This is a genomic window from Microbacterium sp. bgisy203 (assembly GCF_965345155.1).
In the GTDB taxonomy this organism is placed as follows: Bacteria; Actinomycetota; Actinomycetes; order Actinomycetales; family Microbacteriaceae; genus Microbacterium.
Genome location: NZ_CBDRLZ010000005.1, coordinates 1 through 230686, shown reverse-complemented (window position 1 = coordinate 230686; position 230686 = coordinate 1). Strand labels below are relative to the sequence as shown.

Genomic DNA, 230686 nt, shown 5'->3' with positions numbered 1-230686 from the left:
GACGACGCAGGTCGCCTCGGGCTCGGTCATCGGCTCGGGTCTCGGCCGCCGCGGATCGACCGTGCGCTGGCGCACGGTCGGTCGGATCGCGATCGGCTGGGTGCTGACCCTTCCGGCATCCGCCGCCGTGGGCGCGCTCGCGGCGCTGTTCGTCGTGTTCTTCGGCGGGTGGGGCATCCTCATCGACGCCGTGCTCGCCGTGATCGTCATCGTCGGCATCTTCGCGTACTCGCGTCGCGACCAGGTCGACTCCTCCAACGCGATGAGCGAGGTCGCCGACTCCGGTCTCGCCGTCAAGGTGAAGCGCAACCCGCCGCCCACGCGCCGTCAGCGGGCGATCCAGCGCGAGCAGGCGCGTCTGAAGGCGGAAGCCGAGGCGCACGAGAAAGCCGAGCGGAAGAAGAAGGCCAAGGCGGATGCCAAGAAGGCCGCGGACGATCGCCGTGCGGCCGAACGCGCCTCGACCGGTGCCGGCGTGAACAAGGCCACGCGGAACAAGAAGGGCCCGCAGCGATGAACATCACGATCGACTGGCTCGCCTTCGTGGAGGTGTTCGTCGCCGCGCTCACCGGCGCCATTCTGGTGGTCGGCTTCTATGCACTCGGACTGCGCCTGCTCGTCCGCGCGGGGCGGGCACCGGTGGTCGCTCCGGCGGAGTTCACCGACGCCATCACGGTGATCACCGAGAAGGAGGCGCGCAAGGCCGCGAAGGCCGCCGAGAAGGCGGCGCGCAAGAGCCCGCTCACGCAGGGGCAGAAGAACCTGGCGCTCGCCGGGGCCTACGCGTCGTTCGCGATGTGTGCGCTCGCCGTGCTCGGCGGCATCCTCATGCTCGTCCTCAAGTGACGCCGGCTGCGCTCTGCGGTGCGCGCGGCGGAGGATGGCCGCGGTGGTACCTGTCCGGCTGGGGCGCAGAGGTGGATGCCTCCTGTGGGAGCGGGCGGCGCCCTGGGACGACGTGGCCCAGCTGCGGCCCTCGTTAGGCTGACGGCATGGAGCCCGTGCAGTTCGGTCAGCATCCGCCCGCGCGGCGGGTGATCGTCCACGTCAGCGACACGCACCTGCTCGCCGGCAACCGACCGCTCGGCGGGCGCTACGACACCGCGGCGAACCTCGCGGCGACGCTCGCCTCGGTCGAGCGCGCGGGCGTCCGCCCCGACGCGATCGTGTTCACGGGAGACCTCACCGACCTCGGCGAGCCCGAGGCCTATGCCGCCCTCCGCGCCGCTGTCGAACCCGTCGCGGCGCGCCTCGGCGCCCCCGTCGTGTGGGTCGCGGGGAACCACGACGAGCGCCCGGCGCTCCGGGCGGGGCTGCTCGACGGCGCGCCGACCTCCGAGCCCGTCACCGGCGTCTGGGACCTCGGCGGCCTCCGGCTCATCGCCCTCGACTCCTCGGTCCCCGGGTGGCATCACGGCGATCTCGACACAGGGCAGCTCGCGTGGCTGCGCGGCATCCTCGCTGAGCCCGCCCCGCTCGGGACGATCCTCGCCCTCCACCACCCGCCGATCCCGAGCCACATCCCGTTCTTCGACATCCTCGAACTCCGCTCGCAGCCCGCCCTCGCCGCGGCGATCGCCGGCACGGACGTGCGCGCGATACTCGCCGGGCACCTGCACTACTCGACGTCGGGAACGTTCGCCGGCGTACCCGTGAGCGTCGCCGCGGCGACGTGCTACACGATGAACCTGCAGCGGCCGCCGGAGGAGGTCAACGGCATGGATGCCGGGCAGTCCTTCCACCTCGTGCACGTCTACGACGACACGATCACCCACGCCGTCGTTCCCGTGGGGGACGCCGAGACCGCCGACACCTTCACGGCGGAATGGGTCACCGCGATGGCGGCGCTCAGCCCCCAGGAGCGTCTCGAGGCGTTCTCGCGCAAGCGCTGAGGCGCCGCCGCCGGCATCCACCGCTGCGGCGGTCGGCGCGGCGATCTTGTACGTCGTGTACATCTGGCGCGGACGGGGCCGCGGGTAGGCTCGGACCCACCCCGACTGAACCCCGAGTTGACACACCCAAAAGGACGAGCACTCATGGCACAGGACGCAACGACGCGCACCGAAACCGATTCCCTGGGATCCCTCGAGATCCCCGCCGACGCGTACTGGGGCATCCACACTGCCCGCGCGCTGGAGAACTTTCCGATCTCGATGCGGCCGATCTCCGTCTATCGCGACCTCGTCATCGCGCTCGCGATGGTCAAGCAGGCCTCGGCGCGGGCGAACCGCGACATCGGCGTGCTCGACGCGGAGCGTGCCGATCTCATCGACCGCGCCTCGCAGCGCGTGATCGAGGGCGAGTTCCACGACCAGTTCGTCGTCGGTGTCGTCCAGGGCGGCGCCGGAACCTCGACCAACATGAACGCCAACGAGGTCATCACCAACATCGCCCTGGAGCTGGCCGGCCGCGAGAAGGGCGACTACGCGTTCCTCTCGCCGATCGACCACACGAACCGCTCGCAGTCGACCAACGACGTGTACCCGACAGCGGTGAAGATCGGACTCAGCCTCGACCTGGTGACGCTGCTCGACGAGCTCGACCTGCTGAGGCAGTCGTTCATGACGAAGGCCGTGGAGTTCCACGACATTCTCAAGATCGGGCGCACACAGCTGCAGGATGCCGTGCCGATGACCCTCGGGCAGGAGTTCCACGGGTTCGCGACGACGCTCGGCTACGACCACCAGCGCCTCACCGAAAACCGTCACCTCCTCTTCGAGATCAACATGGGCGCGACGGCGATCGGCACCGGCATCACGACCCACCCCGGCTACGCGCCGGCGGTCCTCCGGCATCTGCGCGACATCACCGGCCTCGACCTCGTCACCGCCGATGACCTCGTCGAGGCGACGAGCGACACGGGGTCGTTCATGTCGTTCTCGTCGACGCTCAAGCGCAACGCGATGAAGCTCTCGAAGATCTGCAACGACTTGCGCCTGCTGTCGTCGGGCCCGCAGGCGGGTCTCGGCGAGATCAATCTCCCGGCGCGCCAGGCCGGGTCATCCATCATGCCGGGCAAGGTCAACCCCGTGATCCCCGAGGTCGTGAATCAAGTCGCGTTCTCGGTCGCGGGTGCCGATCTGACCGTGACGATGGCGAGCGAGGCGGGGCAGCTGCAGCTCAACGCCTTCGAGCCGATCATCGCGCACTCGATCTTCCAGTCGATCACGTGGATGCGCCGCGCGATGCGGACGCTGCGCGTCAACTGCGTCGACGGGATCACCGCCAACCGTGAGCGCCTCGGCGCGATGGTCGGAGCCTCCGTCGGCGTCGTCACCGCGCTCACCCCCTTCATCGGCTATGCGGCGGCGGCGGCGCTCGCGAAGACGGCGCTCCTCACGCACCGGAACGTCGGCGACCTCGTCGTCGAGGCCGGCCTCATGACCCGCGCAGAGGTCGACAAGCAGCTCTCTCCGGCACGTCTGTCGGGCCTGGAGGCCGTCACGCAGGCGATCCCCGTCGTCCGGCCCGCCGAGAACGTCGTCGAGGGCTGAGGCGGCGCGGCCTCTGGCCTTCGGGGGCACAGGCCCGCTAGCGTCGGGGGAGCCGGAACCGCCGGCGCCATCACGCCTCCCTCCGACACCACCTCAGGAGACCGACATGTCCGATCCCCAGAACCCCGATTCCACCCCCGCCGCGCAGCCGACGCCTCCCGCCGCCCCCGCGCAGCCGGCCTACGGCGAGTACGCCCAGACCCCGCCGCCCGCGCAGCAGCAGGCATCCGCCCCCGCGTACTCGGCGCCCGCGTACTCCGCTGCGCCCGCGTACACGGACGGCTCGGGGTCCGGCTCCAGCTACCCCGGCAAGACGCTCGGCATCGTCGCGTTCATCGTGTCGTTCTTCTTCAACATCGTCGGGCTGATCCTCGGCATCGTCGCCTTCGTCCAGTCGAAGAAGGCCGGCCGGACCAACGGATGGGCCATCGCCGCCATCGTCATCGGCGCGATCTCCGTGATCATCACCGTGATCCTGTTCTTCGCCGTCATCGTCCCCTCGTTGAACGCCGCGACCACGTGCCTCAACGACCCGAACGCCACCGTGACGGTCTGGGGAGTGAACATCCCCTGCCAGCAGATTCTGGAGCAGTCCGGCCGCTGAGCCCGTCTGCGCCCTGAGCCCTTCTGCACCCTGGGCCCGTCTGCGCCCTGAGCCCTTCTGCACCCTGGGCCCGTCTGCGCCCTGAGCCGCTACGGTTCGTGCGAGCCGCTACGTGTCGGCCCGCACGGATCGTGGCGGCTCGCACATTACGTAGCGGCTCGCGGGAAGGGGTGGGGCAGGATGGGGATCAGCCGATGATGCGGCAGTGGGTCGTGAGCTCGCCGATCCCGTCGACGCCGACGGTCACGGTCGAGCGGTCGCGCAGGAAGATCTGCGGGTCGCGCGAGTAGCCGGCGCCCCCGGGGCTGCCCGTGGAGATCAACGTCCCCGGCAGCAGCGTCGCGGAGCGCGAGAGGTGCGACACGAGGGTCGCCACGGACCGGATCATCTGGCCCGTCGAGGCATCCTGCACCGTCTGTCCGTCGACGACGGCCCAGATGTGGAGGTCCTGCGGGTCGGGGATCTCGTCTGCCGTCACGATGAAGGGGCCGTTCGGGGTGAACCCGTCGAACGACTTGCACCGCGACCACTGCGCTTCGGAGAACTGGATGTCGCGCGCCGTGATGTCGTTGACCACCGTGTACCCCCACACGTGCGCCAGGGCGTCATCGGGCGAGACGTCTTTCGCCGGGCGCCCGATGACGACGCCGAGCTCCGCCTCGTAGTCGACCGACTCACTGAGCGCGCGCCGCCAGGTCGTCGTCTCGTCGTGCGCCGACAGGGAGTTCGGCCACAGCACGAACACGGTCGGCGCCGTGTCGGCCTTCAGGCCCAGCTCGCTCGAGTGCGCGGCGTAATTGAGGCCGATGGCGAGCACCACGGGAGGGGTCGGCACGGCGGGCCCGTACGTCACGCTCTCGAGCGGGATGCCTGTGCCCCGCGCATCGGGATCGAGCGCGGCCGCGCGCACCCGGTCGAGGAGGTCGTCGCCGCCCTCGATCAGCTCCTGGAGCAGGTGCGGGGCGCCGGGGAACATCGCGCGTGTGGGGAATGCGCGGCTCTCCGCGATGACCGCCAGCTCGAGACCGTCGGTTCCGGGCGTGCGGACGTGGGCGAAGCGCATTCGACCAGGCTAACGTGCCCCGCGCGCACCCGGAGCCGGGCCTCGCACGCGCTGCCTCTAGGCTGAACGCCATGAGCCACCTGCCCCCGCTGGCCCAGCCCGCTCCGGGTGCCGCCGCGCCTATCGCCCCCGCGACCGTCTCGCCCGCTCCGATCGGCGTCCCTCCTGCGCCAGCCGCGCGGCGAGAGCGCGGGCGCTCCGCGCCGATCTGGCTGTTCGCGATCCTCGTCGTGCTGCTGATCGCGCTCGTGGCCTACATCCTCACGTTCCTCGGCGTCGTCGCGTCGGTCGTCGGCATGGTGCTCGCGCTGATCCCGCTCGCGGGCGTGCTGGTGGCGGTGCGCCTCGTTGACCGCTGGGAGCCGGAGCCGGCCCGGCTCGTCGTCTTCGCCGTTGCTTGGGGCGCGATCGCGGCGGTGGCGATCGCGCTCGGCGTCGACATCCTCCTCGAGTTCCTCGTGCCCGCCGGCGCGAACGACGCCGCGCGCGACGCGTTCTCGTCGGTCGTGCAGGCGCCGCTTGTCGAAGAGTTCGCGAAGGGCCTCGGCGTCTTTCTCGTGTTCGTCTTCGCGCGGCGCGCGTTCGACGGCCCGGTCGACGGCGTCGTCTACGGCGCGCTCGTCGGAGCGGGCTTCGCGTTCACAGAGAACATCCTCTATTTCGCGACGAGTCTCATCGAGGGCGGACCCGCCGAGACGGCGTTCACGTTCTTCCTCCGCGGCATCCTCTCGCCGTTCGCGCACGTCATGTTCACCGCCGTCACCGGATACGCGATCGGGCTCGCTGCCCGCCGCGGCGCCACCGTCGGCCAGGCGGCCGGTGCCGGCGTGCTCGGGGCGCTGGGCGGAGCACTTCTGCACGCCCTCTGGAACGGGTCGGCCGTCTTCGCCGATTTCTTCCATCTCTACGTGGTCCTGCAGATCCCCCTCTTCATCGGGTTCGTCGTGAGCATCGTGGCGCTGCGCCGGGAAGAGGCGCGGCTGACCCGCGCGCGCCTCGGCGAGTACGCCGCGGCGGGATGGTTCACCCCGCTCGAGGTCGATCTCCTCGCGACGCCCGCGGGACGCCGGCGCGCCCTCGCGTGGGCGCGCACCCTTCCCGGTGATCGCACGCGCGAGATGCGCGTCTTCATCCGTGAGGCGACCTCCCTCGCCGCCGCCCGTCAGCGCACCTGGACGGGCCGCGATCCCGAATCGGTGCGCGATGAGCACACGGCGCTTGCGCGGACGACCTCGGCGCGCGCCGCGCTCCTGCGCCCCTGACCTCGGCACACCCTTGACACCCGGCCGCAGGCCCCGCAACAATGGTTCCAAGTCAAGTTCAGCGCTCGGGAGACACGCAGGCATCGCCGCGGCACCGGGCGCTGAACTTCGTCCGGGGCAGCATGCGCGTTCGGTCCGCCGGTGAGCGCACGATCTGGTCGCGTGCCCGGCATCCGTGCTTGGATGGATGCCATGAGTGAAGAGCGCACCAAGCCCGAGTTCGACGCCCCCGAGGGCCCCGCCCCCACCGAGCTCGTCATCCGCGACATCATCGTCGGAGACGGCGACGAGGCCAAGCCCGGCGACACCGTCACCGTCCACTACGCCGGTGTCGAGTACGACTCCGGCGAGGAGTTCGACTCCTCGTGGGGCCGCGGCGAGTCGATCCAGTTCCCGCTGCGCGGCCTGATCCAGGGCTGGCAGGACGGCATCCCCGGCATGAAGGTTGGCGGTCGTCGCGAGCTGATCATCCCGCCGCAGCTGGCCTACGGCCCGGCGGGTGGTCACTTCCTCGGCGGCAAGACCCTGATCTTCATCATCGATCTGCTCGCGGTCGGCTGAGCGTTCACGAGTTTTTTGTATTCTCAGGAATAGATAGTCTGCAGAGGCGTTACACCGCGCAGACCATTTCCCCTTTCCCTGAAGGAAGAGACATGACCGACTCCACCACGACCGTCGACGTTCCCGGTTACAAGGCGGGCACCTGGGTGCTCGACCCCTCGCACAGCGAGGTGACGTTCAGTCTGCGCCACATGATGATCTCGAAGGTGCGCGGCGAGTTCGGCCTCAAGAGCGCCACGATCGAGGCCCCCGAGAACCCGCTCGAGGCGAAGGTGACCGCCTCCGTCGACGCCGCGTCGATCGACACGAACGACGAGAACCGCGACAACCACCTCCGCTCGGCCGACTTCTTCGACGTCGCGACCTACCCGACCATCGACTTCGTATCGACGGGTGTGCGCTACGAGAAGGGCGACTTCCTCGTCGACGGCGACCTCACGATGCACGGCGTCACCAAGCCCGTCACGTTCGAGCTCGAGTTCGGCGGCTTCGGCACCGACCCGTACGGCAACTACAAGGCGGGCGCGACGGCCACCACCGTGATCAACCGCGAGGACTTCGGCCTCACCTGGAACGCGGCGCTCGAGACCGGCGGCGTGCTCGTCGGCAAGGACGTCACGATCACGCTCGACCTGCAGGGCTCGGTCCAGGCCTGACGCCTGAATGACCCCTCGAGGAGGGCGCGGATACTACGGCATCCGCGCCCTTCGTCGTTCCGCCCGTGGGGCATGCCGGGTCAGGGCTGCGGCTCAGCGATGCGGGTCAGGGCTGCGGGTCGAGGGCGTCGTAGTGGCGGAACCGCGGTGACCGCGCCGCGAGCCAGCCCACGAGCCCGACGATCACGAACCCGCCCAGCAGCGGCGGGAACCAGAGCGTCGTGAGCGTCGCGAGGGTGCCGGCGTAGAGCGCGCCGACGCGCGGGCCGCCGGCGACCACCACGATGAAGATCCCCTGCAGGCGTCCGCGCATCGCGTCGGGCACCGCGGCCTGCAGCATCGTCGAGCGGTAGATCGCGCTGACGTTGTCCGCGGCGCCGGCGGCGGCGAGCGCGAGGCACGCGGCAGCGATCATCGCGATGTTGGCGTGCTCGGCATCCACCCGCTCGGGCGCGCCGACACCGACGGCGGCGAGGACGAGCGCGAGGGCGAACACCGCGATCATCACGCCGTACAGCTGCACCGACCGCGCGATCCCGCGCCCGTGCCACCGGTACGCGCCGACCCGGCCCGAGAAGAGGCTCGACACGAACGCGCCCGCGGCGATGGATGCCGTGAGGGCCCCCGCCGTGAGCGCCCCGCCGCCGAGGAGCACGGCGCCGATCGCGGGGAAGAGGGCGAGCGGCTGACCGAACGTCATCGCGATGATGTCCATGATGAACTGCAGGCGGATGTTCGACGCACGCTTCAAGAACGCGAGTCCGTCGCGGAGCGACTCGAGGCCCGGGCGCACCGTCTCGCCCTCGGGCTTCATCGACGGGAGCGTCCAGAGCCCGAGGAAGAGGCTCAGCATGAGGATGACGTCGATCGTGTAGGTCCACGCGTAGTCGGTCGTCGCGACGAGGACGCCGGCGAGCGCGGGGCCGGCCATCACCATGATCCCGACGGTGATGCCCTGGAGTGCCGCCGCGGACGGCAGGAGCTCGCGGGGGAGCAGGCGCGGCACCATCGCCGAGCGCGTCGCCTGGACGACGGAGTTCGCGGCGGAGTTCACGATGCTGAGGACGTACAGGGACCAGACCGACTCGAGATGCCCCCACGCGAGGATCGCGAGCAGGAGCGTCGAGGCGAAGGTCACGGTGGCGGCGATCAGGGCGACTTTGCGGCGGTCGAAGGCATCCGCCAGCATGCCGCCGTAGATGCCGGCGAGGACCATCGGCACGAGGCCCGCGACGGCGATCATCGCGACGGCGAACGTCGAGTCGGTGAGGTCGTACATGTGCAGCATGACGGCCATGATCGTCAGCTGCCCGCCGAGGCCCGAGAGCGTCGATCCGATCCACAGGCGCGCGAAGGCGGGGCTCGCCCGGAAGGGGGAGAGGTCGATCAGGTGGCCGCCGCGGCTCATGCGTCCGCCCCGTCGATCTCCACGCGCTTGATGCGACTCGTGTGGCCGCGGAGGATCGTGACGTCCCGCGGCGGGACGTCGAAGTGTTCGGCGAGAGCGCGCACCACACCGTCGTTGGCGGCGCCGTCGATGGCGCGCTCGCGCACGTGGACGACGAAGCCCTCGGCAACCTGCTCGACGAGCGGACCCTTGCGACTGCCGGGCTTGACGCGGATCGTGTACTGCACCCGTCGAGCCTACGAGTTCCGCGCAGGCCGTCGGCGCTGGTAGACTCTTCAGGTTGCCGTTGGATCGGCCGCGGATAAAGAGAGCCCACGCATCAGGCGACGGGCGCCGCGCAACAAAGAGGAAGGGGATCACCTATGGCACTGGAAGCAGACGTCAAGAAGGCGATCATCGAAGAGTACGCGACGCACCCCGGTGACACCGGATCCCCCGAGGTGCAGGTCGCGATGCTGACGCAGCGCATCAAGGACCTCACCGAGCACCTCAAGGAGCACAAGCACGACCACCACTCGCGTCGTGGCCTGTTCCTCCTGGTCGGTCAGCGTCGTCGCCTCCTGGGGTACCTCCAGGACATCGACATCAACCGCTACCGTTCGCTCATCGAGCGTCTGGGCCTGCGCCGCTGAGCATCAGCGTCTAGCGTTCAATCGCGCGAAACATTCTTGAGAAGACCCTCCCACGGTGTGGGAGGGTCTTCGTCATTCCCCGGCGTCGTGCGTCCCGGGTCTCAGGCGCGGGCGGCCACGAGGTCGGCGTGCCAGCGCTCGGCGACGTCGGGGTGGGCGCGCAGGCGCGACTTCAGCGCGTTCTCACCGTAGAGCGCGTGGATCGGGTTCGACGGGTCCTGCGTGACGCCCCGGGCCTGCGCCGCGAGCTCGGCGGGCAGGTCGATGAGCGGCAGCTTCGCGTCGAGCGCCGGGTTGAAGAAGTACGGCACCGAGATGCGGTCGTCGGGGTAGCGCGGTGAGACGACGCGGTGATCAGTCGCGACGAGGTAGCCGCCGGTCGCGTACTCGAGCATCTCGCCGATGTTCACGACGAACGCCCCGGACACCGGCGGTGCGTCGACCCACTCGCCGTCGCGGCGCACCTGCAGGCCGCCCTTGCCCGGCTCCGCCCAGAGGAGCGTCAGCACTCCCGAGTCCTTGTGCGCGCCGACGCCCTGCTGCGGCTCGGGTTCGCGAGAGCCGGGGTAGCGGACGACCTTCAGCAGCGTCGCGGGCTCTCCGAAGTGCTCGTCGAAGTAGGTCTCGGGGGCGCCGAGTGCGAGCGCCCACGCGCGCAGGAGCTTCCGAGCGACCCCGGCGAGATGCTCCTGCCACTCGTCGACGACCTCGCGCAGCTCGGGCTGCGCCGCCGGCCACAGGTTCGGGCCGATGAGGCGCGAGAAGTCGGGCGCCTCGGCATCCGTCACGACGTCGCGCTCGGGACCGATGTCGATCTGCTCGCGCCAGTCGACCTCGCCCTGCGTGCGCTCGCCGCCGACGCGCGTGTAGCCGCGGAACTGCGGGCTGTTCACGTTCTCGATCGCGAGCTTGTCGGCCTCGGGCAGCGCGAAGAAGTCGCGCGCCGCGCGGTGCAAGCGCTCTTCGAGTTCGGGTGTGACACCCGTGCCGACGAGGTAGAAGAACCCGACGTCGTGCGTCGCGGCGCGCAGCAGATCGCGGAAGGATGCCGCGGCATCCGCCCCCTGATCCAGCAGGGAGAGGTCGAGGACAGGGAGGTTCAGGTCGCGCAACGTCGAGTCGGACATGCGAAGAGGCTAAGCGGATGCCGCGGCATCCGGGCGTGTGTTGCGCTTCGTTACCGAGAGGGACGCGGCGTCCTCGACTCGGAAGGCCCCTTCGGGCTCGGAAGGGCCCTTCGGGCTCGGAAGGGCCCTTCGGACTCGGAAGGGCCCTTCGGACCCGGGAGGCCCCTTCGGGCGCCATATCCCTGTCGAGGCGCCACAGGTTTCTGGCGCCTCGCCAGGAAAGTGGCGCCCGGCGCGAGAACGGAACAGGAAAGTGGCGCCGGACCCACGCTGCGACAGGGGAGTGCTGCGACAGGAGAGGGCTGCGACAGGAGAGGGCTGCGACGGGAACGGGGAGCCCGAACGAGGGATGCCGCCTCGCTAGCGATCGCGAGGGCTGCGCGGCGCCTGCTCCTCGGGGGCGCGCGGACGCTTCGAGCCCGTCGGGTCGCTGCGGCGGCCCTCGCGCGCGGCGAGCTTCGGGTCGGCGAACAGCCACGCCGGGCGCGGCTCGACGAGCGGGCGGAACACCGTCCGCACGGGCTTGGTCGCCAGTACCAGCGCGATCACGACCGACATCACGATGACGAGCGGCAGCCAGAACCACGTCGGCTCCGCGTTGCGGAGGATGCCTGACTCGCGGAGCGGGTAGAGCACGAAGGAGTGCAGCAGGTAGACGTACATCGTGTACTGGCCGAAGTGGGTCCACCAGTACTGGCCCCGCGGCACGAGCGCGAAGAACGCGACCGACAGGACGAGCGCGATCGCCATGAGCACCACCCGGAGCGCCCCCGACCACCAGGGGCCGCCGAGGTCGGCGTAGCTCTCGTCGTAGAAGAGCCAGGCGCGCAGGTCGACTTCCCGCCACACGTCGACGTAGTACCAGGCGACGAATCCACCGACAGCGAAGAGGGCGATCGCGGCGATCCGGACGCCGAGGCGTCCGCGCCGGAGGAGATCGAGCCGTGCGACGACGTCGCGGTCGGAGAGCCACCATCCGAGGGTGAAGAAGGGCAGCAGGCCGAGCGTCCGCGAGAGTGACAGCGTCGAGTCGACGTTCGACCAGTACCCCGCGGAAATCGAGATCACCACGGTCCACAGCAGCGGCCACCGCAGGAGCGCGAGGTAGGGCAGGATCAGCCGGAAGATCGCGAGCGCCAGCAGGAACCACAGCGTCCACGAGGGCTGGGTGAGGTTCGGGTTCGCCTGCCCCTCGACGATCCACTTCGTGAGGGTCCACAACGCCTCGAAGATGATGTACGGCAGGACGATGTCGGTGATGACGCGCGCCATCTGCCGGCGACTGGGGGAGTCGGACTTCGAGAAGTATCCGGAGATGATCGCGAACGCGGGCATGTGGAACGCGTAGATCAGCAGGTACAGGCTCAGCGCGATGTCGCTGTCGTAGGTCAGCCGCTGCAGCGCGTGCCCGAGCACGACCAGGACGATGCACGCGAAGCGCGCGTTGTCCCACAGGGGAACGCGACGCTTCGGGGTGGGCGTACTCCCGGTGCGCGGGGCGGGCTGGCTCATCGCTGGCCACCCTACCGGCGCGGTCGTCCTCGACACGTATCGAAACGGATGCCTGCTGCCTCCTGATCGGCGAAGGGCACACCTTCTCCATCGATCACCGGGGGGTCATCGTCATGTTCCATTCCACTCGCGTGCGGCCTGGGGTGCCGCTCGCCGTTGCAGCCGTCGCCGCTGCTCTCGTCCTCGCGCCCGTCGCCGCCTTCGCGGACGACGGCACGCCGCCGGAGGCGCCGCCCGCGGCCACGTCCGAACCGGCACCTGCGCCCGATCCGGCGCCCGCCCCGGATCCAGCGCCTGCGGCCGATCCGGCACCGGCGCCAGACCCGGCGCCCGCGCCTGAACCCGCACCCGCACCCGATCCGGCACCTGCGCCCGCGCCTGAACCTGCGCCCGCGCCTGAACCCGCGCCCGCGCCCGCGCCCGCGCCTGAACCCGCGCCCGCCGCCGAGCCGGCTCCGCCGGCCGTGGTCGTCGTCGACGCCGACGAGACGACCGCCAAAGACGTCCTCGCGGAGAGCCCCGAGGAGCCGACGGTCACGCTCTTCGCGGCGGAGGATGCCGAGGTCGCGCCCGCCGCCACTCCCGCGCCCGGCGACCCGTGCTTCCCGGCGGTGTGCATCGACAACGGCACCATCCTGCTCGCGGTGAACCCCACGGGCGAACTCAACACACCCAATGGCGACGGGTCGGCCGCGGGACCCGGAGATGCCGGACTTGAGTACCTGCCGACCGGCAACGATTCGACATCGCCCGGGTGCCTCTGCGAAGGCTGGGGCGTCGGGGACCCCGCGACCGGGGTCTGGGGCGGCGCCAATGTCGCCGACTACGGGTCGGGCGGCTACAACCTGACTCTCCAGTCGTTCACGCACACGGCATCCACCGCGACGTCCGTCGTGACGATCGCCGACGGCGAGGGCGCTCCCGTCTTCCGGGTCACGCACGAGTATGTGCCGGCGCCCGAGACGCCGAACCTCTACCAGGTGAACGTCACGATCGAGAACCTGTCGGGGGAGACGATCGCGACCGTCCAGTACCGGCGCGTCATGGACTGGGACGTCGAGCCGACCGCCTTCGACGAGTACGTGACGATCGATCGCGGCACCGCGAGCGCGATCACCTACACGAGCGACGATGGGTTCGCGTCGTCCAACCCGCTCTCGGGGCCCTCATCGATCCTCTTCGAGGGGAACGCCGTCGACTCCGGCCCGGACGACCACGGAGCGCTGTTCGACTTCTCGTTCGGCTCACTCGCGCCCGGAGGGAAGCTGTCGTTCATCATCTACTACGGCGGCGCCGCGGATGAGGCGACCGCGACCGCAGCGCTGGCGGCCGTGGGTGCGGAGGCGTACTCGTTCGGGCAGAGCTCAAGAGACCCGGCGACGGGGACACCGAACACGTTCATCTTCGCGTTCGGCAAGGTCGGCGGGGCGCCGATCTTCCCGCTCCCCGTCTCCGAACCGGTGCCCGTCGACCCGGCGCCCGCCGCTCCTGCCCCCGCGGCGCCTGTGGCCGCTCCCGCAGCCGTGGTCGCTGCGGCGCCTCTGGTGCCCGCTTCGGCCCGGCTCGCCGTGACCGGCGGGTCGTCCGACTCGACGGGCATGGCACTGGGCGGGGCGCTGCTGGCCCTCCTCCTCGGAGGCGGGGCGGTGATCGCCGCCCGCGCCCGCCGCGCGAGCTGAGCGCGCCGCGCCGCATCGCGGAGCCATGTGAGAGGGGTGGATGCCGAGGCATCCGCCCCTCTTCCGTGCGCCCGGTAGGAGCGCTCGGCGCGCGTTCAACCGCGTCGGGAATACTGGGGACCGCATCGCGTTCTATCGACTACATTCATTTGAATAGATCGAGACGCCGAGGCATCCGGAGAGCAGGAGACACATCGTGAGCGACATCCGTACGACCCCCGCGGTGACCGACGGCGCGACCGGACAGGCCACCCAGATGCAGTTCGGCATCATGACGGTCAGCGACATCACGCAGGACCCGACGACCGGCCACACCCCCAGCGAGGCCGAGCGCATCCGCGCGTCGGTCGAGATCGCGAAGCACGCCGAAGAAGTCGGGCTCGACGTCTTCGCCGTCGGCGAGCACCACAACCCGCCGTTCTGGTCGTCCTCGCCCACGACGACCCTCGCCTACATCGCCGCGCAGACCGAGCGCATCATCCTCTCGACCTCGACGACGCTCATCACGACGAACGACCCCGTGAAGATCGCCGAGGACTACGCCATGCTGCAGCACCTCTCGGGCGGCCGGATGGACCTCATGATGGGCCGCGGCAACACGGGCCCCGTCTACCCCTGGTTCGGCAAGGACATCCGTCAGGGGCTGCCGCTCGCGATCGAGAACTACGCCCTGCTGCACAAGCTGTGGCGTGAGGACGTCGTGGACTGGGAAGGCAAGTTCCGCACGCCCCTCCAGGGCTTCACGTCGACCCCGCGGCCCCTCGACGGCGTCGCGCCGTTCGTCTGGCACGGCTCGATCCGCACCCCCGAGATCGCCGAGCAGGCCGCGTACTACGGCGACGGCTTCTTCGCGAACAACATCTTCTGGCCCGCCGAGCACTACCAGCGCCTCATCGCGCTGTACCGTCAGCGCTGGGAGCACTACGGACACGGCACGCCCGAGACGGCGATCGTGGGCCTGGGCGGCCAGGCGTTCATGGCGAAGAACTCGCAGGATGCCGTGAACCAGTTCCGCCCCTACTTCGACAACGCCCCGGTCTACGGCCACGGCCCGTCGATGGAGGACTTCACCGAGATGACGCCGCTGACCGTCGGCTCGCCGCAGCAGGTCATCGACCGGTACGCCGGCATGCGCGACCTGTTCGGCGACTACCAGCGTCAGCTGTTCCTCATGGACCACGCGGGACTCCCGCTGAAGACTGTGCTCGAGCAGCTCGACTTCCTCGGCGGCGAGGTCGTGCCCGTCCTCCGGAAGGAGCTCGCGCAGAACCGCCCCGCGAACGTCCCCGACGCCCCGACCCACGCCGCGCGTGTTCACGAGGTCTACGGCGACGGCCCGGCGCGTCAGGCGACCCCGCGCGCCAACCGCGGCGACAACCTGTCGGGTCCCTCGCCCTACCAGGATTCGCCCGCTCCAGCCGGCGCCGCGTTCGGCGTGAGCCGCTGAGCGGCGGCATGCGAGAACCCAGAAAGAAGAAGTGACATGACGAACACCGCTCCGCGTCGCATCGCGGTCGTCTCCGCAGGTCTGTCGAACCCCTCGTCGACCCGCATGCTCGCCGATCGCCTCGCCGCCGCGACCCTGACCCAGCTCGCCGAGCGGGGCACCCCGGCATCCGTCGACACGATCGAGCTGCGCGACCTCGCGCACGACATCACGAACAACCTGCTCACTGGCTTCGCCCCGCCCGAGCTCGAGTCGGCGATCAACACCGTCGTCTCAGCCGATGCGCTCATCGTCGTGACGCCGATCTTCTCGACGAGCTACTCGGGCCTGTTCAAGTCGTTCATCGACGTGCTCGATCCCGACGCGCTCACCGGCAAGCCGGTGCTCATCGGCGCGAACGCCGGCACCGCCCGGCACTCGCTTGCGATCGACTACGCGATCCGTCCCCTGTTCGCGTACCTGCACGCCGAGGCCGTCTCGACGGGGGTGTTCGCCGCGTCGAGCGACTGGGGTTCGGCCGCCGATCAGGTCGCGCCGCTCAGCGCGCGCGTCGAGAAGGGTGCGCGCGAGCTCGCCGAGGCCGTCGTCCGCCGCGAGCCGGCGGGCAACGCCGACCCGTTCGCACCGGAGAACTACCTCGACAGCTTCCAGCGTCTCATGGGCGGCGACGCCGCCTCGGGCGGCGGGCATCTGCTCGGAGGCCTCGCGGGGGAGTAGCGGAGAGGGAGCGCCCGGTCTCCTCACACTCCATGCGGGTCGTCTGCGCGCGACAGCGCGTCGGCGGCCCGCACGAGTGCGAGGTGCGAGAGCGCCTGCGGCGTATTCCCCGCCTGGCGTCCGGCATGCGGATCGTATTCCTCCGACAGCAGCCCGACATCGTTGGCGAGAGCGCAGACGCGTTCCATGAGCGCACGCGCATCGGCGACGCGTCCCGTCGCCGCGTACTGCTCGACCAGCCAGAACGAGCACGCCAGAAACGGGTTCTCCGTGCCCGTCAGACCGTCCACGCCCGACTCGGTGCGGTAGCGGAGGACGAGGCCGTCGGGCATGAGCGTCCGTTCGATCTCCGCGACCGTCGCGAGCATGCGCGGGTCGTCGGGTGCGCAGAACCCGGCGCCGGGCAGGAGCAGGAGCGACGCGTCCACGGCATCCGTGCCGGGATGCTGCACGAAATGCCCCCGCGCCGACACCCCGTGCGCGTCGATTTCGGAGCGGACGCCGTCGCGCAGCCGCTCCCAGTGCGCGGCCGGACCGGGCAGCCCGTGCTCGCGGACGCTTCGGATGCCGCGGTCGAACGCCGTCCACACCATCGCGCGCGAGTGCGTGAACATCTGCGGCTCACCGCGGATCTCCCAGATGCCGCGATCGGGCTCGGAGAGCCTTCCCTCGGCGCGGCGGAGGAGGGCGCGCTCGAGCGGCCAGGACCAGTCCGCACCCGCGACGCCGGCCGCGCGCGCCGCGAACAGGGCGGACAGTACCTCGCCGGTGACATCGGCCTGGTACTGCGCGGCGGCACCGTTGCCGATCCGCACGGGCGCCGCGCCCGCGTAGCCGGGGAGCGACGTCAGCTCGCGCTCGGTCAGGTCGCGTCCGCCGGCGACGCCGTAGACGATCTGCAGCTGCGCCGGGTCTCCCGCGATCGCCCGCAGCAGCCAGCCGCGCCAGTGCTCGACGACGTGCTCGAAACCGTGCGAGAGCAGCACCTCGATCGTCAGCGACGCATCGCGCAGCCACACGAACCGGTAATCCCAGTTGCGCGCGCCCCCGAACTGCTCGGGCAGCGAGGTCGTCGGCGCGGCGATGATCCCGCCCGTGTCGCGGTGCGTCAGGGCGCGGAGGGTCAGCAGTGAGCGGACGACGTCGTCGCGGTGCGGATCGCCGGTGCGCACGCGCGCGGCCCACGACCTCCACCAGTGCTCGGTCGTCGCGATCGCTGCGTCGACGTCGAGCGGATGCGGCGCCGGACGATGCGACGGATGTCAGGTCAACGTCAGGTCGCGTGTGGTTCCGGCGGCGACGGCGAGCGTGCCGCGGTGGACGTGGTCGGTGGGCTCGAGCGCGCCGCCGCGCACCACCACGGCATCCGGCCGCGCGATCGCGGTGAGCTCGGGCGTCCCCTCCGTTCCGGTCTGGCGGATCCAGGGCACGGCGCGCGCGTAGTCGAATCGCAGCCGCAGCGACTGGGTGAACGCCACCTCGCCCGAGATGCCGACGACGCGACGGACGAGGTCGACGCGGTGCGTGACGTCGAGGTGGCGCGGGTCGACGACGAGGAGGTCGTGCACCTCCGCCACGCCGGTCGCGGTCTCCCATCGGGTGACGAGGGTGAGGGTGTCGCCGTCGTAGCGTCGGGTCGCGGTGGCGGCCGGGTCGGCGGGACGGAGTCGCCAGTGACCCTCGTCGGCACCGCCGAGGAGCGCCCCGAACACCGAGCCGCTGTCGAAGCGGGGAACGCACAGCCACGCGACCGATCCGTCGCGCGAGACGAGCGCGGCGGTGCGGCAGTCGCTGAGCAGCGCGTAGTCCTCGATCGGTGCGGGCACATTATTCCGATCATGCCCCCTACTAGGGTGTCCGCATGACCGATACCGCGCGGGGCGACTCGACACTCGTGATCATCGGGGCGAGCGGCGACCTCACCCACCGGCTGCTCCTGCCGGCGCTCGCCGAGCTGCTCCACTTCCAGCCCGAGCGGCGCGTCGCCGTCGTCGGCGCCGGGCGGAGCGCGATCTCCGACGCGCAGTGGCGGAAACAGGTGCGCGCCGCGTTCCGTGAGGCGGATGCCGAGGACGCGTTCGCGTCGGTGACCGCGACGCCCTACATCTCCGCCGATGCCTCGACGGGGAAGGGGCTGCGCACGATCATCCGCGAGGCGCCCGAGGGCCGGCTCGTCCTGTATTTCGCCGTGCCGCCGGCCGTCGCGGCGAAGGCGTGCGCCGAGCTCACGCCCGCCGACCTGCCGGAGGGGGCCGTCCTCGCGCTCGAGAAGCCGTTCGGCGAGGACCAGAAGAGCGCGCACGAACTCAATGAGGTGCTCGCGGCGCTCCTTCCGGAGAGTCAGATCTTCCGCGTCGATCACTTCCTCGGCCGCTCGATGGTGCTGAATCTCCTCGGCGTCCGGTTCGCGAACCGCCTGTTCGAGCCGATCTGGTCGGCCGAGCACATCGAAGAGGTGACGATCCGCTTCGACGAGACCCTCGGACTCGAGGGGCGCGCCGACTACTACGACCGGGCGGGCGCCCTGGTCGACATGATCCAGAGCCACCTGCTCCAGGTGCTCGCCGTCTTCGCGATGGAGCCGCCCGCCGCCCTCGTCGAAGAGGATGTGCGCTCCGCGACGGCCGCCGTCCTGCGTGCGACGCACGTGTGGGAGGACAATCCGGTGCGGTTCTCGCACCGCGGCCGGTACACCGCCGGAAAGGCGGGCGGGAAGGACCTCCCGGCCTACGTCGACGAGCCGGACGTCGACCCGGCGCGCGAGACCGAGACGCTCGCCCAGGTGCGGTGCGAGATCCGCACGGCGCGCTGGGAGGGCGTCCCCTTCACGCTCCGCTCCGGCAAGGCGATCGGGCGCGACTGCGCCGAGATCGAGGTGCGGCTGCGGCGGGTGCGGCACCTTCCCGTCGGTTTCACGGGCGATGACGACGGCTCCGTCCTGCGCTTCTCGCTGGGGCCCGACGTCCTCGGCGTCGAGATCTCGGTCAACGGCGGCGAAGACCCGTTCCTCCTTCGGCGCGCACGCCTGCACGCGAAGCTCGGGGTCGGGGCGCAGCGCGCGTACGCCGATGTCCTCGCGGCGGTGCTCGACGGCGACGTGACCCTGTCGGTCCGAGGCGACGCGGCCGAGCAGTCGTGGCGGATCGTCCAGCCCGTGCGCGATGCGTGGCGTCGCGGCGACGTGCCGCTCGAGGATTACCCGGCGGGGTCCGAGGGGCCGGAGGGCTGGGGCTGACAGGCGGGACGAGCCGCTGAGCTGAGGTGGCGGGACCGAGCGGCCTTCACCGCCAGCGGTACTCGGTCTCCGGGCGCCCGCCCGTGCCGTAGCGCGGCGCGCGCTCGACGCGACCCTCGTCGGCGAGGTGCTCGAGGTAGCGGCGCGCGGCGACGCGCGACATCCCCAGCGCGTCGCCGGCTTCCGATGCCGAGAGCGGGCCGCCGGTGCGCACCGCCTCCGACACGCGGGCAAGCGACGCGGCCGAGAGCCCCTTGGGGAGGTCGGCGGATGCCGCGGGGCTCCGCGCGCCGAGGAGCGCGTCGATCTCGCTCTGGGTCGCGGTGCCCGTCGTGCTGCGTGCGCGCTCGCGGTAGGCGCGATACTGCTCGAGCCGATCGGCGAAGGTCGCGAAGGTGAAAGGCTCCACGAGATACTGCGCCGCGTCGAGCGCGATGACCTGGCGCACGGTCTGCGCGTCGCGGACCGAGGTGATCGCGATGACGTCGACGTCGGCGGCGTGCGCGCGGATGTGGCGCAGCACGTCGATGCCGGTGCCGTCGGGCATCGTCATGTCCAGGAGCACGAGGTCGATGCGGTCGCGCTCGGGGGAGGTGAGGATCGCGGTGACCGCGGCGCGCGCGCCCGAGCACTCGGCCACGACCTCGAAGCCGGGCACCCGCTCGACGAACGACCGATGCAGCTGCAGCGTCAGGGCCTCGTCGTCGACGAGGAGCACGCCGATCACGACCCCTCCGTCGGGAGGATCACCCGGAAGGTGGTGGGCGATCCGGCATCCAGCGTGATCGTCCCGCCGATCTCGTCGACGACGGCGCGGACGAGCGCGAGCGCGACGCCGCGCCCTTCGGCGCCGGCGGGCTTCGTCGTGAAGCCTCGTTCGAACATCCGCGCCCGTACCTCGGGGCCGGGTCCCTCGCCCGAATCGCTCACGATGATCGAGAGCTCGCCCTCGTCGGTGCGGGCCATCGCGATCCGCACCCAGCGCGATCCGGGTCCTGAGGCCGCGGCATCCATCGCGTTGTCGATGAGGTTCCCGACGAGGGCGACGGCGTCGATCGGCGCAAGGAGCGAGCGCGGCGCGTCGGGCGCGATCTCGGCATCCCACTCGATGCCCCGCTCCATCGCCTGCGAGGCCTTGCCGAGAAGCAACGCGCCGACCGTCGGATCGCCCTCGGTGCGGGCGCTCACCTGGTCGACGAGCGCCTGCGACTGCTGCGCCGACGCAGTCAGGATGCCGATGGCGTCGTCGGTGCGCCCGAGTTCGAGCAGCGCGACCGCCGTGTGCATGCGGTTGCCGTGCTCGTGCGTCTGGGCGCGGAGCGCCTCGCCGAGCGTCCGCATCGACTCGGCCGTCGCGAGCGTGTCGCGGATCTGCCCGGCCGGGAGGTCGCCCGCCACCCGGCGCGTCGCCCGGCGCGCGAGGACGGCGCCGAGGACGCCGGCGCCGACGACGAGGGCCGCGACCGCGAGGGCGACGATGAGGCGGGGGACGAGCTGCGCCCCGACGGTCTGGACGGTGACGCCGACGGCCACCCAGCCGACCAGATCGCCCTCCGCCTGCCCTGCGGCGTCGCCGCCGACCTGCCCTGCGGCGTCGCCGCCGACCAGCACGGGGACGATCGTCCGCAGCGACGGCCCGAGCGTGCCGGTGAATTCCTCGGTGAGCGCCCGCGGGGTGGCGGGGATGGTGCCGAGATAGGTGCCGCCGATCTCGGCGGGGTCGCGGTGGGTGATGCGGATGCCGGAGGTGTCCATGATCGTGACGAAGTCGACGCGGGCCGTGGCGATGACATCCTGCGCGAGGGGCTGCAACGCGTCGGTCGCCGCGTCACGGTCGCCGGCAGCGAGGGCGGTGCGGACGGCGGGGGAGTGGGCGAGCGTCTCGGCGACGGCCTGCGTCACGCGCTCCGCCTCGGCGCGGGTCGCGCGCTGCGCTTCGAGGAGGAGCAGCCCCGCGGTGAGGGCCGCGATGAGGAGGGCGGCGACGACGAGCCACGTGAACAGGCGCGACGCGACGCTGCGTCCGCCCTTCCGCGCCATGGTGACTCCTCGCGCCCCGCCACACCCGCCGACCCCACCGGCCTTTCGGTCGTGACCAGTACGACCACAAGTCGGGCCCGCGCCCAAGCGATCCCAGTCTGGACGTGTTCCCCCAACGTCGGCGGAACACGAACGACGACCGTTCACACCTTGGAGGCAGACATGCGTATCGCACCCACAACCACCGTGAAGCTCCCCGGCGGGCTCGGGACCGGTCGTCGCCGACGCGGCGACATCCGCAACTGGGACAAGCACACGTGGCTCTATGTCTCGGTGATCGCGGCCGTCGTGCTGGGCGCCGCGGTCGGCCTCATCTGGCCCGAGTTCGCGACGACGCTGAAGCCCCTCGGTACGGCTTTCGTCAACCTCATCAAGATGATGATCGCCCCGATCATCTTCTGCACGATCGTCGTGGGCGTCGGATCGATCGCGAAGGCGGCGACGGTCGGCAAGATCGGCGGCCTCGCGCTCGGCTACTTCATGGTCATGACGACCTTCGCCCTCATCATCGGCCTCGTCGTCGGCAACATCATCCATCCCGGCACGGGCCTGGACATGACCTCGTCGCAGTACGACGTCTCCACCATCGAGGCGAAGTCGACCGAGGAGTTCGTCATGGGGATCATCCCGACGACGTTCTTCTCCGCCTTCACCGGCGAGAGCGTGCTGCAGGTGCTGTTCATCGCCCTCCTCGTCGGCTTCGCGCTGCAGAAGATGGGCGCCAAGGGTGCGCCGATCATGTCCGCCGTCAAGAACCTGCAGCAGCTCGTGTTCCGCATCCTCGGCATGATCCTGTGGCTCGCCCCGATCGGCGCGTTCGGTGCGATCGCCGCCGTCGTCGGCGCGACCGGTGCCGCCGCGATCGTCAGCCTCGGCATCCTCATGATCGCCTTCTACATCACCTGCGCGATCTTCATCTTCGGCATCCTCGGCGTGCTCCTCTACACGGTCGCCCGCGTCAACATCCTGAGCCTCATGAAGTACCTGGGCCGCGAGTACATGCTGATCGTCGGCACGTCGTCCTCAGAGTCGGCCCTTCCCCGCCTCATCGCCAAGATGGAGCACCTGGGTGTCTCGAAGCCGGTCGTCGGCATCACGGTCCCCACCGGCTACTCGTTCAACCTCGACGGCACCGCGATCTACCTGACGATGGCGTCGCTGTTCATCGCCTCGGGCATGGGCATGCCGATGTCGATCCCGGAGCAGATCGGCCTCCTCGCCTTCATGGTCATCGCCTCGAAGGGTGCCGCCGGCGTCACCGGTGCGGGACTCGCCACCCTCGCCGGCGGCCTCCAGGCCTTCCGGCCCGAGCTGGTGGGCGGCGTCGGCGTCATCGTCGGCATCGACCGGTTCATGAGCGAGGGTCGCGCGGTCACCAACTTCACCGGCAACGCGGTCGCCACCCTCCTCGTCGGCACCTGGACCAAGCAGGTCGACCGCCAGCAGGTGCGCGACGTGCTCGCCGGCCGCGACCCGTTCGACGAGGCGACCCTCTCGGGCGACGAGCACGACGACTCCGCCACAGAGGTCCCCTCGCCGGCGGCGGAGCAGGCGATCGAGCGGGAGCTGCGCCAGGACGCGCACGCCATCCGCTGAACCGCCGAACCGCCGAAGGCCCGGCATCCTCCCGAAGGGATGCCGGGCCTTCGGCCTGCCGGACGCCGCGCGCTCAGCCGCTCTTGCGGCGGAATTCGCGCTTGGTCACGGCCGAGTGGATGCCGTGGACGGCGGAGTCGCCGTCGAGGTGCGCCTCGCCGTCCCGGTGCTGCGCGTTCTTCTTGTCGAGCGCCTCCTTGAACTTTCGCTTCATCTCGTCGGATGCCGCCGCTTTCTCGGACGGGCTCTTGTCGTCGCTCATGCCCCCACCATACGCACCGTCCGCGCCCCCTGGTAGGCTGATGCAGGTTGCCGTGGATCTCTCCCCGGCAGCCGGAGCAGGCCGGCAGGAAGCTGGTCCCCTGTGGTGGGTTCCTCTTCGGTGATCGAATGCCGCGCGAAGCGCGGTGTATCGAGATCACGGCGAAGGGTGGCTTTCGACTGGTGGCCAGCGTTGACGGCGTGATGTGTCGCGTCTCTGGATCTGCCTGTTCCTGCTCCTTCGCACGATCTCGCGCGCGAAACGCGCGTGCGAGTCTAAACAAAGAAGGAGAGACCTCTTGGAAGGTCCTGAAATCACCGCCGCCGAAGCCGTCCTCGACAACGGACGCTTCGGCACCCGCACGATCCGGTTCGAGACCGGACGCCTCGCCCAGCAGGCGCAGGGCGCCGTCGCCGCCTACCTCGACGACGAGACCATGATCCTGTCGGCCACCAGCGCCGGCAAGCACCCGCGCGAAGGGTTCGACTTCTTCCCGCTGACCGTCGACGTCGAAGAGCGCGCGTACGCCGCGGGCAAGATCCCCGGCTCGTTCTTCCGCCGCGAGGGCCGCCCCTCCACCGAGGCGATCCTCGTCTGCCGCCTCATCGACCGCCCGCTGCGCCCGTCCTTCGTCGACGGCCTCCGCAACGAGGTCCAGATCGTCGTGACCGTCCTGTCCATCGCCCCCGGCGAGTACTACGACGCGCTCGCGATCAACGCGGCATCCCTGTCCACCCAGATCTCGGGGCTGCCGTTCTCGGGCCCGATCGCCGGTGTGCGCCTCGCGCTCATCCCGGGCCACGGCGAGCACGCCGACCAGTGGGTCGCATTCCCGAACGCCGCCCAGGTCGACGAGGCCGTCTTCGACCTCATGGTCGCCGGCCGCGTGCTCGACGACGGCGACGTCGCGATCATGATGGTGGAGGCCGAAGCCACCGAGAACAGCTGGGACCTCATCAAGGGCGGCGCCACGAAGCCCTCCGAAGAGGTCGTCGCGCAGGGCCTCGAGGCCGCGAAGCCCTTCATCAAGGAGCTCGTGGGCGCGCAGAACGTCGTCGCGAACACCGCCGCGAAGGAGATCCAGCCGTACCCGGTCTTCCCCGCGTACAGCCAGGAGACCTACGACTTCGTCGCGGGCCGCTCCTACGACGACCTCGTCGGCGTCTACCAGATCGCCGACAAGATCGAGCGTCAGAACGCCGACGACGCCGTCAAGGACCGCGTCAAGGCCGAGCTCGTCGCCGCGACCGAGGCCGGGGAGCTTCCCGCTGCCGCACCGCTGGAGTTCTCGGCGGCGTACAAGTCGGTGACCAAGAAGATCGTCCGCGGTCGCATCCTCGCCGAGGGTGTCCGCATCGACGGTCGCGGCCTCGCCGACATCCGCCCGCTGGATGCCGAAGTGCAGGTCATCCCGCGTGTGCACGGCTCCGCGATCTTCCAGCGCGGCGAGACCCAGATCCTGGGTGTCACGACGCTCAACATGCTGAAGATGGAGCAGCAGATCGACTCGCTGTCGCCCACGACCAGCAAGCGCTACATGCACCACTACAACTTCCCGCCCTACTCGACCGGTGAGACCGGCCGCGTGGGTTCGCCGAAGCGTCGCGAGATCGGGCACGGCTTCCTCGCCGAGCGCGCGCTCGTGCCGGTGCTGCCCTCCCGCGAGGAATTCCCGTACGCGATCCGTCAGGTCTCCGAGGCCCTCGGCTCCAACGGCTCGACCTCGATGGGTTCGGTCTGCGCCTCGACCCTGTCGCTGCTGAACGCGGGTGTGCCGCTGCGCGCCCCCGTCGCCGGAATCGCGATGGGTCTCGTCTCCGACGAGGTCGACGGTCAGACCCGCTACGCGGCCCTCACCGACATCCTCGGTGCCGAGGACGCCCTCGGTGACATGGACTTCAAGGTCGCCGGCACGAAGGACTTCGTCACGGCGATCCAGCTCGACACGAAGCTCGACGGCATCCCGTCGTCGGTGCTGACCGCCGCGCTGACCCAGGCCAAGGAAGCCCGTCTCACGATCCTGAACGTGCTGAACGCCGCGATCGACGGCCCCGACGAGATGGCGCCGACCGCGCCGCGCGTGATCAGCGTGCAGATCCCGGTCGACAAGATCGGCGAGCTGATCGGCCCCAAGGGCAAGACGATCAACGCGATCCAGGATGAGACCGGCGCGCAGATCTCCATCGAGGAGGACGGCACCGTGTACATCGGCGCGACCGACGGCCCCTCGGCCGAGGCCGCGCGCGCGCAGGTCAACGCGATCGCGAACCCGACCAACCCGGAGGTCGGCGAGCAGTTCCTCGGAACCGTCGTCAAGATCGCCACGTTCGGCGCGTTCGTCTCGCTGCTTCCCGGCAAGGACGGCCTGCTGCACGTCAGCGAGGTCCGCAAGCTCGCCGGCGGCAAGCGCGTCGAGAACGTCGAGGACGTGCTCGGTGTCGGTCAGAAGATCCTCGTACGCATCACGAAGATCGACGACCGCGGCAAGCTGTCGCTCGAGCCGGTGCTCGACGAGACGCCCGAGCAGGCCGACCAGGAGAGCTCCGCGGCCGCCAGCGAGGGTCCGGGGGACGCGCCCGCCGAGGGCTGATCCCCGCGCATAGGACACGGATGCCCGCTTCCTCCCGTCTCGGAGGGGCGGGCATCCGTCTTTTTGTCCCCCATTCGGGGGACAAAATCCGCTCTCATCGGGCGTTGAGACCAAAGCGTTACGCAAAGTTCACCGGCTGGCCGCCGCAACGGCCAGGAGCGTCCGCGGCCTGCCCTACCCTCGGTACTACGCATCGGGGGATGCGTGACATCACGGACCGGACGATCCGTGAGGGGGTGTGGATATGGGTTTCTTCGGAGTAGGCGCGACCGCCTCCTCGGGGAGCGCGAATCCCTCCGCGCCCCTCACCGCCGGCACGGCACCGGTCGCCACCGTGGTCTCCGCTGTGGACACCGCGCCGGTCGCCACGCCCACCCACCCGTCTTCGCCGATCCCCGTGCAGGGGCTGCCGCTGGGCGCCGCGGTGCGGGTGCCGCTCGGTGAGACCGGGGTCACCGTCTTCCCGCTCATCCTGGGCGGCGCGGAGTTCGGCTGGCACGTGGACCTCGCCGCGGCTCACCGCATCCTCGACGCCTACCGCGATCGCGGCGGCAACGCGCTGAACACCTCCGACGGGTATTCCGCCGGTCGCAGCGAGCACATCATCGGCGAGTGGATCACGCGTCGTGGCGCGCGCGACGATGTCGTGATCGGCGTGCGCGTCGGGACGAACCCCGACCACCCGGGCCTCGGGCCCGTGAACCTCATCCGCGCCGTCGAGGCATCCCTGACGCGTCTGCAGACCGACCGCATCGACGTGCTCTACCTCGACGCCACGAGCGACGGCCAGACGACGCTCGAAGACACCCTCGCGACCGCCGAGTGGCTGGTCGAGGCGGGAAAGGTGCGGGCGCTCGGCGCGTTCGGCTACTCGGCGTCGCAGCTCGTCGAGGCGCGCATCCTCGCGTCGGCGGGGTACCCGCGCATCAGCGCCCTCGACGTCCATCACAACCTCCTGCGCCGCGAGGAGTTCGACGGCGATCTGCGTCTGGTCGCCGGCGCGCAGAACATCGCGGTCACCCCTTCGCAGGCGCTCGAGCACGGCTACCTCGCCGGAGCGCACCGCTCGCGCGCTGACATGGCCGACTCGGTGCGCGGCTCGCAGCTCGCGGCGGCGATGAACCGCCGCGGCACGCGCACTCTCCGGGCGATGGACAAGATCGGCGCTGAGCTGTCGATTCCGACGTCGGCGGTCGCGATCGCGTGGCTGCTCGCCCAGCGCACCGTCGTCGCCCCGATCGTCAACGTCTACGCCGAGTCGCACGTCGACGAACTCATGCAGGGCGTCGGCGCGAAGCTCAGCCGAGCGCAGCTGGCCGAGCTCGCCAAGGCTTCGCAGTAGCCGGGACCCGCGGCGCGCCCGGTCGAGCATGACGCCGCGAGGCGTTGCGCTTCCGCGAAGAACGCTTCCGCCCAGCACAACGCTTCCGCCAGGTACTCTGGGCCGGCCCGCGTGTCGGGAGTCTGACGTAGGGTGGATGAGACCCCCACCCCGATGGCGAGACGAGTGTTTCCGTGACGCATTATCTGTACCTCGTGCGTCACGGAGAGCACCTCGATGCTGAGCACGGCCTCGAAGACGGGCCGCTCTCACCGCGTGGTCGGCGCCAGGCCGAGCTTCTCGCGGACCGGTTGTCCGGGGTGCCGCTCGACGCCGTCTGGCACTCGCCGCTCGAGCGTGCCGCGGAGACCGCGCGGGCCGTCGCCGGTCGCCTCTCCTCGGTGACGCCCGAGCCCTCGTCGCTGCTGTTCGACTGCATCCCCTCGGGGCCCGAGCCCGACATGCCGTCGACCTACGAGGGGTTCTTCGGGTCGTACACCGAGGCCGACATCGACGCGGGCCGCGCTCAGATGGACGACGCCGTGTCGGAGTTCCTCGTCCGCAAGCCCGGCGCCCACGAACTGCTCATCACGCACAACTTCGTCATCGCCTGGTTCGTCCGCGAGGTGCTCGACGCCCCCGCGTGGCGCTGGATGACCATCAACCAGGCGCACTGCGGACTCACCGTCCTCGCGCAGCGTCCCGGTCGCCCCTGGACACTCATCGCGCACAACGACCTCGCGCACTTGCCCGTCGAACTGCGCACCGGCCTCCCCGAGAACCCGCCCGTCTGAGCCCCGGCGTCAGAGCCTCTTTCCGTACCACCGCGTCGCGTTCGAGTTGTCGTTGTACGGCTCGATCGACGTGAAGCCGCTGCGGGCGTAGAGGCCGCCAGCAGCCTCGAGCGTGTGATGCGTGTCGAGGACCAGCTCGGCGGCATCCCACTCCCGTGCCTGCGCTTCGAGCGCCTCGAGGATCGTCCGCCCCCACCCCCGCCCGCGCGTCGAGGGGTCGAGGTAGAGGTGCTTCACCTCGAAGCGGATGCCGGAGGGCCCGTCGTCGATACGGCGGATGCCGCCCATGCCGGCATCCTTCCCTTCATCGTCGACGAGGACGAGGAAGATCCCCGCGGGCGGCTCGAAGGTGGATGCCGTGGGGAACACCGGACGGTACGTCTCTCCCGAGGGAAAGGTCTCGGCACGCATCGCGAAGTAGTCGGTGAGCAGCGCCCGCGCGCGGGGATCGTCGGCAGCGAGGGGAACGAGGCGCACCATTCTTCGAGCGTAATCGTCCGAGCGCAAGCCCCGGTCCGATAGCGGCCCGAACACTAGGCTGGAGGTCATGACGACGAGATCTGCCCCGACCGGCGACGCCCCCACGAGGGTGGCGCTGGTGGGCGGCACCGGGAAGCTGGGCGGGATCATCCGCGCCGTCATCGACGAGGAGCCGGGCTTCGAGGTCACCGCGGTGCTCGGGTCGCAGAGCGATCTGTCCGAGATCGACGGCGCCGACCTCGTCGTCGACGCCTCGACGCCGAGCGTGTCGATCGACGTCGTGCGCGCCGCGATCGAGCGCGGCATCAATGTGCTGGTCGGCACCTCCGGATGGTCGACGGAGCGCATCGCGCTCGTGCGCCCGCTCGTGGCCGCGTCGGGCACCGGCATCGTCTTCATCCCGAACTTCTCGCTCGGATCCGTCATCGGGACGGCGCTCGCTGCTGCTGCGGCGCCGCACTTCCCCTCGATCGAGATCATCGAGGCGCACCGCGACACGAAGATCGATTCGCCGAGCGGCACGGCCGTGCGCACCGCCGAGCTCATCGCGAACGCCCGCGAGGGTGTCGGCCCCGTTGCGTCTCCCCACGTCGACCAGCGCGCCCGCGGCCAGCAGGTCGCGAGCGTGCCGATCCACTCGCTGCGCCGCCCCGGGGTGGTCGCCCGTCAGGAGACGATCCTCTCCGGACCGGGGGAGTCGCTGACGATCGTGCACGACACGATCGAACCGGCGCTCGCCTACGCGCCCGGCATCCGTGTGGCCCTCTCCGCGGCCCGCGACGCACGCGGCGTCGTCGTCGGACTCGACGAGCTGATCGACCTCGGGCTCCGCCCGCGCGCATCGACCGACGCCGATGCCGAGTCTCCCGTCGACGAGGGCGACGTGCCGGGCCAGGTGGCCCGCGCCACCGGCGCATGAGCGCACGCTTCGGCGTCGCCCTGATGGCGGTGCTCCTCGCGGTGTACATCGTGCTCGTCGCCCAACGCGCGTGGCTCCTGCTCGGCTCGGGTCAGCCGGTGGGCGTCGCGATGGGTGTCGCGCTGGTCGTCCTCCCGCTGATCGCCGTGTGGGCGCTCTGGCGCGAGCTCGCCTTCGGATTCGGCACACAGCGGCTCGCTCGCCGTCTCGAGGCCGAGAACGCCCTTCCCGCCGAAGAACTCGACGTGCGCCCCTCCGGCCGCGCCGACCGGGCCCAGGCCGACGCCCTCTTCCCGCTCTATCGCGCCGACGTCGAGGAGCACCCCGACGACTGGCGGGCCTGGTTCCGTCTGGGGCTCGCTTACGACGGCGCGGGCGACCGTCGCCGGGCCCGCGAGGCCATGCGTACGGCGATCGCCGTGGAGAAGCGCACGCGCCCCTGATCCTCCTCGGGGATGACCCTGATTTGCGCCTTTCGGATGACGAGGGCCTCTCTATGTCGTCGCTATGCTGGCGAAAGCTCCGGCACAGAGGCCGAGCGCGGGAGAGGGAAATGCACGCCACTCAGGTACGTGCGGCGATCGGCGCCGCTGCTCTAATGCTCGTTCTGACCGGATGCTCGAACACCGGCGACACGTCCACGAAGGCGGAGGACACGCCCCTCGGTGCCTACATGGCCTCTGTCTGGGGGAGCGACCTCTCGGAGGACGAGATGCAGGAGCGGTCCGAGCGCGACAACCGCGAGCGCGAAGAGCTGATCGCGGCGTGCATGAAGGACCAGGGCTTCGAGTACGAGCCCAACGTCGACAACGGCGGAACGTATTACAGCTCCGGCGACGAGTGGAAGCCGGACGACCGCGAGTGGGGGGCTCAGTACGGCTACGGCATGGTCAACTGGCCCGGTCGCGACGAGATGCAGAACCAGGCTCCCGACGAAGAGTACGTCGACCCGAACCAGGACTACATCGACAGTCTCTCCGAGTCGGAGCAGGCCGCGTTCTGGGAGGCGCTGCACGGCCCGCAGCCCAGTGAAGAGGAGATGAGCGAGGACGGCTCGTACGAGTACAACTGGGAGACGGCCGGCTGCTACGGCTCGGCGCAGCACGAGATGGAAGCCGACGACCCGCTGACCTCGGAGAAGCACAAGCCCGTCATGGACGCCATCAACGAGTTCTACATGGCGATGGATACCGACCCCCGGTTCGCCGAGATCGACGATGCGTGGGCCTCGTGCATGGCCGACGCCGGGTACCCCGGGTACGCGAAGCAGGCGGACGCGCAGCAGGGCTTCAGCGAGGAGCTGAACGCCTACTACGAGAACCAGACCGAGTGGGTGGAGGACGACCCCGAGTTGGCGAAGCTCGGCGAGGAGGAGATCGACCTCGCCCTCGTCGACCTCGACTGCCGCGAGAAGACCGACTACCGCGAGAAGCGTCAGGCGATCGCGACCGAGCTGGAGAGCGAGTTCATCAAGGACCACAAGGCCGAGCTCGACGCCCTGAAGGCGGATGCCGAGCAGAGCCGCTGATGGCGAGGAGTGAGGACTCCTTCGACGGGCTTCTCCAGGCGGCGGACGACAGCGCCGCACTGGCGTCGGGCGAGGACGTCGATGGTGCGGCGATCGACGAGGCGGCGGATGCCTCGGGCGCCGCGCCGGCGACCCGTGGATGGACGCGGGTCTTCCGCGCGAATCGCACGGTGTGGATCGTCGCCGCGGCGTCGGTGGTCGCCCTCGTCGCGGGCCTTCTCGTCGGTCGCTTCGTCGTCTCGCCGGCCGATGCCGCCTCGCTGACCGAGCCGCCGGAGGCCGGGCTCGTGACGGTTCCCGTCGGTTACGGCGTGCTGAGCAACGACGTTACGATCCGCGGCGAGGTGGGCTACGCAGACTCCGTCGAGGTGACGATCGATACGGCATCCCTCGGCGGGCCGGCCGTCGTCACCGGCGCCGTCCCGGAAGTCGGCGCGACCCTCGGCCCGCTGTCGGTCGCGCTCGCCGTCGCGGGACGCCCGGTGATCGTGTTGCCGGGGGAGCTCCCCGCGTACCGGTCGCTCTCGTTCGGTATGAGCGGCCCGGACGTCACTCAGTTCAAGCAGGCGATGGCCTCCGTCGGGATCGACGCGGGCGATCCGGCATCCGACGTGTTCGACGAAAGCGCCGCCGCCGCCGTCACCGCGCTGTACGCGCAGGTCGGCTACCCGGCTCCCGCGCTGCCGGAGGGCACCGAGGAGCAGGTGCGCGCCGCGCAGGACGGCGTGCGCTCTGCGCAGCAGTCGCTCGAGGCGGCGCAAGGTGAGCTCTCTCGCGCCGGAGCCGGCCCGTCCGCGGTCGAGATCCGCCAGGCCGACAACGCGATCTCCAGCGCCCAGCGCGCGCTGGATTCCGCCCAGGCGTCGCGGCCGGTCGCGCCCGAGGACACCCCCGCGGCGCTCGCCGAGTGGCAGGCGCGCGTCGGCGATGCGCAGGATGCGCTCGGCCTCGCGCAGCTGCAGCGGCAGAAGCTCGGCAGCGATGTCGACACGAGCGGTCCGCGCGCCGCCGTCACGAGCGCGCGCCAGCAGGTGACGGATGCCCAGGACGCCCTCGCCCGCGCCCAGCGGGCCGCACTCCCGACACTGCCCTCGGGCGAGGTCCTGTACCTCTCCGAGCTGCCGCGGCGCGTGGATGCCGTCAATGTGACGCGCGGTCAGGTGCTGCAGGGAGCGGCGATGGTCGTCTCCGGCGCGACGATCACCGTCAGTGGCGGTGTCGCCGTGGCCGACGCCGCCCTGCTGACGGTGGGGGACGAGGCCCAGTTCGACCTCCCCGACGGTGGCACGCACACGGCCACCATCACGGCGCTCACTCCGGGCGAGAGCGCGACCGATCGCTGGACCGTCACGCTCGAGCCCGCCCCGCTCACCTCCGAGCAGGCGATGCAGGTGCAGGGGCGGAACGTCAAGGTCTCGATCGCGGTCGGGGCGACCGGTGGCGACGTGCTCTTCGTACCGGTGGCGGCACTCACGGCCGGTCCGGGCGGTGAAGCGCGCGTCGAGGTGGTCGACGGCGACCCGCGCGACGGGGAGAAGGCGAAGACCCGTCTCGTCGTCGTCGAGACCGGGCTCGCCGCCGGCGGCGACGTCGAGATCATCCCGCAGGGGGAGATCGAGGAGGGCGCGCTCGTGGTGGTCGGCAGGTGACGCTGATCGAGCTGCGCGACCTCACCCGGTCCTTTCCCGGCCCGCCCGAGGTCCAGGCGCTGAAGGCCGTCTCCCTCGAGGTCGCCGCGGGCGACTACCTGTCGATCACGGGACCGAGCGGGTCGGGCAAGTCGACGATGCTCAACATCCTGGGGCTCCTCGACCGTCCGACGGTCGGCGAGTACCGCATCGACGGCATCGTCACCGGCGCCCTCAGTGAGGACGAGCGCGCCGCCGTCCGGGCGCAGCGCATCGGATTCGTGTTCCAGGCGTTCCACCTCATGCCGCGGCGGACGGTGCTCGAGAACGTCATGATGCCGACGCTTTACAGCGGGGTGCCGCGTGCCGAGCGCGAGCAGCGTGCGCGCGACGCCCTCTCGCGCGTGGGCCTCGGTCATCGCGTCGGATTCCTCCCGACGACGCTGTCCGGCGGCGAGCGGCAGCGCGTCGCGGTCGCCCGCGCGGTCGTGAGCAGACCCAGCATCCTCCTCGCCGACGAACCGACGGGGAACCTCGATCAGGCGATGAGCCGTGAGGTCCTGAGCCTGTTCGACGACCTTCGCGGCGACGGGCTCACGCTCATCGTCATCACCCATGATCCCGCCGTCGCGGCACATGCCGAGCGGCGCATCCGGATCATCGACGGTCGCGTGAGCGAGGAGTCATGAAGCTCCCGTTCCGCCGTAGGCGCACGAGCACCGCGCCGGTCGACGCGGTCGACGGCGTTGAGGCATCCGACACCCCCGCGCTGGTCGCACCGATCGCGCGCGCCGACCGGTTCTCGGTCGGCGACCTCCTCGTCGAGGCGACGGCGGACGTCGGAGCGCGCCCGGGACGCCTGGTGATGACGCTCGCCGGCACCGTGCTCGGGGTCGGCGCTCTCGTCGCGACCATCGGGTTCGCGCAGACCGCCGCCCACCAGATCGCCCGTCAGTTCGACGCCGCGAAGGCGACGCAGGTGCTCGTGACACCCGCGAAGGCGGAGACCGGCTCGGGAGGAACGGTCGCGACCGCGCGTCTGCCCTGGGATGCCGCGGAGCGGATGGAGCGCCTCGTCGGGGTCGAGTCGGCCGCGACGATCGTGGAGCTCTCGCTCGGCACCGATACGATCACGGCCGTTCCGGTGAACGACCCGTCCGCGGCCTCCGTCGCCTCGCCGCGCCTGTTCGCCGCGGGCCCCGAGGTGCTCGAGGTGCTGGGCGGCCGGATCGTGACGGGGCGCATGTTCGACGCCGGCCACGAGGCCAGATCGGACCGCGTGGTGGTGCTCGGTCCCCGCGCGGCGAAGCGTCTCGGGGTCAACCGTGTCGACAGCCAGCCGTCGATCTTCATCGGAGCGTCGCCGTATGCCGTTCTCGGCATCTACGACGATCTGCAGGCGCGGGGGGAACTCGCGGATGCCGTGATCATCCCCGTCCAGACGGCCCGCGGCGACCGCGGCCTTGCGGCACCGGGCGATCTGCAGGCGCGGATCCTTCCCGGCACCGGGCCGCAGGTGGGCGAGCAGGCGGCGCTCGCCCTGCAACCCAACGAGCCCGAGACTCTCGAGGTCGCCGCACCCCGCGCGTCCTCCGACCTCGGCGACAGCGTGCAGAGCGACGTGAACGTCATCTTCCTCGTCCTCGGTGGGATCGTCCTGCTGGCGGGCGCATTCGGCATCGCCAACGTGACGATGCTCAACGTGTCGGAGCGCGTGCCCGAGATCGGTCTGCGGCGCGCGCTCGGTTCGACCCGGCGCCAGATCGGTGCGCAGTTCATGATCGAGTCGGTGGTCATCGGGCTGCTCGGCGGACTCATGGGTGCGGCCGTCGCGGTCGCCGGCATCGTGACCTTCGCGGTGGTGCAACAGTGGACGCCCATCGTCGATCCGTGGGTCGCGATGGCGGGCATCGCGGTCGGCGCCCTCGTCGGTCTTGCGGCGGGCTGGATCCCGGCGCGCCGCGCATCGCGCATCGAGCCGGTTACGGCGCTCCGCGGCGGGACCTGACCCGGCCGCCCGGGTGCAGGTGCTCGGGTGCCGGTACCCGGGTGCCGGCGCTCAGGAGGCGGGAACGGCTGCCGCGACGGCCTCTTCCACCGTGGCGTGCGTGAACGCGAAGCCCGATTGCTCGAGCACCTCGGGGACGACGTCCATGTCGCTCGTGAGCAGCGCTTCGGTCGCGTCCTTCCCGAGCACGAGCTTCATGCCCCACGCGGGGGCGCGGACGAGGAACGGGCGGTTCATGCGCTGCGCGAGCGCGAATCCGAGGTCGTTCGCCGTCGCGCGGGTCGGGCCGGTGAGGTTCACGGGCCCGGAGAGGTCGGGGGAATCGATGATGTGACGGATCGCGCGCACCTCGTCGTCGAGCGAGATCCACGGCCACACCTGCGTCCCGCGGCCGATCGGCCCCGACACGCCGAGGCGGGTGAGGAGCATGAGGGGCTTCAGCACGCCGTCGCGGTGCACGACCGGCGCGGTGCGCAGAAGCGCCACGCGCGCCGTCGGACCCGCGGCACGTGCGGCCGTCTCCCACTCGCCGCAGAGATCGGCGAGGAAAGTGTCGCCGCGCCGCGACTGCTCGGTCAGTCGCTCGCCCGGAGCCGATGGATAGTAGCCCACCGCCGAGCCCGACACGAACGCCGGGGCATCCTCGCCCAGCGATCGCACGGCGGCGGCCAGAGCCTGCGTCGGGGCGATGCGCGACCAGACGAGCTCGTGCTTGTACTTCCGCGTCCACGGGAAGCGCCCTATGCTCGCGCCGTTCAGACCCACGACGGCGCGGGCTCCGGCGAGCACGTCCGGGTCGAGCCGGGCGCGCTGCGGATCCCACGAGACCTCGTCGGGCCCCGACGCCTCGCGCCGGACGAGTCGCGTCACGGGAATGTCGTCAGCACGGAGGGATGCGACGAGCGCCTCTCCGATGAGTCCCGACGAGCCCGCGACCACGACGCGGCGGCCGGTCTCAGCCAAGCGTCGCCTCGAGGGTGATCTCGATCCCCGCAAGAGCGGCGGAAACGGGGCATCCGCTCTTCGCTTCGCCGGCGAGACGCGCGAAGTCCTCCGCGGACAGGCCGGGGACCACCGCGCGCACATTGAGGTGCGAACCCGTGATGCCGGTGCCGGGGATGAAGGTGACGGACGCCGTCGTCTCGATCGTCTCGGGCGGGGTGCCGTTCTGGGCGAGCGCGTTCGAGAGCGCCATGCTGAAGCACGACGAGTGCGCGGCGGCGATGAGCTCCTCGGGTGTCGTCACCGACGTCGACCCCTCGCTGCGCGCCTTCCAGTTGACCTCGAACGGTCCCTGGTTGGAGCTCTCGAGGGCGATCTCGCCTGATCCCTCGAAGAGGCTTCCCTTCCAGCTCGTGGTCGCTTCGCTCGTGACGCTCATCGTGGTGCCTCCTGTGTCGGACGACGGTCGGGGAACAGCGGTCGATCCGGCGCGCTCCCGCTCCTTCCGATGAGCCTAGACGCCGCGCCGCGGACGGGCGAGGGGGCTTGCGCGAGGGAGTGTGAGCGGTCAGGCGGTCGCGGCGCGGCCGACGACACCGGCGCGCTGCAGCAGGAGGTACAGCTGGCAGCCCAGGCACAGGCCGAACACTGCGTTCAGGAACGCGGCGACGAACGCCAGGGCGGCGGCGATGACGAGCGCCCACGGCACGCCCGCGAGGTGGAGGATCAGGCCCACGATCGTCACGAGAAGCCCGACGCCCTGCGCGAAGCGCGGCGGGCGCGGGTCTTCGAGCTCGGTCGGCGGCGCGAGACGCGGCTGGACGAATCGTCGGTACAGGACGCTCCACGGCTGCGTCCGGGGTGAGAGCAGGCCCCAGACGAAGAGGAGCGCGATCACGAGGAGAAGGAGGAACCCGGGGTCGGCGGCGCGCTGGGCGACCGAGAGCTGGGGGAGGAGCCACGACTTCCCCGCGACGAACGCGAAGTCGCGACCCGTGAGCGGCTGGTAGGCGAACCAGCCGAAGCTCGCCACGTCGGCCTTCGCCGTCGACGATCCGATGAGCGCGAGGAGCGTCGCGGTGAGGAGTAGGACCGAGGTGATGGATGCCGCGAAGCGCGGTCCGCGCGGGTCAATGCCCCGGGGCGCGCCCGCGGGGGAGGCGGGGGTGCGGGAGGCGTCAGACACGGGCATCCTCTCCTGGGTGCCCGCCCGAGACGCGGGAGAGCTCGAGCTCGATCGCGCTGCGGCTGGGCGTTCCACCGAAGCGCGTCTGGATGACGCCGCTCTTGTCGAGGATGAGCGTCGTCGGGGTCTGCAGCACGTGGAAGTGCTTGGCGATGTCGGGGCGATGGGTGAGGTCGACGTCCAGATGGACGACGCCGTCGCGCTCGTCGGCGATGGCGCCGAGCGTGCGGTGGACGCCCGGGCATCGGCTGCACATCTCGGTGCTGAACTGCAGGAGCGTCGCGGTCTCGCCGAGCGTCTGTGCGCCCAGGCGGTGCGGGTCGACGACCTCGGTCGCGTCGATCTTCCGCGGCCGGTTCTGCTGCCAGCGGAGGAGGACGCCCGTCCCGAGAGTCGCCGCGAGGAGGGCGGCGATGAGGAGGAGGGCGTCGGAGAGGTTCACAGCCTCTGAGCCTAACGCCGCACGGGATAGACGGGATCGGTGGACGGTTCTGTGACGGGGTGGCGTAACAAAGACCGGCGGTCGTGATCGTGCGCCGCGGCGCACGGCTCGTTCGTCTCCGGCGTTCCCGGGCACCCGTGTCCCCGGCCCCGGGTAGTCTGGCCGCGTGAGCGAGGCATCCATTCCCACCCCCTATGAAGATCTGCTGGCCGAAGTGCTGGCCGACGGCGTGCACAAGGACGATCGCACCGGTACGGGAACCACGAGCGTCTTCGGGCGGCAGATCCGATTCGACCTGTCGCAGGGGTTCCCGCTCATCACCACCAAGCGCGTGCACCTGAAGTCGATCGTCTACGAGCTGCTGTGGTTCCTCCGCGGCGAGTCGAACGTCGCCTGGCTCCGGGAGAACGGGGTCACGATCTGGGACGAGTGGGCGGATGAGAGCGGCGAGCTCGGTCCCGTCTACGGCGTGCAGTGGCGGTCGTGGCCGACACCCTCCGGCGAGCACATCGACCAGATCTCCCAGGTCGTCGAGCAGATCCGCTCCAACCCCGACTCGCGACGCCTCCTCGTCTCGGCGTGGAACCCCTCCGACATCCCCGACATGGCTCTCGCGCCCTGCCACGCGATGTTCCAGTTCTACGTGGCCGACGGCAAGCTCTCGTGCCAGCTGTACCAGCGCTCGGCCGACATGTTCCTCGGCGTGCCGTTCAACATCGCCTCCTACGCCCTGCTCACGATGATGATCGCGCAGCAGACGGGCCTCGAGCCGGGCGATTTCGTCTGGACGGGCGGCGACTGCCACGTCTACGACAACCACGTCGAGCAGGTGCGCGAGCAGCTCTCGCGCGACCCGTACCCGTATCCGACGCTGCGGTTCACGCGGAAGCCCGACTCGATCTTCGACTACACCTACGACGACATCCTGCTCGAGGACTATCAGCACCACCCGTCGATCCGCGCCGCGGTCGCGGTCTGACGTGCGCCTGGGTCTCGTCTGGGCCGAGGCGCGCGGCGGCGTCATCGGGCGGGGCGGCGGGATGCCCTGGCACGTCCCCGAGGACCTCGCCCACTTCCGCGAGGTCACGACGGGCGCGCCGGTGATCATGGGGCGCCGCACGTGGGAGTCCTTTCCCGAGCGGTTCCGTCCGCTTCCCGCGCGGCGGAACATCGTCGTGACCGCGAACGATGCATGGGCGGATGCCGGGGCCGAACGCGCCGCGTCGCTCGACGACGCTCTGGCGCTCGCCGCGTCGGGCCCGGCCGGCTCCGCTCCCGCGCCCGAGGCGTGGGTCATCGGGGGAGCGCGGTTGCTCGCCGAGGCACTGCCGCTCGCCGACGTGCTGGAAGTGACCGAACTCGACCTGGAGGTCGCCGGCGGCGACACCTTCGCGCCGGAGCGACCCGGGTGGGCGGTCGCACGCATCGAGCCCGCGGACGGATGGGCCGTGTCCCGGACGGGCGTGCCCTACCGGTTCCTGACGTTGATTCGGCCCTGACGCCGGACCGGGTTCCGGCGTCCGCGGGCCAGGGCCGAGCGCCCGGTGCGCGGGGATGCGCTCAGCGGAGCCGACCGAGCGCGATCGCGGCGAGAGCCAACGCGGCGACGGTCTCTCCGTCGGTGATGCGCCCGTCGGCGATCATCGCGATCGCCTCGGCGAACGGCACCCACGCCAGTTCGTCGATCCCCTCCTCGCGCTGGGTCGGCGACGCGTCGGAGACCGCGCTCAACCCGCGTGCCAGGAAGATGTGCTCGGGCGCTTCGGCGACCCCGTTCAGGGCGGTGATCGCCCCGATCTCCGTCCAGTTCTCGGCTTTCAGACCCGTCTCCTCGTGGAGCTCGCGCTGCGCGGCGATCAGCGGCTCCTCGCCATCTGTGCCGCCCGCCGGCACCTCCCACGACGAACCCACGGTGTAGCGGTCGACGCGGACGAGCCGTACTCGCTCCTCGTCGTCGATCGCGACAATGAACACCGCGGGGTTGCGGAGCCGCACGACTCCGTAGATCCCTTCCCCGTGCGGCCCGGACACGGCGTCCTCTCGCACCTGTATCCACGGGTTCTCATAGACGATGCGCGTGTCCCGAGTCATCCAGGTCATGCCACCAGCCTAGGAGCCGCATCCGCCTCCCCATAGGCTGAGGGCATGGCTGATGATCCCGCGGCGACGACGCCCACCCGACCAAAGGCACTCATCACGGGCGCGAGCTCGGGACTCGGCGTCGAGTTCGCGCGGCAGCTCGCGGAGCGCGGGGCCGACCTCGTCCTGGTCGCGCGCGACCGCGCCGCGCTCGAGGAGGTCGCCGGCACGCTCCACGAGGCGTACGGCGCCGCGATCGAGGTGCTGCCCGCCGACCTCATCACCGACGCGGGGACGGATGCCGTGGCATCCCGCCTCGCCGACCCCGACCGGCCGGTCGAGATCCTCGTCAACAACGCGGGATTCGGGCTCGCTCTCGACTTCGCGACGAATGACATCGTCGACGAGGAGCGCCACCTCGACCTGCACGTCCGTGCGACGATGCGCCTCACGCGCGCCGCGCTCCCCCCGATGCTCGCGCGCGGGCACGGCCGCATCATCAACGTCGCCTCGGTCGCCGCCTTCATGCCGCGGGGAACGTACGGCGCCGTGAAGTCCTGGGTGGTGTCGTTCAGCCGGTGGGCGAACGCCGCGTACGGCCCGCGCGGGGTGACGGTCACGGCCGTCTGCCCCGGCTTCACGCACACGAACTTCCACGAGCGGCTCGGCCTCCCGCCGGGCGAGGAGGGCGTTCCCCCCTTCATGTGGCTCGACGCCGAGCAGGTGGTCCGCGAGGGCCTCCGCGACGCCGCCGCCGGTAAGGCGGTCTCGATCCCGTCCTGGCGCTACAAGGTGCTGATCGGCGCCGTGCGCCTCCTGCCGGCTTCCCTCGCCGCCCGCCTCGCCAAGACAGGTCGCTGACCCCGGGCCGCTCCTCGGACCCGCCGGTCTGACCCGGTGCTCACTCGACGCCCGTCGATGTGGCGGTCCGGTTGTATGGCGAACGCGCGCGAAGCCGTCACTCGCGCCCCACGCGATCCCACCAGCACCAAGCCCCATGCGACTCAGTCATCACCGCGCTCGCCGGCACGGATGCGCCGCCGCCCATCGGCTCCTCCACAGGCTGCATAATCGTCGATCCCTCCACCGATCGGGCCGTACGCCGCCCACGGCCGGCGCCGAACGGGTGGAATGCCCGTCATGCACTCAGCGCAGATCATCGAAGAGATCGACCGCCGCGGAGGAGTCGTACGCACCCGTGCGCTTCACCGGCTCGGCGCCACCACCGCCGACATCCGCCGCGTCTGTCGCCGTGGCGGGGTGCTCCGGCTGCGCGAGGGAGTGCTCGCGACCCCCACCGCGCATCGCGATGTGGTCGCTGCCGCTCGCCACGGCGGTGAAGTCGCGTGCGTCAGCGCGCTTCGCCTCATGGGCGTGTGGGTCCTCGAGACGCTGGACCTCGTGCGATCACCCTCGTCCTTGCACGTGTGGGTCGGTGCGTCGGGCCGCCGACACCCGCATGAACGCTGCGGCTGCGTCAATCACAACGACGGCGGGCGCGCCGGCTTCGGGGTCGTGCCGCTGACGCTCGCGCTCGTGCAGGTCGCTCGTTGCCAAGGAGCGGAGTGCTTCTTCGCCGCCTTCGAGTCGGCGTGGCGGATGGGGCTGCTCACACGCAGCACGCGGGCTGACGTCCGCGCCGCGCTCCCCGCCGGCATGCGCTGGCTGGTCGACATCGCGCGACCCGATGCGGACAGCGGCCTCGAGTCGATCCTGCGACTGAGGCTGCACCGCCTCGGCATCCGGCTGGAGTCACAGGTCTGGATACCGGAGATCCGAGGGCGCGTCGACTTCCTCCTCGACGGCGTGCTCATCCTCGAAACGGACGGACGCGAGAATCACGACGGCGCGTCGTTCCGTCACCGCGATCTCGTGCGCGACGCGAGGACAGCGACACTGGGCTACGACACGCTCCGCTTCGACTACGCGATGGTGCTTCACGACTGGCCCGTCGTCGAGGCCGCGATCCTCGCGCGCCGCGCAATGCTCTCGTCCCGGTCGACGCGTATGGCCGATCGGTGACGAGAGGCTCCACACGCCCCACGAGTGCGCACTCGTCCCACGGCCCATACGACTCGACCGCCACGGTCCCGCGATCTGCCGGACCGCGACCCCGGCCCCCGAACCGATAGCCTGGGAACATGACGCACACGGGCAACCCTTTCGGACAGGTCCTCGTCGCGCTCGTCACCCCGATGACGGCCGACGGCGAAGTCGATTGGCCCGCCGTCGAGAAGCACATGGACGATGTCATCACGGCGGGTGCCGACGGCATCGTCGTCACGGGCACGACGGGGGAGACCTCCACCCTCACCGACCCCGAGAAGCTGAAGCTCGTCGAGGTCGGCAAGTCCGTCGCGGCCGGCCGCGCCAAGATCATCACGGGCGGCGGCTCCAACGAGACCGCGCACGCGATCGAGCTGTACAAGGCGAGCGAGAAGGCCGGCGCCGACGGCATCATGATCGTGACGCCCTACTACAACAAGCCGACGCAGGCGGGCATCCTCACGCACTTCCGGCTCGTCGCCGACGCGACCGACCTTCCGGTGATCCTCTACGACATCCCCGGCCGCACGGGCGTCCCGATCAAGTACGAGACGATCCTGCGCCTCGCCAAGCATCCGAACATCCTCGCGGTGAAGGACGCCAAGGGCGACTTCAGCGAAGTCAGCCGGGTGCTCAACCAGACCGACCTCATGTACTTCTCGGGCGACGACGCCAACGCCCTCCCGCACATGGCGATCGGCGCGACGGGCCTCATCGGGGTGACGGCGAACATCACCGCCGCGCCGTACCGCGTGATGGTGGATGCCGTGAACCGCGGCGACCTCGCTGCCGCGACCGCCGCTCACAAGAGCCTCGAGCCACTCGTGCGCGCCGTCATGACGCACGTGCCCGGCACGGTCAGCGCGAAGTACATCCTGCACGGCCTCGGCCGCATCACGAGCCCCCGCGTCCGTCTGCCGCTCGTCGGCCCGGAGGAGTGGGAGGCCGCCGCGATCGAGGACGAGCTCTCGCTCGTGCGTGACGTCGACGGCGCCGACTTCTCCAACTTCCGCCCCGACCGCAACGCGGCCGCCGGCGGAGCGCTCCCCAAGGTGCACGGCACGACCCGCTGACACCGAGACACAACGACACAACTCGATGAACGAGGATGCCTGAGCTCAGGCATCCGACGCGTTCGAAGGAGGCATCCCATGCCCACGACCGTCCACGAACCCCCCGTCCTCGCGCCGGGCACGCTCCGCGTCGTCCCGCTGGGCGGGCTCGGCGAGATCGGTCGGAACATGACCGTGTTCGAGATCGACGGGAAGCTCCTCGTCGTCGACTGCGGCGTCCTGTTCCCCGAGGAGCATCAGCCGGGCGTCGACCTGATCCTGCCCGACTTCGAACCGATCAAGCACCGCCTCGACGACATCGTCGGCGTCGTCCTCACGCACGGTCACGAGGACCACATCGGCGCGGTGCCGTACCTCCTGCGCCTCAAGAGCGACATCCCCCTGATCGGCTCGCAGCTGACGCTCGCCCTCGTCGAGGCCAAGCTCAAGGAGCACCGCATCAAGGCCTACACCCTCACCGTCGCCGAGGGTGACGAGGAGCAGGTCGGCCCCTTCGACCTCGAGTTCGTCTCCGTGAACCACTCCATCCCCGACGCGCTCGCCGTCGCCATCCACACGGATGCCGGGACGGTGCTCGCGACCGGCGACTTCAAGATGGACCAGCTGCCCCTCGACGGACGGCTCACCGACCTCCGCGCGTTCGCGAGCCTGGGCGAGGACGGCGTCGACCTCTTCCTCGTCGACTCGACCAATGCCGACGTCCCCGGCTTCACGCCGCTCGAGCGCGAGATCGGCCCCGTGCTCGATCAGGTGATCGCGAAGGCGCCGCGGCGCGTGATCGTCGCGAGCTTCTCGAGCCACGTCCACCGCGTGCAGCAGGTGATCGACGCCGCCGCCGCGAACGGGCGCCGGGTCGCGTTCCTCGGCCGCTCGATGGTGCGGAACATGACGATCGCCGCCGACCTCGGCTACCTGCACGTCCCCGACGGCGTCCTCATCGACTACAAGAAGGCACAGGACCTGCCCGACGACGAGATCGTCTACATGTCGACCGGGTCGCAGGGCGAGCCGATGGCGGTGCTCTCGCGCATGGCGAACCTCGACCACGCGATCGAGATCGGCCCGGGCGACACCGTGATCCTGGCATCCAGCCTCATTCCCGGAAACGAGAACGCCGTCTACCGCGTGATCGACGGGTTGACGAAGCTCGGCGCGAACGTCGTCCACAAGGGCAACGCGAAGGTCCACGTGTCCGGGCACGCCGCCGCCGGTGAGCTCCTGTACTGCTACAACATCCTGCAGCCGAAGAACGTCATGCCCGTCCACGGCGAATACCGGCACCTCATCGCGAACGCGAAGCTCGCGCAGGACACCGGCATCCCCGCGGAGAACACAATCATCGCCGAGAACGGCACGGTCGTCGACCTGAAGGACGGCGTGGCGAAGGTCACGGGCCAGCTCGACCTCGGGTTCGTCTACGTCGACGGGTCGACCGTAGGCGAGATCACGGATGCCGACCTGAAGGACCGCAGGATCCTCGGGGAAGAGGGCTTCATCTCCGTCATCGTGGTGGTGGATGCCGCGACCGGCCGCATCATCACCGGCCCCGAGATCCACGCGCGCGGATTCGCCGAGGACGCCGCCGTGTTCGAGGACGTCAAGCCCAAGATCGCCGCAGCACTCACCGAGGCCGCGCAGTCGGGCGTGCGCGACACGCACGCGCTCTCGCAGGTCGTCCGCCGCACGATCGGCCGCTGGGTCAACCAGCGCCTGCGCCGGCGCCCGATGATCGTGCCGCTCGTCATCGAGGCCTGACCCGGGTCGCGGGGCTCAGAGCTCGCGTCGCAGCTCTCGCTTCGGTCGATCGAGCCATTTCGGTCCTTTCAACACACCGACGCTTCCCGCCCGTGATCGCGGCGTGATATGGGATCGGTACCATTTCGCCATGCCCGTCTCGTACTCGATCCGGCCGGCCACGCAGGCCGACGGCGCGTTCCTCGCCGACATGGTCGTCGAGGCGGCGAACTGGCGTCAGGGCGGCGCGCGTCCGCGCCACGAGGTCATGGCCGACACCGACAACAATCGCTACCTCTCGGGATGGATGCGCCCGGGGGATGCCGGGTTCGTCGCGATCGACCCGCAGGGTGCGCCCATCGGCGCCGCGTGGTATCGGATGCTGCCGCGCACCGATCCGGGGTTCGGCTACGTCGGCACCGGTGTTCCTGAGCTCATCATCGGCGTCCGCCCGATCTGGCGAGCGCACGGGGTGGGCCGTGCGCTCCTGCAACGGCTGTGCGAGCACGCCCGCGGGCAGGGGTTCGGGCGCATCAGCCTGTCGGTCGAGCGCGGGAACTACGCGCAGACGCTCTATCGCACCGAGGGTTTCGCCGTGACACAGGCGGGCCACGGTCGCGACACGATGGTCAAGCGCCTGCGTTAGGCATCCCCTCGCGCCCGTCACCTCCACGGCCGCGTCAATCCGCGGAAATGTCGGCCCCTGCGCCTACCGTGGAGTGATGGCCAGGAGCACCACGACGACCACGAGCGCCCGCGGATCCTCAGGATCCGGCAAGGGCGGGTCCTCGTCGCGCGCCCGGAAGCCCGAGCCGACCCCCAAGCGTTACGTCGACGACGTCGACAAGCCGCCCGTCATCGTCCGGATGTGGCTCGGACTCGCGCATGCGACCGGCGGCATGTTCCGTGCCTTCGGGCCCGAGGCCTTGGAGAAGGATCAGCGCCGCGACGGGTTCCCGTTCTTCCTCGTTCTCCTCGCCATCGCCGGCGCGATCGTGGAGTGGTTCCTCATCGGCACCGATGTCGGCACCACGATCAGCGCCTACACGGTGGGCGCCCTGATCGGCCGCGAGGCGTTCATCATGCCGGTGCTGCTGCTTCTTCTCGCGGGGTGGCTCTTCCGGCATCCGCCCTCCGTGCACGACAACGGACGCATCGGCATCGGCTTCGGCCTCTTCGTCCTCTCGATCGCGGGGTTCTGCCACCTCGCCGGTGGGCGTCCGCAGCCTCGCGAACTGCTTCCCGCGCTCAGCCAGGCGGGTGGACTGTTCGGCTGGATGGTGGGGGAGCCGCTGACGCTTCTCGCCGAGGTCGGCGCGTACATCGTGCTCGGATTCCTCACGATCCTCAGCGTCCTGATCCTCACGAAGACGCCGCCGAACCGCATCGGGCGTCGCCTCGGCGACCTGTACGCCTGGATGTTCGACGCCGAACGCCCCGCGCGCCCGCAGAACGACGCGGCGACGGATGCCGGGGCCACCGGCCCCACGGTCGCCTTCGACACCGCGGACGATGACACGGCGAAGGATGCCGGGACGCCGTGGTGGCGCCGCAACAAGACGGGCCGTGAGGAGGACGTCGACGGCAACCTCGGCGCCGACGACCTCACCGCACTGCTGAGTTCGAGCGGCGACGGCGGCTTCGACCAGGCGATCGCGACGCCGCAGATCCCGCCCGTCCCCCCGATGCCGCCCCTTCCCGACGCCGCGACCGAGATCATCGACCCGGCCGTCATCGCGAAGGCGAAGAAGGCCGCCCGGCGCGGTGACACCGGCATCCGCGAGGACAGCGGCGAGATCGTCCTCGACGACGGCACACTCCCCGGGATCTCCGCGCTCGGCGACGACCACGACGGCCGCCCGCCGCAGGCGCCGTACCGCCTCCCCGCCGTCACAGCCCTCGCGCAGGGCACGCCCCCGAAGGCCCGCTCCGAGGCGAACGACCGCGTCGTCGCCGCGATCACGGGCGTCTTCGAGCAGTTCTCGGTGGATGCCCGGGTGACCGGCTTCTCGCGCGGCCCGACGGTCACGCAGTACGAGATCGCGCTCGGCCCCGGCGTCAAGGTCGAGCGCATCACGGCGCTGACGAACAACATCGCGTACGCCGTCGCCTCGAACGAGGTGCGCATCCTCGCGCCCATCCCCGGCAAGAGCGCGATCGGCGTCGAGATCCCGAACACCGACCGCGAGATCGTGACGCTCGGCGACGTGCTGCGCTCGCAGGCGGCGACGAGCCAGACCCACCCGATGACGATCGGCGTCGGCAAGGACGTCGGCGGCGGCTACGTCGTCGCGAACCTCGCGAAGATGCCGCACCTGCTCGTCGCCGGCTCCACCGGCTCGGGCAAGTCGAGCTTCGTCAACTCGATGATCACCTCGCTCCTCATGCGGGCGAAGCCCTCCGAGGTGCGGATGGTCCTCATCGACCCGAAGCGCGTGGAGCTCACGAGCTATGCGGGCGTGCCGCACCTCATCACCCCCATCATCACGAACCCCAAGAAGGCCGCCGAGGCGTTGCAGTGGGTCGTGAAGGAGATGGACATGCGGTACGACGACCTCGCGTCGTTCGGGTTCCGCCACATCGACGACTTCAACAAGGCCGTCGTCGCGGGGGAGATCAATCTCCCCGTCGGCAGCGAGCGTGTGCTGAAGCCCTATCCCTATCTCCTCGTCGTCGTCGACGAGCTCGCCGACCTCATGATGGTCGCGCCGCGCGACGTCGAGGACTCGATCGTCCGCATCACCCAGCTCGCGCGCGCGTCCGGCATCCACCTGGTGCTCGCCACGCAGCGCCCGTCGGTCGACGTCGTCACGGGTCTCATCAAGGCGAATGTGCCCTCGCGGCTCGCGTTCGCCGTCACGAGCGTCACCGATTCGCGCGTCATCCTCGACCAGCCCGGCGCCGACCGGCTGATCGGCCAGGGCGACGGACTGTTCCTCCCGATGGGGGCCTCGAAGGCGCTCCGCGTGCAGGGAGCCTGGGTCGCGGAGAGCGAGATCGAGAAGGTCGTCCACCACGTCAAGAACCAGGCGCGGCCCGAGTACCGCTCCGACGTCGAGGCCGTCGCCGAGAAGAAGGAGATCGACGCCGACATCGGTGACGACCTCGAACTGCTGCTGGCCGCCGCCGAGCAGATCATCTCGACCCAGTTCGGCTCGACCTCGATGTTGCAGCGCAAGCTCCGCGTCGGGTTCGCGAAGGCGGGCCGGCTCATGGATCTGCTCGAGTCGCGCGAAATCGTCGGCCCCTCCGAGGGGTCGAAGGCCCGCGACGTGCTCGTGACGCCCGAGCAGCTCCCCGAGGTGCTCGCCCGCCTGCGCGGCGACGAGCCGCCGGCGCCCGCGGCAGCTGAGGCATCCGCCACCGAAGACCCCTACGGATCCGACGCGGTCACCGACCAGTTCGCCGGCTACGAGGTCGTCGACGGCGACGACGGCTCGGAGGATGCTTGGGGTCTCACCGGCCGCGACTGACCCCTCGCATCGCCCGGGAATGGCGCCTTCCGGCGGGTAGGCTCGGTTCGTGACGATCCCCCGCCAGCTCCCGAACGCGATCACGATCGTGCGCATCCTGTGCGCGCCGGTGTTCCTCTGGATGCTGTTGGCGGATGCCGGGAACGACGGGCCACTCCGCTGGTGGGCGGCGATCCTCTTCATCGTCGCGATCGCCACCGACGGGATCGATGGATACCTCGCACGCAAGTACGAGATCGTCACCGACCTCGGAAAGCTCCTCGACCCCATCGCCGACAAGGCGCTCACCGGCTGCGCGTTCGTCGGCCTGTCGATCCTCGGCGAGCTGCCGTGGTGGATCACGATCGTTGTGCTCATCCGCGAGGTCGGCATCACCGTGCACCGTCTCCTGGTGGCGAGCGATCACGTCGTCGCGGCCGCCTGGATGGGGAAGCTCAAGACCGTCGCGCAGGCGGTCGCGCTGTCGCTCGCGCTGCTGCCGCTGTGGGCGATCGTGGGCGACTGGATCCACGTCGTGAACACCATCGCGATGACGATCGCCGTCGTCCTCACGATCGCGAGCGGCATCGACTACGTCGTGACCGAGGTGCGCGGCGCGCGGTCGACGCGATCGGCCGACCGCGGATCGGGGGAGCGGCGATGACCACGCGCACACCCGCCGAGCGGCACTCCGACCTCCCCGAGGACCTCGAGAGCACTCAGGTGTCGGTGGGTCGCCTCAGCGAACCGGAGCGGCTCGTCGCGCGCCTGGGCGAGCTCGGCTGGACGCTGGGTGTCGCCGAGTCGCTCACCGGGGGCCTCGTCGTCGCGTCCATCGTCGCCGTGCCGGGGGCATCCGCAGCCTTGCGCGGGGGGATCGTCGCCTACGCGACCGATCTCAAGGCGGCCCTGCTCGGCGTCGACGAGACGCTGCTCTCGGCCCACGGCCCCGTGCACCCGCGGGTCGCGCGGCAGATGGCGGAGGGCGTCCGGCGCGCGGTCGGCCGCGACGGTGAACCGGCCGACGTCGGCATCGCGACGACGGGCATCGCCGGTCCCGTGTCACCCGACGGGCAACCTGTCGGAACGGTGCATATCGCCGTCTCGACGCCGCTCGGCTCGCGCGTCGAGTCGGTGCAGCTGGGCGGCGACCGGGCCGCCATCCGCGCCGAGGCGGCCGCCCTTGCGGTCCGCGTCGCGCTCGAGGCTCTCTGAGCCCGGGGTCCCCGTCGGGGTGGCGCTTCGAGGTGCCGCGTTCTGTCGGCATCCGACGCTCTGTGCGACGAAACCCGGCACCCGGATGCCGGTGGCCAGGGTGCGCGCACCGCGCCCACGGCCGCATCGGGAATAGCCTGCGTGACGAGCCTGTTACGTCTCAGTGATTCCCAACCATTCCCCAGCACCGGCGGGCTAGTGTGTCCACCACAGTGACTCACCGGTGCGGTACTGTTGTCCACCCGGGACGCGGATTCACTATCGAAGGAGGGGGCCCGAGATGATCCTGGTTCGTCAAGAGATCGGCGAAGTCCTGCGCGACTTCCGCCTGCAGAAGGGGCGCACCCTCCGTCAGGTCGCGGGACGCGCGAGCGTCGCCCTCGGCTATTTGAGCGAGGTCGAGCGCGGTCAGAAAGAGGCATCGAGCGAGATCCTCGCCTCGGTCGCCGACGCGCTCGATGTTCCCATCTCCACCATCATGCGCGAGGTCGGCGACCGCATCTCGGTGCTCGAGGGCCTGCAGGTCTTCCCCGACGTCGTCCCCGACGACCTGGCTGCGCTCGAGGGCGACATCCAGCCGCAGCTCTCGCTGCGTTGACGTGCGTCGCAGCGAGTTCACGCGGGCTGTCGACGCGGAGTTCGGGGCGCGCGCGGCATCCGTCGTCGCGGACCTGACGCTCGGCGGGGTCGGCCACCGCACGGCGGCCGAAGCCCTCGCCGACGGCGTCGACCCGCGCGACGTGTGGCTGGCGCTGTGCGTCGAGGCCGACGTGCCCGAGTCGCGCCGTCACGGTGTCGGCATGCGCGAACCACGACGCTGAGGCGGATACGACGACACCGGTTGGAAGACACGGCGTGTCGTCGTATTTTTGTTCGAGGCGGTCATAGGCTCCTCCAACAAGAGGGATCGCGGGGAAGTTATCCACCGTTGCGCGGGATTCGCCGACCGATGTCGGAGGCCCTTCGTAACGTGGTCAGCGTCACCACGACACCTCCGCCTTGTCGCAGATCCCACCCCGTCGGGGCGGGGCGCGACAGCCTACAGGCGACGGATATCCCGACGCGGCGCAGCCGCCGACGGCAGAACAAGAAGGAGCACGTCATGCCCTCACCCGCAGACCGCGAGAAGGCCCTCGAGTCGGCCCTCGCCCAGATCGACCGGCAGTTCGGAAAGGGCTCGGTGATGCGCCTCGGCAGCGACGAGCGCGCACCCGTCGCCGTCATCCCCACGGGCTCCATCGCCCTCGACGTCGCCCTCGGCGTCGGCGGCCTGCCCCGCGGGCGCATCGTCGAGATCTACGGACCGGAGTCGTCCGGTAAGACGACCCTCACGTTGCACGCGATCGCGAACGTCCAGCGCGCCGGCGGCATCGCCGCGTTCGTGGATGCCGAACACGCGCTCGACCCCGACTATGCGCAGAAGCTGGGCGTCGACATCGACCAGCTGCTCGTTTCGCAGCCCGACACGGGCGAGCAGGCGCTCGAGATCGCCGACATGCTCGTGCGCTCCGGGGCGATCGACCTCGTCGTGATCGACTCCGTCGCCGCGCTGGTGCCCAAGGCCGAGATCGAAGGCGAGATGGGTGACTCCCACGTGGGTCTCCAGGCGCGCCTCATGTCCCAGGCGCTCCGCAAGCTCACCGGTGGCCTGAACCAGACCGGCACCACGATGATCTTCATCAACCAGCTGCGCGAGAAGATCGGCGTGTTCTTCGGCTCTCCCGAGACCACCGCCGGTGGTAAGGCGCTGAAGTTCTACGCCTCGGTCCGCCTCGACATCCGTCGCATCGAGACCCTTAAGGACGGCACGGAGGCGGTCGGAAACCGCACGCGCGTGAAGGTCGTCAAGAACAAGATGGCCCCGCCGTTCAAGCAGGCCGAGTTCGACATCCTCTATGGCGTCGGCATCTCGCGCGAGGGATCGCTCATCGATTACGGCGTCGACCAGGGCATCGTGAAGAAGTCGGGCGCCTGGTACACCTACGACGGTGAGCAGCTGGGCCAGGGCAAGGAGAACGCCCGCAACTTCCTCCTGAAGAACACCGACATCGCCGCCGACATCGAGCAGAAGATCCTGCAGAAGCTCGGCATCGGGCAGCCCAAGGTCGTCGAGGGCTCCGACGCTCCCGCCGGCGACGAGCTGGCGGCCCGCCGGCCGGCCTGATGACCGGCGACTTCGGGGGCGGGGCCGAGCGCCTCGCCCCCGTGACCCCGCTGTTCGGCCCGCGTGATGCGGCGCCCGCGCGCCAGCCCGAGGCCCCGTCTGCGGAGGCGCTCGACGCGGCGTCCGGTCCCGGCGCGGAAGACGCGCAAGACCCGTCGTGGCACACGACGTGGACGGCGCCGGTCGTCGAACGCCCGAGCACGGTGCCCGGGTCGGCCGCGCCGGGCGCGCCCGGCTCGGGGTGCGCGGTCGCCGCAGGAGGCGACGACTCGCCGGTGGATGACGACACCGCTTCCGCCGGCGAGATCGCGGACTCGGGAGAGGCCGCGCTCCTGCGGAAGCTGCGGACGCGCTCGCTCTCCGAGCGCGAAGCGCGCGACGTGCTGCGTGAGCGCGAGGTCGATCGGGCATCGGCCGACGAGATCGTCGACCGGTTCGTCCGGCACGGCTACCTCGATGACGCGAAGCTCGCCGAGCAACTCGTCCACACCGCCACGGAGCGCAAGGGCCAGGGTCGGATGGTCATCGCCCAGACGCTCGCCAAGCGCGGAATCCCGCGCGATGTCGTCGACGCGGCGCTCGCGGAGCTTCCCGATGACGAGCTCGAACGGGCGCTCGAGTTCGCACGCAGCAAGGTCCGGTCGATGCGCGACCTCGACCGCGAGGTCGCGTTGCGGCGGCTGTCGGGCCAGCTCGCCCGGCGCGGGTATGGTGCGCACGCCCTCGAGGCGGCGCGCCGTGCGCTCGACGAGCGCGCCGGCGGCCGAGTGACCACCGTCCGGTTCCAGTGAGCGGCGGCGGGGCGCGCGTTCCAGGTTCCCCGTCACCTCTGCTCGTCCCTTCCGCCCGTCACTCCTGCCTCTCGCTTTTCTCCGGCACGATCTGACAGACTCGCCCTGACGGTCACGTCCCCTCATGGTGAGGACGATGCAGCCTCCCGGAAGCGCGGCAGCCAGTGGTCGTCGGGTCGGGGCGCGCGTGGCGATCGAGGTCGACGGATTGGTCAAGTCGCACCGCGCGGTGCGCGCCGTCGACGGCATCAGCTTCTCCGTCGCCGACGGCGAAATGTTCGCCTTCCTCGGCGCGAACGGAGCCGGGAAGTCCACGACCATCGGATGCCTCACCACACTGCTTCGACCCGACGCGGGCACGGTCCGGGTCGCGGGCGCGAACGTTCGCACCGAGCAGGACCGCGTGCGGCGGTCGATCGGCGTGGTCTTTCAGGCATCCCTCATGGACGACGGGCAGACGGTGCGCGAGAACCTCCGCTTGCGCGGCACGCTCTCCCGCGTGCCGGCCCGCCGGATCGGTCGGCGGATCGACGAGCTCAGTGATCTCATCGACCTCCACGGATTCCTCGACCGACCGTACGGTCGACTGTCGGGTGGTCAGCGACGCCGTGCCGACATCGCCCGCGCACTCCTGCACGAGCCCGCGATCCTGTTCCTCGACGAGCCGACCGCCGGGCTCGATCCGGCCAGCCGGGTCGCCGTGTGGTCCGCGGTCGACCGTCTCCGCGAAGACCACGGACTCACCGTCTTCGTTACGACCCACTACATGGAGGAGACCGAACGCGCCGACCACGTGTGCATCATCGCGAGCGGCCGGATCGTGGCGCGCGGGACGCCCGCCTCGCTCCGCGCCCGCTACAGCCGGAGCACCCTGACCGTCGACACCGATTCCCCCGCCGAGCTGCGCGCCCTCGTCGGCGCCGCGGAGACCGTCGCCGACGGGAACATCCTCCACATCACCGTCCCGGATGCCGCGGAGGCCTTCCGCGTCCTCGAGGCGCACCACGGGCATGTGCGCGACTTCGAGTTCCGCCACGGTCGGATGGACGACGTCTTCCTCGCCCTCACCGGCGTCGACGGTACCGGCCCCGAGGACACGACACCGGCAGCCGATACCGCCGATGCCGCCGACGACGCAGCGATGGGCGCGGAGAAGACGGAGGGCGCCGCGTGAGGATCGTCGCCGCGATCGTCGCGCGGAACCTGCGGCTGTTCTTCCGCGACCGCCTCAACGTGCTGTTCTCCCTGATGAGCGGACTGATCCTGTTCTTCCTCTACACCCTCTTCCTCGCGCGGCTCCAGGTCGACGGGCTCACCGCGTCGCTGCCCGAGGCGTCCAAGAGTGAGATCGAGGCGTTCATCGCGAGCTGGATGCTCTCGGGCATCGTTCTGCTCACGACCGTCACCGCCGGCATCGGGGCGCTCTCGACTCTCGTCGACGACCGCGCCACGGGGCGCTTCGCCGACTTCCTGGTCGCCCCGATCCGGCGCACCCACCTGGTCCTCGGGTATCTGCTGTCGTCGATCGTCGTCGCCGTCGTGATGTCGTCGATCGTGTTCGTCCTGACGGTGCTGTATCTCGGCATCCTGCACGACATCTGGATGACGCCCTACGAGATCATCCAGGCGCTCAGCGTCATGGTGCTCTGCTGCGCGGCTTTCACCTCGCTCGCGGCGTTCGGTGCATCCTTCCTCCGCACGACCGGCGCCTATTCGGCGTTCGCGACGATCGTCGGCACCGTCCTCGGGTTCGTCGCGGGCGCCTACATCCCCGTCGGGTCGCTCCCGGACGGCGTCGCCTCGACGATCAACGCGCTGCCCTTCGCGCAGGGTGCGATGCTCATGCGGCGTCCGTACACGGAACAGGCCGTCCAGGCCGTCACCGGGGGCGACGCCGACTCGATCGATTTCCTCCGCACCTTCTACGGCATCGACGTGCTCGTCGGCGATGCCCGCGTTTCGGCGGTGATTGCGATCGGCGTGCTCGTGCTCATGGCGATCGGCTTCACCGCCCTCGCCGCCGGTCGCGTGCGCTCGCTTCTGCGCTGAGCGTGCCGGTCAGCGCCCGCTCGGCACCGGTCGGCGCCCAGCCCCAGGGAGGACGAGCGCGCGGCTCGTACAATGGAGCGATCATGACTGCTCCGTCCGCCGCCCCCACTCTGATCGCGCCGTCGCCGGCCGCGACGACCGCCGACGGGCGCGCCCGCACCTACGAGGTGCGCACCTTCGGCTGCCAGATGAACGTCCACGATTCCGAGCGACTGTCGGGCTCGATGGAGTCGGCCGGCTACGTCCGCGCCGACGCGGGCGCCGAGGCCGACGTCGTCGTCATCAACACCTGCGCCGTCCGAGACAACGCCGCGGGCAAGCTCTACGGCACCCTCGGGCACCTCAAGAGCCGGAAGAATGCCCACGAGGGCATGCAGATCGCCGTCGGCGGATGCCTCGCCCAGATGGACAAGGATGCCGTGCAGCAGAAGGCGCCGTGGGTCGACGTCGTCTTCGGCACGCACAACATGGGGTCGCTCCCGAGCCTGCTCGAGCGCGCCCGCCACAACGGCGACGCGGAGCTCGAGATCCTCGAGTCGCTCGAGGTCTTCCCCTCCACCCTCCCCACCAAACGCGACTCGGTCTACAGCGGCTGGGTGTCGATCTCGGTCGGCTGCAACAACACGTGCACGTTCTGCATCGTGCCGCACCTGCGCGGCAAGGAGAAGGACCGCCGCCCCGGCGACATCCTGAACGAGATCCGCCTCCTCGTCGACGACGGCGCGATCGAGGTCACGCTCCTCGGCCAGAACGTCAACAGCTACGGCGTCGAGTTCGGCGACCGGCAGGCGTTCGGAAAGCTCCTCCGCGCCGCCGGTGAGATCCCCGGTCTCGAGCGCATCCGCTTCACGAGCCCGCACCCCGCCGCTTTCACCGACGACGTCATCGATGCGATGGCCGAGACCCCGGCGGTCATGCCGCAGCTGCACATGCCGCTGCAGTCGGGGTCGGACGCGATCCTCAAGGTGATGCGCCGGTCGTACCGGAGCACGAAGTTCCTCGGGATTCTCGACCGCGTGCGCGAGCGCATCCCGCACGCCGCGATCTCCACCGACATCATCGTCGGCTTCCCCGGTGAGACCGACGCGGACTTCGAAGACACGATGCGCGTCGTCGAGCAGGCGCGGTTCGCGAGTGCGTTCACCTTCCAGTACTCGATCCGCGAGGGCACTCCGGCGGCGACCATGCCGAACCAGGTTCCGAAGGCCGTCGTGCAGGAGCGCTACGAGCGCCTCGTCGCCCTGCAGGAGCGCATCTCGCTCGAAGAGAACCAGGCGCAGGTCGGCCGTGAGCTGGAGGTGCTCGTGTCGACGGGTGAGGGCAAGAAGGATGCCGCGACGCACCGCCTCACCGGCCGCGCCGAGGACAACCGGCTCGTCCACTTCGAACTTCCCGCGGGGAGCGAGAAGCCCCGTCCGGGCGATGTCGTCTCGGTGACCGTGACGCACGCCGCTCCCTTCCACCTTCTGGCCGATACGCCCGACGGCGCCCCGCTCCGCATCCGCCGCACGCGTGCGGGCGACGCGTGGGACCGCACGCAGGCGGAGTCCTGCGGTGTGCCCGCTCCGGCCGTATCGCTCACCGCCGACGGCCGCCGCGCCGTGGGCCTCGGCATCCCCACCCTCCGGCCCGCTCCCGGCGCGTGACGCTTCGACTCCGCGTTGCGCTCCCCGCTCAGCGCCCGGTGATGCCGAAAGCACCCGGTCGGTGAGCGACCGCAACGCGTCGATACACCCGGGCGACGCCCCGCGCCTGTGGGTGGTCGTCGGCGCGACCGGCACCGGCAAGACCGACCTGTCGCTGCGTCTCGCGGAGGCGCTCGCATCTCGCGGGCGCCCCGCCGAGATCGTCAACGCCGACGCGATGCAGCTCTACCGCGGCATGGACATCGGCACCGCGAAGCTTCCCGAGGCTGAACGCCGAGGTATCCCGCATCATCTCTTCGACGTCCTCGAGCCCACCGATGACGCCGCGGTCGCCTGGTACCAGAGCGCGGCGCGCGCGGTGATCGAGGAGATCTTCGCGCGCGGCGCCGACGCGATCCTCGTGGGCGGGTCGGGGCTCTACGTCTCGAGCGTCGTCTACGACTTCCGGTTCCCGCCGCGCGATGCGGCCGCGCGGTCGGCGCTCGAGGACGAGCTCGAGCGCGAGGGCGCCGCCGTCCTCTACGAGCGTCTGCGCGCGCGCGACCCCGAGACCGCGGCGCGCGTGGATCCCCGGAACGGACGACGGATCGTCCGCGCCCTCGAGGTGCTCGCCCAGGGCGCCGATACGCACGGCGCCGCGCTCCCCGCGGCGCCGGTGCGGTGGCACGAGCCGACGACGATCATCGGCGTGGAGGTTCCGCGTGCCGAGCTCGTCGTGCGGCTCGACGCGCGGGTGGAGGGCATGTGGGCCGCGGGCCTTCTCGACGAGGTCGCCGGCCTGCGCGCGCGGGGCTTCGAGCGCGGCACGACCGCGCCCCGTGCGATCGGTTATGCGCAGGCGCTGGCGCAGCTCGACGGCGCGCTCACCGAGGACGAGGCGATCGCCCAGACCCAGGCGCTCACCCGCCGGTACGCCCGGCGGCAGGTGTCGTGGTTCCGCCGCTACGACGGTGTGCGGTGGACGGACCCGGGCGCGGACGCTGGGACTCTGGCAGACTCACCCGGATGAGCATCGAGATCCGGAGCTTCGAGCCCTCCGACACCGAGGCGGTCGTCTCGCTCTGGCAGGAGACGGGCCTCACCCGCCCCTGGAACAACCCGTATCAGGACATCAGCCGCAAGCTCGACGTCCACTCGGAGCTCTTCCTGGTCGCGACCGACGACGGCGGCCTCGTCGGCACGGTGATGGCCGGCTACGACGGGCACCGCGGCTGGCTGTACTACCTCGCGGCATCCCCGTCCCGCCGCGGCGAGGGCATCGGGCGCCGTCTCGTGGAGCGCGCCGAGGAGCTTCTGCTCGACATGGGCTGCCCGAAGGTGCAGCTGATGGTGCGCCCCGAGAACGGCGGCGTGCACGACTTCTACACGAGGCTCGGCTACGAGCCGTTCGACTCGTGGACGACGGGCAAGCGCCTGATCTCCGACTGATCCGCGGTGCCTTCGCCCGTGCGCCGGACGGCTCGCGCGCGCCCGTAGACTGGGCCGATGGCCCGGAGCATCGCGTTCACCAAGGGGCACGGCACGGGCAACGACTTCGTGATCGTGCCCGACGCCGACGGCACGCTCGACCTCTCCGACGACCAGGTTGCGGCCCTCTGCGACCGCCGGTTCGGTGTCGGTGGTGACGGCATCCTGCGGGTCGTGCGGTCTTCCGCGATCGCCGAGGGCGATGCGACGCCCGATGCCGAGTGGTTCATGGACTACCGGAATGCCGACGGCTCCGCCGCGGAGATGTGCGGCAACGGCATCCGCGTCTACGCGAAGTACCTCGTCGAAGCCGGGCTCGCCGACATCGACGCCGCACCCCTGCGCATCGGCACGCGCGCCGGCACCAAGACTCTCACCCGGAGCGAGCCGGGTCTCGGCGCGACGCCCGGCTTCGAGGTCGACCTGGGCCTGTTCGCGATCGACGAGTCCGACATCGTCGTCCGCGCGCGGAACCTCGACGTGCCGCGCCCCGGCGTCTCGATCGACCTCGGCAACCCGCACGTCGTCGTCGCGCTGGGAGCGGATGCCGAGCTCGACGCGCTCGATCTGACGGTGCGCCCGCAGCTGCACCCCGAGCCCCGCCACGGCGCGAACATCGAGTTCGTCGTCCCCGGCGACCCGCTCGTCCGCGACGGTGTCGGCGCGATCCGCATGCGCGTCTTTGAGCGCGGCGTGGGGGAGACCCTCTCGTGCGGCACGGGCGTCGCCGCGTCGGCGCTCGCCGTGCGGCACTGGGCCGGTGCCGCCGCGCCCGACGTCTGGACGGTGGAGGTCCCCGGCGGGACCCTCGGTGTCCGCGTCGTCGAGGAACGCGACGGCTCGCACGTCCTGCTTTCGGGGCCTGCGACCCTCGTCTACTCGGGCGAGGTCGCGCTCGCCTGATCGCCGGCGCGGCGGATCAGGCGCCGAGGCTCTCGAGCAGCACTGGCGGCGGGATGAAGAACACCGACCCGGTGCAGGCGCTCGAGGCATCCAGGATGCGATCGTGCTTTCCGGGCGGGTCGCCGATGAACATCCGCTCGAGCATGCGCTCGATCACCCACAGCTCGCGCGCGTAACCGATGAAGTACGTACCGAACTCGCCGTGAGCGGGCGAGCCGAAGGGCATGTTGTCACGCAGGATGTCGTGTTCCACTCCGGCGTCGTCGGTGATGGTCGACAGCGTCTTGTGCGACTTCTGGTCGGGCGCCGCGGCGTCGTCGAGCTCGACGTTGTCGAGCTTCGTGCGCCCGATGATCGCCTCCTGCGTCTCGGTCGAATGCGCCCGCCACACGCCCATGTCGTGGACGTACTTCTGCACGACGAGGTAGCTCCCGCCTTCGCCGGCCGGATCCTCCGCTCCGATGAGGGTGGATGCCGGCAGGGCGTCGCCGACCGGGTTCGCGGTGCCGTCGACGAACCCCAGCAGGTCGCGCGCATCGAAATAGCGGAAGCCGACGGTCTCGTCGGCGACCGCGACCGCTCCGCCGAAGGCGTCGAGGATCTGGCGCTCCAGTTCGAAGCACAGGTCGTGACGCTCCGCGCGGATGTGCACGAAGAGGTCGCCCGGGGTCGAGGGGGCCGTGTGCACCGCGCCGCGGACTTCACGGAAAGGGTGGAGCTCGGCGGGGCGCGGCGCGCCGGTCACGGCATCCCACACGTCCGAACCGATGCCGACCGTACACGCCAGCGCGCCCGACAGGTCGCGGACGGCGACGTTCTTCACGAGGTCGCCGACGGATGCCAGTGCGCTTCGCACCGTCGCGACCGCGTCGGGCGCGCTCGTCAGCGTGAGGGTCAGCATGATCGCGTTCGAGGTGAGCGGAGCGTCCACGCGCTGCGGCTCGATGGGGACACGGCGCTGCGCGGAATCGCTCACGATCACTCCTCGGGTGCAGACTCGGGAAAGGCGTTCACGGTGGGGACGGGGGCGGTGGGGGTCGCGCCGTGACGGCGCACTTTCAGCACGCGGAAGCCGCGCGCGGTGGCGGCGCGCGTCACGGAGTACCCGTCGTCGAAGGTCGCCGCGAGCCAGCGCTGCAGCGAATCGGAGCCGAGGTTCCGCTGCACGACGAGCCAGGCGTCGCTGCGCTCGTCGAGGCGGGGGAGCCAGCGCTCCATGAGTCCGTGGAGCTCGTTCTTGCCGACACGGATCGGAGGGTTCGAGCGGATCGAGCGGAAGACCACGTCGCCGGGAATATCGTCGGGGAGCACGGCGTTGACGTTGGGCAGGCCCCACTCCTCGGCGTTCCGACGCACGAGGTCGAGCGCCCGCTCGTTGACGTCGACCGCCCAGACGGTCGCGTGCGGCGAGGCGACCGCGAGGCTCAAGGCGATCGGGCCCCACCCCGCGCCGAGATCGAGCAGGTGGCCGCCCGGCGGAGGCGGGGGCGTGTTGGCCAGCAGCACCGCCGTCCCGCCGTCGACGTGGCCGGGGCTGAACACCCCGCCCGCGGTCGTCACCTCACCCGCGCGACCCCCCAGGGTCACCGGAATGCGGCGCAACTGCTCGGCACTGGACGGGGTGGCACTGAAGTAGTGGTCGCTCCCCATCCTGCGAGCGTAGCGGAGGCGCCACGCGCCGCACACGATGCTCCATCCGCTCTCACCGCCCGTACGTCCCCCGCCTTCTCGCCTCCGCCCCTGATCCGGTGGGAACGGCTAGACTGCAAGGCTCAGCACGAAAAGGACCGAATGACCCAGAACACCGGCACCACCCGCGGCACCGACACCGCCGACACCACCCCCACTCCGACGACCGGCGACGACGCCGTCGCCTCGGCCACGCCTATCGACCCGGTCGAGCGGGTGCTCGCGCGCGCGCAATCGCACGCCGACGTGCACGTGTTCGGTGCGCAGCAGGGGATCGGCACAGCGCAGGGGATCGGCACAGCGCAGGCGCTCCAGGACGCCGCGACGGTCGCGTACGGCGACACCGACGGCGACCAGTGGGATCGCGAGGAGCGCGCGGCGCTCCGCCGCGTCCCGGGCCTGTCCACCGAGCTCGAGGACGTCACCGAGGTCGAGTACCGGCAGCTGCGCCTCGAGAACGTCGTCCTCGTCGGCGTGTACCCGCAGGGGTCCCAGGAGGATGCCGAGAACTCCCTCCGCGAGCTCGCCGCCCTCTCCGAGACCGCCGGCGCGGTCGTGCTCGACGGCGTCCTGCAACGGCGTCCGCACCCCGACCCCGCCACCTACATCGGCCGCGGCAAGGCCGCCGAGCTGCGCGACCTCGTCGCCGCCGTCGGCGCCGACACGGTCATCGCCGACACCGAGCTGGCGCCCAGCCAGCGGCGCGCCCTGGAAGACGTCGTCAAGGTCAAGGTGATCGACCGCACCACCGTCATCCTCGACATCTTCAGCCAGCACGCGAAGTCCCGCGAGGGCAAGGCGCAGGTCGAACTCGCCCAGCTCGAGTACCTCCTTCCGCGCCTGCGCGGCTGGGGTGACTCGATGAGCCGTCAGGCCGGTGGCCAGGTCGGCGCGGGCGGAGCGGGCATGGGATCGCGCGGCCCCGGTGAGACGAAGATCGAGCTCGATCGGCGCAGGATCCGCACCAAGATGGCGCAGCTGCGTCATCAGTTGCGCGACTTCGCGCCCGCGCGCGAGGCGAAGCGGGCCGAGCGCAAGCGCAACACGATCCCCGCCGTCGCGATCGCCGGGTACACGAACGCCGGCAAGTCGAGCCTGCTCAACCGCCTGACCCGCGCCGGTGTGCTCGTCGAGAACGCGCTGTTCGCGACCCTCGACACCTCGGTGCGGCGCACAGAGACGGCTGACGGCCGCGTCTACACGCTCACCGACACGGTCGGGTTCGTCCGGAACCTCCCGCACCAGCTGGTCGAGGCGTTCCGCTCGACGCTCGAAGAGGTCGGCGAGGCCGACGTCATCGTGCACGTCGTCGACGGGTCGCATCCCGACCCCGCCGCGCAGCTGCAGACCGTGCGCGACGTGATCGGCGACGTCGGCGCGCGAGACCTGCCCGAGATCGTCGTGTTCAACAAGGCCGACCTCGTCGACGACGACATGCGCCTCGTGCTGCGCGGCCTCGCGCCGCAGGCGCTGTTCGTCTCGTCCCGCACCGGTGAGGGCATTGACGAGCTCCGCGAGCGGATCGAGGAGACCCTGCCGCTTCCGGCCGTCGAGGTGCACGCCGTCGTCCCGTACGACCGGGGCGAGCTCGTCTCGGCGGTGCACGAGCACGGCATCATCCTCAGCGAGGACCACGGCCCCGACGGCACGATCCTGCACGCGCACGTCCCCGCGATCCTCGGCGGGCGTCTGGCTCCGTTCGCGATCTGACGCGGCGCGCAGGTGCGGGCCGAGCGCCTCGGCGCCGGTGCTTCGGAGTCGCGGTTCTTCGGAGATCCTGCGTTCCTCGGAGGGTCGCGGTTCTTCGGAGATTCTGCGTTCTTCGGAGATCCTGCGTTTTTCGGAGATCCGGGGGCGAATCGGTCCGAAGTACGCGTGATCTCCGAAGGTGGGCGGGGCGATGCGCGGCGTCAGTCGAGGGCGATCGGCGGGATGCCGGGGGTGTCGAAGCCGAACACCGCGCCCAGGAACGCGAGCTCCGACTCGAGCGAGTGGACGATCGTCTCGCGGCGTCGGAAGCCGTGGCCCTCGCCTTCGTAGAGAACGTAGGCGTGCGGCACGCCGCGCGCGGCGAGGGCGTCGCGGATCGCCTCCGACTGGGCGGGCGGGACGACGGCATCCTCCGACCCCTGCAGCAGGAGCGTCGGGGTGCGGAACTCGTTCGCGCGCCCGAGCGGCGAACGCTCCCGGTACAGCGCCTCTGCCTCGGGGAGCGGGCCGATGAGCCCGTCGAGGTAGCGCGCCTCGAAGTCGTGGGTGTCTTCGGCGAGGGCGCGTGCATCGCCGACGCCGTACCGCGAGATGCCCACCGAGAAGACATCGGTGCCGACGAGCGCGCCGAGCACCGTCCAGCCGCCCGCCGATCCGCCCTCGATCGCGATGCGTGCGGGGTCGGCCAGGCCCGCGTCGATGAGCCCGCGCGCCGCGGCGGCTACGTCGTCGACGTCGACGATTCCCCACTGGCCGCGCAGCCGCTCGCGGTACGCGCGCCCGTATCCCGTCGACCCGCCGTAGTTGACGTCGAGCACGCCGATGCCGCGGCTGGTGAAGAATGCGGTCTTCGCGTCGGCGACGCCGCCGGCGTGCGCGGTCGGCCCGCCGTGGACGAACACGACGTACGGCGGGAGGGCGCCCTCTGCCGCGGCCGCGTCCGGATTCGTCGGAGGGAAGTCGAAGGCGTGCACCTCGCCGTGCGGCCCGGCGAAGGTGACCGGGCGCCCCACCGGCATCCACTCGGCATCCCCGGAACTCCCCGCGACCTGCGTGACCGCGCCGTCCGCGCCCACGAGCCAGATCCCGGTGCTGCCGACGCCCGCGCCCGAGACGAGGATGCCGTCGCCTGCGGCATCCTCGATCGACAGTCGCGCCGTCGCGGGCAGATCGACGATCGTCTCGGTGCCGTCGGCGTCGATCAGCACCAGCTCGTCCGCGCCGTGCGTACGGATCGCCGCGATGCGGCCGTCGGGGAGCAGCGCGTACCAGCGCGAGCCGAGAGCCCACAGCGGGCCGCCGGTGTCGGCGTCCGCTTCGGCGAGGGGCGACGGCTCGCCGAAGCCGTCGGGCCCTGAGACGCGGTGCCAGATGTTCCAGCGCCCCGTCGGCTCGTCGAGGTAGACGATCTCGTCGTCGCCACGCCATTCCGGCTGGAGAGCCGCGGTCGTGCCGTCGGTCATCGACGCCCACGAGGTGACGCGATCGTCTGTGAGGCGGCCGACGCGCACCTCGGTGCGGTCCCACGGCATGTGCGGGTGGTTCCACGCGACCCAGGCCAGGCGCGAGCCGTCGGGAGAGAGAGCGGGCTGGGCGACGAAGTCGCTTCCGGCGACGAGCTGCAAGACGTGCGGCGAATCGTCGACGGTGATCCGCACGATGCCGCGTCGAACCGCGGCGCCGTCGCCGTGCCACTCCCGGACGGCGAGCAGCGCGCCGTGCGAGAAGCGGAGCCCTCCGTAGCGGGTGGCGGGGTCCTCCGGGGTGAGCGGGCGAGGCTCGGCTCCGGGCGTGAGGAGCCACACGCGCTGGTCGCTCTTCTCGACGAATGCCAGTGCTCCGGCACCCGTCGCCGCCCACGCGCCGCCGCCGTACTCGTGCACGCTCGAGCGTGCGTTCCAGGGCGCGGGCAGGACGGTCTCCGTGTCGCCTGCGGCGGTGCGGCGACGGACGGTGGTGCGCCCTCCCTCGGCGGGGAGGGACTCGCCCCACCACACCTCGTCGCCGACGAACGCGGCGCCCTCGAAGCGCGGTGAGGCGGCGGATGCCCATTCGGCCGACAGCGGTGAGGGCCAGGAGCCGGGGGTGGAGACGGTGACCATGCCCTCACGGTACCCGTTGCCACGCACGCGGCGGCGGGTCGTGCGGGTCTCAGACGGCGCGGAGAACGGCGACGACCTTGCCGAGCACCGTGGCGTTGTCGCCGACGATCGGCTCGAACGCGGAGTTGCGCGGCAGCAGCCACGTGTGGCCGTCGCGCTGGCGGAACGTCTTGACGGTCGCCTCGCCGTCGAGCATCGCCGCGACGATGTCGCCGTTGTTCGCGGTCGACTGGGTGCGCACGACGACCCAGTCGCCGTCGCAGATCGCGGCGTCGATCATCGACTCGCCGCTCACCTTCAGCATGAACAGGTCGCCCTTGCCGACGAGCTGGCGGGGGAGCGGGAAGATCTCCTCCACCTGCTGATCGGCGGTGATGGGCACGCCCGCCGCGATGCGGCCCACGAGCGGCACGAGCGCGGCATCGCCGACGCTCGGCGCCTCGTCGGCGGGGTTCTCGGTCGCCGCGCCCGGCAGATCGATGAGGACCTCCATCGCGCGCGTCTTGCCCGCATCGCGCCGGAGGTAGCCGCTCAGTTCGAGCTGATTGAGCTGGTGGGTCACACTCGACAGCGACTTGAGCCCGACGGCGTCGCCGATCTCGCGCATGCTCGGCGGGTAGCCGTAGCGCGCGATCGACCGCTGGATCACCTCGAGGATCGCCAGCTGCTTCTCGCTCAGGCTCTTACGCCGACGCGTCTGCGGCTTCTCCATGGATCCTTCTCCTTCACTTCCCGTTCGTATGGCACTTGTGTGTCGTCCGCCTCGGTGCTCGTCTTCGAATGTCCGAGGTTGGTGATGGGGTCCTGTTGTCGAAACCGTATCCGGTTCCGACGGTCGGGGCCGGGAAGCGATCGCGTGTCGCGTTCGATCCGATTCCGACCGATTCATCGGTTGACAAGAACACTGTATCGAAGATAGCTTCGGAATGGAAGTTCGCTCCTGATCTCCCCGGCCGGAGATCGCGAGCGAAGATTCCGACATCCGACGCTCCAGATCCGAGTCCCACCTCGAGGAGGACCCCATGAGCACGATCGAGATCCACCCCCGCACGGCTTTCGACCCGCTGGCCACGACCCAGCCGCACCCCACCACGCGCGCGCACCCCACCACGCGCCCGCACCCCACCACGCGCCTGCGCCTCACGGTGCGTGGCCGCCGTGTCATCGCTGCAATCGCCGCCCTTCCCGCGGTCATCGCCGTGACGATCGCGATCCTGTCCGGTGGCGGAGCGCTCGCCTCCGGCGAACAGGGAGCTGCGGCGGGGACGTTCCAGTACGTCACCGTCATGCCCGGCGACACCCTGTGGTCGATCGCCGAAGAGGTCGCGCCCGCCGCCGACACGCGCGACGTCGTGGATGACATCGCTCGTCTCAACGCCCTGTCCTCCGGAGAACTCGCCGCCGGTCAGAGCCTCGCGATCCCCACCGAATACGCCGAAGCGCGCTGATCTCGACGCTCGGCGGGTGTCAGCGCGATCCTGTTCGCCGTCCCCGCACCGCTGAGCGCCCCTACGATGGATGCCGTGAGTGCCAGTCTCGACGACCTCCCTCTTCGCTCCGACCTGCGCGGCCAGATGCCCTACGGCGCACCGCAGGCTCCGCTTCCGGTCGCTCTCAACGTCAACGAGAACACGCACCCGGTGCCCGAAGAGGTCGCCGACGACATCCTCGACTCCGTCGCCCACGCCTTGCGCGAGGTCAACCGCTACCCCGACCGCGAGTTCACCGCGCTGCGCGAGGGTTTCGCGGACTATCTGGGTCACGGCCTCACCGCCGACCATATCTGGGCGGGCAACGGCTCGAACGAGGTTCTGCAACACCTGCTCCAGGCCTTCGGCGGGCCGGGGCGCACGGCGTTCGGTTTCGCGCCGACCTACTCGATGTACCCGTTGCTGACACGGGGCACCGGGGCCGAGTACGTCTCCGGGACGCGCGGGGTCGACTACACGCTCTCCGCGGAGTCCGCCGCCGAGCAGATCGCGGATGCCGCGCCCGACGTCACCTTCCTCTGCGCGCCGAACAACCCCACGGGCACACCCCTCGGCGTCGACGTCATCGAGGCGGTCTACGACGCGACCGACGGCATCGTCATCGTCGACGAGGCGTACCAGGAGTTCGCGCCGCGCGACTCGCGGTCGGCGCTCACGCTCCTTCCCGGCCGCGAGCGGCTCGTCGTCTCCCGCACCATGAGCAAGGCGTTCGCCTTCGCCGGCGCTCGCGTCGGCTACCTCGCCGCCGACCCCGCGCTCATCGACGCGCTGCGCCTCGTACGCCTGCCCTATCACCTGAGCGCCCTCACCCAGGCGGCCGCCACGGCGGCACTCCGGCACGCCCCCGAGATGCTCGCGATGGTCGACGAGATCGTCGGGCAGCGCGACCGCATCTCCGCGACGCTCGACGCGCTCGGCTACCACCCCTACGAGAGCTGGACGAACTTCGTCCTCTTCTCCGACGTCGACGACCCTGCTGCGACGTGGCAGGCGCTCTACGAGCAGGGCGTGCTCATCCGCGACATCGGGCTCCCGCGGAGCCTCCGGGTCACGGCCGGCACCGAGGCGGAATCGACCGCGTTCCTCGACGCTCTGGCGTCGCTCGGCCCCGGCGGCGCGCACGGCGTCACGGAGGAACGCGGCTGATCCGCCCTCGCTAGACTCGGCACCATGAGCACCCCCGCGCCCCGCACGGCCGAGATCCGTCGCGCGACGAGCGAGTCGACCGTCGAGCTCTCCCTCGACCTCGACGGCACCGGACAGAGCACGATCGACACGACCGTGCCGTTCTTCGACCACCTGCTGACCGCGTTCGCGAAGCACTCGCTCACCGACCTCACCGTGCGCGCGTCGGGCGACACCGACATCGACGCGCACCACACCGTCGAAGACGTCTCCATCGTCCTCGGCCAGGCGATCCGACAGGCGCTCGGCGACAAGTCGGGTATCTCGCGCTACGGCGACGCCCTCGTCCCGCTCGACGAAGCGCTCGCGCAGGCCGTCGTCGACATCAGCGGGCGGCCCTATCTCGTGCACACCGGAGAACCCGCCGGGTTCGAGTACCACCTCATCGGCGGCCACTTCACGGGTTCGCTCGTCCGACACACGTTCGAGGCGATCGCGTTCAACGCGGGGCTCACCGTCCACGTGACCGTCCTCGCGGGTCGCGACCCGCACCACATCGCCGAAGCGGAGTACAAGGCGTTCGCGCGCGCGTTCCGTCAGGCGAAGGCGCTCGACCCGCAGGTGCGCGGCATCCCCAGCACGAAGGGCGCCCTGTGACCGACGCCGGGGCGCCACGCGGCGGGGAGGTCGACGAAGGCCGACCCCTCGTCGCCGTCCTCGACTACGGCTCCGGCAACGTCCACTCCGCGGTCAAGGCCCTCGCCGCCGCCGGCGCCGACGCCCGGCTCACCTCCGACCGCGGCCTCATCACCGAGGCGGCGGGGCTCGTCGTGCCGGGGGTCGGGGCCTTCAGCGCCGTGATGTCGGCGCTCCAAGCGAGCCGCGGTGACGAGCTCATCGGGCGACGGCTCGCAGGAGGTCGTCCCGTGCTCGGCATCTGCGTCGGCATGCAGGTGCTGTTCGAGCACGGCGTCGAGCGCGGCGTCGAGACCGACGGCCTCGGCGAATGGCCGGGCGCGGTCACCGAACTCGATGCGCCCGTGCTGCCGCACATGGGCTGGAACACCGTGCGCGTCGGCGAGGGATCGGTCCTCTTCGACGGCATCGCGGACGAGCGCTTCTACTTCGTCCACTCGTACGGCGCGCAGCACTGGACGCTCGACGCGATGCCGCAGTTCCGCGCGCCGAGCGTGACGTGGTGCGACTACGGCACGCCGTTCATCGCCGCCGTCGAGAACGGTCCGCTGTCGGCGACGCAGTTCCACCCCGAGAAGAGCGGGGCGGCAGGCATCCGACTCCTCCGCAACTGGGTCTCCTCCCTCCCCGGCTCCGCGTGACCGCGTCGCCCGGGTAGTCTCTCTGTTTGTGCCCCGCCCGCTCGGGCCTGCGCGCACCCACCACCCCTTTCTGGAGCCATGAACGATTTCGCGTCGACCCCTGAACTGATCCTCCTGCCGGCCGTGGACGTCGCCGACGGCAAGGCCGTGCGTCTCACGCAGGGCGAGGCCGGCTCTGAGACGAGCTATGGCGACCCGGTCGACGCGGCGCTCGCCTGGGCGCATCAGGGCGCGCAGTGGGTCCACCTCGTCGACCTCGACGCCGCCTTCGGTCGCGGCACCAACACGGGTGTCATCCGCAAGGTGATCAAGCAGCTCAAGGGCGTGCAGGTCGAGCTCTCGGGCGGCATTCGCGACGACGCGACGCTCGAGGCGGCGCTCGAATCGGGCGCGTCGCGCATCAACCTCGGCACCGCCGCGCTCGAGAACCCCGAGTGGGCGGCGGATGTGATCAGCCGCTACGGCGAGGCGATCGCCGTCGGACTCGACGTCCGCGGCACGACCCTCGCCGCGCGCGGGTGGACCCGCGAGGGCGGTGACCTGTGGCAGGTGCTCGATCGCCTCGAGGACGCCGGCTGCAGCCGCTACGTCGTCACCGACGTCACGAAGGACGGCACCCTCAAGGGCCCGAATCTCGAGCTTCTGCGCGACGTGACTTCGCGCACCACCCGTCCTGTCGTGGCATCGGGCGGCATCTCGAGCCTCGACGACATCGCGGCGCTGCGCGAGCTCGTGCCGCTGGGCGTCGAAGGCGCGATCGTCGGCAAGGCCCTGTACGCGGGGGCGTTCACCCTCGCCGAGGCGCTGGATGTCGCCGCAGGCTGACCATCCCGCCGACTCCGCCGGCGTCCCCTGGGAGGGGCGGAGCTTCGAGCCGAACCCGCACGCCGGTGACGACGGGTCGGCCGACCCCGCCCTGCTCGCGGCGCTGACGGCCTTCCGCGCAGGGAGCGGGGATGCCGCGGCGATCGTCGACGCCTATCGTTCCGCACGCCTGCTGATCCCGCTGGTGGCCGAGGCGGGCGACGTCGGCGTCGCCCCGTCGGGGCTCGCCGTCGACAAGACGCAGGAACTGTCGATCGTCACCGTCGCCGCACCCGACGGACGCCGCGTCCTGCCGGTGTTCACGTCGGTGCAGGCGCTCGCCGCATGGGACCCGAAGGCGCGGCCCGTCCCCGCAGACGGAGTGCGAACGGCGCTGTCGGCCGCCGCCGACGACACCGACCTGATCGTCGTGGATCCGGCATCCGTCACGGAGTTCGTCCTTCGCCGCCCTGCCGTCTGGGCGATCGGCCAGGGACTTCCGTGGGAGCCGGCCTGGCGCTCACCCGAGGTCTACGCGGGGCTGCAGGAGTCGATCGGCGGAGAGCTCGGGGTCCTCGACCTCGCGGTCACCGACGGCGACCCATCGGGGCGGCTCCGCGGGCCGGAGCTCATCGTGCGCCTCCACCTCGTCGACGGACTCGATCAGGTCGAGCTCGACGCGATCCTGCAGCGCCTCGCCGCGCGCTGGGCGGCCGACGACCGCATCGCGGTGCTCGTCGACTCACTGACGGTCAAGCTTCTGCGCGGCTGATCCGTCCCGCGCGTCGCGTCGCCGGCCAGGTGACCGGGAACTCAGGTGACCGGGGACTCAGGTGACCGGGGACTCAGGTGACCGGGCCGGTCCACTTCTCGCCGGGTCCCTTGCCGATCGGATCGGGGATGACGGATGCTTCGCGGAACGCGAGCTGCACCGAGCGCAGCCCGTCGCGGAGCGACCGAGCGTGCATGTCGCTGATCTCGGGGGCGCCGGCGGTGATGAGGCCGGCGAGGGCGTTGATGAGCTTCCGCGCCTCGTCGAGGTCGGTCTGGGTCTCCGGGTCGTCGGCGAGGCCGACCTTGACGGCCGCGGCGCTCATCAGGTGGACGGCCGCCGTCGTGATGACCTCGACGGCCGGCACGTCAGCGATGTCGCGGCTGGCGGCGGCCGCCGCGCGCTCCTGCTCCTCCCAGCGGGCGAGGCGTTCGGCCTCCTGAGCATGGGCCGCGGGGTCGTGCGTGGCATCGTCGCGGGGGGCGGGGGAGGAGGAGGTCGTGTCCACGGGGGGCTTTCTGCTAGACTGGGCGCGCACCGGAGTGTTCTGCTCCGGATCGAAAGTGGATCACATCCCACCCGCGCTTGCCGCTCCAGGCTACCGGGTCCCGCACTCCGCCCCGGCATCGGGGTAGCCACGACCTGGGTTCAGGGCATGGGTCAGGGTGCAGAACTTCCCGCAGCGAACCGAGCTGCGCGGGGTGGATGAGAGGCGCTTCCGCCCGCGGCACACCCGTGCCCGGGGCATCCACCCGTACGACAGAGGAGTTCCGCATCAGCGATCCCCGCACCAACGACCGCATCCGCGTCCCCGAGGTCCGCCTCGTCGGGCCGAACGGTGAGCAGGTCGGCGTCGTCCGCATCGAGGCCGCTCTGCGCCTCGCGCAGGAAGCAGACCTCGACCTGGTCGAAGTCGCCCCCAACTCGAAGCCGCCCGTGGTCAAGATCATGGACTACGGGAAGTTCAAGTACGAAGCGGCGCAGAAGGCCAAGGAAGCACGACGCAACCAGGCCAACACGGTCCTCAAGGAAGTCCGCTTCCGCCTGAAGATCGAGGCGCACGACTACACGACCAAGCTCAAGCGCGCCGAAGGCTTCCTGCAGGCGGGCGACAAGGTCAAGGCCATGATCCTCTTCCGCGGTCGCGAGCAGTCCCGCCCCGAGCAGGGCGTGCGCCTGCTCAAGAAGTTCGCGGAGGATGTCGCCGAGTTCGGCACCGTGGAGTCCAACCCCACGATCGACGGCCGCAACATGGTCATGGTGATCGCACCGCACAAGAACAAGTCCGAGGTCAAGACCGAGCAGAACGCCCAGCGCGCTGCGAACAAGGAGGCGGCGCGCCAGGCGCGAACCGGCTCCGGTGAGACCGAGACCGCCCCTGCCGCCGAGGCCGTCGCCGAGTAAGCGGCGCCCCGGCCCCACAGACTCCCGCCGCGCGGGAACCACAACGAAGGATAGAGACATGCCGAAGCAGAAGACCCACTCGGGCGCCAAGAAGCGCTTCAAGGTCACCGGAAGCGGGAAGATCAAGAAGCAGCAGGCGAACCTCCGCCACAACTTCGAGGGCAAGCCCACCAAGCGCACCCGTCGCCTGTCGGCCGACAAGATCCTCGCCCCGGGTGACGCCAAGGTCGCCAAGAAGCTCCTCGGCATCTGACGCCGTCGCACGTTAGGAAAGACAAGAAATGGCTAGAGTCAAGCGGGCCGTCAACGCCCAGAAGAAGCGTCGCGTCATCCTCGAGCGCGCCTCCGGTTACCGGGGTCAGCGTTCGCGCCTGTACCGCAAGGCGAAGGAGCAGGTCACCCACTCACTCGTCTACGCGTACCGCGACCGTCGCAAGCGCAAGGGCGACTTCCGCCGCCTGTGGATCCAGCGCATCAACGCCGCGAGCCGCCAGAACGGCCTCACGTACAACCGGTTCATCCAGGGACTCGGCCTCGCGGGCGTGCAGGTCGACCGTCGCATGCTCGCCGAGCTCGCCGTGAACGAGCCGAAGACGTTCGCGTCGCTCGTTCAGACCGCGAAGGCGGCTCTTCCCGCCGACGTGAACGCGCCCAAGGCGTAAGTACCACGCAGCACCTCGAAGGGGCGTCCTCCACTCGGAGGGCGCCCCTTCGTCGTGAGTCGTGCTCCGCTCCCGCCCGTGCCCCCGTCTGGGCTCGCGAATCACCCGTGCCTTCCCGAATCACCGCCGAAATCACGCGAATCAGGCGGTGATTCGCGAATCAGGCGGTGATTCGCGAGAGAGAGGCGGGGCGAGGGGATGCCTCCGCTCGGCGCGGCACCCGCGCCTCCGCTCGGCGCGGCGCCCACGCCTCCCGACGAGCGGCCCTCTCGTCCCTAGGATGGGACCGTGCTCGAGAACCCCCGCTCCCCGCGCGTGCGCGCCGTCGCCAAGCTGACCAAGCGCTCGGCCCGTCAGGAGACCGGCCTGTTCCTCTTGGAGGGTCCGCAGGCCGCGCGCGAGGCGCTGGCCTACCGTCCCGACACCCTCGTCGAGATCTTCGCGACGCCGACCGCGATGGAGCGGCACCCCGGCATCCGCGACGCCGCCCGCGAGGCGGGCCTCGACGTCGAATACACGACCGAGGCCGTCCTCGACGCGATGGCCGACACCGTCACCCCGCAGGGCATCGTCGCCGTCGCCCGCCAATCGCCGACGGCACTCAAGGACGTGTTCGCGGCATCCCCCCGCCTCATCGCCATCTGCGAGGAGGTGCGCGACCCCGGCAACCTCGGCACGATCATCCGTGCCGCCGATGCGGCAGGTGCGGATGCCGTCATCCTCACCGGTCGGACGGTCGACCCTTACAACCCCAAGGTCGTCCGCGCCACGACGGGGTCGCTCTTCCACGTGCCGGTCGCCGTCGGCGCGGAGCTCGGCACGACCGTCGCGCGGGCCCACGAAGCGGGCCTGCGGGTCATCGCCGCCGACGTCGGGGGAGACGACTTCCTCGCGCGGCGCAGCCTGCTCGCCGAGCCGACCGCCTGGCTCTTCGGAAACGAGGCCCGCGGCCTCGACGAGGACGCCCTAGGCCACGCAGACCTGTCTCTGCGCCTGCCCATCTACGGGCGGGCCGAGTCGCTCAACCTCGCCACCGCGGCGAGCGTCTGCCTGTACGAGACGGCCTTCGCGCAGCGCGCGACCGCCTGAGCGGTCGATTGTTCCACCCGGGTTACGACTCGGTCAAGATCCTGTGCAGAAGTTGAGAGAGCGCCGGGTGCTCCGCCTAGGCTGACCCCATGGCGACACCCGATCCGGCTCCGCGTACCTCGAACATCTCGGTTCGCCGCGGCGATCCTCTCGTCGTGATCGACGGCGTGGAGAAGTACTACGGCGACTTCCATGCGCTCAAAGACATCGACCTCACCGTCAACCGCGGCGAGGTCGTCGTCGTCATCGGGCCGTCGGGATCGGGCAAGTCGACCCTCTGCCGCACGATCAACCGCCTCGAGACCATCTCGGAGGGCACGATCACGATCGACGGCAAGGAGCTCCCCAAGGAAGGCAAGGCGCTCGCCAACCTCCGCGCCGATGTCGGCATGGTCTTCCAGTCGTTCAACCTCTTCTCCCACCTCACGATCCTCGAGAACGTGACCCTCGGGCCCATCAAGGTGAAGAAGATGAAGAAGGCGGATGCCGAGCGCGAGGCGAAGACCCTCCTCGAGCGCGTCGGTGTGGCGCAGCAGGCGTCCAAACTCCCCGCCCAGCTCTCGGGCGGTCAGCAGCAGCGCGTCGCGATCGCCCGAGCGCTCGCGATGAAGCCCAAGGTCATGCTCTTCGACGAGCCGACGAGCGCTCTGGACCCCGAGATGATCAACGAGGTGCTCGACGTCATGGTGGGGCTCGCTCAGGACGGCATGACGATGATCGTCGTGACGCACGAGATGGGCTTCGCGCGTAAGGCCGCCGACCGCGTCGTGTTCATGGCCGACGGCCGCATCGTTGAGGAGAGCACCCCCGACGAGTTCTTCACGAATCCGCAGAGCGACCGCGCGAAGGACTTCCTCTCGAAGCTCATCACGCACTGACCGCTCCCGCACACGTCCGCGTCCTGCACCGTCGCGGCATCACAGAGAAACACACGAAACCTGGAGGATCACATGCGTAAGACCCGGATCGCCGGCGCCTTCGCCGGCATTGCCATCGCCGCCCTCGCCCTCACCGCGTGCAACAGCGGCACGCCGGGCGCCGAGACCTCGCCCTCGGGCGACGCGAGCGAGGCACCCGCGGGCAACCCGTGGACCGTCGCGACCGACGTCTCCATCGACGGCAGCCCCACCTTCGACCGGATCAAGAGCGCCGGCAAGGTCAAGATCGGGGTCAAGGAGGACCAGCCCGGTCTCGGCTACCTCGACCCGACGACGAACACGCGTACCGGCTTCGACGTCGACGTCGCCCGCTGGATCGCCGCATCGCTCGGCTACGACGAGGAAGACATCGAGTTCACGGCCATCCCGTCGGCGAACCGCGAGCAGGCGATCGTGAACGGCGACATCGACTACTACGTCGGCACCTACTCGATCACCGACAAGCGCAAGGAGCTGATCTCCTTCGCCGGCCCGTACTTCGTCACCGGCCAGGGCCTGCTCGTCGCGGCGGACAACGACACCATCACCGGTAAGGACTCGCTCACCGCCGAGGACATCGTGTGCTCGGCGACGGGATCGACCTCGATTCAGCGGATCAAGGACGAAACGCCGGCGGAGACGAAGGAGTACGACACGTACTCCGCGTGCGTCGAAGACCTGAAGAACGGACAGGTCGACGCCGTCACGACCGACGAGGCGATCCTCATCGGCTACGCCGCGCAGTCGCCCGACGAGCTGAAGGTCGTCGGCGACGTCTTCAGCGAGGAGCGCTACGGCGTCGGCATCGCGAAGGGTGACACCGCCCTGCAGGAGTTCATCAACACGATGTTCACCGACGGCGGCGACATCTGGCAGGCCATCTTCGACAAGAACCTCGGCGCCTCCGGCGTGAAGGCCACGCAGCCGGACGTCGACCCGGTCGGCTGATCCTGCAGACGGCCCTCGGGCCGTCACGGTGACCCGGGCGGCGGTATCCCCGCCGCCCGGGTTCCCTGTCCACCACCCCTTCTTCCTGCGAGGAGACCCAGCCGATGGGCGTCATCACCGATCACCTCGATCTCTGGCGTGAGGCGATCACGGGCACGCTGATCCTCTTCTTCGGCGGCGGCCTCATCGCGCTCGTCCTGGGCCTCATCGTCGGTGCGATGCGCGTGTCTCCGATTCCGATCGCCCGCGCCGTCGGTGCCGTCTATGTCAACTGGGTCCGCAACACCCCGCTGACCCTCGTGATGTTCTTCTTCGCGTTCTGCGTGCCGATCCTGCTGCGCGAGCGCATCGACCCGATCGTGCTCCCGACCATCGCGCTCGGCGTCTACACGGCGACCTATGTCGCCGAGACGCTCCGTTCGGGCATCAACACGGTGCCGATCGGGCAAGCCGAGGCCGCTCGAGCGCTCGGCCTCACGTTCTGGCAGGTCATGACGCTCGTGGTCCTGCCGCAGGCGACGCGATCGGTCATCCCGCCGATGATGAGCGTGTTCATCGCCCTGCTGAAGAACACGACCGTCGCGGCCGGATTCTCGGTCCTCAATCTCGGATCCATCCGTTCGTGGCTCAGTGAGCAGGGCGAGAACCAACTGGTCGTGCTCCTGTGGGTCATGGTCATCTTCGTCGTCCTGGTGCTGCTGCTCGCGTGGGTTCAACGCATTCTCGAGAACAAGTGGAGGGTCGCGCGATGAGCTCCGTCATGTACGACGTCCCCGGTCCCCGGGCCATCGTCCGCAACCGCATCATCGGTGTCATCACCGTCCTCCTGCTGCTCGCCGGTATCGCCTGGGTGATCTGGCGCTTCGCCGAGACCGGGCAGTTCACCGCGAAGAAGTGGGAGCTGTTCACCTACAGCTCGATCTGGGGCCTCTTCCTCGAGGCCACGCTCAACACGCTCGCCGCCTTCGCCGCGGCGGCGGTCGGCGCGCTGATCCTCGGATTCGTCCTCGCAATCGGTCGCCTCTCCGACCACGCTTTCATCCGTGTTCCCGTCGGCTGGATCGTCGAGGTGCTGCGCGCGGTTCCGGTGCTCATCTTCATGATGCTGCTGTACTACGGCCTGCCGGTCATCGGCATCCGGATGACCCCCTATTGGGCGGTGGTCATCGCTCTCATCGCCTACAACGGCTCCGTGCTCGCCGAAGTCATCCGCGCCGGCGTCGAGTCGCTGCCGCGCGGCCAGAAAGAGGCCGGGTACGCGATCGGCCTCCGGAAGTCGGGCGTCATGCGTCTCGTCCTGCTTCCGCAGGCGATCCGTGCGATGATGCCGGTCATCGTCGCCCAGCTCGTCGTCACGCTGAAGGACACGGCGCTCGGCTTCATCATCACGTACCAGGAGCTGCTGTACCTCGTGAAGCTCCTCGGTTCCAACGCGGTCTACGGTTCGCCGCTCATTCCCGCGGCGATGGTCGGGGGATCGATCTACGTCGTCCTCTGTCTCGCGCTCTCGTACGTCGCGTACCTCTTCCAGAAGCGGCTTGTCCGCCAGGAGAAGGCGCTGCGTCCGGTGGATGCCATGCACCACCCGGTCGGCGACGTCACGGACACCCAGCTCATCGGTCTGCAGGCTGCGACCGACCGGGCGACGGGCGCCGAGGGCGGCGGCTTCGCACGGCTGCCGCGCCGCGACGACTCCTGACCGCGCGGCTCCTGCCCGCCGGTCCTGATCTGAGGAGGACGACGGGCACGCCCGCGCCCCGCCGGTAGACTCGCTTCTTGTGTCCGACGCACCTCTCATCACGCAAGAAGCGGTGGATGCCGCTGTCGACGGCGCCCTCGCGGCGATCGACGCGGCCTCGTCCACGGCGGAGCTCAAGGCGGCCCGCGCGGCCCACAGCGGTGAGGCATCCGCCCTCGCCCAGCTGAACGCGCAGCTGCGGAACGTCCCGAACGACCAGAAGGCGGCGCTCGGCAAGCTCGTCGGTCAGGCGCGCGGCCGCGTGAACCAGGCGTTCACGACGCGCGAGGCGGCCCTCGTCGAAGCGGAGAGCTTCGCACGGCTCGAGGCCGAGCGGGTCGACATCACGGCGATCGCGCCGCGCGTGCGCGCGGGCGCACGGCATCCCATCTCGCTCCTGCAGGAGGAGATCGCCGACCTGTTCGTCGGCATGGGCTGGGAGATCGCGGAGGGACCCGAGCTCGAGCACGAGTGGTTCAACTTCGACGCGCTCAACTTCGACGTCGACCACCCGGCGCGCCAGATGCAGGACACGTTCTTCGTCGATCCCGTCGCGCGTCACCTCGTGATGCGGACGCACACGAGCCCCGTGCAGGTGCGGTCGATGCTCGAGCGCGGCGCTGCGCTGACCGAGGAGGGACGAGGGATCTACGTCCTGTGCCCGGGCCGCGTCTACCGCACCGACGAGTTCGACGCGACGCACCTGCCCGCCTTCACCCAGTTCGAGGGCCTCGTGATCGACAAGGGCATCACGATGGCGAACCTCAAGGGCACGCTCGACCACGCGGCGAAGGTGCTCTTCGGCGCCGAGGCGAAGACCCGCTTCCGCACGAACTTCTTCCCCTTCACCGAACCCTCCGCCGAGCTCGACCTGTGGCACCCGACCTTCAAGGGCGGGGCGCGCTGGATCGAGTGGGGCGGCTGCGGCATGGTGAACCCCAACGTCCTGCGCGCCACGGGCATCGACCCCGAGGTCTACTCCGGGTTCGCGTTCGGCATGGGCATCGAGCGGACCCTGATGTTCCGCTCGGAGGTGCAGGATATGCGCGACATGGCCGAGGGTGATGTCCGCTTCAGTGAGCAGTTCGGAATGGTGGTCTGATGCGCGTCCCTCTGTCGTGGCTGCGTGAGTACGTCGACGTCCCCGCGGATGCCGGGGTGGACGACGTCTTCGCGGCGCTCGTCTCGGTCGGCTTCGAAGAGGAGGAGGCGATCTCCTTCGAGGTGACCGGGCCCGTCGTCGTCGGGCAGGTGCTCTCCTTCGAGGCCGAGCCGCAGAAGAACGGCAAGACGATCCGCTGGTGCCAGGTCGACGTCGGCGAGGCGGAGCCGCGCGGCATCGTCTGCGGCGCGTCGAACTTCTTCGAGGGCGACAAGGTCGTCGTCGCGCTCCCGGGCGCGGTCCTCCCGGGCCCCTTCCCGATCTCGGCGCGGAAGACCTACGGGCACGTCTCCGACGGCATGATCGCCTCGGCGCGCGAGCTGGGTCTCGGCGACGAGCACTCCGGCATCCTGCGCCTGTCGGAGCTCGGCCTCGACCCGGGACCGGGCACCGACGCGATCGCGCTCCTCGGCCTCGACGACGTCGCGGTCGACGTGAACGTGACGCCCGACCGCGGCTACGCGCTGTCGATCCGCGGCATCGCGCGCGAGTACGCCCACGCGACGGGGGCCGCCTTCCGCGACCCGGCCGAGCATCTGTGGGACGACGTGCAGCCCGGCTCCGGCTTCGCGATCGCGGTCGACGACCAGAACCCCCTGCGCGGACGCGTCGGGGCGAGCGAGTTCGTCGCGCGGGTGGTGCGGGACGTCGACCCGTCGCGCCCGACCCCGGCATGGATGATCGCGCGGCTGACGCTCGCCGGCATCCGCTCGCTCGGCATCCTGATCGACATCACGAACTACGTCATGCTCGAGCTCGGAAACCCGATCCACGGGTACGACCTCGACCGGCTGCAGGGCGGCATCACGGTGCGCCGCGCCGCCGAGGGCGAGAAGATTACGACCCTCGACGGCAAGGAGCGGACGCTCTCTGCCGAAGACCTCCTCATCACCGACGAGTCCGGCCCCATCGGCCTCGCCGGCGTCATGGGCGGCGGCACAACGGAGATGACGGATGCCACGCGCAACGTGCTCATCGAGGCCGCGAACTTCGACACCGTGTCGATCGCGCGCACCGCCCGCCGGCACAAGCTGCCCTCCGAGGCGTCGCGCCGATTCGAGCGCGGCGTCGATCCGCTCATCCCGTTCGTCGCCGCGCGCCGGGTCGCGGACCTCATGGTGGAGCTCGCCGGAGGCACCCTCGACACCGAGTTCGGCGGCGCGCTCTACGGCGAGGTGTTCCTCGCATCGGTCGAGCTGCCGCGCGCCTTCGTGCCGCAGCTCATCGGCGTCGACTACACGGATGCCGAGATCACGGACGCCCTCGAGATGATCGGCTGCGAGGTGTCGGACCTCTCCGGCGATGTCAGCGGCGGGGGTGAGGGCTGGGAGGTCATCCCGCCGTCCTGGCGCCCCGACCTGACCGACAAGTGGACGCTCGCCGAAGAGGTCGCCCGCATCCACGGGCTCGATCGCATCCCCTCGATCCTGCCGACGCCGCCCTCCGGTCGCGGTCTCACGCCGCTGCAGAAGGGCCGCCGCCGCGTCGCGAACGCGCTCGCCGCGGCGGGCTACGTCGAGACGCCGTCGTTCCCGTTCGCGACCGCCGACGCTAACGACCTGCACGGGTCGGCGTCGGGCGAGCAGGCGCCGAGCATCCGGCTCGCGAACCCGCTCGACGGGCAGGCGCCGTACCTCCGCCGCTCGCTCGTGCCGGGCCTGCTGCAGGTCGCGCACCGGAACCTCTCGCGCGGCTTCACCGATCTCGCGCTCTTCGAGACCGGCCTCGTCTTCACCCCCGAGCCCGGCGTCGAGTACGGCACCGCCGAGGTGCCGCCCCTCGCCGTCCGCCCGGACGACGAGACCCTCGCCGCGCTGAACGCCGCGATCCCGCCGCAGCCCCGCCGCGTCGCGGTGCTCCTCACCGGATCGGTCACGGCGCGTCAGCCCGGGCATCCGCCCGTGCTCGCCGACCTCTCCGATGCGCTCGCGGCCGTCCAGACGATCGCGAGCGCCGCCGGCGTCCGCATCGACGTCGCCCAGGGCCAGCGCGCCGCGCTCCACCCGGGGCGCACAGGCGTGCTGACGGTGGGAGGCGTCGAGGTCGGCTACGTCGGCGAGGTGCTGCCGCAGGTGTCGGCGGACGCCGATCTGACCGGTCGCGTGTACGTCGCCGAGCTCGAACTCGACGGCATCCTCTCGCTTGCGGGCGAGCCCGACGTCGCCGCCTCGCTGTCGGGATACCCGGCCGCGACGCAGGACGTCTCGCTCGTCGTCGGCGAGGACGTCGTCGCCGGTGATGTCGCCGCAGCGCTCACCGACGGTGCGGGGGAGTTGCTGGAGTCGCTCCGCCTCGTCGACGACTATCGCGGCCAGGGTCTCGAGCCGGGCACCAAGAGCCTGACGTTCGCGCTGCGCTTCCGGGCACCCGACCGCACGCTCACGGCCGCCGAGGCGACCGAGGCGAAGCTTGCGGGCGTGGCCGTGGCGTCGGAGCGGTACGCCGCGACGATCCGCGAGTAGCGCCGGGAGCGCGGCCCGCCGGCCGCTGGCCGGGAGAATCGTCGGCGCGAATCGTCGCTTCCGCGCGGGATGACGACGATGTGAGCCGACAATTCCCCGCGTGAGCGCGATGTGCGCCGACGATCGGGCGCTCGGGCGCGAGGGCGCGATCTGCGCGACGATTGCCCACGCCGGGCGCGAGGGGATGCCTCAGCGCGAGCCCCAGTTCCACGCCGGGACGTCCATGAAGCCCTGACCGGCGACCTCGGTGCCGCCGGAGCCTCGGCGCAGCTCCACCCGCGCGGGGTCGGGGAGCGCCTCGACCAGGCCCGCCGCGTGCGAGACGACGAGCACCTGGGTGCGTGCGGCGGCGCGTTCGATGAGGCGGGCGAGGGGGCCGAGGAGCGACTCGTGCAGGCTCGCCTCCGGCTCGTTGAGGACGAGGAGGGGCCCCGGCCTCGCCGGCAGGAGCGCGGCGCACAGCAGCAGGTAGCGCAGGGTTCCGTCGGAGAGCTCTCCGGCATCCAGCGGGCGCAGGAGACCGCGCTGCCGCAGGGTCAGCCGGAAGACGCCGTCCTGAGCGGCCACGGTCGCCTGTGAACCGGGGAACGCCTCATGCACCGCCCGGTCGAGATCGGCGCCGAAGCCCGCGTCGACGATCGTCGCCCACGTCGCGGCCAGGCTCGCGCCGTCGTGCGACAGGGTCGGCGTCCGGGTGCCGACCTGCGGCCGGCGCGCGGGAGAGTCCTGATCGACCCGGAAGTGGTCGTAGAAGCGCCACCCGCCCATCATGCGACGCAGGGCCAGGAGTTCGGGTCCGGTGTCGCCGTCGGCGAGGTCGGTGATGATGCTCTCGTACGAGGCGAGTTGCTGATCGAGGGTGACCCACCCGGCGTCGCGGACGCGAGTTCGCTGGCGCAGTCGATCGATCAATAGGGTCGCCGGTTTCGCCACCGCGCCGGCGAACACCTGCTCCCGCTTGATCTCCGGGTCGCGGGAGAACAGCCCCGGTGAGGCGGAATCGGTCTGCGGGATGCCGAGATCGATCAGGTAGCCGAGTTCGTCCGACGAGAATCCCAGCTGCACGGCAATCGGCTTCTTCCGGATCGTGCCCTGGTCGCCGCCGTTCTCCGGCCCCGCCCACAGCACCGACGGCAGACCGCCCTCGCGGGCCAGCGCCCCCACGGCGCGCCCGTTGGCGGTCTGCGCCAGAAGGCGCAGCGCGCGGTACAGGTTCGATTTGCCCGATCCGTTGGGACCGGTGATGACGGTGAGGGGGCCGAGGGGGACGATCACGTCACGTAGCGACCGGTACCCCGCGACGGCGAGTGTGCGCAGCATGGGTTCAGCCTGGCATCCGCCGCGGACATCGCCGGGGCGACCCGGCCCTGTTCCGGCGGCGGGGCGCTCGGTAGGCTCGCGAAGGATGACCGAGACACCGCTTCCGCCCGCCGTCGCCCCTCCCGTTTCCACGCACGCGCAGGCGCTCCCGCCCGCCCTTGCCCTGACGGGCCTCGTCAAGCGATTCGGCGACACGCTCGCCGTCGCCGGCGTCGACCTGCTGGTGCCGCCCGGGTCGTTTTACGGCCTCGTCGGCCCCAACGGCGCCGGCAAGACGACGACGCTCTCGATGGCGACGGGGCTCCTGCGACCGGATGCCGGGACGGCGTGGGTGCACGGAGTGGACGTCTGGGCCGACCCGCCGCGCGCCAAGGCGATGATCGGGAATCTCGCCGACGGGGTGCGCCTGTTCGACCGGCTGACCGGCGAGCAGCTCCTCACGTACACGGCGATGATGTTCTCGGTGCCGCGCGAGGAGATCCCGACGCGCGTCGCCGATCTCCTCGACGTCATGGACCTGCGGGGTGCCGCGGGCGTCATCGTCGCGGACTACTCGGCGGGGATGACGAAGAAGATCGCCCTGGCGTGTGCTCTCGTCAACGCGCCGCGTCTGCTCGTCCTCGACGAGCCGTTCGAGTCCGTCGACCCGGTGTCGGCGGCCAACATCGAGGACGTCCTCCGTTCGTACACGGCATCCGGAGGCACCGTCATCGTCTCGAGCCACTCCATGGACCTCGTCCAGCGCATGTGCGACCACGTCGCGATCATCGCCGCGGGCCGCGTGCTCGCCGCCGGCACGGTCGACCAGGTGCGGGGTGCGCAGTCGCTGCAGGAGCGGTTCGTCGAACTCGTCGGCGGCCGGCACACCTCGGAGGGGCCGTCGTGGTTGCGACAGTCCTGAGGCTCCGGTACCGCATCCTCGGCAACACCCTCGCGCGGAGCCCGTGGCAGCTCGTCGGATTCTGCTTCGGCATCGTCTGGGCGCTGTCGATCCTGGGGCTCGTCGTCTCCGCGATGGTCGGCGCGGGCGCGCTCGCCGACCTCACCACGGTCCGCACGGTCGCGATCCTCGGCGGGTCCGCGCTGCTGGTCGGCTGGCTCGTCGGTCCGCTGCTCGTTGCCGGCACGGACGCCACGGTGGATGCCGTGAAGCTCGCGACCTTCCCCCTGACTCGGCGCCAGGTGATGCAGATCCTCACGATGGTGGGACTCACCGGCATCCCCGGCATCGCGACATCGGTCGCCGCGCTCGCCTCCGTCGCCCTGTGGGTGCGCTGGCCGGTCGCGGCCGTCGCCGCGGTGCCGTGCGCGGCGCTCGCCGTCGTGACGTGTGTGCTCGCCTCGCGCCTCGGCACCGCGCTGTCGGCGGGGCTCGGGGGGAACCGGCGTGGGCGTGAGATCGTCGGCACGGTGGTCCTCCTCCTCGTCGTGTTCGCGGGGCCTCTGCTGAGCGGCATCCTCGCCGTCGTGTCGGGGGCAGGGGATCTCGGCGGGCAGCTGCACCTCGCAGGAAGCGTGCTCGGGTGGACGCCGATCGGAGCGGCCTGGGCCGTGCCCGGCGACCTCGCGGCGGGAGCGTGGCTGACCGGCGCGGCGAAGTTCGTGATCGCTCTCGCGACGCCCGCGCTGCTCTGGCTCGCGTGGGGACGCGTGCTCGATCGCGCCGCGTCCTCGCCGCCGCGACGAACGGCGCGTACCGTGCGGGCCGGATCGTTGGGGCTGTTCGGGGTCATGCCGACGGGCGGCGTCGGCGCCACGTGGGCGCGGTCGCTGACGGGGTGGCTTCGCGACCCCCGCTACCTGCGGCAGCTCATCATCGCGCCGGTGTTCCCCCTGATCTTCGCGTTCACCGGTGGTGTGGACGGGTTCATGTTCATGGCCTCCGCGCTGTTCGCCGCGTTCGTCCTGTGCTTCGTCGGTTACACCGACATCTCCTACGACGGCACGGCGTTCGCCTCCGTCCTCGCGAGCCCCATCCGCGGGTGGGAGGACCGATGGGGGAGGGTGCTGGGGGCCGCGGGCGTCGGCATCCCGCTCGTCGTCGCCATCGCCGTCGTGACCCTCGCGATCGCGGGCCGCCTCGGGCTGCTGCCGGCGGTGCTCGGCGCGTCGCTCGGGCTGCTGCTCGTCGGGTACGGGGTGACGGCGGTCTCGTCGGCGCTCATCGTGACCCCCGTCGCCGCTCCCGGCGACAGCCCGTTCAAGACGGTGCCCGGGCAGACGTTCGTGAGCGGCCTGCTCGTCTTCGTCGTGATCGGGGTCAGCGCGGTCCTCGCCGCGCCCGCTCTCGTCGTCGCGGCGATCTCGCTGACCACGGGCGACGCGGCCCTCGCCTGGGTCGCGCTCGCCGTCGGCATCCTGACGGGCGTCGCGGTGGTCGTCGCTGGCGTGCTGCTGGGCGGGCGCACCCTCGAGCGGACCGGGCCGGACCTCCTCGTCCGGATCAAGGCGTTCCCCATGGGGTGAGCGGTCGCGGGGTCGCGTCGCGGCCGCAGGTTCCTGCACCGCGCACGGTGACTCCGTCGTAGGACTGGTGGGGCTGGTGTTATCTGGTGGGGCGTGGGAGTTCACTCCCGCACCACCGGGCCGACGACGGGTACCCGGCCTCGCCCGATGACGACGGGATGAGCCCGGATTTGCGCCCGCGCCCGTCCGGGCGCTATCGTCGCGGCATGCTCTCGGCCCCGATCACCGTCTTCGCGGTGTCCGGCGCGCGCCGACGCGGCATCCGTCTGGGCGACCGCCGACTCTAGGCGACCCCGCGCTCCTCGCCGTCCCGCGGCGGGTCGAGCCGTCGGAGTCGCCGTCGCCGGTCCCTGCCGCCCGCATCCCGCGTCGCGGCACCGCTTCAGACAATAAGGTTGGACAATGACCTATTCGGTCGCCGTCTCCGGCGCTTCCGGCTATGCGGGGGGCGAGATCCTGCGCGTGCTCGCCGCCCATCCCGACATCGAGATCACCACCGTCACGGCGCACTCGAACGCCGGTCAGCCCCTCGCGCTGCACCAGCCGCACCTGCGCCAGCTTGCGCACCTGACCCTCCAGGACACGACGCCCGAGGTCCTCGCCGGCCACGACATCGTCTTCCTCGCCCTGCCGCACGGCCAATCGGGGCAGTACACGGATGCCCTGGGAGATGTGCCTCTCGTCATCGACGCGGGCGCCGATCACCGCCTCACGTCGCAGGATGCCTGGGACGCGTTCTACGGCGGGGCGTTCCACGAGCCGTGGGCGTACGGCGTTCCCGAGTTGCCGGTCGCGGGTGCAGAGGGAAGCGGCACGCAGCGCGACAACCTCGTCGGTGCGCGGCGCATCGCGGCCCCCGGCTGCAACGCGTCGACGGTGTCGCTGAGTCTCGCGCCCGGCGTCGCGGCGGGGGTCATCGACCCCTCCGACATCGTGAGCGTCCTCGCCGTCGGACCGTCGGGCGCCGGCAAGAGCCTCAAGACCAACCTGCTCGCCGCCGAGATCCTCGGCTCCGCGAACCCGTATGCCGTCGGCGGCACGCACCGGCACATCCCCGAGATCCGCCAGGCGCTCGTCGCCGCGGGCGCGGCCGGGGACGTACGGATCTCCTTCACGCCCGTCATCGTGCCGATGGCCCGCGGCATCCTCGCGACCTCCTCGGCCCCGATCGCGGAGGGCGTGACGGATGCCGGGATCCGGGGTGCCTGGGAGGCCGCTTACGCCGACGAGACGTTCGTCGAGCTCCTTCCCGAGGGTCAGTTCCCGCGCACCGCCGACGTCCTCGGCGCGAACACCGCGCTCCTGGGCCTCGCGATCGACCGCGCCGCGAACCGCGTCGTCGTGGTCGCGGCGGTCGACAACCTCGTGAAGGGCACGGCGGGCGCCGCCGTCCAATCCATGAACATCGCCCTGGGTCTTCCCGAAGACCGGGGCCTCACCGTGAACGGAGTCGCCCCGTGAGCGTCACCGCACCGTCCGGCTTCGAGGCGGCGGGCGTCGCCGCGCAGCTCAAGTCCACCGGCAAGCCCGACGTCGCCGTCGTCGTCAACCGCGGCCCCCTGAAGGTCGGGGCGGCGGTGTTCACGAGCAACCGCGCGAAGGCGAACCCGATCCTCTGGTCGCAGCAGGCGATCGCCGACGGCACGGTCGAGGCGATCGTGCTCAACTCGGGCGGGGCGAACTGCTTCACGGGGTCGTTCGGGTTCCAGACGACGCACCAGACCGCCGAGAGTGCGGGGGAGCTGCTGGGGGTGAGCTCGGGCGACGTGCTCGTCTGCTCGACGGGTCTCATCGGCACGGGCGACGAGGTGTTCCGCGGCAAGGTGCTCGCCGGCACCGAGGCCGCGATCGCCGCGCTCTCCGCGGACGGCGGCGACGACGCGGCGCGCGCGATCATGACGACCGACACGGTCCCCAAGCTCAGCGTGTTCCACGGCGACGGCTGGACGATCGGCGGGATGGCCAAAGGCGCCGGCATGCTCGCGCCGGGCCTCGCCACGATGCTCGTCGTCCTCACGACCGATGCGGTTCTCACCGCCGCGGAGGCAGACGCCCACCTGCGCGCCGCGACTCGCGTGAGCTTCGACCGGCTCGACTCCGACGGCTGCATGTCGACGAACGACCAGGTGACGCTGATGGTCTCGGGGGCCTCGGGCGTGACGCCCGCCGCCGGCGCCTTCGAGGCGGCGCTCACGCAGGTCTGCGAAGACCTCGCGCGGCAGCTGCAGGCGGATGCCGAGGGAGCGAGCCACGACATCACGATCCGCGTCGTGAACGCGGCGAGCGAAGCGGATGCCGTCGAGGTCGGCCGGTCGGTCGCCCGCAACAACCTCTTCAAGGCGGCGATCTTCGGGAACGACCCGAACTGGGGCCGCGTGCTCGCCGCGATCGGCACCACCCAGGCATCCTTCGACCCCTACGCGGTCGATGTGTCCTTCAACGGCGTGCGCCTGTGCAGCGCCGGCGCTCCCGACCGTCCGCGCGAGGAGGTCGACCTGACCCCGCGCGCGACCGATGTGCTCATCGACCTCAAGGAGGGCGATGCGGCGGCGACGATCCTCACGAACGACCTGACGCACGACTACGTCCACGAGAACAGCGCGTACTCCTCATGAGCGATACGACGAGCGACACGACCGGCGACAACGTCCAGCGCACGACGCCCGAGCAGGCGGCCGAGAAGGCCGCCGTCCTGATCGAATCGCTGCCGTGGCTGCAGCGCTTCCGCGACCAGATCATCGTCATCAAGTACGGCGGCAACGCGATGGTGTCCGAGGAGTTGCAGGATGCCTTCGCGCAGGACGTCGCCTACCTCCGCTTCGTCGGGGTGAAGCCCGTCGTCGTGCACGGCGGGGGTCCGCAGATCTCCCAGATGCTCGATCGCCTGGCGATCCCGAGCGAGTTCAAGGGCGGCTACCGGGTGACCTCGACCGAGGCGATGGGAGTCGTCCGCATGGTCCTCACCGGTCAGGTCAACCCCCAGCTCGTGGCTCGCATCAACGCGTACGGCCCGCTTGCCGCGGGGCTCTCGGGCGAAGACGCGGGGCTGTTCGGCGGACGCCGGCGCGGCGTCGTCATCGACGGACTCGAGCACGACCTCGGCGCGGTCGGCGATGTCGTCGCGGTCGACCCGCGGCCGGTCCTCGACCAGCTCGCGGCCGGACGGATCCCGGTCGTCTCCTCGATCGCGCCCGACCTCGATCAGCCCGGCCATTCGCTCAATGTCAACGCCGACGCGGCCGCTGCGTCGCTCGCGATCGAGCTCGGCGCGGCGAAGCTGGTCGTTCTGACCGACGTCGCGGGCCTGTACGCCGATTGGCCGAACCGCGATTCGCTCGTCTCCCACCTCACCGCCGACGAGCTCCGCGCGATGCTGCCGAGGCTCGAATCGGGAATGATCCCGAAGATGCAGGCGTGCCTGGATGCCGTCGACGGCGGCGTCGACACGGCGGCGATCATCGACGGCCGCCAGCCGCACTCGGTGCTGGTGGAGATCTTCACGGAACAGGGAATCGGAACAGAGGTGGTCGCGCAGTGAGCGGGTCGGAGACGGGAATCCAGACGGCGGGGGTCCAGGCATCCTGGCAGGACGACGTGGCGCGCGACCTCGTGCGCAACTCGGGTGACCGGTACGCGCTGTTCGTCCGCGGCGAGGGCTCGTCGCTGTGGGATGCCGACGGCCGCCGCTACCTGGACTTCCTCGGCGGCATCGCGGTGACCTCCCTCGGCCACGCGCACCCCGTGTTCGTGGAGGCGATCGCCCAGCAGGCGGCGACCCTGGCGCACGTCTCGAACTACTTCGCGACCCCGCCGCAGCTCGCGCTCGCCGCGCTCCTCAAGCGCCTCGCGGGCACGGGGGAGTCGGGCCGCGTCTACTTCGGGAACTCCGGCGCCGAGGCGAACGAGGCGGCCTTCAAGCTCGCGCGCCTGCACGGCGGTTCCGACCGCCCCCGCATCCTGTCGCTCAAGAACGCGTTCCACGGACGGACGATGGGCACGCTCGCGCTCACCGGCAAGCCGCAGATGCAGGAGCCGTTCCTCCCGATGACCCCGGGGGTGGAGTCCATCGACTCGACCGTCGAAGCGCTCGAAGCGGCGATGGACGACTCGGTCGCCGCGCTCTTCGTCGAACCGATCAAGGGCGAGGCGGGTGTCGTCGAGCTTCCCGATGGGTACCTCGCCGCGGCGCGCGAGATCACGGCCCGCCACGGCGCGCTCCTCATCATCGACGAGATCCAGACCGGCGCCGGCCGGACCGGCGCATGGTTCGCGTTCCAGCACGAGGGGATCGTCCCCGACGCGATCACGGTCGCGAAGGGCATCGGCGGCGGCTTCCCGATCGGCGCGCTCGTGACCTTCGGCGCGGCGAGCGACCTCTTCTACCCCGGCACGCACGGCTCGACCTTCGGCGGCAACGCCCTCGGCACGGCGACCGCGACCGCCGTCCTCGGCGAGATCGAGCGGGCGGGCCTCGTCGAGAACGCGCGCGTGCGCGGTGACCAGGTGCGTCAGGCTGTCGCGGCGATCGGTTCGAGCCTCGTCGAGGGATGCCGGGGCCGCGGCCTTCTGATCGGCATCGCGCTCACCGCGCCCGTCGCGGGCGCCGTCGTCGCCGCCGCGCAGCAGCACGGGCTGATCATCAACGCCGCGAACGACTCTACGATCCGCATCGCGCCGGCGCTCACGATCGGCGACGTCGAGATCGACGAGTTCCAGGACCTCTTCGCGCGGGCCCTGCGCACCGTGCAGGACGCCCTGCTGCTCGATTCCCCGTCCACGCCCGACAGCCAGACGCCCGACACCTCGGAGGTGCCCGCATGACCCGCCATCTGCTCCGCGACGACGATCTGAGCCCGGCCGAACAGTCCGAGATCCTCGATCTGGCCGTGTCGCTGAAGAAGGACCGCTGGAAGCTGAAGCCCCTCGAGGGCCCTCAGACGGTCGCCGTCATCTTCGACAAGAGCTCGACGCGCACGCGGGTCTCGTTCGCCGTCGGCATCGCCGACCTCGGCGGCTCGCCTCTCGTCATCTCCACCGCGAACAGTCAGCTCGGCGGCAAGGAGACCCCCTCCGACACGGCCCGTGTGCTCGAGCGCCAGGTCGCGGCGATCGTGTGGCGCACATACGCCCAGGCGGGACTGGAGGAGATGGCGCGGGGGACGACCGTTCCCGTCGTCAACGCGCTGAGCGACGACTTCCACCCCTGCCAGCTGCTCGCCGACCTTCTGACGATCCGCGAGCACAAGGGAGAGCTGAAGGGACTCACGCTGACGTTCTTCGGTGACGGCAAGTCCAACATGGGTCACTCGTACGTCCTCGCGGGGGTCACCGCGGGCATGCACGTGCGCGTGGCCTCGCCGGCGGAGTACGCGCCGCGCGAGGACGTCATCGCCGACGCCGACCGCATCGCCGCGCAGACCGGCGGCTCGGTCACGCTGTACTCCGACCCGCACGAGGCGGCATCCGGCGCCGACGTGATCGTCACCGACACGTGGGTGTCGATGGGCAAGGAGGAGGAGAAGCTCCAGCGCTTGCGCGACCTCGGCGGGTACAAGGTCACCCAGGAGACGATGTCGCTTGCGAAGCCCGACGCCATCTTCATCCACTGCCTCCCCGCCGATCGCGGCTATGAGGTGGATGCCGAGGTCATCGACGGACCGCAGTCGGTCGTCTGGGACGAGGCCGAGAACCGCCTCCACGCGCAGAAGGCGCTTCTCGTGTGGCTGCTGCGCCAGCAGTAGCGCGGACGCCCACCGGCTACCTCTCCGGGCCCGCACGCCTGCAGGGGGTCGACCTCGCGCGCGGATTCGCGGTGCTCGGCATGCTCGCCGCGCACCTCGTGACCCTTCCGACGTGGCGGTGGGACGACCCCGCGACGTGGGGCGACATCGTGAACGGGAGGTCGTCGATCCTGTTCGCGACGCTCGCGGGCGTCTCGATCGCGCTCGTCTCCGGCGGCGCCGTGCCGCTCTCGCCCGGCCGGGCGCTGCGGCGTGTCCGGGCCTCGCTGGCCGTGCGCGCCGTGCTCCTGTGGGCCGTGGGCCTCGCGCTGATCGCGACGGGCGTGCCGGTGTACGTGATCCTGCCGGCGTACGGCGTCCTCTTCCTCCTCGCCCTGCCGCTTCTGCGCCTGCGGGCGCCCGCGCTCTGGGCTCTCGCGGCCGCGCTCGCGCTCGTCATGCCGTGGGTGCAGCCGGTGCTCGACGCGCTGCCGCTCTGGGCCGGCGACACCGGGCGTGACGTGTCGAACGCGGTCGGCTGGCATTACCCGGTGACGGTCTGGATCGCATTCGTCGTCGCCGGGCTCGCGGCGGGCCGGTCGGATCTCGCGGCCGCGCGGACGCCGCCCGTCCTCCTCGGGGCCGGCGCGTCGCTGGCGCTCATCGGCTACGGCACGGATGCCGCCGTCACCGCGTCGGGCGCCGTCCCGACCGGAGGTTACCTCTCCGAGGTGCTGGCCGGTGAGGCGCACTCGAGCGGACTGCTCGAAGTGATCGGCTCGGGCGGGTTCGCCCTGGCATCCCTCGCCGTGTGCCTCCTGCTGTGCCGGGTGCGCGCCGCCGCCGCCGTGAGCCTGCCGCTCCGCGCCGTCGGCGCGATGCCCCTCACCGCGTACGTCGGTCAGATTGTCGCCTGGGCGCTCGTGGCCGCTGCCGTGCTCGGAGACACCGGCGACCTCCTCGGCATGCGGGACCTCTCACCCTTCTGGCCGTTCGCGCTCGGCACGATCGCCTTCTGCACCGCGTGGGCGCTGCTGGTGGGCCGCGGCCCGCTCGAGTGGGTGTTCGCGCGCGTCGCCCGTCTCGCGACCCGCCGGGTCGCGTAGCGCGTCGCGCCGGGGTTTCGTCGGCGCGTATCGTCCTCACGTGGGGTTTCGTCGGCGCACCTCGTCGTCATGCGGGTGAATGACGGCGATATGCGCCGACGAAGACGGATGCCGACGATGACGGATGCCGACGATGACGGATGCCGACGAAGACGGATGCCGACGAAGACGGATGCCGCGCTCGCGCGGTCGCGGTTCGCGTGCCTGCCTCCAGGCGCGCGCGGCGGCCTCGGTAGGCTGTCGGGGTGAGCGAAACCACTCCCGGCGCACCCGAGAACCCCGACGCCGCGCACGGCACGAACGAGGGTGCCCTGTGGGGGGCGCGCTTCGCGACCGGGCCGTCGCCCGAGCTCGCCGCGCTCAGCCGGTCGACCCAGTTCGACTGGGTGCTCGCTCCCTACGACATCGCGGGCTCGCACGCGCACGCCGCCGCGCTCGCCGCCGCGGGCTACCTCACCGCCGATGAGGAAGAGCGCATGCACGCGGGCCTCGATGCGCTGCTGGCCGCATGGCAGAGCGGGGAGCTCACGGCATCCGACGCCGACGAAGACGTGCACGGTGCGCTCGAAGCCGCCCTCATCGCCGAAGTGGGTCCCGAGCTCGGTGGAAAGCTCCGTGCCGGCCGCAGCCGCAACGATCAGATCGCAACCCTCGTGCGCCTCTACCTGCTCGAGCACGCCCGCATCATCGCTCGCGACGTGCTCCGCCTCATCGACGCGATCGTGTCGCAGGCGGGCGCCCACCCCGAGGCGATCATGCCCGGGCGCACGCACCTGCAGCACGCGCAGCCCGTGCTCCTCGCCCACCACCTGCAGGCGCACGCCTGGCCGCTCGTGCGCGACCTCGAGCGCCTCCGCGACTGGTCGGCGCGCGCGTCGGTCTCGCCCTACGGCGGGGGAGCGCTCGCCGGGTCGTCGCTCGGTCTCGACCCCGCCCTCGTGGCCGCGCGCCTCGGTCTGTCGCGCCCCGCGGAGAACTCCCTCGACGGCACCGCCGCGCGCGACGTCGTGGCGGAGTTCGCGTTCATCGCCACGATGATCGGGGTCGACCTCTCGCGCTTCGCCGAGGACATCATCCTCTGGAACACCGCCGAGTTCGGCTTCGTCCGCCTCGACGACGGCTACTCGACCGGATCGAGCATCATGCCGCAGAAGAAGAATCCCGACATCGCGGAGCTCGCCCGGGGGAAGGCAGGTCGTGTCATCGGCAACCTCACGGGACTCCTCGCGACGCTCAAGGGCCTCCCGCTCGCGTACAACCGCGACCTCCAGGAGGACAAGGAGCCCGTCTTCGACTCCGTCGCCACCCTCGAGGTGCTCCTTCCGGCTTTCGCGGGGATGGTCGCGACGATGCGCTTCGACACCTCCCGCATGGCCGCGCTCGCCCCGCAGGGGTTCTCGCTCGCGACGGACGTCGCCGACTGGCTCGTGCGACGCGGCATCCCGTTCCGCGACGCGCACGAGGTCTCCGGATCGCTCGTCCGCGCGTGCGAGGAGCGGGGGATCGGGCTGGAGGATGCCGACGACGCCCTCCTCGCGAGCGTGTCGCCCGACCTCACGCCCGACGTCCGCGACGTGCTGACGATCGAGGGCTCGGTCGCGAGTCGCGCGGGCGCGGGCGGCACGGCTCCCGTGCGCGTCACCGAGCAGCGTGCGGAGTTGACGGCGCGCGCTCAGGCGGCCGCCCACGCGCTCGGGCTCTAGAGAGTCCCGCCCGCCCCACCGCCTGCGGCCGGGTCATTCGGCTCGGCCGTGAGCAGGTGCGCCGTGTCGGCGAGGATGCCGCGCTGCACCGCGACGACGGCGGCGACCGCATCGGCGTCGAGCGCTCCGCGCATGCCGTCGAGCCACGCGAGCGTCACGACGGCATCCTGTCTCTCGCCCAACGCGTCTTGCAGCGCACGCAGACGATCATGGGTGTCGTCGGCATCCGCTTCGAGCACGGGGCGTGCGAGTTCGACCGCGTAGCGGTGGCGCTTCGCGGCTTTGCGCGCGGAGTGGATCCGCTCGGCGGCGTCCGCCTCGCCGCGCGCGATCGCCCGCGCCGCGCGCCGCAATCTCCGGTCGAGGCTCGCGCCCGCCTCGTCGACCGCGGGTCGGGCGGCCGAGGCCGGGAGCATCGCCGCCGCACCGAACGGCGGAGCTGTTCGCCACCGATCGAGCTCCGCGGCGAGCGCGGCGAAGCGCGTGCTCGTCGCCGCGGTGTCGCACGCCCGCCACGCGGCGGCGCGGTCGTCGGCGAGCTCCGCGAGGGCGGAGGGATCCGTCGCGTCGAGCGCGGCGGTGACGTGCTGCTCGATGATCTGCAGATCGCGGAGGCGTCCGAGCGTCTCGCCCCACCACCGCAGTTCTGTCGCGAGGTGGTCGCGTCGCCCGCGCAGGTAGACGCGCGGGAAGGTCCGCAGCGTCGCCCGCAACCGGCGCACCGCGACCCGGGTCGGATGGACGGCCTCCTCGTCGTGGGCCGCGAGGGCTTCCGCGGCCGCGAGGATCGTGGTGCACTGGACGTTGACGTACGCCTGCGCGAGCGCGCCGAGTGTTCCAGGGGCGGAACCGTCTGCGACCGGCATGTGTCGAGTCTGGCATGGCGGAGTGGGCGACTTCAGCTATTCACTTATATTTGCCGAATATAAGTGATATACCTCTTTTGTGACGATCGCCGTGATCGCCGACATCGTCGGCTCCCGCGCCCTCGCCGACCGCACGGCGGCGCAGGCGGCGATCGACGACGCGATCCTCCGCGTCGAGCGAGACCTCCCGCTCGCAACCCGCCCGCTGATCCCGACGGTCGGCGACGAACTCCAAGGCACATACGCGACGCTCACCGACGCGATGGCGGGGCTGCTCCTCGTGCGTCTCGCGCTCCCCGACGGCGTCGACTGCCGATACGGCCTCGGGATCGGGGCGACGGCGGAGGTCCCCTCGCGCGCCGGCGCGCTCCCCGAGGGCCCCGCCTGGTGGGCGGCACGCGAGGCCATCGACACCGTCCATGCGCTCCAGTCGCGGACCGTCCCGGGCGCCCGCACGTGGGTGTCCGCGGCCGAGGGCGTCGACGAGGCATCCGTCGCCCTCTCCAACGCCTACCTGCTCGCCCGCGACGAGATCGTCAGCGGCATGAGCGCCCGAACACGCCGCCTCGCCTACGGCAGGATCCAGGGGCGCACGCAGGTCGACCTCGCGCGCGACGAGGGGATCAGCCAGTCCGCCGTCTCGCAGGCGCTCGCGTCGGCCGGCGTCGGTGCGCTCGTGGAGGGCTTCCGCCTGCTGCGCGGGGAGTGAGCCCTGCGGGGAGTGAGCTTCGCGGGGAGTGGGCCGCTCTCACACCAGCGCGAGCGGAACGATGCCGCCCACCGCGCACGCCCAGAGGAGGCTCGCGAGCGTCCCGACGATGAACCGCTCGCGGGCGGCGGGCGTCGCGAGCTCGGTGAACCGCCCGATGCCCTTCAGCGCGACGATCACGGCGATCGCGGCGGGGAAGCCGGCGACGATGCTGAGGGCCGCGGCGAGACGCTCGAGGTAGCCGATCGTCGTGCCGCCGCGGAGGATCTCCTCCTGCAGCGGAGGCGCGGGCGGCTCCGCCATGAGTTCGACGAGGATGCCACCGCGCGGTCCCTCCGGAGTGCGCCCGCCGTCGGCGGCGTTCAGCACCCAGCGCACGAGCGGATTGCCGCCGAAGGTGGCCAGCGCCACGGCGAGGAGAGCGAGCACGGCGACGGAGAGCGACGGCAGCGGCCAGGGCAGGATCGCGACCACGATGACGCAGAGCACGACGAGACCGGCGGCGATCATCAGCGGAAGACCGCGCGGGCGCCGCAGCGACACCGTCACCAGCACGAGCGCGGCGCACAGCGCGCCGAACACGAAGATCGCCACGATCGTCGTCGCGAGCAGGTCGGTGGTCACGCGCTCAGTCTGGCATGCGACTCCGACACGCGACCGGCGCGGCGCGAGGGAGGAGGCTCCGCCGCGCGCTGATAGCCTGAACGGGTGTCTGAAACCGTCTCCGTGAGCGCACCGGCCGCCGCCGTGCGCGCGCTGGCGCCGGCCAACGATCCCTCGTTCGACAACGTCTGGGACGAGATCGTCTGGCGCGGCCTGGTGCACGTGTCCACCGACCAAGAGGCGCTGAGCGCCCTCCTCGCCGGCGACCCGATCACGTACTACTGCGGCTTCGACCCCACCGCGCCCAGCCTGCATCTCGGCCACCTCGTGCAGCTTCTCCTGCTGCGCCGCCTGCAGCTGGCCGGTCATCGCCCGCTCGGTCTCGTCGGCGGGTCGACGGGTCTCATCGGCGACCCCCGCCCGACCGCTGAGCGCACCCTCAACACGCGCGAGACCGTTGCCGAGTGGGTGGAGCGCCTACGCGGCCAGGTCGAGCGGTACCTCAGCTTCGAGGGCGAGAACCCCGCGCGCATGGTCAACAACCTCGACTGGACCGCGCCGCTGTCGGCGATCGACTTCCTCCGCGACATCGGCAAGCACTACCGGGTCGGCACGATGCTGAAGAAGGATGCCGTGAGCGCGCGCCTCAACTCCGAGGCCGGCATCAGCTACACCGAGTTCAGCTACCAGATCCTGCAGGGTCTCGACTTCCTCGAGCTGTACCGGCAGTACGACTGCGTCCTGCAGACCGGCGGGTCCGACCAGTGGGGCAACCTCACGAGCGGCACCGACCTCGTCCACCGTGTCGAGGGTGCGAGCGTCCACGCGATCGGGACGCCACTGATCACCAACAGCGACGGCACCAAGTTCGGCAAGAGCGAGGGCAACGCGATCTGGATCGACGCCGAGCTCACGAGCCCGTACGCGTTCTACCAGTTCTGGCTCAACACGCTGGATGCCGATGTGATCGAGCGGCTCAAGGTTTTCACGTTCCTCTCGCGCGCCGAGATCGAGGAGTACGGGGCGCTCGTCGAGACCGAGCCGTTCCGCCGCGCCGCCCAGAAGCGGCTGGCGGAAGAGGTCGTCACCCTGGTGCACGGGGCGGCCGCGGCGCAAGCGGCCATCGCGGCATCCGATGCGCTCTTCGGCTCGGGCGACCTGCACGCGCTCGATGCGGCGACGCTCCGCAGCGCGCTCGAGGAGCTTCCGCACGCAGAGATTCCTGCGGGCACGCCGGTCACTCAGGCGCTCGTCGACACCGGACTGACGTCGAGTCTGTCCGAGGCGCGGCGCGCGATCGCGCAGGGCGGTGTCTCGCTCGACGGTGCGAAGGTCGACGATGAGGATGCCGTCGTGACCGGCTCCCTGCCGGGTGGCGTCTCGGTGCTCCGGCGCGGCAAGAAGACCCTCGCCGGACTGTTCGTCACGGCATCCTGACCTCCGACTGAGAGCCGCGCGACGACGACATGCCGTTCACACCGTCGCATGCCGTCGTCGCGCTGCCGTTCCTGCGCACGCCGCTGCTGCCGGCGGCGATCGCCGTGGGGGCGATGACGCCCGACCTGCCGCTGTTCCTGCGCGGCACCCCGCTCACGTATCAGGCGACGCATACGAACGTCGCGCTCTCCGCGGCGATCGCGCTCGTGCTCCTTGCGGCGTGGTACCTCCTCTTCCGTCCGGCGGTGCGCGAACTCGCGCCCGCGTGGCTGGCCGAGCGACTGCCGGGGGAGTGGGACACGACGGGGATCGCGGCGCTCCGGAGCGTCCGGTCCGGCGCACGGAGCGACGTATGGCGCACGCCCGTCGTCTTCGCCGTCGCCGTCGCGATCTCGCTCGTCCTCGGTGTGCTGTCGCACATCGTGTGGGATGCCTTCACGCACGAGGGTCGATGGGGCGTGCGCATGATCCCCGCGCTCGCGCAGATGTGGGGACCGCTGCCCGGGTACAAGTGGGTGCAGCACGGATCGAGCATCCTCGGCCTCGTGATGCTCGCGGTCTTCGGGGTGGTCTGGCTCTCGCGCCGGCGCCCGGCATCCGTCCGGCGCGTCCTGGCCGCCAGCGTGCGGACGGCGTGGTGGGTCTCGCTTCCGATCATCCTGATCGCGGCGTGGGTGTGGGGGCTCGTCGCGTACGGGCCGATCACCGACGCCTGGACGGTGCAGCATCTCGCTTATCGCGTGCTTCCGCCGGCGTGCGCCGTGTGGGGTGCGCTGACCCTCGCGCTGTGCGTCGTCGTCATCGCCCGGCGCCGTCTCGCCGACTGATTCGGGCGCTTTCGCCCCGTGACCGGCCGGAACCCGCCGGCACTGCGCACGCGACACGCCCGGGATGCGGGCACGATTTGCCGGAACCCCAGAACCCACGTAACTTATTACTTGTTCGCCCCACAGGGAAGAGCGAAGGGCCGGAAGGCCTCGCCCCCTCAAGCGGAGAACCACTCCATCCCAAACCTCTCGATTGAGAGAACAAGACCTCCTGGTCTAGGATGGAATCCCACTCCTCACCACGCGGTCGAAGAGTGCTGCTGGAGACGACAGAAATCAGTCACGGCGGCCGATTTGACACGCTGAGCGAGAGGGATAAGATAGAGAAGTTGCCCGGCGGGCTGGCTTGAAGCCGAAACGCCGAGCGCCGATCTAGCTTCGTGAACTGCGAGTCATCGCGTCCGACCTCGAGTCGAAAACGCCGATTTGACAAGCGAAACACGAAGTGTAAGATAGAGAAGTTGCCCTGCAAGGAAGGCCGAGAGGCCGAACGGCAGGAGCATCCGATCCTTGAGAACTCAACAGCGTGCACTTGTCAAATGCCAAATAACCTCGTGCCGGCCTAGCCGGCAGAGATTCCTTTGGATCAAAGTCGGGCACTTCGGTGTCCGCAACGGATAGTCAGCAATGACATCCCTTTGGTCAGATCAAACTCGCTGCTTCAGTCATTTTCCGGCTGATCGCAGCAACATTTCTTTACGGAGAGTTTGATCCTGGCTCAGGATGAACGCTGGCGGCGTGCTTAACACATGCAAGTCGAACGGTGAAAGCGGAGCTTGCTCTGCTGGATCAGTGGCGAACGGGTGAGTAACACGTGAGCAATCTGCCCCTGACTCTGGGATAAGCGCTGGAAACGGCGTCTAATACCGGATACGAGCTGCGAAGGCATCTTCAGCAGCTGGAAAGAACTTCGGTCAGGGATGAGCTCGCGGCCTATCAGCTTGTTGGTGAGGTAACGGCTCACCAAGGCGTCGACGGGTAGCCGGCCTGAGAGGGTGACCGGCCACACTGGGACTGAGACACGGCCCAGACTCCTACGGGAGGCAGCAGTGGGGAATATTGCACAATGGGCGCAAGCCTGATGCAGCAACGCCGCGTGAGGGACGACGGCCTTCGGGTTGTAAACCTCTTTTAGCAGGGAAGAAGCGAAAGTGACGGTACCTGCAGAAAAAGCGCCGGCTAACTACGTGCCAGCAGCCGCGGTAATACGTAGGGCGCAAGCGTTATCCGGAATTATTGGGCGTAAAGAGCTCGTAGGCGGTTTGTCGCGTCTGCTGTGAAAACCCGAGGCTCAACCTCGGGCCTGCAGTGGGTACGGGCAGACTAGAGTGCGGTAGGGGAGATTGGAATTCCTGGTGTAGCGGTGGAATGCGCAGATATCAGGAGGAACACCGATGGCGAAGGCAGATCTCTGGGCCGTAACTGACGCTGAGGAGCGAAAGGGTGGGGAGCAAACAGGCTTAGATACCCTGGTAGTCCACCCCGTAAACGTTGGGAACTAGTTGTGGGGTCCATTCCACGGATTCCGTGACGCAGCTAACGCATTAAGTTCCCCGCCTGGGGAGTACGGCCGCAAGGCTAAAACTCAAAGGAATTGACGGGGACCCGCACAAGCGGCGGAGCATGCGGATTAATTCGATGCAACGCGAAGAACCTTACCAAGGCTTGACATACACGAGAACGCTGCAGAAATGTAGAACTCTTTGGACACTCGTGAACAGGTGGTGCATGGTTGTCGTCAGCTCGTGTCGTGAGATGTTGGGTTAAGTCCCGCAACGAGCGCAACCCTCGTTCTATGTTGCCAGCACGTAATGGTGGGAACTCATGGGATACTGCCGGGGTCAACTCGGAGGAAGGTGGGGATGACGTCAAATCATCATGCCCCTTATGTCTTGGGCTTCACGCATGCTACAATGGCCGGTACAAAGGGCTGCAATACCGCAAGGTGGAGCGAATCCCAAAAAGCCGGTCCCAGTTCGGATTGAGGTCTGCAACTCGACCTCATGAAGTCGGAGTCGCTAGTAATCGCAGATCAGCAACGCTGCGGTGAATACGTTCCCGGGTCTTGTACACACCGCCCGTCAAGTCATGAAAGTCGGTAACACCTGAAGCCGGTGGCCCAACCCTTGTGGAGGGAGCCGTCGAAGGTGGGATCGGTAATTAGGACTAAGTCGTAACAAGGTAGCCGTACCGGAAGGTGCGGCTGGATCACCTCCTTTCTAAGGAGCATCTGGCACCCTCGGGTGTCCAGGCGCCGGATCGAGACGAACGTTCTCGCCGGTTAGCTCATGGGTGGAACATTTGACGAGGTGTCGAGGAGCGAACCTCGAGTCAGTACGGCCTTCGGGTCAGGAAAGCTCGAGTCGAGCAAGACGGCACATGCACGCTGTTGGGTCCTGAGGGACCGGATGCGGTTTCGACCGCGACCAACCTCAGGACCTTTTCTGATGCCGGCAGCGCCGGCGGCGGAGAAGGTACCGCCCGTACTTTGAGAACTACACAGTGGACGCGAGCATCTTCGAGATGAGCAATCATCTCGTGAAGATGATCTTAAAGATCATTAGTCAATTTCAATTGACGATTCAACTCATGTGATTTCAAGTCTTTAAGAGCAAACGGTGGATGCCTTGGCATCTGAAGCCGAAGAAGGACGTAGCAATCTGCGATAAGCCTCGGGGAGTGGATAAGCACACTTTGATCCGAGGATCTCCGAATGGGGAAACCCCGCTGGGCGGCGTGCCGACCCAGTGACTCCCGCCTGAATATATAGGGCGGGTAGAGGGAACGTGGGGAAGTGAAACATCTCAGTACCCACAGGAAGAGAAAGCAACCGCGATTCCGTTAGTAGTGGCGAGCGAAACCGGAACAGGCTAAACCGAGTACGTGTGATATCCGGCAGGAGTTGCGTATTCGGGGTTGTGGGACTTTTCAGTCATCTCTGCCGAGGTGGCGGCGTTACAAGAAGGTATAGACGAACCGCATTGAAAGGCGGGTCATAGAGGGTGCCAACCCCGTAGTCGAAATGCCTCCCTTGACGCGAAGAGTATCCCAAGTAGCACGGGGCCCGAGAAATCCCGTGTGAATCTGTCAGGACCACCTGATAAGCCTAAATACTCCCAGATGACCGATAGCGGACAAGTACCGTGAGGGAAAGGTGAAAAGTACCCCGGGAGGGGAGTGAAATAGTACCTGAAACCGTTTGCTTACAAACCGTTGGAGCAGCCCTAGCAGCTGTGACAGCGTGCCTTTTGAAGAATGAGCCTGCGAGTTAGCGATACGTGGCGAGGTTAACCCGTGTGGGGTAGCCGTAGCGAAAGCGAGTCTGAATAGGGCGATTCAGTCGCGTGTCCTAGACCCGAAGCGAAGTGATCTATCCATGGCCAGGTTGAAGCGACGGTAAGACGTCGTGGAGGACCGAACCCACTTAGGTTGAAAACTGAGGGGATGAGCTGTGGATAGGGGTGAAAGGCCAATCAAACTTCGTGATAGCTGGTTCTCTCCGAAATGCATTTAGGTGCAGCGTTGCGTGTTTCTTGCCGGAGGTAGAGCTACTGGATGGCCGATGGGCCCTACAAGGTTACTGACGTCAGCCAAACTCCGAATGCCGGTAAGTGAGAGCGCAGCAGTGAGACTGTGGGGGATAAGCTTCATAGTCGAGAGGGAAACAACCCAGACCACCAACTAAGGTCCCAAAGCGCGTGCTAAGTGGGAAAGGATGTGGAGTTGCTCTGACAACCAGGAGGTTGGCTTAGAAGCAGCCACCCTTGAAAGAGTGCGTAATAGCTCACTGGTCAAGTGATTCCGCGCCGACAATGTAACGGGGCTCAAGCACGCCACCGAAGTTGTGGCATTGACATTATTGGTAGGCCTTCGTGGTCCAGCCGTGTTGATGGGTAGGAGAGCGTCGTGTGGCCAGCGAAGCGGCGGTGTAAACCAGCCGTGGAGGCCACACGAGTGAGAATGCAGGCATGAGTAGCGAAAGACGTGTGAGAAACACGTCCTCCGAAAGACCAAGGGTTCCAGGGTCAAGCTAATCTTCCCTGGGTAAGTCGGGACCTAAGGCGAGGCCGACAGGCGTAGTCGATGGACAACGGGTTGATATTCCCGTACCGGCGAAGAACCGCCCAAGCTAATCCAGTGGTGCTAAGTGCCCGAATTCCTCTGTATCGATCCCTTCGGGGTGAGAACGTTGGAGCTAGCGCACGACCCCATGCTGGTGCGGTTAGCGTATTAACAGGTGTGACGCAGGAAGGTAGCCCAACCCGGGCGATGGTTGTCCCGGGGCAAGTGCGTAGGCCGAGAGATAGGCAAATCCGTCTCTCACATAGGCTGAGACACGATGCGGATAAAAAGTGGGTGATCCTATGCTGCCGAGAAAAGCATCGACGCGAGGTTCAAGCCGCCCGTACCCCAAACCGACTCAGGTGGTCAGGTAGAGAATACCAAGGAGATCGAGAGAATCGTGGTTAAGGAACTCGGCAAAATGCCCCCGTAACTTCGGGAGAAGGGGGGCCTTCGACGTATTAGGACTTGCTCCGAAAGCGTTTGGAGGCCGCAGAGACTAGTGGGTAGCGACTGTTTACTAAAAACACAGGTCCGTGCCAAGTCGCAAGACGATGTATACGGACTGACGCCTGCCCGGTGCTGGAAGGTTAAGAGGACCGGTTAGCCGCAAGGCGAAGCTGAGAATTTAAGCCCCAGTAAACGGCGGTGGTAACTATAACCATCCTAAGGTAGCGAAATTCCTTGTCGGGTAAGTTCCGACCTGCACGAATGGCGTAACGACTTCCCAACTGTCTCAACCGCGAACTCGGCGAAATTGCACTACGAGTAAAGATGCTCGTTACGCGCAGCAGGACGGAAAGACCCCGTGACCTTTACTACAGCTTGGTATTGGTGTTCGGTGTGGCTTGTGTAGGATAGGTGGGAGACTTTGAAGCGGTGACGCCAGTTACCGTGGAGTCATTGTTGAAATACCACTCTGGTCACTCTGGATATCTAACTTCGAACCGTAATCCGGTTCAGGGACAGTGCCTGGTGGGTAGTTTAACTGGGGCGGTTGCCTCCCAAAAAGTAACGGAGGCGCCCAAAGGTTCCCTCAACCTGGTTGGCAATCAGGTGGCGAGTGTAAGTGCACAAGGGAGCTTGACTGTGAGACTGACAGGTCGAGCAGGGACGAAAGTCGGGACTAGTGATCCGGCAGTGGCTTGTGGAAGCGCTGTCGCTCAACGGATAAAAGGTACCTCGGGGATAACAGGCTGATCTTGCCCAAGAGTCCATATCGACGGCATGGTTTGGCACCTCGATGTCGGCTCGTCGCATCCTGGGGCTGGAGTAGGTCCCAAGGGTTGGGCTGTTCGCCCATTAAAGCGGTACGCGAGCTGGGTTTAGAACGTCGTGAGACAGTTCGGTCCCTATCCGCTGCGCGCGTAGGAAATTTGAGAGGATCTGACCCTAGTACGAGAGGACCGGGTTGGACGAACCTCTGGTGTGCCAGTTGTTCTGCCAAGAGCACCGCTGGTTAGCTACGTTCGGGATGGATAACCGCTGAAAGCATCTAAGCGGGAAGCCGGCCTCAAGATGAGATTTCCATGCCTTCGGGCGAGAGGCTCCCAGCCAGACTACTGGGTTGATAGGCCGGATGTGGAAGCGCGGTAACGCGTGAAGCTGACCGGTACTAATAAGCCGATGACTTGATAACACACCGTTTTAGGTGCTTGCGTCCACTGAGTGGTTCTCGATGTACGGTCGAGAACCGCATGACAATGACTATTGTTATGCAGACTGAAACATCAATAGTGTTTCGGCGGCCATAGCGTGAGGGAAACGCCCGGTTACATTCCGAACCCGGAAGCTAAGCCTCACAGCGCCGATGGTACTGCAGGGGGGACCCTGTGGGAGAGTAGGACACCGCCGGACTTCTTTCGTGAAAAGGCCACCCAGTGTTGGGTGGCCTTTTCTCGTTTGTGCGCATGAAAGGATCCCACCATGGCTGAAGAGCAGCGACCTCGTTCGAACGACGATCGACGTCGATCGTCGGCAGGTGGGGCTTCAGTGGGCGGCGCACGCCACGGCGACAAGAAGCCGTACGCGAAGCGTGACGGTGAGAGAAAACCCTACGTGAAGCGCGACGGCGATCGTAAGCCGTACGCGAAGCGTGACGGTGAGCGGAAGCCGTACGCGGGACGCGACGGTGACCGTCGGACCTCACGCCCGCCGCAGGGGTCCGATCGTCGCGCGCAGCCCGCCGGCCCCGCACTGCCCGACGACATCACTCCGCGCGATCTCAACAATGCCGCACGCAACGAGCTGAAGACGCTGAGCAAAGAGAACGCCGAGCAGGTCGCCCGCCATCTCGCGATGGCTGCGCGTCTCATCGACGACGACCCCGCGCTCGCGCACGAGCACGCGCTCGCGGCGTCGCGGAGCGCCGGGCGCATCGCGATCGTCCGTGAGACCGTCGCCATCACCGCCTATGCGACGGGTGACTTCGCACTCGCGGTTCGCGAGCTGCGCACCTTCCGCCGGATCTCCGGTCGCGACGACCAGATCGCACTCCTCGTCGACAGCGAGCGAGGCGTCGGCCGACCCGACCGCGCCCTCGAGGTCGGCCGCGCCGTCGACCGCGCCGCCCTCCCGGTCGACGTCCGCGTCGAACTCGCGATCGCGATGTCGGGTGCGCGTCTCGATCTCGGGCAGGCCGACCGCGCCCTGCAAGAGCTCGACATCCCCGAACTCGACCCCGACCGCGCCTTCAGCTGGAGCCCGGGTCTTTTCGCGGCCCGCGCCGCCGTGCTCGAGGAACTCGGCCGCGTCGACGAGGCCGCCCAGTGGCAGCGACGCGCGGAGATCGCCGAAGACGTGCTGTCCGCCGCCGACGCCGACCTCGAAACGCTCGTCGTCGACGAGATCGAGGAGCTGCCGCTCGACGATGACGATGACAAGGACGGCGCCGACGGCGAAGCCCCGGAGCACGACCACGTCGACGACGCGGCCTCGCACGACGTCGCCCCCTCCGTCCAGGACGAGGTCGACGAGATCCTCGCCGAAGCGGGCGTCGACGAACCCGCGGCAGACGGTGCCGATGAGCGCGAGGGCGACCGCTGATGGCGCTGTTCGGACGACGCGCGGACACGCCTCCACAGTCGACACCACAGTCGGCGGCTCAGCGTCCGGCCCCGCTCGACGGCGTGGACACCGTCCTCGCTGACCTCGACGGCGTCGTCTACGCCGGCGCGCACGCCCTGCCGCACGCCGTCGAGAGTCTGAACCGCGCGGGAAAGACCCGCCGCCTCGGCTACATCACGAACAACGCCTCGCGCCGAGATGCGACCGTCGCGGAGCACCTGCGCGAACTCGGGCTCGCCGCCACCCGGCCGGAGGACGTCGTCACCAGTCCGCAGGCCGCGATGCGGCTGCTCCGCGAGCGCGTCGCGCCGGGTGCTCGGATTCTCGTCGTCGGGGGAGACGGACTCGTCTTCGAGGTCGAGAAGGCCGGATACACCGTGACCCGGAGTGCGGATGACGCCCCGGCGGCCGTCGTCCAGGGGTTCGCGCCGGATGTCGGGTGGCTGCAGCTGGCCGAGGCATCCTACGCACTCGCCCTTCCCGAGGAGGGGGGCGGCATCCCCTGGATCGCCACGAACACCGACTGGACGATCCCGCAGGCACGCGGGATCGCGCCGGGAAACGGCACGCTCGTTTCCGCCGTGCACACCGCCGTCGGCCGGCTCGCCGTCGTCGCCGGAAAGCCGGAGCGGCCGATCTTCGACGAGGCGGTCGCGCGGTTCGGCGCGCAACACGCCCTCTTCATCGGCGACCGCCTCGACACCGACATCGCCGGCGCGCAGGCGGCGGGCCTCGAGTCGGTGCTCGTCCTCACCGGCGTCGACCGTCCCAAGCACGTCCTCGCCGCGCCCTCGACCTCGCGCCCGACCTACATCGTCGGCGACCTCCGGGAACTCCACGAGCCCTACCCCGAGACCATCGTCGACGGTGACGTCACGCGGGTGGGCGCCGCGGCGGTCCGGATCGACGGGCCCGACGTGCAGATCCTCGCGGCCGGTGACCGTCCCATCGACCTCGTGCGCGCCGGCGCCGCCGCGATCTGGCGGACGGGGCGCGCGATCTACGGATTCCGCGTGCCCGAAGCGCTCTACGCAGACCCGTTCCACCGGCCCTGACCGCCCGGATCGCCCATCCGGCTCGCCCGCCCAGATCGACGCGGCCGCGTATCGTGGAGGCATGTCCCTCGAAGCCGACAGCGATGCACACGCCGCTGACTCCGCCGCACGCCGCGACGACCTGCTCTCGGCGCTCGAGGTGATCGAGCAGCAGCCGCTCGCCGAGCGGGCCGCTGCGTACGGCGCGCTGCACGACGACCTCGCACGGCGTCTCGAGTCCGGTCCCCGGGACCTCTCGGCGTGACCGACACGGAACACGCAGCGACGCCCGCGCAGCGCCTCGACGCCGCCGTCGCCGGCCGGGGACTCGCGCGCTCGCGGACGCAGGCCGCGCAGCTCATCGAAGGCGGCCTCGTGTCGGTCGACGGACTGCCCGTCGTAAAGCCCTCCGTCAAGGTCCGCGGAGACCAGGAGATCACCGTTGCGGCATCCGATCATTACGTCAGCCGCGCCGCGCACAAGCTGATCGCCGCGCTGGATGCCTTCGACGTGCGCGTCGCCGGGCGTCTCGCCCTCGACATGGGGGCGTCGACCGGGGGGTTCACGCAGGTGCTCCGTGAGCGCGGAGCGGCGCGCGTGCTCGCCGTCGACGTCGGTCACGGACAGCTCGACGCGGCGATCGCGGCCGATGCGGGTGTCACCGTCGTCGAGGGATTCAACGTCCGCTACATGACGCCCGAGGGCCTCGCGGAGGCCGCCGGCACGGGCGGCCCGGCTCAGCCGACGCTCCTCACCGGCGACCTCTCCTTCATCTCCCTCACCCACGTGCTCCCGGCGGTCGCCGCCGTCGCCGCGCCGGATGCCGATGTCGTCCTGCTCGTGAAGCCGCAGTTCGAGGTGGGGCGCACCGGCGTGCGCGAAGGACTGGTGACGGATGCCGCGGCGCGCGCCGACGCCGTCATGGGCGTCCTCTGGGCGGGGTGGGATGCGGGCCTCGGCACCCACGGCGCGATCGCCTCGCCGATCGCGGGAACCCACGGCAACCACGAATACCTCGTGCACCTGCGCCCGACCGGCGATCGATGCTCCGAGGCCGGCAATCCGACAGAATATCTGGAGACCGTGAACCGACTGGCGGGAGCCGCATGACGCCCACGACGCCCACGACGAGCGACGCGACGACCGACGCGCCGCAGAGCGAGCCGCGCGAGATCCTCGTCGTCGCGCACGCGCGCCGCGAGGACACCGTCGCCGCCGCCCGCCGCGTCATCGACGCGCTGACCGCCGCCGGCGCGCACGCCGTCCTCCCGGACGGCGACGACGAGCTGCGGGCGGAGCTCGGCGACACGAGCGATATCGCCACCTTGGGTGTCGACGTCACGGTCACCGCCCTCGATCTCGCGATCGTCCTCGGTGGCGACGGCACGATCCTCCGCGCCGCCGAGCTCGTCCGCGAAGGCACCGCACCGATCCTCGGCATCAACATGGGACACGTCGGCTTCCTCGCCGAGATCGAAGCCGACGTCATCGACGACGCCATGCGGCGGGTGATCGCCCGCGACTACGACGTCGAGGAGCGCATGACGCTCGCGGTCGACGTGCGGGATGCCGACGGGCGGATCATCTACGAGACGTGGGCCCTCAACGAGGCGACCGTCGAGAAGGCGGCTCGGGAACGCATGATGGAGGTCGTCATCGAGATCGACGGGCGTCCGCTGTCGAGCTTCGGCTGCGACGGAGTCGTCGTGTCGACGCCGACGGGGTCGACGGCGTACAACTTCTCCGCCGGGGGCCCGGTCATCTGGCCGACGGTCGAGGCGATCGCCGTGGTGCCGCTGTCGGCGCACGCCCTCTTCGCGAAGCCGCTGGTGCTCGGACCCGAGACCGCCGTCGCGATCGAGGTGCTCGCCCGGACCGACGGCCAAGGCATCCTGTGGTGCGACGGGCGCCGCTCGCACGATCTGCCTCCGGGGGCGCGCGTCGTCTCGCGCCGCTCACCGAAGCCCGTGCGTCTCGCGCGCCTGCACCCCGCCTCGTTCACCGACCGGCTGGTGCGGAAGTTCCAGCTGCCCGTCGCCGGGTGGCGGGGCGCCGCGCCGCGGACGACCGAGCAGACGGACGCGAGCCGGGGAACGCCGGGATGATCGAGCAGATCACCCTCCGCGACCTGGGCGTCATCGCGCGCGCGACCCTGCCGATCGGCGCGGGATTCACGGCGATCACGGGGGAGACCGGCGCCGGCAAGACGATGGTCGTGACGGGCCTCGGACTCCTCATGGGGGCGCGGTCGGATGCCGGCGTCGTCCGCTCCGGCGCCGACCTGGCCGCGGTCGAGGGAGTGTGGCTCGTCCCGACATCCGGCCCCGTCGCCGAACGTGTCGCGGATGCCGGGGGAGAGATCGAACCCGTCGACGACGCACACGGCGAGCTGTACCTCGCCCGCACCGTGACCGCCGAGGGGCGCAGCCGCGCGAGCGTGGGCGGGCGAAGCGCCCCCGCGGGGGTCCTCTCCGACCTGGCCGACGAGCTCGTCGTCGTGCACGGCCAGTCCGACCAGTTGCGGCTGCGGTCGGCCGCCGCGCAGCGCGATGCGCTCGACCGCTTCGGCGGTCAGCCGGTGACGAGCGCGCTCGCCGCGTACGCGGCGCTCTACGACGACGTCAAGACGCGCACCGCCGAGCTCGACGACCTCATCGAGCGTCAGGGGGAGCGGGCACGCGAGGCCGACGACCTCCGCGCCGCGCTCGCCGACCTCGAGCAGGTCGACCCGCAGCCGGGGGAGGATGCCGAGCTCGCCCAGCGCGCGGAGCGCCTGGCCAACGCCGAGGAGCTCCGCCTCGCCGCCACCCTCGCCCACGCCGCCCTGTCGGGCGACGACGACGCGCCCGACATCGTCACCCTCCTCGCCGAGGCGCGTCGCGCCCTCGAGCGCGCCGCCGGCAGCGACGCCGCGCTCGCCGCCCACGCGGCGACCGTCGAAGACCTCGGCTACCGCGCGTCGGACCTCGCGACCGAGCTGAGCGGCTACCTCGCCGACCTCGACGAATCGGGCCCGCACGAGCTCGCCGCCGTCGAGGAGCGGCGCGCTGCCGTCGGGGCCATCGTCCGGGCGCACGGGAGCCTCGAAGACGCGCTCGCCCTGCGCGAGAACGGCGCTCTCCGCCTCGCGGAGCTCGACGACGACGGCGACCGCGTCACCCGGCTCGGCGACGAGATCGCCGCCCTCCGCGCCGAGCTCGACGCCGCGGCATCCGTCCTCACCGCCGCCCGCGCCGCCGCCGCCGAGCGGCTGTCGACGGAGGTGACCGCCGAGCTTCGCGCCCTCGCTCTCCCCGACGCCCGCGTCGTCGTCGCGGTCGAACCCGGAACCGCGACGGCCGCGGGGCGCGACGACGTCACGATCCTCCTCGCCCCGCACCCGGGTGCCGAGCCGCGGCCCGTCGCGCGCAGCGCGTCGGGGGGCGAGCTCAGCCGCGTCATGCTCGCGATCGAGGTCGTCATCGCCGGGACGGGGAGCGTCCCGACGTTCGTCTTCGATGAGATCGACGCCGGCATCGGCGGGGCGGCCGCCATCGAGGTCGGCCGTCGCCTGGCCGCGCTCGCCCGCTCCAGCCAGGTGATCGTCGTGACGCACCTCGCGCAGGTCGCCGCGTTCGCGAACAACCACCTGAGCGTCGTCAAGGCCAGCGACGGCACCGTCACCGCATCCAGCGTGCGTGCACTGGGCGGCGCCGAGCGCGAAGCCGAGATGGCGCGTCTGCTGTCGGGACTGCCCGATTCGGAGGCGGCGCTCGAACACGCCCGGGAGCTCCTCAGCCTGGGATCCGAACCGGCCCAGGCCTGACCCACGATTCCGACTGATAGGATGAAAGCCCGTGACGGACACTCATTCAGACGCGGCCCACACGGCGGACACCACCACTGACGGCACCACCAAGCACATCTTCGTGACGGGCGGTGTCGTCTCCTCGTTGGGCAAGGGCCTGACCGCCGCATCGCTCGGCAATCTGCTCACCGCGCGGGGCCTGCGCGTCGTGATGCAGAAGCTCGATCCGTATCTCAACGTCGACCCCGGGACGATGAATCCGTTCCAGCACGGCGAGGTGTTCGTCACCGACGACGGCGCCGAGACCGACCTCGACATCGGTCACTACGAGCGCTTCCTCGACATCGAGCTGAGCCAGGCAGCGAACGTCACGACGGGGCAGATCTACTCGCAGGTGATCGCGAAGGAGCGGCGCGGCGAATACCTCGGCGACACCGTGCAAGTCATCCCGCACATCACCGACGAGATCAAGCGGCGCATGCGCCTGCAGGCCTCCGAGACGCCTCAGCCCGACGTCATCATCACGGAGATCGGCGGCACCGTCGGCGACATCGAGTCGCAGCCGTTCATCGAGTCGGCGCGGCAGATCCGTCACGAGCTCGGCCGGAAGAACGTCTTCTTCGTGCACGTCTCCCTCGTCCCCTACATGGGCGCGTCCGGCGAGCAGAAGACCAAGCCCACCCAGCACTCCGTCGCCGCCCTCCGCTCGATCGGCATTCAGCCCGACGCCCTCGTGCTCCGCAGCGACCGGCCCGTCACCGACGCGAACCGCCGCAAGATCGCGCTCATGTGCGACGTGGATGAGGATGCCGTCGTCAACGCCGTCGACGTGCCGTCGATCTACGACATCCCCACGATGCTCAACGAGCAGCACCTCGACGCGTACATCGTCGACGCGCTCGGCCTGTCGCAGAAGGCGGCGGACGTCGACTGGACTCGGTGGAGCGCGGTGCTGAACGCCGTCCACAACCCCAAGCACGAGGTCACGATCGGTCTCGTCGGCAAGTACATCGACCTGCCTGACGCGTACCTCTCGGTCACCGAGGCGCTCAAGGCCGGCGGCTTCGCGCAGGAGACGAAGGTGCAGATCCAGTGGATCGCCTCCGACCTCTGCGAGACCCCGGAAGGCGCGGAGAAGGCCCTCGGCGCGCTCGACGGCATCGTCGTGCCGGGCGGATTCGGCATCCGCGGCATCGAGGGCAAGCTCGGCGCGCTCCGCTTCGCGCGCGAGCAGGGCATCCCCACCCTCGGCATCTGCCTGGGCCTGCAGTGCATGGTCATCGAGTACGCGCGGCACGTCGCCGGCATCGAAGACGCCTCCTCGAGCGAGTTCGACCCCGACACCGCGCACCCGGTCATCGCAACCATGGCCGAGCAGGTCGACATCATCGCCGGCGGCGACCTGGGCGGCACGATGCGTCTCGGCCTCTACGAAGCCGACCTCGCCGAGGGGTCTCTCGCGGCCGAGGTGTACGGCGCGACGCGCGCAAGTGAGCGCCACCGCCACCGCTACGAGGTCAACAACCGCTACCGCGACCAGATCGCGGAGGCCGGCCTCGTCTTCTCGGGCCTTTCGCCCGATCGGAACCTCGTCGAGTACGTCGAGCTCCCGCGCGACGTGCACCCGTACTACATCGCGACGCAGGCCCACCCGGAGCTGCGCTCCCGGCCCACCGAGGCGAACCCGCTGTTCCGCGGCCTCATCGCCGCGTCGCTCGACCGGCACCGCGCGAGCGAGCTGTTCAAGGACGAGGTCGACGGTGAGTGACCTCGCCGACGAGCAGGCGGAGGTCGAGATCGTCGCGAGTGAGACGGTATACGCGGGCCGGGTCTGGGACGTCGTCAGCGACACGTTCCGCTACGGCGACGACGAGATCGTCCGCCAGTACGTCGACCACCCGGGGGCGGCCGCGGTCGTCGCGATCGACGACGACGAGCGTGTCCTCCTGATCCAGCAGTACCGGCATCCCATCCGCACGCGCGACTGGGAGGTGCCTGCGGGGCTCCTCGACGTCCCGGGCGAGCCGCCGATCGAGGCGGCCCGCCGCGAACTCGCCGAAGAGGCGGACCTCGCCGCCAAGGCGATCGAGCCGCTCCTCACGATCTTCACGACGCCCGGCGGCAGCGACGAAGTCATCCACCTCTTCCTCGCGCGCGGCCTCACCGCGCTGCCGGCCGCGTTCGAGCGGGAGGCGGAGGAAGCCGACATCCGCCTGGAGTGGGTGCCGCTCACCGAGGCGGTCGACGCCGTGCTGGCGGGGCGGATGCGCAACGGCATCCTCGTCTCCGGCATCCTCGCGGCGGCGGAGCGCCTGCGGCGCGGCTGACCCGCACCTGACCCATCGGCGCCCTGCCACCCTCGATCATGGACCTCGACCGCGCGATCGATGCCTACCTGCGGCACATCACGATCGAACGCGGCCTGTCGGAGCACACCGTCGCCGCCTACCGGCGCGACCTCGCGGCGTACCGCGCGTGGCTCGCGGCGCAGGGCGTCGACGACACGGACGCCGTCACACCCGCGCTCGTCTCGGCCTTCGCGGCGGAACGGGCCTCGGCGGTGCCGCCCCCGGCGGCGACCTCGCTCGCGCGGCTGCAGTCGTCGGTGCGGGGACTCCACCGCTTCCTAGTGCGCGAAGGGCGGTCGGATGCCGACCCGAGCGAGCGCCTGCGCCCGCCCAAGGCCCCGCAGCGACTTCCGAAGGCGCTGTCGATCGATCAGGTCGAGGCGCTGCTGGATGCCGCCGGCCCCGCCCCGGGAGACGCCGTCGACACCGACATCCTGCGCCTGCGCGACCGGGCCCTTCTCGAACTGCTCTACGCGACCGGCGCGCGCGTGTCGGAGATCATGCAGCTCGACGTCGACGACCTCGCGCACGGCGACGTGCTGCGCGTCCGCGGCAAGGGCGCGAAGGAGCGGATCGTCCCGGTCGGCTCGTACGCCCGTGCTGCGGTCGACGCGTACCTGGCCCGCGCCCGCCCGGAGCTCTCGCGGCGGGGGAGGGCGACGCCGCGCCTGTTCCTCGGCGCGCGCGGGGCTCCGCTCTCGCGGCAGAGCGCGTGGCTCGTCCTGCAGGATGCCGCCGAGCGCGCGGGCCTCGCCGCGCACGTGTCGCCGCACACGCTCCGGCACTCGTTCGCGACTCACCTGCTGCAGGGCGGCGCCGACGTCCGCGTCGTGCAGGAGCTCCTCGGCCACGCCTCGGTCGCGACGACGCAGATCTACACGCACGTCACCGTCGACGCCCTCCGCGACGTGTACCTCACCTCTCACCCCCGCGCCCGCTGAGCGCCCTCACCCGGCCGCGAAACCGCGCAGATGCACGCTTCCCGGCATCCTTTCGTGACAATTGCGCGGTCTCGCGGGCTGGTGAGGAGCGCGGGGCGGGGTTTTGACGGCGCGGGGATGCCGGTAGCGCCCGCGCCCGCGGCAGGATGAGCGTCATGAGCACAGACGTCGCCGCGTACCGCCCGGCGCGGGGAATGGCGATCTGGTGGATCGTCGCGGGACTCGCCGGATGGACGGTGTCGTTCCTCCTCTACCACGAGTACATCGGGCAGCTCTCGGGCGGCGACGCGCTCATCTCCTGCAACATCAGCCCCGTCGTCACGTGCGGCCCGAACCTCCTGTCTCCCGGCGGAAACCTCCTCGGCTTCAGCAACTCGATCATCGGGATGGTCCTCTTCACCGGGCCCGTGTTCGCCGGTGCCGCCGCGCTCGCCGGCCCGGAGGGCCTGCGCGCCTGGTTCTGGCGGACCTACGCCGTGTTCGTGACGGGGGCGTTCCTGCTCGTCCACTTCTTCGCCTACCGGAGCGTGTTCGAGTACTCATCGCTCTGCCCGTGGTGCATGATCATCTGGCTCGTGACGATCCCGCTCTTCTTCACGGTGCTCGGCTGGACGCTCCGTGCGGGCGTGTGGGGTGACGCGCCGCCGGCGCAGGCCGTCGGGGAGAAGATCCTCTCCTGGCTCCCGCTCATCGTCCTCGTCGACTACCTCGCCATCGCGCTCGCCGCCCAGCTCCGACTCGACGTCATCGGGAGCCTCTGACAGGAGCTGCGGTGTCGTCCGCGCGCATCGCGCGGGCACGCCGCGCCCGCCGCGTTATTCACGGCGGGCGCCCCCGCGCTCCGCTTCGGCGAGGAGGACGCTGGGGGCATGGGCCTCCTCCGCGCGCGAGCGCGCACCAGCCCGGAGGCGCCGTCGCAGGCCGATGACCGTTCCCGCGACTTCCCGGCTCTGGGCCCCGACGACGTCTACCTCGACGCCGCGTGCCAGTCGCTGCGCCCCGACGCGGTGCGCCGTGCGATGCGCGCCTACGACACCGAATACCCGGCCTGCGGGGGACGGGCCGCGTACGCGTGGGCGACCCGCGTCGAACGCGAGGTCGACGAGGTGCGTCGCCGCGCGCTCGACCGCTTCGGCCTCTCCCCGCGCCGATTCTCCTGCGCGTTCACGCTGAACACGACGTATGCGCTCAACCTGCTGCAGCAGCAGCTTCCGGTGGGGCGTTATGCGCGTGTCGTCACGACGCACACGGAGCACAACGCCGTCTTCCTCTCGACGATCACCGCCGCGCGGCGGCTCGGCGTCCCGCGCCTCGTCATCGAGCGAAGCCCCGACGGCCGCCTCGATCTGAGCGGCGTCGACCTCACGGACGCCGTCGTCGTGATCTCCGCGATGGACAACGTCACCGGCACCCCGACGCAGGGCCTTTCCGATCTCGTCGCCGCCGCGCACGCGCGGGGCGGGATCGTGCTCGTCGACGCCGCCCAGGCCGCCCCGCACGACACGGCGGCGCTGCGCGGCCTCGGCGCCGACGCGCTGTGCTTCTCGGCGCACAAGATGTCGGGGCCCGCCCTCGGTGTCGCGCTGGTTGCCCACGACCTGCTGCAGAGCCTCGACATCTCCTTCCTCGGAGGCGGTCAGGTCGCGACGGTGCGCGGCGACGCGCCCGAGCTCCTCCCCGATCTCCACACGCGGCTCGAACCGGGGCTGCAGGCATGGGGCGAGATCATCGGTTTCGGGGCCGCGCTCGACTGGCTGGGCGCGCAGGGCGCCGCGCTCCCCGAGCGGGAGCGGACGCTCGGTGCCCGGCTCTACGACGGACTCTCCCAGGTGCCGCACCTGCGGATGTTCAGCCCCGCGGCATCCACCGTCGTCTCCGCCATCCCCGAGCGCGTCGACGCCCACCGCCTCGCCGTCTTCCTCTCGCACGCCGGCGTCGCGGCGCGCAGCGGCCACTTCTGCGCGCACCACTGGCTGTCCGAGCGCGAGGGCCTGCCGCCGCTCATCCGCTTCAGCGTCGGTCCGCATTCGAGCGAGCACGACATCGACCGGGCGCTCGAGATCGTCGGGCGCATGCTGAGGGGGCTGTAGCCGTGGTCTGCGTCGTCGCCTTCGTCGTGGTGCTCGTCGCGTCGGCCGTGTCGGCGAAATACCGGCGCTACCTCGGCACGGCGTGGGGATGCTTCTCCCGCCGCGTCACCTTCCGCCCGTGCGACACCACGTTCCGCGACGACGTGAAGAGCACGATGCTCGCCCCGCTCGCCGTCCGCGCGCCCGCACTCGTCCGCCCCGCGAGCGTCGCGATCGAGGTCGTCGCGTGGTTCATGGTGCTCTCGCTCGTCGTGAGCCTGTATCTCGTGGGGCGCAGCGGCCTGAACCTGTTCGTCTACGGCACTTGCGACAAGCAGGACGCGCAGGCCTGCTCGCTCGCCGCGCAGGCGTGCGCGATCGGCGACGATCAGCCGGGATTCTGGGCCTCGATCGGTTCGGGCGATGTCATCGGCGCGTTCGGGCGGGAGTTCGCCTCGGTCGCCGACACCGTCGCGACCGTCCCCAGCCGGCTGAAGACGTGGGATGCCGCCGACTACGCCGCCCCTGACGCCACCTACATCGGCGGGTACGTGGCGGGTCGCCCCGTCGCCGTCGAGGTGCTCGACCCCGGGTGCCGCTATTGCGCGGAGCTGTTCCGCAACATGCAGGCATCCGGTTTCGACGACACCCACAACGTGACCTACCTCGCCTACCCGATCCACGCGGCCTTCGGCGACAAGTTCGCCAACTCGCAGCTGATCGCCGCGTACCTGGCCGCGGTGCGGGCGTTCGAGGCGGACCGTGGGGGATCGGCCGGGGAGACGGGCGACACCCGCATCCTCGCGGAGCTGTTCACGACCGAGCGCCCCGACGGGCAGCCGACACAGGAGTGGATGAACGCCGCGACCGCCGACGAGGCGCGGGCGCAGCTCGAGCGGTGGCTCACGGATGCCGGGTACACGCCCGACGAGGTGGCGCAGATCACCCGCACCTCGGCCTCTCCCGAGGTCGCGGCGGAGCTCGAGCGCACGCGCCGGGTCGTCGAGGACGACATCCGCACCGTCGCGATCCCGTCGCTCATCGCCGGAGGACGGCTGCACGCGGGCCTCGTGGACGTCGACACCCTGCGCGCCATGGACTGACCGCACGGCGCCTGTGCGAGAATCGATCCACGAGTCCCGGGAGGGATACGAGGAAGCAGGAGTGTCGGTGGCGGAGAAGGTGCGGACGGCGACGAAGTCCGAAGCAGGAGACGTCCCCCTGGGACCGACCGGACGCCCGTATCACGGCTTCCCGACGCCCGCTCCGCTCGAATCGCACGGCCCGGCGCGCATCATCGCCCTCTGCAACCAGAAGGGCGGCGTCGGCAAGACGACGACGACGATCAGCCTCGCCGCCTCGCTCGCCCAGTACGGGCGGAAGGTCCTCGCCGTCGACTTCGACCCGCAGGGCGCCCTGTCGGCGGGCCTCGGCATCGCGACGCACGACGTCCCGACGATCTACGACCTGCTGCTGGACACCAAGCGCGACCCGCACGAGGTGATCGTCCACACCTCGGTCGACGGGCTCGACGTCATCCCCGCGAACATCGACCTGTCCGCCGCCGAGGTGCACCTGGTCAACGAGGTCGCCCGTGAGACGATCCTCTCGCGCGTCCTCCGGAAGGTCGCCGGCGAGTACGACGTCATCCTCATCGACTGCCAGCCGTCCCTGGGCCTTCTCACCGTCAACGCGCTCACCGCGAGCCACGGGGTGCTGATCCCGCTCGAGTGCGAGTTCTTCGCCCTCCGCGGTGTGGCGCTCCTCATCGAGACGATCGACAAGGTGCGCGACCGCCTGAACCCGGCGATCGAGCTCGACGGCGTCCTCGCCACGATGTACGACCCGCGCACCCTGCACTCCCGCGAGGTGCTGGAGCGTGTCGTCGAGGCGTTCGGCGACGACGTGCTCGAGACCGTCATCGGGCGCACGGTGAAGTTCCCGGATGCCTCGGTCTCGGGCGTCCCCATCACGACGTTCGCGCCGGAGCACGCCGCCGCGCAGGCCTACCTCCGCCTCGCGCGGGAGCTGGTCGACCGTGGCGCCGTCGCCTGAGGACGACGCTCAGCCCGCCGCGTCGCCGGAGGACGGCGCTCAGCCCGACGCGTCGCCCGACGCCGCCGCGTCCGAGCCCGGCTTCCGCGTCTCCCTCGCGGGCTTCGACGGCCCGTTCGACCTGCTGCTCACCCTGCTCGGCAAGCACGAGCTCGACATCACCGAGATCTCGCTCAGCAAGGTCACCGACGAGTTCATCTCGTACCTCAAGGGCCTCGACGCCGAGGAGGAGCTCGAGCAGGCATCCGAATTCCTCGTGGTCGCCGCGACCCTGCTCGACATGAAGGTCGCGGGTCTTTTGCCGCAGGGGGAGCTCGTGGACGCCGAGTCCGTCGCTCTCCTCGAGGCGCGCGACCTGCTGTTCGCGCGCCTGCTGCAGTACCGCGCGTTCAAGGAGGTCTCGGCCTGGTTCGAGCGCTCCCTGCGGCGCGAGGACCGCCGGCACGTGCGGGCCGTCCGTCTCGACGAGAAGTACCGCCGTGCCGTGCCGGAGCTCGTCTGGACGCTCTCGGCCGACGACTTCGCCGCGATCGCGCTCCTCGCCTTCACCCCGAAGGAGATCCCGCACGTCGGGCTCGACCACCTGCACGCGCCGCTCGTGTCGATCCGCGAACAGGCCGCCGTCGTCGTGACGCTCCTGCGCGAGGCCGGGACCCGGAGCTTCCGCGAACTGGTCGCGGGGGTCACGCAGCCGGGCATCGTCGTCGCGCGCTTCCTCGCGGTGCTCGAGCTCTACCGCCACGCCGCCCTCTCCTTCGAGCAGCTCGAACCGCTCGGAGAGCTCACCCTGCGCTGGACCGCGGAACGCTGGTCCGACGAGAACCTCGCCACTCTGGGAGCCGACTATGACCGATGACCCCGCCTCCGACATCGCCCGACGCCTCGAGGCGATCCTCCTGATCGTCGACGAGCCGCAGAGCCTCGTCGCGCTCGCCGCCGCCGTCGGCTCGCCGGTGCCCGCCGTGCGCCAGGCCGTCGAGGGCCTCGTCGCCGACTACGACGGCGAGACGGGCGGCCCGCGCCGCGGTTTCGAGCTGCGCGAGGTCGGGGGAGGCTGGCGTCTCTACGTCCGCGAGGAGCACGACGATCTCGTCTCGGAGTTCGTGAACGCGCAGGCCCCGAGCCGGCTGTCGCAGGCGGCGCTGGAGACCCTCGCCGTCATCGCCTACAAGCAGCCCGTCACGCGCAGCCAGGTCGCCGCGATCCGCGCCGTCAACGTCGACTCCGTCGTCCGCACGCTCCTCGCCCGCGGACTCGTCACGGAGCTCTTCTCCGACCCCGAGACCGGGGCGATCAACTACGGCACGACCGACGCCCTACTGGTCAACCTCGGCATCAACAGCCTCGACGAGCTGCCGCACATCTCGCCGCTGCTGGACGACGGCGCGGACGGCTTCGACAGCGAGGTGATCCGATGAGCGCGGCAGAGGGCACCGAGAGCACCGAGGGCGTCCGCCTGCAGAAGGCGCTCGCGAACGCGGGAGTCGCCTCGCGACGCGTGTCGGAGCAGTACATCGTCGAGGGGCGCGTGCGGGTCAACGGGCAGGTCGTGACCGAACTCGGGACGCGCATCGATCCGGCATCCGACCTCATCGACGTCGACGGCACCGCCGTCCAGCTCGATCAGACCAAGCGCTACGTCATGCTCAACAAGCCGACCGGCGTCGTCTCGTCGATGAAGGACGAGCACGGCCGCCCCGACCTCCGCCGCTTCACGAAGGAGTGGCCCGAGCGGCTGTACAACGTGGGTCGGCTCGATGCCGAGACGAGCGGGCTGCTCGTCCTCACCAACGACGGCGACCTCGCGCACGTCCTCGCCCACCCCTCCTTCGGGGTCACCAAGGTGTACATCGCGAAGGTCGAGGGGCGCGTGTCGCCGCAGACGATCGCCCGCCTCACGAAGGGGGTCGAGCTCGAGGACGGACCGATCGCCGCCGACAAGGCGCGGCTGCTGGATGCCTCGGGGGGCACGAGCCTGGTCGAGCTGACCCTCCACTCCGGCCGCAACCGCATCGTCCGGCGCATGATGGCGGAGGTCGGCCACCCGGTCGTCGAGCTCGTGCGGCGCCAGTTCGGGCCGCTGCACCTGGGCACGCTCCCAGCGGGCCGGGCGCGCGAGTTGACTACAGTGGAACGCGGCGCTCTGCTCACCGTGGCGCGCCAGGCGGCCGATGAGCCGCGCAGCGATTCTGCAGACTCTGCCGCATCAGACTGACTCCGACTGACATCCCACCTCCGAGGCGGATACCGTGACCGATTCGACCGTCGCCGACGCGCGCCCGGGAAGCAACCCCGGGAAGCACCCGGTCGCGCGCACCTCGGGGACCGTCCGCATCGTCGGTGCGGGCCTGCTCGGGTCGAGCATCGGGCACGCGCTGCGCGCCCTCGGTGTCGACGTCGTGCTGGCGGATGCCTCGCCCGCGCAGCTGCGGCTCGCGATCGACTACGGTGCCGGGCGCGCCGCCGCCGCGGGCGATGATCCGCGCCTGATCGTCGTGGCGACCCCGCCCGATGTCATCGCCGACGTCGTCGAGCGAGAGCTCCGCGACCACCCGGGTGCCGTCGTCACGGACGTCGCGAGCGTCAAGCTCGAGCCGCTGCACGAGCTCCAGTCGCGCGGCGTCGACCTCACGCACTACATCGGCTCGCACCCGCTCGCGGGCCGTGAGCGCGGGGGAGCGATCGCGGCGCGCGCCGACATCTTCGTGGGGCGCCCGTGGGTCGTGTGCCGCGACGGCGAGACCCCGGCATCCGATCTCGCGCTCGTCGAAGGACTCGCCCTCGACCTCGGGGCGACGCCGATCGAGATGACGCCCGGCGAGCACGACCGCGCCGTCGCGCTCATCTCGCACGTGCCGCAGCTGGTCGCCTCGCTCCTGGCCGCGCGCTTCGTCGACGCGCCCGACGACTCGCTCCGCCTCGCGGGGCAGGGGGTCCGCGACACGACGCGCATCGCGGCGTCGGCGCCCGAGCTGTGGGTCCAGATCCTCGGGGCGAATGCCGCACCCGTCGTCGACGTGCTCGACGCGCTCGCGGGCGACCTGCGCGGCGTCGCCGATGCGCTTCGCGCTCCCGACGCCCCCGGCTCGCGCCGGTCGGTCGCCGACACCATCCGGCGCGGGAACGACGGCGTGCAGCGGCTGCCCGGCAAGCACGGCGTCAAACGCCGCTTCGAGACGATCGTCGTCATGGTCGACGACACCCCCGGCCAGCTCGGGCGCCTGTTCGGCGACCTCGGCGAGCTCGAGGTGAACGTCGAGGACCTGCGCCTCGAGCACTCGCCCGGCGCGCAGTTCGGCCTCGCCGAGATCAGTGTCACCCCGACGGTCCTCCGCCGCGCCGTCGACGGCCTCGAGGCCCGCGGCTGGAAGATTGCGAGCGTCCCCTCATGAGCACCGACCCGTCGATCCTGTCCGCCCAGCCGCCCGTCACCGTCGCGATTGACGGGCCCGCAGGCTCCGGCAAGTCGAGCGTGTCGAAGCAGGCCGCGCGGCGCGTCGGCTACGGATACCTCGACACCGGCGCCGCCTACCGCGCGCTCGCCTGGCACGTGCTCGACCGCGGTGCCGACACGGCCGACGAGACGGCGGTGCTGGATGCCGCGGAGGAGTTCCCCTACGCGATCTCGCTCGACCCAGACGATTACTGGGTGCGCGTCGGCGACGTCGACGTGACAGGCGCGATCCGTGAGCCCCGCGTCACCGCCGCCGTCAGCGCCGTCGCGCGCATCGGTGCGGTGCGCGAGCGCGTGAACGATCTCTTCCGGGCGCTCGTCGCCGCGTCGGGTCGCCCCGGCGTCGTCGTCGAGGGTCGTGACATCACGACCGTCGTGGCCCCCGATGCGCCCGTGCGGATCCTCCTCACCGCGGCGCCCGAGGTGCGCGCCGCGCGGCGCAGCGCCGAACTCGTCACGCACGACGCGGCATCCGTCGCCGCCGCCCTGCACCGCCGCGACGCCGCCGACAGCCAGGTCGTCGACTTCCTCACCGCCGCCCCCGGCGTGACGGTCGTCGACTCGACCGATCTCGACTTCGCGCAGACCGTGGATGCCGTCCTCGACGTCATCTCCGCGGCGCGCGCCACCCCGACACCGGAGGACACCGATGGCCGCTGACGAAGAGTACGAGGGCGGCCCCGACCACCTCGAAGAGAAGCTCGCGAACCTCGACGAGGAGCTCGCCGAACAGCGCGCGGTAGCCCTGCGCGCCTCGCTCGCCGATTACGACCTCGACGAGGACGACGCCGAGCTCCTCGCCGGCTTCACCGCCGGCGGCGAGGTCGTCGAAGTGCTGCCCGCGCTCCCGGTCGTCGCGATCGTCGGGCGCCCGAACGTCGGCAAGTCGGCGCTCGTGAACCGCATCCTCGGCCGCCGCGAGGCGGTCGTCGAGGACACACCCGGCGTCACCCGCGACCGCGTCTCGTACAAGGCCGAGTGGATGGACCGCCGCTTCACGCTCGTCGACACCGGCGGGTGGGAGCCCGACGCCCGCGGCATCGACCGGTCGGTCGCCGCCCAGGCCGAAGTCGCGATCGACCTGTCCGACGTCGTGCTGTTCGTCGTCGACGCGATGGTCGGCGCCACCGCGACCGACGAGGCCGTCGTGCGGCTGCTGCGCACGACCAAGAAGCCCGTCTTCCTCGTCGCGAACAAGATCGACGACGCCCGGCAGGAGCCCGAGGCCGCGGCCCTGTGGAATTTGGGGCTCGGCGAGCCGCACCCCGTCTCCGCGATCCACGGTCGCGGCGTCGCCGACCTGCTCGACGAGGTCATGAAGGTCCTCCCCGACGTCTCCGCGGTCGCCAAGAGCGAACTCGGAGGGCCGCGCCGCGTCGCGATCCTCGGGCGCCCGAACGTCGGCAAGTCGTCGCTGCTCAACAAGGCGGCCGGCGAAGAGCGCGTCGTCGTCAACGAGCTCGCCGGCACCACCCGCGACCCGGTCGACGAGATCGTCGAGCTCGGCGGCAAGCTCTGGAGGTTCGTCGACACCGCCGGCATCCGCCGCCGCGTGCACCTGCAGCAGGGCGCCGACTTCTACGCGTCCCTGCGCACCTCAGCCGCGCTCGAGAAGGCCGAGGTCGCGGTGGTCGTGCTCGACGTGTCGCAGTCGATCAGCGTGCAGGACCTCAACATCATCGACCTCGTCCTCGAGTCGGGTCGTGCCCTCGTGCTGGCGTTCAACAAGTGGGACCGTCTGAACGACGACGACATGGAGAACGCCGATCGTCGCCGCTACCTCGAGCGGGAGATCGAGCAGGACCTCGCGCACGTCGCGTGGGCGCCGCGCGTCAACATCTCGGCGCGCACGGGGCGTCACCTCGACAAGCTCGTACCCGCGCTCGAGACGGCACTCGAGTCGTGGGATCAGCGCATTCCGACCGGCAAGTTCAACGCGTTCCTCTCCGAGCTCGTCGCCGAGCACCCGCACCCGCTGCGGGGCGGCAAGCAGCCGCGCATCCTGTTCGGCACGCAGGCCTCGACCCGCCCGCCGACATTCGTCCTGTTCACGACCGGCTTCCTCGACCCGGGCTACCGCCGCTTCATCCAGCGACGCCTGCGCGAGATCTTCGGCTTCGAGGGCACGCCCATCGTCACGAACATGCGGGTGCGGGAGCGTCGCCAGCGCTGACGGGCGGCGCGGTGAGCAGGGCGTCGAGCTCGCGTCGGATCGACGCGAGCGCATCGTAGCGGGCGATCGTCGCGCGCATCCGCTGGGCATTCGCGCGGTAGCTGTCGTCCTCGAGCACGCGCAGCACGGCGCCTCGCACCTGCGCCGCCGAGGGGCGACCCGTCCGCAGGTCTATGCCTACCCCGAAGTGCGCCACCCGCGCCGCGACCTCCGGCTTGTCTTCGGCGTCGCCCGCGACGACGAGCGGGACCCCCGCCGACAGCGCCGCCCACGTGCCGCCCGAGCCCCCGTTGGTGACCATGACGCGCGTCAGGGGAAGGAGGTCGGCGTACGGCAGGAACTCCGCAACACGCGCGTTGCGCGGCACCGGGCCGAGCGCGTCGACCGGGCGGCGTCCGGTGCTCGCGACCACGTGCACGTCGAGGTCGGCGAGGCCGTCGAGCGTCGGGCGCAGCACGGTCGTGACGTCCCGGTTGTCGAGCGTGCCCTGGGTCACATGGACGACGGGTTTGCCGTCATGCAGCTCCGACCACCACGCGGGCACGTCGCCCTCGCCGATCGAGGCCTGCGCCGGGAGCGGGCCGACGAACCGCACGTTCGGCGACAGGTCGCGCCGGTCGTATTCGAACTCGCGCGGGCCGAGCTGAAGGTACAGATCGGGGTCGCGGGAGAAGTCCACGACGAAGCCCCGGGGCGCGTGCGCACCGGCCTCTTCGAGGAGCCGGCCGGCGAGCTTCTGGGCGTGCGCGAAGAACACGCGGCGCGCGGCCAGGTTCAGGGCGCGGTTGCGGAGGCGGCCCAGCCGTCCCGGCAGCACCCGGATGCGCGAGTTGGCGGGCGGCACGTCGACGCTCAGCTGGGCGAGCGGGCTCACCCCGAAAGCCACGACGGGCGGTCGATCGGCCGCGGGGCGCTGCAGGAGGGGCAGGGCGCCGGCGAAGAAGCTGTCGATGAGGACGGCGTCAATCTGCTCGTCGTCGAGGATCGCGCTCATCGCCCGCCACTGATCGGGGATCGGGCGGAGGAAGGTCGACTCGACCTGATACTGCGACAGCGCGATGCCGCGGTACCGCCCTTGATCGGGCACGAACGTGGCCGGGTCGCGCTCGTTGAAGTCCGCCACCTCGCCGAGCGCGTGGAACTCGAGGCCCGCGTCTTCGGCGGCACGCCGGAAACGCGAGCCGGAGAGGACGATGATCCGGTCGCCGCGGCGGGCGAGGTCGACGCCGATCTTGAGCATCGGATTGACGTGGCCGTACAGCGGCGAGGCGCACAGGAGGAAGGTGCTCACGAGGGTCGGTCTCCGTTCCGGCGGACGATGAGGCGGTCGAGGGCGTCGCGCAGCCAGTCCGCGTAGCGGGCGCGTGACCAGCCGAAGGTGTCGACGAAGTGCTCGAAGGTCTCGTGCGCGACGAGCACCGACAGGGTCGCGATCGCGTCCTCCATCTGCGCGGGCGCGATCAGCCCCCGCGAGACGAGCCACGGCCCCGCCTCCGCGACGTCGGCGGTGCGCCGGGCCTGCGCGCGCGCGAGGAGCGCGGCGATCTCCGGCTCCGCATCGGCTGCGGCGCGGGCCGTGCGCCACAGCGGGTCGGAGCGTTCGATCGACGCGGTGACGAGGTCGACGTAGAGATCCAGAGCCTGTGCCGTGGGCAGCGCGAACACGGCGGCGTACCGATCGTTCTGGCTGAGCGGGCCGTCGTCGTCGCCACCGGTGAAGGCGCGGGTCATGGCGGCGGCGAGCAGCTCGGCTTTCGACCCGGCGAGGTACACCGACTCCACCGAGACGCCCGCGCGGCGGGCGATCGCCTTCATCGTCGTGGGGGCGTAGCCGCCGGCGAAGAGTTCACCGGCGGCTGCGAGGATCCGCGCGCGCGTCTGCGCGGCTCGTTCGGTGCGCCGCGGGTAGGTGCGCGCGGATCGCTCGCTCGGTGATCCCCCCACACAAGGACTGTATAACTACAGTCGGACTGTAAGCAATACCCGTCGACGAATTGGCGGAGGTCCTCACCGCACGACGAGGCTCGCGAACCGATCGACGGGCAGGTCGTCGAGAGCGAGCGGGGCGGATGCCTCGGCATCCACCCCCACTCTCGGCAGCGGCGAGCGCACACCCGTGTCGCGGAACCGCTGCACGGCCCAGTGCTCGACGCCCGCGTCGGCGAGGAGGCAGCCGAGCTCGCGCAGGCCGGCGTCGTCGATCGCCGCGGGATGCACGGTGGTGCGGACCTCGACGTCGAGCGGGCGATCGGTGCCCTCTCGGAGGATCTGATCGGCGCGCACCAGTTCGAGCGAGCGCCACGCATTATCCGCGCTGTGCGGGCGACCGGTGACGAGGTCGTAGCCGCCCGGCAGCGCCTTGATGTCGAGGCCCACCCAGTCGACGTGCGGCAGGACCCGCGCGAGCAGCCCCGGGTAGGCGCCGCCCGTGTGCAACCCGATCTTGAACCCGAGCGAGCGGACGAGATCCATCGCGGGCACGACGGCTCGCTGCAGCGTCGGCTCGCCGCCCGAGAAGACGACCCCGTCGAGCAGACCCATCCGCTCGCACAGGAGGTCGACGACGTCGCCCCAGGAGAGGTCGCCCTCTGCGCGCGGGTCGATGAGGGCCGGGTTGTGGCAGTAGAAGCAGTTCCACGGGCACCCCTGCAGGAAGACCGTCGCCGCGAGCATGTCGGGCCAGTCGACCGTCGAGAACGCGGTGACGCCCGCGACGTTCAGCTCGCTGGCTGCGGCTGTGCGGACCATGAGTCCTCCTGCGACGACAGGGCCTGCGTGGACAGGGTGGGGGCGACGAAGTACGTCCTCTCCGAAGCTTCGCCCTTCTTGCCGATGTTGAACCCCGACACGGGCCGGAAGTAACCCATCACGCGCGTCCAGACCTCGCAGACCGCGGCGCACGTCGGGCAGGTCTCGTGGTGGCCGGAGACGTAGCCGTGCTGCGGGCAGATCGAGAACGTCGGCGTGATCGTCAGGTAGGGCAGGCGGAACCGCTCGAGCGAGCGGCGCACGAGGTCGCGGCACGCGCGGGCCGACTCCATCGCCTCGCCGAGGTACAGGTGCAGCACCGTCCCGCCCGTGTACTGCTGCTGCAGCGGCTCCTGCAGGGCCATCGCGAGGAACGGGTCGGAGGTGAAGCCGACCGGCAGCTGCGACGAGTTGGTGTAGTACGGGTTCTCGGTGGTGCCCGCGTGCAGGATGCCGTCGAAGCGCGCGATGTCCTCCTTCGCGAACCGGTAGGTCGTGCCCTCGGCCGGCGTCGCTTCGAGGTTGTACATGCGGCCTGTCTCGGCCTGGAACCGGGTGATCCGGGTGCGCACGCGGTCGAGCAGACGCATCGCGGCGGCGGCGCCCGTCTCGTCGGTGATGTCGTGGGCGTCGCGGGTGAGGTTCCGGACGTACTCGTTGACGCCGTTGACGCCGATCGTCGAGAAGTGATTGTCGAGGGTGCCGAGGTACCGCTTCGTGTACGGGAAGAGCCCGCCCTCGAGGTGGCGGGAGATCACCGCGCGCTTGGCCTCGAGGCTGTCGCGGGCGATGTCGAGCAGGTCGTCGAGGCGCGCGAGCGCGGCATCCTCATCGCCGGAGTGCAGGAACCCGAGGCGCGCGCAGTTGATCGTGACGACGCCGATCGAGCCGGTCTGCTCGGCCGAGCCGAACAGCCCGTTTCCGCGCTTGAGAAGCTCGGTGAGGTCGAGCTGCAGGCGGCAGCACATCGAGCGGATCATGTGCGGGTCGAGGTCGGAGTTGACGAAGTTCTGGAAGTAGGGGAGCCCGTACCGGGCGGTCATCGCGAAGAGGGCCTCGACGTTCTCACCGTCCCAGTCGAAGTCCTTCGTGATGTTGTAGGTCGGGATCGGGAAGGTGAACGCGCGGCCGTCGGCGTCGCCCGCCGTCATCACGTCGATGAAGGCGCGATTGATGAGCGCCATCTCGGGGGCGAGGTCGCCGTAGGTGAAATCCTGCACCTCGTAGCCGATGAGGGGGCGCTGATCGGCGAGGTCGTCGGGGCAGACCCAGTCGAAGGTGAGGTTCGTGAACGGCGTCTGCGTGCCCCACCGGCTCGGGACGTTGAGGTTGAAGACGAACTCCTGCATCGCCTGGTGCACCTCGTCGTAGGTGAGAGCGTCGCGGCGGACGTAGGGGGCGAGGTAGGTGTCGAACGAGGAGAACGCCTGCGCACCGGCCCACTCGTTCTGGAGCGTTCCGAGGAAGTTGACGAGCTGCCCCAGCGCGCTCGCGAAGTGCCGCGGGGGAGCGCTGGCGATGCGCCCCGGGACGCCGTTGAACCCCTGCTCGAGGACCATGCGCAGCGACCAGCCGGCGCAGTACCCCGCGAAGACGTCGAGGTCGTGGATGTGCAGGTCGCCGGCGCGGTGCGCGTCGCCGGCGGCTGTGTCGTAGACCTCGTCGAGCCAGTAGTTGGCGATGAGCTTGCCGGCGGCGTTCAGGACCATGCCGCCCAGCGAGTACCCCTGGTTCGCATTCGCGTTGACGCGCCAGTCGGTGCGGGCGAGGTACTCGTCGATCGTGCTCTGCACGGAGACGGTGCCGGTAACGGTGCGGGGGGATGCCATGGTCGTCCTACTCTCCCTAGGGCTGTCGTTGTGGTCTGACCACCATATGTTGTGGTCTGACCGCAGATCGCGCGCATATGTGGCGTGTCGCACGATCTGTGACGCGCGCTCGCCGTCGTGCCCCGGACCTGTGACAGGCTGAACGAGTGACGATCGAGCCTCCCGCACCCGGAGAGCCGCGCCGGCCGCACGGCCCGCGCGACCCCGGTGACGCGTGGGTGGTCCACGACGACGGCACGCGCTTCTGGGGTGCGTTCGGCGCGGCGGGACTGCTCGCCGTCGATCCGGAGCGCGGCGTGCTGCTGCAGCACCGCGTCGCGTGGAGTCACTTCGGCGACACGTGGGCGCTGCCCGGCGGCGCGCGACACGCGGGCGAGTCGGCGTGCGACGGCGCCCTGCGCGAATCCGCCGAGGAGGCCGGGGTGCCGGCCGATGCCGTGTCGCCGCGGTTCATCAGCGTGTTCGACGCCGACGTCTGGACCTACTCGACGGTCGTCGCCGATGTCGTCACACCGTTCGAGGCGGTGATCAGCGACCCGGAGAGCCGCGAGCTCGCGTGGGTGCCGGCGGACGCCGTCGACACCTACCCCCTGCACCCGGGCTTCGCGGCGTCGTGGCCGCTTCTGCGCTCGCTCCTTCCTGTGCGCCCCGCCGTCGTCGTGGACGCCGCGAACGTCGTCGGGTCGGTTCCCGACGGGTGGTGGCGCGACCGCGCGGGTGCGACCGAGCGTCTGCTCGGAAGGCTCGCGGTCACGGCATCCGAGGGCATGCCCGCGGAGCGGCTGGGGCTTGCCGCCGACGTGTGGTTCCCGGAGTTCTCGGTGGTGGTCGAGGGGCAGGCGAAGGCGGTCGACGACGTGACGGGTCTGCACGTGGTGCGGGCGCCGGGGGAGGGCGACGACGAGATCGTCGCTGAGACGGCGCGCCTCGTGGATGCCGGGCGCACCGTCACGGTCGTGACGAGCGACCGCGGGCTGCGAGAGCGGGTCGAGGCGCTGGGCGCGGTCGTGCACGGACCGTCGTGGCTGCGCGCGACGGCGTGACGCGGCGTGCGACCTCGTCGTCTACGTGATCACCGTCGCGCTGTGTTCCCTGGTGGATTCCGGGGTGTCGCGCGGCGCGAAGCGGCGTCAGTCGTCGTAGGCGTCGCGCCCGCGCAGTCGGTCGATCTCGCGGCGCTCGCGCTTGGTGGGGCGGCCGGCGCCGCGGTCGCGCACGGCGAGTTGGGCGACCGGTTCGCGAGGCGGCGTGCGGTCTTCTGCCGCGAGGGCCGCGAGCGGCGCGCCGACGCGCTTGGTCAGGAGCTGCCGGACGACGAGGATGCGGTCGAACCCGGCGATCCGGACGCGCAGCTCATCGCCGATGCGCACGGGCTGCGCGGCCTTGGCGCGCTCGCCGCCCACGCGGACGTGCCCGGCGCGGCACGCGGTCGTCGCCGCCGACCGGGTCTTGTACACGCGGACCGCCCAGAGCCAGGCATCCACCCGCACGGATGCGCTCACGGCTCGCTCCGGATCAGGCGGACGGCCCCGTAGACGAGGAGCCCCTGCCCGATCGTGTAAGTCAGCATGACCCACCCGTCGCCGAGGGACTCGCCGCCCGGGAAGAAGAGCCGCAGCGCGAGGATCGTGTCGGAGACCAGGAAGAACGCGCCGCCGATCGCCGTGATCGTTGATCCGCGCGTCGCGGCGACGGCGGTGCCCCCGAGAATCAGCCCGTACAGTGCAACCGCGATCGTGAGTGCGCCCAGGTGCGGCCACAGCACGGCGAGCATGACGCCCCACCACACGGCGTATACGAGGGTCCACGGTGCGAGCGGGCGTCTCGGCAGGAGGCGAACGAACAACACGATGTAGGCGAGGTGCGCGAGGCCGAAGCAGAGGAGCATGAACGGAAGCTCGTCGCCCGCGAACGGGAAGAAGAACGCCGCGCCGTCCCCGAGCCACGAGAAGCCGATGGCTGCGAGCAGGACGGATGCCGCAGCGATGCCCGTCCGCGTCGTCCCCGCGCCGCGCATGCTCCCGCGCAGCGCCCAGAGCGTCGCGAGGGCGAGCGCCGGCATGAGCGCGAGCTTGGTCGGGTAGACGAGGTCGGCCGGCCCGACGAGGAGGGTGATGAGGTGCACGGCGGCCACGAGGGCGTAGAGCGCGAATCCCCACCACCGGGTGCGGTCGGGCGCGGCGCGCGTCTCAGTCGTCGTGTGCCCTGCCGACGGGGGGTGTGGTGCCACGATGCTCCCTCTCGAGTCCCTCTCGCCCGAGCTTATGCGAGCGTGAGGGAGACGATCGGCCTCGCCGGTTTCGGGCGCGCCACCTCGGTGAACCCCGCGCCGAGGAAGCTCGACAGGGCGCCGTGGAAGAGCGCGTTCGGACTGGTCGTCTTCACCGACGTGTCGACCGGGTAGCCCTCGATCACGCGCGCACCGTTCGCGCGCGCGTGCGCGACGGCCGCCGCGAGGAGCGCGTCGGCGATCCCTTCACCGCGGTGTTCCTTGCGCACGACGAAGCACGTGATCGCCCAGACGCTCGCATCGTCGATCGGCTCGGGCGATTGCCTGATGTCACGCGTGGCTTCCAGCCGTGGCTGCGCCGGACGCGACGCGACTTTGACCCAGCCGACGGCCTCGTCGCCGACGTAGGCGAGGAGCGCGGAGGGAATCGGCGCTCGCAGGTCGGTGCGTAGCAGCTCGCGCTTCTCTATGGCTGTCGTCGCGTCGAAGTCCTTGTTGCGCAGCATCCACCACTGGCACCAGCACGAAGCGCCGTCACCGCCGCCGGTCAACGCGTGCTCGACGTCGGTGAAGCGTTCATCGGATGCCGGTTCGATGCGGATCTCGGTCATGGCCACAACCTACGCATCCCCTCCGACATCCGCCATGGGGATCGGGCGTCTCGGTTCGCGAGCACTGCGCGGAGCGGCTAAGATGGGGGAGTTGTCCGCGTGCGGGCAACGGACCGGGATGTGGCGCAGCTTGGTAGCGCACTTGACTGGGGGTCAAGGGGTTCACCCCCTCCGGTTAGCCCGAAATAACTGGAAATCGATGCCACGGGATGTGGCGCAGCTTGGTAGCGCACCTGACTGGGGGTCAGGGGGTCGCAGGTTCAAATCCTGTCATCCCGACAGAAAAGCCCTGATGAGAAGACATTCTCATCAGGGCTTTGTCATGTCCGCCGACGGGTTTTTGTGGTTCCCTCGTGGTCCCCCTGCTCGATCGACAGAAGCAGTCGACCGCCCTCCGGAACCCCTTTGGCGGCCCAAGCTGTGGATAAGGGGACCAAAAGGGGACCAGAGCGCTCTGCGAGTTGTGCGGCGCATCGCTACAAGGTCCTCGATGTGCCTCGACGGGACGGCCTGGCGGCCTTGGCTGAGCGGGCGAGGAAGGCGTTGGCCTGTTCGGCGGCGGAGGCGAGGTGCCGGTCGTCGGGGTGGAGGTAGCCGCGGGTGGTCTCGACGGAGGCGTGGCCGAGGATGTCTTGGAGGACGTGCAAGGGGATGCCGGCGTCGGCGAGCCAGGTCGCGCCGGTGTAGCGGAGGCCGTGGCGGGTGAGGTCGGGCAGGCCGATGTCTTTGACGATCTGGTCCCAGTTCGTGGCGTCTCGCACCGGTGACCCCTGCGGCCTAGCATGAGGGCAGGAACGGACGGGGGCACGGATGCCGGATATCGACGCCGCACGGGTCATGATCGAGCACCGGGAACGCATCCGCGAGGTGGCCTCGGTCCTGGCGAAGTACGGTCTGGCGCAGATCGTGGACGCCTCGGGGGATGCCGCCCCCAGCTCAGCTGGGCGCGCAACATCGCGGCGTCGCACGTGTCGCCGGAGATCGCGGCGATGTCGCCGGGGCAGCGCCTCCGCGCCGCCTTCGGTGAGCTCGGCACAGCCTGGATCAAACTCGGACAGACCCTCAGCACCCGCCCCGACGTCGTCGGCCCCGAGATCGCGGCGGAGCTGTCCGGCCTCCAGTCCGACGCGCCGCCCGATGCCTCCGGCGCTGCGCTTGTGACGGTCGAGGCCGAGCTCGGAGCGCCCGTGGCGAAACTCTACGGTTCGTTCCATCGGCCCGCCATGGCCTCCGCGTCGGTCGCTGAGGTCCACAAGGCGACTCTCAAAGACCACACCCGCGTCGTCGTGAAGGTGGTGCACCACAACGCCGCCGCGCAGGTGCGCGCGGACCTCGACGTGATGCGCGTCGTGGCCGTATGGCTCGAGCAGTCCGACGCCGATCTGCAGCGGTACCGGATCGTCGACCTCGTCGACGATTTCGCCGCGATGCTGGCGGATGCCCTCGATCTTCGGACGGAGGCGGCGCACCTGGAGGCGTTCGGCCGGAACTTCTCGGGCGATCCGGCCATCGTGATACCGCACGCGTACGAAGAGCTGTCCGGCCCCTCCGTGCTCACGATGACGAGGGAAGAGGGCCGCAGTCCCGTCGATCGGGCCGCGGTGGAGCGAGCCGGCTGGGACGTCGAGGAGCTCGTGACGACGGTCGCGGACGCCTACCTGGAGATGATCTTCCGCGACGGACTGTTCCACGCCGACCCGCACCCCGGAAATCTGCTGCTCACTCCCGACCATCGCATCGCGATCCTCGATTTCGGAGATGTCGGGCGCGTGCCGGCATCCCGCCGCGCACAGCTGGCGCGGATGGGCGTGGCGCTCGTGGTGCGCGACGACCGCTCGCTCGCGGACGAGATCCTGGCGGTCACGGACCCTCCTCCCGAGACGGACCTCGACGCCGCGCGGCGCGATCTGGCGGACTGGATCGACGGCTCGCTCTACACCGACGTCGACGAGATGGACGTCCCCGCCATCGCCGACGAGTTCGCCGAGATCATGCGACGGCATGCGCTGCGCGTACCCGACGACCTCGCGCTCCTCGCGCGGACCCTGCTGCGGCTCCAGGGCCTCGCGCAGAGCTACGGGGCCCAGCTCGACCTCGTCGGCCTCATCGCGCCCTACGCCCTGCGCCTGGCCCGCGAGCAGCTCGACCCGATGACGCTGGTCTTCTCCACGGCGCGCGCCGTACGACGGTGGACGCAGCTTCTCGGCGACCTTCCCGACGAGACACGGCAGACGCTTCAGGCGCTTGGCGCCGGCAAGATCGCGGTGGAGTTCCGCTTCCACGACGAGGATCGCGTCACCGAGAGTCTCGTCGGCGGGATCGTGGCGGGGTCGTCGATCCTCGCGGCGGCGCAGCTCCTCTCGCGCCGCACGCCCCCGACGATCGCGGGGATCTCGCTCCCCGGCGCGGCGGCGCTGATCGCCTCGGGTGTCATGTGGGTACGGCGGCCGCGGGTCGATCGGCCGCGTACCGGGTCTCCCGTGCAGGTCGCGGTGGAGGCGCTTCGCCGTCGTCGTCGGGCCTAGCCGGGCGGAGGGATGCCTCACCGCGCGAGCGCGGCATCCAGCTGGTCGAGGATGCGGGCACAGGCATCCACGTCTTCCGGGGTGCCGGAGAGCTCGAACTCGAACAGCACCGGGCGACCGGACTTCTCGGAGAGCTCCCGCGCGGCGGCCTGGTAGTACTCACCGAAGTTGCGGTTGCCCGACCCGATGATGCCGACGAGGCTCCGCCGGTTCGCGGGGGAGCGGAGGAACGCCTTCACCGGCGCGGGGAGGGTCACCTCGTCGGCGTTCCCCGCCTTGTACGACGGAGTGAGGAGCACCCAGTGTCCGGCGGGTTCACTGCGGCGCACGTCCGCGTCGGCGAGGTTGCGGACCTCGCGCCCCGTCTGCGCCGCGAGGTGCTCGGCGAAGCGGCCCGTCAGGTTCGACACCGACGAGTAGTAGTAGACGGGAACGGGGCTCACCCCTCCAGTGTGCGCGCCGGAGGGGTGGGGTGCACGCAGGGGGCGCCGTCGATATCCGTCGGTGACAGGCAGGGGCGTTTCGACCCGCTGTGCTCGCGACCGGTGGGGGCTTGCCCTCGCGTCGTCAGCGCTGCCAGGCGCGCTCGATCGGGATCTCCCGTCCGAGCGCGTTCTCGGCGGCGCGGTGTCCGGACAGCATCGCTCCCGGCACCGTTGCCGGGTCGTCCGACCACGTCGCCTCACCGGCGATGTGCAGGACCCCCCGCAGCGGCACGGCGAGCAGATCATGGTCGGATGCCTGAGATCCGCGCGCCATGTAGGCGTAGGCGCCGTGCGAGAAGGGGTCGTCCTGCCAGTCGGTGCGGAGCACCGAGGCCGGTTCCGGCACCGCATCGCCGTAGAGGCGCCGCAGCTGGACGAGGATCGAGTCGACCACCTCGGCATCCGTCCACGATCGCGTCTCGATCGCTGCGGGGCCGGCGGCGAAGGTGAGGAGCGTCGGCGTCCCGTGCAGGCGCGTCAGGTCGTACCAGGAGTGCCACCAGCGGCCCTCCGGCCCCTGCTGCCGGATGGCGTAGACGTCGTCGTCCCAGAAGCGCTCGTCGAAGCGCAGGAACACCTTCTCGAACGCGTTCATCTCCAGACGCGCCAACGCGCTCGCGTGCGGGTCGGGAAGCGGCGGGTCGAGCACGAAAGCCTCGGCGCGGAGCACTCCGACCGGCACCGTGACGATGACGTCGTCGGAGGTGAAGGCGCCATGGTCCGTCCTGACCGTGACGCCGCCCGACCCCCATTCCACGCGTGACACCGCGTGCCCCAGACGGATGTCGAGCGCACCGGCACCGGCGCCCGAGCCGCCCGCGAGACCGGCGGCGAGCCCCGCCGCCAAGCGGTCGTAGCCCTCGGGGAAGACGACCTCGTCGCCGTTGACGGTGTCGTCGTCGAGGCCGTGGGCGCCGAGGTCGTCGATCCACACGCCGTACTGCTCTTCGGTGCGGTGCTCGAGGTACTCGCGCACGCGCTGTGCGCGCTCGGCATCCCACCCCTGCGCGCCCCCGACCTCGGCGAGCGCCGCCTCCGTGACGTCGCGGTAGGAGTCGTCGGGCGCGGATGCCGCGATGGCGGAGGTGAGCGCCGCGTCGACGGCGTGGATGTCGGCGACGTAGCGCGCGGCCTCATCGTCCGTGAGTCGTCGTCCGTCGGGGGAGTAGTGCGCGATCGGGCGGCTGTCGGGCTGGTAGCCGCCGACGGTGAACTCGGCCATCGGCATGCCGAAGGCGAGCGCCGCGGCGTGGACGGGGCTGTCGTCGATGCCGTGGATCCACGAGGCGCCGCGGTCGGTGACGTGCCCGTCCGACCGGTCGGTCCACGTGCGGCCGCCGATGCGGTCGCGCGCTTCGAGCACGACGACGCGGCGCCCGGCATCCTGTAGCAGACGCGCCGCGGTGACACCAGCGACCCCCGCGCCGATCACGATGGTGTCGGCATCCGTCATGGTCTTCTCCTTCGATGCATTCGCTGCTTCACAGCCTGTGCGCGTCGAGCCAGGCGAGGAGCGCCGGCAGTGCGAGCTACGCGACGGTGCCGTGGTCGGCGACCGCGATCTTGTGGAACGAGACGTCCATCCCCTGCGCTCTCTCACGCGCCACGAACTGTTCGGTCGCCGAGGGTACGACGAGCTCGTCGGCGAGGCCTTGCGCGACGAACAGGGGAGCGGCGAACGGCACTGCTCCGGCGGAGTTCTCCGCGAGGATGTCCTTCCACGGCTCGACCGTCGCGGGGTCGGCGGTGACGAAGTGGCCGACGACGGGCTGCCCGATCTCGTGCAGCCGATCGATGTTGGTCAGCAGGCACATCTCGTTCATCTCGGGGAGGATCGCCCGCGCCTCGGGCGTGAGGATGCTCTCGAGCGTCGCCCCGCGGTCGGCATAGACGCCGGCGTAGGCGGCGAATGCGTAGGACCCGATGGTGACGCCGGAGATGTCGTCGATGTGGTCGCTGAGGAGCGAGCCGAGGTCGGCGGCGGGGGCGGCCACCGCGACGCCCGTGATGTCGAGCTCGGGTGCGTACTGCTGGGCGCGCTGCGCCGCGAACAGGACCGCCTGCCCGCCCTGCGAGTGGCCCCACAGCACCACTGTCTCCGACGCGTGTGCGGCGGGGAGCTGCCGGGCGGCTCGGACGGCATCGAGCACGGCGTTGCCGCCCGTGTCGCCGACGAGATACGAGTCGGGGCCAGCGGTGCCCATGCCGACGTAGTCGGTCGCGGCGATCGTGTAGCCGCGGTCGAGCATGGGCCGCATGCCCTCGATGAGGGCGTAGGGGTCGAACCCGCGTGAGGGGGCGCAGTCGGGCGCCGATCCCGTCGTCGGGTGGCCCCACGAGAGCACGGTGCGGCCCCCCGCGGGCGCTGCGCCGAGAGGGGTGATCACGAGGCCTGTCGAGACGACCGTGTCGCCGTGGACGTCGGTCGTGCGGTACATCACGCGCCACGCGCGGGCGTCGAACGGCAGTCCGACGAGCTCTTCGCTGCGTACGAGGGTGCCCGGAGCGCCGTCTGCGGCATCCGCCGGCTGTGCGTAGAACGCGTCGAGGTGGCGCCGCTCGACCGCATCTCCCGCCAGGCGGGCCTCGATCACGACGACGAATGCGGCGACGAGGGTGAGGAGCGCGGCGCCCGCCAGGAGGGCGAAGGGATGCCTCCGGTGTCGCCGCCGTGCCATCGCGGGTCCTCTTCGCCGAGCCGTCTTCCCGCGTCGCCTGCGGGTCTCTCGGCATTCTCCCACGATCCGATCTTGTGTGGTCAGACCACACGTGGCATACTGGATTCACAGGCCCGAGAGCCCTCGGACCCGGAAATGCGAAGACGCGGACAGGGCGTCCGCGCAGGGTAGGAGAAACCCAGATGTCCACCTCGATCGATGCTCTGGTCGAAGGCGCACAAGAAGCGCTCGCCGAGTACGCATCATTCACGCAGGAGCAGATCGACCAGATCGTCCGCAAGGCGTCGGTCGCCGCGCTCCACCACCACGGCGAGCTCGCCGTCATGGCCGTCGAAGAGACCGGCCGCGGCCTCTTCGAAGACAAGGCCGTCAAGAACATGTTCGCGTGCGAGCACGTGACCCACTCGATCATCAAGCAGAAGACCGTCGGCGTGATCTCGCACGACGAGATCACCGGCATCACCGAGATCGCCGACCCGGTGGGCGTCATCTGCGCCCTCACGCCGGTCACGAACCCGACCTCGACCACGATCTTCAAGTCGCTCATCGCGCTGAAGACCCGCAACCCCATCGTCTTCGGCTTCCACCCCTCCGCGCAGAAGTGCTCCGTCGCCGCCGCGACCATCGTCCGCGACGCGGCCATCGCCGCCGGCGCCCCTGAGAACTGCATCCAGTGGATCGAGGAGCCCTCGATGGATGCCTCGGGTCAGCTCATGAACCACCCGGGTGTCGCGCTCATCCTCGCCACCGGCGGCAACGCCATGGTGCGCGCCGCCTACTCGTGCGGCAAGCCGGCCCTGGGCGTCGGCGCGGGCAACGTCCCCGCCTTCATCGAGCGCACCGCCAAGGTCGGTCGCGCCGTCAACGACATCGTCCTGTCGAAGTCGTTCGACATGGGCATGGTGTGCGCGAGCGAGCAGGCCGTCATCCTCGACGAGCCGATCGCCGAAGAGGCCCTGGCCGAGTTCGAGCGTCTGCACGCCTACCGCGCGTCGGCGTCCGAGAAGCGCATGCTCGAGGAGTTCATCTTCGGTGTGACCGCCGACAGCGAGAACTGCGCCGGCGCCAAGCTCAACCCCACCGTCGTCGGCCAGTCGCCGCAGTGGATCGCCGAGCAGGCCGGATTCACCGTTCCCGAGGACACTTCGATCATCCTCGCCGACGTGTCGTCGGTCGGCCCGCAGGAGCCTCTCACGCGGGAGAAGCTCGCCCCGGTCCTCGCGGTGCTGCGCGCCTCGAGCCCCGCCGAGGGCATCGACCTCGCACGGCAGATGGTCGACTTCGACGGCCTCGGCCACTCGGGTGCCATCCACTCCAACGACCAGGACGTCATCGCCGAGTTCGGCAAGGTCGTCAAGGCCGTCCGCATCATCGAGAACAGCCCCTCGGCCCTCGGTGGCATCGGCGACATCTACAACGCCTTCATGCCCAGCCTCACCCTCGGCTGCGGCTCGTACGGTCACAACTCCGTGTCCAACAACGTCTCGGCGGTGAACCTCTTGAACGTCAAGCGCATCGGTCGTCGCAACAACAACCTGCAGTGGTTCAAGGTTCCGGCCAAGACCTACTTCGAGCCGAACGCGATCCGCTACCTCATGGACATGAAGGGCATCGAGCGCGTCACCATCGTCACCGACGGCGGCATGACCCGCATGGGCTTCGTCGACAAGGTGATCGACGTGCTCAACCGTCGCCCGGGCCGTGTGCACCTGCAGATCATCGACAACGTGCAGCCCGAGCCGAAGCTCTCGAGCGTCCAGGCGGGGGCCGCGCTCATGCGCGAGTTCCAGCCCGACACGATCATCGCGCTCGGCGGCGGTTCGCCGATGGATGCCGCGAAGGTCATGTGGCTGCTGTACGAGAACCCCGAGACGCAGTTCTCCGACATGCGCGAGAAGTTCTTCGACGTGCGCAAGCGCGCGTTCAAGTTCCCCGAGCTCGGCAAGCTCGCGAAGCTCGTGTGCATCCCGACCACGTCGGGCACGGGCTCGGAGATGACCCCGTTCGCCGTCATCACCGACGACGAGACCGGCATGAAGTACCCGCTCGCCGACTACGCGCTGACCCCGTCGGTCGCGATCATCGACCCGGTGCTGACCGCCGCCCTGCCGAAGTTCCTCGTCGCCGACGCCGGTTTCGACGCGCTGACGCACGCCACCGAGGCCTACGTCTCGGTGTACGCGAACGACTACACCGACGGCCTCGCGCTTCACGCGATCAAGCTGATCTTCGAGAACATCGAGCGTTCCGCGAACGCTCCGGCGAACTCGACGGATGCCGAGGACATCAAGGCCCGCGAGAAGATGCACAACGCGGCATCCATGTCGGGTATGGCCTTCGGCAACGCGTTCCTCGGGATCGTCCACGCCATGGCGCACGTGACCGGCTCGACGTACCACCTGGTGCACGGCCGCACGAACGCGGTGTACCTGCCGCACGTGATCCGCTACAACGGTCGGGTGCCGTCGAAGCTCAACGCGTGGCCGAAGTACGAGCGCTATGTCGCTCCCGAGCGGTTCCAGCAGATCGCCGCGCACCTGGGCCTTCCGGCCTCCACCCCGGAGGAGGGCGTCGAGAGCTACGCCCGCGCCGTGGAGGAGCTGCGTGACAAGGTCGGCATCGAGCGCTCGTTCCAGCAGCAGGGCGTCGACGAGACCGCCTTCATCGGCGGGCTCCACGACCTGGCGATGGCCGCCTACGGCGACCAGTGCGCCCCGGCCAACCCGCGCATGCCGATGATCGCCGACATGGAGACCCTCATGGAGGCGGCCTACTACGGCACGTCGTTCGACGAGGTGCGCGCCGCCCGCAAGGGCACGCACGCCGAGAGCGACGCGGTGACCGGAACGGTCTCGACGGCGAAGGTCGCGAAGGCCGCGAAGGGCGGACGTCGTACGAAGACGAACGCCTGAGTGGATGCCTGACAGACACCCCGAGTGATCGGGGTGAAGGGGGCCGGGGGAGCATACCCGGCCCCCTTCGTCGTGCCCCGGGTTGTCCTGGCCGCCTGACCCGCCGACCATAGATACATGCCCCGCGCCACCACCCACCCCCGAGCCCCGTGGATAATCACGGGGCTTGCGGCGTTGTGCGGGGTCGCGCTCGCGGTCGCTGTGGCCGTCGCGCCCGGTGCGTCGGGGGCCGCGACCTCGTCGCCCGGGGTCGACCCGATGCCCGGGTCGCCGGCATCCGGCCTCACCGTCGAGTCGCCGACGGAGACGACTGCGGATGTCCGCACGGGCGCGCCCGAGAACACGACGGTGTACCCGCTCGAGTCGCTGCCGCAGATCGATGTGTGGTCGGTGGATGCCGCGCTGCCCATCGACGACGATCCCTTCGGGGAGCTGACGGGAGAGCTCGCGCGTCCGCGCGCGGCGGCGCCGGTGTTCGCGGACCCGGCGGGGGAGCCGATCGGTTACCTCGCGCACGATGCCGCGTACGGCGGGTCGGTGGTTCCCGTGGTGGTGCACGACACGTACTGGGTGAAGGTGCTCCTGTCGGGCCGGCAGGGTCTGCCGCCGTCGGGGAGCTCGGCGCAGGCGGTCGGCTGGCTGCGGATCGCCGACGTCGATCTCAGTCCCGTGGAGTCGTACGTCGAGGTGCATCTCGAGGCGCGGACGATCGACATCGTGAGCGCGACGGGACTGGAGCGGGTGGCGAGCGACTTCGCGTGGGGGAAGCCGTCGACGCCGACGCCCGTGGGCCGGACGTTCGTGATGCTGACGACGGTTGTGCCGGAGTACGCGTACACGCAGGGGCACCCGCTGGTGTATCTCGGCGTCCAGTCGCCGACGCTCCCGGGTTTCGACGGGGGAGAGGTCGCCGTGACGGCCTTCCACTTCTACCGGGAACGGTCGGGCCCGAACTCGTTCGGCTGCATCTACCTCGACGGGCCGGCGACCGATCGCCTGGCCCAGCTGCCGGCGGGGACGCCGGTGATCATCCACCCGTGACGTATCCCGCTCGCGGGTGAGGGCGGCGCGGGCGAGGTCGTCGTCGCGGGTGAGGTCGTTGTCGCGGGTGAGGGCGGCGCGGGCGAGGTTGTCGTCGCGGGCGAGCCGGGCGATGTCGGGCCGACTCGGTCAGAAGGGTGCGGGGTCGTCGCGCGCGCTGCCGCGCGACCGCTCGTCCGAACGGTCTGGTGGCACGTCGGGCGGGTCATCACCCGCGGCGGGGACGAAGCGCACCATCGACGGTGGCCGGTCGACGTAGCGGCGGCCGGTCGGCCCGCGCCATTCGATGACGCCGTTGCCGAGTTGGATCACCCGCCAGTTCTGCTGGTGCTTGCAGGTGTGGTGTCGTCGGCAGAAGTTCGCGAGGTTTCCGGCGCAGGTCGAGCCGCCCTGCGACGCGGGAATCGAGTGGTCGTGGTCGCACCGGTGCACGGGACGCGTGCATCCGGGTGCACGGCAGCGCTCGTCGCGCGCGGCGAGGAACCTCGTGATGGCCGCGTTCGGCCGGCAGCGGTCGACGGCGAGCGTTGCGCCGGTACAGGGATCGGTGAAGACGCGATCCCACCCGGGAGCGCGTGCCGCGAGGCGTCGCGCGAGGTCGGAGTCGACGGGGCCGTACCCGGCGAGGAGCGCCGGTCCGCCGGAGTCGTCGCCCGCGAGGGTCAGGGCGGGGACGAGAACCTGGATGTGCGCGTCGATGCTCGCGAGCGGATCGTCGGGCCCCGATGATCCTGGGATGCCGGTGAGCAGCAGCTCGCAGAAGAGATCGGCACGCACCTGACCCATGGTGCGCGGGTCGACGTAGCCGCGGCGCGGCTCGGCCCCGGCGCGCGGCTCGGTGCGAAAGGTCTGCGTGTCCGGGTCCGCGGGATCGGCCGAGGCCGGGAACGCGGCGCGGATGCTCGCGGCATCCCCGTCAGCGGCATCCGTCTGCGCGGCGTGTTTCTGCGCGGCATCCGTCTGCGCGGCCTCTGTCTGCGCGGGGTCCGCGCTCGCCGCCGCGTCCTCCTGGCGGACCGCCAGCGTGGCGCGCGCTCGCGCGGTGAGTTGGTCGTAGATGGCGTGGGCGAGGGGAGCGGGCAGGTCGGCCATGAGGCGGGCCATGCCCTCTTCGAGGTCGTACAGGCGCACGTCGCGCTCATCGGCCGCTGCGCGGGCAGCCTCGGCGAAGGCTTCGGGGCACAGCTGCGCGGCGATCGCCTTGAGCGCGTGTCGCGTGCGCGTCGGAGATTCGGTCGCGGCCACGTCGAGCGCGAGCTCTGCGAAGCGCTCGCGGTGCTCCTGGGGGAGCGACGCCCCCGTGTGCGCGATCGCCCACGCGTGGCCGGCGTCGATTTCGCCGCGGGTCCAGGCGGCGAGCGCGGTCGGGAACTGTGTGCAGAGCCCCCACGCGTCGGAGATCCGGCTCTGCACGGTGCGGTCGGACGCGCGCATGGCCATGGCGAGTTCGAGCGAGACTTCGCGCAAGGGCAGGTCGGCTTGAGAGGCACGGTAGCCGGCGGCCTTCGTCGCCTCTTGGCTGGCCTTTGTCGCCTCTTGGCGGGCCTTTGTCGCCTCACGGCGGAGGAGCTCCGTGCGATCGGTGATGACGGTGACGGCCTCGGCGAGCAGAGCGGCTTCGGATGCCTGTGCTTCGGCCACCGCGCGCCGCGCCTCGATGACGCGCCCGACGAGGTCGTCGAGTGCGGGCCATTGCGTCTCAGCGGGCGCGTGCATGTCACCTCCACTCCGGGGTTACCGAAGGGAACAGAACCCGCGATTCGGTGGGCACGAGCGGGGCTTCTTGATCTCAAGAATAGAACATAAAGACGATATAGACAAGGCTTCTGCGAAAGAAAACACGCATCTATATCTGTCTGATAGACGCTACGCTGGCCGACATGCGCATCATGTTCGAGGGCGAGATCTTCCGGTGGACCGCGCGCGAGCAGGACTGGTATCTCGTCGCCCTCCCCGCCGATCTGAGCGAGGAGATCCGCGAGATTCCGCGGATGCCGCGCGGTTTCGGTTCCGTGCGGGTCGAGGTCGCGATCGGTTCCTCGCGCTGGCGCACCTCGATCTTTCCGGACGCCTCGCGTGGGGTCTACGTGCTGCCGCTCAAGCGCGCGGTGCGGGATGCCGAGGGGATCGGTGTCGAGGGGGTCGTCACGGTCGATCTGGAGATCCTGGACGTGTGACGGCAGCGGCATCCGTCAACTCGTTACACATCAGTAACATGAGACCCGCGTTTCTCATTGACACCATCATGAGAGATCTCTCATGATTACTGCGGGAGGCAAGCCTCGCGGCGGGCCTTCTGCAGTTCCCAACACCTCGGTGCAGGTGTCCTTCCTATCCCCCCGGTAGGCAGTCATTCGAAACACGAGACCCCCCGGATCGTGTCCGTGCCGAGTGCCCTGTTCGCATACCCGAAAGGCACGTGGATGTTCAGCGCACCTTCACGCGTTCAGGCAGGGAAGGCCCGCCGCGACGCGGTCATCGACCGCTCCCTCGTCGACAGGATGTGTCCGCCGTGGTGAACGACGCGTCGTCGGAGCGATCGGCGACCGACCGGCCCTCGTCCGAATTGTCGACGGATGACCTGATCTGGCAGGCGCTTCTGACCGGATCGGGTATCAACCTCGACCTGGCACCCCCGCCCCCGCTTCCGTCGACGCGGGTCACCTCAGATTCCGCGCCCCGGAACGGTCTCGCACCGCTCCCGCGCCGCACGCGCGTACGTGCCGTCGCCGAGCCGTCGCTCAGCGAGCAGACGGAACGCGAGATGTCGGCGGAGTCCGTCGCCGTCCTCGACGCTCCCCAGGGCGCCGTCGACCACAGCGTTCTGCCGGCGGCGGACCCCGCGCTCCCCGACACACGCGCGCTCCCCGAGACGCCCGTGATCTCCGAAGCGCCCGTGGTGCCCGAAGCGCCCGTGGTGCCCGAAGCGCCCGTGGTGCCCGAAGCGTCCGTGGTGCCCGAAGCAGACGACGAGCTCGGTGCGATCGACTGGCTGGCCTCCTTCGCGTCGTCGACGCGACAGGCCGAGGATGCCGAGGAACTCCGCGCTCTTGCCGGGCATCGCATCGACAGTGCCCCAACGCTCGTCGAGAACGAACTCAAGCCGGAGCACCACGACGAACCCGAGCCCGGGCACGAACTCGAGCCGGAGCCCGAACCTCAACCCGAGCCGGAACCCGCCACTCCCCGAGAGCGCGCCGTGGCGCTCGCCGCGCGGCTGGGCCTCGCGTATGTCGACCTCACAGAGTTCGCGGTGGACGCGAGCGTCGTCGCCCTCGTTCCCGACGCGATGGCGCGCCGCAACATCGCGCTGCCGATCTCACGCGCCGGCGACCGCATCGTCGTCGCCTTCGCCGACCCGCAGAACGTCGTCGTGCTCGACGACGTCGCCGCGGTCGTGCGTGCGCCGATCGTCTCGGTCGTCGCCGAGCCCGAGGCGATCCTCGCCGCGATCGACCGCTACCACCGCGTCGACTCCGAGGTCGAAGAGCTGACCTCCGCGTTCGCGGGGGGAGCCGAGGCCGAGGTCGACCCGTGGAGCCAGGACGTCGGCGACCAGGGGACCGACGAAGCCCCGATCATCCGCTTCGTGAACCTCATCATCAGCCAGGCGATCACCGACCGGGCATCCGACATCCACATCGAGCCCGGTCGCGACGAACTGCGCGTGCGGTACCGCATCGACGGCGTGCTCACGACCGTGCAGCGCGTGCCGCGCTCGATGATCCCCGGTGTCATCAGCCGGCTCAAGGTCATGGCCGAGCTCGACATCGGCGAGCGGCGCAAGCCCCAGGATGGTCGCATCTCGGTCTCCCACACCGGGCGCACGGTCGACCTGCGTGTCGCGACGCTTCCCACCGTGTGGGGCGAGAAGGTCGTCGCCCGTGTGCTCGACTCGCCCGTCGCGAGCCTGCAGCTGGCCGACCTCAACATGCTCGATCGCAACATGGACGTCTTCTCGGCGAGCTTCTCGAAGCCGTACGGGATGATCCTCGTCACGGGCCCGACCGGTTCGGGAAAGTCCACGACGCTCTATACGACGCTCGCGACCATCTCGAAGCCGACGGTCAACGTCATCACCGTCGAGGATCCGGTCGAGTACCGGATGCCGGGCATCAATCAGGTCCAGGTGAACACGAAGGCCGGCATGACGTTCGCCGCGGCGCTGCGGTCGATCCTGCGATCCGACCCCGACGTCATCCTCATCGGTGAGATCCGTGACGAGGAGACCGCGAAGATCGCGATCGAGTCCTCGCTCACCGGTCACCTCGTGCTCTCGACGCTGCACACGAACGATGCCCCCAGCTCGGTCACCCGCCTCATCGAGATGGGTGTCGAGCCGTTCCTCGTCGGATCGGCGCTCGACTCCGTCGTCGCGCAGCGTCTCGCCCGGCGCCTGTGCGGCCGGTGCAAGCAGGAGGTGCAGGCCACGGAAGCGGAGCTCCGCGTGCTCGGTGTTCCGATCGAGGGCGAGCTCCCGGTCGTGCATCGTCCGGTGGGATGCCCGCAGTGCTCCAACACCGGGTACCGCGGGCGCATCGCACTGCACGAGGTGATGGGCGTCGACGACGAGATCGAGCGGCTGGCGTCCCGTAACGCCCCCGCCGCCGAGATCGCCGGGCACGCCGAGGCCACGGGAATGACGCGACTGCGCGGAGACGGCTGGGCCAAGGTGCTGCTGGGGCACACCTCCATTGAGGAGATTCTGCGCGTCACCCTCTAGGGGCGACAGCAGATCTACGGCCTCGACCAGTGCGGACACGACCAATGGGGGACACAGAAAGAAGGACATGGTGACCGACGACGAAGGTTACTTCAGCCCCAGCCACGGCGGCGCCGGCTCGCGCTTCGACGATCTCTTCGGCGGCCGCGAAGTCGACGCGGACCTCCGCTCGTTCCTCGACGGCGTGCCCGGGATCACGCTGCCCGGCGCGGCGGCCACGGTCGCGGCGCACGCGCCCGCACAGCCCGCCGCGCCGATCGCGTCGACGACCGCCGCGGCTGTCCCCGCGGAGCCCGTCGCGTCATCGGTGACGGTTCCCGCGCCGGATGCCGCGCCCGTGGACGCCGCACCCGCCCGCGACTCGGTGCACATCGTCTCGAGCCCCGAGGACATCGACCGGACCATGGCCGAGCTCTTCGGCACGGCGGTCATCGAAGCCCCGACGGCCGCGCCGGAACCGGAGCCGACGACGCACGCCTGGCCCGCACCCACGGAGAGCGAGCGCATTGTCGCCGCACCGCCGCGCGACTTCGATGCGGCGCTCGCAGCGACGGCGGCGCCCACAGGGCGACGGGCGCACGCGCTCGCCGCGCAGCCCGTGGCCCCGAGCGTCGAGTCGCAGAACGCCGTGGCCGCGCGCGCTCCCGAGGTCGACGCGGTCCTCCGTCGTCAGATCGAGAACGTCGACCCCGAGTTCGTCGCCGCGATTCGCGCGGTGCTCACGCTCGGGGCATCCGATCTGCATCTGGTCGCCGAATCGACACCGGTCGTGCGCGTCGACGGCGAACTGAAGTCGGTGGCGGGAACGACCCGCTGGGACAAGGCGCGCATTCGGTCCGTCATCGAGAGCTTCGTCCCTGCCGAGTTGCTGCAGACGTTCGAGCGCGAGCTGGAACTCGACCTTGCGTACGCGGTCGGTGACATCGCGCGCTTTCGCGTCAACATCTTCCAGGACCAGCGCGGGCTCGGCGCGGCGATGCGCATTATCCCGACCGAGATCAAGTCGGTCGCGCAGCTCGGTCTTCCGCCCGAGCTCATCGACCTCGCACACCTCCCGCGCGGTCTCGTGCTCGTGTGCGGACCGACCGGCTCCGGCAAGTCCACGACGCTCGCAGCCCTCATCGACAAGGCGAACGCGAGTCGTGCGGCGCACATCGTGACGGTCGAGGACCCGATCGAGTTCCTCCACCATCACAAGCGCGGCATCATCAATCAGCGCGAAATCGGCGCCGATACACACAGCTTCTCCGACGCGCTCAAGCACGCGCTGCGCCAAGACCCCGACATCATCCTCGTCGGCGAGATGCGCGACCTCGAGACGATCTCGACTGCCCTCACCGCAGCCGAGACCGGTCACCTCGTCTTCGCGACGCTGCACACGCAGGATGCCGCACAGACGATCGACCGCATCATCGATGTCTATCCGGCACACCAGCAGGCGCAGGTGCGCACGCAGCTCGCCGCCACCCTCCGCGCAGTGGTCGTGCAGACGCTCATCCGCCGGTCCGGCGGGAAGGGCCGCACGGTCGCGACCGAGGTCATGTTCTCGACGCCCGCGATCGCGAGCCTCATCCGTGCGGGAAAGACCCACCAGATGCGCACAGCGCTGCAGGCCGGCAACGCGATCGGCATGCACACGCTTGATCAGGATCTCGCGCGACTCGTGCTCGCCGGAGAGATCGAGCACGCGCAGGCACGAGACCTCGCCCAGGAGGCGACGGAGTTCGAGCAACTGGTGCGTAACCGGGGCCTCGGCCGCGGCGCGATGGGCGACGTGCTGCCTGAGGGCGCCCGCCAGGTCGCCGGCGATGCGGGAGGGATCTGACGATGGCGACGATCGCGAAGACGCCGCAGTGGACGTACAAGGGCGTCGACGGTTCGGGAAAATCGGTGAAGGGAGTCCTCGAGGCGTCGAGTGAGGCGCAGGCCATCCAGCAGCTCAAGGCGCGCGGGGTCATGCCCGACAAGCTCGCCGAGAAGGGCGCGGGAACCGGCCTGCAGCAGGAGATTGCGATCCCCGGGCTCGAGCGAGGGCCGTCGCTGAAGGACCTCGCCCTGCTCACCCGGCAGCTCGCGACGATGGTCGGCGCGGGGGTGTCGATCCTGCGCGCGCTCTCCATCGTGAAGGATCAGACCGAGAATCCGAAGCTCCGCCGTACGGTGGTCGAAATCTCCGCGAAGGTCGAGAGCGGTACGGCGCTGTCGGATGCCTTGGAGGAATTCCCGCTCGTCATCCCGCCCATCATGGTCCATCTTGTGCGGGCAGGGGAGACGGGCGGCTTCCTCGACAAGTCGCTCGTGATGGTGGCCGACAACTTCGAGGCGGAGACGAAGCTCCGGAGCAAAGTCAAGGCGGCGCTCACGTATCCGGTCGTCGTTCTGATCGTGGCGTTGCTGGGTGTCGCCGCGATGCTGATCTTCATCGTTCCGGTGTTCGAAAAGATGTTCTCCGATCTCGGCAGCGATCTACCGGCTCCGACACAGCTTCTCGTCAACCTCTCGAACGCGATGCCGATCGTCGTTCCCGTGGTCATCGTCGCCAGCGTCGCGTTCGCGATCTGGTGGGGGAGATCCAAGAATACGGAAGCCGTGCGGAAGGTCGTGGACCCCCTCAAACTCAAGCTGCCGGTGTTCGGCAAGCTCAATACCAAGATCGCCCTCACGCGCTTCACTCGGAACTTCGCGACGATGCTCGCATCGGGCGTGCCGATCCTCCAGTCGCTCACGATCGTCGGAGCGACGAGCGGCAACCACGTCATCACGTCGTCGCTCGACGCCGTGCAGGCGAAAGTCCGCGAAGGGCGGCCGATCGCGGAGGCCCTGGGTGGGGCCGAGATCTTCCCCGACATGCTCGTGCAGATGGTCGGAATCGGTGAAGAGTCCGGCTCGATCGACCAGATGCTTGAGAAGACCGCGGACTTCTACGACGACGAGGTCGAGACGATGAGCTCGCAACTGACCGCGATGCTCGAGCCGCTCATGATCGTCTTCATGGGCGCTCTGCTCGGCTTCATGATCGTCGCGTTGTACATGCCCATGTTCATGGTCTTCCAGTCGATCCAAAGCATGTAACTTCTTTCACAATATTCACATTAGAGTCTTCTCATTTACCTCCGTAACCGCTAGTGTCACGGATGTCGGTCACACCCCGGAGACCGAAGCACCACAGCAGGACCCACACCATCCCCCTGGAATCGAAGGAATCTTCATGAACAAGATCGTCGCGCAGACGCTCGCCAAGAAGGAGAACGGCGAAAAGGGCTTCACCCTGATCGAGCTCCTCGTCGTCGTCATCATCATCGGCATCCTCGCCGCCATCGCCATCCCCGTCTTCCTCAACATGCGCACCGGCGCCTGGAAGTCGTCGGTCGAGTCGGATGTCAACAACGCGATTCTCGCGGTCGAGCAGGCCGCGCAGGCGAACAACGGCGCCTACGCGAGCCTGACGTCTACCCCTGCCACTGGGAAGATCGGCGCCACCGCGGCCGTCCAGGGTTCCGTCGGAACGCAGAAGTTCAGCGCCAGCGACGGAAACACGATCACAGTCTCTGCGATCACCAAGGACGGTTACACGGTGACCGGCACCAATGTCGACTACGGCGTGAAGAACGAGTACAGCTACACGAGCGCTGATGGCGCGAAGAAGTGGACGACGAAACCCTGATATCGGTGCGATCGAACGCTGTGCCTGCGCGGAGCAATCCGCGCAGGCACAGCGCTCTACCCACGGTGCGACACGGAGGGAGGCTCACGTGCACCGACGGTTCTCGGCCCGAAACGAGGACGCAGGGTTCACCCTGGTGGAGGTCGTCGTCGCGATGATCGTGTTCGCGGTCATCGCTACGGGCTTCCTCTATGTGCTGACGTCCGCGATGACGATGTCACGCGACACCCGCGCGCGCATCGTGGCCGCGAACCTCGCCTCGCAGCAGATCGACCTGATCCGCTCGGCGAAGACCGTGTTCGACGTCAAGAACGAGACGCGTACCGCAACGCTCAACGGTGACCGGTTCGAGATCGCCACGTCGTGGTCGTGGGCCACCAGCACGGGCGCGACCGTCACGTGCGAGGCCGGCGCGGCGTCGGGCAGCTTCTCGTACAAGAAGGTGACCGTGGAAGTCACGTGGGACAACATGAGCGGTCGCCCTGTCTACAGCGACACCGCGTATACCCCGCGCGCGAAGATCAACGACCCGACGAAGGGCACCGTGCTCGTCGGCGTCATCGACGCCTACGGCGAGGGCGTCAGCGGCGCGACGGTGACCCTCGACCCGTCCCCGGGCATTGATGCGGTCACGACCGACAGCGACGGCTGCGCCTACCTCCTGAAGGTGCCCGAGGGCGAGTACGACGTGATCGTCAACAAGAGCGGCTTCATCAATCAGGCCCAGCTCACCGCTCCGAAGGCGGGCGTGTCGGTCACCGCCGGCGGCTCCTCGCGCGTGAGCTTCGCCTACGACCGTGCGGCGACCTTCCGCCTGACGTTCGCCGGCGGCACGACACCCGTGCCCTCGCTGCCCACGAACCTCTCGGCGACGTTTCTCTCCACCTACGGCGCCTTCCCGGTCACCCTGTCGAAGCCCGCGGGCGTGGTCCCCGTCAGCCGCTTTCCCGTCGCGTCGGGCTACAGCATCGTCGCGGGCACCTACGTCGAGGCTCCCGACAGCCCGGCGACCAGCTGCCTTGCACCCGACCCCGGTCGGTGGGTCGCCGACGCGACCAAGTTCGGCGTTCGGCCCGATCCTGTGGCCGCCGCACCCGCCGGCACCGTCTCGGCATCGGTCGCGATGGGAACGGTGAAGCTCGCGAGCATCGCCGGGACGGGCAAGTATCTCACCGCCGTCTATGTCGGCGGTGGACCGGGAGATCCCGGCTGCGCGGCGGTCACCACGTCTGGGACGAAGACGCCGGACCTGCTCACCTATACCTTCGCCGACATCGTCGTATCGAATGGCGCGACGATCGCGCTGCCCTACGGCACCTGGAATATCTACCGCGGCGCGTCGTCGGGGGCGAAGTCCACCCTCCTCACATCGGGCGTGACCGTGCTGAACGGGGGCGAGGTCAGCGGCGCCCGCGTCACCCTCGACCCGAGGGTGGCCGGATGATCGCGCGATCGCAGAACCGCCGCGACAGCGGGCTGACGCTCATCGAGCTGCTCGTGGCGATGGGAGTGTCCAGCATCCTCATCGCGCTCGTCGCCACGATGTTCGTCACGACGTCGCGCGCCTTCTCCGACCAGGAGGGGGCGACCGAGAGCGCCCGCATGGCGTCCACCGCTATGAACGAAGTGACCCGCATCGTGCGTGCGGGCACCGAACTGCCCGAGGCAGGTAAGACGCTGAACCTGCCCGTCTTCACCTTCGCCGGCGCCGAGAAGATCGACATGGCCGCGTTCATCGACGCCGAAAGCTCCGTGGACCCGGCGCCCGTCCGCGTCTCGTTCACCCGCAATGCCGCCAATGAACTCGTCGAGACGCGGTGGGCGGCCTACCGGTCCGGCAAGATCTACTGGAAGTTCCAGTCGGCGGCGTCATCGTCGCGTACGATCGCGCGCTCCCTCCTTGCCCCTGACTCCTCACGCCCCCTGTTTCGCTACTTCGACAAAGACGGCAACGCTCTGACGCCCGCCGCGGGCGCGAGCCTCACCGAAGATCAGCGACGGAACATCGCGAGCGTCCAGATCAGCATGCAGGTCCAGGCGAACGGCAGCGGACGGACCGCCCCGGTGGCCATTCAGAACGTGGTCGGACTGCCGAACCTCGGCGTCGCCAGAGTGGAGGTCAAGTGATGTCACGCCTCAGAGAAGAAGGTGCGCATCGCTTCGCGGACGACCGCGGTGCGGCGCTCGTGATGGTGATGGCCGTCGGTGCGCTGCTGTCGATGCTCATGGCGATCCTCGTCGCGGTCTCCGTCAACGGGGCACGGCAGGCATCGGAGGATGCCGACTGGAACGCCGCCCTCGCTGCCGCCTATGCCGGCGTCGACGAGTATCAGTCGCACCTCTCCGCCGACACCAGCTACTACCGGTTCGGCAATTCCGCGGCTCCGTTCTCGAAAGAGAGCGGGAGCGTACTGACCACGCCGAGCGGGTCGAACGCGAATCCGGCGTTCGGGATCGGTGCGGGCGGAACGTGGGGAACCGTGAACGGCAGCGACGGCCGCGCCCAGTTCCGCTACGAGGTGGACAACGCGAAGTATGCGACGACCGGACGCATTCGCGTGCGATCGACGGGCAAGGTCGGCGACGTGACCCGCACCGTCACCGCTGACCTGAAGCAACAGGGTTTCATCGACTTCCTCTACTTCACCGACTACGAGGTGCAAGATCCCGACATCGTCGGCAAGCCCGACAAGGGGTGCTACAAGGACCCCGACACACGCACGGTCCTGAAGTACGCGTGGGAGACGCGCACCGCCAGCGACTGCAACGAGATCACGTTCGCCTCGGGTGACGTGATCACGGGTCCCGTGCACTCCAACGACACGATCCGCACCTGCGGCACCCGATTCGAGGGCACGGTGACGACGGCGAACACAAAGACTCCCATCACCGTGAACACTGGGGGATGTGCCGCAGCGAAGTTCACGCTTTCCGGCTACCCGACTCGCAGCGACGGCGTCATCGGCATGCCGGCGACGAACTCCGAGCTCAAAAAGGAGACACGCTCCGACCTGACCGAGAGCGACGTGCCTCGACCCGGGTGCCTCTACACCGGTCCAACACAGTTCACTTTCTTCTCCAACGGCACGGTCAATATCAAGTCCCCCTTCACGAAGGTGACACGCATCGCCAACGCTGCCGCGACCGAGGGGTCCGCGCCGGATGAGTGCGGCAAGGTGGCCGAGCTCGGTGCTGTCGGTGGCGCGACGATCCCAGTACCCGAGAACAACGTCATGTACGTGCAGAACGTGCCCGCGGTCACTGGTGACAAGAACTACTGGGCGCCCGGCGCCACGCCGTCAGGCTTCACCTGCACGAGTACCGCGAAGGACAAAGGGCGCCGCGGGTGGACCTTCGGAGCGGGGGGCTATCCGATCACGGGCGAAGTGGCGGCCGACCCGACGCCCTACGGATGCCGTTCCGGAGACGCCTTCGTCAGCGGGTCGTTCCAGGGCGCGTCCACGATCGCGGCCGAGAACTACGTCTTCGTCGTCGGGGACGTCACCTACGTCGACAGCAAGGAAGACATCCTCGGACTTGTCGGCAACAACGCGGTCTGGGTCTACAATCCGGTCAACAGCTCGAACAAGCCCATCCTCGGCAAAGACCGCACGATCCACGCGGCGATCCTGTCGGTCGCGCACACGTTCCAGGTGCAGAACTACAGCGTCGGCGGCAAGCGCGGCAACCTCACGGTGCTGGGAGCCATCGCGCAGAAGTACCGCGGCCCCGTCGGCACGAGCTCTGGTGGCGTGATCAACAACGGCTACATCAAGGCGTACACGTACGACGAGAGGTTCAAGTTCAAGGCGCCGCCGAAGTTCCTCAACCCTGTGACGACGACCTACGGCGTCACGACGTGGGTCGAGAGTGCTGCCGCGTTCGATGCGAGCGGAGCCGCTCCGTGACCGATCCTCTTGTGCCTGCCGCCATCGGCATCCCGCTCGCGTTCCTGTTCGGGGCGCTGATCGGCTCGTTCCTCAACGTCGTCATCTGGCGGGTGCCACAGGGGCTCAGCGTCGTCCGCCCCGGTTCGGCATGCCCCGAGTGCGGTCACGAGATCGCGTGGTATGACAACGTCCCGATCGTTTCCTGGCTCGTCCTCCGTGGGAAGTGCCGTGCGTGCGGCACGCGGATCTCCGCGCGTTATCCGCTCGTCGAGGCGGGCGCGGGCGTCGCCTTCGGGCTCGTGGTGGCAGGAGCATACGGGGGCCTATACCCCGCCGGCCTGTTGCCCGCTCTGCTGTACTGGGCAGCCGTCGGCATCGCACTGACCCTGATCGACCTCGACCACCACCGGCTTCCCAACGCCATCGTCCTGCCGAGCTATCTCGTGACCGCCGCGCTGCTCGCTCTGGCGTCCATCCTCACCGGCGACTACATCCGGCTGCTCACGGCGACGATCGGCGCGGCGGTGCTCTTCGCGCTGTACTGGATCCTCGCGATCGCCTATCCCGGCGGCATGGGGTTCGGCGACGTCAAGCTCGCCGGCGTCCTCGGGATGCTGCTCGGCTGGCTGGGCTGGGCGGCGCTGATCGTCGGCGGCTTCAGCGCCTTCCTGCTCGGCGGACTGGTCGGCGTGGTGCTCATGATCGGCGGGCGCGCAACACGCAAGTCCCGAATCCCCTTCGGACCCTTCATGATCGCGGGTGCCTGGATCGGCGTCTTCGCGGGTGAGGCGATCGCCGACGCCTACCTCACCGCGACGGGGATCATCTGATGCTCGCGCACCACCACATACACCCCACGGCCGGGAGGCACATATGGCAGGAGTAGTCGCGCTGGATCTCAGCCGCAGCGGGATTCGCGGCGTCCAAGTCGATGCACCGTATTCGACCCGACCGACGATCAGCCGCTTCGCCGCGGTCGAGGTGCCTGAAGGCACCATCTTCGACGGCGAGATCGTCGACCAGCGGCGTGCGATCACGGCGATCCGACAGCTCTGGAAGGTGGGCGGGTTCACGACGAAGAAGGTCGTCTTCGGGATCAGCAACCGCAAGGTCGTGGTGCGCGAGGTGAGCCTGCCCGTGCTCAGCGGACCGCGTCGCAAGACGAGTCTGCGCTTCGCGGTTGAGGGGCAGGTGCCGATCGATCTCGATGACGCGATCCTCGACTTCCTGCCGCTGCGCAACGTGGAGAGCGCATCGGGGATCCAGCAGGAGGGTCTGTTGGTGGCGACGGTGCGCAGCAGCCTGGAGTCGACGGTCAACGCGATCGAACGGTCCGGTCGTTCGATCGACGCGATCGACTTCTCCGGCTTCTCGCTCCTCCGCCTCCTGCCGGGGTCGCAGCGCGGCACGCAGGCGATCATCAACATCGGCGCCTCCAGCACGACGGTCGTGATCTCCACCGGCGGAGCCCCTCAGTTCGTCCGCATCGTCGCGAGCGGCGGTGACGACATCACGCGCAGCATCGAGCGTGCGCTCGGGGTCGGGTTCGCAGAGGCGGAGAAGGACAAGATCGCGCGGGGGCTGCAGGGCGGCGCGGCGACGCCGCGCGATGTGGATGCCGAGACAGTGCTCCGCGAGAACGTCGCCGGCCTCATCGACAGTATTCGCAACACGTTCACGTTCTGGGCGAATGCGCACCCTCACGCTCCGGTGTCGAGCGTGGTGCTCACGGGTGGAGGAAGCCGACTGGGCGGCCTCACCCTCGTCCTTTCTCGCGCGCTCGAGGTGCCCACGACGTACGGCAACCCCTTCGGGCCGTTCACCGTCAACCCGAAGCTGCGTGAGAGCGGCATCGACCAATGGGCGCTCGAAATCGCCGCACCGCTCGGCCTCACCATCGGCGCGAAGGCGGGGACCAAGAGCGAGCAGAAGGCGGAACGCGCGGCCGTGAAGGCGTCGGCCCGCGCCCCGAAGAAGGCCGCTAAGGCGGCGAAGGGAGGCCGCAAGTGACCACCGAGACCGTCGAGCGCCGCCAGCGCCAACGCCCCGAGACGACAAGCCCGCTGGAGGGCGATGTCGAACACGTCAGCACAGCAGTCCGCTCGGTCGCTCGCGTCGACCTCGTCCCCCCGATCGTCGAGACGCGTCGTCGGCACGCGGCGACAGAGCGCAAGCTCATCGCGGGGGTGCTGGCGCTCCTCGTGCTCGTGGTCGTCGCCGGCCTCGCCGTGGCGATGATGGCGATGAGCGCGGAGAACGCTCTGACCGCCGAACGCACTCGCGCGCAGGTCCTCATCAACGAGCAGAAGCAATACAGCGAAGTATCTTCGGTGAAGTCTCAGCTCGGCGCCTACAAGGGTGCGGAGCTGGTCGCCTTGTACTCCGAGGCGGACTGGTCACGACTGATGACCGAGCTCGACTCCGTCCTGCCGGAGGACGTGACTCTCGCGACCGAGTCCATCACCGTCAAGGGGGTCTCGGATGCTGGGCCCTCGATCGAATCCACGGGGCTCGACGCGCCCGGTGTCATCGAGATCTCGTTCACGGCGAACGCCGCCCGCTTCGATTCGCCCACGCCTCTCCTGAACGCGCTGAGCCGGTTGACGGGATACGTGAGCGCCACCGTCGACGCGGTCGCCTCGAACGAGTCGGGCTACCTGATCACCGGGGTCGTTCAACTCGGTTCGGGCGCGCTCGGGGGAACACAGCGGGTCACCGCGCTCGACGCCGAGCAGATCGCGCAGCTGCACGAAGCTCTCGGGCTCGCGGCGACCACGACGCCCGATGCGGCGAGCTCCGAGACGACCGATGACGCGGACGCGACGTCCGCGGGGGAGTGAGACCATGGACAAGCACCGTTTGACCCTCATCGTCATCGGAGTCTTCGGCGTCGCGATCGTCCTCGGCGGGTGGCTCGTGGGCGTCCAGCCCCAGCTCGACCGCATCGACGCGGCGAACGAGCAGACGGCGTCGCTCACGCAGCTCAACGACGTGCAACAGGCCAAGAACGACGCACTGGCGGCGGACAACGAACGTCTGGGGGAGTTCTCGGCGGATCTCGCTGCCAAGCAGCAGGAGATCCCGGCGAGTCGAGCGCAGCAGGAACTCATCAACCAGATCGACGCCGCGGCGACCTCCGCGGGTGTCACGGTCAAGGACCTCCGGTTCGCGCCGGCATCCCTCTACGTCGCCCCCGCCGCTGTAGAGATCTCCGGCCCGTCGAGCGGCGCGTTGGTCGACGTTCCGCTCACCCTCACCGCGCAGGGTGATCGTCCGCAGCTCGAGGCCTTCGTCGCCGCGCTGCAGCAGTCTTCGCGCATCGTCACGATCGAGTCGAGTCAATACTCCGGCGGCGACCAGGCGGCGCTCACGCTCACCGGCACGACCTGGGTGCTGATGCCGAGGTCGTAGCGACCCCGCCCTGTCAAGACCCTCTCGTCGTGGGACACCGCGCAATATCCTGAGCGGCATGGACATCGCGCGCATCACCGCCAAGGCTCTGTCGCTCACCCCTGTCCGTGCGTTCCTGCGCTACAGCGAGCGGCGCGGCGCGATGCTGGCCGACAGCGTGACGTACCGGGCGCTGTTCAGCATCTTCGCCGCGGTGCTTCTCGGCTTCTCGATCGCGGCCTTGTGGCTCGCCGGCAACCCTGAGGCGTGGCAGGCGCTCATCGATGCCGTCAATCGCGCCGTCCCCGGTCTCGTCGGCGAGAACGGTCTGATCAAACTCGACAGCATCGACGCGCCGGCGGGCCTCTCCATCGCGGGCATCATCGCGATCATCGGTCTCGTCGGCGCTGTGATCGGCGCGATCGGGTCGCTGCGCACCTCGATCCGGCTCATGTGCGACGAGACGGTGGACGACGTCCCGTTCTACTGGGTGATGCTCCGAAACCTCGCCCTCGCGATCGGTGCCGGCGGCGCGCTGGTGCTGTCCGCGGCCGCCACGATCCTCGGCACGGCCGGGCTCGGCCTGGTCGCCGGCTGGTTCGGCGTGCCCGAGACCGACGCCTCGATCCGGTGGGGGAGCCGCCTCCTCGCGATCTTCGTCACCTTCGCGCTGGATGCCGTCGCGATCGCGGTCCTCTTCCGTGTGCTCTCGGGCATCAAGCCCTCGGCGAAGGCGCTCTGGACCGGATCGCTCCTCGGCGCGGTCGGCCTCACGGTGCTGCAGCAGCTCTCGGGCCTGTTCGTCGGGGGAGCGACCTCGAACCCGCTGCTCGCGACCTTCGCGAGCCTCATCGCCCTTCTTCTGTGGATCAACCTCTCCGCCCAGGTCATCCTCATCGCCTCGTCGTACATCTACACACTCGTCCTCGAGGGCCGAGACCGGGTCCGGGAGCGGTACGGAGCGAGCACCTTCACCGAGCGTCGCGTGCAGCAGGCGGAGAACGCGGTGGCCTCGGCATCCGCCGACCTGAACCGTGCGCGCGACGCCCTCGCCGCAGAGCGCGCGGCAGCGGTGGAGAAGGAAGCGGAGAAAAACGCGGACGAGAAGGAGAAGGAGGACGCGTCCGCCTGATCGGGTCGCCCGCGCTGATCGCGTCGCGCGCGCGAACGACCGTGTAAATTCTCCGATTCTCCTGGCTGGGAACGGTCACACCCGAGCGTCGCAGTGTGTATTTTGACTACGTGACAGCATCCGAGAGCACACCCGAGCCCACTCCGCAGCACAGCACTTCGAACAACAGCGCGGTCGCGACGCACCCCCTCGCGCTCGCGCCGGTCACCGGCCCCGCCTCAACGGTCGACGGCTTCGTCCGCCAGTTCCTGCGGAACCTCAACTACGAGCGCGGCGTGCCGCTGTCGGCCTCCAGCGACAACGACCGTTACTTCGCCTTCGCCCTCACCGTGCGCGACTACCTCGTCGCGCGCTGGCTCGAAGACCTCCGCCGCCAGCGTGAGACCCAGGCCAAGGGCGTCTGCTACCTCTCCGCCGAGTACCTCCTCGGACGTCAGCTCGACAACGACCTGCTCGCGTCGGGGCTCACCGAGATCGCCACCGAGGCGATGGCCTCGTGCGGAATCGACATCGACGATCTGCGCGCGCAGGAGGTCGAACCGGGCCTCGGCAACGGCGGTCTCGGCCGCCTCGCGGCGTGCTTCATCGACTCTCTCGCGACCATGTCGGTGCCCAACATCGGCTACGGCATCCGGTACGAGTACGGCATCTTCCGCCAGACCTTCGAAGACGGCCAGCAGGTCGAGCAGCCCGATGCGTGGCTGACGCTCGGCTCGCCGTGGGAGTTCCCCCACCCCGAGTTCGCCCGCACCATCTCGTTCGGCGGCCACACCGAGACCTACGACGACGAGGGCACAACCCGCACCCGCTGGGTGCCGGCGTGGAACGTGCAGGCCGTGCCCTACAACTACATGGTCCCCGGCTACCTCAACGGGCGCGTCAACACGCTGCGGCTGTGGGGCGCGAAGGCGACCAACTCGTTCGACCTGCGGGTCTTCAACTCGGGCGACTTCCAAGACGCCGTCAGCGCACAGACCCAGGCCGAGACGATCTCGAAGGTGCTCTACCCCGAAGACTCGACGCCGCAGGGCAAAGAGCTGCGCCTGCAGCAGCAGTACTTCTTCGTCGCGGCATCCATCGGTGATTTCCTCGACCACATGCTCGCGCCGGGCTTCGACCTCGAGAACCTGCCCGACCGCGTCATCTTCCAGCTGAACGACACGCACCCCGTGATCGGCGTCCCGGAGCTCATGCGCGTGCTCGTGGATGAGAAGAAGCTCGAGTGGGATGCCGCGTGGGCGATCACCCAGAAGTGCTTCGCGTACACGTGCCACACCCTCCTTCCCGAAGCGCTCGAGGTGTGGTCGGTCGACCTCGTCGGGCGTCTGCTGCCCCGGCACCTCGAGATCATCTACCGCATTAACGAGGAGTTCCTCGCCGAGGTGCGCGAGCGCTACGGCGACGACGAGATCAAGATCCGCAATATGTCGATCATCAGCGAGTTCCCCGAGCGGAGCGTGCGCATGGCGTACCTCGCAACGGTCGCGGGCTCGAAGGTCAACGGCGTCGCGGAGCTGCACTCCCAGCTGCTGCGCGAGAAGGTGCTGCCCGATTTCAACGAGTTCTACCCCGGCAAGTTCACGAACGTCACGAACGGCGTCACCCCGCGCCGCTTCATGCGCCTCGCGAACCCCGGGCTCTCGGAGCTCATTACCGAGGCGATCGGCACCGGCTGGCTCACCGACCTTGAGCGCCTGCGCGAGCTCGAGTCGTACGCCGAGGACCCCGTGTTCCGGAAGGCCTTCACCGACGTCAAGGCCGCCAACAAGCGTCACCTCGGCGAGGTGCTGCGCGTGCGCGACGGATTCGAGATCAGCGACGGACACATGCTCGACGTGATGGTCAAGCGCCTCCACGAGTACAAGCGCCAGATGCTGAAGCTCCTGCACATCGTGACGCTCTACGAACAGATCATCTCGGGGCGCGTCGCCGCCTCCGACGTCACGCCGCGCACGTTCATCTTCGGCGCGAAGGCGGCTCCCGGCTACGTCATGGCGAAGCGGATCATCCACCTCATCAACGCCGTCGGCACGGTCGTCAACGAGGACCCGCGCGTCGAGGGGCGCCTGAAGGTCCTCTTCCCGCCGAACTACAACGTGACCCTCGCCGAGAGCCTCATCCCCGCCGCCGACCTGTCGGAGCAGATCTCGCTCGCCGGCAAGGAGGCATCCGGCACCGGCAACATGAAGTTCGCCCTGAACGGTGCGCTCACGATCGGCACCGACGACGGCGCGAACGTCGAGATCCGCGAACTCGTCGGCGACGAGAACTTCTTCCTCTTCGGCATGAGCGAGCCCGAGGTCGAGGCGCTGTGGGCGAAGGGGTACAAGCCGACGGAGTTCTACCAGGGCGACGAGAACCTGCGGCGCGCGATGGACCTCATCGCGTCGGGTGCGTTCTCGGGCGGCGACAAGAGCGTGTTCGAGCCGATCGTGTCGAACCTGCTCTACGACGACCGGTTCATGGTGCTCGCCGATTACTCGTCCTACATCGCCGAGCAGGCGAAGGTCGATACGGCGTATGCGGATCAGGATGCCTGGACGCATGCGGCGATCCTCAACGTCGCCCGCACCGGGTTCTTCTCGTCCGACCGCTCGATGCGCGACTACATCGACCGCATCTGGCACACCCGCCCGCTCCTCTGACGCGCCGGGTCAGTCGCGGGCGTAGCGCTCGACGAAGGTGCGGAGGAGCCGGCCCGTGTGCGTCACCGGCGCCCGGCGGACGGCCGCGAGCGTGAGGTCGAGCTCGTGCGCGGCGAAGTACCCGTGGTCCGCGTACGCGCGGATGCGGGTGGAGATCCCTTCGACGTCGAGCTCGGGGTGGAACTGGGTGGCGTAGACGTTCTGCCCGACCCGGAACATCTGCACCGGGCAGGCCGCCCCGGTCGCGAGGAGCGTCGCCGACGGCGGCAGCACCGAGATCGCCTCCTTGTGCCCGACGAAGGCGGTGAAGGCATCCGGGAGCCCCGCCAGCAGCGGATCATCCGCGCCCACCGCCGTGCGCGTGACCTCGATGACGCTGATGGGCTCGCGGTAGGTCCCGTCGATCACGGCGCCCTCGTGGGTGCCGACCGTGCCGATGCCGTAGCAGGCGCCGAAGAACGGGAAGTCGCGCGCGATGACGGCATCCAGCAGCGCGGAGATCTCGGCCTCGACGCGGTGCTGCACCGCCGACTTCTTCTCGGGCGGGTCCGACGCGTTGAACGGTCCGCCGCCGACGAAGATGCCCGACCAGTCGTCGAGGTCGATGTCGCCGAGCGGCTCGGCCTCGAGCCGGTGCCGGACGAGCTGGTGCTCGGCGAGCCCCGCGTAGCGGCGGAAGAGGGCGTACTCCTCGTCGGCGGGCACGTCCTCGGCCCGCGTCGCGAGGAGGAGGAACGGCTTCACGCGGCACCTCCCGCCGGTCGTCGAGTGGACGCGAGGTCCTCGCCGAGGGCCTCGCCGAGGGCCTCGAGGGTCGCCGCGACCGCGGGATTGCGCGGCCCCTCGTCGCGGGCGACCGCCCAGTACGCGAGCGGATGCGCCCATGCTCCGTCGAGCACTCGCACGAGACGCGGGTCGGCGTCGCCGAGGAAGTCGGGAAGGATGCCGATGCCCGCGCCCGCCGCCGTCGCCTCGACGTGCGCGAAGACGCTCGTCGAGCGGACCGACGGGGGAGAGGCGGGGAGCTCCTGCAGCGCCCGGTCGAGTTCGTCGACCTGCAGCGACGATTCGACGTAGTAGACGAGCGGGTGGCCGGCCAGGTCCGCGACCGTCGCCGGTGTCCCGTTCTCGGTGAGGTAGTCAGGCGTCGCGTAGAGCCGCAGGGCGTACGACGACACCGGCGTCGCGTAGGCGCGGAGCACCTGCGGGCGCCCGACGACGATCTCGAGGTCGACGCCCGAGCGGTTCTGCCGCACGCGCTGCGTCGCCGAGAGCAGTTCCACCGCGAGCCCCGGATGCGCGCGGCGCAGGCGCGTCATCGCGGGCGCGAGGAAGACGGCGGTGAAGGCATCCGGCGCAGAGATGCGCACCATCCCGTGCACGGGGTCTCCGTCGTCGCCGTCGACGAGTTCGCGCAGCGACCCCTCGATGCGCTCGGCGATCGCGACGGCGCGACGCCCGAGATCGGTGACCTCCCACCCGCCGGTGGTGCGGACGAGCACCCGCCCGCCCATCGCGCTCTCGAGCGCGGCGATCCGCCGCGACACCGTCGAGTGGTTCACGCCGAGCACGTCGGCGGCCGCCGTGTAGCGGCCGAGGCGCGCGACAGCGAGAAAGGTCATGAGGGCGTCGAGCGGGGGTTCGACGGTGGCGGTCTGCACCCGAACAGTGTGCACCAGCGCACATTCATCGTGCAAGAACGCCGTGGCGGTGTGCATTGATCCGCAGCGGATGCCGTGTCTACAGTGGCCGAAGGGACACGCTCGACGAGGAGCGTTCCTCACGACATCCACCGCACCTCCATCGACGCAGGGAGCACCACCATGGCCACCATCGCCTTCATCGGACTCGGACGCATGGGTACGCCCATGGCCGCACATCTCGTAGACGCGGGGCACACGGTCCGCGGTGTCGAGATCAATCCCGTGGCCGCCGACGCCGCCCGCGCGCGCGGCATCGAGATCGTCGACTCGGTCGCCGCGGCGCTCGCGGGCGCCGACGCCTGCCTCACGTCGCTGCCGAAGCCCGAGCACGTCCGCGCCGTCTACGGCGGCGAGGACGGCATCTTCGCGCACGCCGAGCCGCAGACCCTCCTCATGGACACCTCCACGGTCGACGTCGAGACCTCGCGCTGGTGCCACCGCGAGGCGGCCGCACGCGGACTCACGTTCGTCGACGCGCCGATCTCCGGAGGCACCGCCGGGGCCGAGGCCGCAACCCTCACCTTCATGCTCGGCGGCGAGCCGGGCGACGTCGAGCGCGCCCGCGAGATCGTCGCCCCGATGGCCGGCAACGTCATCGCCTGCGGTGAGGCCGGGGCCGGCATCGCGGCGAAGCTCGTCAACAACATGATGCTCTTCATCGGCGTCATGGCGATGTCGGAGGGCTCGCAGCTCGCCGAGCAGCTCGGCCTCGACGCGAAGGTCTTCTGGGACGTCGCGCGCGTCTCGTCGGGCGACTCCTGGCCGCTCCGCACCTGGTACCCCGTGCCGGGAGTGCTCGAGAAGTCGGCCGCGAACAACAACTTCGACGCGACGTTCTCGGTCGACCTCGCGCGCAAGGACTGCGGCCTCGCCGTACGGGCGGGGGAGACGACCGGGGTGCACCTGCCCGCGGCGTCCCTCGCCCTCGCCCAGCTCGACGAGCTCATCGCCGAGGGACTCGGCGGCAAGGACTGCACCCTCGTCGCGAAGCTCGCCTCACCCGACGGCACCCTGCGCGGCTACGATCCCGCCCAGGACGCATCGGCAGCCCCGGCATCCGCCGCGGCCTCCGCCCAGCCCGCCCACGTCTGAACGAACCGGAGGACACCCACCATGAGCACTCCCACCATCGACCAGGCCGCCGCGGCGACCGGCCCGCTGACCGCCATCCCGCACGTCGTCGGCGGCGTCCGCGTCGCCGCCGACGGGCGCACCGGCCTCGTCTTCAACCCCGCGACCGGCGTGCAGACCGGCGAGGTCGCCCTCGCCTCGGCCGACTTCGTCCACGAGGCGGCGCGGACGGCCCAGGCCGCGCAGCGCGCGTGGCGCGAGACGGGTCTCGGCAAGCGGCAGCAGGTGATGTTCCGCCTGCGCGAGATCATCTCCTCGCGTGCCGAGGAACTCGCCCGCATCATCACCGCCGAGCACGGCAAGACCGTCCCCGACGCGCTCGGCGAGGTCGCGCGCGGTCTCGAGAACGTCGAGTTCTGCACGAGCCTCATGCACCACCTCAAGGGCGAGTACTCCGAGCAGGTCGCCGCCGGCGTCGACGTGCACCAGGTGCGGCAGCCGATCGGCGTCGTCGCGTGCATCACGCCGTTCAACTTCCCCGCGATGGTGCCGCTGTGGATGGTCACGACCGCGATCGCCGCGGGCAACGCGGTGATCCTCAAGCCCAGCGAGCGCGACCCCTCGGCCGCCGTGTGGCTTGCCGACGCGTTCGCTGAGGCGGGCCTTCCCGCCGGCATCCTCAATGTCGTCCACGGCGACAAGGAGGCGGTCGACGCGATCCTCGACGACCCGATCATCGGCGCGGTCTCGTTCGTCGGTTCGACGCCGATCGCGAAGTACATCTACACGCGGGCCGCCGAACAGGGCAAGCGCGTGCAGGCGCTCGGCGGCGCGAAGAACCACATGATCGTCATGCCCGACGCCGACCTCGACGCTGCTGCCGACGCCGCGATCTCCGCCGGCTACGGCTCGGCCGGAGAGCGCTGCATGGCCGTCTCGGTCGTCGTCGCGGTGGGCGATGTCGCCGACGCACTCGTCGCGAAGGTCGCCGAGCGGATGCCGCAGGTCACCGTCGGTGACGGCACCGAGCCCGGCATCGAGATGGGCCCGCTCATCACCCGCGACGCGCTCGAGCGGGTCACCGGATTCGTCGCGGGTGCCGCCGGGGAGGGCGCCGAAGTGGTCGTCGACGGGCGCGAGCTCGACATCCCCGGCGACGGCTTCTTCATCGGCCCCTCGCTCGTCGACGGCGTGCGTCCCGGCATGCGCGTTTACGACGAGGAGATCTTCGGGCCGGTGCTCTCGGTCGTCCGCGTCGACACGTACGACGAGGCGGTCGCCTTGATCAACGGCAACCGGTACGCGAACGGCACCGCGATCTTCACGCGCGACGGCAAGACCGCGCGGCAGTTCGAGTTCGACATCGAGGTCGGCATGGTCGGGGTCAACGTCCCGATCCCCGTCCCCGTGGGCGCGTTCTCCTTCGGCGGGTGGAAGGACTCGCTCTTCGGCGACACGCACATGTACGGTCCCGAGGCGTTCCAGTTCTACACGCGCCGCAAGGTCGTCACGACCCGCTGGCCCGACCCGAGCGAGAGCCAGATCAGCCTCGGGTTCCCGACCCACTGAGGCCCGCCCGCTCGAGGGCGCCGAAACGCGGGTGCGCCGCCACGCGACCCGCAGATCGGCGCCCTCGAACGCACATCGCGCCCCCGGGACTACGCTGGAGGCATCCCAACCCAGGAGGTTCACATGGCGATCGCACGACTGCACGGCGGCCCGCTCGACGGCCAGGTCCTGCCCCTCGACGACGAGACCGAGGACTCGCTCGTCATGCCCTACAGCGAAACGCAGGTCGTCTACATGCGCCGCGGCGGCCTCGACAACACGGGTGAGGGCGACGGTCCCACCTCGAGCGACTTCTACTTCTTCGAAGCCGAAGACGACATCGACCCCGACGCCATCCGCAACGACTGATCGCGTGGGCGCCGAGCACGAAGCGGGCGCGCGGTCCCTCGAGATCGAGCGCAAGTACGACGTGGATGCCGAGGCGGCACTGCCCGACTGGGCGGCGCTCCCCGGCGTCGCGCGCGTCGGAGCCCCCGAGGAGCGCGCGCTCGACGCCCGCTATCTCGACACGGCCGATGCCGCGCTCGCGCGCGCCGCGACCGCCCTTCGTCGCCGTACGGGCGGCCCCGATGAGGGCTGGCACATCAAGCAGGCGACCCGCGAGGGGAAGCTCGAGACGCACTGGCCCCTCGACGAGGCGGCCGATCCGGAGGCCGATCCCCTCGTCCCGGCCGAGGTCGTCGCGGCACTCGCCGGCGTCGCGGAGCCGCCCTTCGCCGTGATCGCCCGCATCCGGAACGCCCGGGTCGCGTATGCGCTGCAGGATGCCGCGGGCGCGCTCGTCGCGGAGTTCGTCGACGACCACGTCACGGCCACCGACGTGCGCCGAGGCGCCTCGAGCACCTGGCGCGAATGGGAGCTCGAACTCGGCCCCGCCGCCCCCGCCGACGCCCGGGGCCGCGCGGCGCTCTTCGCCGCCGCCGACGCGCTGGTCGCCGCCGCGGGCGGCCGACCCGCGGCATCCGCGTCGAAACTCGGCCGCGCCCTCGGCGCCTGACGTGCCCCATCCCTCCGCGAGACCGCGCGAATGCACGCTTCCCGTGCGTTATTCGTGACATTTGCGCGGTCTCGCGGACGAGACGCGCTGCCCCCGGAAACCACTGACGCCGCCCCCGGCTTCGATGGGGCGGCGTCAGTCGTGGTTGCCAGATTACAAATTGATCATGTGACCGGCAAGGCCGTGGAAGGCCTCCTGCAGCGCCTCCGACAGCGTGGGGTGCGTGTGGACGTTGCGCGCCAGTTCGAGCGCGGTGAGGTCCCACTTCTGCGCGAGGGTGAGCTCGGGAAGGAGCTCGGCGACGTCGGGGCCGATGAGGTGACCGCCGACGAGTTCGAGGTGCTCGGCATCTGCGATGAGCTTCACGAAGCCGACCGGCTCGCCGAGGCCGTGCGCCTTGCCGTTCGCCATGAACGGGAAGGTCGCGACCTTGTACTCGCGGCCGGTCTCCTTGTACTGCGCCTCGGTGTAGCCGAACGAGGCCACCTGCGGCGAGCAGAAGGTCGCGCGCGGCATCATGCGGTAGTCGCCGAGCGCCATGGTCTCGGCGCCGCCGATGGTCTCCGCAGCGACGACGCCCTGCGCCTCGGCGACATGGGCGAGCTGCAGCTTCGCGGTGACATCGCCGATCGCGTAGATGCCCTCGACGTTCGTGCGCATGAAGTCGTCGATCTCGATCGCGCCGCGATCGGTGAGCTTCACACCGGTGTTCTCCAGCCCGAAGCCCTCGACCTGCGGAGCGAAGCCGATCGACATCAGCACCTTGTCGGCCTCGATCGACGACTGGGCGCCGCTCTTGTTGTCGGTGTAGGTGACCGTGACCTTGTCGCCCGAGTCGACGACCGACTCGACCTTCGTGGAGACGAGGATGTCGACGCCGAGGTTCCGGTACTGCTTCGCGATCTCCTTCGACACGTCGGCGTCCTCGTTGGGGAGGGCGCGGTCGAGGAACTCGATGATCGTGACCTTCACGCCGTAGTTGGTGAGGACGTAGGCGAACTCCATGCCGATCGCGCCCGCGCCGACGATGACGATCGATCCGGGGAGCTCGCGGGAGAGGATCTGCTCTTCGTACGTCACGACGTTCTCGCTGAGCGAGACGCCGGGGAGGAGGCGCACCGTCGAGCCGGTCGCGATGATCACGTTGTCGAACGTGAGCTCCTCGGCGGTGCCGTCGGCCTTGGTCACCGTGATGGCCTTCGGGCCCGTGAACGAGCCGCGCCCGTCGTACTCGGTGATCTTGTTCTTCTTCATCAGGTAGTGGATGCCCTTGACGCGCCCGTCGGCGACGACCCGCGAGCGGTCGAACGCGGCGCCGTAATCGAGCGACCACTCACCCGAGATGCCGAAGAAGTCGGCCTTGTGGTTCAGGGTGTGCGCGACCTCGGCGTTCTTCAGGAGCGACTTGGAGGGGATGCAGCCGACGTTGAGGCAGACACCGCCCCAGTACTTCTCTTCGATGACGGCGACCGACTGGCCGAGCTGAGCGGCACGGACGGCCGCGACATACCCGCCGGGGCCCGCGCCGAGGACGACGACGTTGTAATGAGGCATGCCTCCAGCCTAGTCCTCGCGGCGACGCCGGTTCGCGGACGAGGTGACCGCGAACACGCCGATCAGCGAGGCGAAGATCGCGACGCCGACGCCGATCCAGACGGCAGGTGACACGCCCTCGTCGTCGCTCGCCGGCGCGGTCTCGGTCGGCGAGGGAGCGGTGCCGGTGGGTGCGACCGCCGAGCCGTCGCCGACGGTGAAGGTGAACTGGTCGGAGACCGGATGCCCGTCGCTGGAGACGACGCGCCAGATGACGGTGACCTCGCCCGACGCGTCGCCCTGCAGCGGCTGGGTCAGACGCGTGCCGTCGAGGACAGGGTCGGATGCCGTGAGGTCGGTACCCGCGGCATCCGTCACGACGACCTCCGCCGCACCGGGTTCGTCGAGCAGCACGCCGCTGAAGGTGAGGGTGATCTCCGCGGGAAGGGCATCGACCTGTGCGCCGGAGGCGGGGTCGGAGCCGATCAGCTCGTCGTGCGCATAGGCCGGGGAGGCGAGGAGGACGAGGGCCAGCGCGGCCAGGAGAGCGGTGGCGGCGGCGCCGAGACGGGCGAGGGGACGGGGCGTGTGAATTCCTTGTGACATCACCCTCTCGAGCCTACGTGAGCCTGTCGCGGAGCGGCGCGGCGCGGTACCGTGGCCGCAGGCGGGCGGCCTGCGACGCGCGCACTCCAGCCGCAGGTCCCGTGGCCCGTCTCCGACAGAGAGCTGGGACCCGATGGACGCGATGATGATGAACGCGATGTCCGAGAAGATGGCGTCGATGGACGGCATGCCCGCGATGGACATGCAGGTGATGCAGGCGTGCCTCGACGCGTGCGCCGCGTGCGAGCAGGCGTGCACCGTCTGTTCGATGCAGCTGATGGACTGCGCGCCGGCCTGTATGAACTGCGCGGACATGTGCAACACGATGATGCGCTCGATGCTGCGCATGCAGGGCATGACCCCCGCCGTCATGATGGCCATGCTCGACGCGTGCATCGCCATGTGTCAGATGTGCATGGACGAGTGCATGATGCACGCCGACGAGAGCCCGGTCTGCAAGATGTGCGCCGAGGCGTGCAAGGCGTGCATGGATGCCTGCTCCGCCACGCGCTCCGCGATGGTCACCGCCTGATCTCGATACACACCGCCGCGGACTCGTCCCCGGTCGTTGAGCGAGGCGCGCAGCGCCGAGTCGAAACGTCCGGTCAGAGGGCGAGCGCGTTGAAGAGCGTGCCGCCGACCGACAGCGCGTGATAGCGCGGGTGGAACGCGACCGGCGTGCCGATCTCGACCGCCGCGGCGGCCCCGGCGCCGTTCCACAGCGCCTGCGCGCGCCCGTCGAGCGTATGCACCAGGATGCTGCCCTCCGCGGCATCCGTCGTCGTCACGATCGCGTCGACCCATTCGGTCGGCGTCGCCGAGGCCAGGCGCGCCTGGATGAGGTGCACCGCGTGGCCGGGCGCGAACGATGAGCAGGCGCCGCCGTGCACGCACATGCAGAGCGCGCCCTGACGCACCGAGATGGGCGTGAGGCGGTTCTGCGGCGTGGACACGGTGGGACTCCTTCGTTGGTCGGAAGGCCAGGCTATGGCGGGAGGTCACGGCGCCGCGCGGCGCCTGTCACACGGTGCAACATTGCGGGCACACGGTGCAACATTGCGGGCCGAGCCCTCGCGATCGCGCCGCGGGGGTTTCCAGCTCGGAGGCATCCGTTAGGGTGAACAGGAGGGAGGCCAGCGTGAACGAGAACGATCGTGACGGCGCCGCGGATGCCGGCGCAGACGACATCCGACGCGACGCGGACGGCGGTCGCGCCGTCGATTCGACGCAGACGTTCGGACACGACTCCGATCTGTCGTTCATCCCGTTCGGCAGCGACCTGACCGAGGCCGAGATCGAGGCGATCGGCGCACTGCCCGCGCGGTCCGCGCTGCTGCTCGTTCGCTCCGGACCGACGGCCGGCGCGCGCTACCTGCTCGACACCGACGTCACCACGGTCGGCCGTCATCCCGAAGCCGACATCTTCTTCGACGACGTCACGGTCTCCCGCCGTCACGCCGAGGTCACCCGCACGGGCGGATTCTTCGAGATCGTCGACCAGCGCTCGCTCAACGGCACGTACGTGAACGGGGAGCGCGTCGACCGCGCCGTCCTCAACGACGGCGCCGAGGTGCGCATCGGCAAGTTCCGCCTCAACTTCTTCGTCTCGCCGGCAGACCGGGGCACGGGCGCGTGAGCCCCGCAGCAGCACCCCGCGGCCGGGCCTCGGCCACGGGGCCGTTGAGCATCGGTCAGGTCCTCGCGCGGCTGACCCCCGAGTTCCCCGACCTCACCGCCAGCAAGCTGCGCTACTTCGAGGACCAGGGGCTCGTGACGCCGCTGCGCACCGAAGCCGGCTACCGCAAGTTCACGCCCGCCGACGTCGCACGGGTGCGCACCGCGCTGACGCTGCAGCGCGACCACGACTTCAAGCTCGCCCGCATCCGCGAGTACCTCGACGCGCACGACGGCGAGGCCGAGGTCACCCTTCCGCCGTCGATCCTCGAGGCGCCGCGCCGGTACCGCCGCGACGAGCTCCTCGCCGCCGCCGGGGCAGCGCCCGCCCTCCTCGACGACGCGGTGAGCGCCGGCATCGTCCCGGCATCCGACGCCTATGACGAACGCGCGCTCACGGTGCTCCGCGCCCTCGTCGCGCTCGATTCCCACGGCATCCAGCCGCGGCACGTGCGCGGTATGCGGCAGGCGGCGGAGCGCGAGGTCGCGCTCGTCGGAAGTGCGCTCGCGCCGCTCCTGCGTCGCACCGACGGCGGGTCACGGGCCCGCGCCAGCGAGCTCGCACCCGAGCTCCTGCGCCGACTCGACGAGGTGCGCGCGAGCTTCGTGACGGCGGCGCTCGACCGTCTCGTCCCGTGACCGGGCGCGGGGTCCGCGCGCGACACGCCGAGGGCGCGAGAGCGGATGTCGTTGCCGGTGGGGTCACCCTCATCTACCGTGGAAGCACAACAGAGTTCGGCTGGAGGCGACGATGACCGCGCATGATGCGCCCGTGGGTGGGTCTGCAGCTGGATCCGCAGCGGGACCCGCCGAGCCGACGTTCGCCACCGAGCTCCTCTTCACCGACGGGCTGCCGCAGATGGACGACGAGGTCGGCTACCGCGGCGCCGTCGCGGCCCGCGCCGCCGGCATCACCTATCGCCAGCTCGATTACTGGGCGCGCACCGAGCTCGTCGAGCCGACCGTCCGTGGGGCGAGCGGCTCGGGATCGCAGCGACTCTACGGGTTCCGCGACATCCTCGTGCTGAAGCTCGTCAAGCGCCTCCTCGACACCGGGATCTCCCTGCAGCAGATCCGTACCGCCGTCGAGCAGCTGCGTGCCTCCGGCATCCGTGATCTCGCCGGCACCACCCTCATGAGCGACGGCGCCTCGGTCTACCTCTGCACCTCGAACGACGAAGTCATCGACCTCGTCAGCCGCGGGCAGGGTGTCTTCGGCATCGCCGTGGGCAAGGTGCTGCACGAGGTGGAATCGACGCTCGTCGATTTCGACCCGCAGGTGCCCGACCCGGTCGACGAGCTGGCCGCCCGTCGGGCGCAGCGCTCGGCCTGATCTCGGCGGAGCTCTCCGGAGCTCGATACACGGCGGCTGCGTCGTGATCTCCCTACACCACGGCTCCGCCGCGGCACTCGATCAGCGAGGCGTGGTCAGGCGCGCTGTTCGCCGGCGGCGATGCGGCCGGTGCGCATGACGCGGTCGAGAAGCGCGTCGAAGTCGCCCGCGAGTTCCTGAGCGGAGTCGCCGGGCCAGATGTGCAGCGGCTTCGCCGCGCCCTGCGCCTGCTGGAGCGACGTGCGCTCGGGCAGCTGGGGGGAGAGGACGAGCGGGCCGAACATGTCGCGGAGCTCCTTGATGCGGAACTGGTGCTCGATCGACTGCGGGCGCACGCGGTTCACGACGATGCCGAGGGGCTGCAGGCGCGGCGAGAGGCCACGACGGATCTCCTCGATCGCGCGCAGTGCGCGGTCGGCGGCGGCGACGGAGAAGAGCCCGGGCTCGGTCACCACGATGACGCGGTCGGATGCCGCCCACGCGGTGCGCGTCAGGGCGTTGAGGGAGGGCGCGCAGTCGATGAGGACGAGGTCGTAGTCGGCCTCGATCGTCGCGAGGGCCTCTTCGAGCTTCCAGACATCGCGCACCGACGGGTGCGGACCGTCGAAGTTGATGGCCGAGGGGCTCCCGATCATGACGTCGATCGTGCCGGCGTGGACCTTCGACCACCCGCTCGAGGTGATCGCCTGACGGACGACCTTCTCCTTGGGGTTCGCGAGGACGTCGGCGACGTTGAGGCGCCCGGCGACCTGGATGTCCATCCCCGTCGACACGTCGGACTGCGGGTCGAGGTCGACGACGAGAGTCCGCACGCCACGGGCGAACGCCGCAGAGGCGAGGCCGAGCGTCACGGTCGTCTTGCCGACACCCCCCTTGAGCGAGGAGACGGAGAGTACGTGCACGAGGCTCTACGTTACCGTCCCCTAGGCTGTGAGGACACTCAGGCAGCCCGATGCGTGATGTCGCGCATCGCACTCTCCCCCACGAGGTGAGCATGTTCCGAAAGATCCTGGTCGCGAACCGCGGCGAGATCGCGATCCGAGCCTTCCGCGCCGCCTTCGAGCTGGGTGCCCGGACCGTCGCGGTCTACCCGTACGAAGACCGCTTCTCGCTGCACCGGCTGAAGGCCGACGAGGCGTACCAGATCGGTACGAAGGGTCAGCCCGTGCGGGCCTACCTCGACGTCGACGAGATCATCCGGGTCGCGCTCGAGTCCGGCGCCGATGCGATCTACCCCGGCTACGGCTTCCTCTCGGAGAATCCCGATCTCGCCGCGCGGGCCGCCGAGAACGGCATCGTCTTCATCGGTCCGCCCGCCCGCGCCCTCGAGATGGCCGGCAACAAGGTCACGGCGAAGGAGCACGCGATCGCCGCGGGCGTCCCGGTGCTGCGGAGCACTCCGGCATCCGACGACGTCGACCTCCTCCTCAGCCAGTCGGACGACATCGGCTTCCCCATCTTCGTCAAGGCGGTCGCCGGCGGCGGCGGGCGCGGCATGCGCCGCGTCGAGACGAAGGATGCCTTGGCCCCCGCGATCGCCGAGGCCATGCGCGAGGCCGACAGCGCCTTCGGTGACGCCCGCGTCTTCCTCGAGCAGGCGGTGCAGCGCCCCCGCCACGTCGAGGTGCAGATCCTCGCCGACAAGACCGGCGAGACGGTGCACCTGTTCGAGCGGGACTGCTCGGTGCAGCGCCGCCACCAGAAGGTCATCGAGATCGCCCCCGCGCCGAACCTCGCCGACGATGTCCGCACCGCGCTGCACGGGTATGCCGTCGCCTTCGCCCGCTCGATCGGGTACGAGAACGCCGGCACGGTGGAGTTCCTCCTCGAGACCGCCGGACCGCGCACGGGCGAAGTCGTCTTCATCGAGATGAACCCGCGCATCCAGGTCGAGCACACGGTCACCGAAGAGGTGACCGACGTCGACCTCGTGCAGTCGCAGATGCGGATCGCCGCGGGGGAGACCCTCGGCGACCTGGGCCTGCACCAGGAGGACATCCACCTGCGCGGCGCGGCGCTGCAGTGCCGCATCACGACCGAGGACCCCACGCAGGGCTTCCGCCCCGACACCGGCAAGATCACGACGTACCGCTCGCCCGGCGGCGCCGGCATCCGCCTCGACGGCGGCACGACCGCCGCGGGCTCGCAGGTGAGCCCCCACTTCGACTCGATGCTCGCGAAGCTCACGTGCCGTGGCCGCGACTTCGCCGCGGCGGTCGTGCGTTCGCGCCGTGCCCTGGCGGAATTCCGCATCCGCGGCGTCTCGACGAACATCCCGTTCCTGCAGGCCGTGCTCGACGACCCGGCCTTCGTCGCGGGCGACCTCAGCACCTCCTTCATCGACGAGCGCCCCGAGCTCCTCCTCGGCCGCCCCTCGAAGGACCGCGGCTCGAAGATCATCTCCTGGCTCGCCGACACGACCGTCAACCGCCCGAACGGCGACAACCCGCTCACGGTCGACCCGGCATCCAAGCTGCCGCACATCGACCTCGGCACGACGCCGCCGGCCGGCACGCGTCAGCGCATCCAGGAACTCGGTCCCGCCGGCTTCGCCGCGCAGCTGCGCGCGCAGACCCCGCTCGCCGTCACCGAGACGACGTTCCGCGACGCGCACCAGTCGCTCCTCGCGACCCGCGTGCGCACGCGCGACCTCCTCGCCGTGGCGCCCTACGTCGCCCGCATGGAGCCGCAGCTGCTCTCCGTCGAGGCGTGGGGCGGGGCGACGTACGACGTCGCGCTGCGCTTCCTCGGCGAAGACCCGTGGGAGCGGCTCGACGCCCTGCGCGAGGCGCTTCCGAACGTCGCGATCCAGATGCTTCTGCGCGGGCGCAACACGGTCGGCTACACCCCGTACCCGACGCAGGTGACCGACGCGTTCGTCCGCGAGGCGGCGGCGTCGGGCGTCGACATCTTCCGCATCTTCGACGCGCTCAACGACGTCGCCCAGATGCGTCCCGCGATCGACGCGGTCCTCGAGACCGGCACCGCCGTCGCCGAGGCCGCGATCTGCTACACCGCCGACCTGCTCGACCCGAGTGAGAGCCTCTACACGCTCGACTACTACCTGAACCTCGCAGAGCAGGTCGTCGACGCGGGCGCCCACATCATCGCGATCAAGGACATGGCCGGGCTCCTCCGCCCCGCCGCCGCCTCGAAGCTCGTGACGGCCCTCCGCGAGCGGTTCGACGCGCCCGTGCACGTCCACACCCACGACACGGCGGGCGGCCAGCTCGCGACACTCCTCGCGGCGAGCCAGGCGGGGGCGGATGCCGTGGACGCGGCCGCGGCGCCCATGTCGGGGACGACGAGCCAGCCGTCGCTGTCGGCGCTCGTCGCCGCGCTCGCGCACACCGAGCGCGACACCGGCCTCGACCTGCAGGCGGTGTCGGATCTCGAGCCGTACTGGGAGGCGGTGCGGCACCTGTACCGTCCGTTCGAGTCGGGCCTGCCCGGCCCCACCGGCCGCGTGTACCATCACGAGATCCCCGGCGGACAGCTCTCCAACCTCCGCCAGCAGGCGATCGCGCTCGGCCTCGCCGACGACTTCGAGCTCATCGAGGACATGTACGCGGCGGCGAACGACATCCTCGGCCGCGTGCCGAAGGTGACGCCCTCGTCGAAGGTCGTGGGCGACCTCGCGCTCCACCTCGCCGCCGTGAAAGCGGACCCCGCCGACTTCGCGGCGAACCCGGAGAAGTACGACGTGCCCGACTCGGTCGTCGGCTTCATGGCGGGCGAGCTCGGCGACCTGCCGGGCGGCTGGCCCGAGCCCTTCCGCAGCAAGGTCCTGCAGGGTCGGAACGTGCGGGTGGGCGTCACCGAGATCTCCGACGAGGATGCCGCAGCGCTGGATGCCGATTCGGCGACCCGCCGCACGACGCTCAACACGCTCCTCTTCCCCGGGCCGACGAAGGCGTTCCGCGAGGTGCGCGACACCTACGGCGACCTCAGCGTCCTCGACACGGCCGATTACCTGTACGGGCTCACTCCCGGTGCCGAGCACGTCGTCGAGATCGAGCGCGGCGTGCAGCTCTATGTGGGCCTCGAGGCGATCGGCGAAGCCGACGACAAGGGCATGCGCACCGTCATGACGACGCTCAACGGCCAGCTGCGGCCCGTGTTCGTCCGCGACCGGTCGATCGACGTCGAGACGCGTCAGGCCGAGAAGGCCGACACGTCGAAGCCCGGTCAGGTCGCGGCGCCGTTCTCGGGTGTCGTGACGCTCAAGGCTGCGGTCGGCGACCGCGTGCAGGCGGGCCAGCCCGTGGCATCCATCGAGGCGATGAAGATGGAAGCCGCCATCACCGCTCCCGTCGACGGGGTCATCGAGCGCCTCGCGATCGCCGCGACGGCACCGGTCGAGGCCGGCGATCTTTTGGTCGTCATCCGACCCGCCGACTAGCCTGGGTCGGGGCGTTCGCGCCCTCGGAAGATCTGGGAGAGTGCACCGTGGCGTCTGATCGCAACGACAATCCGGCCGACGACGCCGACAACGGGGTCCTCGAGGGCCCCGTGGGCGCCGAGACGACCGGCATCGGCATCGTGGGAGGCGCGACCGCTCAGGTCGACGTGACGCTCCCCGCGCACGCCGACGACGACGACGACCTCGTCGACGACGACGTCGTGGGCGGTGACATCGTGGGCGGCGACGCGACGCTCGGTGCTTCGCGCGCGTACACGGCCGAGCCCGCCTCCGCCCTCCCGGCGGCGCCCGCGCCGGATGCGGCCTCCGCGATCGCGGTCCCCGACGCCGACCACGCCGAGCGCGTGCGCCCGCGCACCTCGGAGATCACGCTCCAGTCGCGGCGCCTCGGCGACTTCGACGCCGACCGGGAGAGCTCCGACCTGCTCACCCCCGACCGGCTGCTCGACCCGGCGCACGTCGTCCGCCCCGAGCCCGAGGGCACCTGGCAGAACCTCGTCTACCGCCTCTCCGGACGCCGCATCAACCTCGGCGACGGGCGCCGCGCGCAGGCGCGGAAGGCCCTCGACCGCCGCATCGCCGCACCTCTTGCCGGCGGCGCCCGCTTCGTGCCGGTGCTCTCGCGCAAGGGCGGCGTCGGCAAGACGACCGTCACGACGCTCCTCGGCATGGCTCTCGCCGACGCCCGCGAAGACCGGATCATCGCGGTCGACGCGAACCCCGACCGCGGCACGCTCGCCGAGCGCATCGGACGCCCGAGCGGCAAGACGGTGCGCGACCTCATCCGCGCGCGCGACGACGTGCACGGCTTCAACGACATCTCCCAGATCGTCGCGCGCGACCACACGCGCCTAGACGTGCTCGCCTCCGAGGCCGACCCGCACATCTCCGAGGCCTTCAGCGACGCCGACTACGAGGACGTCGCCGAGATCGCCGCGCACTTCTACTCCGTCGTCCTCACCGACACCGGAACCGGCATCGTCCATTCGGTCATGAGCGCCACGCTCGAGCGTGCCGACACGCTCGTGATCGTGGCCGGCCTCAGCGTCGACGAGGCGCGCCTCGCCTCGGAGACCCTCACCTGGCTGGAGACCAACGGCTACGCCGACCGGGTCCGCAGCGCCGTCGTCGTGCTGAACGCCGCGCGCCCGGGCGCGGCTCTCGTGCGCGCCGAGGAACTCGAGGCGCACTTCCGCAGCCGCGTGCGCGCGGTCGTGCGGATGCCGTACGACCCGCACATCGCCGCGGGGAGCGCCATCGCGTTCCGCGACCTCCAGCCCGAGACACGCGAGGCGGCACGCCAGCTCGCGGCGACCGTGGTCGAGGGTCTTCGCACGCAGGCCGCCGCCTGATGGCCGTCCGCACGATCCGCCTCTTCGGCGACCCCGTGCTCCGGGCCGTCAGCGAGCCGATCGGCGACATCGACGACGGCATCCGCGCCCTCGTGCAGGATCTCGTCGACACCGTCGCCCTTCCCGGGCGTGCGGGCGTCGCGGCGCCCCAGATCGGCGTCGGACTCCGGGCCTTCAGCTACAACATCGACGGCGACATCGGCTACATCCTGAACCCGGTGCTCGTCGAGGTGCGCGGCGAGCCGGAACCGGTGAGCGAGGGATGCCTGTCGGTCCCCGGCCTCTGGCACGACGCGCTGCGGCACCCGTGGGCGCGCGTGGAGGGCATCGACCTCGACGGTGCCGAGATCGTCCTGGAGGGCGACGGGCTGCTCGCCCAGGCGCTGCAGCACGAGACCGATCACCTCGACGGCATGCTGTACCTGTCGCGCCTGAGTCCCGAGGACCGCCGCACCGCGATGCGCGAGGTGCGCGAGAGCGACTGGTTCTGAGCGCCTGACCCGATTCGATTCCTCGCTGCGCTCGTCGCTCAACGACTGGCGAGGGTTCCCCCCAGACGCTCAACGACCGGTGGGGAAGCCCCTCACCGGTCGTTGAGCGAGCGGCGCCAGCCGCAAGTCGAAACGCGCGGCGTCAGCCGAGCGACACGTTGGTGGTGTTGACGGGCACCGTGTAGATGTCCTCGACCGCATCGGCGAAGTCGTCGAGGATGACGTTCCGCTTGATGCTCATCTTCGGGGTCAGGTGGCCGCTGTCCTCTGTCCACTCGGTGTCGAGGATCGTGAACTTGCGGATCGACTCGGCGCGCGAGACGGTCTTGTTCGCGCGGTCGACGGCGGTCTGCACCTCTTCGCGGACCTTGCTGTTCTTCGCGGCATCCGCCAGCGACATGTCGGCGGGCAGACCGTTGTTCGCGAGCCAGGTCGGGAGCATCTCGGTGTCGAGGGTGACGAGCGCCGCGATGAACGGCTTCTGGTCGCCGACGACGACGACCTGGCTGACGATCGGGTTCGCGCGGATCGGGTCCTCGAGCGCGGCCGGCGCGACGTTCTTGCCGCCGGCGGTGACGATGATCTCCTTCTTGCGCCCGGTGATCGTGAGGAACCCCTCACTGTCGAACGAGCCGAGGTCGCCCGTGCGGAACCAGCCGTCGTCGAACGCGGCGTCGGTCGCCTCGGGGTTATTCCAGTACTCGCGGAAGACGTTCACGCCGCGCACCTCGACTTCGCCGTCCTCGGCGAGGCGCACACCGACACCGGGGATGACCGTGCCGACCGTGCCGATCTTCGACTTCTTGACGGTGTTGACGGTCGCCGGGGCGGTCGTCTCGGTGAGACCGTAGCCCTCGAGGATCGTCACACCCAGGCTGTGGAAGAAGTGGCCGAGGCGCGGACCGAGGGGCGCAGAGCCCGACACGGCGTACTTCACGCGCCCGCCCATCGCTTCGCGGAGCTTGGCGTAGACGAGCTTGTCGAAGACGGCGAACTTGATCTTGGTGCCCAGCGGCACCTTCTTGCCCTCCTGCTCGAGCGTCGACTTCTCGATCGCGGTGTGGGCCGCGGCGCGGAAGATCTTGCCCTTGCCGCCGGCCTCGGCCTTCTGCTCGGCCGAGTTGTAGACCTTCTCGAACACGCGCGGGACGGCGAGGAGGAACGAGGGCTGGAACGAGCCGAGCGCCGGGAGGAGCTGCTTCGTGTCGGGCTGGTGACCCGTCTTCACGCCCGCGTGCACGTCGAGGATCGAGATGAAGCGCGCGAAGACGTGCGCGGTCGTGATGAACAGCAGGGTCGAGGCGCCGGGCTCGGAGACGAGCTCTTCGAGGTTCTTCGCGGAGTTGCGGGCGAGCTCGACGAAGTTGCTGTGCGTGAGGACGCAGCCCTTGGGTCGGCCGGTCGAGCCCGAGGTGTAGATGAGGGTTGCGATGTCGGAGCCGACGGCGAGGCTGCGGCGGCGCTCGATCTCGGCGTCGGCCACGTCGACGCCGCCCCGGCGGAGGACGTCGAGGTCACCGGCATCCATGTTCCACACCTCGCGGACGAGCGGGAGCTCGCCGCGGACCTCGGCGATGCGGGCGGCGTGATCGGCCGACTCGCCGAGCACCGCGATGGCGCCGGAGTCGGAGACGATCCAGGAGATCTGCGAGGCGGAGCTGGTCTCGTAGACGGGGACCATGACGGCGCCGGCGAAGAAGAGCGCGAAGTCGACGAGCGTCCATTCATAGGTGGTGCGCGCGATGAAGGCCACCTTGTCGCCGGGCTCGATGCCCGCGGCGACGAAGCCCTTGGCCAGCGCCACGACGTCGCGCTGGAACTCGGCGGCGGTGATGTCGCGCCATCCGTCGCCCTCGGGGACGGCGAACAATGCCAGGGACGGGGTCTCCTTGACGCGGGCGACCAGCAGGTCCGCGACATTCGCGGTCGGGTCTTCGGGGACGACGGCGGGGACTTCGAACTGAACGACGGCGCTCATATGGGCGGCAACTCCTTCGGTACCGGGTGACGTCAGATGACGGTGGGATCGAGTCTAACGGAATGTGGAACTCAGTCCCTCCGCGCCGGGTCGGGACCGGTGCGGGTCGTGCACGGCCCCTGCACCCCGTCGGACCGCGCTCCCCACACTAGACTCTCGGGTGCCGCGCCGCCCGCAGGAGAGACCTTCTGCGCCGGATCCCGTGCGGTGGAAGGATGCGCAGTGCTCAACGTCGGCATCGACATCGGTGGGACCAAGATCGCCGGAGGCGTCGTCGCGGACGACGGGCGCATCCTCGAGCACCTCCGCGTACCCACGCCCGCCGACACCGGCGCACTCGCACGCGCGGTGGCCGATATGGTGGCCGAGCTCGCCGGGCGCCACGACGTGCACGCGGTCGGCGTCGCCGCCGCGGGCTACATCGACGCCGCGCGCTCGGTCATGCTCCACTCCCCGAACATCGCGTGGCACGACGAGCCGCTGCGCGCCGAGTTCGAGGCGCTCATCGGCCGCCCGGTCACCCTCGAGAACGATGCCAACGCCGCGGGGTGGGGCGAGTTCCGCTTCGGCGCGGGCCGCGAATCGACCGACATGGTCATGGTGACCCTCGGCACAGGGGTGGGCGGCGCCGTCGTGAACAACGGCCAGCTCCTCATCGGCGCCAACGGCAGCGCCGCCGAGCTCGGCCACGTCCGCTTCCTCCGGGGCGGGCGCCCCTGCGGATGCGGGCAGAACGGATGCCTCGAGCAGTACGCCTCGGGCCGCGCGCTTCAGCGCGAGCTCGCCGACGTCGCCGAGGACCCCGAGATCGGCACCGCCGTCGCCGCGCACCGCAACAAGAAGGGCAACGTCCCCTCGCGAGAGCTCGCCCTGTTGCTCGCCGACGAAGACCCCGGCGCACTCGAGGCCGTGCGCCGCGTCGCCACGGCCCTCGGCGAGGCGTGCGGCGCCTTCCAGGCCGTCCTCGACCCCGACCTCTTCGTCATCGGCGGGGGAGTGGCCGAGCTCGGCGAGGCGCTGCTCGAGCCCGCGCGGCGCGCGTACGACACGGCGCTTCCCGGGTTCGGCCAGCGGCCGACGGCGCGGTTCGTCACGGCATCCCTCGGCAACGACGCCGGACTCGTCGGCGTCGCCGACCTCGCCGGCATGCGGAGCCGGTAGGAGACCGCGATGTTCTACTGGGTGATGAAGTACATCGTGATCGGACCGATCGTGAAGGCGATCTTCCGGCCATGGATCGTGGGGCGCTCGAACGTCCCGTCGACGGGCGCCGCGATCCTCGCCTCGAACCACCTCTCGGTGAGCGATTCGATCTTCCTGCCGCTCATGATCGACCGGCCGATGAGCTTCCTCGCCAAGAGCGACTACTTCACCGGCAAGGGCATCAAGGGGTGGGCGACCCGCGTCTTCATGAAGGCGACGGGGCAGATCCCGATCGATCGCACGGGCGGCAAGGCCTCCGAGGCATCCCTCAACACGGGCCTGCAGGTGCTCGGACGGGGCGACCTCCTCGGCATCTACCCGGAGGGAACCCGCAGCCCCGATGGCAAGCTGTACCGCGGAAGGACGGGCCTCGCGCGCATGGCGCTCGAAGCGCGCGTTCCCGTCGTCCCGGTCGTCATGGTCGACACCGGCGAGATCATGCCGATCGGGCGCTCCATCCCGCGGATCGGCCGCGTCGGCATGGTGATCGGCGAGCCGCTCGACTTCTCGAGGTTCCACGGGATGGAATCCGACCGGTTCGTGCTCCGCTCGGTCACCGACGAGATCATGGTGGCCCTCCAGCGCCTCGGCGAGCAGCGGTACGAAGACGTCTACGCGTCGACCGTGAAGAACCGCGCCGCGACGGGCTTCGACGGCGTCGCGGCGGTCGGGGATCCCGCCGATTCCGCCGCGGTGTGACTCCCGTCATACGGCATCCTGGCCCTGCGGGCCACGACTAGACTGAACGGATGCCCGTTCTGCACGCGAACTCCGCCGCTGTCGACCCGCGGAGCCTGGACCACTGGCGCACCCTCCCCATCAAGCAGCAGCCCACGTGGGACGACGCCGACGCGGTCGCCGAGGTCTCCGCGGAGATCGCCTCGCTTCCGCCGCTCGTCTTCGCCGGCGAGGTCGACAACCTGCGCGAGCGCCTGGCGCGTGCCGCCGCCGGGAAGGCGTTCCTGCTGCAGGGCGGAGACTGCGCCGAGACCTTCGCGGGAGCGACCGCCGACCAGATCCGCAGCCGCATCAAGACGGTGCTGCAGATGGCGGTCGTCCTCACCTACGGCGCCTCGATGCCCGTCGTCAAGATGGGGCGGATGGCCGGGCAGTTCGCCAAGCCCCGATCGAGCGACACCGAGACCCGCGGCGACGTCACTCTTCCCGCCTACCGCGGCGACATCGTCAACGGGTACGACTTCACCGAAGGATCGCGCACCGCCGACCCGCGCCGGCTGCTGCAGGGCTACCACACCGCGGCATCCACCATCAATCTCATCCGCGCGTTCACGCAGGGCGGGTTCGCCGACCTCCGCGAAGTCCATTCGTGGAACAAGGGCTTCGCCTCGAACCCCGCGAACGCCCGGTACGAGGGGCTCGCGACCGAGATCGACCGCGCCATCAAGTTCATGGAGGCCGCCGGAGCCGACTTCGACGAGCTCAAGCGCGTCGAGTTCTACACGGGTCACGAGGGTCTGCTGATGGACTACGAGCGCCCGATGACCCGCATCGACTCGCGCACGCAGGATGTCTACAACACGTCGGCGCACTTCCTCTGGATCGGCGAGCGCACGCGTGACCTCGACGGCGCGCACGTCGACTACTTCTCCAAGATCCGCAACCCCATCGGGGTCAAGCTCGGTCCGACCACGAGCCCCGAGACGGCCCTGGCCCTCATCGACAAGCTCGATCCCGAACGCGAGCCGGGCCGTCTCACCTTCATCACGCGCATGGGTGCGGGCAAGATCCGCGACGCGCTGCCGCCGCTGCTGGAGGCCGTGAAGGATGCCGGGGCGACGCCGCTGTGGGTCACCGACCCGATGCACGGCAACGGCATCACGACGCCCACCGGGTACAAGACGCGTCGCTTCGACGACGTCGTCGACGAGGTCCGCGGCTTCTTCGAGGCGCACCGCGCCGTGGGGACGCACCCCGGCGGCATCCACGTCGAGCTCACCGGTGACGACGTCACCGAGTGCCTCGGCGGCTCGGAGCAGATCGACGAGGCGACCCTCGCGACCCGCTACGAGAGCCTGTGCGACCCGCGCCTGAACCACATGCAGTCCCTCGAGCTCGCGTTCCTGGTGGCCGAGGAGCTCGAAAAGCGCTGACCCCGCTGGCCTTTTCTGACCGCGAGACCGCGCAAATGTCACGATAAACGCGCCGGAAGCGTGCATATGCGCGGTCTCGCGGCGGGGTGTGGATGGTTCCGCGGAGCGTGAGCGCTTTCGCGGATGATCGAGGGATGCCGAAACGTCATCCTCCGTTGCCCGCTCCGCTCACCGGGGTGCCCTTCACCCCGGGCGATGCGCGGGAATGGGGCCTGACCCGGCGCCGGATGTCGGCATCCGACATCGCGCATCCGCACCACGGCGTGTACTCCTCGGCGGCGTCGGGCGACCTGTTCGGCGCGTGCGAGGCGGCATTGCCGCTCCTGGGCGGATCGCGCTGGTTCAGCCATCTCACCGCCGCGCGACTGTGGGGCGTTCCCGTGCCTCTTCCCTGGCGCGACGGCGAGCCCCTCCACGTTCTGTCGCTGGGCGCGGCGGAGCCGCTGCGGCGCCCCGGCATCGTCGGGTGGGGGAGTGGGGACCACCCCGGCGACGCCTTCGTCGGCCCTCTTCCGATGGTGTCTCCGGCCGGCGTCTGGGCGGAGCTGTCGGTGCCCGGCGCGCTCGGCATCGACCCCGAGACCGGCCGTCGTCGGGCGCTGAGCGTCGACTGGCTCGTCGCGGCCGGGGACTACCTCGTGACCGGCCCGTTCCGCCGCCGCGGCGGTCGCGTGCCGCTGTGCAACCTCGACGACCTCGCCGCGGCCGGCCGCGCGCACCGCGGAAAGCGGGGCGCGAAGGCGCTGGCCGCTGCGCTCCCTCTCGTGCGCGTCGGGCCGCAGTCGCCCCGGGAGAGCCTTCTGCGTTTGGCGCTCGTCGACCAGGGGCTTTCGGAGCCGGTCGTGCAGCCGCCGGTGCAGACGCGTGCCGGCATCCGTCACTCCGACCTGGGCCACCCGGATCGTGGGGTCCTCATCGAATACCACGGCGACCACCATCGCACCGACGCGGCGCAGTGGCGCGAGGACCTCACACGCCAGCAGTTGTTCGAGGATGCCGGCTACCGCGTCCTCGTCGCGACGCTCGACGACCTCGCCGACGGATGCCGCTCCTTCGCCGTCCGCGTCCGCCGCGCACTCGCGTGACGCCGCGCCGCGTGCAGGGCGCGTTGCGCCGCGCGTGGCACGAGACCGCGCAAATGTCACGATAAACGCCCGAAAAGCGTACATGTGCGCGGTCTCGCGGGTGTGCGGGCGGAGGGCGCGCACGCGGGCGGAGAGCGGCTAGATGCCCGAGGACTTGATCTTGATATCGGCGCCGGGCAGCTGCAGGGATCCCGCGGCGGGATCGGTGCCCTCGGCGGTGAAGAATCCCCACAGCGGCTGAGGCAGCGAGGTCTGCGGGTTGAACCCGGCCTTCTTCAAGGTGTCGACGGCCTCGCCGAGACTCATCCCCGCGACCTTCGGCACCTCGATCGGCTGAGGACCCTTCGACACGACGAGGGTCACCGATCCACCGGGCTGGAGGCTCGCGCCGTCACGGTCGGCGATGCGGATGACGCGGCCCTTCGCGACGTCGTCGCTGTACTCCTCGGCGGTGTCGGCGTCGAGCCCCACGGCGCTGAGCGCCGATCGGGCGGCGTCGACGGTGTCGCCCGAGACGTCCGGGACCGGACCGGCCGACAGATCGAAGGTCACGACCGACCCCTCGAGCGCGGTGCAGCCGCCCGTGCAGTCCATCGGGTCGCCGCCGCCGGGCGGCGTGATGCGCGCCGCGATGACGGTGTCCGCGGGCGCGTCGGTGAAGTACCGCGCGGGCTCGTCGTCGGATGCCGTGATGTACAGCGGCGCGAGGGTGTCTGTCGCATCCCCGACGGTCATGCCCGCGAGGGCGGCGATGTCGTGCGACGCGGGCCCGAGGGAGATGACGACGGTGACGGATGCGTCGCGGTCGACGCGCGCCCCCGACTCGGGGTCGGTGCGGATCGTGAGGCCCGCGGCGACGTCGCGGCTGTTCTCCTCGCCGCGGACGGCGACGAGCGTGTGCTCGGCGAGGATGCCGGTGGCCTCCTCGATCGTCGCGCCGGTGACGTCGGGCACCGCCACGAGCGATCCGGGGCCCGAGCCGAACCACCAGCCCGCGCCGCCCGCGAGGCCCGCGAGCAGCAGGACGATCAGCACCAGCCAGGCGCCCTTCGTCGCGTTCCGCTGCGTGCGCCGGCGCAGGCGTGTCGCGTTGTCGACCGAGTCGGTGACGCTCGGAGCGGTGAACGCGCCGGGCATGATCTTGGTCACTTCGCCCGAGTCGATCCCGTCGTCGACGGCGATGGCCCGCGTCGCGCCGGTGTCGGGCGCGGTGCGCACGACCTGCGGGTAGACGCCGAGCTCCTTCTCGATCTGGCGGAGGCGCTCGAGCATGACGCGCGCGTCGGTGGGCCGGTCGTCGGGTTCGCGCTCGGTCGCCCAGAGGACGAGTTCGTCGAGCTGTTCCGGCACGCCCGGGTTCTTCGCGCTCGGGCGCGGCACCGAGTCGGTCGCGTGCTGGTAGGCGATCTGCATCGGCTGCTCGCCCTTGTACGGCTGCTCGCCGGCGAGCATCTCGTAGAGCATGATGCCGAGTGCGTAGATGTCGCTGCGGGCATCGGCGGTGCCGCGGGTGACGAGCTCGGGCGCGAGGTACGCGATCGTCCCGAGCAGCATCTGGCCGGTCGCGGTGTTCGCGCTCGTCGCGCGAGCGAGGCCGAAGTCACCGATCTTGATGCGACCGTCTTCGGCGAGCAGGACGTTCTCGGGCTTCACGTCGCGGTGCACGATCCCGGCGCGGTGCGCGGCAGCGAGACCCGACAGCACGGCATCCATGATCGTGATCGTCTGCGGGATCGACAGGCGCCGCTGCTCGCGGACGAGATCGCGCAGGGTGATGCCGGGCAGGTACTCCATGACGAGGTAGGCCATCTCGCCGTCCTGGCCCTGGTCGAACACGTTCACGACGTGCGGGTCGGCGAGCCGGGCGGCCGCGCGCGCCTCTTGGATGAAGCGGCTCTGGAACACGGTGTCGTCGGAAAGGTGCCCGTGCATCACCTTGAGGGCGACGCGGCGTTCCAGGCGGAGGTCGGTCGCGACGTACACCGTCGCCATGCCGCCGCGGGCGATACGGGCGCGCACCCGGTACCGACTGTCGACCAGACGGCCGATCAGCGGGTCGGTCTGCTGGCTCGTGCTCACGCGAAGAGTCTACGGAGCGGATGCCGTGAGCCCGGGGAACGCCTCACCCTGCGGTCGACGCGGGTGAGGGGTCAGCCGAGGATCGCGAGCCACGCGGAGGCTTGCTCCTCCCACGGGGCGTAGCGGTCGGGGTGCGCGGAGACCTGCACCGCCTGTGCCGCGGCGCCGAACTCCATCGCCTCCCATCCGGGGATGTCGAGGAGACCGCGGGTGCGCGGGCCGTTGGGGTCGGACGGGCCGCCGAAGAAGGCCGCGGCGGCGCGGTGGGGGTCGCGCACCTCGTCCGCGGTGCCCCATCCGGTGCTGGGACGTTGCTGGAAGAGGCCGCGCGAGTCGCGGTCTCCGCTGTCGAGGTTCCGGATCCAGGACTCGACCATCGCGGTGGCGAGCGCGATCGCGATGCCGCGGTCGCTCACGCCGCGCGAGCGGCCGACCTCGATAATGATGCGCGCGTTCGCGATCTGCTCGTCGTCGAGCCCCGCCGCGCGGGCCGCGGCCGTCGCGGCGTCGACGGATGCCGGAAGGACGAGGCTCTGGCCGGGATAGATGATCGCGTCGCGCCCCAGCCCGTTCGCCGACAGCAGCGCGTCGAGCGAGACGCCCGCGCCCTGGGCCACGGCCCAGAGCGTGTCGCCGGAGACGACGACGTGGGTCCCGGCCGCCGAGGCGGGCGCGGAAGCGGCGGGCGCAGGCGATGCAGGGGTCGAGGGCGCCGCGGCGGCGGGTACCGCCGGTGCGACGAGCGAGATGACCTGCCCGGGGTGGATGACGCTCGACCAGCCGAGTCCGTTCCAGGTGAGGACGTCGAGCGTGCGCAGGCCGAAGCGCGTGGCGACCCCGCTGATGGTGTCGCCCGCGCGGATCGTGTATTCCGCCGGCGGCGGGGTGACGGCGACGAACCGGAGGCCTGAGCTCTCGGAGGGCCGCTCTTGAGCGGACGCGGGGGCTGCGGTGAGCACGAGCGAGACGGTGCCGACGACGGCGGTCGTCGCGGCGAGGCGCGTGCGCGCATACGGAGATGTGGGTCGCAAGAATTTCCCCCTTCTTCGACCCGGTCACCGTGTCACGGATGTGGGCCGGAGTCAACAGGAGTGACAGAAGTGATCTGTGTGACCAGTGATGCCTGCGTCCGGTGCGGCAGGTGACAGTGCGGCAGGTGACCAGCGATGCGGGCAACCACGAGGCGGAGGGGACGCGTCGCCGGGGCCCGTGGGGTGCGATAGTGGAGGGGTGACCGATGAATCCGCCACGACCGTCTCCACCGAATGGCTCACCATGCCCGAGCTCGTCGAGGTGCTCGGCGAACCGCTCGGGCGCGTCCGCCGCCTGCTCGATGACCGTCACCTCGTCGGCAGCAAGAGGGCGGGGGCGTTCGCTGTGCCCGCCGTCTTCCTCGTCGACGGTGCACCGCTCGCGTCGCTGCGCGGCACGGTGATCGTGCTGCAGGATGCCGGTTTCACCGACGACGAACTCATCGACTGGCTTCTCAGCGCGGAGGACTCCATCGGAGTCGCCCCCATCGAGGCGCTCCGCAGCGGGCGCAAGAGCGAAGTCCGGCGCGTCGCCCAGTCGCTCGCCTGAGCGTCCGAAAGCGTCACAGCCCCAGCGCGCACAGACCTCAGCGCGCACAGGCCTCAGCGCGCGAGCGCCTCAGGCGACGCGTGCGGTCGCGTCGCGGGCCAGCGAGCGTAGCGACGCGACGGCGGCGTCGCCGAGCGGGGCTCCCACGAGCGCGTCGTCCGACTCTCGCGCGTACTCCGCGATGAGGTCTTCGACGCGGTCGAGAGCGCCGGTGGCACGGATCGTGTCCTGCAGGGCGGCGATCTGCGCCGCGTCGAGCGCCGGGTCGCCGATGAGCGCGTCGAACGCGTGGCGCTCGTCCTCCGGCATCCGCTCGCGGGCGAACGCGATGAGCACGGTGCGCTTGCCCTCTCGCAGGTCGTCGCCGGACGGCTTCCCCGTGACGGCACTGTCGCCGAAGACGCCGAGCACGTCGTCGCGCAGCTGGAACGCGAGCCCGAGGGGGTGGCCGAAGGCGGAGAGTGCGGCGGTCTGCGCGGCGTCTGCACCGGCGAGGGCGGCGCCCAGGAGCAGCGGGCGCTCGATCGAATACCGCGCCGACTTGAGTGAGGCGACCCGGAGGGCGCGCTCGGCGTGCTCGGCGTCGGGGGCACGGACGAACGCGGCCTCTTCGGCGATGTCGAGGAACTGGCCGATCGTCACCTCGCGGCGCATGTATCCGTAGATCTCGCGCGCCTCGGCGGCGTGCACCGCCGACCGCAGACCCTCTTCAAGCAGGTCGTCGCTCCATGCCACCAGAAGGTCTCCGAGGAGCACGGCACCCGATCGACCGAAAGACTCGGCCGACCCGGTCCACCCTGCGGCGACGTGGTCGGCTTCCAGCGCGCGGTGGGCCGCGGGGCGGCCGCGGCGGGTGTCGGAGTTGTCGATGAGGTCGTCGTGCACGAGCGCCGCGGCGTGGAAGATCTCGAGGGCTGCCGCAGCGGCGATCACGTCGTCGCCGGGCTCGGCGCCACTGTGTGCGCCGGGGAGTGCATCAGGGTGTGCCCCGGGGTCTGCGGCCTGCGCGACGGCCTCCCAGCCGGTCACCGCGAAGCGGGCGCGCAGGCGCTTTCCGCCGACGAGTGTGGCGCGGCCCGACCGGATCATGAGGAGCGCTTCGTCGCCGGCATCCGCCCATGCGGTGCTCTGATCGTCGAGGAACCTCTCCAGTCGCTGGGAAACTGCCGCGATCGCGTCGGAAGGAGGAGCCACGGGCCTAGCCTAGTTGTGAGATCCACGCGTAGAATCGTGGGCACGAGCGGCGCACCACGCCGATCGAAACAACGTCACACAGACCGCACCGTCGTCACGGACGAGGTCAACAGATGTCCGGGCCTCGGACATCCGGCTACAAGGGGGACGCATGCCGCTGTCAGAACAGGAGCAGCGCCTGCTCGACGAGATGGAACGCCATCTCATGAACAAGGACGCCGACGTCGTCAGCGCGGGCCGCGAGGGCCAGACCCTGAGCTACCGCAACATCGTCTACGGCGTCATCCTCGTCCTGATCGGCATCGGCGGCCTCATCTTCGGCGTCTCGAGCAACATCATCGCCATCGGCGTCGTGGCCTTCGTCCTCATGGTCGCCGGTGTCGTCCTCGCCGTCACGCCCGCAAAGGGGCCCGCGGTGGGCGCTGCGCCGCGCTCGGCAGGCGAGAAGAAGGCGGGCGCGAAGGCGACCTCGTCGTCGTCGTTCATGGACAAGATGAACGACCGATGGGACCGCCGCCAGGGCGACAAGTGATCCTCGTCTGACCCGTCGCCGCCGGCGACACCTCCAAAAGCACCGACCTCCGGGTCGGTGCTTTTTTCGTATGCCCGCACGGTCGCGGAGGCATTCGGCGCCCCGGGGGAGGAAACGTCGCCAAAACGATAGTGAAGTGGAGGGAAGTGGAGTAAAGTGGTGCCAACCGGAACCGGGGCCGAGCGGAGGGGGGTGGTCGTGGATGCTGTTGGGCACCTACACCCCCAAGCTCGACGACAAGGGACGGGTCATCCTTCCGGCGAAGTTCCGCACCGACCTCGGTGACGGCGTCGTCGTGACCCGGGGGCAGGAGCGCTGCCTGTACGTGTTCAGCACGAAGGAGTTCGAGCGGGTCTACGAGAAGATCCGCGAGGCGCCGCTGACGAACAAGCAGGCCCGTGACTTCCAGCGCATGTTCCTCTCCGGAGCGAGCGACGAGAAGCCCGACAGCCAGAGCCGCATCACGATCCCGCCGCACCTGCGCACGTACGCCAACCTCGGGCGCGAGCTCGTCGTCACCGGTGTCGGCGCGCACGCCGAGATCTGGGACGCCGAGGCCTGGAACGCGTACGCCGACGGCAATGAAGACGCCTACTCGGACATGGAGCAGGAGGTGATCCCGGGACTCTTCTGATGGTGCTCCCTCGATCTGCGAATGCTGATCCGTGGCCGTGACTCCCAGCCGCACGCCCTGACACACTTCCCCGGTGCCAGGTCAGGCGGATGGGGATCTCGGCCCCGGATCACCCACACGGATCACCGCACCGCAGCCCGACACATCATGGCTCTCTCCGGCATCCACACCCCGGTCCTCCTCGAACGCTGCGTCGAGCTTCTCGGCCCCGCGCTCGCAGCTCCCGGCGCTGTACTCGTCGATGCCACGGAGGGCATGGGCGGCCACTCCGAGGCGCTCCTCGACCGGTTCCCCGACATCCGGCTCATCGGCCTCGACCGCGACACCGACGCGCTGCGGATCGCGGGGGAGCGGCTCGCCCGCTTCGGCGACCGCGTCACACTCGTCCACGTCGTCTACGACGACATCGCGGCCACGGTCGCCTCCGCCGGTGCCGACCGCATCGACGGCGTGCTGTTCGACCTCGGCGTGTCGTCGCTGCAGCTCGACGAGGCCGATCGCGGCTTCGCCTACGCGCAGGATGCGCCGCTCGACATGCGCATGGACCAGACCTCCGGGACGACCGCCGCCGACATCGTCGCGACCTACGGCGAGGGCGACCTCCGGCGCATCTTCGAGCGCTACGGCGAAGAGAAGCTGGCCGGGCGCTACGCCCGCGCGATCATCGCCGCGCGCGCCGACGCCCCGATCGAGCGCTCCGGACAGCTCGTCGACATCCTCGTCGCCGCGACCCCCGTCGCCGTCCAGCGCGAGGGGCGCGGTCACCCCGCCAAGCGCGTGTTCCAGGCGCTGCGCATCGAGGTGAACACCGAGCTCGCCGTGCTCGAACGTGCGCTCCCGTCCGCGATGGACCTTCTGCGGGTGGGCGGCCGGATCGTCGTCATGAGCTACCAGTCGCTCGAGGACCGCATCGTCAAGAGGCTGTTCGCGGATGCCTCGGCATCCACCGCGCCGGCGGGCCTTCCCGTGGAGCTCCCCGAGCACGCCCCGCGGTTCCGACTGCTGACCAAGGGGGCCGAACTCGCCTCCGATGAGGAGAAGGCGCGGAACCCCCGCGCCGCACCCGTGCGCCTGCGCGCGGCCGAGCGCGTGGCGGAGGCGGTATGAGCGTTCCAGCGGAGAGCATCCTGGGTCTTGGACGGCCGGCCGAGCTTCCGATCCGATGGCCGGCGGAACGCCCCGAGCGGCGCCTGCACGCCCTCGAGACGCCCGCCCCGCGGCGGCGCCCGCGTCTGGTCTACGGGATCGTCGCGGTTGCCGGAGCCGTCCTCATCGGTGCAGCGCAGATGGGTCTGTCGATCCTCACGACGCAGGGCTCGTACGAGATCGCCGACCTCACCGCGCAGCAGCGTTCGCTCGACTACGAGAAGCAGATGCTCACCGACTCGATCGCGGGGCTCAGCTCGCCCCAGTACCTCGCGGCAAATGCCGCCGCCCTCGGCATGGTCACCGGCCAGGCGCCGACGTATCTCCGCCTCAGCGACAACGCCGTGATCGGAACGGCCGCCGGCAACAACGGTCTGAGCGCGGTCGACGCGCTCACCCATGCGGCCGTGGCGAACGCCCTCGTCGCCGGGAAGCCCCTCGTCAGCGACCCCGACGCGACGCTCGACGCGGGTGTCAGCGCGACCGACGAGGCGATCGCCGCCGCCGCCGAAACGTCGACACCCCCCGCGATCGCCGACGGTCTGCCGACGCCCGCCACACACTGAGAACATGACGACTCGCGCTACCCGCTCCCCGCGTCGCCGGACGGTCGTCGCCCTCGGCGTCGTGCTCGCCGTGCTCGCCGCGTTCGTCGTGCGCCTCGTCGACATCCAGGTCGTCAACGCGAACGAGCACATCGACGCGTCGCAGAAGCTCGCCACCGGCGCGAGGCAGACCCTGTACGGGGCGCGAGGAGAGATCGTCGACGCGAACGGCTCGATCCTCGCCACCAGCACGTTGCTGTACGACGTGCAGATCTCGCCCATGCTCGCCGTCGAGGGCATCGACAAGCGTGACGCCGACGGCAAGGTCGTGAAGAACGCGGACGGCGACCCCGAGAAGGTCGCGTGGCCCGAGCTGGCGGCGCGGATCGCGGCCGTCACCGGGCAGAGCGCGGAGGACATCGAGAAGATCGTCGCCGACGCCCTCGCCGAGAACCCCGATTCGCAGTTCGCGTACGTCAAGCGCTACGTGTCGACGGAGGAGTACCGGGCCCTCGCCGAGCTCCGCCTGCCCTTCCTCTCCTTCCCCCCGCACCCGTCGCGCACCTACCCGGACGGCGCCGTCGCGGGGAACCTCCTCGGCTTCGTCGGGTCGGACGGCACGGCGCTCGAGGGACTCGAGAAGCAGCAGGATGCCTGCCTCGAGCCGACGCCGGGCGAGCGCACCTACCAGCGGGGCGCCGACGGCGTGATCATCCCCGGTACCGAGAAGGACACGCCGGCGGTCGACGGCGGAACCCTGAAGCTCACGATCGACACCGACCTGCAGTGGTTCCTGCAGCAACTCATCTTCGAGGAGACCGCGCACTACCAGGCCGACTGGGGCGGGATCATCGTCATGGAGGCGAAGACCGGCAAGATCCGGGCGATCGCCGAGACGCCGACCGTCGACCCCAACGATCCGGGGGCATCCGCTCCGGAAGACCGCGGGTCGCGTCTGCTCAGCACCTCCTACGAGCCGGGCTCGACATTCAAGCCGGTGACCGCTGCGACCGTCATCGAGCAGGCGGGTCTCTCGCCGACGTCGACGGTCGTGACGCCCGACCGGATGGAGTTCCCCAACGGCGCCGTCATCAACGACTCCGAGAAGCACCCGACGCAGAACCTGACCCTCACCGGCGGCCTCGTCACCTCGTCGAACGTCGCGATGTCGCAGTTCGGCACGCGCGTCCCCGCGGAGGTCCGCCAGCAGTACCTGGAGAAGTTCGGCGTCGGCCAGCCCGACGCGCTGAACTGGTCGGGTGCGCCGCCCCTCATCGGTTTCTCGGCGGATGCGAAGGACTGGGACAACCAGACCTACTACACGACGACCTTCGGCCAGGCCTTCACCGTGACGCCGCTGCAGGTGGTGAGCCTCTTCCAGACGATCGCGAACGGGGGCGTCCGCATCGCGCCGCAGCTCGTCGAGTCGTGCACGAAGGCCGACGGCACCGTCGTCACGCCCACCGTGGCCGAGCCGGTGAAGGTCATCGAGCCGCAGACGGCGGCCGAGGTGTCGCAGATGCTCGAGAACGTCTACGCGCAGGGCACGCTCGCCGCCGACATCAACATCCCCGGGTACCGCCTCGCGGTCAAGACCGGCACCGCGCAGCTCCCGGACGGCGCCGGCGGGTACAAGAACGGCGTGTTCATCACCTCGCTCGCCGGTTTCGTCCCCGCGGACGATCCGCAGTACGTTGTTCTGACGCTGTTCGACGAGCCCAAGACCGTCCGGATGTCCTCCGCGAACCGATCGGTCTTCAAGAAGGCCGTGATGCAGGTGCTCACCCACTACCGTGTCATGCCGTCGAACTCCGAAACGCCCCTGCTCCCCGTGACCCAGTGATCGGTCACCCGATGAGCACTGAGGCAGAACCGATTGACGACATGACGCGCTCCGGCGCGTGAGGATGACGCAGCTATGATCCGGATGACCCTCGCAGAAGTCGCCGACGCCGTCGAGGGAACCCTCCACGCGTTCGGCGCCGACACCGCCGAAACGGTCGTCGACGGCACCGTCGACACCGATTCGCGGCTCATCGGGCCGGGCGACATCTTCGTCGCGAAGCCGGGCGAGACCACCGACGGCCACCTGTTCGTCCCCGCTGTCGCCGAGGCGGGCGCCGCGCTCGCGATCGTCGAGCACCCGGTCGATGCGCCGATCTCGCAGATCGTGGCGGCGGATGCCGTGCAGGCTCTCGCCGACCTCGCCCGGACGGTCGTCGCGCGCGTGCGCGCCGGGGGAGGCCTGACGGTCACCGGCATCACGGGCTCCAACGGCAAGACCACGACGAAGAACCTCCTCGCCCGCATCCTGCAGGACGAGGGTGAGACCGTCGCCCCCCGCGCGTCGTACAACAACGAGGTCGGAGCGCCGCTCACGATGCTCCGCGTCACAGAGGCCACCCGCTACCTCGTGAGCGAGTTCGGCGCGGCCGGCCCCGGGCAGATCGCGCGCCTCGCCGGCCTCGTGACGCCCGATGTGGGCGTCGTCCTCATGGTCGGCCTCGCACACGCGGGCGGCTTCGGCGGTGTCGAAGCGACCCTCAAGGCCAAGACCGAGCTCGTCGAGGCGCTCCGCCCGGGCGGTGTCGCCGTCCTCAACGCCGATGACGCGCGCGTCGCCACGATGGCCGACGTCGCCGAGGCGCGCGGCGTCTCGGTGCGGTGGTTCGGGCGCGGGCCGGGCGCGGACGTCCGCGCCGAAGACGTCGAGGTCACGGCATCCGGCACCACGTGCGTCGTCGTCGCGGGCGGCGAGCGGATGCCGTTGCGCCTGCGCGTCCTGGGCGAGCACCACGTGATGAACGCCCTCGCCGCGCTCACGGCGGCCGAGGTGCTCGGCGTGCCGATCTCCCAGGGCATCGCGCGCCTGGAGACGGTCGAGATCGCCGAGCGCTGGCGCATGCAGCCGCTCGGATCGGAGCGCGTGCGCATCATCAACGACGCGTACAACGCCAGCCCCGACTCGATGTCCGCCGCCCTCCGCACCCTTGCGCAGATCACGGGGCCGGGGCAGCGCAAGGTCGCCGTCCTCGGCGCGATGAGCGAACTGGGCGAGTACGCCGGCGACGAGCACGACCGGGTCGGCCTGCAGGCCGTGCGCCTGCGCATCGAGCGGATCGTCGTCGTCGGCCGCGACGCGCGTCGCCTCTACCTCGCCGCGATCGGCGAGGGATCATGGGACGGCGAGGCGGTCTTCTTCGAGACCGCCGACGAGGCGTACGACTATCTCATGACCGAACTCCGCGACGGCGACCGGGTCCTCGTGAAATCGTCCAACGTCGCGGGACTGCGGCACCTCGGCGATCGTCTGGGAGAATCGTTCTCGTGAGATCCCTGCTGACCGCCGCGACGATCTCGCTCGCCTTCACCCTCTTCCTCACGCCGCTGTTCATCCGGCTGTTCGAAAAGCTCGGGTGGGGTCAGGTCATCCGCACCCCCGAGAACGAGCACAACCCGTCGCACCAGACCAAGCGCGGCACGCCCACGATGGGCGGCGTCATCTTCATCCTCGGCGCGATCGTCGGGTACGTCGTCGGCACGTTCACCGGGGGCGCGCCCCCCACGATCTCGGGGCTGCTCGTCATCTGGATGATGGTGGGCCTGGGCATCGTCGGCTTCATCGACGACTACATGAAGGTGCGCCAGCAGCGCAGCCTCGGGCTCTCGGGCTGGCGGAAGATCGTGGGTCAGGTGGCCGTCGCGGTGCCCTTCGGCATCCTCGCCCTGAACTTCCCCAACCGCTCGGGCCAGACGCCCGCATCGCCGTACATCTCGTTCTTCCGCGACATCCCGATGCTCTCGTTCCTCGCTCTCGGGGTCGTGGTCGGCTGGATCGCCTACCTCGTGTGGGTGTCGTTCCTCTCGGTGGCGTGGTCGAACGCGACGAACCTGACCGACGGGCTCGACGGCCTCGCGACCGGCGCGGGGATCTTCACCATCTCGGCCTACAGCCTCGTGACGTTCTGGCAGTTCCAGCAGCGGTGCTCGTCGAGCGCGCTCGTCACCGCCTATCAGGCAGCGTGTTACGACACCCGCGACCCGATGGACCTGACGATCATCGCGGCCTCATTCGTGGGCGCCCTCGTCGGGTTCCTCTGGTGGAACGCGCCCAAGGCGAAGGTCTTCATGGGCGACGTCGGATCGATGTCGATCGGCGGGGTGATCGTCGCGATGTCGATCCTCTCCCGCACCGAGATCCTCGCCGTCATCATCGCGGGCGTCTTCATCATCGGCCCAGGCTCAGTGATCCTGCAGCGGTACTACTTCAAGGCGACCGGCGGCAAACGCCTGTTCCTCATGAGTCCGTTCCACCACCACCTCGAGATGCGCGGCTGGCCGGAGATCACGATCGTCGTGCGCATGTGGATCATCGCCGGCATGCTCGCCGTCACCGGCGTCGGGCTCTTCTACGTCGCCTGGTTGGCGGCCGTATGAGCCGCGGAGCGGACGGCGAGCGCGACCTCGATGCGCTGGGCAGCTGGCACGCCGACTGGACGGGTCTGCGCGTCGCCGTCCTCGGGCTCTCGATGACCGGCTTCTCGGCCGCCGACACGCTCGCCGAGCTCGGCGCCGAGGTGCTCGTGGTCACCGAGCGCGCCGCCGAGGAGTACGCGCGCCTCGTCCCCGTCATCGGCGCGCGGCTCTGGGAGGGACCGCTCTACACGGTCCCCGCCGAGCTCGTCGACTTCGCCCCCGAGGTGATCGTCGCCTCGCCCGGGTTCGCTCCGCACCACCCCCTGATCGTGTGGGCGCAGGAGCAGGGCGTCGCACTATGGGGCGACATCGAGCTCGCGTGGCGCGTGCGCGACAAGGTGCTCCGCCCGGACGGCACGCCCGCGGAGTGGCTCCTCATCACCGGGACCAACGGCAAGACGACGACGACGCAGCTCACGGCATCCATGCTCGTCGCGGGAGGGCTCCGGGCGGCGCCGGTCGGGAACATCGGCGTCCCGGTGCTCGATGCGATCCGCGACCCGGCCGGCTTCGACGCGCTGGTCGTCGAGCTCTCCAGCCACCAGCTCTGGTACCTGGCGCGGGCGACCGGCGTCGGCGCGCTCGTCCCCTGGGCGAGCGTGTGCCTGAACCTGGCCGATGACCACCTCGAATGGCACGGGTCCTTCCGCGCCTACCGCGACGCGAAGGCCGCCGTCTACCAGGGCACCCGCATCGCGTGCGTCTACAACAAGGCCGACATCGCGACGCGCGAGATGGTCGAAGAGGCCGACGTGGTCGAAGGATGCCGGGCCATCGGCTTCGACCTCGGAGTGCCGGGGCCGAGCGACGTCGGCGTCGTCGACGGGATCGTCGTCGACCGTGCGTTCCTCGACGACCGGCACACCTCGGCGCTCGAACTCACCACCGTCGCCGACCTCGCCCGGAACGGGCTCGCGGCGCCGCACATCGTGCAGAACATCCTCGCCGCTGCGGCGCTCGCGCGATCCCTCGACGTGGCGCCCGCGGCGATCGCCGAATCGCTCGAGACCTTCCGCCTCGACCCGCACCGCATCGAGATCGTCGCGATCGCGGACGGCGTCACCTGGGTCGACGACTCGAAGGCGACGAACCCGCACGCCGCGGCATCCTCGCTCGCGGCCTTCCCGGGCGCCGTCTGGATCGTGGGTGGGCTGCTGAAGGGCGTCGACATCTCCGACCTCGTCGCGGCGCGCGGCGCCGGAGTGAAGGCCGCGATCGTCATCGGCGTGGAGCGAGAGACCATCGCGGGCGCGTTCGCACGACACGCGCCCGCCATTCCGCTGTTCGAGGTCGACGACGCACAGACTGAAGACGTCATGGCGCAGGTCGTGGAACTCGCGGCCGAGATCGCCCGTGACGGAGACGTGGTCCTCCTCGCTCCGGCCGCGGCGTCGTTCGATCAGTTCACGTCCTACGCTGACCGCGGTACCCGGTTCGCCGAGGCCGTGCAACGCAGGTTCGGCCCGGAGACGCGGCCCGCACAGTAAGTCGGCCCGGAGAATGAGCCGGCCCGGAGAGTGAATCGGAAGGGGAGCCGGTGACGATCACGACCTCCCGTCCCGTCGCCCGCGACGACGAGCCCGGCGGAGCCACGTCCCGTGATGCCCGGCCCACGGGGTTCGCCGCGCGCGTCTCGCTCGGGCGGGCCTTCGCGCCGGTGCCGAGCGAGTTCCTCCTCATCCTCTCCACGGCGCTCCTGCTCACGGGGTTCGGGCTCGTGATGGTGCTCTCGGCGACCATGGCCGATTCCGTCGCGAAGGGCGAGAGCCCGTTCGAAGTCGTGATGAAGCAGGCGGCGTTCGCGCTCATCGGCATCCCGCTCATGCTCATCGCGAGCCGGCTGCCGGTGACGTTCTGGAAGCGGATCGCCTGGCCCGCGCTCATCGTCACGACGGCGTTCCAGCTGCTCGTCTTCGTTCCCGGCCTGGGCGTGGTCAACGACGGCAACCGCAACTGGATCCAGGTCGCCGGCTTCCAGATGCAGCCGTCGGAGTTCCTGAAGCTGAGCCTCGCGCTCTGGCTCGGCTACGTGCTCTACCGCAAGCGGTCGCTCCTCACCTCGTGGTCGCACGTGTTCATCCCGGTCGTCCCGGTCGGCGGCCTCGTCATCGGACTCGTCGCGGTCGGCAGCCACGACCTCGGCACGGGCCTGATCCTCATGGCGATTCTCCTCGGGTGCCTCTTCTTCTCGGGCGTGAAGCTCCGGATGTTCCTGGTCCCGCTCATCCTCGTCGTCGTCGCCGCGGCGTACTTCGCCATCACGAGCCCCAACCGCATGGCGCGCATCATGAGCTCGCTCACGCACTTCGACTCGACCGCCTGCTACAACGCGCCCGTCGGCGACTGCTACCAGGCGGTGCACGGCGTGTTCGGCCTTGCCGGCGGCGGGATCTTCGGCCTCGGCCTCGGCAACTCGCGGGAGAAGTACGGGTGGCTCCCCGCGAAGGCGAACGACTACATCTTCGCGATCCTCGGCGAAGAGCTCGGGCTCATCGGATGCCTCGTCGTCCTCGCCCTGTTCGCCCTGTTCGCGGTCGGCGCGTTCCACATCATCCGGAAGACCGACGACCCGTTCATCCGCATCGTCTCGGGCGGCATCGTGGTGTGGGTCGTCGGCCAGGCGATCGTCAACATCGGCGTCGTGCTGCGCCTGTTCCCGGTGCTCGGCGTGCCGCTGCCGTTCATGTCGCAGGGCGGCACCTCGCTCCTCTCCGTACTCCTCGCGTGTGGCGCGCTGCTGTCGTTCGCCCGCACACTGCCGATGCGCACGCCGGTGCCCGCCGCGGCGCCGATCCCACGCGGCGCGCGGCCCGCTCGCCGGTAGGCTCGATCGGGTGAGTGATCACCCGGCATCCGTCACCTACCTCCTCGCCGGAGGGGGCACCGCGGGGCACGTCAACCCGCTGCTCGCCGTCGCCGACGCGCTTCGGGCGCGGGATGCCGACGCGCAGGTCCTCGTGCTCGGCACGAAGGAGGGGCTCGAGTCGCGGCTCGTGCCCGAGCGCGGCTACGAGCTGCTGATCGTCGACAAGGTGCCGTTCCCGCGCCGCCCGGACCTCGCCGCCGCGCGGTTCCCCCTCGCGTGGCGGCGTGCGCTGGCGCAGGTGCGCGGGCATCTCCGCGAGCGCGGTGTGGACGTCGTCGCGGGGTTCGGCGGCTACGCGTCGGCGCCGGCGTACGTCGCCGCACGGCGGGCGCGCGTGCCGTACGTCGTCCACGAGGCGAACGCCCGGCCGGGCCTGGCGAACGTCCTCGGGGCCCGCGGCGCGGCCGCGGTCGGCATCACGTTCCCCGGCACGCCGCTGCCACGGGCGGAGGTCGTCGGCATGCCGCTGCGTCCCGAGCTCCTGAATCCCGAACTGCTGGGCCTCGACCGGTCCGCGACGCGCGCCGAGGCGGCGGCGTTCTTCGGGCTCGACCCCGATCGACCCGTGCTCCTCGTCTTCGGCGGATCGCTCGGCGCGCGCCGGCTCAACGAGGCGTTCGGCGGGGCGTGGCACGACGTCCTGGATGCCGGATGGCAGCTCCTCCACGCGGCGGGCGAGCGCGACGAGATCATCGATCCGGGGGTCGCGGGCTACCGCATCGTGCCGTACCTCGACCGTATGGATCTGGCCCTCGCCCTCGCCGACCTCGTCGTCTCGCGAGCGGGCGCGGCGACCGTCAGCGAGCTGTCGGCGCTCGGCATCCCCGCCGTGTACGTGCCCTACGCCGTCGGCAACGGCGAGCAGGCCCTCAACGCGGCGTCCGCCGTCGCGTCGGGAGCGGCCCGCCTCATCCCCGACGCCGAGTTCACGTCGGAACGCGTCCGCGCCGAGATCGTGCCGCTGCTGTCGGATGCCGGCGCCCTGGCGGCCCTGGGTGCCGCCGCCCAGGCATCCGCTCCCTCCGCGCGTTCGGGCACCGAGAACGTCGTCGCCCAACTCGACCGCGCGCTCGCGCGCTGAGGGTCCTCCCGCCGTTTCGTCGTCGCACATCGCTGTCTGCGCGTGGATCGTCGGCGTGATCCGTCCTCATCGGCGCGTATGACGACGATCTGCGCCGACACTTTCCTGGCGCGTGCCACGTCCGCCTGTCGCGTGCCGCGCCCGCGCGGCGGAGCGCTCCGGGGGAAGCGCCGATTTAGACTTGTCGGGCCATGATTCGACCCGACCTCACGCTTCCCCTCCCCGAGGACATCGCCGCCGCCCACTTCATCGGGATCGGCGGCTCCGGTATGTCCGGCCTCGCCGGGATGTTCCTCGACCGCGGCATCCGCGTGTCGGGTTCGGATCGCGCCGACAGTGCCGCGCTCCAGGCGCTCGCGGCCCGCGGCGCCGAGGTGCACGTCGGACATGACGCCGCGAACCTGCCGGACGACGTCGACACCGTGATCCACACGGGTGCGATCTGGCCCGAGAACCCCGAGTTCCTCCTCGCGAAGGAGCGCGGCCTGCACGTCATCCACCGCTCGCAGGCTCTGCACTGGCTCATCGGCGGACGCCGCCTCGTGAGCGTCGCGGGCGCGCACGGCAAGACGACCTCGACCGGTATGCTCGTGACGGCCCTGCACACCCTCGACGCCGACCCCACGTTCGTCAGCGGGGGAGTGATCGCCGACCTCGGCGTCTCCAGCGGCACCGGCGGCGACGACCTCTTCGTCATCGAGGCCGACGAGTCCGACGGCACGTTCCTCCTCTACGACACCTCCGTCGCTCTCATCACGAATGTCGACCCCGACCACCTCGACCACTGGGGCACGCGCGACGCGTTCTACGACGCGTTCGCCCGCTTCGCGAACGAGGCGCGCGAGGCCGTCGTGATCAGCGCCGACGACCCGGGGGCGCGGCGCGTCCGCGCGGCGATCACGCACTCGACGGTGGTGACCTTCGGTGAGGATGCCGCCGCCGACGTGCGCGTCGCCGACATCGTCACCGAGGGCCCCGTCTCCTTCACGCTCACGCACGACGGTGTCACCGTCGCGGGCCGGCTCGCCGTTCCCGGTGCCCACAACGCGGTCAACGCGGCGGGCGCGGTCGCCGTGCTCCTGACGCTCGGATACGACCTCGAGCCCGCCCTCCGCGCCGTCGAAGGCTTCGGCGGCACCGTGCGCCGATTCGAGCTGCACGGCGTCGAGCGGGGCGTCAGCGTCTACGACGACTACGCCCATCACCCCACCGAGGTCGCCGCGGCACTGGCTGCCGCGCGGACCGTCGTGGGCGACGGGCGCATCATCGCGATCCAGCAGCCGCACACCTACTCGCGCACGCAGGAGATGTACCGCGAGTTCGCCGAGGTGCTCGAGCAGTACGCCGACCACACCGTCATGCTCGACGTCTACGGCGCGCGCGAAGACCCCGTGCCGGGCGTCACCGGCGAACTCGTCAGCGGCGCGTTCGAGGACCCCGCGCACGTCCACTTCGTCGCCGACTGGCAGCAGGCCGCCGACTACACGGCATCCATCGCCCGCGACGGCGACTACGTCGTGACCCTCGGCTGCGGCAACGTGTACCTCATCATCCCGCAGGTGCTCGACGCGCTCGCGGCGACGTCTGTGCCTGCGACGTCTGCGTCGACGTCTGCATCTCAGGGCGCTCCGCTCGAGACCGGGGTCTAGCGGGTGCGCCGCCCGTCCCCGCTGCCGGTAGACCGGGCCGCGCCCGCGTCGCCCGACGCCCGGAGCGACGCGGAGATCGAGGCGGACACGGCAACGCCGGTCCGCAGCGTGCTGCCGCCGCGGCGCGACGGCCGGCCCGCGGAGGTCGCCGACGTGCCCGCCCCGGATGAGGCGGACGGCGAGCCCGACCCGAGCGGTGTGGATGCCGCGGGTGCGGACGCCGCCGTCGACGAGGAGATCGGCGTCCGGCAGGTGTGGGCTGCCGCGCGTGCACGACGGAAGGCGCTTCGCACCGAGGTGCGCCGCTTCACCGTCCGCCAGCGACGCCGCCGCGCGTTGTGGATCGGCGTCCTCGGCGCGCTCGCTCTGCTCGTGCTCGGATCGCTCGGTGCCGCCTACAGCCCCCTGTTCGCGGTGCAGCAGGTGACGGTCATCGGTACCAGCTCGCTCGATGCGGCCGCTGTCGAAGAGGCCCTCGCCGGGCAGATCGGCACGCCGCTGCCGCGGGTGAGCTCGTCGGAGGTCAAGGCGGCGCTCGTGCAGTTCCCGCTCGTCGAGTCGTACACGCTCGAGGCGCGGCCGCCGCACGAACTCGTGGTGCGCATCGTCGAGCGCACCCCGATCGGGTCGGTCCAGTCCGCGGCGGGGTACACGCTGGTGGATGCCGCGGGGGTCGCGCTCGCGACGACGCCCGAGCCCGCGCCCGGACACCCCGTCATCACGGTCGAGGGTGGTACCGGCTCCGACGCGTTCACCGCGGTCGGGACCGTCTTCCGATCGCTTCCGGAGGACATCCGCACGCAGGTCACCGCGATGTCGGCGACGACCGCCAACGACGTCACCCTGACCCTCGGGGCGACGGGCACCGAGGTCGTGTGGGGGAACGCCGACGACTCGGCGAAGAAGGCCGTGCTGCTCGCGTCTTCGATGGCCGCCCGCCCGCCGGACGGCGTCTCGAGCTACGACGTGTCGTCGGTCGACGTCATCGTCATCCGCTGACGTCGCACGCCGCGCCGGTCGCACGCCGCGCCGGTCGCACGCGTCGCAGCGGAATGGTCGCGTGTTTTCGCGCGACACGCCCAGCGCCTCGGCATCCGCGCGCCCGCTCCCGCTTACCTTCAATCAAGGAATTGCATACTCGGCAATTCTTTAAACCTCAACTTGAGGTTCAAGGTTTAGACGTTTCGGGTTCGGGACAGATGGAGGCCGGCATGAGCCAGAACCAGAACTACCTCGCGGTGATCAAGGTCGTCGGAGTGGGTGGCGGCGGCGTGAACGCCGTCAATCGCATGATCGAACTCGGCCTGCGGGGCGTCGAGTTCATCGCCGTCAACACCGACGCCCAGGCGCTGCTGATGAGCGACGCCGACGTCAAGCTCGACGTGGGCCGCGAGCTCACGCGCGGGCTCGGTGCCGGCGCCGATCCCGAGGTCGGCCGTCGCGCCGCCGAGGACCACGCCGAGGAGATCGAGGAGGCGCTCGCGGGCGCCGACATGGTCTTCGTGACGGCGGGCGAGGGCGGCGGCACCGGTACGGGCGGCGCACCCGTCGTCGCGCGGATCGCCAAGTCGATCGGCGCCCTCACCATCGGTGTCGTCACGCGCCCCTTCTCCTTCGAGGGCCGCCGCCGACAGAGCCAGGCCGAGGCGGGCGTCAACAAGCTGAAGGAAGAGGTCGACACCCTCATCGTCGTCCCCAACGACCGCCTGCTCGAGATCAGCGACCGCGGCATCTCGATGATCGAGGCGTTCGCGACGGCCGACCAGGTGCTCCTCGCCGGTGTTCAGGGCATCACCGACCTCATCACGACCCCCGGTCTCATCAACCTCGACTTCGCCGACGTCAAGTCGGTCATGCAGGGGGCGGGATCGGCGCTCATGGGCATCGGCTCGGCGCGCGGCGCCGACCGCGCGATCAAGGCCGCAGAGCTCGCCGTCGAATCGCCCCTGCTGGAGGCATCCATCGAAGGCGCCCACGGCGTGCTGCTGTCGATCCAGGGCGGATCGAACCTCGGCATCTTCGAGATCAACGACGCCGCGCAGCTGGTCAAAGAGGCGGCGCACCCCGAGGCGAACATCATCTTCGGAACCGTCATCGACGATACGCTCGGCGACGAGGTGCGGGTCACCGTCATCGCGGCCGGATTCGACGGCGGTGAGCCGCAGGCGCGCATCGAGCCGATGACCGCGCAGCGCCCCGTCGCGACCCCCGTCGTGCCGGCGGTCTCCGCCGATGAGGCCGCACGCGAGATCGCGGATGCCGAAGAGCGCGAGTCGGTCTCGGTCACCGCCGCGGCGTCGACCGACGCGTACGACTCGGTGTACGGCTCGGACGACCTGGACATCCCCGACTTCCTGAAGTGACGACCGACCTCACGGCGCGACTCGCCGACGTCGACGCGCGCATCGCCGATGCCGCGCGGTCGGCGGGTCGCGACCCGGCGGAGATCACCCGCATCGTGGTGACGAAGTTCCATGCGGCGCCCCTCATCGCGGACCTGTACGAGCTCGGCGTTCGCGACGTGGGGGAGAGTCGGCAGCAGGAGCTCAGCGCGAAGCGCGATGAGCTGAGCGAGCTCGCCGACCTCACGTGGCACTTCGTGGGCCAGGTGCAGACGAAGAAGGCGCGGGCGGTGCGCGCGTCCGCCGATGTCGTCCACTCCCTCGACCGCGAACGCCTCGCCGACGCCCTCCACCTGGCCGACCCCGGGGGCGCCGCTCTCGACGTGTTCCTTCAGGTCAACCTCACGGACGATCCGGGGCGCGGGGGAGCGGCGCCGGATGACGTCGAACCCCTCGCGACCCACGTCGCGGCGAACTGCCCCTCGCTGCGCGTGCGGGGTGTCATGGCGGTCGCCCCGCTCACCGCCGCACCCGCCGAGGCGTTCGCCCGCCTCGCCGCGGCCGCGGACGCGGTGCGCCGCGTGATCCCGGATGCCACGTGGATGTCGGCGGGGATGTCGGGAGATTTCGCCGAGGCGATCGCCGCGGGTGCGACACACCTGCGGATCGGCACGGCAATCACGGGCCCGCGGCCCGTGCACGGTTAGCCTGCAACAAGACGAGCAAACGGAGGAATGCGATGTCGAACCCGCTGAAGAAGACCATGGTGTACCTGGGCCTCGCCGACGAAGAAGAGATCTACGACGAGCCGGCCGCCGAGACCCCCGCGCGCCGCGAGCGCGCGAGTGAGCGCACCGCCGACCGCACGATCGAGAAGGCCGCACCCGTGACTCCGCTCCACCGCCCCGCCGTCGTCCGTCAGCCCACGGCCACCGGCACCGTCAGCGAGATCCTCACGGTGCACCCGAAGCAATACCGCGACGCGCAGCTGATCGCCGAGAACTTCCGTGACGGCATCCCCGTCATTATCAACCTGTCGCAGATGAGCGACGCCGACGCGCGGCGTCTCATCGACTTCGCGAGCGGCCTCTCGCTGGGCCTCTACGGGCGTATCGAGCGGGTCACCAGCAAGGTGTTCCTGCTCTCGCCCGAGAACGTCGCGATCTCGGGTGACGGCACGCTCGCGCCGGCCGACCCCGAGGCGGCGCCCTTCACGCAGTAATCGTGGAGGTCCTGCGGTGGGTGGCGGCGATCGTCAACACCCTGCTGTTCATCTACCTGCTCGTCATGCTCGCGCGGCTCGTGCTCGAGTACATCCCGATCTTCAACCGCGAGTGGCGCCCGAAGGGTTTCGGTCTCGTGGTCGCCGAAGTGGTGTACACGATCACCGATCCGCCGCTGCGGCTGTTTCGGCGCCTGATTCCTCCGTTGCGCCTGGGACCTGTCGCTCTCGACCTGGGCTTTCCGCTGACGATGCTCATCGTCGTGTTCCTCATGTCCATCACGGGAGCCATCGCGCGCTCGTGAGTTCGTCTCGCACGCCTCAGGTGTGCGGACTATGCTGTGTCAGACCGACCCGCCTTCGGCGAGTCGCCCTGACCGCCCCGTGTCGTCAGCCCCGAAAGAGGAAACACCATGGCTCTGACCCCCGAAGACGTCGTCACCAAGCAGTTCCAGCACGTCCGTTTCAAGGAGGGCTTCGACCCCGATGAGGTCGACGACTTCCTCGACGAGATCGTCGTGGAGTGGCGCAAGACGATCGCCGAGAACGAAGAGCTGAAGGCGCGCGTCGCGCAGCTCGAGGCCGAGGCGCAGTCCGCGCCCGAGGCCGTGGCCGTCCCCGAGCCCGTCGCCGCTGTCGAGACGCCCGTCGTCGAGGCCGCGGTCGTCGAAGAGGTTCCGGTTCCGGTTCCCGCACCCGCTCCCGCCGCGAACGGCGCCGCGCAGTCGGCCGGCATCATCGAGCTCGCCCAGCGCCTGCACGACGAGCACGTCGCCGAGGGTCAGGCCCAGCGCGACAAGCTTATCTCCGACGCGCAGGCGCAGGCGGCCTCGATCCTCGCCGACGCCGAAGCCAAGAGCCGCGACGAGATCGCCCGCCTCGACGCCGAGCGCGCGACGCTCGAGGGTCGCATCAGCGAGCTGCGTCAGTTCGAGCGTGACTACCGCTCGCAGCTGCGTGGCTTCATCGAGGAGAAGCTGCGCGACCTCGACGTCGCCGGCTCCACCTCGGGCTCGCCCGTCTCGGCCTCCTGAGCGGGCCGGTGCAGGGCCGAAAGCAACTGCGTTCTTCGACGGCCGGCACCTTCATCGCGATTCTCGCGGTGCTGGTGCTGGCCGTCGACCAGTTCACCAAGTATCTCGCGCTGCAGAATCTGCCGTACCAGCAGACCGTCGAGGTCTGGGGACGTTTCCTGCAGTTCTACCTCACCCGCAACCCCGGAGCCGCGTTCTCGCTCGGCGAGGAGGTGACGTGGATCTTCACGATCGTGCTGGGCATCGCCGCCCTCGCGATCGTCGTCATTGCCGTCCGCGGCGTCCGCGCCCGCACGTGGGCGGTCGTGCTCGGCCTCCTCCTGGGCGGCATCCTCGGCAACCTCACCGACCGGCTGACCCGGGAACCCGGTTTCGGCATCGGCCACGTCATCGACTTCATCTACACGCCGTGGATGATGCCCGCCATCTACAACGTCGCCGACATGTTCATCGTGACGATGATGATCTGCGTCGCTCTCCTCGTGCTCGTCGGCATCCGGCTCGACGGCACACGCGTGCCCCGCGAGAAGGATGCCGTAACGGCAGACGACGACGAGCCGAGCGACGGAACGGCGGATGCCGACGTGGCGGCGACCGACGAGGCGTCCCCCTCCGGCTCGGAGCGCTGACGTGGAGTCGCGCAGTCTTCCCGTCCCCGACGGTCTCGACGGCGTCCGCGTCGACGCGGCGCTCGCCAAGATGCTCGGCTTCTCACGGACCTTCGCCGCAGAGGTCGCCGAGGCGGGCGGCGTGAGCCTCGACGGCCGGACCCTCGGCAAGAGCGACAAGCTGCGCGGCGGCGGGTGGCTCGAGGTCTCGTGGGACGACCGGCGGGCACCCGAGATCGTCCCTCTCGCCGTCCCCGACCTCGGGATCGTCTACGACGACGACGACATCGTGGTGGTCGACAAGCCCGCCGGCGTCGCGGCGCACCCCTCGGTCGGGTGGGAAGGGCCGACGGTGCTCGGCGCCCTCGCAGCCGGCGGCTACCGGATCGCGACGACGGGAGCCGCCGAGCGGCAGGGCGTCGTCCATCGCCTCGACGTCGGGACGAGCGGACTCATGGTCGTCGCGAAGTCCGAGCGCGCCTACACGTCCCTCAAGCGCGCGTTCAAGGAGCGCGAGGTCGACAAGATCTACCACGCCGTCGTCCAAGGCCACCCCGATCCTCTCGCCGGCACCATCGACGCGCCGATCGGGCGGCATCCCTCGCACTCGTGGAAGTTCGCCGTCACCCCCGACGGCAAGGACTCGGTCACGCACTACGAGACCCTCGAGGCGTTCCCCGCGGCATCCCTCCTCGAGATCCACCTCGAGACCGGGCGGACGCATCAGATCCGCGTGCACATGGCGGCGCACCGGCATCCGTGCGTCGGCGACCCGCTCTACGGCTCCGACCCGACGCTGTCGGCGCGTCTCGGCCTCACGCGACAGTGGCTGCACGCGAAGGAACTGTCGTTCGCGCACCCCGTCACGACCGATTGGGTGACGTTCTCATCGGAGTACCCGGCCGACCTCGCGCACGCGCTCGAGGTTCTCTCGGGCTGAGCGGGCCGGAGGCGCTGTTCGCCGGAGGACGGCATACGCTCCGGGGCATGGCGCGGGCTCTACGCTGGGGGAGTGAACTCCCTCGAGACCCGCCCCTGGCTCGCCGCCTATGCCGACGGTGTCCCGCACGAGATCGAGCCGGTCACCCAGACCCTCGTCGACATGCTCGACGACGCGGTCGCGCGCTATCCGCGCCGGCCCGCCCTCGAGTTCTTCGGCGCCGAGACGAGCTATCGCGAGCTCGGCGAGCAGGTGGCCCGCGCGGCGGGCGGCCTGCGTCGCATGGGGGTGCGGCCCGGCGACCGGGTCGCCCTCATCATGCCCAATGCTCCCCAGCACGTCGTCGCCTTCTACGCCGCGCAGCGTCTCGGCGCGGTCGTCGTCGAGCACAACCCCCGGTACACCCCGCCGGAGCTGCGGCACCTGTTCGAGGTCCACCACGCCAAGGTTGCGATCGTGTGGGATGCCGTCGCCGACACCGTCGCGGAGTTCCCCTCCGACATCCGACCCGCCCACATCGTGTCGGTGACGCTTCCCGACGCGATGCCGTGGCGCATGCGGGCGCTTCTGCGCCTTCCGGTGAAGGCCGCGCGGGAGAAGCGTGCCGCGCTCACGCAGCGACCCCGCGCGAAGGGGATCGTCGAGTGGAAGCGCTTCGTCGGCGGCCGCCGCGTCGCGAAGGCGGCGCCCCGGCCCACGCTCGACGAGACCGCCGTCCTGCAGTTCACGAGTGGGACGACGGGCCGGCCGAAGGCGGCGATCCTGAGCCACCGGAACCTGCGGTCGAACGCGGCCCAGTCGGTCGCGTGGGTGCCCGACCTCGCCCTCGGCCGCGAGGTCTTCTACGGCGTGCTCCCGCTCTTCCACGCCTACGGCCTCACCCTCTGCACGACGACGGCACTGTCGATCGGAGCGCGCATCGTGCTCTTTCCGACCTTCGACGTCTCCCTGACGATCACTGCGATCAAGCGCACGCCGCCGACCTTCCTCCCCGCCGTCCCGCCGATCTACGACGCCCTCGCCCGCGCCACGAAGCGCGCCGGCGTCGATCTCTCGAGCCTCCGCAACGCGATCTCCGGGGCGATGGCGCTGCCGGCATCCACCGTCATCCGCTGGGAGGAGGCGACCGGCGGCATCCTCGTCGAGGGGTACGGCATGACCGAGTCGTCACCGATCAGCGTCGGTAACCCCATGGGCCCGCGCCGGCGCACCGGGACGGTCGGTGTACCCTTCCCGAGCACCGAGATCCGCGTCGTCGACCCCGACGACCCGAGCGTCGACGTGCCGATCGGCGAGCCCGGCGAGCTTCTGGTCCGCGGTCCCCAGGTCTTCCAGGGCTACTGGAACCAGCCCGACGAGACGGCACGGACCCTCATCGACGGCGGCTGGCTGCGCACGGGTGACATCGTCACCGCGGATGCCGAGGGCTTCGTCACCGTCGTCGACCGGCTGAAGGAACTCATCATCACCGGCGGGTTCAACATCAGCCCGAGTGAGGTCGAGGACGTTCTGCTCCTGCATCCCGATATCGTCGACGCGGCCGTCGTCGGCCTTCCGCGACCCGACGGGGGAGAGGTTGTCGCGGCGGAGGTCGTCCTCCGCGACGGCTCCGAGCTCGACGCCGACGCGATCCGCGAGTGGGCACGCGGGCGTCTCACCGCGTACAAGGTGCCGAAGACGATCGTCGCAGTCGACGAGCTTCCCCGATCGCTCATCGGCAAGGTGCAGCGGCGCGAAGTCCGCGAGGACCTCCTGCGCCGTCGCGACGCCTGACGGTGGGTCTCTCCCGCCGCGCCGCCCTCGGCGCGCTCGCCCTCGCGTCCCTCGGCATGGTCACCGCGTGCGCCACCGAGGCGGCACGCGCCGCACCGTCGTCGGCGCCGCGGCCGACGCGCACGCCGCCGCCGTCACCGACGCCTTCCCCGACACCGACGCCTTCACCGACACCGACACCGACGCCCACGCCCACGATCGATCCCGGCGCCATCGCCGCGCGCTTCGCCGACAGCGTCCCCACGGCGTGGGGACTCGATCTCCCGGGGGTGCGCGGGACGCTCCGGACACAGCCGGCCGCACCGGCGGTCGCCCTCACGTTCGACGGGTGCGGCGGGCGCGGCGGGTCGGGCGTCGACCAGCGCCTGCTCGACATCCTCCGTGCGGAGCAGGCGCCGGCGACCCTCTTCCTCAACGCCCGCTGGGTCGAGGCCAACTCGCAGCTCGCCGCCGAGCTCGCCGCCGACCCGCTCTTCGTCATCGGGAATCACGGGACGCGGCACGTGCCGCTGTCGGTCACGGGCCGTGACGCGTACGGCATTCCCGGCACGGCGTCCGCCGCCGAAGCCGTCGACGAGGTGTGGGGCAATCAGACGGTCCTGACCGGGCTCGTCGGCGCGCCACCCCGCTTCTTCCGCCCCGGCACGGCGTTCTACGACGACGTCGGCGTCCAGATCGCGCTCGCGCTCGGCGCTGAGCCCATCGGCTTCGCGGTCAACGGGGACGGCGGTGCGACTTTCTCCGCGGCGACCGTGCGCCGCGAGGTCGGATCGGCCGCCCCCGGCTCGATCGTCATCGCGCATCTCAACCAGCCGGGGAGCGGAACCGCGGACGGCATCGCGGGCGCGATCGCCGACCTCCGCGCCCGCGGCATCGGGTTCGTGCACGTCGACGCCTGACCGCGCGTCACCCGGCCCGCCACGCCGCCGTGTCGGAAGCCTCTCGTAGACTCGTGGGGTGGCATCCGACTCCTTCGTTCACCTGCATGTGCACAGCGAGTACTCGATGCTCGACGGTGCCGCCAAGATCGGCGCGATGACGCAGGCGGCCGCCGAGTACGGGATGCCGGCGATCGCGGTCACCGACCACGGCAACACGTTCGCGGCGTTCGAGTTCTACAACGCGGCGAAGGCCGCCGGGGTCAAGCCGATCATCGGGCTCGAGGCCTACGTCACCCCCGGCACGCACCGGAGCGACAAGTCCCGTGTCGCATGGGGCTCGCCCGAGCAGAAGAGCGACGACGTGTCCGGCTCGGGCGCCTACACCCACATGACGATGTGGAGCGAGACGACACCAGGCATGCACAACCTCTTCCGGTTGAGCTCGCTCTCCAGCATGGAGGGGTACTACTTCAAGCCCCGCATGGACCGCGAGCTCCTGCAGACCTACGGCAAGGGGCTGATCGCCACGACCGGATGCCCCTCCGGCGAGGTCCAGACCCGCTTGCGCCTCGGCCAGTACGACGCCGCGCGCGCCGCCGCGGCCGAGTTCCAGGACATCTTCGGCAAGGACAACTACTTCGCCGAGATCATGGACCACGGGCTCTCGATCGAGCGCCGCGTGATGACCGACCTCATCCGGATCGCGAAGGACCTCGGCATCCCGCTCGTCGCCACGAACGACTCGCACTACACCCATCAGCATGAGGCCGACGCGCACGAGGCGCTGCTGTGCGTGCAGTCCGGGTCCACCCTTGACGACCCGAACCGCTTCAAGTTCGACGGCGACGGGTACTACATCAAGACCGCCGCCGAGATGCGCCAGCTCTTCCGCGAACACCCCGACGCGTGCGACAACACGCTCCTGATCGCCGAGCGTTGCGCGGTCGAGTTCGACACCGCCGCGAACTACATGCCCCGCTTCCCCGTGCCCGACGGCGAGACCGAGGACAGCTGGCTCATCAAGGAGGTCGAGAAGGGCCTCCACTACCGCTACCCGGGCGGCATCCCCGACAAGGTGCGCGCGCAGGCGGAGTACGAGACCGGCATCATCTTGCAGATGGGCTTCCCCGGCTACTTCCTCGTCGTCGCCGACTTCATCAACTGGGCGAAGGACAACGGCATCCGCGTCGGCCCCGGTCGCGGCTCCGGCGCCGGCTCCATGGTCGCCTACGCGATGAAGATCACCGACCTCGACCCGCTCGAGCACGGACTCATCTTCGAGCGGTTCCTGAACCCCGACCGTGTCTCGATGCCCGACTTCGACGTCGACTTCGACGACCGACGTCGCGGCGAGGTCATCGACTACGTCACGGAGAAGTACGGGTCCGAGCGGGTTGCGCAGATCGTGACCTACGGCACGATCAAGTCCAAGCAGGCGCTGAAGGATGCCGGGCGCGTGCTCGGGTTCCCGTTCAGCATGGGGGAGCGGCTCACCAAGGCCATGCCGCCCGCCGTCATGGGCAAGGACATGGAGCTCGGGGGCATGTTCGACCCCGAGCACAAGCGCTACAAGGAGGCGAGCGAGTTCCGCGCGGTCGTCGAGAGCGATCCCGACGCGAAGACCGTCTTCGACCGCGCGCTCGGCCTCGAGGGCCTGAAGCGCCAGTGGGGCGTGCACGCGGCGGGCGTCATCATGTCGAGCGAGCCGCTGCTCGACATCATCCCGATCATGCGCCGCGAGCAGGACGGCCAGATCGTCACGCAGTTCGACTACCCGTCGTGCGAGGCGCTCGGCCTCATCAAGATGGACTTCCTGGGGCTGCGGAACCTCACGATCATCTCCGACGCGCTCGAGAACATCCGCATGAACAGGGGCGAGGAGCTCGACCTCGAGCACCTCGCGCTCGACGACCGCGGCGCCTACGACCTGCTGACCCGGGGCGACACGCTCGGGGTCTTCCAGCTCGACGGCGGCCCGATGCGGTCGCTCCTGCGTCTCATGAAGCCCGACAACTTCGAGGACATCTCCGCCGTCATCGCGCTGTACCGCCCCGGCCCGATGGGTGCGAATTCGCACACCAACTACGCGCTGCGCAAGAACGGGCTCCAGCCGATCACCCCGATCCACCCCGAGCTCGAAGAGCCGCTGCGCGACATCCTCGACACGACCTACGGCCTGATCATCTACCAGGAGCAGGTCATGGCGATCGCGCAGAAGGTCGCCGGGTTCTCGCTCGGTCAGGCCGACATCCTGCGCCGCGCAATGGGCAAGAAGAAGAAGTCCGAGCTCGACAAGCAGTACGAGGGGTTCTCGGGCGGCATGGCCGAGCGCGGGTTCGGCCCGGGTGCCATCCAGGCGCTCTGGGACATCCTGCTGCCCTTCTCGGACTACGCGTTCAACAAGGCGCACTCGGCCGCCTACGGGCTCGTCTCGTACTGGACGGCGTATCTCAAGGCGCACTACCCGGCCGAGTACATGGCCGCCCTCCTCACGAGTGTCGGCGACTCGAAGGACAAGATGGCGGTCTACCTCAACGAGTGCCGCCGGATGGGCATCCGCGTGCTGCCGCCCGACGTCAGCGAGTCGATCCGCTACTTCGCGGCCGTCGGCGAGGACATCCGCTTCGGTCTGGGCGCCGTCCGCAACGTCGGCGCGAACGTCGTCGACGGCATCGTGCAGGCGCGTTCCGAGGGTCCGTACACCTCTTTCCACCACTTCCTCGACACCGTGCCGATTCACGTCGCGAACAAGCGCACCGTCGAGTCGCTCATCAAGGCGGGCGCGTTCGACGGTATGGGCGACACGCGGCGGGCGCTGCTGGAGATCCACGAGGATGCCGTCGAAGCCGCGACGAGCCGCAAGCGCAACGAGGCGCAGGGGGCGATCGGATTCGACTTCGACAGCCTCTACGACGCCGTCGAGGAGGCCGTTCCGGCGAAGGTCCCGCCGCGGCCGGAGTGGACGAAGAAGGACAAGCTCGCCTTCGAGCGCGAGATGCTCGGCCTGTACGTCTCGGACCACCCGCTCGCCGGCCTCGAGATCCCGCTCGCCAAGCACGCGTCGACCTCGATCCACGACCTTCTCGCCGACGAGAACGTCTCCGACGGCGACGTCGTCACGGTCGCCGGTCTCGTCACCAGCGTGCAGCATCGCGTCGCGAAGCAGAGCGGGAACCCCTACGGCATGATCACCGTCGAGGACTTCGACGGCGAGGTGACCGTCATGTTCATGGGCAAGACCTACACCGAATTCCAGTCGATGCTGGTCGCCGACTCGATCCTCGTCGTCCGCGGTCGTGTGTCGCGGCGTGACGACGGGCTGAACCTGCACGGACAGTCCGCCTTCGCGCCCGATCTCGGGGCCGCGCTCGCCTCCGGGCCGCTCGTGCTGCTCATGCCCGAGCATCGCGCGACCGAGTCGACCGTCGGCGAGCTGGCGCGGGTGTTCGACAGGCATCCGGGCAGCACCGAGGTCACTCTGAAACTCCACAAGGGGGGCACGGCGAAGGTGTTCGAGGTGCCGGCGCGCGTCGACATCTCCGTCGACCTCTACGGCGAACTCAAAGGTCTGCTCGGGCCGCAGTGCTTGGGGTGACCAGGCGGTGACCGGGCGCCGTGTGGGTAAGCTCGGAGGCGACACCCCCGTCGTGGAAGGATCCATCGTGACCGACGAGAAGAACGCTCCCCAGCCCTCCGACACCGGGGCGGAGGCACCGGTGGACGACACGATCGTCTCGGTCGAGGAGACGCACGTGCGCACCGAAGACGCCGGTGTTCCGCCCGTCGCCGACCCGATCGGGCAGGTCGGTCCGGCGGTCATGGTCGACGCCGCGCCCGACCCCGATGTCCGGTACGGCACGTTCGCCGAGGCGTTCGAGGCGATCACGGACGGACCGGATGCCGTCGACGAGGCCGCCCCGCCGCAGTACGGCATCGGCCCGTTCTCCGTCCGCGAGGTCGCCCTCGGCGGCGTCTGGCTCGTCGCGTTCGTCGTCTCGTTCTTCCCCGTCTACACCTCCATCGGCGGGTCGGTGTGGGGGACCGGCATCGACTGGGTCCTGACGATCGGTGTGCCGACCATCGCCGTCTTCCTTCTCGCGCTCCGGAGGCTCTCCCCGCAGGGCATCCGCCGTGTCGGTTCGCTCGGTGTCGACCAGTTCGCCTCGGTCGCCTTCTCGGTCGCGGCGCTCATCTGGCTGGGCATCCTGTGGACCTCGTTCGTCTCGCTCATCGAGATGAGGGTGTTCGTGGCCTCCTGGGTGGTCTGGGTCGAGTTCATCGCGATGCTCGCCGGCGTGCTGCTCACCGTCTTCGCGCCGCTGTTCCCCGTGATCGGCGAAGACTTCCGGCACCGCACTCCCGTCCCCGCGCACCGCGTCGCGAGCCCCGCCCGGCCCGTCGTCGCCAAGCCGCGGGCACCGCGCCCGGCGCCGAATCAGGCCGCGCCGCAGGGATACGCTCCCCACGGGCAGGCGCCGCAGGGCTACGCTCCCGAGGGGTACGCCCCGCAGGGGTATGCCGGACCGGGTTACCCGCCGCAAGGCCCCGCGACGCAGCCGTACGCACCGCAGGAGTATGCGCCTGAAGGCCAGACGCCGACGGGTCAGCCCACCGAGGCATTCGCCCCGTTCCCGACGCAGGAGTCGGCGTTCGCCCCCGCGCCGGCCGACTCCGAGCAGGTCGTCTTCGTGGATCCCGTCGTCGCCGCGGACCCCTCGGTGAGCGTCGAGACGTACGCGCCCGAGACGGAGGCCGAGGTCGCTCGCGAGGCCGAGATCACTCCCGAAGTCGAGGCGACCGTCGCCTCTGCGACGCCGCCCGCGTCGCAGGCGTTCTGGGCGCTCGCCCCGGAGGAGCGACCCGTCATCGACGCGTCCGGATCGACGATCTTCACGATCGGTCCGACGGCGTGGGCGCTCGTCATCGAAGACCGCGGGGATGTCTTCGTCGTTCGCCACGAGGACGGCCGCATCGGGTTCCTGACCGACGTCTCCGGCGTCATGCGCGGCTGAGGCCGCAACGTGCTCCGATAGCCTGGACGCATGCTCCGCACCATCGATCTGCGCGGTCGTGACCTGTCCACGGCGACACTGCTCGCGACCGTCCCCCGGGCGGGCGCCGAGCGCGCCGAGGCCGTCACGGCAGCCGCCGATCTCGTCGCCGACGTCCGCGACCGCGGTGAAGAGGCCCTGCGCGAGCAGGCCGAGCGTTTCGACCGCGTCACCGGGCACGCCGTGCGGGTGCCGGCCGAACACCTCGACGAGGCGATCGCGAGGCTCGACGCCGCGGTGCGTGCCGCGCTCGACGAGGCGATCCGGCGCGTGCGGCTCGTGTCGGCCGCTCAGGTACCCCCGCGGCTGGTGACCGAGATCGGCCCCGGCGCGACCGTCGAGCAGCGCTGGCAGCCGGTGCGCCGGGCCGGCGTGTACGTACCCGGCGGCAAGGCCGTCTACCCGTCGAGCGTCGTGATGAACGTCGTGCCCGCGCAGGTCGCGGGTGTCGGCGAGGTCGCGATCGCCTCGCCCGCGCAGGCCGAGTTCGACGGCCGCGTGCACCCCGACATCCTCGCCGCGGCGGGGCTCCTCGGCGTCACCGAGGTCTACGCGATGGGCGGTGCCGGAGCCATCGGTGCGTACGCGTATGGGGTCGAGAGCGTCGGCCTCGAGCCGGTCGACGTCGTCACCGGCCCCGGAAACAACTTCGTCGCCGCCGCCAAGCGCGCCGTCGCCGGCGTCGTCGGCACCGACGCGGAGGCGGGGGCGACCGAGATCCTCATCGTCGCCGACGACGACGCCGACCCGGCGCTCATCGCCGTCGACCTCATCAGCCAGGCCGAGCACGACGAACAGGCATCCGCCGTGCTCGTCACCTGGTCGGAGAGGCTCGCCGACGAGGTGCGCGCTGCGGTCGATGCCCGTGTCGACGCGACCCGCAACGGCGTTCGCGCCCGCACCGCGCTCAGCGGCCCGCAGTCGGCGATCGTCCTCGTCGACGATCGCTCCGTCGCGACGGACGTCAGCAACGCCTACGCCCCCGAGCACCTCGAGCTGCACCTTGCCGACCCGCGGCCTGAGGAGTTCGTCAACGCCGGCGCCGTCTTCGTCGGGCCGTACGCTCCCGTGAGCCTCGGCGACTATCTCGCCGGGAGCAACCACGTCCTCCCCACGGGCGGCCAGGCGCGTTACGCGTCGGGCCTGTCCGCCTCGACGTTCCTCCGCCCCCAGCAGGTGATCACGTACGACCGCGCCGCGCTCCGCGACGCGATGGATGACATCGTCGCTCTCGCGGATGCCGAGTTCCTCCCCGCCCACGGCGAAGCGGTCGCCGCGCGCTTCGCCGACGCGTCCTCCGCTGTGACACCCTCCGCTGATTCACCCTCCGCCGATCCACTCGAGGCCTGAGCACATGCACTGCCCGTTCTGCCGTCACCCCGATTCCCGCGTCATCGACTCGCGTACGAGCGACGACGGGCTGAGCATCCGCCGCCGGCGGCAGTGCCCCGAATGCGGCGGTCGATTCTCGACGATCGAGACGGCGAGCCTCAACGTCATCAAGCGCTCCGGCGTGATCGAGCCGTTCAGCCGCGAGAAGGTCATGTCGGGCGTCCGCAAGGCCTGCCAGGGCCGACCCGTCACCGAAGCCGACCTCGCCGTCCTGGCGCAGGCGGTCGAGGAGGCGGTGCGGCAGACCGGAGCCTCGCAGATCGACACGAACGAGATCGGCCTCGCGATCCTCGGGCCGCTCCGCGAGCTCGACGAGGTCGCCTACCTCCGGTTCGCGAGCGTGTACCAAGCCTTCGATTCGCTCGAGGACTTCGAGGCATCCATCTCTCAGCTGCGCGCCGACCACGCCGTCCGCGGAGCCGAGTGATGTATCCCTTCATCTTCCGCACCTTCTTCGCGCGGATGGATCCTGAGCGGGCACACCATCTCGTCGTCCCGGTCATCCGGGCTTTCGGGATCTGGCCGCTCGCCCCGATCATGCGTGCGTTCACGAAGCCCGACACGTCACTGCGGACCACGGCGCTCGGTCTCGAGTTCGATTCGCCGTTCGGTGTCGCGGCGGGCTTCGACAAGAACGCCGTGATGAGCGAGGGCCTCCACTCCCTCGGGTTCGGACACGTCGAGGTCGGCACGGTCACCGCGATCCCGCAGGACGGCAACCCGAAGCCGCGGCTCTTCCGCCTGATCGAAGACCGCGCGCTCATCAACCGGATGGGCTTCAACAACGCCGGCGCCGCCGCCGCCGCGCGCCGACTCGTGCGGTCGCGCCGCCGTCCGCGTCGCGCGGTTCTGGGTGCGAACATCGGCAAGAGCCGGGTCGTCGACGTCGACGACGCCACCGCGGACTACGTCACGAGCACGCGCCAGGTCGCCCCCGCCGCCGACTACCTCGTCGTGAACGTGTCGTCGCCGAACACGCCCGGGCTCCGCGGCCTCCAGGCCGTCGAGACGCTCCGGCCGCTGCTCGAAGCGGTGCGGGATGCCGCGGTGCGGACGCCTCTGCTGGTGAAGATCGCGCCCGACCTCCCCGACGACGAGATCGAGGCGATCGCCCGCCTCGCTGTCGACATGGGGCTTGCGGGGCTCATCGCGACGAACACGACGATCTCGCGCGAGGGGCTCCGCACCGATCCCGCGCGCGTGGAGGCGACGGGCGCCGGGGGATTGTCCGGCGCACCGCTCGCCGCTCGGGCGCTCGACGTCCTGCGCGTGGTCCGTGCGGTCGTTCCGGAGGAGTTCTGCGTGATCTCCGCCGGGGGAGTGGAGACCGCCGCCGACGTGCAGGAGCGGCTGGATGCCGGGGCCACCCTCGTCCAGGGCTATACCGGGTTCATCTATCTCGGCCCGCTGTGGGCGCGTCAGATCAACCGCGGCCTCGTGCGGCTGCGTCGCGCGGCGCGCTGATCGGCGCGCGCTCCGCGCCGGCGGGCAGTCGCGGATCCCCGGAGCCGCCGCGCATCTGCGGAGATCCACGGTTTTTCGGAGATGTGACGCAGAAAACGTCCGGAGAACGCGCGATCTCCGAAGATCGGGCGCGGCTCGCCGGGGGTCAGGCGCGGCTCGCGGGGGTCGGGCGCGGCTCGCCGGGGGTCAGGCGCGGCTCGCGGGGGTCGGGCGCGGCTCAGGCGGGGTGCTGCCCGCGCTTGACCTGCGGCTTGGGCAGACGCATGAAGCGCATCTGCACCGAACGCATCGCCGCGTACCATCCGAGGCCCTTCTCGGTGCGGTCGCCCCACTTCTCCTTCGCCGCCTTCTTCACGCGGTGGCTCGTGATGATCATGTCGCCGATGACGAAGAGGATGTAGATCCACAGGCCGACGAAGGCGTAGAACTGGATCGCCGCGTTCTGCACGAGCGTCACGAGGATGACGAGCAGCATGAGCGGCATGAGCAGCTCGCCCGCGTGCCATCCGGCATCCACGAAGTCACGCGCGAACTTGCGCTGGGGGCCCTTGTCGCGCACCGGCAGGTATTTCTCTTCGCCGTTCGCCATGCCGATGCGGGCCTTCTCGCGCTGCGAGGCGAGGTCGGCCTTCGCGCGCTGGCGTGCTTCCTTCGTGTCCGCAACGAGGGGTCGCTTGCGCGCCGCCTCCTGCTCGGCGCGCGACGGCGTCGGGCGGTGCTTGCCCGGCCCGGAGGGCGCGTCGGGGGCGGTTTCGGGGGCGGGAGGGGTCTTGGCCACGATGGTCCTCGATGCTGGATGACGGATCGGCTGCGGTATCGACGGCGGCGTCGGCCGCGCGGAGCGCTCCTCCTAAGATTACCCGCATGACCTCCGTCCCGTCCCGTCCCGCCTCCGTCCGCGAAGCCGCCCTGGCTGCCGTCCCCGCCGCCCTGGCCGATCTGGGACGCCTGGTGCGCATCCCGTCCATCGCATTCCCCGGGTTCGACCGGTCGGAGGTCGAGCGTTCCGCGACGGCCGTTCAGGGACTCCTCGACGACCTCGGCATCTTCGATCGCGTCGAGGTGAAGACGGCGGTCATTCCCGAGACGGGCGTCGAGGGGATGCCGGCGGTGCTCGCGACCCGTGCCGCCCGCGGCGGCAAGCCGACGATCCTTCTCTACGCCCACCACGATGTGCAGCCGGTCGGCGACGAGTCGCTGTGGGAGTCGGCGCCCTTCGAGCCTACGGTGCGCGACGGGCGTCTGTATGGGCGGGGAGCCGCGGACGACAAGGCGGGGGTCATGGCGCACGTCGGCGCGCTCCGCGCCCTGGTCGAGGCGCTGGGCCCCGACTTCGATCTCGGCGTGAACCTCTTCATCGAGGGGGAGGAGGAAGCGGGCTCCGCCTCGTTCGCGGCCTTCCTGCACGAGAACGCCGACGCGCTGCGCGCCGACGTCATCGTCGTCGCCGACTCGGGCAACTGGGACGCGGCGACTCCTGCGCTGACCGTCTCCCTCCGCGGCAACGCGCGATTCACCCTGCGCGTGAAGACGCTCGAGCACGCGTCGCACTCGGGCATGTTCGGAGGAGCGGTGCCCGATGCCATGCTCGCCACGGTGAAGCTCTTGTCGACGCTCTGGGACGACGACGGCGCCGTGGCGGTCGCGGGGCTCACCGAGCGGGATGCCGCGACCCCCGAGTACTCGGAGGACACCCTGCGCGACGAGGCGGGGCTCCCCGCCGGCGTCAGCCCGATCGGGCGAGGCACGATCCTCAGTCGTATCTGGAACAAGCCGTCGATCACGATCACCGGCATCGACGCGCCGAGCGTTCGGAACGCCTCCAACACGCTCTCGCCGGAGGTGTCCGTCGTGATCAGCATGCGCGTCGCGCCCGGTCAGGACGCGCGGGAGGCGTACGAGGCCATCGAGACCCACCTGCGCGCTCACGCGCCCTTCGGCGCCGAGCTGACCTTCACGGACGTCGACTGCGGCAATCCCTTCCTCGTCGACACGAGCGGCAGCGCCGTGGCCCACGCGCGCACCGCGCTCGCGGAGGGTTACGGCGTCGAGCCGATCGACATCGGCGTCGGCGGGTCGATCCCCTTCATCGCCGACCTCGTGCGCGAGTTCCCCGGTGCCGAGATCCTCGTGACCGGTGTCGAAGACCCGCACGCGCGCGCCCACAGCCCGAACGAGTCGCTGCACCTCGAGACCTTCCGCCACGCCCTCGTCTCCGAGGCGCTGCTGCTGGAGCGCCTCGACCGCGGCGAGTGAAGCGACCACGGCACGTGACGCGACCGCGGCGAGAGAGCGGCGCCGGCGGCATCCGGCCCCCGTGCGAGTCGAGCGCGTAGAATCGAGGCATCCAGCCGGCTCATACCGGCCCGAGCTTCGGGGAGAGTGCCATGACCGACACCACCATCACGACCGCCACCACCGACGACACCGCGGACAAGGCGCACGGCGTGGGCCTCACCGGCGCCGCCGCCGCCAAGGTGAAGAGCCTCCTCGAGCAGGAGGGCCGCGACGACCTGCGCCTACGCGTCGCCGTGCAGCCCGGTGGCTGCTCGGGGCTCATCTACCAGCTCTACTTCGACGAGCGTTTCCTCGACGGCGACCAGGCCGTCGCCTTCGACGGCGTCGAGGTCATCGTCGACGATATGTCGGTGCCGTACCTCGACGGCGCGATGATCGACTTCAAGGACACGATCTCCGAGCAGGGTTTCACGATCGACAACCCGAACGCCGCCGGCAGCTGCGCCTGTGGCGACAGCTTCCACTGAGGGTTTCCTTCCCGCTGATCACGCCGCAAAAAGTGCCGTGCTGACCCCGGACATCCTGGGCGCATGGCCTGAATCGCGTGGGAGGTTGCCCTAGACTGAACGGTGTTCGACCTTCATGACCCCGAAAGGTGCACCGTGCGCGTCACACGCCGCCTCCGCTGGGCCGTCATCCCGCTCGGGATCGCCACGGCGATCGCCCTCGCGGGCTGCACGCCCAGCCAGCTGAACGGCTTCCTCCCGGGCTTCACCGAAGACGGTACCCAGGCCACGAACCACACCCAGATGATTTCGGGGCTGTGGGTCAACTCGTGGATCGTGTTGCTCGTCGTCGGTGTCATCACCTGGGCCCTCATGGGTTGGGCCGCCATCGCGTATCGTCGCCGCAAGGGCCAGACGGGCCTGCCGGTGCAGCTGCGCTACAACATGCCGGTCGAGATCTTCTACACGATCGTCCCGCTCATCCTCGTCATCGGCTTCTTCGCCTTCACGGCGCGCGACCAGGCGATCATTGAGACGCAGTACGAAGAGCCGGATGTCTGCATCACGGCGATCGGCAAGCAGTGGGCCTGGGACTTCCAGTACGCCGAGCAGGACTGCGAGGACTCGGACGACGCGGTCTGGACCATGGGCGTCCAGGCGCAGGCCGATGACCGCGGTGACATCACGAGCGAGCTGCCGACGCTGTACCTGCCCGTGAACGAGAAGGTGAAAATCAAGCTCACCTCGCGTGACGTCATCCACTCGTTCTGGATCATCGACTTCCTGTACAAGAAGGACATGTACATCGGGCGCGACAACTACATGTCGTTCGAGCCCACCCGAGTCGGAGAGTACGACGGCAAGTGCGCCGAGCTCTGCGGCGAGTACCACTCGATGATGCTCTTCAAGGTGAAGGTCGTCGAGCGGGAGGAATACGACGCCTACCTCGAGAGTCTGCGCGAGGCCGGCCAGGCCGGTGACATCAACGACGCCTACGACCGCCTGCAGAACCTGCCGGGCACGGGCGCCTCCGAGTCCGAGGGAGACAACTGATGGCCACGACGCTCGAGCTCCAGAGCGGCGCTCCCCACCGTCCCACCACCCTTCCGCCGCGCCAGGCAGCTCTCATGAGCTCGTCGCGCGTCGACCAGAAGGGCAACATCATCGTCAAGTGGATCACCTCCACCGACCACAAGACGATCGGGTACATGTACCTCATCGCCTCGGTGCTGTTCTTCCTGCTGGGCGGCGTGATGGCCCTCATCATCCGTGCCGAGCTCTTCGAGCCCGGAATGCAGATCCTTCCCACGAAGGAGCAGTACAACCAGCTGTTCACGATGCACGGCACGATCATGCTGCTGATGTTCGCGACGCCGCTGTTCGCCGGGTTCGCCAACGCGATCCTCCCGCTGCAGATCGGCGCTCCCGACGTCGCGTTCCCGCGGCTGAACGCTTTCGCGCTGTGGCTGTTCATCTTCGGCTCGCTCATCGCCGTCGCCGGCTTCCTCACCCCGCAGGGTGCGGCCGCGTTCGGATGGTTCGCCTATCAGCCGCTGGCCGGTGCGAGCTTCTCGCCCGGTGCGGGTGGAAACCTCTGGATGCTCGGCCTGGGCATGAGCGGTTTCGGAACGATCCTCGGCGCCGTGAACTTCATCACGACGATCCTCACGATGCGCGCGCCCGGCATGACGATGTGGCGCATGCCGATCTTCTCGTGGAACACGCTCGTCACGAGCATCCTGATCCTGATGGCGTTCCCCGTGCTCGCCGCCGCGATCCTCGCCGCCGCCGCCGACCGCGTGCTCGGCGCCCACATCTACGACCCGGCCAACGGCGGAGTGCTCCTCTGGCAGCACCTCTTCTGGTTCTTCGGGCACCCCGAGGTGTACATCATCGCGCTGCCGTTCTTCGGCATCGTCTCGGAGATCTTCCCGGTCTTCAGCCGCAAGCCGATCTTCGGATACAAGACGCTCGTCTACGCGACGATCGCGATCGCGGCCCTGTCCGTCTCGGTCTGGGCGCACCACATGTACGTGACGGGAGCGGTGCTCCTGCCGTTCTTCGCCCTGATGACGATGCTGATCGCGGTGCCGACGGGTGTGAAGATCTTCAACTGGATCGGCACGATGTGGCGAGGGTCGATCACCTTCGAGACGCCGATGGTGTTCTCGCTCGGCTTCCTCGTCTCGTTCGTCTTCGGTGGCCTCACCGGCGTCATCCTCGCCTCGCCGCCGCTCGACTTCCACCTCTCCGACTCGTACTTCGTCGTCGCACACTTCCACTACGTCGTCTTCGGCACGGTCGTGTTCGCGATGTTCGCCGGCTTCTACTTCTGGTGGCCGAAGTGGACGGGGCGCATGCTCAACGAGCGTCTCGGTATGGTGCACTTCTGGTTGCTGTTCATCGGCTTCCACATGACCTTCCTCGTCCAGCACTGGCTCGGCGTCGAGGGCATGGTCCGCCGCTACGCCGACTACTCGGCGGCCGACGGCTTCACGTGGCAGAACCAGCTCTCCACGGTCGGTGCCATGATCCTCGGCGCCTCGATGATCCCGTTCTTCCTGAACGTCTGGATCACCGCGCGCAAGGCGCCCAAGGTCACCGTCAACGACCCGTGGGGCTACGGCGGCTCGCTCGAGTGGGCGACCAGCTGCCCGCCGCCCCGCCACAACTTCACGTCGATCCCGCGCATCCGCAGCGAGCGCCCGGCGTTCGACCTCAACCACCCCGAGGCCGCCGTGCCCGTCGGTGTGGGGCCGGCGAAGGACGCGCCCGATGCTCCTGTCGTCGATGTCGCGGACGGAGAGGTCAAGTAAGTGAAGACCAACATCAACCTCTGGTGGATTCTCGCCGGGTTCTTCTTCCTGTGCTTCGCCCTCTATACGGGGTGGAACATCATCGAGCACTCGAACCTCCCGTGGTACAACGCCATCGAGTGGGTCGGCAGCGTCGTACTGCTGTTCACGGTTTTCATGGCCGCCATGATCGGGTTCTACGTCGACCGTGTGTACCGCTCCCAGAAGGGTGTGGATCTGCCGGAGGACTCGCTGACCGCCGACATCGACGACGGCGACCCCGAGATCGGTGAGTTCAGCCCCTGGTCCTGGTGGCCGCTCGTGCTCGCGTTCTCCGCTGCGCTCGGCATCCTCGGCCTTGCCGTCGGGCAGTTCCTCCTTCCCATCGGTCTGGGCGTCTTCGCCGTCGCGATCGTGGGCTGGGTCTACGAGTACTACCGCGGGTACTTCGCGCGCTGACCGGGTGGCTTCCGCTCGTGCCGATGTCGCTGCGAGCCGGTGTCTGCAGTGACATCGGCGGCTATCGCGAAGTGAACCAGGATGCCGCATTCACGGCATCCTGGGGAGCAGGCGTCGCCGACGGCGTCGGCGGCGGCCCAGCGGGTGACCTCGCGTCCGCAGCACTCGTCCACCGCCTCATCTCCGGCGGTCCGCGCGTCGCCGATGCGACCGCGCTCCGAGACCGCGTCCGCGAGGCGAACTGGGACATCGGAGCGCACGTGCGGCGCGATCCCGCGCTGTCGGGTATGGCGACGACCTTCACCGCGATCTGGATCACCGTCGACGGTCGACTGCTCGTCGCCCACACGGGCGACTCGCGTGCGTATGTGCGGCGTGGGGCGGCGCTGCTGCGTCAGACCCGCGACGACTCGTACGTGCAACTCCTCGTGGAGCGGGGCATGGTGCGCGCCGAAGACGCGATGACCCACCCGCGACGGAACATCATCACCGCATCGCTCCGGGGTGACGAGACCGACGCCGCCGGCGTCACCGAGCGCGAGTTGACGCTCGGCGATCGGTGGCTCGTCTGCAGCGACGGCGTGAGCGACTATCTGCCCGACGACGAGATCGCCGCTCTCCTCGATGCCGAGCTCGACCCGCACGCCGCCGCCGCGCTCGTCGTCGACGCGGCTCTCGAGGCGGGCTCCCGCGACAACGTGACCGCGGTGGTCGCCGATGTCGTCCCCGGAGCTCCCGGCGCCGAGCGCCCGGTGCTGGCGGGAGCTGCGGCGCTGAGGTTCACCGAAGAGCTCGACGACCTCGTCGCAGGCTGATCGCTGTCGTTGCGCGGGCGGTCTCCGGAGCGCGGCGGGTCTCAGGCGCGTAGGCGGCTTCGGTCCCGGACGGGCATGACGAGCGGGTCGAAGACGCGGGGGAGAGTGCCGGACGCGCTGTCCACCGGCATCCCCTCGCGCGCCCAGTACTCGTAGCCGCCGATCATCTCGCGGACCTCGTAGCCCAGCCGGGCGAAAGCCAGGGCGCCGCGCGCTCCGCCGTTGCAACCCGGGCTCCAGCAATAGACGACGACGGGGAGTGATGGGTCGATCTCGGCCGCGCCGCGCTCGGCGATCTCGCGGTGCGGCAGGTGGATCGCACCCGGGATGTGGCCCTGATCCCAGGCATCCTGCGCGCGGACGTCCACCAGGGTGAATCTCGCGCCCTCCTGGAGCGCCGCGTACACGTCGGAGGGGTCGGTCTCACAGGCGAGCTTCGCAACGAAGAAGGCAGCGCGCTTCTCGGGGGAGACGGGCTGCGGGGGAGCGGGGGCTCGGTCGTTCATGAGATCGACCGTACGGGAACGACGAAGCGGCGGGGACGTCCTTTCGGACAGTCCCCGCCGCTTTCCGGACAGGCTGCGTCAGTGCGCGTCGTCCTCGTTCCGTGAGCTGCGCTCGGTGCGACCCTCGATCTCCGCGGCCTCGCCGGCGGCGATCTCCTCGTGCTCGTGGTGCGAGTGCGCAAGCGCCGCGTCGACCTCGGTCTGCGTGACAGGGGCGAGGCGATCCTCGAAGAACCAGCGCGACAGCGATGCGCGGAAGTTCTCGTGCCACGGGATGCGCCCCTTGTCGTTCGGGCGCACGACGAGCGGCTCGTAGGTCTCGTAATCGACGAGCTTCACTCGCTCGTAGGCGTCGACGGGCTGGTGGACCTCGATGAACTCGCCGCCCGGGAGGCGGACGATGCGACCCGACTCGAATCCGTGGAGCGCGATCTCGCGGTCCTTCTTCTGCAGCGCGATCGCGATGCGCTTGGCGACGAAGTAGCCCAGGATCGGTCCGATGATCAGCAGCGCCTGCAGCGCGTGGATCACGCCTTCCATCGTCAGGTGGAAGTGCGTGGCGATGATGTCCGAGGAGGCGGCTGCCCACAGCACGGCGTAGAAGATCACGCCGGCCACGCCGATCGCGGTGCGGGTCGGAGCCTGGCGCGGGCGCTGGGCGAGGTGGTGCTCACGCTTGTCGCCGGTGACCCAGGCCTCGATGAAGGGGTAGATCAGCACCAGCACGATGAAGATGCCGATGACGATGAGCGGGATCAGGATGTTGAACGACCACGTGCGGTCCCACAGCACGAACTCCAGGTGCGGCGGCACGAGGCGCAGCGCACCGTCGGCGAAGCCGATGTACCAGTCGGGCTGGGTACCGGCGGAGACGGGGGAGGGGTCGTACGGACCGTAGTTCCAGATCGGGTTGATCGTGAACAGCGAGGCGATGAGGACGATCACGCCGAAGGTGATGAAGAAGAAGCCGCCCATCTTCGACATGTAGACCGGCATCATCGGGTAGCCCACGACGTTGTCGTTCGAGCGGCCGGGACCGGCGAACTGCGTGTGCTTGTTGACGATCATCAGCATGAGGTGCACGACGAGCAGCGCCACGAGGATCGCCGGCAGCAGCAGGATGTGCAGCGTGTACAGGCGCCCCACGATCTGGGTGCCGGGGAACTCGCCGCCGAAGAGGAGGAACGACGTCCAGGTTCCGATCAGGGGGATGCCCTTGATCATGCCGTCGATGATGCGCAGGCCGTTGCCCGACAGCAGGTCGTCGGGAAGCGAGTATCCCGTGAAGCCCTCGGCCATCGCGAGGATGAAGAGGATGAAGCCGATGACCCAGTTGAGCTCGCGCGGCTTGCGGAAGGCGCCGGTGAAGAAGACGCGCAGCATGTGCACGCCGATACCGGCGACGAACACGAGCGCAGCCCAGTGGTGGATCTGGCGGACCAGTAGCCCGCCTCGGATGTCGAACGAGATGCGGAGGGCCGAGTCGAGCGCTGCCGACATCTCCACGCCGCGCAGCGGCAGGAACGAGCCGGCGTAGTGCGTCTCGACCATGGATGCCTGGAAGAAGAACGTCAGGAACGTACCCGAGAGCAGGACGACGACGAGGCTCCACATGGCGATCTCGCCGAGCATGAACGACCAGTGGTCGGGGAAGATCTTGCGTCCGAGCTCCTTGACGAGGCCCGAGATGCTCGTGCGCTCGTCGAGGTAGTTCGCCGCTCCCGCGACGAACCGGCCGCCGAGCGGCTTCTCGGTGCCGGCCTTCTCATCGGTGGTGGATGCGCTGGTCCCCGTGGGGGTCTCAGTGGCGGTCGCGGTGCTCAATGGCGCTCCCAGAAGCTCGGGCCGACGGGTTCGTGGAAGTCGCTCTGCGCGATGAGGTAGCCCTCGTCGTCCACGGTGATGGGCAGCTGCGGCAGCGGGCGCGCAGCGGGGCCGAAGATGACGGCCGCGGAGCGCGACACGTCGAACTGCGACTGGTGGCAGGGGCACAGTAGGTGGTGCGTCTGCTGCTCGTACAGGGCCACGGGGCATCCGACATGGGTGCAGACCTTGGAGTACGCGACGATGCCGTTGTACGCCCAGTCGAGGTTGTTGGACTCCGCGGGCAGCTGCTCGGGGAGCAGACGCATGAGCAGGACGATGGCCTTCGCCTTCTCCTCGAGGTAGCCGTCGTGGTGGCTGAGCGAGGCGAGCTCCTCAGGGATCACGTGCACGGCCGAGCCGAGGGTGAGGTCGGCGGCGCGGATCGGCTCGCCGCTCGGGTCGTGCGCGAGGCGCATGCCCTTCTTCCACATGGTGTGGCTGAGGAGCGCGACAGGGTCACCCGCGATCGGGTTCGCCTTGCTGTTGTGCGGAGCGAGGCCGCGGAACAGCGTGATCCCGGGGAGGATTGAGGCGACGAGGGCGGCGATGAGCGACCCGCGGATCGCGGTGCGGCGCCCGAACCCCGACTCCTCGTTGGCGTCGCGGAAGGCCTGCACGGTTGCGGCGCGGGTGCTCTCGCTACCGCGCGTCGAGTGGCGGGGCTCGGTGAACTCCTTGTCGCTCATGACGGCCTTGGACCAGTGAATGGCGCCGATGCCGATGGCGAGCATCGCGAGGGCGATGCCGAGACCGATGAAGAGGTTGTTGTGGCGGATGTCGATGACCCGGCCGCTCTCGATCGGGAACAGCATGTAGGCAGCTACCGCCCAGATGCTCCCCGCGACGGAGAGGTAGAAGAGGGTGTAGACCGTCCGGACCGCGCGGCGCATGGCGGCGGGATCCTTGTCGGTGATGCGCTCCCGGTGCGGGGGAAGCCCGGGGTTCCGCACCGGGTCGCTGACGGCGACCGCGAGCCCGGAGGAGGGCTCGTGTGCGGCCCTCTCGTGCTCGAGCGCGTCTTCCTCGTGTGCCATTGTGCGTCCGTTCCGTACGTCTGTCAGTGCGTGATGTCTGCGGGGTGCTCGGTCAGTTCGACTTCGCCGTGATCCACACCGTGAGGCCGATCAGGCTGCCGATGCCGAAGATCCAGATGAAGAGGCCCTCCGAGACCGGGCCGAGCGAGCCGAGCGAGAATCCGCCGGGCGACTCGTTCTCCTGGAGGTAGACGAGCGCGGAGATGATGTCGCGCTTCTCATCCTCGGTGAGGGTCATGTTGTTGAAGACCGGCATGTTCTGCGGGCCCGTGACCATCGCTGCGTACATGTGCAGCGGGCTCGTGCTGGTGAGCGCCGGGGCGTACTTGCCCTCGGTGAGCGCGCCACCGGCGGCGGCGACGTTGTGGCACATGGCGCAGTTGATGCGGAACAGCTCGGCGCCGTTGGCGACGTCGCCCTGGCCGTCGAGGATGTGCTCGTCGGGATACGTCGGCCCCGGCGACGTCGACTGCACCCACGCGGCGATCGCCTTGATCTGGTCCTCGGTGAACTGCACGGGCTTCTGCGGCGCCTGCGGTCCCTGCATCTGCAGCGGCATGCGGCCGGTCGACATCTGGAACTCGACCGCGAGCTCGCCAACGCCGTAGAGCGACGGGCCTTCCGCCGTGCCCTCCATGTTCAGGCCGTGGCAGGTCGCGCAGTTCGCCTGGAACAGCTTCTTGCCGTCGTCGACGGTGAGAGTGGATGCCGTCGATTCGGGCTCGGAGGCGGCCATCGCGGCGGAGGCTCCGGCGTAGATGCCGCCGGTGACGAGCAGGCCGATGCCGATCAGGGCGGCGGCGGCCCACTTGCTGCGGCGACCGGTCTTCTGGCGCGGGGTCTTCGAGGACATAAGGGGAGTCGGCTCCGCTCTCACTTGACGACGTAGATGACGAAGAACAGGGCGACCCAGACGACGTCGACGAAGTGCCAGTAGTACGACACGACGATCGCGGACGTCATCTCCTTTCGGCCGAAGTTCTTGACCGCGAAAGCGCGGCCGATGACGAGGAGGAAGGCGATCAGGCCGCCGGTCACGTGCAGGGCGTGGAAACCGGTGGTGAGGTAGAACGCCGAGGCGTAGGAGTTGGCGCTGATCGGGAGGCCCTCGGCGACGAGCGTGGCGTACTCCCACACCTGACCGGAGACGAACACCGCGCCCATGATGAACGACAGGAAGAACCACTCGACCATGCCCCATTTGCGGAGGTTCCAGAACGATCCGGTGCGGTATGGCTGGAAGCGCTCGGCGGCGAGCACGCCGAACTGGGCGGTGAACGACGAGAGCACGAGGATGACGGTGTTGACCGCGGCGAAGGGCACGTTCAGCAGCTCGGTGCTCTCGGCCCACAGTCCCGGCGATGCGTTGCGCAGGGTGAAGTAGATCGCGAACAGGCCGGCGAAGAACATGACCTCGCTGCCGAGCCACACGATGGTGCCGACGGCGACCGGATCCGGTCGCTTCACGGATCGCAAGGCCTCGGAATAGTTGGCAGGAGTGGTCGTCACGTTCCCCATTATGGCTGATTCGGCGACGGGTTTTCGCATCCCTGAAGGTCTATCTCGTGCGAACCGGAGTTTCGGGACCCCTCGGAAGGCGCTTCGAGCGGCCCGCGAGTGTTCTGACAGTCTGCCGATAGGATCGGACGTCATGGCGGAGCTCTATTCCTGGCCCGAGATCCTCACGGCCGTTCTCGATCGTCGCGACCTCAGCGTGTCGGAATCGACCTGGGCGATGCGTCAGGTGATGGAGGGTCGGGCGACGCCCTCGCAGCTCGGCGGGTTCCTGCTGGCCCTGCGCGCGAAGGGCGAGACGGTCGATGAGATCGTCGGGTTCCGTGACGCGATCCTCGAGGCCGCGCTGCCCCTCCCTGTGCCGGCTGACGTGCTCGACATCGTCGGCACCGGGGGCGATCGGTTCGGCACCGTCAACGTCTCGACGATGTCGGCGATCGTGGCGGCGGCGACCGGCGTGCCGGTCGTGAAGCACGGCAACAGAGCCGCGAGTTCGGCATCCGGATCCTCGGATGTCCTCGGTGCGCTCGGCGTCGATCTGACGCTCCCGCCCGAGCGTGTCGCGGAGGTCCTCGCCGAGGCCGGCATCACGTTCGCGTTCGCCTCCGCCTTCCACCCCGGGTTCCGCCACGCGGGTCCGACGCGGTCGGAGCTGGGCGTTCCCACGGTCTTCAACTTCCTGGGCCCGCTCTGCAACCCCGCGCGCGCCGAGGCGAACGCCGTCGGGGTCGCGAGCCTCGACCGCGTTCCCCTTATCACCGGCGTCTTCCAGACCCGCGGCGCGACCGCCCTCGTCTTCCGCGGCGACGACGGCCTCGACGAACTCACGACCACCGGTCACAGCCGACTCTGGGAGGTCAGCCGCGGTGACGTGCACGAGCACGACCTCGACCCGCGCGACCTCGGCATCCCGCGCGCGGATATCGACGACCTCCTCGGCGGCGACGCCGCGCACAACGCGCAGGTCGTCCACCGCGTGCTCGACGGCGAGAAGGGGGCGGTCCGCGACATCGTGCTGCTGAACGCTGCGGCGGGCATCGTCGCGTACGAACTGTTCCAGGATGCCGCTCAGGTGCAGTTCCCGATCGTCGAGCGACTGGGCGCTGCGCGCGATCGCGCGGCGGAGGCGATCGATTCGGGAGCTGCCGCGGGGGTGCTCGAGCGGTGGGTCGCGGCGACGCGTGCCGGGCGCTCGGCGAACGACGTGGCCTGACCACAGCGGTCGAGTCGGGAGTTTCTCCGGGGCAAGGCCTGGCGGGGCAGTGAGGGCCGGCGATACCGTGAGTCCCAACGACCCGGCATCCCCCGGAGCGCCGAGAGAGGAACGCCCTCATGTCCGAAGAAGTCCTGACCACCGCCGACACGCTCGAGCCGCCGCAGAAGAAGGTCGGCATCGTCAAATTCGCCGCCGTCATCGGCATCCTCGGCGGCATCGTGCTCATCATCGTGGGCATCGTCGTCTGGATCATGGTCTCCACCCAGCTGCGAGCCGAGAACATCACCGTGCCCAACGACGCGATGGCGTTCCAGGGGCAGACGGTCGCGGGGCCCTTCACCGCGTACGTGCAGGCGGACATCATCCAGCACCACGCCCTCGAGGCCTCCGGAGGCAAGACGTACGCCGAGCTCGCGCAGGACGACCCGGTGCGCCAGGTCATGATGAACGCGTCGTTCCTCCGGGCGTCGTTGTTCACCTCCGTCGTCTCGTTCGGCGTCGCCGCGTTCGCGATCGGAGTCGGCATCCTGTCGCTGTTCTTCGGGTTCGCCTTGAACCGGTTGGCGCAGGTGCCGGTGATCGTGCGCCGGTCGGTGATCACGAAGGCGTGAGGTTCCGCGGCGGGCTCGGGGAGGTCCCCGGGTCCGCTCCGCGTTCCGACCATGGACCCCGTCGACGCCCTCACCGAGATCGCGAGCCTGCTCGAGCGCGAGCGGGCGTCGCGCTACCGGTCGAAGGCGTTCCGCACGGCGGCATCCGTCGTCGCGGGTCTCACGCCCGCAGAAGTGGCGGATGCCGCGTCACTCCGACGCCGTCCGGGGATCGGCGACTCCTCCTTCGCCGTCATCCAGCAGGCACTCGATGGGCGTGTCCCCGACTACCTCGCCGAGCTGCGCGCGCGGTACGCGCCATCGCACTCGACCCTGCGTGCGGCGCTGCGCGGTGACCTGCACTGCCACACGGACTGGTCCGACGGCACGACGCCGATCGCGGATATGGTCGCCGCCGCCCGCGCGCTCGGGCACGAGTACCTCGCACTCACCGATCACTCGCCGCGCCTGCGCGTCGCGAAGGGACTGTCGGCCGACCGTCTGCGCGAGCAGATGGCGCTCCTCGCGGCGTTCTCGGACGACGGGTTCACGTTGCTGAGCGGCATCGAGGTCGACATCCTCGACGACGGAGCGCTCGATCAGGACCGCGACCTGCTGGGCGAACTGGGCATCGTGGTGGCCTCGGCGCACTCGAAGCTGCGGATGGAGCGGGGTCCGATGACCCGTCGTCTCGTCGCAGCCGCGTCGGACCCGCTGGTGGACGTGCTCGGGCATGTGACGGGAAGGCTGATCGCGGGGGAGCGCGGCACGCGGCCGCCCTCGCAATTCGATGCGCGCGCTGTGTTCGACGCGTGCGCGGCGCACGGCGTCGCCGTCGAGATCAACTCCCGGCCGGAGCGCGAGGACCCGCCGGATGAGCTGATCGCCGTCGCGCTGGAGGCGGGATGCCTGTTCTCGATCGACTCCGATGCGCACGCGCCGGGCCAGCTGGGTCTGCTGGACGAGGGCGCGGCGCGCGCGGAGCGGGCAGGCGTGCCCGCGGAGCGCGTCGTCAACACCTGGCCGCTGGAGCGACTGCAGGAGTGGACGGCGCGCGAACGGTGAGCGCGCGCGGGCGGCGCGTGCTCAGGCGCGCGCCGTGATCGCGGCGACGGCGCGCTGAAGGGGCGAGCCGAGGTTCCAGGCGGCGTCGACGGCGGCGATCGCCTCGGCATCCGGTTCGCGCAGACGGGCGTCGATGTCCGGGAGATCGAGGGTGCGCACCATCTCGACGACGGTGGGGGCGACGGCGAGGTAGTCGCCCGCGGCGAGGACCTTCGCGCGGACGCCGGCGGTCAGGCCGTCGCCGTTCTCGGCGGCCGCGCGGATGCCGGCGAGGTCGCCGTGCTTCTGGAGGAGCGTGGCCGCGGTCTTCTCGCCGATGCCCGCCACGCCGGGAAGACCGTCAGAGGCGTCACCGCGGAGCACGGCGAAATCGGCGTACTGGCGGGGGAGAACGCCGTACTTCGCGACGACGGCCGCGTCGTCGAGCACGTCGAGGTTGCTCATGCCGCGCCCGGTATAGATGACGCGAACGCCCGAGGCGTCGTCCACGAGTTGGAAGAGGTCGCGGTCGCCCGTCACGACGTCGACGGGGGTGGATGCCTGTGAGGCGAAGCTCGCGATGACGTCGTCGGCTTCGTGCTCCGCCGCTCCGACGATCGGCACGCCGAGGGCCGCGAGTTCGTTGCGGATGACCTCGATCTGCACCTCGAGTGGATCGGGGACGACCTCCACGTCGGGGCCGGCGGCCACCTCCTCAGCGACCCGGTGCGTCTTGTAGCTCGGGATGAGGTCGACGCGCCACTGCGGGCGCCAGTCGTCGTCCCAGCAGGCGATGAGGTGCGTCGGTTCGTAGGCGGTGACGAGCTTCGCAATCATGTCCAGCAGTCCGCGGGCCGCGTTGACCGGCCGCCCGTCGGGCGCCTTGACGGTGTCGGGCACGCCATAGAACGCGCGGAAGTAGAGGCTCGCGGTGTCGAGCAGCATGAGGCGGTCGGTCACGGACTCATCCTGACAGGTCGGCCCCGGTCAGCATCCGGGGGCGCGGGGGTTTTCGGTGCAGGTTTTGTCGACGAGGGCGGTGCGGGCTTCGACGATCTGGATGTTCATGGT

The 230686-nt window shown here is 70.0% G+C and carries 211 protein-coding genes, 1 tRNA gene, 3 rRNA genes and 1 pseudogene (1 of these 216 cut by a window edge); 164 read left to right on the top strand and 52 right to left on the bottom strand.

Annotated elements, in window-relative coordinates; translation table 11 throughout:
• The 5 genes from ACRVYW_RS10235 to ACRVYW_RS10215 all read left to right on the top strand — a co-directional run.
• Positions 1 to 517 carry the final stretch of an inorganic phosphate transporter gene (locus tag ACRVYW_RS10235; protein WP_431804260.1) on the top strand. It extends 848 nt beyond the left edge of the window, so 517 of the gene's 1365 nt are visible here — the last part of the coding sequence; the start codon falls outside the window, past its left edge; its stop codon occupies positions 515 to 517.
• The gene (locus ACRVYW_RS10230) at positions 514 to 846 is read left to right on the top strand and encodes a peptidase (RefSeq protein WP_431804258.1); all 333 of its coding nucleotides are present in this window, start codon (positions 514 to 516) and stop codon (positions 844 to 846) included. The genes ACRVYW_RS10235 and ACRVYW_RS10230 overlap by 4 nt, the downstream gene beginning before the upstream one ends.
• Positions 847 to 992: 146 nt before the next feature.
• Entirely contained in the window at positions 993 to 1892 is a 900-nt protein-coding gene (locus tag ACRVYW_RS10225) for a phosphodiesterase (RefSeq protein WP_431804256.1), read from the top strand.
• Between the two features lie 144 nt (positions 1893 to 2036).
• Positions 2037 to 3494, top strand: coding sequence for an aspartate ammonia-lyase (locus tag ACRVYW_RS10220; RefSeq protein WP_431804254.1), 1458 nt, complete (start codon positions 2037 to 2039; stop codon positions 3492 to 3494).
• Between the two features lie 106 nt (positions 3495 to 3600).
• Positions 3601 to 4098, top strand: a complete 498-nt coding sequence (locus tag ACRVYW_RS10215) for a DUF4190 domain-containing protein (protein ID WP_431804252.1) — start codon at positions 3601 to 3603, stop codon at positions 4096 to 4098.
• A gap of 187 nt (positions 4099 to 4285) precedes the next feature.
• Here ACRVYW_RS10215 and ACRVYW_RS10210 read toward each other — a convergent pair whose 3' ends face one another.
• Positions 4286 to 5161, bottom strand: a complete 876-nt coding sequence (locus tag ACRVYW_RS10210) for a fumarylacetoacetate hydrolase family protein (RefSeq protein ID WP_431804250.1) — start codon at positions 5159 to 5161, stop codon at positions 4286 to 4288.
• 71 nt (positions 5162 to 5232) lie between these two features.
• Here ACRVYW_RS10210 and ACRVYW_RS10205 point away from each other — a divergent pair, with 71 nt between their 5' ends.
• The 3 genes from ACRVYW_RS10205 to ACRVYW_RS10195 all read left to right on the top strand — a co-directional run bounded on the left by ACRVYW_RS10205 (position 5233) and on the right by ACRVYW_RS10195 (position 7640).
• Positions 5233 to 6423, top strand: coding sequence for a PrsW family intramembrane metalloprotease (locus ACRVYW_RS10205; RefSeq protein WP_431804248.1), 1191 nt, complete (start codon positions 5233 to 5235; stop codon positions 6421 to 6423).
• Positions 6424 to 6615: 192 nt separating this feature from the next.
• On the top strand, positions 6616 to 6984 hold the full coding sequence (locus ACRVYW_RS10200; protein WP_431804246.1) for an FKBP-type peptidyl-prolyl cis-trans isomerase: 369 nt from the start codon (positions 6616 to 6618) through the stop codon (positions 6982 to 6984).
• A gap of 92 nt (positions 6985 to 7076) precedes the next feature.
• A complete protein-coding gene (locus tag ACRVYW_RS10195; RefSeq protein WP_431804244.1) occupies positions 7077 to 7640 on the top strand; it encodes a YceI family protein in 564 nt (187 codons plus the stop codon).
• Between the two features lie 106 nt (positions 7641 to 7746).
• Here ACRVYW_RS10195 and ACRVYW_RS10190 read toward each other — a convergent pair whose 3' ends face one another.
• Together ACRVYW_RS10190 and ACRVYW_RS10185 are read right to left on the bottom strand one after the other, a co-directional pair.
• Complete coding sequence (locus tag ACRVYW_RS10190; protein ID WP_431804242.1) at positions 7747 to 9048, bottom strand: MFS transporter; 1302 nt, start codon at positions 9046 to 9048, stop codon at positions 7747 to 7749.
• Complete coding sequence (locus tag ACRVYW_RS10185; protein ID WP_431804240.1) at positions 9045 to 9275, bottom strand: DUF167 domain-containing protein; 231 nt, start codon at positions 9273 to 9275, stop codon at positions 9045 to 9047. The genes ACRVYW_RS10190 and ACRVYW_RS10185 overlap by 4 nt, the downstream gene beginning before the upstream one ends.
• A gap of 135 nt (positions 9276 to 9410) precedes the next feature.
• On the opposite strand from ACRVYW_RS10185, the gene rpsO reads away from it, so the two are divergent.
• A complete protein-coding gene (gene rpsO, locus ACRVYW_RS10180; protein WP_005048780.1) occupies positions 9411 to 9680 on the top strand; it encodes a 30S ribosomal protein S15 in 270 nt (89 codons plus the stop codon).
• A gap of 101 nt (positions 9681 to 9781) precedes the next feature.
• Here rpsO and ACRVYW_RS10175 read toward each other — a convergent pair whose 3' ends face one another.
• The gene (locus tag ACRVYW_RS10175; protein ID WP_431804239.1) at positions 9782 to 10807 is read right to left on the bottom strand and encodes an isopenicillin N synthase family dioxygenase; all 1026 of its coding nucleotides are present in this window, start codon (positions 10805 to 10807) and stop codon (positions 9782 to 9784) included.
• A gap of 360 nt (positions 10808 to 11167) precedes the next feature.
• Positions 11168 to 12319: an acyltransferase family protein gene (locus ACRVYW_RS10170; protein ID WP_431804237.1), complete on the bottom strand. Its 1152-nt coding sequence runs from the start codon at positions 12317 to 12319 to the stop codon at positions 11168 to 11170.
• A 464-nt stretch (positions 12320 to 12783) separates the two neighbouring features.
• On the opposite strand from ACRVYW_RS10170, the gene ACRVYW_RS10165 reads away from it, so the two are divergent.
• The 3 genes from ACRVYW_RS10165 (at position 12784) to ACRVYW_RS10155 (ending at position 16162) form a co-directional block, all read left to right on the top strand.
• A complete protein-coding gene (locus ACRVYW_RS10165) occupies positions 12784 to 13998 on the top strand; it encodes a hypothetical protein (RefSeq protein WP_431804235.1) in 1215 nt (404 codons plus the stop codon).
• 256 nt (positions 13999 to 14254) lie between these two features.
• Positions 14255 to 15445, top strand: coding sequence for an LLM class flavin-dependent oxidoreductase (locus ACRVYW_RS10160; RefSeq protein ID WP_431804298.1), 1191 nt, complete (start codon positions 14255 to 14257; stop codon positions 15443 to 15445).
• Between the two features lie 36 nt (positions 15446 to 15481).
• Complete coding sequence (locus tag ACRVYW_RS10155) at positions 15482 to 16162, top strand: FMN reductase (RefSeq protein ID WP_431804233.1); 681 nt, start codon at positions 15482 to 15484, stop codon at positions 16160 to 16162.
• A gap of 23 nt (positions 16163 to 16185) precedes the next feature.
• Here ACRVYW_RS10155 and ACRVYW_RS10150 read toward each other — a convergent pair.
• Positions 16186 to 17988, bottom strand: a pseudogene (locus ACRVYW_RS10150) (glycoside hydrolase family 15 protein).
• Between the two features lie 35 nt (positions 17989 to 18023).
• Here ACRVYW_RS10150 and ACRVYW_RS10145 point away from each other — a divergent pair.
• Complete coding sequence (locus ACRVYW_RS10145) at positions 18024 to 19397, top strand: glucose-6-phosphate dehydrogenase (protein ID WP_431804231.1); 1374 nt, start codon at positions 18024 to 18026, stop codon at positions 19395 to 19397.
• 46 nt (positions 19398 to 19443) lie between these two features.
• Here the strand turns inward: ACRVYW_RS10145 and ACRVYW_RS10140 are convergent, their stop codons facing one another.
• On the bottom strand, positions 19444 to 20124 hold the full coding sequence (locus ACRVYW_RS10140; RefSeq protein WP_431804229.1) for a response regulator: 681 nt from the start codon (positions 20122 to 20124) through the stop codon (positions 19444 to 19446).
• A complete protein-coding gene (locus ACRVYW_RS10135) occupies positions 20121 to 21437 on the bottom strand; it encodes an ATP-binding protein (RefSeq protein WP_431804227.1) in 1317 nt (438 codons plus the stop codon). The genes ACRVYW_RS10140 and ACRVYW_RS10135 overlap by 4 nt, the downstream gene beginning before the upstream one ends.
• 162 nt (positions 21438 to 21599) lie before the next feature.
• Here ACRVYW_RS10135 and ACRVYW_RS10130 point away from each other — a divergent pair, with 162 nt between their 5' ends.
• Positions 21600 to 23033, top strand: coding sequence for a cation:dicarboxylate symporter family transporter (locus ACRVYW_RS10130; protein ID WP_431804225.1), 1434 nt, complete (start codon positions 21600 to 21602; stop codon positions 23031 to 23033).
• Between the two features lie 73 nt (positions 23034 to 23106).
• Here ACRVYW_RS10130 and ACRVYW_RS10125 read toward each other — a convergent pair whose 3' ends face one another.
• The gene (locus tag ACRVYW_RS10125) at positions 23107 to 23295 is read right to left on the bottom strand and encodes a DUF5302 domain-containing protein (RefSeq protein WP_431804223.1); all 189 of its coding nucleotides are present in this window, start codon (positions 23293 to 23295) and stop codon (positions 23107 to 23109) included.
• A gap of 298 nt (positions 23296 to 23593) precedes the next feature.
• Here ACRVYW_RS10125 and ACRVYW_RS10120 point away from each other — a divergent pair, with 298 nt between their 5' ends.
• From ACRVYW_RS10120 to ACRVYW_RS10110, 3 genes are all read left to right on the top strand, one after another.
• Entirely contained in the window at positions 23594 to 25885 is a 2292-nt protein-coding gene (locus tag ACRVYW_RS10120) for a polyribonucleotide nucleotidyltransferase (protein WP_431804221.1), read from the top strand.
• A gap of 244 nt (positions 25886 to 26129) precedes the next feature.
• On the top strand, positions 26130 to 27227 hold the full coding sequence (locus ACRVYW_RS10115; RefSeq protein WP_431804219.1) for an aldo/keto reductase: 1098 nt from the start codon (positions 26130 to 26132) through the stop codon (positions 27225 to 27227).
• 173 nt (positions 27228 to 27400) lie between these two features.
• Positions 27401 to 28000, top strand: a complete 600-nt coding sequence (locus ACRVYW_RS10110; protein WP_431804218.1) for a histidine phosphatase family protein — start codon at positions 27401 to 27403, stop codon at positions 27998 to 28000.
• 9 nt (positions 28001 to 28009) lie between these two features.
• Here the strand turns inward: ACRVYW_RS10110 and ACRVYW_RS10105 are convergent, their stop codons facing one another.
• Positions 28010 to 28480: a GNAT family N-acetyltransferase gene (locus ACRVYW_RS10105; protein ID WP_431804216.1), complete on the bottom strand. Its 471-nt coding sequence runs from the start codon at positions 28478 to 28480 to the stop codon at positions 28010 to 28012.
• Positions 28481 to 28547: 67 nt separating this feature from the next.
• Between ACRVYW_RS10105 and dapB the strand changes: the two genes are divergently transcribed.
• The 6 genes from dapB to ACRVYW_RS10075 all read left to right on the top strand — a co-directional run bounded on the left by dapB (position 28548) and on the right by ACRVYW_RS10075 (position 34563).
• The gene (gene dapB, locus ACRVYW_RS10100) at positions 28548 to 29399 is read left to right on the top strand and encodes a 4-hydroxy-tetrahydrodipicolinate reductase (protein WP_431804214.1); all 852 of its coding nucleotides are present in this window, start codon (positions 28548 to 28550) and stop codon (positions 29397 to 29399) included.
• Positions 29396 to 29842: a hypothetical protein gene (locus ACRVYW_RS10095; protein ID WP_431804212.1), complete on the top strand. Its 447-nt coding sequence runs from the start codon at positions 29396 to 29398 to the stop codon at positions 29840 to 29842. The genes dapB and ACRVYW_RS10095 overlap by 4 nt, the downstream gene beginning before the upstream one ends.
• Positions 29843 to 29997: 155 nt before the next feature.
• Positions 29998 to 30927, top strand: a complete 930-nt coding sequence (locus ACRVYW_RS10090) for a hypothetical protein (RefSeq protein WP_431804210.1) — start codon at positions 29998 to 30000, stop codon at positions 30925 to 30927.
• A complete protein-coding gene (locus ACRVYW_RS10085) occupies positions 30927 to 32576 on the top strand; it encodes a hypothetical protein (protein WP_431804208.1) in 1650 nt (549 codons plus the stop codon). The genes ACRVYW_RS10090 and ACRVYW_RS10085 overlap by 1 nt, the downstream gene beginning before the upstream one ends.
• Entirely contained in the window at positions 32573 to 33244 is a 672-nt protein-coding gene (locus ACRVYW_RS10080; protein WP_431804206.1) for an ABC transporter ATP-binding protein, read from the top strand. Before ACRVYW_RS10085 ends, ACRVYW_RS10080 begins: the two co-directional genes overlap by 4 nt.
• Positions 33241 to 34563 carry an ABC transporter permease gene (locus tag ACRVYW_RS10075; protein WP_431804205.1) on the top strand — a complete coding sequence of 441 codons (1323 nt, stop codon included), beginning with the start codon at positions 33241 to 33243 and terminating at the stop codon, positions 34561 to 34563. Before ACRVYW_RS10080 ends, ACRVYW_RS10075 begins: the two co-directional genes overlap by 4 nt.
• Before the next feature lie 51 nt (positions 34564 to 34614).
• Here ACRVYW_RS10075 and ACRVYW_RS10070 read toward each other — a convergent pair whose 3' ends face one another.
• The 4 genes from ACRVYW_RS10070 to ACRVYW_RS10055 form a co-directional block, all read right to left on the bottom strand.
• Entirely contained in the window at positions 34615 to 35526 is a 912-nt protein-coding gene (locus ACRVYW_RS10070) for a TIGR01777 family oxidoreductase (RefSeq protein ID WP_431804203.1), read from the bottom strand.
• A complete protein-coding gene (locus ACRVYW_RS10065; protein WP_431804201.1) occupies positions 35519 to 35944 on the bottom strand; it encodes an OsmC family peroxiredoxin in 426 nt (141 codons plus the stop codon). Before ACRVYW_RS10065 ends, ACRVYW_RS10070 begins: the two co-directional genes overlap by 8 nt.
• Positions 35945 to 36073: 129 nt before the next feature.
• Positions 36074 to 36691 (bottom strand): DUF4395 domain-containing protein, encoded by a 618-nt coding sequence (locus tag ACRVYW_RS10060; protein WP_431804199.1) that lies wholly within the window; start codon positions 36689 to 36691, stop codon positions 36074 to 36076.
• Positions 36684 to 37133: a TlpA family protein disulfide reductase gene (locus ACRVYW_RS10055; RefSeq protein WP_431804197.1), complete on the bottom strand. Its 450-nt coding sequence runs from the start codon at positions 37131 to 37133 to the stop codon at positions 36684 to 36686. Before ACRVYW_RS10055 ends, ACRVYW_RS10060 begins: the two co-directional genes overlap by 8 nt.
• Before the next feature lie 166 nt (positions 37134 to 37299).
• On the opposite strand from ACRVYW_RS10055, the gene ACRVYW_RS10050 reads away from it, so the two are divergent.
• Entirely contained in the window at positions 37300 to 38112 is an 813-nt protein-coding gene (locus ACRVYW_RS10050) for a thymidylate synthase (protein ID WP_431804195.1), read from the top strand.
• 1 nt (position 38113) lies between these two features.
• A complete protein-coding gene (locus ACRVYW_RS10045) occupies positions 38114 to 38632 on the top strand; it encodes a dihydrofolate reductase (protein ID WP_431804194.1) in 519 nt (172 codons plus the stop codon).
• A 61-nt stretch (positions 38633 to 38693) separates the two neighbouring features.
• On the opposite strand, the gene ACRVYW_RS10040 is transcribed toward ACRVYW_RS10045, so the two are convergent.
• Entirely contained in the window at positions 38694 to 39233 is a 540-nt protein-coding gene (locus tag ACRVYW_RS10040) for an NUDIX domain-containing protein (RefSeq protein WP_431804192.1), read from the bottom strand.
• Positions 39234 to 39278: 45 nt separating this feature from the next.
• Between ACRVYW_RS10040 and ACRVYW_RS10035 the strand changes: the two genes are divergently transcribed.
• From ACRVYW_RS10035 to dapF, 18 genes are all read left to right on the top strand, one after another.
• Entirely contained in the window at positions 39279 to 40073 is a 795-nt protein-coding gene (locus ACRVYW_RS10035) for an SDR family NAD(P)-dependent oxidoreductase (RefSeq protein ID WP_431804191.1), read from the top strand.
• A 279-nt stretch (positions 40074 to 40352) separates the two neighbouring features.
• Complete coding sequence (locus ACRVYW_RS10030; protein WP_431804188.1) at positions 40353 to 41234, top strand: endonuclease domain-containing protein; 882 nt, start codon at positions 40353 to 40355, stop codon at positions 41232 to 41234.
• A 119-nt stretch (positions 41235 to 41353) separates the two neighbouring features.
• Entirely contained in the window at positions 41354 to 42331 is a 978-nt protein-coding gene (gene dapA, locus ACRVYW_RS10025; protein ID WP_431804186.1) for a 4-hydroxy-tetrahydrodipicolinate synthase, read from the top strand.
• A 78-nt stretch (positions 42332 to 42409) separates the two neighbouring features.
• On the top strand, positions 42410 to 44086 hold the full coding sequence (locus ACRVYW_RS10020; RefSeq protein ID WP_431804184.1) for a ribonuclease J: 1677 nt from the start codon (positions 42410 to 42412) through the stop codon (positions 44084 to 44086).
• Between the two features lie 130 nt (positions 44087 to 44216).
• Positions 44217 to 44711, top strand: a complete 495-nt coding sequence (locus ACRVYW_RS10015; protein ID WP_431804182.1) for an N-acetyltransferase family protein — start codon at positions 44217 to 44219, stop codon at positions 44709 to 44711.
• A gap of 76 nt (positions 44712 to 44787) precedes the next feature.
• Positions 44788 to 47538 (top strand): DNA translocase FtsK 4TM domain-containing protein, encoded by a 2751-nt coding sequence (locus ACRVYW_RS10010; RefSeq protein ID WP_431804180.1) that lies wholly within the window; start codon positions 44788 to 44790, stop codon positions 47536 to 47538.
• Positions 47539 to 47587: 49 nt separating this feature from the next.
• A complete protein-coding gene (pgsA, locus tag ACRVYW_RS10005) occupies positions 47588 to 48181 on the top strand; it encodes a CDP-diacylglycerol--glycerol-3-phosphate 3-phosphatidyltransferase (RefSeq protein ID WP_431804178.1) in 594 nt (197 codons plus the stop codon).
• Entirely contained in the window at positions 48178 to 48732 is a 555-nt protein-coding gene (locus tag ACRVYW_RS10000) for a CinA family protein (RefSeq protein ID WP_431804176.1), read from the top strand. The genes pgsA and ACRVYW_RS10000 overlap by 4 nt, the downstream gene beginning before the upstream one ends.
• A 280-nt stretch (positions 48733 to 49012) precedes the next feature.
• A complete protein-coding gene (locus ACRVYW_RS09995; protein WP_431804174.1) occupies positions 49013 to 49330 on the top strand; it encodes a helix-turn-helix domain-containing protein in 318 nt (105 codons plus the stop codon).
• A 1-nt stretch (position 49331) separates the two neighbouring features.
• Positions 49332 to 49553, top strand: a complete 222-nt coding sequence (locus ACRVYW_RS09990) for a DUF3046 domain-containing protein (RefSeq protein WP_431804172.1) — start codon at positions 49332 to 49334, stop codon at positions 49551 to 49553.
• A 281-nt stretch (positions 49554 to 49834) separates the two neighbouring features.
• Positions 49835 to 50896, top strand: coding sequence for a recombinase RecA (gene recA, locus ACRVYW_RS09985; protein ID WP_431804170.1), 1062 nt, complete (start codon positions 49835 to 49837; stop codon positions 50894 to 50896).
• Positions 50896 to 51687, top strand: a complete 792-nt coding sequence (locus tag ACRVYW_RS09980; protein ID WP_431804168.1) for a regulatory protein RecX — start codon at positions 50896 to 50898, stop codon at positions 51685 to 51687. The genes recA and ACRVYW_RS09980 overlap by 1 nt, the downstream gene beginning before the upstream one ends.
• A gap of 136 nt (positions 51688 to 51823) precedes the next feature.
• A complete protein-coding gene (locus ACRVYW_RS09975) occupies positions 51824 to 52861 on the top strand; it encodes an ABC transporter ATP-binding protein (protein WP_431804166.1) in 1038 nt (345 codons plus the stop codon).
• The gene (locus tag ACRVYW_RS09970) at positions 52858 to 53736 is read left to right on the top strand and encodes an ABC transporter permease (RefSeq protein ID WP_431804164.1); all 879 of its coding nucleotides are present in this window, start codon (positions 52858 to 52860) and stop codon (positions 53734 to 53736) included. The genes ACRVYW_RS09975 and ACRVYW_RS09970 overlap by 4 nt, the downstream gene beginning before the upstream one ends.
• Positions 53737 to 53819: 83 nt before the next feature.
• On the top strand, positions 53820 to 55382 hold the full coding sequence (gene miaB / locus ACRVYW_RS09965; protein WP_431804162.1) for a tRNA (N6-isopentenyl adenosine(37)-C2)-methylthiotransferase MiaB: 1563 nt from the start codon (positions 53820 to 53822) through the stop codon (positions 55380 to 55382).
• Positions 55383 to 55443: 61 nt separating this feature from the next.
• On the top strand, positions 55444 to 56391 hold the full coding sequence (gene miaA / locus ACRVYW_RS09960) for a tRNA (adenosine(37)-N6)-dimethylallyltransferase MiaA (RefSeq protein WP_431804160.1): 948 nt from the start codon (positions 55444 to 55446) through the stop codon (positions 56389 to 56391).
• Positions 56388 to 56810: a GNAT family acetyltransferase gene (locus ACRVYW_RS09955; RefSeq protein ID WP_431804158.1), complete on the top strand. Its 423-nt coding sequence runs from the start codon at positions 56388 to 56390 to the stop codon at positions 56808 to 56810. Before miaA ends, ACRVYW_RS09955 begins: the two co-directional genes overlap by 4 nt.
• 57 nt (positions 56811 to 56867) lie before the next feature.
• Positions 56868 to 57752, top strand: coding sequence for a diaminopimelate epimerase (dapF, locus tag ACRVYW_RS09950; RefSeq protein ID WP_431804156.1), 885 nt, complete (start codon positions 56868 to 56870; stop codon positions 57750 to 57752).
• A 16-nt stretch (positions 57753 to 57768) separates the two neighbouring features.
• Here the strand turns inward: dapF and ACRVYW_RS09945 are convergent, their stop codons facing one another.
• Positions 57769 to 58728, bottom strand: coding sequence for a Dyp-type peroxidase (locus ACRVYW_RS09945; RefSeq protein WP_431804154.1), 960 nt, complete (start codon positions 58726 to 58728; stop codon positions 57769 to 57771).
• Between the two features lie 2 nt (positions 58729 to 58730).
• Entirely contained in the window at positions 58731 to 59402 is a 672-nt protein-coding gene (locus ACRVYW_RS09940; RefSeq protein ID WP_431804152.1) for a class I SAM-dependent methyltransferase, read from the bottom strand.
• A gap of 141 nt (positions 59403 to 59543) precedes the next feature.
• Between ACRVYW_RS09940 and hflX the strand changes: the two genes are divergently transcribed.
• Positions 59544 to 61151, top strand: a complete 1608-nt coding sequence (hflX, locus tag ACRVYW_RS09935) for a GTPase HflX (RefSeq protein WP_431804150.1) — start codon at positions 59544 to 59546, stop codon at positions 61149 to 61151.
• Positions 61152 to 61351: 200 nt separating this feature from the next.
• On the opposite strand, the gene ACRVYW_RS09930 is transcribed toward hflX, so the two are convergent.
• Both ACRVYW_RS09930 and lexA read right to left on the bottom strand, forming a co-directional pair.
• Positions 61352 to 63253 carry a S9 family peptidase gene (locus ACRVYW_RS09930; protein ID WP_431804148.1) on the bottom strand — a complete coding sequence of 634 codons (1902 nt, stop codon included), beginning with the start codon at positions 63251 to 63253 and terminating at the stop codon, positions 61352 to 61354.
• Between the two features lie 49 nt (positions 63254 to 63302).
• A complete protein-coding gene (gene lexA / locus ACRVYW_RS09925; RefSeq protein ID WP_431804146.1) occupies positions 63303 to 63965 on the bottom strand; it encodes a transcriptional repressor LexA in 663 nt (220 codons plus the stop codon).
• Between the two features lie 310 nt (positions 63966 to 64275).
• Between lexA and ACRVYW_RS09920 the strand changes: the two genes are divergently transcribed.
• From ACRVYW_RS09920 to ACRVYW_RS09895, 6 genes are all read left to right on the top strand, one after another.
• Complete coding sequence (locus tag ACRVYW_RS09920) at positions 64276 to 64701, top strand: LysM peptidoglycan-binding domain-containing protein (protein ID WP_431804145.1); 426 nt, start codon at positions 64276 to 64278, stop codon at positions 64699 to 64701.
• Between the two features lie 66 nt (positions 64702 to 64767).
• On the top strand, positions 64768 to 65889 hold the full coding sequence (locus ACRVYW_RS09915; RefSeq protein ID WP_431804143.1) for a histidinol-phosphate transaminase: 1122 nt from the start codon (positions 64768 to 64770) through the stop codon (positions 65887 to 65889).
• Positions 65890 to 65913: 24 nt separating this feature from the next.
• Complete coding sequence (gene hisB, locus ACRVYW_RS09910) at positions 65914 to 66525, top strand: imidazoleglycerol-phosphate dehydratase HisB (protein ID WP_431804141.1); 612 nt, start codon at positions 65914 to 65916, stop codon at positions 66523 to 66525.
• On the top strand, positions 66522 to 67205 hold the full coding sequence (hisH, locus tag ACRVYW_RS09905) for an imidazole glycerol phosphate synthase subunit HisH (RefSeq protein ID WP_431804139.1): 684 nt from the start codon (positions 66522 to 66524) through the stop codon (positions 67203 to 67205). The genes hisB and hisH overlap by 4 nt, the downstream gene beginning before the upstream one ends.
• A 78-nt stretch (positions 67206 to 67283) precedes the next feature.
• On the top strand, positions 67284 to 68030 hold the full coding sequence (gene priA, locus ACRVYW_RS09900) for a bifunctional 1-(5-phosphoribosyl)-5-((5-phosphoribosylamino)methylideneamino)imidazole-4-carboxamide isomerase/phosphoribosylanthranilate isomerase PriA (protein WP_431804137.1): 747 nt from the start codon (positions 67284 to 67286) through the stop codon (positions 68028 to 68030).
• Positions 68014 to 68781 (top strand): SseB family protein, encoded by a 768-nt coding sequence (locus tag ACRVYW_RS09895; protein ID WP_431804135.1) that lies wholly within the window; start codon positions 68014 to 68016, stop codon positions 68779 to 68781. Before priA ends, ACRVYW_RS09895 begins: the two co-directional genes overlap by 17 nt.
• A 73-nt stretch (positions 68782 to 68854) precedes the next feature.
• On the opposite strand, the gene ACRVYW_RS09890 is transcribed toward ACRVYW_RS09895, so the two are convergent.
• Positions 68855 to 69289: a DUF1844 domain-containing protein gene (locus ACRVYW_RS09890; RefSeq protein WP_431804133.1), complete on the bottom strand. Its 435-nt coding sequence runs from the start codon at positions 69287 to 69289 to the stop codon at positions 68855 to 68857.
• 197 nt (positions 69290 to 69486) lie between these two features.
• On the opposite strand from ACRVYW_RS09890, the gene infC reads away from it, so the two are divergent.
• The 10 genes from infC to pheT all read left to right on the top strand — a co-directional run bounded on the left by infC (position 69487) and on the right by pheT (position 79163).
• Positions 69487 to 70185, top strand: a complete 699-nt coding sequence (gene infC, locus ACRVYW_RS09885; RefSeq protein WP_431804131.1) for a translation initiation factor IF-3 — start codon at positions 69487 to 69489, stop codon at positions 70183 to 70185.
• A 58-nt stretch (positions 70186 to 70243) separates the two neighbouring features.
• The gene (rpmI, locus tag ACRVYW_RS09880) at positions 70244 to 70438 is read left to right on the top strand and encodes a 50S ribosomal protein L35 (protein ID WP_005048908.1); all 195 of its coding nucleotides are present in this window, start codon (positions 70244 to 70246) and stop codon (positions 70436 to 70438) included.
• Between the two features lie 28 nt (positions 70439 to 70466).
• On the top strand, positions 70467 to 70847 hold the full coding sequence (gene rplT, locus ACRVYW_RS09875) for a 50S ribosomal protein L20 (RefSeq protein ID WP_431804128.1): 381 nt from the start codon (positions 70467 to 70469) through the stop codon (positions 70845 to 70847).
• A 288-nt stretch (positions 70848 to 71135) separates the two neighbouring features.
• The gene (locus ACRVYW_RS09870; protein WP_431804126.1) at positions 71136 to 71936 is read left to right on the top strand and encodes a TrmH family RNA methyltransferase; all 801 of its coding nucleotides are present in this window, start codon (positions 71136 to 71138) and stop codon (positions 71934 to 71936) included.
• A gap of 89 nt (positions 71937 to 72025) precedes the next feature.
• Positions 72026 to 72814, top strand: coding sequence for an amino acid ABC transporter ATP-binding protein (locus ACRVYW_RS09865; protein WP_431804124.1), 789 nt, complete (start codon positions 72026 to 72028; stop codon positions 72812 to 72814).
• A gap of 72 nt (positions 72815 to 72886) precedes the next feature.
• Positions 72887 to 73801 (top strand): glutamate ABC transporter substrate-binding protein, encoded by a 915-nt coding sequence (locus ACRVYW_RS09860; protein WP_431804122.1) that lies wholly within the window; start codon positions 72887 to 72889, stop codon positions 73799 to 73801.
• Between the two features lie 104 nt (positions 73802 to 73905).
• Complete coding sequence (locus tag ACRVYW_RS09855; protein WP_431804120.1) at positions 73906 to 74553, top strand: amino acid ABC transporter permease; 648 nt, start codon at positions 73906 to 73908, stop codon at positions 74551 to 74553.
• Positions 74550 to 75500 (top strand): amino acid ABC transporter permease, encoded by a 951-nt coding sequence (locus tag ACRVYW_RS09850; protein WP_431804118.1) that lies wholly within the window; start codon positions 74550 to 74552, stop codon positions 75498 to 75500. Before ACRVYW_RS09855 ends, ACRVYW_RS09850 begins: the two co-directional genes overlap by 4 nt.
• A gap of 79 nt (positions 75501 to 75579) precedes the next feature.
• On the top strand, positions 75580 to 76641 hold the full coding sequence (gene pheS, locus ACRVYW_RS09845; RefSeq protein WP_431804116.1) for a phenylalanine--tRNA ligase subunit alpha: 1062 nt from the start codon (positions 75580 to 75582) through the stop codon (positions 76639 to 76641).
• Positions 76641 to 79163 (top strand): phenylalanine--tRNA ligase subunit beta, encoded by a 2523-nt coding sequence (pheT, locus tag ACRVYW_RS09840; RefSeq protein WP_431804114.1) that lies wholly within the window; start codon positions 76641 to 76643, stop codon positions 79161 to 79163. The genes pheS and pheT overlap by 1 nt, the downstream gene beginning before the upstream one ends.
• Positions 79164 to 79352: 189 nt before the next feature.
• Here the strand turns inward: pheT and ACRVYW_RS09835 are convergent, their stop codons facing one another.
• Positions 79353 to 80483 (bottom strand): AAA family ATPase, encoded by a 1131-nt coding sequence (locus tag ACRVYW_RS09835; RefSeq protein WP_431804112.1) that lies wholly within the window; start codon positions 80481 to 80483, stop codon positions 79353 to 79355.
• A gap of 85 nt (positions 80484 to 80568) precedes the next feature.
• On the opposite strand from ACRVYW_RS09835, the gene ACRVYW_RS09830 reads away from it, so the two are divergent.
• The 9 genes from ACRVYW_RS09830 to argH all read left to right on the top strand — a co-directional run bounded on the left by ACRVYW_RS09830 (position 80569) and on the right by argH (position 91478).
• A complete protein-coding gene (locus tag ACRVYW_RS09830) occupies positions 80569 to 81384 on the top strand; it encodes an ABC transporter ATP-binding protein (protein WP_431804110.1) in 816 nt (271 codons plus the stop codon).
• Positions 81366 to 82949, top strand: coding sequence for a hypothetical protein (locus ACRVYW_RS09825; RefSeq protein WP_431804109.1), 1584 nt, complete (start codon positions 81366 to 81368; stop codon positions 82947 to 82949). Before ACRVYW_RS09830 ends, ACRVYW_RS09825 begins: the two co-directional genes overlap by 19 nt.
• Before the next feature lie 402 nt (positions 82950 to 83351).
• Entirely contained in the window at positions 83352 to 84410 is a 1059-nt protein-coding gene (argC, locus tag ACRVYW_RS09820; protein ID WP_431804107.1) for an N-acetyl-gamma-glutamyl-phosphate reductase, read from the top strand.
• Positions 84407 to 85564 (top strand): bifunctional glutamate N-acetyltransferase/amino-acid acetyltransferase ArgJ, encoded by a 1158-nt coding sequence (argJ, locus tag ACRVYW_RS09815; protein WP_431804105.1) that lies wholly within the window; start codon positions 84407 to 84409, stop codon positions 85562 to 85564. The genes argC and argJ overlap by 4 nt, the downstream gene beginning before the upstream one ends.
• Entirely contained in the window at positions 85561 to 86487 is a 927-nt protein-coding gene (argB, locus tag ACRVYW_RS09810) for an acetylglutamate kinase (protein ID WP_431804103.1), read from the top strand. Before argJ ends, argB begins: the two co-directional genes overlap by 4 nt.
• The gene (locus ACRVYW_RS09805) at positions 86484 to 87770 is read left to right on the top strand and encodes an acetylornithine transaminase (RefSeq protein WP_431804101.1); all 1287 of its coding nucleotides are present in this window, start codon (positions 86484 to 86486) and stop codon (positions 87768 to 87770) included. Before argB ends, ACRVYW_RS09805 begins: the two co-directional genes overlap by 4 nt.
• On the top strand, positions 87767 to 88690 hold the full coding sequence (argF, locus tag ACRVYW_RS09800; RefSeq protein WP_431804099.1) for an ornithine carbamoyltransferase: 924 nt from the start codon (positions 87767 to 87769) through the stop codon (positions 88688 to 88690). Before ACRVYW_RS09805 ends, argF begins: the two co-directional genes overlap by 4 nt.
• Positions 88669 to 89775, top strand: a complete 1107-nt coding sequence (locus ACRVYW_RS09795) for a heparan-alpha-glucosaminide N-acetyltransferase domain-containing protein (protein WP_431804097.1) — start codon at positions 88669 to 88671, stop codon at positions 89773 to 89775. The genes argF and ACRVYW_RS09795 overlap by 22 nt, the downstream gene beginning before the upstream one ends.
• Before the next feature lie 245 nt (positions 89776 to 90020).
• Entirely contained in the window at positions 90021 to 91478 is a 1458-nt protein-coding gene (gene argH, locus ACRVYW_RS09790; protein ID WP_431804096.1) for an argininosuccinate lyase, read from the top strand.
• On the opposite strand, the gene ACRVYW_RS09785 is transcribed toward argH, so the two are convergent.
• Positions 91475 to 92344, bottom strand: coding sequence for a CHAD domain-containing protein (locus ACRVYW_RS09785; protein ID WP_431804094.1), 870 nt, complete (start codon positions 92342 to 92344; stop codon positions 91475 to 91477). The two genes, argH and ACRVYW_RS09785, sit on opposite strands and share 4 nt — an antisense overlap.
• 79 nt (positions 92345 to 92423) lie before the next feature.
• Here ACRVYW_RS09785 and ACRVYW_RS09780 point away from each other — a divergent pair, with 79 nt between their 5' ends.
• The gene (locus ACRVYW_RS09780) at positions 92424 to 93053 is read left to right on the top strand and encodes a SatD family protein (protein WP_431804092.1); all 630 of its coding nucleotides are present in this window, start codon (positions 92424 to 92426) and stop codon (positions 93051 to 93053) included.
• Positions 93054 to 93092: 39 nt separating this feature from the next.
• Here the strand turns inward: ACRVYW_RS09780 and ACRVYW_RS09775 are convergent, their stop codons facing one another.
• Positions 93093 to 93677 (bottom strand): hypothetical protein, encoded by a 585-nt coding sequence (locus ACRVYW_RS09775; RefSeq protein WP_431804090.1) that lies wholly within the window; start codon positions 93675 to 93677, stop codon positions 93093 to 93095.
• Between the two features lie 84 nt (positions 93678 to 93761).
• Between ACRVYW_RS09775 and tyrS the strand changes: the two genes are divergently transcribed.
• From tyrS to der, 24 genes are all read left to right on the top strand, one after another.
• Complete coding sequence (gene tyrS / locus ACRVYW_RS09770; protein WP_431804088.1) at positions 93762 to 95093, top strand: tyrosine--tRNA ligase; 1332 nt, start codon at positions 93762 to 93764, stop codon at positions 95091 to 95093.
• A 29-nt stretch (positions 95094 to 95122) separates the two neighbouring features.
• Entirely contained in the window at positions 95123 to 95920 is a 798-nt protein-coding gene (locus ACRVYW_RS09765; RefSeq protein WP_431804086.1) for a DUF4184 family protein, read from the top strand.
• Between the two features lie 695 nt (positions 95921 to 96615).
• Positions 96616 to 98139, top strand: a 16S ribosomal RNA gene (locus ACRVYW_RS09760).
• Between the two features lie 376 nt (positions 98140 to 98515).
• Positions 98516 to 101621, top strand: a 23S ribosomal RNA gene (locus tag ACRVYW_RS09755).
• 101 nt (positions 101622 to 101722) lie between these two features.
• A 5S ribosomal RNA gene (rrf, locus tag ACRVYW_RS09750) occupies positions 101723 to 101839 on the top strand.
• Together the 16S, 23S and 5S rRNA genes form the textbook arrangement of a ribosomal RNA operon.
• A 69-nt stretch (positions 101840 to 101908) precedes the next feature.
• The gene (locus tag ACRVYW_RS09745) at positions 101909 to 103027 is read left to right on the top strand and encodes a hypothetical protein (protein ID WP_431804084.1); all 1119 of its coding nucleotides are present in this window, start codon (positions 101909 to 101911) and stop codon (positions 103025 to 103027) included.
• Positions 103027 to 104103 carry an HAD-IIA family hydrolase gene (locus tag ACRVYW_RS09740; protein ID WP_431804082.1) on the top strand — a complete coding sequence of 359 codons (1077 nt, stop codon included), beginning with the start codon at positions 103027 to 103029 and terminating at the stop codon, positions 104101 to 104103. Before ACRVYW_RS09745 ends, ACRVYW_RS09740 begins: the two co-directional genes overlap by 1 nt.
• A 61-nt stretch (positions 104104 to 104164) precedes the next feature.
• A complete protein-coding gene (locus tag ACRVYW_RS09735) occupies positions 104165 to 104347 on the top strand; it encodes a hypothetical protein (RefSeq protein WP_431804080.1) in 183 nt (60 codons plus the stop codon).
• Positions 104344 to 105192 (top strand): TlyA family RNA methyltransferase, encoded by an 849-nt coding sequence (locus tag ACRVYW_RS09730; protein ID WP_431804078.1) that lies wholly within the window; start codon positions 104344 to 104346, stop codon positions 105190 to 105192. The genes ACRVYW_RS09735 and ACRVYW_RS09730 overlap by 4 nt, the downstream gene beginning before the upstream one ends.
• Complete coding sequence (locus ACRVYW_RS09725) at positions 105189 to 106187, top strand: NAD kinase (RefSeq protein ID WP_431804076.1); 999 nt, start codon at positions 105189 to 105191, stop codon at positions 106185 to 106187. Before ACRVYW_RS09730 ends, ACRVYW_RS09725 begins: the two co-directional genes overlap by 4 nt.
• Positions 106184 to 107887 carry a DNA repair protein RecN gene (gene recN, locus ACRVYW_RS09720; RefSeq protein ID WP_431804074.1) on the top strand — a complete coding sequence of 568 codons (1704 nt, stop codon included), beginning with the start codon at positions 106184 to 106186 and terminating at the stop codon, positions 107885 to 107887. Before ACRVYW_RS09725 ends, recN begins: the two co-directional genes overlap by 4 nt.
• A gap of 31 nt (positions 107888 to 107918) precedes the next feature.
• Positions 107919 to 109637 carry a CTP synthase gene (locus tag ACRVYW_RS09715; RefSeq protein ID WP_431804072.1) on the top strand — a complete coding sequence of 573 codons (1719 nt, stop codon included), beginning with the start codon at positions 107919 to 107921 and terminating at the stop codon, positions 109635 to 109637.
• Complete coding sequence (locus ACRVYW_RS09710; RefSeq protein ID WP_431804070.1) at positions 109630 to 110196, top strand: NUDIX domain-containing protein; 567 nt, start codon at positions 109630 to 109632, stop codon at positions 110194 to 110196. The genes ACRVYW_RS09715 and ACRVYW_RS09710 overlap by 8 nt, the downstream gene beginning before the upstream one ends.
• Positions 110197 to 110234: 38 nt before the next feature.
• Complete coding sequence (xerD, locus tag ACRVYW_RS09705) at positions 110235 to 111158, top strand: site-specific tyrosine recombinase XerD (RefSeq protein WP_431804068.1); 924 nt, start codon at positions 110235 to 110237, stop codon at positions 111156 to 111158.
• 155 nt (positions 111159 to 111313) lie between these two features.
• Positions 111314 to 111919 carry a vitamin K epoxide reductase family protein gene (locus ACRVYW_RS09700; RefSeq protein ID WP_431804066.1) on the top strand — a complete coding sequence of 202 codons (606 nt, stop codon included), beginning with the start codon at positions 111314 to 111316 and terminating at the stop codon, positions 111917 to 111919.
• Between the two features lie 108 nt (positions 111920 to 112027).
• A complete protein-coding gene (locus ACRVYW_RS09695; protein WP_431804065.1) occupies positions 112028 to 113248 on the top strand; it encodes an aminotransferase class V-fold PLP-dependent enzyme in 1221 nt (406 codons plus the stop codon).
• 2 nt (positions 113249 to 113250) lie between these two features.
• A complete protein-coding gene (locus tag ACRVYW_RS09690) occupies positions 113251 to 114330 on the top strand; it encodes a hypothetical protein (RefSeq protein WP_431804063.1) in 1080 nt (359 codons plus the stop codon).
• 67 nt (positions 114331 to 114397) lie between these two features.
• Positions 114398 to 115282 (top strand): ParA family protein, encoded by an 885-nt coding sequence (locus tag ACRVYW_RS09685; RefSeq protein ID WP_431804296.1) that lies wholly within the window; start codon positions 114398 to 114400, stop codon positions 115280 to 115282.
• A complete protein-coding gene (locus ACRVYW_RS09680; RefSeq protein WP_431804061.1) occupies positions 115266 to 116138 on the top strand; it encodes a segregation and condensation protein A in 873 nt (290 codons plus the stop codon). The genes ACRVYW_RS09685 and ACRVYW_RS09680 overlap by 17 nt, the downstream gene beginning before the upstream one ends.
• Positions 116128 to 116700, top strand: coding sequence for an SMC-Scp complex subunit ScpB (gene scpB / locus ACRVYW_RS09675; protein ID WP_431804059.1), 573 nt, complete (start codon positions 116128 to 116130; stop codon positions 116698 to 116700). The genes ACRVYW_RS09680 and scpB overlap by 11 nt, the downstream gene beginning before the upstream one ends.
• Complete coding sequence (locus ACRVYW_RS09670) at positions 116697 to 117497, top strand: pseudouridine synthase (RefSeq protein ID WP_431804057.1); 801 nt, start codon at positions 116697 to 116699, stop codon at positions 117495 to 117497. The genes scpB and ACRVYW_RS09670 overlap by 4 nt, the downstream gene beginning before the upstream one ends.
• Positions 117498 to 117531: 34 nt before the next feature.
• Positions 117532 to 118674 carry a prephenate dehydrogenase gene (locus ACRVYW_RS09665; RefSeq protein ID WP_431804055.1) on the top strand — a complete coding sequence of 381 codons (1143 nt, stop codon included), beginning with the start codon at positions 117532 to 117534 and terminating at the stop codon, positions 118672 to 118674.
• Complete coding sequence (cmk, locus tag ACRVYW_RS09660) at positions 118671 to 119396, top strand: (d)CMP kinase (RefSeq protein WP_431804053.1); 726 nt, start codon at positions 118671 to 118673, stop codon at positions 119394 to 119396. Before ACRVYW_RS09665 ends, cmk begins: the two co-directional genes overlap by 4 nt.
• The gene (gene der, locus ACRVYW_RS09655) at positions 119386 to 120909 is read left to right on the top strand and encodes a ribosome biogenesis GTPase Der (RefSeq protein ID WP_431804051.1); all 1524 of its coding nucleotides are present in this window, start codon (positions 119386 to 119388) and stop codon (positions 120907 to 120909) included. The genes cmk and der overlap by 11 nt, the downstream gene beginning before the upstream one ends.
• On the opposite strand, the gene ACRVYW_RS09650 is transcribed toward der, so the two are convergent.
• The 4 genes from ACRVYW_RS09650 to ACRVYW_RS09635 all read right to left on the bottom strand — a co-directional run bounded on the left by ACRVYW_RS09650 (position 120872) and on the right by ACRVYW_RS09635 (position 125486).
• Entirely contained in the window at positions 120872 to 122200 is a 1329-nt protein-coding gene (locus ACRVYW_RS09650) for a glycosyltransferase (RefSeq protein WP_431804049.1), read from the bottom strand. The genes der and ACRVYW_RS09650 overlap by 38 nt on opposite strands.
• Entirely contained in the window at positions 122197 to 122853 is a 657-nt protein-coding gene (locus tag ACRVYW_RS09645; RefSeq protein ID WP_431804048.1) for a TetR/AcrR family transcriptional regulator, read from the bottom strand. The genes ACRVYW_RS09650 and ACRVYW_RS09645 overlap by 4 nt, the downstream gene beginning before the upstream one ends.
• 63 nt (positions 122854 to 122916) lie before the next feature.
• Positions 122917 to 123657: an anaerobic ribonucleoside-triphosphate reductase activating protein gene (locus ACRVYW_RS09640; RefSeq protein WP_431804046.1), complete on the bottom strand. Its 741-nt coding sequence runs from the start codon at positions 123655 to 123657 to the stop codon at positions 122917 to 122919.
• A complete protein-coding gene (locus tag ACRVYW_RS09635; protein WP_431804044.1) occupies positions 123627 to 125486 on the bottom strand; it encodes a ribonucleoside triphosphate reductase in 1860 nt (619 codons plus the stop codon). The genes ACRVYW_RS09640 and ACRVYW_RS09635 overlap by 31 nt, the downstream gene beginning before the upstream one ends.
• A 146-nt stretch (positions 125487 to 125632) precedes the next feature.
• Here ACRVYW_RS09635 and ACRVYW_RS09630 point away from each other — a divergent pair, with 146 nt between their 5' ends.
• A complete protein-coding gene (locus tag ACRVYW_RS09630; RefSeq protein WP_431804042.1) occupies positions 125633 to 126529 on the top strand; it encodes an NUDIX domain-containing protein in 897 nt (298 codons plus the stop codon).
• A gap of 87 nt (positions 126530 to 126616) precedes the next feature.
• Here the strand turns inward: ACRVYW_RS09630 and ACRVYW_RS09625 are convergent, their stop codons facing one another.
• From ACRVYW_RS09625 to ACRVYW_RS09615, 3 genes are read right to left on the bottom strand one after another with little or no spacing between them, the layout of a single operon-like run.
• Entirely contained in the window at positions 126617 to 126988 is a 372-nt protein-coding gene (locus tag ACRVYW_RS09625) for an RNA-binding S4 domain-containing protein (protein ID WP_431804040.1), read from the bottom strand.
• Positions 126985 to 127716 carry a lysoplasmalogenase gene (locus ACRVYW_RS09620; protein WP_431804038.1) on the bottom strand — a complete coding sequence of 244 codons (732 nt, stop codon included), beginning with the start codon at positions 127714 to 127716 and terminating at the stop codon, positions 126985 to 126987. The genes ACRVYW_RS09625 and ACRVYW_RS09620 overlap by 4 nt, the downstream gene beginning before the upstream one ends.
• 32 nt (positions 127717 to 127748) lie before the next feature.
• Positions 127749 to 128327: a GNAT family N-acetyltransferase gene (locus tag ACRVYW_RS09615; protein WP_431804036.1), complete on the bottom strand. Its 579-nt coding sequence runs from the start codon at positions 128325 to 128327 to the stop codon at positions 127749 to 127751.
• 205 nt (positions 128328 to 128532) lie between these two features.
• Between ACRVYW_RS09615 and ACRVYW_RS09610 the strand changes: the two genes are divergently transcribed.
• Positions 128533 to 128606: transfer RNA gene (locus ACRVYW_RS09610), tRNA-Pro, on the top strand.
• Positions 128607 to 128803: 197 nt separating this feature from the next.
• Here the strand turns inward: ACRVYW_RS09610 and ACRVYW_RS09605 are convergent.
• The gene (locus tag ACRVYW_RS09605) at positions 128804 to 129088 is read right to left on the bottom strand and encodes a tyrosine-type recombinase/integrase (RefSeq protein WP_431804034.1); all 285 of its coding nucleotides are present in this window, start codon (positions 129086 to 129088) and stop codon (positions 128804 to 128806) included.
• Positions 129089 to 129295: 207 nt separating this feature from the next.
• Here ACRVYW_RS09605 and ACRVYW_RS09600 point away from each other — a divergent pair, with 207 nt between their 5' ends.
• Positions 129296 to 130852 carry an ABC1 kinase family protein gene (locus ACRVYW_RS09600; protein ID WP_431804032.1) on the top strand — a complete coding sequence of 519 codons (1557 nt, stop codon included), beginning with the start codon at positions 129296 to 129298 and terminating at the stop codon, positions 130850 to 130852.
• Between the two features lie 17 nt (positions 130853 to 130869).
• Here the strand turns inward: ACRVYW_RS09600 and nrdI are convergent, their stop codons facing one another.
• From nrdI to ACRVYW_RS09585, 3 genes are all read right to left on the bottom strand, one after another.
• On the bottom strand, positions 130870 to 131295 hold the full coding sequence (nrdI, locus tag ACRVYW_RS09595; protein ID WP_431804030.1) for a class Ib ribonucleoside-diphosphate reductase assembly flavoprotein NrdI: 426 nt from the start codon (positions 131293 to 131295) through the stop codon (positions 130870 to 130872).
• Between the two features lie 124 nt (positions 131296 to 131419).
• On the bottom strand, positions 131420 to 132790 hold the full coding sequence (locus tag ACRVYW_RS09590) for a flavin monoamine oxidase family protein (protein WP_431804028.1): 1371 nt from the start codon (positions 132788 to 132790) through the stop codon (positions 131420 to 131422).
• Positions 132791 to 132866: 76 nt separating this feature from the next.
• Positions 132867 to 134015, bottom strand: coding sequence for a lipase family protein (locus ACRVYW_RS09585; RefSeq protein WP_431804026.1), 1149 nt, complete (start codon positions 134013 to 134015; stop codon positions 132867 to 132869).
• Positions 134016 to 134197: 182 nt separating this feature from the next.
• Here ACRVYW_RS09585 and adhE point away from each other — a divergent pair, with 182 nt between their 5' ends.
• On the top strand, positions 134198 to 136927 hold the full coding sequence (gene adhE, locus ACRVYW_RS09580) for a bifunctional acetaldehyde-CoA/alcohol dehydrogenase (protein ID WP_431804024.1): 2730 nt from the start codon (positions 134198 to 134200) through the stop codon (positions 136925 to 136927).
• Between the two features lie 117 nt (positions 136928 to 137044).
• Positions 137045 to 137968, top strand: a complete 924-nt coding sequence (locus tag ACRVYW_RS09575) for a L,D-transpeptidase (protein WP_431804022.1) — start codon at positions 137045 to 137047, stop codon at positions 137966 to 137968.
• A gap of 129 nt (positions 137969 to 138097) precedes the next feature.
• Here the strand turns inward: ACRVYW_RS09575 and ACRVYW_RS09570 are convergent, their stop codons facing one another.
• Complete coding sequence (locus ACRVYW_RS09570) at positions 138098 to 139684, bottom strand: HNH endonuclease signature motif containing protein (protein ID WP_431804020.1); 1587 nt, start codon at positions 139682 to 139684, stop codon at positions 138098 to 138100.
• Between the two features lie 164 nt (positions 139685 to 139848).
• On the opposite strand from ACRVYW_RS09570, the gene ACRVYW_RS09565 reads away from it, so the two are divergent.
• From ACRVYW_RS09565 to ACRVYW_RS09500, 14 genes are all read left to right on the top strand, one after another.
• Complete coding sequence (locus ACRVYW_RS09565) at positions 139849 to 140145, top strand: DUF1905 domain-containing protein (RefSeq protein WP_431804018.1); 297 nt, start codon at positions 139849 to 139851, stop codon at positions 140143 to 140145.
• Positions 140146 to 140480: 335 nt separating this feature from the next.
• A complete protein-coding gene (locus ACRVYW_RS09560; protein ID WP_431804016.1) occupies positions 140481 to 142691 on the top strand; it encodes a GspE/PulE family protein in 2211 nt (736 codons plus the stop codon).
• A 70-nt stretch (positions 142692 to 142761) separates the two neighbouring features.
• Positions 142762 to 144516, top strand: coding sequence for a type IV pilus twitching motility protein PilT (locus ACRVYW_RS09555; RefSeq protein WP_431804014.1), 1755 nt, complete (start codon positions 142762 to 142764; stop codon positions 144514 to 144516).
• A 2-nt stretch (positions 144517 to 144518) separates the two neighbouring features.
• A complete protein-coding gene (locus ACRVYW_RS09550) occupies positions 144519 to 145763 on the top strand; it encodes a type II secretion system F family protein (protein ID WP_431804012.1) in 1245 nt (414 codons plus the stop codon).
• Between the two features lie 136 nt (positions 145764 to 145899).
• Positions 145900 to 146355, top strand: coding sequence for a type II secretion system protein (locus tag ACRVYW_RS09545; RefSeq protein ID WP_431804010.1), 456 nt, complete (start codon positions 145900 to 145902; stop codon positions 146353 to 146355).
• Positions 146356 to 146443: 88 nt separating this feature from the next.
• Complete coding sequence (locus tag ACRVYW_RS09540; protein WP_431804008.1) at positions 146444 to 147799, top strand: carboxypeptidase regulatory-like domain-containing protein; 1356 nt, start codon at positions 146444 to 146446, stop codon at positions 147797 to 147799.
• Complete coding sequence (locus tag ACRVYW_RS09535; RefSeq protein ID WP_431804006.1) at positions 147796 to 148482, top strand: PilW family protein; 687 nt, start codon at positions 147796 to 147798, stop codon at positions 148480 to 148482. Before ACRVYW_RS09540 ends, ACRVYW_RS09535 begins: the two co-directional genes overlap by 4 nt.
• Positions 148482 to 150263, top strand: a complete 1782-nt coding sequence (locus tag ACRVYW_RS09530; protein WP_431804004.1) for a hypothetical protein — start codon at positions 148482 to 148484, stop codon at positions 150261 to 150263. Before ACRVYW_RS09535 ends, ACRVYW_RS09530 begins: the two co-directional genes overlap by 1 nt.
• Positions 150260 to 151075 (top strand): prepilin peptidase, encoded by an 816-nt coding sequence (locus ACRVYW_RS09525; RefSeq protein WP_431804002.1) that lies wholly within the window; start codon positions 150260 to 150262, stop codon positions 151073 to 151075. The genes ACRVYW_RS09530 and ACRVYW_RS09525 overlap by 4 nt, the downstream gene beginning before the upstream one ends.
• A gap of 43 nt (positions 151076 to 151118) precedes the next feature.
• On the top strand, positions 151119 to 152255 hold the full coding sequence (pilM, locus tag ACRVYW_RS09520) for a type IV pilus assembly protein PilM (protein WP_431804000.1): 1137 nt from the start codon (positions 151119 to 151121) through the stop codon (positions 152253 to 152255).
• Positions 152252 to 153085, top strand: a complete 834-nt coding sequence (locus tag ACRVYW_RS09515) for a hypothetical protein (protein WP_431803998.1) — start codon at positions 152252 to 152254, stop codon at positions 153083 to 153085. The genes pilM and ACRVYW_RS09515 overlap by 4 nt, the downstream gene beginning before the upstream one ends.
• A gap of 4 nt (positions 153086 to 153089) precedes the next feature.
• Complete coding sequence (gene pilO / locus ACRVYW_RS09510; protein WP_431803996.1) at positions 153090 to 153656, top strand: type 4a pilus biogenesis protein PilO; 567 nt, start codon at positions 153090 to 153092, stop codon at positions 153654 to 153656.
• A 58-nt stretch (positions 153657 to 153714) separates the two neighbouring features.
• The gene (locus ACRVYW_RS09505; protein ID WP_431803994.1) at positions 153715 to 154767 is read left to right on the top strand and encodes a YihY/virulence factor BrkB family protein; all 1053 of its coding nucleotides are present in this window, start codon (positions 153715 to 153717) and stop codon (positions 154765 to 154767) included.
• A gap of 110 nt (positions 154768 to 154877) precedes the next feature.
• Positions 154878 to 157412 carry a glycogen/starch/alpha-glucan phosphorylase gene (locus ACRVYW_RS09500; protein WP_431803992.1) on the top strand — a complete coding sequence of 845 codons (2535 nt, stop codon included), beginning with the start codon at positions 154878 to 154880 and terminating at the stop codon, positions 157410 to 157412.
• Positions 157413 to 157421: 9 nt separating this feature from the next.
• Here ACRVYW_RS09500 and ACRVYW_RS09495 read toward each other — a convergent pair whose 3' ends face one another.
• Together ACRVYW_RS09495 and ACRVYW_RS09490 are read right to left on the bottom strand one after the other, a co-directional pair.
• Positions 157422 to 158156 (bottom strand): glutamine amidotransferase, encoded by a 735-nt coding sequence (locus tag ACRVYW_RS09495; RefSeq protein WP_431803990.1) that lies wholly within the window; start codon positions 158154 to 158156, stop codon positions 157422 to 157424.
• Complete coding sequence (locus tag ACRVYW_RS09490; RefSeq protein ID WP_431804294.1) at positions 158153 to 159034, bottom strand: LysR family transcriptional regulator; 882 nt, start codon at positions 159032 to 159034, stop codon at positions 158153 to 158155. Before ACRVYW_RS09490 ends, ACRVYW_RS09495 begins: the two co-directional genes overlap by 4 nt.
• 201 nt (positions 159035 to 159235) lie before the next feature.
• On the opposite strand from ACRVYW_RS09490, the gene ACRVYW_RS09485 reads away from it, so the two are divergent.
• The 4 genes from ACRVYW_RS09485 (at position 159236) to ACRVYW_RS09470 (ending at position 162752) form a co-directional block, all read left to right on the top strand.
• Entirely contained in the window at positions 159236 to 160207 is a 972-nt protein-coding gene (locus ACRVYW_RS09485; RefSeq protein WP_431803988.1) for an NAD(P)-dependent oxidoreductase, read from the top strand.
• 21 nt (positions 160208 to 160228) lie between these two features.
• Positions 160229 to 161755, top strand: a complete 1527-nt coding sequence (locus ACRVYW_RS09480; protein ID WP_431803986.1) for a CoA-acylating methylmalonate-semialdehyde dehydrogenase — start codon at positions 160229 to 160231, stop codon at positions 161753 to 161755.
• A 123-nt stretch (positions 161756 to 161878) separates the two neighbouring features.
• Positions 161879 to 162103: a response regulator gene (locus tag ACRVYW_RS09475; protein WP_431803984.1), complete on the top strand. Its 225-nt coding sequence runs from the start codon at positions 161879 to 161881 to the stop codon at positions 162101 to 162103.
• A gap of 4 nt (positions 162104 to 162107) precedes the next feature.
• On the top strand, positions 162108 to 162752 hold the full coding sequence (locus ACRVYW_RS09470; RefSeq protein WP_431803982.1) for a CYTH domain-containing protein: 645 nt from the start codon (positions 162108 to 162110) through the stop codon (positions 162750 to 162752).
• A gap of 153 nt (positions 162753 to 162905) precedes the next feature.
• Here ACRVYW_RS09470 and lpdA read toward each other — a convergent pair whose 3' ends face one another.
• Entirely contained in the window at positions 162906 to 164306 is a 1401-nt protein-coding gene (gene lpdA, locus ACRVYW_RS09465) for a dihydrolipoyl dehydrogenase (protein WP_431803980.1), read from the bottom strand.
• A gap of 9 nt (positions 164307 to 164315) precedes the next feature.
• Positions 164316 to 164891, bottom strand: a complete 576-nt coding sequence (locus ACRVYW_RS09460; protein ID WP_431803978.1) for a copper resistance CopC family protein — start codon at positions 164889 to 164891, stop codon at positions 164316 to 164318.
• 178 nt (positions 164892 to 165069) lie between these two features.
• On the opposite strand from ACRVYW_RS09460, the gene ACRVYW_RS09455 reads away from it, so the two are divergent.
• Positions 165070 to 165423 carry a hypothetical protein gene (locus ACRVYW_RS09455; RefSeq protein ID WP_431803976.1) on the top strand — a complete coding sequence of 118 codons (354 nt, stop codon included), beginning with the start codon at positions 165070 to 165072 and terminating at the stop codon, positions 165421 to 165423.
• A gap of 73 nt (positions 165424 to 165496) precedes the next feature.
• Here ACRVYW_RS09455 and ACRVYW_RS09450 read toward each other — a convergent pair whose 3' ends face one another.
• Positions 165497 to 165844, bottom strand: a complete 348-nt coding sequence (locus ACRVYW_RS09450) for a hypothetical protein (RefSeq protein ID WP_431803974.1) — start codon at positions 165842 to 165844, stop codon at positions 165497 to 165499.
• Between the two features lie 185 nt (positions 165845 to 166029).
• On the opposite strand from ACRVYW_RS09450, the gene ACRVYW_RS09445 reads away from it, so the two are divergent.
• The 3 genes from ACRVYW_RS09445 to ACRVYW_RS09435 all read left to right on the top strand — a co-directional run bounded on the left by ACRVYW_RS09445 (position 166030) and on the right by ACRVYW_RS09435 (position 167898).
• Positions 166030 to 166527, top strand: a complete 498-nt coding sequence (locus ACRVYW_RS09445; protein WP_431803972.1) for an FHA domain-containing protein — start codon at positions 166030 to 166032, stop codon at positions 166525 to 166527.
• A gap of 44 nt (positions 166528 to 166571) precedes the next feature.
• Positions 166572 to 167204 carry a transcriptional regulator FtsR gene (gene ftsR, locus ACRVYW_RS09440; RefSeq protein WP_431803971.1) on the top strand — a complete coding sequence of 211 codons (633 nt, stop codon included), beginning with the start codon at positions 166572 to 166574 and terminating at the stop codon, positions 167202 to 167204.
• 112 nt (positions 167205 to 167316) lie between these two features.
• On the top strand, positions 167317 to 167898 hold the full coding sequence (locus ACRVYW_RS09435; RefSeq protein WP_431803969.1) for a MerR family transcriptional regulator: 582 nt from the start codon (positions 167317 to 167319) through the stop codon (positions 167896 to 167898).
• 95 nt (positions 167899 to 167993) lie between these two features.
• Here the strand turns inward: ACRVYW_RS09435 and ACRVYW_RS09430 are convergent, their stop codons facing one another.
• Positions 167994 to 168800, bottom strand: a complete 807-nt coding sequence (locus tag ACRVYW_RS09430; protein WP_431803967.1) for a ParA family protein — start codon at positions 168798 to 168800, stop codon at positions 167994 to 167996.
• A 92-nt stretch (positions 168801 to 168892) separates the two neighbouring features.
• On the opposite strand from ACRVYW_RS09430, the gene ACRVYW_RS09425 reads away from it, so the two are divergent.
• From ACRVYW_RS09425 to def, 3 genes are read left to right on the top strand one after another with little or no spacing between them, the layout of a single operon-like run.
• Complete coding sequence (locus ACRVYW_RS09425; RefSeq protein WP_431803965.1) at positions 168893 to 172300, top strand: pyruvate carboxylase; 3408 nt, start codon at positions 168893 to 168895, stop codon at positions 172298 to 172300.
• 47 nt (positions 172301 to 172347) lie between these two features.
• Positions 172348 to 173673, top strand: coding sequence for an AAA family ATPase (locus ACRVYW_RS09420; RefSeq protein WP_431803963.1), 1326 nt, complete (start codon positions 172348 to 172350; stop codon positions 173671 to 173673).
• The gene (def, locus tag ACRVYW_RS09415; RefSeq protein ID WP_431803961.1) at positions 173673 to 174164 is read left to right on the top strand and encodes a peptide deformylase; all 492 of its coding nucleotides are present in this window, start codon (positions 173673 to 173675) and stop codon (positions 174162 to 174164) included. Before ACRVYW_RS09420 ends, def begins: the two co-directional genes overlap by 1 nt.
• Positions 174165 to 174306: 142 nt before the next feature.
• Here the strand turns inward: def and ACRVYW_RS09410 are convergent, their stop codons facing one another.
• Complete coding sequence (locus tag ACRVYW_RS09410; protein WP_431803959.1) at positions 174307 to 176142, bottom strand: AMP-dependent synthetase/ligase; 1836 nt, start codon at positions 176140 to 176142, stop codon at positions 174307 to 174309.
• 222 nt (positions 176143 to 176364) lie between these two features.
• On the opposite strand from ACRVYW_RS09410, the gene ACRVYW_RS09405 reads away from it, so the two are divergent.
• The 4 genes from ACRVYW_RS09405 (at position 176365) to ACRVYW_RS09390 (ending at position 180541) form a co-directional block, all read left to right on the top strand.
• Complete coding sequence (locus ACRVYW_RS09405) at positions 176365 to 177303, top strand: ROK family glucokinase (protein ID WP_431803958.1); 939 nt, start codon at positions 176365 to 176367, stop codon at positions 177301 to 177303.
• A gap of 9 nt (positions 177304 to 177312) precedes the next feature.
• Entirely contained in the window at positions 177313 to 178044 is a 732-nt protein-coding gene (locus ACRVYW_RS09400; RefSeq protein ID WP_431803956.1) for a lysophospholipid acyltransferase family protein, read from the top strand.
• A 50-nt stretch (positions 178045 to 178094) separates the two neighbouring features.
• Entirely contained in the window at positions 178095 to 179456 is a 1362-nt protein-coding gene (locus ACRVYW_RS09395; RefSeq protein ID WP_431803954.1) for a class II 3-deoxy-7-phosphoheptulonate synthase, read from the top strand.
• A 134-nt stretch (positions 179457 to 179590) separates the two neighbouring features.
• On the top strand, positions 179591 to 180541 hold the full coding sequence (locus tag ACRVYW_RS09390) for a hypothetical protein (protein ID WP_431803952.1): 951 nt from the start codon (positions 179591 to 179593) through the stop codon (positions 180539 to 180541).
• A 138-nt stretch (positions 180542 to 180679) separates the two neighbouring features.
• Here ACRVYW_RS09390 and pknB read toward each other — a convergent pair whose 3' ends face one another.
• Both pknB and ACRVYW_RS09380 read right to left on the bottom strand, forming a co-directional pair.
• Positions 180680 to 182620 (bottom strand): Stk1 family PASTA domain-containing Ser/Thr kinase, encoded by a 1941-nt coding sequence (gene pknB / locus ACRVYW_RS09385; RefSeq protein ID WP_431803950.1) that lies wholly within the window; start codon positions 182618 to 182620, stop codon positions 180680 to 180682.
• Positions 182621 to 182691: 71 nt separating this feature from the next.
• The gene (locus ACRVYW_RS09380) at positions 182692 to 183651 is read right to left on the bottom strand and encodes a LysM peptidoglycan-binding domain-containing protein (RefSeq protein ID WP_431803948.1); all 960 of its coding nucleotides are present in this window, start codon (positions 183649 to 183651) and stop codon (positions 182692 to 182694) included.
• 199 nt (positions 183652 to 183850) lie between these two features.
• On the opposite strand from ACRVYW_RS09380, the gene ACRVYW_RS09375 reads away from it, so the two are divergent.
• Positions 183851 to 184201 (top strand): Rv2175c family DNA-binding protein, encoded by a 351-nt coding sequence (locus ACRVYW_RS09375; protein WP_431803946.1) that lies wholly within the window; start codon positions 183851 to 183853, stop codon positions 184199 to 184201.
• Between the two features lie 69 nt (positions 184202 to 184270).
• Here ACRVYW_RS09375 and ACRVYW_RS09370 read toward each other — a convergent pair whose 3' ends face one another.
• Positions 184271 to 185395: a polyprenyl synthetase family protein gene (locus ACRVYW_RS09370; protein WP_431803944.1), complete on the bottom strand. Its 1125-nt coding sequence runs from the start codon at positions 185393 to 185395 to the stop codon at positions 184271 to 184273.
• A gap of 151 nt (positions 185396 to 185546) precedes the next feature.
• On the opposite strand from ACRVYW_RS09370, the gene ACRVYW_RS09365 reads away from it, so the two are divergent.
• From ACRVYW_RS09365 to ACRVYW_RS09240, 26 genes are all read left to right on the top strand, one after another.
• The gene (locus tag ACRVYW_RS09365) at positions 185547 to 185927 is read left to right on the top strand and encodes a DUF3040 domain-containing protein (protein WP_431803942.1); all 381 of its coding nucleotides are present in this window, start codon (positions 185547 to 185549) and stop codon (positions 185925 to 185927) included.
• 202 nt (positions 185928 to 186129) lie between these two features.
• Positions 186130 to 186561 (top strand): division/cell wall cluster transcriptional repressor MraZ, encoded by a 432-nt coding sequence (mraZ, locus tag ACRVYW_RS09360; RefSeq protein ID WP_431803940.1) that lies wholly within the window; start codon positions 186130 to 186132, stop codon positions 186559 to 186561.
• A gap of 147 nt (positions 186562 to 186708) precedes the next feature.
• Entirely contained in the window at positions 186709 to 187668 is a 960-nt protein-coding gene (gene rsmH / locus ACRVYW_RS09355; protein WP_431803938.1) for a 16S rRNA (cytosine(1402)-N(4))-methyltransferase RsmH, read from the top strand.
• Positions 187665 to 188273, top strand: a complete 609-nt coding sequence (locus ACRVYW_RS09350; RefSeq protein ID WP_431803936.1) for a hypothetical protein — start codon at positions 187665 to 187667, stop codon at positions 188271 to 188273. Before rsmH ends, ACRVYW_RS09350 begins: the two co-directional genes overlap by 4 nt.
• A 4-nt stretch (positions 188274 to 188277) precedes the next feature.
• Positions 188278 to 190095, top strand: coding sequence for a peptidoglycan D,D-transpeptidase FtsI family protein (locus ACRVYW_RS09345; RefSeq protein WP_431803934.1), 1818 nt, complete (start codon positions 188278 to 188280; stop codon positions 190093 to 190095).
• A 75-nt stretch (positions 190096 to 190170) separates the two neighbouring features.
• Positions 190171 to 191583 carry a UDP-N-acetylmuramoyl-tripeptide--D-alanyl-D-alanine ligase gene (locus tag ACRVYW_RS09340; RefSeq protein ID WP_431803932.1) on the top strand — a complete coding sequence of 471 codons (1413 nt, stop codon included), beginning with the start codon at positions 190171 to 190173 and terminating at the stop codon, positions 191581 to 191583.
• A complete protein-coding gene (gene mraY, locus ACRVYW_RS09335; protein WP_431803930.1) occupies positions 191580 to 192689 on the top strand; it encodes a phospho-N-acetylmuramoyl-pentapeptide-transferase in 1110 nt (369 codons plus the stop codon). The genes ACRVYW_RS09340 and mraY overlap by 4 nt, the downstream gene beginning before the upstream one ends.
• Positions 192686 to 194215, top strand: a complete 1530-nt coding sequence (gene murD, locus ACRVYW_RS09330; protein ID WP_431803928.1) for a UDP-N-acetylmuramoyl-L-alanine--D-glutamate ligase — start codon at positions 192686 to 192688, stop codon at positions 194213 to 194215. Before mraY ends, murD begins: the two co-directional genes overlap by 4 nt.
• 56 nt (positions 194216 to 194271) lie before the next feature.
• Positions 194272 to 195552: a putative lipid II flippase FtsW gene (gene ftsW / locus ACRVYW_RS09325; protein WP_431804293.1), complete on the top strand. Its 1281-nt coding sequence runs from the start codon at positions 194272 to 194274 to the stop codon at positions 195550 to 195552.
• A gap of 10 nt (positions 195553 to 195562) precedes the next feature.
• Positions 195563 to 196675 carry a UDP-N-acetylglucosamine--N-acetylmuramyl-(pentapeptide) pyrophosphoryl-undecaprenol N-acetylglucosamine transferase gene (locus tag ACRVYW_RS09320; protein ID WP_431803926.1) on the top strand — a complete coding sequence of 371 codons (1113 nt, stop codon included), beginning with the start codon at positions 195563 to 195565 and terminating at the stop codon, positions 196673 to 196675.
• A gap of 191 nt (positions 196676 to 196866) precedes the next feature.
• Positions 196867 to 198324 carry a UDP-N-acetylmuramate--L-alanine ligase gene (murC, locus tag ACRVYW_RS09315; protein ID WP_431803924.1) on the top strand — a complete coding sequence of 486 codons (1458 nt, stop codon included), beginning with the start codon at positions 196867 to 196869 and terminating at the stop codon, positions 198322 to 198324.
• A 3-nt stretch (positions 198325 to 198327) separates the two neighbouring features.
• Entirely contained in the window at positions 198328 to 199323 is a 996-nt protein-coding gene (locus ACRVYW_RS09310) for an FtsQ-type POTRA domain-containing protein (RefSeq protein ID WP_431803922.1), read from the top strand.
• Positions 199324 to 199535: 212 nt separating this feature from the next.
• Positions 199536 to 200687, top strand: a complete 1152-nt coding sequence (gene ftsZ / locus ACRVYW_RS09305; RefSeq protein WP_431803920.1) for a cell division protein FtsZ — start codon at positions 199536 to 199538, stop codon at positions 200685 to 200687.
• Complete coding sequence (locus tag ACRVYW_RS09300; RefSeq protein WP_431803918.1) at positions 200684 to 201373, top strand: YggS family pyridoxal phosphate-dependent enzyme; 690 nt, start codon at positions 200684 to 200686, stop codon at positions 201371 to 201373. The genes ftsZ and ACRVYW_RS09300 overlap by 4 nt, the downstream gene beginning before the upstream one ends.
• A gap of 32 nt (positions 201374 to 201405) precedes the next feature.
• A complete protein-coding gene (locus ACRVYW_RS09295; RefSeq protein ID WP_431803916.1) occupies positions 201406 to 201888 on the top strand; it encodes a cell division protein SepF in 483 nt (160 codons plus the stop codon).
• A gap of 2 nt (positions 201889 to 201890) precedes the next feature.
• Entirely contained in the window at positions 201891 to 202193 is a 303-nt protein-coding gene (locus tag ACRVYW_RS09290; RefSeq protein WP_431803914.1) for a YggT family protein, read from the top strand.
• Positions 202194 to 202301: 108 nt separating this feature from the next.
• Complete coding sequence (locus tag ACRVYW_RS09285; RefSeq protein WP_431803912.1) at positions 202302 to 202922, top strand: DivIVA domain-containing protein; 621 nt, start codon at positions 202302 to 202304, stop codon at positions 202920 to 202922.
• A gap of 8 nt (positions 202923 to 202930) precedes the next feature.
• Positions 202931 to 203551 (top strand): signal peptidase II, encoded by a 621-nt coding sequence (gene lspA, locus ACRVYW_RS09280; RefSeq protein WP_431803910.1) that lies wholly within the window; start codon positions 202931 to 202933, stop codon positions 203549 to 203551.
• A 1-nt stretch (position 203552) separates the two neighbouring features.
• Positions 203553 to 204470 (top strand): RluA family pseudouridine synthase, encoded by a 918-nt coding sequence (locus ACRVYW_RS09275; RefSeq protein ID WP_431803908.1) that lies wholly within the window; start codon positions 203553 to 203555, stop codon positions 204468 to 204470.
• Between the two features lie 72 nt (positions 204471 to 204542).
• Positions 204543 to 206243, top strand: coding sequence for a long-chain-fatty-acid--CoA ligase (locus ACRVYW_RS09270; RefSeq protein ID WP_431803906.1), 1701 nt, complete (start codon positions 204543 to 204545; stop codon positions 206241 to 206243).
• A 2-nt stretch (positions 206244 to 206245) separates the two neighbouring features.
• Complete coding sequence (locus ACRVYW_RS09265; RefSeq protein WP_431803905.1) at positions 206246 to 207142, top strand: polysaccharide deacetylase family protein; 897 nt, start codon at positions 206246 to 206248, stop codon at positions 207140 to 207142.
• A gap of 106 nt (positions 207143 to 207248) precedes the next feature.
• A complete protein-coding gene (dnaE, locus tag ACRVYW_RS09260) occupies positions 207249 to 210719 on the top strand; it encodes a DNA polymerase III subunit alpha (RefSeq protein ID WP_431804291.1) in 3471 nt (1156 codons plus the stop codon).
• 67 nt (positions 210720 to 210786) lie between these two features.
• On the top strand, positions 210787 to 212136 hold the full coding sequence (locus ACRVYW_RS09255) for a hypothetical protein (RefSeq protein ID WP_431803903.1): 1350 nt from the start codon (positions 210787 to 210789) through the stop codon (positions 212134 to 212136).
• A gap of 30 nt (positions 212137 to 212166) precedes the next feature.
• A complete protein-coding gene (gene hisD, locus ACRVYW_RS09250; RefSeq protein ID WP_431803901.1) occupies positions 212167 to 213525 on the top strand; it encodes a histidinol dehydrogenase in 1359 nt (452 codons plus the stop codon).
• Positions 213526 to 213529: 4 nt separating this feature from the next.
• Entirely contained in the window at positions 213530 to 213994 is a 465-nt protein-coding gene (gene nrdR / locus ACRVYW_RS09245) for a transcriptional regulator NrdR (RefSeq protein WP_431803899.1), read from the top strand.
• Positions 213994 to 215031 carry a quinone-dependent dihydroorotate dehydrogenase gene (locus ACRVYW_RS09240; protein WP_431803897.1) on the top strand — a complete coding sequence of 346 codons (1038 nt, stop codon included), beginning with the start codon at positions 213994 to 213996 and terminating at the stop codon, positions 215029 to 215031. Before nrdR ends, ACRVYW_RS09240 begins: the two co-directional genes overlap by 1 nt.
• A gap of 217 nt (positions 215032 to 215248) precedes the next feature.
• On the opposite strand, the gene ACRVYW_RS09235 is transcribed toward ACRVYW_RS09240, so the two are convergent.
• Positions 215249 to 215809, bottom strand: coding sequence for a DUF3043 domain-containing protein (locus ACRVYW_RS09235; protein ID WP_431803895.1), 561 nt, complete (start codon positions 215807 to 215809; stop codon positions 215249 to 215251).
• 86 nt (positions 215810 to 215895) lie between these two features.
• Here ACRVYW_RS09235 and ACRVYW_RS09230 point away from each other — a divergent pair, with 86 nt between their 5' ends.
• The 6 genes from ACRVYW_RS09230 to ACRVYW_RS09205 all read left to right on the top strand — a co-directional run bounded on the left by ACRVYW_RS09230 (position 215896) and on the right by ACRVYW_RS09205 (position 221844).
• The gene (locus tag ACRVYW_RS09230; protein ID WP_431803893.1) at positions 215896 to 217287 is read left to right on the top strand and encodes a dipeptidase; all 1392 of its coding nucleotides are present in this window, start codon (positions 215896 to 215898) and stop codon (positions 217285 to 217287) included.
• A gap of 131 nt (positions 217288 to 217418) precedes the next feature.
• Complete coding sequence (locus tag ACRVYW_RS09225) at positions 217419 to 217796, top strand: HesB/IscA family protein (RefSeq protein WP_431803891.1); 378 nt, start codon at positions 217419 to 217421, stop codon at positions 217794 to 217796.
• A gap of 135 nt (positions 217797 to 217931) precedes the next feature.
• Positions 217932 to 218828: an aa3-type cytochrome oxidase subunit II gene (gene ctaC / locus ACRVYW_RS09220; protein ID WP_431803889.1), complete on the top strand. Its 897-nt coding sequence runs from the start codon at positions 217932 to 217934 to the stop codon at positions 218826 to 218828.
• A complete protein-coding gene (gene ctaD / locus ACRVYW_RS09215; protein WP_431803887.1) occupies positions 218828 to 220591 on the top strand; it encodes an aa3-type cytochrome oxidase subunit I in 1764 nt (587 codons plus the stop codon). Before ctaC ends, ctaD begins: the two co-directional genes overlap by 1 nt.
• Positions 220592 to 221029, top strand: a complete 438-nt coding sequence (locus tag ACRVYW_RS09210; RefSeq protein WP_431803885.1) for a cytochrome c oxidase subunit 4 — start codon at positions 220592 to 220594, stop codon at positions 221027 to 221029.
• Positions 221030 to 221052: 23 nt separating this feature from the next.
• Positions 221053 to 221844, top strand: a complete 792-nt coding sequence (locus ACRVYW_RS09205; RefSeq protein ID WP_431803883.1) for a PP2C family protein-serine/threonine phosphatase — start codon at positions 221053 to 221055, stop codon at positions 221842 to 221844.
• Positions 221845 to 221885: 41 nt separating this feature from the next.
• Here ACRVYW_RS09205 and ACRVYW_RS09200 read toward each other — a convergent pair whose 3' ends face one another.
• From ACRVYW_RS09200 to ctaE, 5 genes are all read right to left on the bottom strand, one after another.
• Entirely contained in the window at positions 221886 to 222350 is a 465-nt protein-coding gene (locus ACRVYW_RS09200; protein WP_431803881.1) for a rhodanese-like domain-containing protein, read from the bottom strand.
• A gap of 78 nt (positions 222351 to 222428) precedes the next feature.
• A complete protein-coding gene (qcrB, locus tag ACRVYW_RS09195) occupies positions 222429 to 224174 on the bottom strand; it encodes a cytochrome bc1 complex cytochrome b subunit (protein WP_431803879.1) in 1746 nt (581 codons plus the stop codon).
• Complete coding sequence (qcrA, locus tag ACRVYW_RS09190; protein ID WP_431803877.1) at positions 224171 to 225250, bottom strand: cytochrome bc1 complex Rieske iron-sulfur subunit; 1080 nt, start codon at positions 225248 to 225250, stop codon at positions 224171 to 224173. Before qcrA ends, qcrB begins: the two co-directional genes overlap by 4 nt.
• 52 nt (positions 225251 to 225302) lie before the next feature.
• Positions 225303 to 226103, bottom strand: a complete 801-nt coding sequence (qcrC, locus tag ACRVYW_RS09185) for a cytochrome bc1 complex diheme cytochrome c subunit (RefSeq protein ID WP_431803875.1) — start codon at positions 226101 to 226103, stop codon at positions 225303 to 225305.
• A gap of 20 nt (positions 226104 to 226123) precedes the next feature.
• The gene (gene ctaE / locus ACRVYW_RS09180) at positions 226124 to 226768 is read right to left on the bottom strand and encodes an aa3-type cytochrome oxidase subunit III (RefSeq protein WP_431803873.1); all 645 of its coding nucleotides are present in this window, start codon (positions 226766 to 226768) and stop codon (positions 226124 to 226126) included.
• A gap of 133 nt (positions 226769 to 226901) precedes the next feature.
• On the opposite strand from ctaE, the gene trpD reads away from it, so the two are divergent.
• From trpD to ACRVYW_RS09165, 3 genes are all read left to right on the top strand, one after another.
• Complete coding sequence (trpD, locus tag ACRVYW_RS09175; RefSeq protein ID WP_431803871.1) at positions 226902 to 227978, top strand: anthranilate phosphoribosyltransferase; 1077 nt, start codon at positions 226902 to 226904, stop codon at positions 227976 to 227978.
• Between the two features lie 119 nt (positions 227979 to 228097).
• Positions 228098 to 228592 carry an aromatic ring-opening dioxygenase LigA gene (locus tag ACRVYW_RS09170; protein ID WP_431803869.1) on the top strand — a complete coding sequence of 165 codons (495 nt, stop codon included), beginning with the start codon at positions 228098 to 228100 and terminating at the stop codon, positions 228590 to 228592.
• A gap of 51 nt (positions 228593 to 228643) precedes the next feature.
• The gene (locus tag ACRVYW_RS09165) at positions 228644 to 229636 is read left to right on the top strand and encodes a PHP domain-containing protein (protein ID WP_431803867.1); all 993 of its coding nucleotides are present in this window, start codon (positions 228644 to 228646) and stop codon (positions 229634 to 229636) included.
• Between the two features lie 21 nt (positions 229637 to 229657).
• On the opposite strand, the gene ACRVYW_RS09160 is transcribed toward ACRVYW_RS09165, so the two are convergent.
• Complete coding sequence (locus ACRVYW_RS09160; protein ID WP_431803865.1) at positions 229658 to 230575, bottom strand: 5'-3' exonuclease; 918 nt, start codon at positions 230573 to 230575, stop codon at positions 229658 to 229660.
• Positions 230576 to 230686 lie beyond the last annotated feature (111 nt).

Excerpts from the sequence above, each read along its gene's own strand:
- ACRVYW_RS10225 (WP_431804256.1), top strand. The coding sequence starts at position 993 with ATGGAGCCCGTGCAGTTCGGTCAGCATCCGCCCGCGCGGCGGGTGATC.
- ACRVYW_RS09365 (WP_431803942.1), top strand. The coding sequence starts at position 185,547 with ATGCCGCTGTCAGAACAGGAGCAGCGCCTGCTCGACGAGATGGAACGC.
- ACRVYW_RS10035 (WP_431804191.1), top strand. The coding sequence starts at position 39,279 with ATGGCTGATGATCCCGCGGCGACGACGCCCACCCGACCAAAGGCACTC.
- ACRVYW_RS09590 (WP_431804028.1), bottom strand. The coding sequence starts at position 132,790 with ATGACGGATGCCGACACCATCGTGATCGGCGCGGGGGTCGCTGGTGTC.
- ACRVYW_RS09700 (WP_431804066.1), top strand. The coding sequence starts at position 111,314 with ATGAGCACAGACGTCGCCGCGTACCGCCCGGCGCGGGGAATGGCGATC.
- ACRVYW_RS09850 (WP_431804118.1), top strand. The coding sequence starts at position 74,550 with ATGAGCTCCGTCATGTACGACGTCCCCGGTCCCCGGGCCATCGTCCGC.
- ACRVYW_RS09955 (WP_431804158.1), top strand. The coding sequence starts at position 56,388 with ATGAGCATCGAGATCCGGAGCTTCGAGCCCTCCGACACCGAGGCGGTC.
- ACRVYW_RS10230 (WP_431804258.1), top strand. The coding sequence starts at position 514 with ATGAACATCACGATCGACTGGCTCGCCTTCGTGGAGGTGTTCGTCGCC.
- argF (WP_431804099.1), top strand. The coding sequence starts at position 87,767 with ATGACCCGCCATCTGCTCCGCGACGACGATCTGAGCCCGGCCGAACAG.
- ACRVYW_RS09165 (WP_431803867.1), top strand. The coding sequence starts at position 228,644 with ATGGACCCCGTCGACGCCCTCACCGAGATCGCGAGCCTGCTCGAGCGC.
- rsmH (WP_431803938.1), top strand. The coding sequence starts at position 186,709 with ATGGCTCTCTCCGGCATCCACACCCCGGTCCTCCTCGAACGCTGCGTC.
- cmk (WP_431804053.1), top strand. The coding sequence starts at position 118,671 with ATGAGCACCGACCCGTCGATCCTGTCCGCCCAGCCGCCCGTCACCGTC.
- ACRVYW_RS10155 (WP_431804233.1), top strand. The coding sequence starts at position 15,482 with ATGACGAACACCGCTCCGCGTCGCATCGCGGTCGTCTCCGCAGGTCTG.
- ACRVYW_RS10200 (WP_431804246.1), top strand. The coding sequence starts at position 6,616 with ATGAGTGAAGAGCGCACCAAGCCCGAGTTCGACGCCCCCGAGGGCCCC.
- argB (WP_431804103.1), top strand. The coding sequence starts at position 85,561 with ATGAGCGATACGACGAGCGACACGACCGGCGACAACGTCCAGCGCACG.
- xerD (WP_431804068.1), top strand. The coding sequence starts at position 110,235 with ATGGACCTCGACCGCGCGATCGATGCCTACCTGCGGCACATCACGATC.
- ACRVYW_RS10000 (WP_431804176.1), top strand. The coding sequence starts at position 48,178 with ATGACCACGCGCACACCCGCCGAGCGGCACTCCGACCTCCCCGAGGAC.
- ACRVYW_RS09895 (WP_431804135.1), top strand. The coding sequence starts at position 68,014 with ATGTCGCCGCAGGCTGACCATCCCGCCGACTCCGCCGGCGTCCCCTGG.
- pheT (WP_431804114.1), top strand. The coding sequence starts at position 76,641 with ATGCGCGTCCCTCTGTCGTGGCTGCGTGAGTACGTCGACGTCCCCGCG.
- ACRVYW_RS10205 (WP_431804248.1), top strand. The coding sequence starts at position 5,233 with ATGAGCCACCTGCCCCCGCTGGCCCAGCCCGCTCCGGGTGCCGCCGCG.
- ACRVYW_RS09505 (WP_431803994.1), top strand. The coding sequence starts at position 153,715 with ATGGACATCGCGCGCATCACCGCCAAGGCTCTGTCGCTCACCCCTGTC.
- hisB (WP_431804141.1), top strand. The coding sequence starts at position 65,914 with ATGAGCACCCCCGCGCCCCGCACGGCCGAGATCCGTCGCGCGACGAGC.
- ACRVYW_RS09735 (WP_431804080.1), top strand. The coding sequence starts at position 104,165 with ATGTCCCTCGAAGCCGACAGCGATGCACACGCCGCTGACTCCGCCGCA.
- ACRVYW_RS10215 (WP_431804252.1), top strand. The coding sequence starts at position 3,601 with ATGTCCGATCCCCAGAACCCCGATTCCACCCCCGCCGCGCAGCCGACG.
- ACRVYW_RS10030 (WP_431804188.1), top strand. The coding sequence starts at position 40,353 with ATGCACTCAGCGCAGATCATCGAAGAGATCGACCGCCGCGGAGGAGTC.
- ACRVYW_RS09565 (WP_431804018.1), top strand. The coding sequence starts at position 139,849 with ATGCGCATCATGTTCGAGGGCGAGATCTTCCGGTGGACCGCGCGCGAG.
- ctaE (WP_431803873.1), bottom strand. The coding sequence starts at position 226,768 with ATGGGGAACGTGACGACCACTCCTGCCAACTATTCCGAGGCCTTGCGA.
- ACRVYW_RS09980 (WP_431804168.1), top strand. The coding sequence starts at position 50,896 with ATGACCGGCGACTTCGGGGGCGGGGCCGAGCGCCTCGCCCCCGTGACC.
- ACRVYW_RS10195 (WP_431804244.1), top strand. The coding sequence starts at position 7,077 with ATGACCGACTCCACCACGACCGTCGACGTTCCCGGTTACAAGGCGGGC.
- hisD (WP_431803901.1), top strand. The coding sequence starts at position 212,167 with ATGCTCCGCACCATCGATCTGCGCGGTCGTGACCTGTCCACGGCGACA.
- ACRVYW_RS09295 (WP_431803916.1), top strand. The coding sequence starts at position 201,406 with ATGTCGAACCCGCTGAAGAAGACCATGGTGTACCTGGGCCTCGCCGAC.
- rpmI (WP_005048908.1), top strand. The coding sequence starts at position 70,244 with ATGCCGAAGCAGAAGACCCACTCGGGCGCCAAGAAGCGCTTCAAGGTC.
- infC (WP_431804131.1), top strand. The coding sequence starts at position 69,487 with ATGAGAGGCGCTTCCGCCCGCGGCACACCCGTGCCCGGGGCATCCACC.
- dapF (WP_431804156.1), top strand. The coding sequence starts at position 56,868 with ATGGCCCGGAGCATCGCGTTCACCAAGGGGCACGGCACGGGCAACGAC.
- ftsZ (WP_431803920.1), top strand. The coding sequence starts at position 199,536 with ATGAGCCAGAACCAGAACTACCTCGCGGTGATCAAGGTCGTCGGAGTG.
- ACRVYW_RS09400 (WP_431803956.1), top strand. The coding sequence starts at position 177,313 with ATGTTCTACTGGGTGATGAAGTACATCGTGATCGGACCGATCGTGAAG.
- ACRVYW_RS09285 (WP_431803912.1), top strand. The coding sequence starts at position 202,302 with ATGGCTCTGACCCCCGAAGACGTCGTCACCAAGCAGTTCCAGCACGTC.
- adhE (WP_431804024.1), top strand. The coding sequence starts at position 134,198 with ATGTCCACCTCGATCGATGCTCTGGTCGAAGGCGCACAAGAAGCGCTC.
- ACRVYW_RS10020 (WP_431804184.1), top strand. The coding sequence starts at position 42,410 with ATGCCCACGACCGTCCACGAACCCCCCGTCCTCGCGCCGGGCACGCTC.
- ACRVYW_RS09640 (WP_431804046.1), bottom strand. The coding sequence starts at position 123,657 with ATGGTCCGCACAGCCGCAGCCAGCGAGCTGAACGTCGCGGGCGTCACC.
- recN (WP_431804074.1), top strand. The coding sequence starts at position 106,184 with ATGATCGAGCAGATCACCCTCCGCGACCTGGGCGTCATCGCGCGCGCG.
- ACRVYW_RS09340 (WP_431803932.1), top strand. The coding sequence starts at position 190,171 with ATGATCCGGATGACCCTCGCAGAAGTCGCCGACGCCGTCGAGGGAACC.
- ACRVYW_RS09835 (WP_431804112.1), bottom strand. The coding sequence starts at position 80,483 with ATGCTGCGCACACTCGCCGTCGCGGGGTACCGGTCGCTACGTGACGTG.
- ACRVYW_RS09205 (WP_431803883.1), top strand. The coding sequence starts at position 221,053 with ATGTCGCTGCGAGCCGGTGTCTGCAGTGACATCGGCGGCTATCGCGAA.
- ACRVYW_RS09940 (WP_431804152.1), bottom strand. The coding sequence starts at position 59,402 with ATGGGGAGCGACCACTACTTCAGTGCCACCCCGTCCAGTGCCGAGCAG.
- ACRVYW_RS09865 (WP_431804124.1), top strand. The coding sequence starts at position 72,026 with ATGGCGACACCCGATCCGGCTCCGCGTACCTCGAACATCTCGGTTCGC.
- ACRVYW_RS09975 (WP_431804166.1), top strand. The coding sequence starts at position 51,824 with ATGCAGCCTCCCGGAAGCGCGGCAGCCAGTGGTCGTCGGGTCGGGGCG.
- ACRVYW_RS10075 (WP_431804205.1), top strand. The coding sequence starts at position 33,241 with ATGAAGCTCCCGTTCCGCCGTAGGCGCACGAGCACCGCGCCGGTCGAC.
- ACRVYW_RS09170 (WP_431803869.1), top strand. The coding sequence starts at position 228,098 with ATGTCCGAAGAAGTCCTGACCACCGCCGACACGCTCGAGCCGCCGCAG.
- ACRVYW_RS09670 (WP_431804057.1), top strand. The coding sequence starts at position 116,697 with ATGAGCGCGGCAGAGGGCACCGAGAGCACCGAGGGCGTCCGCCTGCAG.
- ACRVYW_RS10175 (WP_431804239.1), bottom strand. The coding sequence starts at position 10,807 with ATGTCCGACTCGACGTTGCGCGACCTGAACCTCCCTGTCCTCGACCTC.
- ACRVYW_RS09695 (WP_431804065.1), top strand. The coding sequence starts at position 112,028 with ATGGGCCTCCTCCGCGCGCGAGCGCGCACCAGCCCGGAGGCGCCGTCG.
- ACRVYW_RS09425 (WP_431803965.1), top strand. The coding sequence starts at position 168,893 with ATGTTCCGAAAGATCCTGGTCGCGAACCGCGGCGAGATCGCGATCCGA.
- ACRVYW_RS10010 (WP_431804180.1), top strand. The coding sequence starts at position 44,788 with ATGGCCAGGAGCACCACGACGACCACGAGCGCCCGCGGATCCTCAGGA.
- ctaD (WP_431803887.1), top strand. The coding sequence starts at position 218,828 with ATGGCCACGACGCTCGAGCTCCAGAGCGGCGCTCCCCACCGTCCCACC.
- murC (WP_431803924.1), top strand. The coding sequence starts at position 196,867 with ATGATTCGACCCGACCTCACGCTTCCCCTCCCCGAGGACATCGCCGCC.
- ACRVYW_RS09570 (WP_431804020.1), bottom strand. The coding sequence starts at position 139,684 with ATGCACGCGCCCGCTGAGACGCAATGGCCCGCACTCGACGACCTCGTC.
- ACRVYW_RS10170 (WP_431804237.1), bottom strand. The coding sequence starts at position 12,319 with ATGAGCCAGCCCGCCCCGCGCACCGGGAGTACGCCCACCCCGAAGCGT.
- ACRVYW_RS09785 (WP_431804094.1), bottom strand. The coding sequence starts at position 92,344 with ATGCCGGTCGCAGACGGTTCCGCCCCTGGAACACTCGGCGCGCTCGCG.
- trpD (WP_431803871.1), top strand. The coding sequence starts at position 226,902 with ATGGCGGAGCTCTATTCCTGGCCCGAGATCCTCACGGCCGTTCTCGAT.
- ACRVYW_RS09480 (WP_431803986.1), top strand. The coding sequence starts at position 160,229 with ATGAGCACTCCCACCATCGACCAGGCCGCCGCGGCGACCGGCCCGCTG.
- pilO (WP_431803996.1), top strand. The coding sequence starts at position 153,090 with ATGGACAAGCACCGTTTGACCCTCATCGTCATCGGAGTCTTCGGCGTC.
- ACRVYW_RS10065 (WP_431804201.1), bottom strand. The coding sequence starts at position 35,944 with ATGAGCGTCACGAGCGAAGCGACCACGAGCTGGAAGGGAAGCCTCTTC.
- der (WP_431804051.1), top strand. The coding sequence starts at position 119,386 with ATGGCCGCTGACGAAGAGTACGAGGGCGGCCCCGACCACCTCGAAGAG.
- ACRVYW_RS09530 (WP_431804004.1), top strand. The coding sequence starts at position 148,482 with ATGTCACGCCTCAGAGAAGAAGGTGCGCATCGCTTCGCGGACGACCGC.
- ACRVYW_RS10190 (WP_431804242.1), bottom strand. The coding sequence starts at position 9,048 with ATGAGCCGCGGCGGCCACCTGATCGACCTCTCCCCCTTCCGGGCGAGC.
- ACRVYW_RS09435 (WP_431803969.1), top strand. The coding sequence starts at position 167,317 with ATGACCGCGCATGATGCGCCCGTGGGTGGGTCTGCAGCTGGATCCGCA.
- nrdR (WP_431803899.1), top strand. The coding sequence starts at position 213,530 with ATGCACTGCCCGTTCTGCCGTCACCCCGATTCCCGCGTCATCGACTCG.
- mraZ (WP_431803940.1), top strand. The coding sequence starts at position 186,130 with ATGCTGTTGGGCACCTACACCCCCAAGCTCGACGACAAGGGACGGGTC.
- ACRVYW_RS09725 (WP_431804076.1), top strand. The coding sequence starts at position 105,189 with ATGACGCCCACGACGCCCACGACGAGCGACGCGACGACCGACGCGCCG.
- qcrC (WP_431803875.1), bottom strand. The coding sequence starts at position 226,103 with ATGTCCTCGAAGACCCCGCGCCAGAAGACCGGTCGCCGCAGCAAGTGG.
- ACRVYW_RS10095 (WP_431804212.1), top strand. The coding sequence starts at position 29,396 with ATGAGCGCACGCTTCGGCGTCGCCCTGATGGCGGTGCTCCTCGCGGTG.
- ACRVYW_RS10040 (WP_431804192.1), bottom strand. The coding sequence starts at position 39,233 with ATGACCTGGATGACTCGGGACACGCGCATCGTCTATGAGAACCCGTGG.
- ACRVYW_RS09225 (WP_431803891.1), top strand. The coding sequence starts at position 217,419 with ATGACCGACACCACCATCACGACCGCCACCACCGACGACACCGCGGAC.
- lpdA (WP_431803980.1), bottom strand. The coding sequence starts at position 164,306 with ATGCCTCATTACAACGTCGTCGTCCTCGGCGCGGGCCCCGGCGGGTAT.
- ACRVYW_RS09765 (WP_431804086.1), top strand. The coding sequence starts at position 95,123 with ATGCCGTTCACACCGTCGCATGCCGTCGTCGCGCTGCCGTTCCTGCGC.
- ACRVYW_RS10085 (WP_431804208.1), top strand. The coding sequence starts at position 30,927 with ATGGCGAGGAGTGAGGACTCCTTCGACGGGCTTCTCCAGGCGGCGGAC.
- rplT (WP_431804128.1), top strand. The coding sequence starts at position 70,467 with ATGGCTAGAGTCAAGCGGGCCGTCAACGCCCAGAAGAAGCGTCGCGTC.
- ACRVYW_RS10130 (WP_431804225.1), top strand. The coding sequence starts at position 21,600 with ATGCGTATCGCACCCACAACCACCGTGAAGCTCCCCGGCGGGCTCGGG.
- ACRVYW_RS09575 (WP_431804022.1), top strand. The coding sequence starts at position 137,045 with ATGCCCCGCGCCACCACCCACCCCCGAGCCCCGTGGATAATCACGGGG.
- ACRVYW_RS10210 (WP_431804250.1), bottom strand. The coding sequence starts at position 5,161 with ATGCGCTTCGCCCACGTCCGCACGCCCGGAACCGACGGTCTCGAGCTG.
- ACRVYW_RS09550 (WP_431804012.1), top strand. The coding sequence starts at position 144,519 with ATGGCGACGATCGCGAAGACGCCGCAGTGGACGTACAAGGGCGTCGAC.
- ACRVYW_RS09240 (WP_431803897.1), top strand. The coding sequence starts at position 213,994 with ATGTATCCCTTCATCTTCCGCACCTTCTTCGCGCGGATGGATCCTGAG.
- dapB (WP_431804214.1), top strand. The coding sequence starts at position 28,548 with ATGACGACGAGATCTGCCCCGACCGGCGACGCCCCCACGAGGGTGGCG.
- ACRVYW_RS09390 (WP_431803952.1), top strand. The coding sequence starts at position 179,591 with ATGCCGAAACGTCATCCTCCGTTGCCCGCTCCGCTCACCGGGGTGCCC.
- pilM (WP_431804000.1), top strand. The coding sequence starts at position 151,119 with ATGGCAGGAGTAGTCGCGCTGGATCTCAGCCGCAGCGGGATTCGCGGC.
- murD (WP_431803928.1), top strand. The coding sequence starts at position 192,686 with ATGAGCCGCGGAGCGGACGGCGAGCGCGACCTCGATGCGCTGGGCAGC.
- def (WP_431803961.1), top strand. The coding sequence starts at position 173,673 with ATGGCCGTCCGCACGATCCGCCTCTTCGGCGACCCCGTGCTCCGGGCC.
- hflX (WP_431804150.1), top strand. The coding sequence starts at position 59,544 with ATGACCCAGAACACCGGCACCACCCGCGGCACCGACACCGCCGACACC.
- ACRVYW_RS10220 (WP_431804254.1), top strand. The coding sequence starts at position 2,037 with ATGGCACAGGACGCAACGACGCGCACCGAAACCGATTCCCTGGGATCC.
- ACRVYW_RS09535 (WP_431804006.1), top strand. The coding sequence starts at position 147,796 with ATGATCGCGCGATCGCAGAACCGCCGCGACAGCGGGCTGACGCTCATC.
- ACRVYW_RS10145 (WP_431804231.1), top strand. The coding sequence starts at position 18,024 with ATGACCGATACCGCGCGGGGCGACTCGACACTCGTGATCATCGGGGCG.
- ACRVYW_RS09860 (WP_431804122.1), top strand. The coding sequence starts at position 72,887 with ATGCGTAAGACCCGGATCGCCGGCGCCTTCGCCGGCATTGCCATCGCC.
- ACRVYW_RS09855 (WP_431804120.1), top strand. The coding sequence starts at position 73,906 with ATGGGCGTCATCACCGATCACCTCGATCTCTGGCGTGAGGCGATCACG.
- ACRVYW_RS09395 (WP_431803954.1), top strand. The coding sequence starts at position 178,095 with ATGCCCGTTCTGCACGCGAACTCCGCCGCTGTCGACCCGCGGAGCCTG.
- ACRVYW_RS09585 (WP_431804026.1), bottom strand. The coding sequence starts at position 134,015 with ATGGCACGGCGGCGACACCGGAGGCATCCCTTCGCCCTCCTGGCGGGC.
- ACRVYW_RS09490 (WP_431804294.1), bottom strand. The coding sequence starts at position 159,034 with ATGACCTTTCTCGCTGTCGCGCGCCTCGGCCGCTACACGGCGGCCGCC.
- ACRVYW_RS09635 (WP_431804044.1), bottom strand. The coding sequence starts at position 125,486 with ATGGCATCCCCCCGCACCGTTACCGGCACCGTCTCCGTGCAGAGCACG.
- ACRVYW_RS10015 (WP_431804182.1), top strand. The coding sequence starts at position 44,217 with ATGCCCGTCTCGTACTCGATCCGGCCGGCCACGCAGGCCGACGGCGCG.
- ACRVYW_RS09455 (WP_431803976.1), top strand. The coding sequence starts at position 165,070 with ATGGACGGCATGCCCGCGATGGACATGCAGGTGATGCAGGCGTGCCTC.
- ACRVYW_RS09410 (WP_431803959.1), bottom strand. The coding sequence starts at position 176,142 with ATGAGCGCCGTCGTTCAGTTCGAAGTCCCCGCCGTCGTCCCCGAAGAC.
- ACRVYW_RS09920 (WP_431804145.1), top strand. The coding sequence starts at position 64,276 with ATGAGCACGATCGAGATCCACCCCCGCACGGCTTTCGACCCGCTGGCC.
- ACRVYW_RS09830 (WP_431804110.1), top strand. The coding sequence starts at position 80,569 with ATGACCGAGACACCGCTTCCGCCCGCCGTCGCCCCTCCCGTTTCCACG.
- qcrA (WP_431803877.1), bottom strand. The coding sequence starts at position 225,250 with ATGGCACACGAGGAAGACGCGCTCGAGCACGAGAGGGCCGCACACGAG.
- ACRVYW_RS09745 (WP_431804084.1), top strand. The coding sequence starts at position 101,909 with ATGGCTGAAGAGCAGCGACCTCGTTCGAACGACGATCGACGTCGATCG.
- dapA (WP_431804186.1), top strand. The coding sequence starts at position 41,354 with ATGACGCACACGGGCAACCCTTTCGGACAGGTCCTCGTCGCGCTCGTC.
- ACRVYW_RS10135 (WP_431804227.1), bottom strand. The coding sequence starts at position 21,437 with ATGGCGCGGAAGGGCGGACGCAGCGTCGCGTCGCGCCTGTTCACGTGG.
- ACRVYW_RS09230 (WP_431803893.1), top strand. The coding sequence starts at position 215,896 with ATGACCTCCGTCCCGTCCCGTCCCGCCTCCGTCCGCGAAGCCGCCCTG.
- priA (WP_431804137.1), top strand. The coding sequence starts at position 67,284 with ATGAACGATTTCGCGTCGACCCCTGAACTGATCCTCCTGCCGGCCGTG.
- ACRVYW_RS10160 (WP_431804298.1), top strand. The coding sequence starts at position 14,255 with ATGCAGTTCGGCATCATGACGGTCAGCGACATCACGCAGGACCCGACG.
- ACRVYW_RS10090 (WP_431804210.1), top strand. The coding sequence starts at position 29,998 with ATGCTCGTTCTGACCGGATGCTCGAACACCGGCGACACGTCCACGAAG.
- recA (WP_431804170.1), top strand. The coding sequence starts at position 49,835 with ATGCCCTCACCCGCAGACCGCGAGAAGGCCCTCGAGTCGGCCCTCGCC.
- lexA (WP_431804146.1), bottom strand. The coding sequence starts at position 63,965 with ATGGAGAAGCCGCAGACGCGTCGGCGTAAGAGCCTGAGCGAGAAGCAG.
- ACRVYW_RS10125 (WP_431804223.1), bottom strand. The coding sequence starts at position 23,295 with ATGAGCGACGACAAGAGCCCGTCCGAGAAAGCGGCGGCATCCGACGAG.
- ACRVYW_RS09485 (WP_431803988.1), top strand. The coding sequence starts at position 159,236 with ATGGCCACCATCGCCTTCATCGGACTCGGACGCATGGGTACGCCCATG.
- ACRVYW_RS09545 (WP_431804010.1), top strand. The coding sequence starts at position 145,900 with ATGAACAAGATCGTCGCGCAGACGCTCGCCAAGAAGGAGAACGGCGAA.
- ACRVYW_RS09345 (WP_431803934.1), top strand. The coding sequence starts at position 188,278 with ATGACGACTCGCGCTACCCGCTCCCCGCGTCGCCGGACGGTCGTCGCC.
- ACRVYW_RS09930 (WP_431804148.1), bottom strand. The coding sequence starts at position 63,253 with ATGGTCACCGTCTCCACCCCCGGCTCCTGGCCCTCACCGCTGTCGGCC.
- ACRVYW_RS09740 (WP_431804082.1), top strand. The coding sequence starts at position 103,027 with ATGGCGCTGTTCGGACGACGCGCGGACACGCCTCCACAGTCGACACCA.
- scpB (WP_431804059.1), top strand. The coding sequence starts at position 116,128 with ATGACCGATGACCCCGCCTCCGACATCGCCCGACGCCTCGAGGCGATC.
- ACRVYW_RS10105 (WP_431804216.1), bottom strand. The coding sequence starts at position 28,480 with ATGGTGCGCCTCGTTCCCCTCGCTGCCGACGATCCCCGCGCGCGGGCG.
- ACRVYW_RS09475 (WP_431803984.1), top strand. The coding sequence starts at position 161,879 with ATGGCGATCGCACGACTGCACGGCGGCCCGCTCGACGGCCAGGTCCTG.
- ACRVYW_RS09460 (WP_431803978.1), bottom strand. The coding sequence starts at position 164,891 with ATGTCACAAGGAATTCACACGCCCCGTCCCCTCGCCCGTCTCGGCGCC.
- ACRVYW_RS10115 (WP_431804219.1), top strand. The coding sequence starts at position 26,130 with ATGGGTTTCTTCGGAGTAGGCGCGACCGCCTCCTCGGGGAGCGCGAAT.
- ACRVYW_RS09350 (WP_431803936.1), top strand. The coding sequence starts at position 187,665 with ATGAGCGTTCCAGCGGAGAGCATCCTGGGTCTTGGACGGCCGGCCGAG.
- ACRVYW_RS09200 (WP_431803881.1), bottom strand. The coding sequence starts at position 222,350 with ATGAACGACCGAGCCCCCGCTCCCCCGCAGCCCGTCTCCCCCGAGAAG.
- argC (WP_431804107.1), top strand. The coding sequence starts at position 83,352 with ATGACCTATTCGGTCGCCGTCTCCGGCGCTTCCGGCTATGCGGGGGGC.
- dnaE (WP_431804291.1), top strand. The coding sequence starts at position 207,249 with ATGCTCGACGGTGCCGCCAAGATCGGCGCGATGACGCAGGCGGCCGCC.
- ACRVYW_RS09615 (WP_431804036.1), bottom strand. The coding sequence starts at position 128,327 with ATGACCGAGATCCGCATCGAACCGGCATCCGATGAACGCTTCACCGAC.
- miaB (WP_431804162.1), top strand. The coding sequence starts at position 53,820 with ATGACTGCTCCGTCCGCCGCCCCCACTCTGATCGCGCCGTCGCCGGCC.
- rpsO (WP_005048780.1), top strand. The coding sequence starts at position 9,411 with ATGGCACTGGAAGCAGACGTCAAGAAGGCGATCATCGAAGAGTACGCG.
- ACRVYW_RS09995 (WP_431804174.1), top strand. The coding sequence starts at position 49,013 with ATGATCCTGGTTCGTCAAGAGATCGGCGAAGTCCTGCGCGACTTCCGC.
- ACRVYW_RS09915 (WP_431804143.1), top strand. The coding sequence starts at position 64,768 with ATGGATGCCGTGAGTGCCAGTCTCGACGACCTCCCTCTTCGCTCCGAC.